Annotated in this window: 223 protein-coding genes, 5 tRNA genes and 1 pseudogene (2 of these 229 only partly in view); 151 read left to right on the top strand and 78 right to left on the bottom strand. The window is 64.4% G+C overall.

The window, feature by feature from the left end; genetic code table 11:
* Positions 1-1282 carry the beginning of a type I DNA topoisomerase gene (gene topA / locus AB7535_RS18475; RefSeq protein ID WP_439036723.1) on the bottom strand. 1466 nt of this gene lie to the left of the window's left edge, so the window shows 1282 of its 2748 coding nt (coding positions 1-1282); its start codon is at positions 1280-1282; its stop codon lies beyond the left edge, outside the window.
* A gap of 227 nt (positions 1283-1509) precedes the next feature.
* On the opposite strand from topA, the gene AB7535_RS18470 reads away from it, so the two are divergent.
* Complete coding sequence (locus AB7535_RS18470) at positions 1510-1749, top strand: hypothetical protein (RefSeq protein WP_071913093.1); 240 nt, start codon at positions 1510-1512, stop codon at positions 1747-1749.
* Positions 1750-2012: 263 nt separating this feature from the next.
* On the opposite strand, the gene AB7535_RS18465 is transcribed toward AB7535_RS18470, so the two are convergent.
* Positions 2013-2480, bottom strand: a complete 468-nt coding sequence (locus tag AB7535_RS18465; RefSeq protein ID WP_085398829.1) for a winged helix-turn-helix transcriptional regulator — start codon at positions 2478-2480, stop codon at positions 2013-2015.
* A gap of 121 nt (positions 2481-2601) precedes the next feature.
* On the opposite strand from AB7535_RS18465, the gene AB7535_RS18460 reads away from it, so the two are divergent.
* Both AB7535_RS18460 and AB7535_RS18455 read left to right on the top strand, forming a co-directional pair.
* Positions 2602-3375: a glucose 1-dehydrogenase gene (locus AB7535_RS18460; RefSeq protein WP_208070130.1), complete on the top strand. Its 774-nt coding sequence runs from the start codon at positions 2602-2604 to the stop codon at positions 3373-3375.
* 175 nt (positions 3376-3550) lie between these two features.
* Complete coding sequence (locus AB7535_RS18455) at positions 3551-3733, top strand: hypothetical protein (protein ID WP_208087273.1); 183 nt, start codon at positions 3551-3553, stop codon at positions 3731-3733.
* Between the two features lie 58 nt (positions 3734-3791).
* On the opposite strand, the gene AB7535_RS18450 is transcribed toward AB7535_RS18455, so the two are convergent.
* Positions 3792-4400 carry an FMN-dependent NADH-azoreductase gene (locus AB7535_RS18450; RefSeq protein WP_014494708.1) on the bottom strand — a complete coding sequence of 203 codons (609 nt, stop codon included), beginning with the start codon at positions 4398-4400 and terminating at the stop codon, positions 3792-3794.
* A gap of 84 nt (positions 4401-4484) precedes the next feature.
* Between AB7535_RS18450 and AB7535_RS18445 the strand changes: the two genes are divergently transcribed.
* Entirely contained in the window at positions 4485-4895 is a 411-nt protein-coding gene (locus tag AB7535_RS18445; RefSeq protein WP_028152772.1) for a winged helix-turn-helix transcriptional regulator, read from the top strand.
* Here AB7535_RS18445 and dprA read toward each other — a convergent pair.
* The 4 genes and pseudogenes from dprA to AB7535_RS18425 form a co-directional block, all read right to left on the bottom strand.
* Positions 4892-6034: a DNA-processing protein DprA gene (gene dprA / locus AB7535_RS18440; RefSeq protein ID WP_439036722.1), complete on the bottom strand. Its 1143-nt coding sequence runs from the start codon at positions 6032-6034 to the stop codon at positions 4892-4894. The genes AB7535_RS18445 and dprA overlap by 4 nt on opposite strands.
* 108 nt (positions 6035-6142) lie before the next feature.
* Positions 6143-7165 (bottom strand): ABC transporter substrate-binding protein, encoded by a 1023-nt coding sequence (locus AB7535_RS18435; RefSeq protein WP_244623277.1) that lies wholly within the window; start codon positions 7163-7165, stop codon positions 6143-6145.
* A gap of 159 nt (positions 7166-7324) precedes the next feature.
* Positions 7325-7438 (bottom strand): annotated as a pseudogene (locus AB7535_RS18430) (DNA-processing protein DprA); the annotation flags it as partial.
* Positions 7439-7544: 106 nt separating this feature from the next.
* A complete protein-coding gene (locus AB7535_RS18425; protein WP_063982811.1) occupies positions 7545-7970 on the bottom strand; it encodes a DoxX family protein in 426 nt (141 codons plus the stop codon).
* Positions 7971-8282: 312 nt separating this feature from the next.
* On the opposite strand from AB7535_RS18425, the gene AB7535_RS18420 reads away from it, so the two are divergent.
* Positions 8283-9527: an amidase gene (locus AB7535_RS18420; RefSeq protein WP_354117960.1), complete on the top strand. Its 1245-nt coding sequence runs from the start codon at positions 8283-8285 to the stop codon at positions 9525-9527.
* Here the strand turns inward: AB7535_RS18420 and AB7535_RS18415 are convergent.
* The 4 genes from AB7535_RS18415 to AB7535_RS18400 form a co-directional block, all read right to left on the bottom strand.
* Positions 9519-10721, bottom strand: a complete 1203-nt coding sequence (locus AB7535_RS18415) for a patatin-like phospholipase family protein (protein ID WP_439036721.1) — start codon at positions 10719-10721, stop codon at positions 9519-9521. The two genes, AB7535_RS18420 and AB7535_RS18415, sit on opposite strands and share 9 nt — an antisense overlap.
* Before the next feature lie 211 nt (positions 10722-10932).
* Positions 10933-11529: a glycerol-3-phosphate 1-O-acyltransferase PlsY gene (plsY, locus tag AB7535_RS18410; protein ID WP_063986317.1), complete on the bottom strand. Its 597-nt coding sequence runs from the start codon at positions 11527-11529 to the stop codon at positions 10933-10935.
* A 47-nt stretch (positions 11530-11576) separates the two neighbouring features.
* Positions 11577-12878, bottom strand: a complete 1302-nt coding sequence (locus AB7535_RS18405) for a dihydroorotase (RefSeq protein ID WP_166353187.1) — start codon at positions 12876-12878, stop codon at positions 11577-11579.
* A 5-nt stretch (positions 12879-12883) separates the two neighbouring features.
* The gene (locus AB7535_RS18400; protein WP_014494716.1) at positions 12884-13831 is read right to left on the bottom strand and encodes an aspartate carbamoyltransferase catalytic subunit; all 948 of its coding nucleotides are present in this window, start codon (positions 13829-13831) and stop codon (positions 12884-12886) included.
* A 213-nt stretch (positions 13832-14044) separates the two neighbouring features.
* On the opposite strand from AB7535_RS18400, the gene AB7535_RS18395 reads away from it, so the two are divergent.
* Positions 14045-14803 carry a M15 family metallopeptidase gene (locus AB7535_RS18395; protein ID WP_439037350.1) on the top strand — a complete coding sequence of 253 codons (759 nt, stop codon included), beginning with the start codon at positions 14045-14047 and terminating at the stop codon, positions 14801-14803.
* A 54-nt stretch (positions 14804-14857) separates the two neighbouring features.
* Positions 14858-15622 carry a lysostaphin resistance A-like protein gene (locus tag AB7535_RS18390; protein ID WP_439036720.1) on the top strand — a complete coding sequence of 255 codons (765 nt, stop codon included), beginning with the start codon at positions 14858-14860 and terminating at the stop codon, positions 15620-15622.
* A 15-nt stretch (positions 15623-15637) separates the two neighbouring features.
* Here AB7535_RS18390 and AB7535_RS18385 read toward each other — a convergent pair whose 3' ends face one another.
* Positions 15638-16561, bottom strand: coding sequence for an AEC family transporter (locus AB7535_RS18385; protein WP_208087265.1), 924 nt, complete (start codon positions 16559-16561; stop codon positions 15638-15640).
* A gap of 3 nt (positions 16562-16564) precedes the next feature.
* Positions 16565-17050, bottom strand: coding sequence for a Holliday junction resolvase RuvX (ruvX, locus tag AB7535_RS18380; protein WP_028150651.1), 486 nt, complete (start codon positions 17048-17050; stop codon positions 16565-16567).
* Positions 17051-17096: 46 nt separating this feature from the next.
* Here ruvX and AB7535_RS18375 point away from each other — a divergent pair, with 46 nt between their 5' ends.
* The gene (locus AB7535_RS18375) at positions 17097-17312 is read left to right on the top strand and encodes a hypothetical protein (RefSeq protein WP_247310040.1); all 216 of its coding nucleotides are present in this window, start codon (positions 17097-17099) and stop codon (positions 17310-17312) included.
* A 67-nt stretch (positions 17313-17379) separates the two neighbouring features.
* On the opposite strand, the gene AB7535_RS18370 is transcribed toward AB7535_RS18375, so the two are convergent.
* Together AB7535_RS18370 and AB7535_RS18365 are read right to left on the bottom strand one after the other, a co-directional pair.
* Complete coding sequence (locus AB7535_RS18370; protein ID WP_354124255.1) at positions 17380-18315, bottom strand: cyclase family protein; 936 nt, start codon at positions 18313-18315, stop codon at positions 17380-17382.
* A gap of 187 nt (positions 18316-18502) precedes the next feature.
* Positions 18503-19393: a LysR substrate-binding domain-containing protein gene (locus AB7535_RS18365; protein ID WP_439036719.1), complete on the bottom strand. Its 891-nt coding sequence runs from the start codon at positions 19391-19393 to the stop codon at positions 18503-18505.
* A gap of 100 nt (positions 19394-19493) precedes the next feature.
* On the opposite strand from AB7535_RS18365, the gene AB7535_RS18360 reads away from it, so the two are divergent.
* The 10 genes from AB7535_RS18360 to AB7535_RS18315 all read left to right on the top strand — a co-directional run bounded on the left by AB7535_RS18360 (position 19494) and on the right by AB7535_RS18315 (position 30071).
* Positions 19494-20519, top strand: coding sequence for an NAD(P)H-dependent flavin oxidoreductase (locus AB7535_RS18360; protein WP_439036718.1), 1026 nt, complete (start codon positions 19494-19496; stop codon positions 20517-20519).
* A 105-nt stretch (positions 20520-20624) separates the two neighbouring features.
* Positions 20625-21701: an NAD(P)H-dependent flavin oxidoreductase gene (locus tag AB7535_RS18355; RefSeq protein ID WP_439036717.1), complete on the top strand. Its 1077-nt coding sequence runs from the start codon at positions 20625-20627 to the stop codon at positions 21699-21701.
* A 77-nt stretch (positions 21702-21778) separates the two neighbouring features.
* Entirely contained in the window at positions 21779-22066 is a 288-nt protein-coding gene (gene gatC / locus AB7535_RS18350) for an Asp-tRNA(Asn)/Glu-tRNA(Gln) amidotransferase subunit GatC (protein ID WP_063982824.1), read from the top strand.
* Positions 22067-22145: 79 nt separating this feature from the next.
* On the top strand, positions 22146-22361 hold the full coding sequence (locus AB7535_RS18345) for a hypothetical protein (protein ID WP_014494728.1): 216 nt from the start codon (positions 22146-22148) through the stop codon (positions 22359-22361).
* Entirely contained in the window at positions 22358-23833 is a 1476-nt protein-coding gene (gene gatA, locus AB7535_RS18340) for an Asp-tRNA(Asn)/Glu-tRNA(Gln) amidotransferase subunit GatA (protein WP_063982825.1), read from the top strand. The genes AB7535_RS18345 and gatA overlap by 4 nt, the downstream gene beginning before the upstream one ends.
* A complete protein-coding gene (locus AB7535_RS18335; protein ID WP_094183808.1) occupies positions 23824-24126 on the top strand; it encodes a hypothetical protein in 303 nt (100 codons plus the stop codon). Before gatA ends, AB7535_RS18335 begins: the two co-directional genes overlap by 10 nt.
* On the top strand, positions 24123-25601 hold the full coding sequence (gatB, locus tag AB7535_RS18330; protein WP_439036716.1) for an Asp-tRNA(Asn)/Glu-tRNA(Gln) amidotransferase subunit GatB: 1479 nt from the start codon (positions 24123-24125) through the stop codon (positions 25599-25601). Before AB7535_RS18335 ends, gatB begins: the two co-directional genes overlap by 4 nt.
* Before the next feature lie 1513 nt (positions 25602-27114).
* Positions 27115-27381, top strand: coding sequence for a hypothetical protein (locus AB7535_RS18325; protein WP_014494734.1), 267 nt, complete (start codon positions 27115-27117; stop codon positions 27379-27381).
* Between the two features lie 445 nt (positions 27382-27826).
* Positions 27827-27920 (top strand) — tRNA-Ser (locus AB7535_RS18320).
* Positions 27921-28496: 576 nt separating this feature from the next.
* Positions 28497-30071 (top strand): porin, encoded by a 1575-nt coding sequence (locus tag AB7535_RS18315; protein ID WP_354096594.1) that lies wholly within the window; start codon positions 28497-28499, stop codon positions 30069-30071.
* Between the two features lie 475 nt (positions 30072-30546).
* On the opposite strand, the gene AB7535_RS18310 is transcribed toward AB7535_RS18315, so the two are convergent.
* A complete protein-coding gene (locus AB7535_RS18310) occupies positions 30547-32955 on the bottom strand; it encodes a lytic transglycosylase domain-containing protein (RefSeq protein WP_439036715.1) in 2409 nt (802 codons plus the stop codon).
* A 280-nt stretch (positions 32956-33235) separates the two neighbouring features.
* Between AB7535_RS18310 and dapA the strand changes: the two genes are divergently transcribed.
* From dapA to AB7535_RS18290, 4 genes are read left to right on the top strand one after another with little or no spacing between them, the layout of a single operon-like run.
* On the top strand, positions 33236-34126 hold the full coding sequence (gene dapA, locus AB7535_RS18305; protein WP_038975901.1) for a 4-hydroxy-tetrahydrodipicolinate synthase: 891 nt from the start codon (positions 33236-33238) through the stop codon (positions 34124-34126).
* A gap of 50 nt (positions 34127-34176) precedes the next feature.
* Positions 34177-34593: a large conductance mechanosensitive channel protein MscL gene (mscL, locus tag AB7535_RS18300; RefSeq protein WP_135215741.1), complete on the top strand. Its 417-nt coding sequence runs from the start codon at positions 34177-34179 to the stop codon at positions 34591-34593.
* Between the two features lie 59 nt (positions 34594-34652).
* A complete protein-coding gene (smpB, locus tag AB7535_RS18295) occupies positions 34653-35126 on the top strand; it encodes an SsrA-binding protein SmpB (protein WP_008133025.1) in 474 nt (157 codons plus the stop codon).
* A gap of 17 nt (positions 35127-35143) precedes the next feature.
* Positions 35144-35725: a peroxiredoxin gene (locus AB7535_RS18290; protein ID WP_439036714.1), complete on the top strand. Its 582-nt coding sequence runs from the start codon at positions 35144-35146 to the stop codon at positions 35723-35725.
* Here the strand turns inward: AB7535_RS18290 and AB7535_RS18285 are convergent.
* Together AB7535_RS18285 and AB7535_RS18280 are read right to left on the bottom strand one after the other, a co-directional pair.
* Complete coding sequence (locus AB7535_RS18285) at positions 35722-36396, bottom strand: uracil-DNA glycosylase (protein ID WP_063982832.1); 675 nt, start codon at positions 36394-36396, stop codon at positions 35722-35724. The two genes, AB7535_RS18290 and AB7535_RS18285, sit on opposite strands and share 4 nt — an antisense overlap.
* Complete coding sequence (locus AB7535_RS18280) at positions 36377-37024, bottom strand: LabA-like NYN domain-containing protein (protein ID WP_439036713.1); 648 nt, start codon at positions 37022-37024, stop codon at positions 36377-36379. The genes AB7535_RS18285 and AB7535_RS18280 overlap by 20 nt, the downstream gene beginning before the upstream one ends.
* A 329-nt stretch (positions 37025-37353) precedes the next feature.
* Here AB7535_RS18280 and rpoZ point away from each other — a divergent pair, with 329 nt between their 5' ends.
* From rpoZ to AB7535_RS18215, 13 genes are all read left to right on the top strand, one after another.
* Positions 37354-37746 (top strand): DNA-directed RNA polymerase subunit omega, encoded by a 393-nt coding sequence (gene rpoZ, locus AB7535_RS18275; protein ID WP_014494742.1) that lies wholly within the window; start codon positions 37354-37356, stop codon positions 37744-37746.
* Positions 37747-37953: 207 nt separating this feature from the next.
* Entirely contained in the window at positions 37954-40239 is a 2286-nt protein-coding gene (locus AB7535_RS18270; RefSeq protein ID WP_071913178.1) for a RelA/SpoT family protein, read from the top strand.
* Positions 40240-40284: 45 nt separating this feature from the next.
* Positions 40285-41037, top strand: a complete 753-nt coding sequence (locus tag AB7535_RS18265; RefSeq protein ID WP_166097081.1) for a pyridoxine 5'-phosphate synthase — start codon at positions 40285-40287, stop codon at positions 41035-41037.
* Positions 41034-41453 (top strand): holo-ACP synthase, encoded by a 420-nt coding sequence (acpS, locus tag AB7535_RS18260; protein WP_014494745.1) that lies wholly within the window; start codon positions 41034-41036, stop codon positions 41451-41453. The genes AB7535_RS18265 and acpS overlap by 4 nt, the downstream gene beginning before the upstream one ends.
* Positions 41454-41703: 250 nt before the next feature.
* The gene (lepB, locus tag AB7535_RS18255; protein ID WP_014494746.1) at positions 41704-42468 is read left to right on the top strand and encodes a signal peptidase I; all 765 of its coding nucleotides are present in this window, start codon (positions 41704-41706) and stop codon (positions 42466-42468) included.
* Positions 42465-43301 (top strand): ribonuclease III, encoded by an 837-nt coding sequence (rnc, locus tag AB7535_RS18250; protein ID WP_439036712.1) that lies wholly within the window; start codon positions 42465-42467, stop codon positions 43299-43301. The genes lepB and rnc overlap by 4 nt, the downstream gene beginning before the upstream one ends.
* Positions 43291-44217 carry a GTPase Era gene (era, locus tag AB7535_RS18245; protein ID WP_085399877.1) on the top strand — a complete coding sequence of 309 codons (927 nt, stop codon included), beginning with the start codon at positions 43291-43293 and terminating at the stop codon, positions 44215-44217. Before rnc ends, era begins: the two co-directional genes overlap by 11 nt.
* 21 nt (positions 44218-44238) lie before the next feature.
* The gene (locus tag AB7535_RS18240; RefSeq protein WP_085399876.1) at positions 44239-44619 is read left to right on the top strand and encodes a hypothetical protein; all 381 of its coding nucleotides are present in this window, start codon (positions 44239-44241) and stop codon (positions 44617-44619) included.
* Between the two features lie 140 nt (positions 44620-44759).
* The gene (gene recO / locus AB7535_RS18235; RefSeq protein ID WP_247302098.1) at positions 44760-45512 is read left to right on the top strand and encodes a DNA repair protein RecO; all 753 of its coding nucleotides are present in this window, start codon (positions 44760-44762) and stop codon (positions 45510-45512) included.
* A 105-nt stretch (positions 45513-45617) separates the two neighbouring features.
* Positions 45618-45896: a hypothetical protein gene (locus AB7535_RS18230; RefSeq protein WP_071913189.1), complete on the top strand. Its 279-nt coding sequence runs from the start codon at positions 45618-45620 to the stop codon at positions 45894-45896.
* A gap of 60 nt (positions 45897-45956) precedes the next feature.
* The gene (gene parC, locus AB7535_RS18225) at positions 45957-48215 is read left to right on the top strand and encodes a DNA topoisomerase IV subunit A (RefSeq protein ID WP_354117972.1); all 2259 of its coding nucleotides are present in this window, start codon (positions 45957-45959) and stop codon (positions 48213-48215) included.
* Positions 48216-48528: 313 nt separating this feature from the next.
* Positions 48529-50079, top strand: coding sequence for an ABC transporter substrate-binding protein (locus AB7535_RS18220; protein WP_354177627.1), 1551 nt, complete (start codon positions 48529-48531; stop codon positions 50077-50079).
* Positions 50080-50083: 4 nt separating this feature from the next.
* Complete coding sequence (locus AB7535_RS18215; protein ID WP_439036711.1) at positions 50084-51628, top strand: GMC family oxidoreductase; 1545 nt, start codon at positions 50084-50086, stop codon at positions 51626-51628.
* Positions 51629-51630: 2 nt separating this feature from the next.
* On the opposite strand, the gene AB7535_RS18210 is transcribed toward AB7535_RS18215, so the two are convergent.
* The 3 genes from AB7535_RS18210 to AB7535_RS18200 all read right to left on the bottom strand — a co-directional run bounded on the left by AB7535_RS18210 (position 51631) and on the right by AB7535_RS18200 (position 54733).
* On the bottom strand, positions 51631-52332 hold the full coding sequence (locus AB7535_RS18210) for an outer membrane protein (protein ID WP_439037349.1): 702 nt from the start codon (positions 52330-52332) through the stop codon (positions 51631-51633).
* Positions 52333-52529: 197 nt separating this feature from the next.
* Positions 52530-53915: a chromate efflux transporter gene (gene chrA / locus AB7535_RS18205; protein WP_439037348.1), complete on the bottom strand. Its 1386-nt coding sequence runs from the start codon at positions 53913-53915 to the stop codon at positions 52530-52532.
* Positions 53915-54733, bottom strand: a complete 819-nt coding sequence (locus AB7535_RS18200) for a chromate resistance protein ChrB domain-containing protein (RefSeq protein ID WP_135215705.1) — start codon at positions 54731-54733, stop codon at positions 53915-53917. The genes chrA and AB7535_RS18200 overlap by 1 nt, the downstream gene beginning before the upstream one ends.
* 194 nt (positions 54734-54927) lie before the next feature.
* Here AB7535_RS18200 and dmeF point away from each other — a divergent pair, with 194 nt between their 5' ends.
* From dmeF to AB7535_RS18185, 3 genes are all read left to right on the top strand, one after another.
* A complete protein-coding gene (gene dmeF / locus AB7535_RS18195) occupies positions 54928-55890 on the top strand; it encodes a CDF family Co(II)/Ni(II) efflux transporter DmeF (protein WP_135215704.1) in 963 nt (320 codons plus the stop codon).
* Positions 55891-55976: 86 nt separating this feature from the next.
* Positions 55977-56810 carry an N-acyl homoserine lactonase family protein gene (locus AB7535_RS18190; protein ID WP_439036710.1) on the top strand — a complete coding sequence of 278 codons (834 nt, stop codon included), beginning with the start codon at positions 55977-55979 and terminating at the stop codon, positions 56808-56810.
* Positions 56811-56891: 81 nt separating this feature from the next.
* Positions 56892-57770 carry a DMT family transporter gene (locus AB7535_RS18185; protein WP_439036709.1) on the top strand — a complete coding sequence of 293 codons (879 nt, stop codon included), beginning with the start codon at positions 56892-56894 and terminating at the stop codon, positions 57768-57770.
* Here the strand turns inward: AB7535_RS18185 and AB7535_RS18180 are convergent.
* Positions 57767-57958: a hypothetical protein gene (locus AB7535_RS18180; RefSeq protein ID WP_014494760.1), complete on the bottom strand. Its 192-nt coding sequence runs from the start codon at positions 57956-57958 to the stop codon at positions 57767-57769. The genes AB7535_RS18185 and AB7535_RS18180 overlap by 4 nt on opposite strands.
* Before the next feature lie 31 nt (positions 57959-57989).
* Positions 57990-59147 (bottom strand): MFS transporter, encoded by a 1158-nt coding sequence (locus AB7535_RS18175; RefSeq protein WP_166097072.1) that lies wholly within the window; start codon positions 59145-59147, stop codon positions 57990-57992.
* Positions 59148-59322: 175 nt separating this feature from the next.
* Here AB7535_RS18175 and AB7535_RS18170 point away from each other — a divergent pair, with 175 nt between their 5' ends.
* Positions 59323-60582, top strand: coding sequence for an adenylate/guanylate cyclase domain-containing protein (locus tag AB7535_RS18170; RefSeq protein WP_071913209.1), 1260 nt, complete (start codon positions 59323-59325; stop codon positions 60580-60582).
* On the opposite strand, the gene AB7535_RS18165 is transcribed toward AB7535_RS18170, so the two are convergent.
* A complete protein-coding gene (locus AB7535_RS18165) occupies positions 60579-61142 on the bottom strand; it encodes a pyridoxamine 5'-phosphate oxidase family protein (RefSeq protein ID WP_063982847.1) in 564 nt (187 codons plus the stop codon). The genes AB7535_RS18170 and AB7535_RS18165 overlap by 4 nt on opposite strands.
* A 160-nt stretch (positions 61143-61302) precedes the next feature.
* Here AB7535_RS18165 and pdxR point away from each other — a divergent pair, with 160 nt between their 5' ends.
* Entirely contained in the window at positions 61303-62787 is a 1485-nt protein-coding gene (gene pdxR / locus AB7535_RS18160; RefSeq protein ID WP_166097070.1) for a MocR-like pyridoxine biosynthesis transcription factor PdxR, read from the top strand.
* Here the strand turns inward: pdxR and AB7535_RS18155 are convergent.
* Entirely contained in the window at positions 62784-64028 is a 1245-nt protein-coding gene (locus AB7535_RS18155) for an MFS transporter (protein ID WP_135215699.1), read from the bottom strand. The two genes, pdxR and AB7535_RS18155, sit on opposite strands and share 4 nt — an antisense overlap.
* Before the next feature lie 167 nt (positions 64029-64195).
* On the opposite strand from AB7535_RS18155, the gene AB7535_RS18150 reads away from it, so the two are divergent.
* A complete protein-coding gene (locus tag AB7535_RS18150) occupies positions 64196-65548 on the top strand; it encodes an Nramp family divalent metal transporter (protein ID WP_063982850.1) in 1353 nt (450 codons plus the stop codon).
* Here the strand turns inward: AB7535_RS18150 and AB7535_RS18145 are convergent.
* From AB7535_RS18145 to hemB, 4 genes are all read right to left on the bottom strand, one after another.
* Entirely contained in the window at positions 65499-66047 is a 549-nt protein-coding gene (locus tag AB7535_RS18145; RefSeq protein ID WP_135215697.1) for a hypothetical protein, read from the bottom strand. The two genes, AB7535_RS18150 and AB7535_RS18145, sit on opposite strands and share 50 nt — an antisense overlap.
* A gap of 43 nt (positions 66048-66090) precedes the next feature.
* Positions 66091-66867 carry an arginyltransferase gene (locus AB7535_RS18140; protein WP_014494765.1) on the bottom strand — a complete coding sequence of 259 codons (777 nt, stop codon included), beginning with the start codon at positions 66865-66867 and terminating at the stop codon, positions 66091-66093.
* 130 nt (positions 66868-66997) lie between these two features.
* Complete coding sequence (locus AB7535_RS18135; protein WP_135215696.1) at positions 66998-67537, bottom strand: RDD family protein; 540 nt, start codon at positions 67535-67537, stop codon at positions 66998-67000.
* Between the two features lie 275 nt (positions 67538-67812).
* Complete coding sequence (gene hemB / locus AB7535_RS18130; RefSeq protein WP_063986325.1) at positions 67813-68874, bottom strand: porphobilinogen synthase; 1062 nt, start codon at positions 68872-68874, stop codon at positions 67813-67815.
* A gap of 138 nt (positions 68875-69012) precedes the next feature.
* Between hemB and AB7535_RS18125 the strand changes: the two genes are divergently transcribed.
* From AB7535_RS18125 to AB7535_RS18065, 13 genes are all read left to right on the top strand, one after another.
* A complete protein-coding gene (locus AB7535_RS18125; RefSeq protein WP_028155097.1) occupies positions 69013-69516 on the top strand; it encodes a DUF6163 family protein in 504 nt (167 codons plus the stop codon).
* Positions 69517-70043: 527 nt separating this feature from the next.
* The gene (gene ldtR, locus AB7535_RS18120) at positions 70044-70562 is read left to right on the top strand and encodes a transcriptional regulator LdtR (protein WP_011087797.1); all 519 of its coding nucleotides are present in this window, start codon (positions 70044-70046) and stop codon (positions 70560-70562) included.
* 199 nt (positions 70563-70761) lie between these two features.
* On the top strand, positions 70762-70998 hold the full coding sequence (locus tag AB7535_RS18115; RefSeq protein WP_028152498.1) for a hypothetical protein: 237 nt from the start codon (positions 70762-70764) through the stop codon (positions 70996-70998).
* A gap of 37 nt (positions 70999-71035) precedes the next feature.
* The gene (locus tag AB7535_RS18110; protein ID WP_008131709.1) at positions 71036-71257 is read left to right on the top strand and encodes a hypothetical protein; all 222 of its coding nucleotides are present in this window, start codon (positions 71036-71038) and stop codon (positions 71255-71257) included.
* A 259-nt stretch (positions 71258-71516) separates the two neighbouring features.
* Positions 71517-72815, top strand: a complete 1299-nt coding sequence (glyA, locus tag AB7535_RS18105) for a serine hydroxymethyltransferase (RefSeq protein WP_028152497.1) — start codon at positions 71517-71519, stop codon at positions 72813-72815.
* A gap of 16 nt (positions 72816-72831) precedes the next feature.
* Entirely contained in the window at positions 72832-73314 is a 483-nt protein-coding gene (gene nrdR, locus AB7535_RS18100; RefSeq protein WP_007603426.1) for a transcriptional regulator NrdR, read from the top strand.
* Complete coding sequence (ribD, locus tag AB7535_RS18095; protein ID WP_135215695.1) at positions 73311-74459, top strand: bifunctional diaminohydroxyphosphoribosylaminopyrimidine deaminase/5-amino-6-(5-phosphoribosylamino)uracil reductase RibD; 1149 nt, start codon at positions 73311-73313, stop codon at positions 74457-74459. Before nrdR ends, ribD begins: the two co-directional genes overlap by 4 nt.
* Complete coding sequence (locus tag AB7535_RS18090) at positions 74459-75067, top strand: riboflavin synthase (protein ID WP_028152495.1); 609 nt, start codon at positions 74459-74461, stop codon at positions 75065-75067. The genes ribD and AB7535_RS18090 overlap by 1 nt, the downstream gene beginning before the upstream one ends.
* Positions 75068-75253: 186 nt before the next feature.
* Positions 75254-75745 (top strand): 6,7-dimethyl-8-ribityllumazine synthase, encoded by a 492-nt coding sequence (gene ribH / locus AB7535_RS18085; RefSeq protein ID WP_063982854.1) that lies wholly within the window; start codon positions 75254-75256, stop codon positions 75743-75745.
* A 2-nt stretch (positions 75746-75747) separates the two neighbouring features.
* Positions 75748-76245 carry a transcription antitermination factor NusB gene (gene nusB, locus AB7535_RS18080; protein WP_063982855.1) on the top strand — a complete coding sequence of 166 codons (498 nt, stop codon included), beginning with the start codon at positions 75748-75750 and terminating at the stop codon, positions 76243-76245.
* A gap of 202 nt (positions 76246-76447) precedes the next feature.
* Positions 76448-77446 carry a thiamine-phosphate kinase gene (thiL, locus tag AB7535_RS18075; RefSeq protein WP_354114335.1) on the top strand — a complete coding sequence of 333 codons (999 nt, stop codon included), beginning with the start codon at positions 76448-76450 and terminating at the stop codon, positions 77444-77446.
* A 121-nt stretch (positions 77447-77567) separates the two neighbouring features.
* Complete coding sequence (locus tag AB7535_RS18070) at positions 77568-78176, top strand: hypothetical protein (RefSeq protein WP_135215692.1); 609 nt, start codon at positions 77568-77570, stop codon at positions 78174-78176.
* Positions 78177-78459: 283 nt separating this feature from the next.
* Positions 78460-80580, top strand: coding sequence for a sodium-translocating pyrophosphatase (locus AB7535_RS18065; protein WP_071913231.1), 2121 nt, complete (start codon positions 78460-78462; stop codon positions 80578-80580).
* Between the two features lie 168 nt (positions 80581-80748).
* Here AB7535_RS18065 and AB7535_RS18060 read toward each other — a convergent pair whose 3' ends face one another.
* Entirely contained in the window at positions 80749-81750 is a 1002-nt protein-coding gene (locus AB7535_RS18060) for a Bug family tripartite tricarboxylate transporter substrate binding protein (protein WP_039147814.1), read from the bottom strand.
* 117 nt (positions 81751-81867) lie between these two features.
* Complete coding sequence (locus tag AB7535_RS18055; protein ID WP_028152489.1) at positions 81868-82353, bottom strand: outer membrane protein assembly factor BamE; 486 nt, start codon at positions 82351-82353, stop codon at positions 81868-81870.
* 98 nt (positions 82354-82451) lie between these two features.
* Between AB7535_RS18055 and AB7535_RS18050 the strand changes: the two genes are divergently transcribed.
* From AB7535_RS18050 to AB7535_RS18020, 7 genes are all read left to right on the top strand, one after another.
* Complete coding sequence (locus tag AB7535_RS18050; RefSeq protein WP_354124271.1) at positions 82452-83033, top strand: ubiquinol-cytochrome C chaperone family protein; 582 nt, start codon at positions 82452-82454, stop codon at positions 83031-83033.
* Positions 83030-83599 (top strand): YceD family protein, encoded by a 570-nt coding sequence (locus tag AB7535_RS18045; protein ID WP_135215689.1) that lies wholly within the window; start codon positions 83030-83032, stop codon positions 83597-83599. Before AB7535_RS18050 ends, AB7535_RS18045 begins: the two co-directional genes overlap by 4 nt.
* A gap of 298 nt (positions 83600-83897) precedes the next feature.
* Positions 83898-84959 (top strand): phosphate acyltransferase PlsX, encoded by a 1062-nt coding sequence (gene plsX, locus AB7535_RS18040; protein WP_063982863.1) that lies wholly within the window; start codon positions 83898-83900, stop codon positions 84957-84959.
* Positions 84956-85936, top strand: a complete 981-nt coding sequence (locus tag AB7535_RS18035) for a beta-ketoacyl-ACP synthase III (protein WP_038957963.1) — start codon at positions 84956-84958, stop codon at positions 85934-85936. Before plsX ends, AB7535_RS18035 begins: the two co-directional genes overlap by 4 nt.
* A 134-nt stretch (positions 85937-86070) precedes the next feature.
* Positions 86071-86412, top strand: a complete 342-nt coding sequence (locus tag AB7535_RS18030) for an integration host factor subunit alpha (protein WP_028152484.1) — start codon at positions 86071-86073, stop codon at positions 86410-86412.
* Positions 86413-86437: 25 nt separating this feature from the next.
* Positions 86438-87022 carry a MerR family transcriptional regulator gene (locus AB7535_RS18025; RefSeq protein ID WP_071913245.1) on the top strand — a complete coding sequence of 195 codons (585 nt, stop codon included), beginning with the start codon at positions 86438-86440 and terminating at the stop codon, positions 87020-87022.
* A gap of 110 nt (positions 87023-87132) precedes the next feature.
* Positions 87133-87210: transfer RNA gene (locus tag AB7535_RS18020), tRNA-Pro, on the top strand.
* A gap of 1374 nt (positions 87211-88584) precedes the next feature.
* Here AB7535_RS18020 and AB7535_RS18015 read toward each other — a convergent pair.
* Together AB7535_RS18015 and AB7535_RS18010 are read right to left on the bottom strand one after the other, a co-directional pair.
* Entirely contained in the window at positions 88585-88860 is a 276-nt protein-coding gene (locus tag AB7535_RS18015) for a hypothetical protein (protein WP_244623311.1), read from the bottom strand.
* A gap of 94 nt (positions 88861-88954) precedes the next feature.
* Positions 88955-89578 carry a TetR/AcrR family transcriptional regulator gene (locus tag AB7535_RS18010; protein WP_167768206.1) on the bottom strand — a complete coding sequence of 208 codons (624 nt, stop codon included), beginning with the start codon at positions 89576-89578 and terminating at the stop codon, positions 88955-88957.
* A gap of 125 nt (positions 89579-89703) precedes the next feature.
* Between AB7535_RS18010 and AB7535_RS18005 the strand changes: the two genes are divergently transcribed.
* Entirely contained in the window at positions 89704-90678 is a 975-nt protein-coding gene (locus tag AB7535_RS18005) for an alpha/beta fold hydrolase (RefSeq protein WP_167768207.1), read from the top strand.
* A gap of 122 nt (positions 90679-90800) precedes the next feature.
* Here the strand turns inward: AB7535_RS18005 and AB7535_RS18000 are convergent, their stop codons facing one another.
* Entirely contained in the window at positions 90801-91040 is a 240-nt protein-coding gene (locus AB7535_RS18000) for a hypothetical protein (protein ID WP_028152628.1), read from the bottom strand.
* A gap of 342 nt (positions 91041-91382) precedes the next feature.
* On the opposite strand from AB7535_RS18000, the gene AB7535_RS17995 reads away from it, so the two are divergent.
* The 3 genes from AB7535_RS17995 to AB7535_RS17985 all read left to right on the top strand — a co-directional run bounded on the left by AB7535_RS17995 (position 91383) and on the right by AB7535_RS17985 (position 94836).
* Positions 91383-92291, top strand: a complete 909-nt coding sequence (locus tag AB7535_RS17995) for a dihydrodipicolinate synthase family protein (RefSeq protein WP_028152627.1) — start codon at positions 91383-91385, stop codon at positions 92289-92291.
* A gap of 145 nt (positions 92292-92436) precedes the next feature.
* A complete protein-coding gene (locus AB7535_RS17990) occupies positions 92437-93408 on the top strand; it encodes an SDR family NAD(P)-dependent oxidoreductase (protein WP_135215968.1) in 972 nt (323 codons plus the stop codon).
* A 309-nt stretch (positions 93409-93717) separates the two neighbouring features.
* Positions 93718-94836 carry an alpha/beta hydrolase family protein gene (locus AB7535_RS17985; protein WP_028152625.1) on the top strand — a complete coding sequence of 373 codons (1119 nt, stop codon included), beginning with the start codon at positions 93718-93720 and terminating at the stop codon, positions 94834-94836.
* Positions 94837-94952: 116 nt separating this feature from the next.
* Here the strand turns inward: AB7535_RS17985 and AB7535_RS17980 are convergent, their stop codons facing one another.
* Positions 94953-95459: a MarR family winged helix-turn-helix transcriptional regulator gene (locus AB7535_RS17980; RefSeq protein ID WP_028152624.1), complete on the bottom strand. Its 507-nt coding sequence runs from the start codon at positions 95457-95459 to the stop codon at positions 94953-94955.
* A gap of 407 nt (positions 95460-95866) precedes the next feature.
* Here AB7535_RS17980 and AB7535_RS17975 point away from each other — a divergent pair, with 407 nt between their 5' ends.
* Positions 95867-97396, top strand: coding sequence for a porin (locus AB7535_RS17975; protein ID WP_063982925.1), 1530 nt, complete (start codon positions 95867-95869; stop codon positions 97394-97396).
* A 268-nt stretch (positions 97397-97664) separates the two neighbouring features.
* Here AB7535_RS17975 and AB7535_RS17970 read toward each other — a convergent pair whose 3' ends face one another.
* The 3 genes from AB7535_RS17970 to AB7535_RS17960 all read right to left on the bottom strand — a co-directional run bounded on the left by AB7535_RS17970 (position 97665) and on the right by AB7535_RS17960 (position 99580).
* Complete coding sequence (locus tag AB7535_RS17970) at positions 97665-98168, bottom strand: GcrA family cell cycle regulator (RefSeq protein ID WP_135215971.1); 504 nt, start codon at positions 98166-98168, stop codon at positions 97665-97667.
* Positions 98169-98240: 72 nt separating this feature from the next.
* The gene (locus AB7535_RS17965; protein WP_007603456.1) at positions 98241-98438 is read right to left on the bottom strand and encodes a hypothetical protein; all 198 of its coding nucleotides are present in this window, start codon (positions 98436-98438) and stop codon (positions 98241-98243) included.
* Between the two features lie 200 nt (positions 98439-98638).
* Positions 98639-99580 carry an acetamidase/formamidase family protein gene (locus AB7535_RS17960; protein WP_135215972.1) on the bottom strand — a complete coding sequence of 314 codons (942 nt, stop codon included), beginning with the start codon at positions 99578-99580 and terminating at the stop codon, positions 98639-98641.
* A 232-nt stretch (positions 99581-99812) separates the two neighbouring features.
* Here AB7535_RS17960 and AB7535_RS17955 point away from each other — a divergent pair, with 232 nt between their 5' ends.
* From AB7535_RS17955 to AB7535_RS17940, 4 genes are read left to right on the top strand one after another with little or no spacing between them, the layout of a single operon-like run.
* Complete coding sequence (locus AB7535_RS17955; protein WP_223154008.1) at positions 99813-100529, top strand: YdcF family protein; 717 nt, start codon at positions 99813-99815, stop codon at positions 100527-100529.
* A gap of 60 nt (positions 100530-100589) precedes the next feature.
* Positions 100590-101372 carry a DUF169 domain-containing protein gene (locus AB7535_RS17950; protein ID WP_028155890.1) on the top strand — a complete coding sequence of 261 codons (783 nt, stop codon included), beginning with the start codon at positions 100590-100592 and terminating at the stop codon, positions 101370-101372.
* Positions 101373-101381: 9 nt separating this feature from the next.
* Positions 101382-102560 (top strand): saccharopine dehydrogenase family protein, encoded by a 1179-nt coding sequence (locus AB7535_RS17945; protein ID WP_439036708.1) that lies wholly within the window; start codon positions 101382-101384, stop codon positions 102558-102560.
* A gap of 29 nt (positions 102561-102589) precedes the next feature.
* Positions 102590-103765: a saccharopine dehydrogenase family protein gene (locus AB7535_RS17940; RefSeq protein WP_135215974.1), complete on the top strand. Its 1176-nt coding sequence runs from the start codon at positions 102590-102592 to the stop codon at positions 103763-103765.
* Between the two features lie 140 nt (positions 103766-103905).
* Here the strand turns inward: AB7535_RS17940 and AB7535_RS17935 are convergent, their stop codons facing one another.
* Complete coding sequence (locus AB7535_RS17935) at positions 103906-105102, bottom strand: FAD-dependent monooxygenase (RefSeq protein ID WP_135215975.1); 1197 nt, start codon at positions 105100-105102, stop codon at positions 103906-103908.
* 147 nt (positions 105103-105249) lie between these two features.
* On the opposite strand from AB7535_RS17935, the gene AB7535_RS17930 reads away from it, so the two are divergent.
* Positions 105250-105726 carry a MarR family winged helix-turn-helix transcriptional regulator gene (locus tag AB7535_RS17930; protein WP_166105847.1) on the top strand — a complete coding sequence of 159 codons (477 nt, stop codon included), beginning with the start codon at positions 105250-105252 and terminating at the stop codon, positions 105724-105726.
* Here AB7535_RS17930 and AB7535_RS17925 read toward each other — a convergent pair.
* The 3 genes from AB7535_RS17925 to AB7535_RS17915 all read right to left on the bottom strand — a co-directional run bounded on the left by AB7535_RS17925 (position 105695) and on the right by AB7535_RS17915 (position 109906).
* Positions 105695-106951, bottom strand: a complete 1257-nt coding sequence (locus tag AB7535_RS17925) for an O-antigen ligase family protein (RefSeq protein ID WP_167768208.1) — start codon at positions 106949-106951, stop codon at positions 105695-105697. The two genes, AB7535_RS17930 and AB7535_RS17925, sit on opposite strands and share 32 nt — an antisense overlap.
* A 150-nt stretch (positions 106952-107101) precedes the next feature.
* Positions 107102-108652, bottom strand: a complete 1551-nt coding sequence (locus AB7535_RS17920) for an undecaprenyl-phosphate glucose phosphotransferase (protein ID WP_167768209.1) — start codon at positions 108650-108652, stop codon at positions 107102-107104.
* 120 nt (positions 108653-108772) lie between these two features.
* Positions 108773-109906, bottom strand: coding sequence for a glycosyltransferase family 4 protein (locus AB7535_RS17915; protein WP_135215979.1), 1134 nt, complete (start codon positions 109904-109906; stop codon positions 108773-108775).
* Between the two features lie 201 nt (positions 109907-110107).
* On the opposite strand from AB7535_RS17915, the gene AB7535_RS17910 reads away from it, so the two are divergent.
* Positions 110108-112390: a GumC family protein gene (locus tag AB7535_RS17910; protein ID WP_135215980.1), complete on the top strand. Its 2283-nt coding sequence runs from the start codon at positions 110108-110110 to the stop codon at positions 112388-112390.
* Positions 112391-112585: 195 nt separating this feature from the next.
* Here the strand turns inward: AB7535_RS17910 and AB7535_RS17905 are convergent, their stop codons facing one another.
* Positions 112586-113767 carry a GNAT family N-acetyltransferase gene (locus AB7535_RS17905; protein WP_135215981.1) on the bottom strand — a complete coding sequence of 394 codons (1182 nt, stop codon included), beginning with the start codon at positions 113765-113767 and terminating at the stop codon, positions 112586-112588.
* 112 nt (positions 113768-113879) lie between these two features.
* On the opposite strand from AB7535_RS17905, the gene AB7535_RS17900 reads away from it, so the two are divergent.
* Positions 113880-114923, top strand: a complete 1044-nt coding sequence (locus AB7535_RS17900) for a polysaccharide deacetylase family protein (protein WP_135215982.1) — start codon at positions 113880-113882, stop codon at positions 114921-114923.
* On the opposite strand, the gene AB7535_RS17895 is transcribed toward AB7535_RS17900, so the two are convergent.
* On the bottom strand, positions 114920-115135 hold the full coding sequence (locus AB7535_RS17895; RefSeq protein ID WP_014494810.1) for a DUF2842 domain-containing protein: 216 nt from the start codon (positions 115133-115135) through the stop codon (positions 114920-114922). The two genes, AB7535_RS17900 and AB7535_RS17895, sit on opposite strands and share 4 nt — an antisense overlap.
* A 110-nt stretch (positions 115136-115245) precedes the next feature.
* Here AB7535_RS17895 and AB7535_RS17890 point away from each other — a divergent pair, with 110 nt between their 5' ends.
* Positions 115246-116328, top strand: coding sequence for a COX15/CtaA family protein (locus tag AB7535_RS17890; RefSeq protein WP_354112936.1), 1083 nt, complete (start codon positions 115246-115248; stop codon positions 116326-116328).
* A 5-nt stretch (positions 116329-116333) separates the two neighbouring features.
* On the opposite strand, the gene AB7535_RS17885 is transcribed toward AB7535_RS17890, so the two are convergent.
* The 4 genes from AB7535_RS17885 to AB7535_RS17870 form a co-directional block, all read right to left on the bottom strand.
* Positions 116334-116678: a hypothetical protein gene (locus tag AB7535_RS17885; protein WP_063982941.1), complete on the bottom strand. Its 345-nt coding sequence runs from the start codon at positions 116676-116678 to the stop codon at positions 116334-116336.
* A gap of 118 nt (positions 116679-116796) precedes the next feature.
* A complete protein-coding gene (locus tag AB7535_RS17880) occupies positions 116797-118077 on the bottom strand; it encodes an O-acetylhomoserine aminocarboxypropyltransferase (protein WP_028149015.1) in 1281 nt (426 codons plus the stop codon).
* Between the two features lie 127 nt (positions 118078-118204).
* Entirely contained in the window at positions 118205-118789 is a 585-nt protein-coding gene (locus AB7535_RS17875) for a CoA-binding protein (protein WP_135215985.1), read from the bottom strand.
* A gap of 123 nt (positions 118790-118912) precedes the next feature.
* Entirely contained in the window at positions 118913-119737 is an 825-nt protein-coding gene (locus AB7535_RS17870) for an enoyl-CoA hydratase (protein ID WP_135215986.1), read from the bottom strand.
* Positions 119738-119823: 86 nt separating this feature from the next.
* Here AB7535_RS17870 and AB7535_RS17865 point away from each other — a divergent pair, with 86 nt between their 5' ends.
* The 6 genes from AB7535_RS17865 (at position 119824) to AB7535_RS17840 (ending at position 123510) form a co-directional block, all read left to right on the top strand.
* On the top strand, positions 119824-120252 hold the full coding sequence (locus tag AB7535_RS17865; RefSeq protein WP_135215987.1) for a PaaI family thioesterase: 429 nt from the start codon (positions 119824-119826) through the stop codon (positions 120250-120252).
* A 158-nt stretch (positions 120253-120410) separates the two neighbouring features.
* Positions 120411-120875, top strand: coding sequence for a 50S ribosomal protein L13 (gene rplM / locus AB7535_RS17860; protein ID WP_008137961.1), 465 nt, complete (start codon positions 120411-120413; stop codon positions 120873-120875).
* Between the two features lies 1 nt (position 120876).
* Positions 120877-121356, top strand: a complete 480-nt coding sequence (gene rpsI, locus AB7535_RS17855; protein ID WP_007611021.1) for a 30S ribosomal protein S9 — start codon at positions 120877-120879, stop codon at positions 121354-121356.
* 230 nt (positions 121357-121586) lie between these two features.
* On the top strand, positions 121587-122807 hold the full coding sequence (locus tag AB7535_RS17850; RefSeq protein ID WP_135215988.1) for a GGDEF domain-containing protein: 1221 nt from the start codon (positions 121587-121589) through the stop codon (positions 122805-122807).
* Between the two features lie 70 nt (positions 122808-122877).
* Complete coding sequence (locus AB7535_RS17845) at positions 122878-123114, top strand: hypothetical protein (RefSeq protein ID WP_028149020.1); 237 nt, start codon at positions 122878-122880, stop codon at positions 123112-123114.
* Positions 123115-123213: 99 nt separating this feature from the next.
* Positions 123214-123510 carry an antibiotic biosynthesis monooxygenase family protein gene (locus tag AB7535_RS17840; protein WP_028155908.1) on the top strand — a complete coding sequence of 99 codons (297 nt, stop codon included), beginning with the start codon at positions 123214-123216 and terminating at the stop codon, positions 123508-123510.
* 76 nt (positions 123511-123586) lie between these two features.
* Here the strand turns inward: AB7535_RS17840 and AB7535_RS17835 are convergent, their stop codons facing one another.
* Positions 123587-124720 (bottom strand): AI-2E family transporter, encoded by a 1134-nt coding sequence (locus tag AB7535_RS17835; protein ID WP_135215989.1) that lies wholly within the window; start codon positions 124718-124720, stop codon positions 123587-123589.
* A 137-nt stretch (positions 124721-124857) separates the two neighbouring features.
* Between AB7535_RS17835 and AB7535_RS17830 the strand changes: the two genes are divergently transcribed.
* Together AB7535_RS17830 and AB7535_RS17825 are read left to right on the top strand one after the other, a co-directional pair.
* Positions 124858-125574, top strand: a complete 717-nt coding sequence (locus AB7535_RS17830; protein ID WP_135215990.1) for a hypothetical protein — start codon at positions 124858-124860, stop codon at positions 125572-125574.
* Positions 125575-125664: 90 nt separating this feature from the next.
* On the top strand, positions 125665-126438 hold the full coding sequence (locus AB7535_RS17825; RefSeq protein WP_071913319.1) for a gamma-glutamyl-gamma-aminobutyrate hydrolase family protein: 774 nt from the start codon (positions 125665-125667) through the stop codon (positions 126436-126438).
* A gap of 50 nt (positions 126439-126488) precedes the next feature.
* Here AB7535_RS17825 and AB7535_RS17820 read toward each other — a convergent pair whose 3' ends face one another.
* Positions 126489-127466, bottom strand: coding sequence for a GlxA family transcriptional regulator (locus AB7535_RS17820; protein WP_071913321.1), 978 nt, complete (start codon positions 127464-127466; stop codon positions 126489-126491).
* A gap of 151 nt (positions 127467-127617) precedes the next feature.
* Here AB7535_RS17820 and AB7535_RS17815 point away from each other — a divergent pair, with 151 nt between their 5' ends.
* The 4 genes from AB7535_RS17815 (at position 127618) to AB7535_RS17800 (ending at position 131423) form a co-directional block, all read left to right on the top strand.
* Entirely contained in the window at positions 127618-127875 is a 258-nt protein-coding gene (locus tag AB7535_RS17815; protein ID WP_071913326.1) for a tautomerase family protein, read from the top strand.
* A gap of 171 nt (positions 127876-128046) precedes the next feature.
* The gene (locus AB7535_RS17810) at positions 128047-129450 is read left to right on the top strand and encodes an NfeD family protein (RefSeq protein WP_085400722.1); all 1404 of its coding nucleotides are present in this window, start codon (positions 128047-128049) and stop codon (positions 129448-129450) included.
* Complete coding sequence (locus AB7535_RS17805) at positions 129447-130208, top strand: slipin family protein (protein WP_063982951.1); 762 nt, start codon at positions 129447-129449, stop codon at positions 130206-130208. Before AB7535_RS17810 ends, AB7535_RS17805 begins: the two co-directional genes overlap by 4 nt.
* 81 nt (positions 130209-130289) lie before the next feature.
* Positions 130290-131423, top strand: coding sequence for an asparaginase (locus tag AB7535_RS17800; protein ID WP_135215991.1), 1134 nt, complete (start codon positions 130290-130292; stop codon positions 131421-131423).
* A 114-nt stretch (positions 131424-131537) separates the two neighbouring features.
* On the opposite strand, the gene glnA is transcribed toward AB7535_RS17800, so the two are convergent.
* Together glnA and AB7535_RS17790 are read right to left on the bottom strand one after the other, a co-directional pair.
* Positions 131538-132947 (bottom strand): type I glutamate--ammonia ligase, encoded by a 1410-nt coding sequence (gene glnA / locus AB7535_RS17795; protein ID WP_063982953.1) that lies wholly within the window; start codon positions 132945-132947, stop codon positions 131538-131540.
* 152 nt (positions 132948-133099) lie between these two features.
* Positions 133100-133438, bottom strand: a complete 339-nt coding sequence (locus AB7535_RS17790) for a P-II family nitrogen regulator (RefSeq protein WP_007603495.1) — start codon at positions 133436-133438, stop codon at positions 133100-133102.
* Positions 133439-133821: 383 nt separating this feature from the next.
* Between AB7535_RS17790 and AB7535_RS17785 the strand changes: the two genes are divergently transcribed.
* Both AB7535_RS17785 and AB7535_RS17780 read left to right on the top strand, forming a co-directional pair.
* On the top strand, positions 133822-135321 hold the full coding sequence (locus AB7535_RS17785) for an NAD(P)H-hydrate dehydratase (RefSeq protein WP_439036707.1): 1500 nt from the start codon (positions 133822-133824) through the stop codon (positions 135319-135321).
* Positions 135321-135758: a GNAT family N-acetyltransferase gene (locus AB7535_RS17780; RefSeq protein WP_439036706.1), complete on the top strand. Its 438-nt coding sequence runs from the start codon at positions 135321-135323 to the stop codon at positions 135756-135758. The genes AB7535_RS17785 and AB7535_RS17780 overlap by 1 nt, the downstream gene beginning before the upstream one ends.
* A gap of 5 nt (positions 135759-135763) precedes the next feature.
* Here the strand turns inward: AB7535_RS17780 and AB7535_RS17775 are convergent, their stop codons facing one another.
* Positions 135764-137104, bottom strand: coding sequence for a multicopper oxidase family protein (locus tag AB7535_RS17775; protein ID WP_135215994.1), 1341 nt, complete (start codon positions 137102-137104; stop codon positions 135764-135766).
* A gap of 154 nt (positions 137105-137258) precedes the next feature.
* Here AB7535_RS17775 and AB7535_RS17770 point away from each other — a divergent pair.
* From AB7535_RS17770 to AB7535_RS17745, 6 genes are all read left to right on the top strand, one after another.
* Positions 137259-137343 (top strand) — tRNA-Leu (locus AB7535_RS17770).
* A 174-nt stretch (positions 137344-137517) separates the two neighbouring features.
* Positions 137518-138879 carry a trigger factor gene (gene tig, locus AB7535_RS17765; RefSeq protein ID WP_063982957.1) on the top strand — a complete coding sequence of 454 codons (1362 nt, stop codon included), beginning with the start codon at positions 137518-137520 and terminating at the stop codon, positions 138877-138879.
* Between the two features lie 401 nt (positions 138880-139280).
* Positions 139281-139913: an ATP-dependent Clp protease proteolytic subunit gene (locus tag AB7535_RS17760; protein WP_063982958.1), complete on the top strand. Its 633-nt coding sequence runs from the start codon at positions 139281-139283 to the stop codon at positions 139911-139913.
* A gap of 461 nt (positions 139914-140374) precedes the next feature.
* Positions 140375-141646: an ATP-dependent Clp protease ATP-binding subunit ClpX gene (clpX, locus tag AB7535_RS17755; protein WP_014494834.1), complete on the top strand. Its 1272-nt coding sequence runs from the start codon at positions 140375-140377 to the stop codon at positions 141644-141646.
* A gap of 324 nt (positions 141647-141970) precedes the next feature.
* Positions 141971-144394: an endopeptidase La gene (gene lon, locus AB7535_RS17750; RefSeq protein ID WP_028149034.1), complete on the top strand. Its 2424-nt coding sequence runs from the start codon at positions 141971-141973 to the stop codon at positions 144392-144394.
* A gap of 69 nt (positions 144395-144463) precedes the next feature.
* Positions 144464-144868, top strand: coding sequence for a GFA family protein (locus tag AB7535_RS17745; protein ID WP_135215996.1), 405 nt, complete (start codon positions 144464-144466; stop codon positions 144866-144868).
* A 92-nt stretch (positions 144869-144960) separates the two neighbouring features.
* On the opposite strand, the gene AB7535_RS17740 is transcribed toward AB7535_RS17745, so the two are convergent.
* A tRNA-Val gene (locus tag AB7535_RS17740) sits at positions 144961-145037 on the bottom strand.
* Positions 145038-145470: 433 nt separating this feature from the next.
* Between AB7535_RS17740 and AB7535_RS17735 the strand changes: the two genes are divergently transcribed.
* Complete coding sequence (locus tag AB7535_RS17735; RefSeq protein ID WP_014494837.1) at positions 145471-145662, top strand: hypothetical protein; 192 nt, start codon at positions 145471-145473, stop codon at positions 145660-145662.
* A 180-nt stretch (positions 145663-145842) separates the two neighbouring features.
* On the top strand, positions 145843-146703 hold the full coding sequence (locus AB7535_RS17730; RefSeq protein WP_135215997.1) for a class I SAM-dependent methyltransferase: 861 nt from the start codon (positions 145843-145845) through the stop codon (positions 146701-146703).
* A 65-nt stretch (positions 146704-146768) separates the two neighbouring features.
* On the opposite strand, the gene AB7535_RS17725 is transcribed toward AB7535_RS17730, so the two are convergent.
* From AB7535_RS17725 to AB7535_RS17705, 5 genes are read right to left on the bottom strand one after another with little or no spacing between them, the layout of a single operon-like run.
* Positions 146769-147743 (bottom strand): cation diffusion facilitator family transporter, encoded by a 975-nt coding sequence (locus AB7535_RS17725; RefSeq protein ID WP_439036705.1) that lies wholly within the window; start codon positions 147741-147743, stop codon positions 146769-146771.
* A gap of 2 nt (positions 147744-147745) precedes the next feature.
* Complete coding sequence (locus AB7535_RS17720) at positions 147746-150964, bottom strand: efflux RND transporter permease subunit (protein ID WP_135215998.1); 3219 nt, start codon at positions 150962-150964, stop codon at positions 147746-147748.
* Positions 150957-151934, bottom strand: coding sequence for a divalent metal ion exporter adaptor subunit IhpB (gene ihpB, locus AB7535_RS17715; RefSeq protein WP_135215999.1), 978 nt, complete (start codon positions 151932-151934; stop codon positions 150957-150959). The genes AB7535_RS17720 and ihpB overlap by 8 nt, the downstream gene beginning before the upstream one ends.
* Positions 151931-153205: a divalent metal ion exporter subunit IhpA gene (gene ihpA, locus AB7535_RS17710; RefSeq protein ID WP_135216000.1), complete on the bottom strand. Its 1275-nt coding sequence runs from the start codon at positions 153203-153205 to the stop codon at positions 151931-151933. Before ihpA ends, ihpB begins: the two co-directional genes overlap by 4 nt.
* A 55-nt stretch (positions 153206-153260) precedes the next feature.
* On the bottom strand, positions 153261-153626 hold the full coding sequence (locus AB7535_RS17705; RefSeq protein ID WP_135216001.1) for a hypothetical protein: 366 nt from the start codon (positions 153624-153626) through the stop codon (positions 153261-153263).
* Positions 153627-153813: 187 nt separating this feature from the next.
* Between AB7535_RS17705 and AB7535_RS17700 the strand changes: the two genes are divergently transcribed.
* Positions 153814-154530 carry a cation transporter gene (locus tag AB7535_RS17700; protein ID WP_071913348.1) on the top strand — a complete coding sequence of 239 codons (717 nt, stop codon included), beginning with the start codon at positions 153814-153816 and terminating at the stop codon, positions 154528-154530.
* A 175-nt stretch (positions 154531-154705) separates the two neighbouring features.
* Here AB7535_RS17700 and pepT read toward each other — a convergent pair whose 3' ends face one another.
* The 6 genes from pepT to AB7535_RS17670 form a co-directional block, all read right to left on the bottom strand.
* Positions 154706-155956: a peptidase T gene (gene pepT / locus AB7535_RS17695; RefSeq protein ID WP_135216002.1), complete on the bottom strand. Its 1251-nt coding sequence runs from the start codon at positions 155954-155956 to the stop codon at positions 154706-154708.
* Between the two features lie 119 nt (positions 155957-156075).
* The gene (locus AB7535_RS17690) at positions 156076-156405 is read right to left on the bottom strand and encodes an HU family DNA-binding protein (RefSeq protein WP_028155929.1); all 330 of its coding nucleotides are present in this window, start codon (positions 156403-156405) and stop codon (positions 156076-156078) included.
* A 185-nt stretch (positions 156406-156590) separates the two neighbouring features.
* A tRNA-Asp gene (locus AB7535_RS17685) sits at positions 156591-156667 on the bottom strand.
* Between the two features lie 159 nt (positions 156668-156826).
* On the bottom strand, positions 156827-157030 hold the full coding sequence (locus tag AB7535_RS17680) for a hypothetical protein (RefSeq protein WP_135216777.1): 204 nt from the start codon (positions 157028-157030) through the stop codon (positions 156827-156829).
* Between the two features lie 142 nt (positions 157031-157172).
* The gene (locus AB7535_RS17675) at positions 157173-158468 is read right to left on the bottom strand and encodes a spinster family MFS transporter (protein ID WP_439036704.1); all 1296 of its coding nucleotides are present in this window, start codon (positions 158466-158468) and stop codon (positions 157173-157175) included.
* Between the two features lie 116 nt (positions 158469-158584).
* Positions 158585-159775 (bottom strand): aromatic ring-hydroxylating dioxygenase subunit alpha, encoded by a 1191-nt coding sequence (locus AB7535_RS17670; protein WP_135216779.1) that lies wholly within the window; start codon positions 159773-159775, stop codon positions 158585-158587.
* Positions 159776-159961: 186 nt separating this feature from the next.
* Here AB7535_RS17670 and AB7535_RS17665 point away from each other — a divergent pair, with 186 nt between their 5' ends.
* From AB7535_RS17665 to mtnK, 26 genes are all read left to right on the top strand, one after another.
* Positions 159962-160477, top strand: a complete 516-nt coding sequence (locus AB7535_RS17665; protein WP_038943030.1) for a MarR family winged helix-turn-helix transcriptional regulator — start codon at positions 159962-159964, stop codon at positions 160475-160477.
* Positions 160478-160652: 175 nt separating this feature from the next.
* Positions 160653-162905 (top strand): TonB-dependent siderophore receptor, encoded by a 2253-nt coding sequence (locus AB7535_RS17660; RefSeq protein WP_439037347.1) that lies wholly within the window; start codon positions 160653-160655, stop codon positions 162903-162905.
* A gap of 22 nt (positions 162906-162927) precedes the next feature.
* Entirely contained in the window at positions 162928-164064 is a 1137-nt protein-coding gene (locus AB7535_RS17655; protein ID WP_135216781.1) for a PepSY-associated TM helix domain-containing protein, read from the top strand.
* A complete protein-coding gene (locus tag AB7535_RS17650; protein ID WP_063982974.1) occupies positions 164064-164294 on the top strand; it encodes a hypothetical protein in 231 nt (76 codons plus the stop codon). Before AB7535_RS17655 ends, AB7535_RS17650 begins: the two co-directional genes overlap by 1 nt.
* Before the next feature lie 248 nt (positions 164295-164542).
* On the top strand, positions 164543-164908 hold the full coding sequence (locus AB7535_RS17645; RefSeq protein ID WP_007603535.1) for an NADH-quinone oxidoreductase subunit A: 366 nt from the start codon (positions 164543-164545) through the stop codon (positions 164906-164908).
* On the top strand, positions 164899-165486 hold the full coding sequence (locus AB7535_RS17640) for a NuoB/complex I 20 kDa subunit family protein (RefSeq protein ID WP_014494855.1): 588 nt from the start codon (positions 164899-164901) through the stop codon (positions 165484-165486). Before AB7535_RS17645 ends, AB7535_RS17640 begins: the two co-directional genes overlap by 10 nt.
* 11 nt (positions 165487-165497) lie before the next feature.
* Positions 165498-166109, top strand: coding sequence for an NADH-quinone oxidoreductase subunit C (locus AB7535_RS17635; RefSeq protein WP_135216782.1), 612 nt, complete (start codon positions 165498-165500; stop codon positions 166107-166109).
* Positions 166110-166111: 2 nt separating this feature from the next.
* Positions 166112-167308, top strand: a complete 1197-nt coding sequence (locus tag AB7535_RS17630) for an NADH-quinone oxidoreductase subunit D (protein WP_135216783.1) — start codon at positions 166112-166114, stop codon at positions 167306-167308.
* On the top strand, positions 167308-168270 hold the full coding sequence (locus AB7535_RS17625) for an FkbM family methyltransferase (RefSeq protein WP_028149051.1): 963 nt from the start codon (positions 167308-167310) through the stop codon (positions 168268-168270). The genes AB7535_RS17630 and AB7535_RS17625 overlap by 1 nt, the downstream gene beginning before the upstream one ends.
* Positions 168271-168280: 10 nt before the next feature.
* The gene (gene nuoE, locus AB7535_RS17620) at positions 168281-168892 is read left to right on the top strand and encodes an NADH-quinone oxidoreductase subunit NuoE (protein WP_028149052.1); all 612 of its coding nucleotides are present in this window, start codon (positions 168281-168283) and stop codon (positions 168890-168892) included.
* Entirely contained in the window at positions 168892-169092 is a 201-nt protein-coding gene (locus AB7535_RS17615; RefSeq protein WP_028149053.1) for a hypothetical protein, read from the top strand. The genes nuoE and AB7535_RS17615 overlap by 1 nt, the downstream gene beginning before the upstream one ends.
* A gap of 15 nt (positions 169093-169107) precedes the next feature.
* The gene (gene nuoF, locus AB7535_RS17610; RefSeq protein ID WP_014494861.1) at positions 169108-170433 is read left to right on the top strand and encodes an NADH-quinone oxidoreductase subunit NuoF; all 1326 of its coding nucleotides are present in this window, start codon (positions 169108-169110) and stop codon (positions 170431-170433) included.
* A 5-nt stretch (positions 170434-170438) separates the two neighbouring features.
* The gene (nuoG, locus tag AB7535_RS17605) at positions 170439-172514 is read left to right on the top strand and encodes an NADH-quinone oxidoreductase subunit NuoG (RefSeq protein WP_439036703.1); all 2076 of its coding nucleotides are present in this window, start codon (positions 170439-170441) and stop codon (positions 172512-172514) included.
* A 4-nt stretch (positions 172515-172518) separates the two neighbouring features.
* Positions 172519-173586 carry an NADH-quinone oxidoreductase subunit NuoH gene (gene nuoH, locus AB7535_RS17600; RefSeq protein ID WP_063982981.1) on the top strand — a complete coding sequence of 356 codons (1068 nt, stop codon included), beginning with the start codon at positions 172519-172521 and terminating at the stop codon, positions 173584-173586.
* A 14-nt stretch (positions 173587-173600) separates the two neighbouring features.
* Complete coding sequence (gene nuoI, locus AB7535_RS17595; RefSeq protein WP_027529879.1) at positions 173601-174089, top strand: NADH-quinone oxidoreductase subunit NuoI; 489 nt, start codon at positions 173601-173603, stop codon at positions 174087-174089.
* Positions 174090-174098: 9 nt separating this feature from the next.
* Positions 174099-174737: an NADH-quinone oxidoreductase subunit J gene (locus AB7535_RS17590; RefSeq protein ID WP_028149057.1), complete on the top strand. Its 639-nt coding sequence runs from the start codon at positions 174099-174101 to the stop codon at positions 174735-174737.
* A complete protein-coding gene (gene nuoK / locus AB7535_RS17585) occupies positions 174734-175042 on the top strand; it encodes an NADH-quinone oxidoreductase subunit NuoK (RefSeq protein WP_008547737.1) in 309 nt (102 codons plus the stop codon). Before AB7535_RS17590 ends, nuoK begins: the two co-directional genes overlap by 4 nt.
* Positions 175043-175050: 8 nt before the next feature.
* Entirely contained in the window at positions 175051-177129 is a 2079-nt protein-coding gene (gene nuoL, locus AB7535_RS17580) for an NADH-quinone oxidoreductase subunit L (protein ID WP_439036702.1), read from the top strand.
* Positions 177130-178638: an NADH-quinone oxidoreductase subunit M gene (locus AB7535_RS17575; protein WP_135216787.1), complete on the top strand. Its 1509-nt coding sequence runs from the start codon at positions 177130-177132 to the stop codon at positions 178636-178638.
* A 22-nt stretch (positions 178639-178660) separates the two neighbouring features.
* The gene (gene nuoN / locus AB7535_RS17570) at positions 178661-180097 is read left to right on the top strand and encodes an NADH-quinone oxidoreductase subunit NuoN (RefSeq protein WP_063982984.1); all 1437 of its coding nucleotides are present in this window, start codon (positions 178661-178663) and stop codon (positions 180095-180097) included.
* Between the two features lies 1 nt (position 180098).
* Positions 180099-180905, top strand: a complete 807-nt coding sequence (locus AB7535_RS17565; protein ID WP_135216788.1) for a biotin--[acetyl-CoA-carboxylase] ligase — start codon at positions 180099-180101, stop codon at positions 180903-180905.
* Positions 180905-182575 carry a ribonuclease J gene (locus AB7535_RS17560; protein ID WP_135216789.1) on the top strand — a complete coding sequence of 557 codons (1671 nt, stop codon included), beginning with the start codon at positions 180905-180907 and terminating at the stop codon, positions 182573-182575. Before AB7535_RS17565 ends, AB7535_RS17560 begins: the two co-directional genes overlap by 1 nt.
* Before the next feature lie 41 nt (positions 182576-182616).
* Positions 182617-183021, top strand: coding sequence for a methylmalonyl-CoA epimerase (gene mce / locus AB7535_RS17555; protein WP_028149063.1), 405 nt, complete (start codon positions 182617-182619; stop codon positions 183019-183021).
* Positions 183022-183032: 11 nt separating this feature from the next.
* Positions 183033-183308, top strand: coding sequence for a DUF1467 family protein (locus AB7535_RS17550; protein WP_038943027.1), 276 nt, complete (start codon positions 183033-183035; stop codon positions 183306-183308).
* Between the two features lie 36 nt (positions 183309-183344).
* A complete protein-coding gene (locus AB7535_RS17545) occupies positions 183345-183692 on the top strand; it encodes a hypothetical protein (protein WP_135216790.1) in 348 nt (115 codons plus the stop codon).
* 89 nt (positions 183693-183781) lie between these two features.
* Entirely contained in the window at positions 183782-185068 is a 1287-nt protein-coding gene (gene mtnK, locus AB7535_RS17540; protein WP_135216791.1) for an S-methyl-5-thioribose kinase, read from the top strand.
* Positions 185069-185081: 13 nt separating this feature from the next.
* Here mtnK and AB7535_RS17535 read toward each other — a convergent pair whose 3' ends face one another.
* Positions 185082-185573: a hypothetical protein gene (locus AB7535_RS17535; RefSeq protein WP_244623427.1), complete on the bottom strand. Its 492-nt coding sequence runs from the start codon at positions 185571-185573 to the stop codon at positions 185082-185084.
* 216 nt (positions 185574-185789) lie between these two features.
* Complete coding sequence (locus tag AB7535_RS17530) at positions 185790-185957, bottom strand: hypothetical protein (protein WP_244623428.1); 168 nt, start codon at positions 185955-185957, stop codon at positions 185790-185792.
* A 252-nt stretch (positions 185958-186209) separates the two neighbouring features.
* Here AB7535_RS17530 and AB7535_RS17525 point away from each other — a divergent pair, with 252 nt between their 5' ends.
* The 6 genes from AB7535_RS17525 (at position 186210) to AB7535_RS17500 (ending at position 192049) form a co-directional block, all read left to right on the top strand.
* A complete protein-coding gene (locus AB7535_RS17525; RefSeq protein ID WP_135216792.1) occupies positions 186210-187799 on the top strand; it encodes an ABC transporter substrate-binding protein in 1590 nt (529 codons plus the stop codon).
* A gap of 60 nt (positions 187800-187859) precedes the next feature.
* Positions 187860-188783, top strand: coding sequence for an ABC transporter permease (locus AB7535_RS17520; protein ID WP_063982990.1), 924 nt, complete (start codon positions 187860-187862; stop codon positions 188781-188783).
* On the top strand, positions 188780-189601 hold the full coding sequence (locus tag AB7535_RS17515; RefSeq protein WP_135216793.1) for an ABC transporter permease: 822 nt from the start codon (positions 188780-188782) through the stop codon (positions 189599-189601). Before AB7535_RS17520 ends, AB7535_RS17515 begins: the two co-directional genes overlap by 4 nt.
* Entirely contained in the window at positions 189598-190578 is a 981-nt protein-coding gene (locus AB7535_RS17510; protein WP_135216794.1) for an ABC transporter ATP-binding protein, read from the top strand. The genes AB7535_RS17515 and AB7535_RS17510 overlap by 4 nt, the downstream gene beginning before the upstream one ends.
* The gene (locus AB7535_RS17505; RefSeq protein WP_135216795.1) at positions 190571-191623 is read left to right on the top strand and encodes an ABC transporter ATP-binding protein; all 1053 of its coding nucleotides are present in this window, start codon (positions 190571-190573) and stop codon (positions 191621-191623) included. The genes AB7535_RS17510 and AB7535_RS17505 overlap by 8 nt, the downstream gene beginning before the upstream one ends.
* Positions 191624-191830: 207 nt before the next feature.
* A complete protein-coding gene (locus AB7535_RS17500) occupies positions 191831-192049 on the top strand; it encodes a hypothetical protein (protein ID WP_028149073.1) in 219 nt (72 codons plus the stop codon).
* Positions 192050-193108: 1059 nt separating this feature from the next.
* Here AB7535_RS17500 and AB7535_RS17495 read toward each other — a convergent pair.
* A complete protein-coding gene (locus AB7535_RS17495) occupies positions 193109-193615 on the bottom strand; it encodes a methyltransferase family protein (RefSeq protein WP_135217340.1) in 507 nt (168 codons plus the stop codon).
* A 258-nt stretch (positions 193616-193873) separates the two neighbouring features.
* On the opposite strand from AB7535_RS17495, the gene AB7535_RS17490 reads away from it, so the two are divergent.
* Positions 193874-194149, top strand: coding sequence for a hypothetical protein (locus AB7535_RS17490; RefSeq protein WP_167767920.1), 276 nt, complete (start codon positions 193874-193876; stop codon positions 194147-194149).
* Positions 194150-194257: 108 nt separating this feature from the next.
* On the opposite strand, the gene AB7535_RS17485 is transcribed toward AB7535_RS17490, so the two are convergent.
* The gene (locus tag AB7535_RS17485) at positions 194258-194884 is read right to left on the bottom strand and encodes a LysR family transcriptional regulator (protein ID WP_135213845.1); all 627 of its coding nucleotides are present in this window, start codon (positions 194882-194884) and stop codon (positions 194258-194260) included.
* Positions 194885-194904: 20 nt separating this feature from the next.
* On the opposite strand from AB7535_RS17485, the gene AB7535_RS17480 reads away from it, so the two are divergent.
* The 4 genes from AB7535_RS17480 to AB7535_RS17465 all read left to right on the top strand — a co-directional run bounded on the left by AB7535_RS17480 (position 194905) and on the right by AB7535_RS17465 (position 198256).
* Positions 194905-195882 (top strand): VOC family protein, encoded by a 978-nt coding sequence (locus AB7535_RS17480; RefSeq protein WP_244623056.1) that lies wholly within the window; start codon positions 194905-194907, stop codon positions 195880-195882.
* Between the two features lies 1 nt (position 195883).
* Positions 195884-196270 carry a RidA family protein gene (locus tag AB7535_RS17475; protein WP_135213844.1) on the top strand — a complete coding sequence of 129 codons (387 nt, stop codon included), beginning with the start codon at positions 195884-195886 and terminating at the stop codon, positions 196268-196270.
* A 41-nt stretch (positions 196271-196311) separates the two neighbouring features.
* On the top strand, positions 196312-197016 hold the full coding sequence (locus AB7535_RS17470) for an L-2-amino-thiazoline-4-carboxylic acid hydrolase (protein ID WP_439036701.1): 705 nt from the start codon (positions 196312-196314) through the stop codon (positions 197014-197016).
* Between the two features lie 196 nt (positions 197017-197212).
* The gene (locus tag AB7535_RS17465; RefSeq protein WP_439036700.1) at positions 197213-198256 is read left to right on the top strand and encodes a medium chain dehydrogenase/reductase family protein; all 1044 of its coding nucleotides are present in this window, start codon (positions 197213-197215) and stop codon (positions 198254-198256) included.
* 249 nt (positions 198257-198505) lie between these two features.
* Here the strand turns inward: AB7535_RS17465 and AB7535_RS17460 are convergent, their stop codons facing one another.
* The 4 genes from AB7535_RS17460 to AB7535_RS17445 form a co-directional block, all read right to left on the bottom strand.
* Positions 198506-199534: an ABC transporter permease gene (locus AB7535_RS17460; protein WP_135213843.1), complete on the bottom strand. Its 1029-nt coding sequence runs from the start codon at positions 199532-199534 to the stop codon at positions 198506-198508.
* 12 nt (positions 199535-199546) lie between these two features.
* A complete protein-coding gene (locus AB7535_RS17455; RefSeq protein ID WP_135213842.1) occupies positions 199547-201049 on the bottom strand; it encodes a sugar ABC transporter ATP-binding protein in 1503 nt (500 codons plus the stop codon).
* A gap of 6 nt (positions 201050-201055) precedes the next feature.
* Positions 201056-202078, bottom strand: coding sequence for a sugar ABC transporter substrate-binding protein (locus AB7535_RS17450; protein ID WP_135213841.1), 1023 nt, complete (start codon positions 202076-202078; stop codon positions 201056-201058).
* 139 nt (positions 202079-202217) lie between these two features.
* The gene (locus AB7535_RS17445) at positions 202218-202622 is read right to left on the bottom strand and encodes a globin (RefSeq protein WP_166096975.1); all 405 of its coding nucleotides are present in this window, start codon (positions 202620-202622) and stop codon (positions 202218-202220) included.
* Between the two features lie 497 nt (positions 202623-203119).
* Between AB7535_RS17445 and AB7535_RS17440 the strand changes: the two genes are divergently transcribed.
* From AB7535_RS17440 to AB7535_RS17390, 11 genes are all read left to right on the top strand, one after another.
* A complete protein-coding gene (locus AB7535_RS17440; RefSeq protein ID WP_175618088.1) occupies positions 203120-203494 on the top strand; it encodes a DUF2946 domain-containing protein in 375 nt (124 codons plus the stop codon).
* A gap of 84 nt (positions 203495-203578) precedes the next feature.
* Positions 203579-205984 (top strand): TonB-dependent receptor domain-containing protein, encoded by a 2406-nt coding sequence (locus tag AB7535_RS17435; RefSeq protein ID WP_439036699.1) that lies wholly within the window; start codon positions 203579-203581, stop codon positions 205982-205984.
* Positions 205985-206010: 26 nt separating this feature from the next.
* Positions 206011-207222, top strand: a complete 1212-nt coding sequence (locus tag AB7535_RS17430; RefSeq protein ID WP_135213838.1) for a sialidase family protein — start codon at positions 206011-206013, stop codon at positions 207220-207222.
* Complete coding sequence (locus tag AB7535_RS17425; RefSeq protein WP_135213837.1) at positions 207219-207716, top strand: TlpA family protein disulfide reductase; 498 nt, start codon at positions 207219-207221, stop codon at positions 207714-207716. Before AB7535_RS17430 ends, AB7535_RS17425 begins: the two co-directional genes overlap by 4 nt.
* A gap of 28 nt (positions 207717-207744) precedes the next feature.
* Entirely contained in the window at positions 207745-208266 is a 522-nt protein-coding gene (locus AB7535_RS17420; protein ID WP_135213836.1) for a copper chaperone PCu(A)C, read from the top strand.
* Complete coding sequence (locus tag AB7535_RS17415) at positions 208266-208700, top strand: hypothetical protein (RefSeq protein WP_071913414.1); 435 nt, start codon at positions 208266-208268, stop codon at positions 208698-208700. Before AB7535_RS17420 ends, AB7535_RS17415 begins: the two co-directional genes overlap by 1 nt.
* Before the next feature lie 20 nt (positions 208701-208720).
* Complete coding sequence (locus tag AB7535_RS17410) at positions 208721-209239, top strand: YcnI family copper-binding membrane protein (RefSeq protein WP_135213835.1); 519 nt, start codon at positions 208721-208723, stop codon at positions 209237-209239.
* Positions 209239-210801 (top strand): copper resistance CopC/CopD family protein, encoded by a 1563-nt coding sequence (locus AB7535_RS17405; protein ID WP_135213834.1) that lies wholly within the window; start codon positions 209239-209241, stop codon positions 210799-210801. Before AB7535_RS17410 ends, AB7535_RS17405 begins: the two co-directional genes overlap by 1 nt.
* Positions 210802-210952: 151 nt before the next feature.
* The gene (proS, locus tag AB7535_RS17400) at positions 210953-212272 is read left to right on the top strand and encodes a proline--tRNA ligase (protein ID WP_135213833.1); all 1320 of its coding nucleotides are present in this window, start codon (positions 210953-210955) and stop codon (positions 212270-212272) included.
* 73 nt (positions 212273-212345) lie between these two features.
* Positions 212346-213626 (top strand): lipoprotein-releasing ABC transporter permease subunit, encoded by a 1281-nt coding sequence (locus AB7535_RS17395; protein ID WP_014494909.1) that lies wholly within the window; start codon positions 212346-212348, stop codon positions 213624-213626.
* Positions 213627-213633: 7 nt separating this feature from the next.
* The gene (locus AB7535_RS17390; RefSeq protein ID WP_028153958.1) at positions 213634-214338 is read left to right on the top strand and encodes an ABC transporter ATP-binding protein; all 705 of its coding nucleotides are present in this window, start codon (positions 213634-213636) and stop codon (positions 214336-214338) included.
* Between the two features lie 131 nt (positions 214339-214469).
* On the opposite strand, the gene AB7535_RS17385 is transcribed toward AB7535_RS17390, so the two are convergent.
* A complete protein-coding gene (locus AB7535_RS17385; protein ID WP_167767919.1) occupies positions 214470-215549 on the bottom strand; it encodes a zinc-binding dehydrogenase in 1080 nt (359 codons plus the stop codon).
* Positions 215550-215658: 109 nt separating this feature from the next.
* Here AB7535_RS17385 and AB7535_RS17380 point away from each other — a divergent pair, with 109 nt between their 5' ends.
* Positions 215659-216438, top strand: a complete 780-nt coding sequence (locus tag AB7535_RS17380) for a helix-turn-helix transcriptional regulator (RefSeq protein ID WP_085400303.1) — start codon at positions 215659-215661, stop codon at positions 216436-216438.
* Positions 216439-216521: 83 nt separating this feature from the next.
* Here the strand turns inward: AB7535_RS17380 and AB7535_RS17375 are convergent, their stop codons facing one another.
* Together AB7535_RS17375 and AB7535_RS17370 are read right to left on the bottom strand one after the other, a co-directional pair.
* On the bottom strand, positions 216522-216821 hold the full coding sequence (locus AB7535_RS17375) for a hypothetical protein (RefSeq protein WP_063983013.1): 300 nt from the start codon (positions 216819-216821) through the stop codon (positions 216522-216524).
* A 205-nt stretch (positions 216822-217026) separates the two neighbouring features.
* The gene (locus AB7535_RS17370; protein ID WP_135213831.1) at positions 217027-218460 is read right to left on the bottom strand and encodes a DUF1254 domain-containing protein; all 1434 of its coding nucleotides are present in this window, start codon (positions 218458-218460) and stop codon (positions 217027-217029) included.
* Between the two features lie 981 nt (positions 218461-219441).
* Here AB7535_RS17370 and AB7535_RS17365 point away from each other — a divergent pair.
* The 4 genes from AB7535_RS17365 to AB7535_RS17350 all read left to right on the top strand — a co-directional run bounded on the left by AB7535_RS17365 (position 219442) and on the right by AB7535_RS17350 (position 222267).
* Positions 219442-220107, top strand: coding sequence for a hypothetical protein (locus AB7535_RS17365; RefSeq protein ID WP_441279796.1), 666 nt, complete (start codon positions 219442-219444; stop codon positions 220105-220107).
* A 193-nt stretch (positions 220108-220300) separates the two neighbouring features.
* Positions 220301-220762, top strand: a complete 462-nt coding sequence (locus AB7535_RS17360; protein WP_063983016.1) for a YybH family protein — start codon at positions 220301-220303, stop codon at positions 220760-220762.
* A gap of 61 nt (positions 220763-220823) precedes the next feature.
* Positions 220824-221339 (top strand): hypothetical protein, encoded by a 516-nt coding sequence (locus AB7535_RS17355; RefSeq protein WP_439036698.1) that lies wholly within the window; start codon positions 220824-220826, stop codon positions 221337-221339.
* Between the two features lie 334 nt (positions 221340-221673).
* Positions 221674-222267, top strand: coding sequence for a DUF6647 family protein (locus AB7535_RS17350; RefSeq protein WP_439036697.1), 594 nt, complete (start codon positions 221674-221676; stop codon positions 222265-222267).
* Between the two features lie 328 nt (positions 222268-222595).
* Here AB7535_RS17350 and AB7535_RS17345 read toward each other — a convergent pair whose 3' ends face one another.
* Positions 222596-223597, bottom strand: coding sequence for a Bug family tripartite tricarboxylate transporter substrate binding protein (locus tag AB7535_RS17345; RefSeq protein WP_223153533.1), 1002 nt, complete (start codon positions 223595-223597; stop codon positions 222596-222598).
* Positions 223598-223884: 287 nt separating this feature from the next.
* On the opposite strand from AB7535_RS17345, the gene AB7535_RS17340 reads away from it, so the two are divergent.
* Positions 223885-225498 carry a winged helix-turn-helix domain-containing tetratricopeptide repeat protein gene (locus tag AB7535_RS17340; protein ID WP_167767918.1) on the top strand — a complete coding sequence of 538 codons (1614 nt, stop codon included), beginning with the start codon at positions 223885-223887 and terminating at the stop codon, positions 225496-225498.
* A gap of 51 nt (positions 225499-225549) precedes the next feature.
* On the opposite strand, the gene AB7535_RS17335 is transcribed toward AB7535_RS17340, so the two are convergent.
* Positions 225550-225927, bottom strand: the final stretch of a protein-coding gene (locus AB7535_RS17335) for a hypothetical protein (RefSeq protein WP_439036696.1). The gene runs 894 nt beyond the window's last position; the window shows 378 of its 1272 coding nt (coding positions 895-1272); its start codon lies off the right edge, out of view; it ends in the stop codon at positions 225550-225552.

Below are 225927 nucleotides of genomic sequence, written 5' to 3'. Positions count from 1 at the left end.
AGAGCGCGAGGAAGCCGTCGAACTTGACGACCTGACCCGTCGCTCGCAGCTCCAGCGTGCGGCCGCCGGCCTTCGCGGTGATGTCGACGGTGGTGCGCTCGAGCTCGGCCGATTCCATCTGGCTCGCGATGGTGCGCTTCCAGATCAGCTCGTAGAGTCGCGCCTGGTCGGCATCGAGCTTGCGGCTCATGCTGTCAGGGCGGCGCGACATGTCGGTCGGACGGATCGCTTCGTGCGCTTCCTGGGCGTTCTTGGCCTTGGCCTGATACTGGCGCGGGGCCTCCGGCACATAGGCGTTGCCGTAATCCTCGCCGATCACCTTGCGCGCCTGGGTGATCGCGGACGGATCGATCTGCACGCCGTCGGTACGCATATAAGTAATGAGTCCGGTGGTCTCGCCGCCGATGTCGATGCCTTCATAAAGGCGCTGGGCGATGCGCATCGTATGCGCCGGCGCAAAGCCGTATTTGCGGCTGGCTTCCTGCTGCAGCGTCGAGGTGGTGAAGGGCGCCTGCGGATTGCGCCGGGCCGGCTTGGCATCGACCGCGGTCACGGCATAGACGGCCGCTTCCAGCGCCCTCTTGAAGTCTTCGGCTTCCGCACCGGTGCCGATGTCGAGACGCTGGATCTTCTTGCCGTCGGCGCCGACGAGCCGCGCCTCGAATGCGTCGCCGCGCGGCGTCAGCAGGGTCGCGATCAACGACCAGTATTCGCGCGCGACGAACTTCTCGATCTCCAGTTCGCGGTCGCAGACCAGCCGCAGCGCCACCGACTGCACGCGGCCTGCCGAGCGGGCGCCCGGCAGCTTGCGCCACAGCACGGGGGAGAGGGTGAAGCCGACCAGATAGTCCAGCGCGCGGCGCGCCATGTAGGCGTCGACCAGCGCACCGTCGATCTGGCGCGGATTCTTCATCGCATCCGTGACCGCCTGCTTGGTGATGGCGTTGAACACCACGCGCTCGATCTTCTGATCCTTCAGCGCGCGCTTTTCCTTCAGCACCTCCAGAACGTGCCAGGAGATGGCCTCGCCCTCGCGATCAGGGTCGGTCGCCAGAATCAGGCGGTCGGCGTTCTTCAGGGACTTGGCGATATCGTTGAGCCGGCCGGCCGCCTTGGGGTCGACCTCCCAGATCATCTTGAAATTTGCGTCCGGATCGACGGAACCGTTCTTCGCCGGGAGGTCGCGGACATGGCCGAACGAGGCCAGAACCTCGTAGGACGAGCCCAGATACTTGTTGATCGTCTTGGCTTTCGCCGGCGACTCCACAATGACGATATTCATGTAGTTCCAGTAACTTACGGGGAAATTACGAGCCGCTTTCGATGAGATTCGGATCGGCCGTTTCGACCCGAACATGGGTGGTGAGGCCCTCGCTGTCAAATCGAGGGGTGTTGAAAGCACCCCGAATGGGAAAAGTTTCATATCGAGAAAGTTGCAAAATACCACCTTGGAGTTGCGGTCAATGTCGGCGTAGAGTCCTCCCGGGGCATGGATTCGGGTGGGGTCTGGTGACTAAGCCAGGAAAGAAACGGGCGCGCGCCGCGTCAGGCGTGGCGGGAGGCTCGCGCGGTGAGGAACCAGGGGAGGGCGGTGTCGATGAGGCCGTCGCCTTCATCGCCGAGCAGGTTGGGGCTTTGCGCAAGCTCGCCGAGCGCCACAAGCTCGATGTGCTGCATTATCTCCTGGGCATGACCAAGCTGGAGGCCGACGAGCACCTGCGGCTGCGGAGCAAGCGCAAGCTGTCGTAGCGGCGCTCACCATCCAATCCGTCATCCTGCGGTGCTCGCGTAGCGAGCCTCGAAGGATGAGCGGCCGAGATGCCGCAGCCGGGCCGTCGCCCTTCGAGGGCCGCTGAAGAAGCGGCCACCTCAGCGTGACGGCGATATATGGAGGCGCGCCGCATCAACGTCGTCATTGCGAGCGCAGCGAAGCAATCCAGAATCCCTCCGCGGTGAAACTCTGGATTGCCTCGCTGCGCTCGCAATGACGGTGTGGTGGCAGCGTGCCGCGATCAGGCTGACCGCCGTCGCGGCGCCGGCCGCGGCTTCACCATCGTGTCCGCGGGACTGAGCAGCCGCCCGTCCTCGGCGCGCATTTCGAGCTTCTTCACCGGTCGGCCTTTCTCGCGATCGAGCAGAATCGTTGCGATCTGCTCGGGGTGATCGTCGAACTCCTCGCTCCATTGCCGCAGCGCTACCAGGATCGGGAAGGTGCCGCGCCCTTTCGGCGTCAGCACATACTCTTGATAGGCGCTGCCGTCAGAGGCGGGGGCGGTTGCGAGAATGCCGTGGTCGACCAGCGCGCGCAGGCGCACCGCCAGAATGTTCTTGGCCATGCCGAGCTTGCTCTGAAACTCGCCGAAGCGGCGCAGGCCGAACAGCGCCTCGCGAATGATCAGCAGCGACCACCAGTCGCCGATCGCTTCCAGCGACCGCGCGATCGGGCAGGAATCGCCCTCGAAGCTCGTTCGTCTCACCATCGTCCTGGTCCTGTCGCGTTCGCCCGATTTCGGCGTCGATCACGCGCTTGTGTGGTTGCATCATAAAACCATATGCCCTAGATGGCAACATAGTTTTATAATGCAACCACTGGAGACGATCGTGAGACTGAAGAACAAGACGGCATTGATTACGGGCGGCAACAGCGGCATTGGCCTGGCGACGGCAAAGCTGTTCGTGGCCGAGGGTGCGAAGGTGATCATCACCGGGCGCAACAAGGAGACGCTGGAGGCCGCGGCGAAGGAGCTTGGCCCGAACGGGTTCGCGGTCGCAGCCGACGCCACCGACATTGCCGCGACCGATGCGGCGATCAAGCAAGGCGCCGAAAAATTCGGCAAGCTCGACATCGTGTTTGCCAATGCCGGCATTCCCGGCGGCACGCCGCTCGGTTCGGCGACACTGGAGGTTTTCGAGAAGGTCATCCGCACCAACCTCACCGGCGTGTTCTTCACGGTGCAGTCGGCGCTGCCTTATCTCAACGACAATGCCTCGATCATCCTCAACGGCTCGGTGATCTCCGTGCTCGGCATTCCCGGCTATTCGGCCTATGGCGCCGCCAAGGCCGGCGTGCGCGCGATGGCGCGGATCATGGCGTCGGAACTGTCGCCGCGCGGGATTCGCGTCAACGTCGTCGCGCCCGGCGCGATCCGCACGCCGATCTGGGGCGCCGCGATCGCAACGCCCGAAGCGGAGAAGGAGTTCGAGAAGCGCATCGCGCTGTCGACCCCGTTGGGGCGCATTGGTGAACCAGATCACATCTCGAAGACGGTGCTGTTCCTCGCCTCGGATGATTCAGCGCACATCCAGGGCCAGGAGATCTTCGTCGACGGCGGCGCGGTGGCGTCTCCGAGCGGCGCACCGATCTATCGCGGCTGATCAACGTTTGCGAAAATTGAATCGGTCGGCGCGATGACATTGGTTGCGCCGGCCGGTTCCTACACCTCGGTGGCTGTATTCCTCTGAACCTTGCGTGAGGTGTTGAACCTTCGCTTGCGCTGCCAAGACACTTTTGCGGGCAGGGGTCATAAGACTCACTTTCAGGGAGCCCGCGATGTCAAAAGCAGCTCGTATTTCTTCGTCGATTTCAGAACCGCGTATTTACACCGAACGTTCCGCCATTCCCGCCAAGCGCTCCGACACGTCCGAGTTCATCGGGGTGGCACTTTTCTCAGGCATCGGGCTTTTCATTTCGCTCGTCGCCGTCATTCTTGGCGTTCAGGGCGCCTGGTTTTAGCGCTGTCGAACTCTCAGCCGCCGCCGGAGTCCGGCAGCGGCTGGCGTTGGCGTAAGTGTTACGCCGCCTGCAGGCTGGTGGCAGCCTGAAGCGCTCCGGCCAGCGCTTTCTCACGATGCTCAGGGCCAACCTGGATGCCGTCGGCGACGATGAATTCGGGGCTCGTGATGCCCATGAACGCGAACACGCCGCGCAAATAGGTTTCGAGGTGCTCGAGCGAGGCGGCCGGCGTGCCCGGGCCGTAATAGCCGCCGCGCGAGATCGCCACGATCACGCGCTTGTTACCGGCAAGACCCTGCGGGCCGTTCGCATCGTATTTGAACGTTTTCCCCGCCACGAGCACGCGGTCGATCCAGGCCTTGAGCTGGCTCGGGATCGTAAAATTGTACATGGGCGCGCCGATCACGACGATATCGGCATCGAGGAACTCGTTGAGCACGGCCGCGCTCGCGGCAAGGTCGGGTCCGAGTTCCGCCGGCGCCGGCGCGCCTTGCGCGGCCGCGAGGTGCGAGCCGGAGAGGTGGGCGAGCGGGATCTGCGTCAAATCGCGATAGACGAGGTCGAGCGACGGTGTCGCCTGCCTGAGACGGTCGACGATGGCGGCGGAAACCTGCCGTGAGACGGAGTGGGGGCCGAGCACGCTGGAGTCGATATGGAGGAGTTTCACTGGGGTTCACCTATGGTATAGATTTGTAACCCGCACTACATGAGTGACTGTCGATTCCCCCGCAAGAACGCACTTTTTTGAGCCATGGGCACATCTTTGAGACCTGCACACACCGATTTTCCTGCGCCCCAGATGCCGGATCGCGACCACGCGGACTGCCGCGGGGTCGCCTCGATCCTGGCGCGCGTCGGCGACAAATGGAGCGTGTTCGTCATCATGATGCTGAGCGACGGGCCCAAGCGCTTCAACGAGCTGAAGCGGATGATCAACGGCATCTCGCAGCGGATGCTGACCTTGACCCTGCGCGGGCTGGAGCGCGACGGCCTCGTCACGCGTACGATCTTCCCGACCATTCCGCCGCGCGTGGACTATGAGCTGACCGATCTTGGCCGCGGGCTCCAGCAGCCCGTGATGGCGCTTGGGCTATGGGCGAAGGAGCACCAGGCGCAGATCGCGGCGGCACGCACGCGGTTCGATGAGCGCAACGACACCTAGAGAAGAGAAACGAGACCGCCGCCGTGGCGTTCGAGGCGGCCCGCAAGCTCGAGCTCCAGCAGCACGGTGCGGACGATCGCGGGCGAGGCGCCGGACATCCGCACGAGATCGTCGATCGAGATGGGGGCAGGGCCGAGCAGGCCGGTGATCTGGTCGCGGTCGTGTGATTGCGGGTCACTCTCGAACGGTTCGCTATCGGGCTCGCTCGCCGGATGCATCAGCGGCCGCTCCATGATCGGTGCGACAGCGTTGATGATGTCGGCGGCTTCGGTGACGAGCGTTGCGCCCTGCTTGATCAGATCGTTGGTGCCGGCAGCGCGCGGGTCGAGCGGCGAGCCGGGCACCGCGAATACCTCGCGGCCCTGTTCGGCCGCCATGCGCGCGGTGATCAGCGAGCCCGAGCGGTGCGCCGCCTCGACCACGACCACGCCGAGGGCTGCGCCCGAGATCAGCCGGTTGCGGCGGGGGAAGTCGCGGGCGCGCGGCTCGTGGCCGAGCGGCATCTCGGAAATCGCAGCGCCCGCGTGATCGAGGATCGAGGCGAGCAGGTCGCCATGCTCGGGCGGATAGATGCAATCATGTCCGCCGGCGAGCACCGCGATGGTGCCGCTCTCGACACTGGCGCGGTGCGCCGCCTGATCGACGCCGCGGGCGAGCCCCGATATGACGATGAAGCCGGCGTCGCCCAGCTCACGCGCGAGCTGGCCGGCAAACTTGAGGCCAGCGCCGGAGGCATTGCGCGAGCCAACGATCGCGATCATCGGCCGCATCAAGGTTGCGTTGTCACCGCGCACGGCGAGCAGCGGCGGCGCATCGTCGAGCGTCGCCAGCCGCGCCGGATAGCCGTCCTCGCCGGGCGCAAGCCAGGCGATGCCGTACTTGCGGCTTGCGGCGAGCTCGGCCTTCGCCTCATCGGCACTACAGATGCGCCCGGAACGGGCCGCGCCGCCGCGGCGCGCCAGATCGGGCAGCCGCTCCAGCGCGGCGCGCGCCGTGCCGAAATGATCGACCAGCGAACGGAAGGTGCGCGGCCCGACATTGTCGGAGCGGATCAGCCGCAGGCGGTCGATCCTGTCAGCCTCGGTCAGCTCCACACTGGGATTGATGGCGTCCACGGCGTCTCCTTGTGGGAGCAGCATGGAACAACCTGAGGGCGTGGGCAACAGTGGCGTGTGGTTGTTTCTATCGCCCCATCATGGGCGGAGGAGGAATGGAGCAACGCGCTGCCTTATTCCTCAAGGCTTTTGCTATTCGATGACCTCGTCCGCGCGCACCTGCAACGACTGCGGTATCTCGAGGCCGAGCGCCTTGGCGGTCTTCAAGTTGATGACCGTCTTAAACAGCGTCGGCTGCTCGATGGGGATGTCGGCCGGGTTCGCGCCCTTCAATATCTTGTCAACGAAAACAGTGGCGCGGCGAAACATGGAGGTGAAGTCTACCCCGTACCCTACCAGTGCGCCCCCCCGGGACGCGACGATGGGTGCGGCAATCGATGGCACGCGGCACTTGTCGACAATCGCCGCGACCAACGCCGAATTGGTGACAAACGCATTGGCGTCCGTGATGACGAGACCGTCCATGGCGGTGGAGCCGAAGATTGATAGCGCGTTGTCGAGGTCGCCGGGGACGTCAAGCTCGATCGGTCGCAGCTCAACCTTCATTGCCCGCGCGGCGTTCGTCATGGCACTCATGGTGCCGTTGTTCAGGGGGTTGCCTCGCTGCATGAGCACCCCTGCGCGGGTCATCGAGGGAGCTATGCTCGCAAGAACCTCTAACCGCTTCGCAGCTAGTTCTGTAAGGAAAAAGGTCTGTCCCGTAATGTTGCCACCGGGATGAGCCATGCTGGCTGCAAGGCCCAAGGTCACCAGATCGGGACCCACGATCATCACGGTTGGAATTGTGGTCGTCGCACGGTGCGCGGCAAGAACCCCGGGAAATGTGGCTGTCACGAGAACGTCGACGCCGAGGGCGACCAGTTCAGCAGCCAGCGCCGGAAGCCGGTTATCGTCGCCGTCGGCGTCGCGATATTCAACGTGGACGTTCTCGCCCTCAACCCAACCGAGACCGCGAAGCGCAACGAGGAACGCGTCGACCTCCGAATTTCGCGGTGGGGGGAGGAAAAGGCCGATCCGCGAGACGCGCTTCACTTGCTGAGCGCGTGCGGCCGTTGCCCACGCCAACGCCCCGCCAGCCAAAGTGATGAATCCGCGTCGTTTCATAGCACCGCTAAATCGCTTATCCTCTGGCAGAGAGTAAGCATTTTTCGACATTGGTCCAGCCGCGTCAATGAACAGGTTGGGTCAGAAGGCGCACAGCCTAAGCCGAGACGGCGTGAGCGTCCAACAGTCCGGCAATTCGAATCTCATCGCCTTGATTGTCGGGGCAATTTAGAACTAACGCAAAGGTTGCGGCGTTTCCGCGTTAGTGCCGCGCGGCCCGACATTGTCAGAGCGGATCAGCCGCAGGCGGTCGATCCGCTCAGCCTCGGTCAGCTCAACGCTCGGATTGATGGCGTCCACGGCGTCTCCTTGTGGAGGCAGCATGGAACAACCTGAGGGCGTGGGCAACAGTTGCGTGCGCTTGATCGGGCTTCAAAGGCGCTGCAGGAAGACCCGACGTGGTCGACGGGTCTTCCGCAAGGTCGTCGATTCAACGCGCGTGGGCCGCCTGAGCGACAGCGACGCCGCTCCGCGAGACGCGAGCGTCAAGGCTGAGCGCACCGGCACCGAAGGCAAAGATCTGGAGCAGGCCGCCTGCCATCATCACGTTCTTGAGGAAGTGGATCATCTGATTCTGGTCGGCAAAGTTGTTGTGGAACGAGACTGCCGCGGCCAGCGAAAATATGGCGAGCGCCAGCGCGACCGAGCGGGCTTGATAGCCCGCGATCAGCAGGAGACCGCCACCGAGCTCGACGAGAACTGCGATCGCATATGCCAACGGGGGCACCGGCAATCCCGCAGCGGCGATGTAAGCGGTCGTCGCACCATAAGCGGTGAGCTTGCTGAAGCCACTCATTGCAAATGGGAGGCCGATCAGCAGGCGGCCAACGAGGGAAGCATAACGGGTCGTATCCATGGTCATCGCTCCTGTGCTTGGTTGAGGTCCCACGGCGGTGACGCACCAGGCGTTTGTGGTCCGTAAGAGAGTGCGCGCCGCAGGGCCCTGCGTTGTGACCTCACACTGGCCCGATTGAATTGCGATAAAAATAGAAATAATTGAAAGATACTGTTTCCATTTTTGATCTCATTGGCGCGGCGCCCGCGGAGGCGAATGCTCTGGTCGAGCCGCTGGTCCCGGTCGACTGCACGCATGGATCGACCGCGTCCACGTGCGCTTGCGCGACCTCGTCCCGATGCTAAAAGCGATGGCAATAAGAAGGGTATTGCTATGATCTCACTCGCCGACCTCCAGCGCCGCATTGAAGCGGGCGAGCTTTCGCCCGATGACGCCATCGCCCAGTCGCACGCGGCGATCGAGGCCAGGGAGAAGGACGTCCACGCCTTCGTCCGTCACGACAAATCCGCGAAGGCGCAAGCCTCCGGCCCGCTGCGCGGCATCGCCGTCGGCATCAAGGACATCATCGACACCGCCAACATGCCGACCGAGATGGGCTCGGAGATCTATCGCGGCTGGCAGCCGCGCTCGGACGCGCCGGTCGTGATGATGCTGAAGCGGGCAGGCGCCACCATCATCGGCAAGACCACGACCACGGCGTTCGCCTCGCGCGATCCGACCCCGACGCTCAATCCGCACAATCTCGGCCATACGCCGGGCGGCTCGTCCTCGGGCTCGGCCGCGGCCGTCGGCGCCGGCATGATCCCGCTGGCGCTGGGCACCCAGACCGGCGGATCGGTGATCCGGCCCGCCGCCTATTGCGGGGCTGCCGCGATCAAGCCGTCGTTCAGGATGCTGCCGACCATCGGCGTGAAGTGCTACTCATGGGCGCTTGATACTGTCGGCCTGTTCGGATCGCGCGCGGAAGATCTCGCGCGCGGGCTGCTGGCGATCACCGGCCGCACTGAATTCGATGGCATCGCCGCGGCCAAGGCGCCGCGCATCGGCGTGGTGAGGCAGGAGTTTGCCGAGGCCGTCGAGCCGGCGGCGGAAGAGGGCTTGCAGGCTGCGATCAAGGCGGCCGAGAAGGCCGGCGCCAGTGTCAAGACCATCGATCTGCCGGAGTCGGTGCAGGAAGCCTGGCGCATCCACCCGATCATCCAGGATTTCGAGGCGCATCGCGCGCTGGCCTGGGAGTTTTCGGAGCATCACGACGAGATCGCGCCGATGCTGCGTGCCAGCCTCGATGACACCGTCGGCTTGACGCCGAAGCAATATGACGACGCGCGTCGGATCGCCCGCCGTGGCCGCCGCGAGCTCGGCGAGCTGTTCGAGGGTTTTGACGTGCTGCTGACCTATTCGGCGCCGGGCACCGCGCCGGCCAAGGAGCTCGCCTCGACCGGCTCGCCCCGCTACAATCGGCTCTGGACGCTGATGGGCAATCCTTGCGTCAACGTGCCGGTGCTGAAGGTCGGCGGCCTGCCGATCGGCGTGCAGGTGATCGCGCGCTTCGGCAACGATCCGGGCGCGCTTGCAGCGGCGTGGTTCCTGGAGGATGCGCTGGCGAAATCAGGCTAGCGCAGGCTCAGCGGCGGGCAGCACGCGTTCGGCCTCGGCGCCTGTCGCGCCTTGTCCGAGCCAACGCTCGGCGGCCTCGCGGCCACTCCGGTGCAGCGTACGAATGAAGCCGCGGCCGAGATCGGTGGATGAGCGCTGCGCCAGGCCCTCAATGGAGTCTTCGGCCGCGATCCTGGAGAGCCGCAGCGTAGGTGCGGCGGTGGCTCGCGCCCATTCGAGTGCCGCGATCTCGGCGTTGAGGGCGGCGTTGGCTGCGATCTGGTCGAGCCTGCGGTCGATCGCGGCAAGCGTGATCGGTACGTAGCTGTCGCGCGTGGGCGTGATCTGGACGAGCAGCAGATCGGAGGCTGTCGATTCCTGCGCCAGGCGCACCAGCGGCGGATTGCCGCCAATGCCGCCATCCCAATAGGCCTCGCCGTCGATCTCGACGGCGCAGTGAACCAAAGGCGGGCAGGTCGAGGCCAGCGCGACGTCGGCGGTAATGCAATCGTTGCGGAAGATCTGCTGCTGCCCATCGCGGATTCGCGTCGCGGCGATCAGCAGTTTTGGGCAGGCCGCGTTGCCCAAGGCGGCAAAATCGATGTCGCGAGACAGCGCCAGCCGCAGCGGGTCGAGGTCGAACGGATCGAACTGGCCGGAGCGCAGCGTCGGACCGAACGCGACCGAGCTTCCCGCCGGCGAGAATCCGCCGACCAGCATCAAGGAGCGGAACGAGGCCTCGTGCATCAGGCGGGCCCAGAACCGGTTCAACCGCGAATGGGCACCTTCGCGTCCGCCTTCGGCGAGGCCGGAGGCGAGCAGCAGCGCATTGATGGCGCCGGCACTGGCGCCGCTGATGGTGTCGATCTGGATGGTCGGGTGTTCCAGCAACCGCTCCAGCACGCCCCAGGTGAAGGCTGCAAAAGTGCCGCCGCCCTGAAGGGCCAGCGACAGTCTTTGCGGAGGCCATTGGTCGGAGTGCGGCTGCGCGGGCGCGACCGGCGCGGCAATGGTCACAATCTCGACTCGCGCGGCGGCTTGCGCGACGGGCGCAGGCCGGGTCACTGGCGGGGGTACGGGAGCAGGCTCGGGCGCGGGCAGCGGCGATGGCGCATCGGACCAGACATTGGTCATCGAGAGCAGCCGGCTTGCTGCGGTGCTGGAAGCACCGTGCGAACCGGACCCGTCATGCGCGCCGACCATCTTCTCGCTCATTCTGAGCTACCGCGTAACGCCATTTCCGCTGTCAGGATGACAGGCGTGGAACTCGTTCGCCACTCTGGCCGCGAGCAGCTTCCGAGTTGCGAACAGGAATTGGCACATAATGCGGAGGCGGTGCGGCGATATCCGTACTTTTTCCGGCCTTGGATTTTGTTTTGACGCGTTTTCTTGACGCGAACCGGTATCCACTTCGCTCGAAAACGCTCTAGGCCTTCTCGCCGATCCGGCTTTCCTTGCCGGATTGCAGTCGCTTGATGTTCTCGCGATGCGCGTAGAACAAGAGCAGCGTCAGCGCGGCGAACAGCGATGCAAGCGCGAGGTGCCCGAACCACCACAGGAAGATCGGGGTGATGAATGCCGCCACCAGCGCGGACAGCGAGGAGTAGCGGGTGGTGAAGGCGGTGGCGAGCCAAAGCAGGCAGAACACGATTGCGCCGGGCCAGAACAGGCCGAGCAGGATGCCGATATAGACGGCGACGCCCTTGCCGCCTTTGAACTTCAGCCAGACCGGGAAGAGATGGCCGAGGAAGGCGCCGAGCCCGGCCACCATGGCGGCATTGGGTCCCGCGATGTAGCCGGCGATCACCACCGCGACCGTGCCCTTGAGCGCGTCGAGCAGCAGGGTGCCCGCGGCAAGGCTCTTGCGGCCCGTGCGCAGCACGTTGGTGGCGCCGATGCTGCCGGAGCCGATCGAGCGAATATCCTGCGTGCCGGCGAGTTTGGTCAGGACCAGCCCGAACGGAATCGAGCCGAGCAGGTAGCCGATGACGAAGGCCACCGGCAGGAAGGCTTCAAGCCCCATGGCCGCATCTCCATGCTGAACTGCGACGCCACGCATGAATCTGCCCGTCAGACATGTTCGTAGACCGTCCGTCCGCCGACAATGGTGCGCACCACGCGGCCTGTAAAGCGGGCCTCGTCGAACGGGGTGTTCTTGCAGGGCGATTTGAGGTCGGCGGGATCGACCACCCAGGGGACGTCGGGGTCGATCACGATGACGTCGGCCGGGCTGCCGGCGCGTAGGGTTCCACCGGGCAGACCCAGGATCTCGGCCGGCCGCGTCGACATGGCCCGGATCAGCGTCTTCAGGTCGAGTTCCTCATTGTGCACGAGGCGAAGGCCCGCCGGCAGCATGGTCTCGAGCCCGATGGCACCGGGTGCTGCTTCCGCGAACGGCAGGCGCTTGACCTCGACGTCCTGCGGATTGTGGTCGGACATGATGACGTCGACGAGGCCGGAGGCGACCGCTGCGACCAGCGCGCGGCGGTCGTCCTCGGTCCGCAGCGGCGGCGACAGCTTCAGGAACGACCGGTAGGGCCCGATGTCGTTCTCGTTCAGCGCAAGATGATTGATCGAGACGGAGGCGGTCACGGCGAGGCCGGCGTCGCGGGCGCGCTTGAGGACGTCGAGCGAGTCGATACAGGTCAGCGATGCCGCGTGATAGCGCCCGCCGGTGAGCGCGACGAGACGCATGTCGCGCTCGAGCATCACGGCCTCCGCCGCGTTCGGGATGCCCATCAGGCCGAGCCGCGAGGCGAACTCGCCCTCGTTCATCACGCCTTCGCCGACGAGATCGGGATCCTCGGTGTAATGCACGATCAGCGCGTCGAAATCGCGCGCGTAGGTCAGCGCGCGGCGCATCACCTGCGCGTTAATCACGCTCTTGTCGCTGTCGCTGAAGGCGATCGCGCCGGCGGCCTTGAGGAGGCCGAACTCGGTCATCTCCTCGCCGTGCATGCCCTTGGTGAGCGCCGCCATCGGCTGGATGTTGACGATCGCGGTGTCGCGGGCGCGGCGCATCACGAAGTCGACGGTCGCCGAGTTATCGATCACCGGAGACGTGTCGGGCTGGCAGATGATGGTGGTGATGCCGCCGGTCGCAGCCGCCTGGCTCGCGGAGGCAAAGGTCTCGCGGTGGCTGAAGCCGGGCTCGCCGACGAAGGCGCGCATGTCGACCAGGCCGGGGGCCACGATCTTGCCGGCGCAGTTGACGACGTCGGTGCCCTCGGGGACGCCGGCCGCTCCGATGCCGCGACGGGTCTCGCGGATGATTCCGTCGGCGATCAGGACATCGCCGGGGCCGTCGAAATCCCTGGAGGGATCGACGACGCGGGCGTTGGCGAGCAGGATGGGACGGCGGTCAGTCAGCATGAGCATCACGCGTTCGGCAAGTTGCGGGCGAGCGCTTCGAGCACGGCCATCCGTACCGCCACGCCCATCTCGACCTGTTCGCGGATCAGCGATTGCGCGCCGTCGGCGACCGCGGTGTCGATCTCGACGCCGCGGTTCATCGGGCCGGGATGCATGACGAGAGCATCCGGCTTGGCGTAAGCGAGCTTTTTCTGGTCCAGCCCGAAATAGTTGAAATATTCGGAGGTCGACGGCACGAAGGAGCCGTTCATGCGCTCGCGCTGGAGCCGCAGCATCATGACGATATCGGCGCCGTTGAGCCCTTCGCGCATGTCGCGCGCGACCTCGACCCCCATGCGCTCGATGCCGGGCGGCAGCAGCGTCGAGGGGCCGACGACGCGGACGCGGGCGCCCATGGTGTTGAGCAGGATGATGTTGGAACGGGCCACACGCGAATGCAGCACGTCGCCGCAGATCGCGACCACGAGGCCCTCGATCCGGCCCTTGTTGCGGCGGATGGTCAGGGCGTCGAGTAGCGCCTGCGTCGGATGCTCGTGCGCGCCATCGCCGGCATTGATCACGGAACCGTCGACCTTGCGCGCCAGCAGTTCCACCGCGCCGGAGGCGTGATGGCGCACCACCAGGATGTCCGGGTGCATGGCGTTGAGCGTCATCGCGGTGTCGACCAGCGTCTCGCCCTTCTTGATGGACGAGGAGGAGACCGACATGTTCATGACGTCGGCGCCCAGCCGTTTGCCGGCGAGCTCGAACGAGGACTGGGTCCGGGTCGAGGCCTCGAAGAACAGATTTACCTGCGTCCGTCCACGCAGGACGGTCCGCTTCTTGTCAACCTGGCGGTTGAGCTCGACATATTCTTCGGACAGGTCGAGGAGGCCGGTGATGTCGGCCGCGGAAAGGCCCTCGATGCCCAGCAAATGCCGGTGGCCGAGGACGAAGGTCGATTTCGATGTCATTAAAACGAGAGCTATAGGCGGGGATGGCTGGGGGGGCAAGGGCCAATGCCGGGGCGGGGAGTTATCCCCTGATCTGTCAGGTTCGTCGCTCTGGCGTGACCTGTCGCCAGTATCTCCGTCGTGCCCGGGCTTGTCCCGGGCATCCACGATCTTCTATCGCATTTGAGGCAAAGGACGTGGATGGCCGGGACAAGCCCGGCCATGACGATGGGGATGGATCACGTGAAGTTAATCCGAATTGTGATTGCGCTGACGACGATAACGGCCGAGGCCCACGCCCAATCGCTCCCCGGCGGCTTCGTCTATTTGCGCGACATTGATCCCGGCATCATCCAGGACATCCGCTACGCCACCTCGAACAATTTCGTCGGCCGTCCGCTCGCCGGTTACGGCGCCGGCGAATGCGTGGTGAAGCGGGAGGTGGGGCTGCGGCTGAAGGCGGTTCAGCAGGAGCTGGCGGCGCAAAGCCTGTCGCTGAAGATGTTCGACTGCTACCGGCCGGCGCGGGCCTCGCTCGACATGGTGAGGTGGTCGCAGAACGGCTTCGAGACGGCGGCCGAGCGGCGCTACAATCCGAAGATCTCGAAGACCGAGCTGTTCCGCCTCGGCTACATCGCGAGCCGCTCGCAGCATTCCACGGGCGCGGCGCTCGATCTCACGCTGGTCGATCTCAAGGCTGACAATTCCGCCAGATACGACCCGTCGAAAACCTATGCCGATTGCACGGCGCCGGTCGAGGCGCGATTGCCGGAGGGCAGCGTCGACATGGGCACGGGCTACGACTGCACGGACGCGAAGGGGCACACTGCGGCACCGTCGATCAATCCGGACCAGCGCGCCTGGCGCAAGCGGCTGGTGGCCGCGATGGCGAAGCAAGGCTTTGTGAACTATGCGAAGGAGTGGTGGCATTTTTCCCTGCCGGGGGCGGGCGCGGCGGCCTATGATTTCCCGATTCCGCCGCGAACGAAGTAGATCGTCGTGCGAACGGCCCCGGAATGACGGTGCCGTCCCAACGAAAGCGCTTGAATGGACTCCCTCAATCCCGATCTCCCGCCGATGACCGTGACGCCAGCCGCACCGCGCGTCTGGAAATTCTGGGGCACGGCGGTGTGGGGCCTGCTCATCTTCGTCGCGATGTTTGTCGGCCAGATCGGTGCCATCCTCTATCTGGCCTGCGACCGTGGCGATCCCCTCGACCTGATGTCGATCCAGCGTGTCGGTCGCGAGCCCGCGGCGCTCGCGCTGTCGGTGACCATGGGCCTGCCGGCGACGCTGGCCGCGGTATGGCTCGCCATCCGCATCAAGAAGGCCTCGTTCGTCGATTACCTCGCGCTGCATTGGCCGTCCTGGAAGCAAATGCTGTTCGGCGCCATCGGGCTTGTCCTGATCGTGGTCGCCTGGGAGACGATGTCGCGGAGCCTCGGCCGCGAGGCGACGCCGGGCTTCATGACCGATCTGTTGAAATCGGGCCGCGACAAGGGCGCGGCTGTGATGCTGCTGTTCGCGTTCAGTGTCGCTGCGCCGATGTCGGAAGAGGTTTTGGCGCGCGGCTTCCTGTTTCGCGGCTGGTCGGCGAGCTTCCTGCGCGTGCCCGGCGCGATCATCCTGTCGTCACTGGTGTGGACGGTCGTGCACCTGCAGTACGACATGTACTTCCTCGCGGAGGTCTTCTCCATCGGCCTGTGGTTCGGCTACATGCGCTATCGCGCCAACTCGCTCTGGCTCACCATCGCGCTGCATGCGCTGAACAATCTGACTGCGGTGGTGCTGACGATGTGGCTGGGGAGCTGAGGCCTCGCATGAGGCCTAAGCCACCAGCGCGATCGCGATCGGCATCGTGACCGCCGCCAAGATCGTCTGCAGCGTGATGATCTGCGCCAGCAGCGGCGCATCGCCGCCCATCTGGCGTGCCAGCACATAGGCGCTGGGCGAGGTCGGCACCGCCGCGCAGATTGCGACGATCGCCAGGCTGTCGCCCGAGAGCCCGAACCAGGCGGCGAGCGCCAGCGCGAGCACGGGCATCAGCGCCAGCTTGAACGCCACGCCGATGGTCGCGCTCACGCTCGGGCGGAGCAGGCCCTTGAGCTGCAGACCGGCGCCGGTGACGAGCAGGCCGATGGCGAGCGAGGACCGGCCGAGCGCGTCCGCAACCTCGTGCCAGATCTTTGGCAGCGGCAGATGGATGACATTGATGACGAGGCCGATCACGCAGGCCCAGATCAGGGGATTGCGGACCACCGTCATGACGATGGCGCGGGCGGACTGCTTCTCGGGTGAAGCATAGTGCGCGAGCACGGCAACGCTGAACACGTTGACCAGCGGAATGATCGCGACCATCGCCACGGAGGCCAGCGCCAGTCCGACATCGCCGAACATGTTGGCCGACACCGAGAGCGCGACATAGGTCTGCCAGCGCGTCGCGCCCTGGAAGATCGAGGTGAAGGCGGGACCGTCGACGTCGAACCGCGCGAGCGCCGGGCGGAGCGCGAGGCAGAGCAGTGACATCGCGAGCACCGACAGCAACAGCGCGCCGCCGACGCCGGCGACCGGCACCCTGGAGAGGTCGGCCTTCACCAGCGTCTGGATCAGCAGCATCGGGAACAGCACGAAATAGGTCAGCCGCTCCAGCCCATGCCATTGCGTGTCGAGCCGCATCAGGGTGCGCCTCAGCACCACGCCGAGCACGATGAGGATGAAGACCGGCAGCAGCGCCGCGATCACGACGGCCATGGATCAGCCCGATGCCGCGCGAAGATTGGCGAGGCGGTCGAGCGCGCCTTGCAGGATGAAGATCGCAGCGTGCTCGTCGATCACTTCGGCGCGCTTGGCGCGGCTGACGTCCATGCCGATCAGCTCGCGCTCGACCGCTGCGGTCGACAGGCGCTCGTCCCAGAGGCCGATGGGGAGTGTGGTCAGCCCGGCAAGGTTGCGGGCGAAGGCGCGGGTCGATTGCGCGCGCGGGCCCTCGCTGCCGTCCATGTTGATGGGGAGGCCGAGCACGAAGCCGACCGCCTTGCGCTCGGCCGCGATCGCGAGCAACCGCGCCGCGTCCTGCTTGAACGCCTTGCGCTGGATGGTCTCGACGCCCGTCGCGAGGCGCCGGTCCGGATTGGACACGGCAACGCCAATGGTCTTGGTGCCGAGGTCAAGGCCGACCAACCCGCCGCGTTCGGGCCAGTGGGTTGCAGCATCGATCAGGGGCAGGATAAGAGCCGGCATGGGACTAGCGCTTATCACGCGTCGCGCTGCGGAGTGAACCCGGAACATGGATGCACTGACACTATTCGGCCTGTTTGCCGTGACGGCGATGCTGGTCTGCTATGCCCTGGAGGATCGCAGCCATTGGTTCGTGCTGCTGTTCGCGGCGTCCTGCGCGCTCGGCTCGGCTTACGGCTTCCTGCAAGGCGCCTGGCCGTTTGGCCTCGTCGAATCCATCTGGGCCTTCGTTGCATTGCGGCGATGGCATCTGAGGCCGCGATGACGGACAGGTCGGGCGAGGGCGCCTGCCGGGCGGCAGGCCGATCCTCGCCCGCTGAGTCCGTCGCCGATCAGCGGATTGCGATCGGGTTGATCATCGCCTGCACGCCGCCGGTCCAGCGCGGCTGTCCGAGCACGAACAGGAATTCGTAGCCCTTGTCGCGAGCGAGCGCGGCGGTGTCCATGTTCTCGAGGATGTAGGTCCCGTTCATGGCGAGCAGGATCTGGTGCACCTCGAACACGTTCTTGGACTCGAACGGCAGCACCTCGAGCGCCCAGGTGTCGGCACCGATGGCGACCACGCCCTTGCCGGTCAGGTACTTCGCGCCTTCGACGCCGAGACCGGGCTCGCCGGCCGAATAGCGTTTGTCGTCCTTACCGATCAGGCTGAGCCAGCCGGTGTGGAAGAGGACGACGTCACCCTGGCGGATCTCGACGTTCTGCTGCTTGGCGGCTTCCTCGATCTCCTTGACGTTGAAGGCGGTGCCTTCCTTCACGATGTCGGTCTTGAAATAGGCGGCCATGTCGAGCAGCACGCCGCGCGTGACCATCGGTGGGACCTTCTCGATACCGAGCTTCTTCAAGCCATTCGGATCGGCGAAATCGGCGAGCTTGTTGCCGTTGTAATAGACGTGCTCGACGCCGAGATGGCCGAGGCCGTCGAGCTGGCTGCCGATGCCGACCCACGTATCAAGGATGTCGTCGTTATAGGTCGCCTTGTTCGGACCGAGACCCGGGCTGCCGGCCTGTCCGGGCTGAACGATGGTGAGCTTGAACGTGCGTGGCGGATAGGCGGGTGTCTGTGGCGTGACGGGAATGCCGAGGGCGTAGGTCTTGCCGGTCTTCACCAGCGAGGCGGCCTTCACCACCAGCTCCGGCGTCATGTAGTTGGCGGCACCGATCTCGTCGTTCGGTCCCCATTTCGATTTGGTCCAGTCTTGTGCGCTTGCAGTTCCTGATATCGCCGACAACGCGGCGACACAGCACAACACGAGCGTATTGCGCATCGATAGTCCTCCCGATGTTTTGGCTTCGTTGTGTTTTCGCGCTGGCCAGTGACACATCCTAACGTAGAACGGATGCGTGCTTCAAAGCATTTCGAGGTGCTGCGCTGCGGCGGCTGAACGCAGCGCAGACCAATTCAAGCGCGATGGATTTGTGACGAATTTCGCCGCGTGGAACGCTGCGCCGGTGTCAGGCCGCGATGACGTCGTTGTCTTTCTTCAGGCAGGACATGAAACCGCTGAGCGCGCTGTATTGATGTCCGCCGCTGCGCTGGATGAAGAGCGTCTCGACGCGCGCATGCGACGGGCCCAGCGTGTGGATCGACACGCTGCCGGCCATCGCGCTACGTTCGACCACGGCGCGCGGCAGCAGCGTCACGCCCATGCCGGCGGCGACACAGCCGATCATGCCGTCGAGCGTGCCGAGCTCGAAGCGTGCGGCCGACGGCCAGCCGAACTCGACAAAGATCTGTTCGAGACGCTGGCGGTAGGTGCAGCCGGTGCGGAACACCAGCGCAGTCGGACCGGACTCCGGCGTGCCGGCGCGCAGCTCGGCAAGTGAGGCCCAGCGCCGCGCGCTGACCAGCACCAGCTCTTCACGAAACGCGCTCGTCGCAGTGAGGTCGGCATGTGCGATGGGACCCGCGACGAAGGCACCGTCGAGCGTGCCTTCGAGCACGCCCGCGACGAGGTCGGCGGTGGTCGCGGTGCGCAGGCTCAGCCGCACGGCAGGGAAGCTGCGGTGGAAATCGGCGAGGAGGGACGGCAAGCGCACGGCTGCCGTCGTCTCCATCGAGCCGATCGCGAGCGGTCCCTTCGGCTCGCCGTCGTCACGCGCAGCGAGCACGGCCTCCCGTGATAGCGCGGCCATCCGCTGTGCGTAGGGGAGGAGGCGTTTGCCGGCGCCGGTCAGCGTCATGCCACGGCTGTGGCGTTCGAACAGCGGTGTGCCGATCTCCGCTTCCAGCGCCTTCACGCGTTGGGTGACGTTGGATTGCACCGTGTTGAGCTCTTCGGCGGCGCGGGTGATGCCGCCGGTACGGGCGACGGCGGCAAAGGTCTGGATATCGCTGAGTTCCATGGTGGCGTCGTTTCGCTTTTGTGATGGCAGCGTTCGCAACAATTCATTTTTCGAGAATGCTAGTCGCGCCTAGTCTCCCTGTCCAGATCAGGGAGGGGCTATGCCCATTGAGACGTCGCTGACCAGGCTGCTGGAGATTGAGCATCCCATCCTGCTGGCGCCGATGGACATCGTTGCCGGCAGCCGGCTTGTGACGGCTGTGAGCCGTGCCGGCGGTTTCGGCATTCTGGGCGGCGGCTATGGCGAGAAGGTGTGGCTGGAGCAGGAGACTGCGAAGCTTGCGGGCTTGTCGGCGCCATTCGGGATCGGCTTCATCACCTGGAGCCTCGCCAAGCGGCCCGAGCTTCTCGATGTCGCTCTTGCCGCAAAACCGTCTGCGATCATGTTGTCGTTTGGCGATCCCGCGCCGTTCGCGCCGAAGATCAAGTCCGCAGGTGCACGCCTGATCTGCCAGGTGCAGGATGAAGCCATGGCGCGGCAGGCGCTCGATGCCGGCGCCGACATCCTGATCGCGCAGGGCACGGAGGCGGGTGGTCACGGCGCCTCTCGCACCACCGTCGATCTCGTGCCTGCAATCGTCGATCTTGCCGCGGGCCACGTGCCTGTCGTCGCGGCCGGCGGCATCGCCGACGGGCGCGGTCTCGCCGCCATGATGATGCTGGGCGCGAGCGGCGTGCTGCTCGGCACGCGCTTCTATGCGAGCCAGGAGGCTGATGGCGCGGAGGAGGCCAAGCGGCGTATCTGCGCAGCGAACAGCGGCACGACCGTGCGCGGCATCATCTTCGATCTCTCGCGCAACAATGTCTGGCCGGCGCCGTTCACGGGAAGGTGCCTCATCAACGACCACGCCAGGCGCTGGATCGGCCGCGAGGTCGAGCTGATGCAGAATGTTGCCGCAGTCGCGGCGGATTATGCGGCCGCGAAAGCAGTCGGCAATTTCGATGTCGCGGCCGTGATCGCGGGCGAGGCGGTCGGATTGATTCATGATATTGCACCGGCCGCCGAGATTGTGGAGCGGATTGCGATTGAAGCGGGGCAATTGCTCGCCGGCCGGCGCAACTCGGTTTCTTCTTTTCCTTCTCCCCTTGTGGGAGAAGGTGGCGCGGATGCAATCCGCGCCGGATGAGGGGTCTGTCTCCGCGGATGCAAACCCCTCGCCCGTCTCGCCGCTGCGCGGCGATCCACCCTCTCGCACAAGGGGAGAGGGAAGAGCGAACATGAGGCAAGAATTATGTGGCCTGACCGTCGACTGATCGATCTCTTCAAGACCGAATTCCCGATCGTGCTGGCGCCGATGGCCGGTGTGATGGATGCCGAACTGGTGATCGCCGTGGCAGAGGGCGGCGGGCTCGGCTCGCTGCCGAGCGCGATGCTGTCGCCGGAGAAGGCGCGCGAGCAGGTCAACATCATTCGCCAGCGCGTGAAGGCGCCGGTGAACATGAACTTCTTCTGCCACACGCCGGTTGACCTCACGGCCGAAGCCGAAGCGCGCTGGAAGCAGCGGCTCACGGGCTATTACACCGAGCACGGCCTCGATCCCGCCGCGCCCATCAACGCCGCGAACCGTGCGCCGTTCGACACCGCGTTCTGCGAGGTCGTCGAGGAGCTGAAGCCGGAGATCGTCAGCTTTCATTTCGGCCTGCCGGATCAGGCGCTGCTCAAGCGCGTCAAGGCTGCCGGCTGCCTCGTCATCTCGTCCGCTACGACGGTGAAGGAAGCAGTCTGGCTGGAAGAGCGCGGCGTCGATGCCGTCATTGCGCAAGGCGCCGAGGCCGGCGGCCATCGCGGCATGTTCCTGACCGACAAGATCTCCGAGCAGCCCGGCACCTTTGCGCTGGTGCCGCAGGTCGCCGACGCCGTGAAGGTGCCTGTCATCGCGGCCGGTGGTATCGCCGACGGGCGCGGCATCGCTGCAGCCTTCGCGCTCGGCGCCTCCGGCGTGCAGATCGGCAGCGCCTATCTGCGCTGCCCGGAATCCAAGGTCAGCGCGGGCGGGCGCAAGGCGCTGGCTGAAGCGCGGGACGATTCCACCGTCATCACCAATGTCATGACCGGGCGTCCGGCGCGCGGCGTCCAGAACCGCCTGATGCGCGAAGCCGGCCCGATCTCGCCCGAGGCGCCGCCTTTTCCCCATGCCGCGACCGCGCTGGGGCCGCTCAAGGCAGCTGCCGAAAAGCAGGGCAGGGTGGATTTTACCAATCTCTGGGCCGGCCAGGCCGTGGCCCTGGGCCGTGAGGTCGCCGCGGCCGAATTGACCCGGGATTTTGCCAAATCGGCCCTGGCCCGCATGAAGGGACTGTCTGGCTAAGGTCGCGCCGCCGGTTGCGGCGCAAAACCGGCCTCTGCTATACGGCAGTTAGATTTTGCCGTGAGAGGCCTTATATAATGTCCGTCGACGACGCTACCGTCCGCCGCATCGCGCATCTGGCGCGCATTGCGGTTTCCGAGGGCGAGGTTCCGCATCTGCAGGGCGAGCTCAACGCCATGCTCGCCTTTGTCGAGCAGCTCTCGGAGGTCAACGTCGAGGGCGTGGAGCCGATGACCTCGGTCACCCCGATGCAGATGAAGAAGCGGCAGGACGTGGTCAATGACGGCGAGATCGCCGACGATATCGTTGCCAACGCGCCCGCGACCGAAGGTCACTTCTTTCTTGTGCCCAAGGTGGTCGAGTGACGTAGCGTTTTCGAGCGAAGTGGAAGCCGGTTCGCGTAAAGAAAACGCGTCAAACTAAAGAGCCTTAGGACCAAGTCCGATGTGCATGCTTTGCGACGATGAGAAGGCCTATCAGGCCTACATGAACTATCTCGACAAGATGGAGCGGCAGGGCAAGGCTGCCGATCCCAACGTCGCCGTCAATGCCGTGCTCGACGAGATCGAGGCCGCCGCGAACGCCGCCGCCAAGAAAAAAGACGACCCGGCCAACGACAAAACCCTGTCTCCGTTCTTCTGCAGCCCGATCAATAAATGACCGATTTGACATCGCTGACGCTCGCCGAGGCCCGCAAGGGTCTCGCGGCCAAGACTTTCACGTCCCTCGAGCTGACCGACGCGCATCTGAACGCGATCGAAGCAGCACGCGTGCTCAATGCCTTCGTGATGGAGACGCCCGATCGCGCGCGCGACATGGCGAAGGCCGTGGACGAAAAGATCGCCAAGGGTGAGGGCGGCCCGCTCGCCGGCATTCCGCTCGGCATCAAGGACCTGTTCGCGACCAAGGGCGTGCGCACCACGGCGTGCTCGAAGATCCTCGGCAATTTCGTGCCGACCTATGAGTCCACCGTGACCTCGCAGCTGTGGCGCGACGGCGCCGTGATGCTCGGCAAGCTCAACAATGACGAGTTCGCGATGGGCTCGGCCAACGAGACCTCGTGCTTCGGCCCCGTCGGCAATCCCTGGCGGCGCGAGGGAAGCAACACGACGCTGGTGCCGGGCGGCTCGTCCGGCGGCTCAGCCTCGGCCGTGGCGGCGTTGCTGTGCATGGGCGCGACCGCGACCGACACCGGCGGCTCGATCCGCCAGCCGGCCGCGTTCACCGCGACCGTCGGCATCAAGCCGACCTATGGCCGCTGCTCGCGCTGGGGCATCGTCGCCTTCGCCTCTTCGCTCGACCAGGCCGGTCCGATCGCGCGCAGCGTGCGCGATAGCGCGATGCTGCTGCGCTCGATGGCCGGACACGATCCAAAGGACACGACGTCGGTCGACATTGCCGTGCCGGACTATGAGGCCGCGATCGGCAAGTCCGTGAAGGGCATCAGGATCGGCATCCCCAAGGAGTATCGCCTCGACGGCATGCCGGCCGAGATCGAGAAGCTCTGGAGCGAGGGCGCGGCTTGGCTGAAGGCGGCCGGCGCCGAGCTCGTCGAGGTGTCGCTGCCGCACACCAAATACGCGCTGCCGGCCTATTACATCGTGGCGCCGGCGGAGGCGTCCTCCAACCTCGCGCGCTATGACGGCGTCCGCTACGGACTGCGCGAGCAGGGCAAGAACATCATCGAGCTCTACGAGAACAGCCGCGCCGAGGGTTTTGGCGCGGAGGTGAAGCGCCGCGTCATGATCGGCACCTATGTGCTCTCGGCCGGCTATTACGACGCCTATTATCTGCGCGCGCAGAAGGTGCGGACGCTGATCAAGAAGGATTTTGAGGACTGCTTCGCCAAGGGCGTCGACGCGATCCTGACGCCGGCGACGCCGTCGGCGGCCTTCGGCATCGGCGAGAAGGGCGGGGCGGATCCCGTCGAGATGTATCTCAACGATATCTTCACGGTGACCGTGAACATGGCGGGCCTGCCAGGCATCGCCGTGCCTGCCGGCAAGGATGCGCAAGGCCTGCCGCTCGGCCTGCAGCTGATCGGCAGGCCGTTCGACGAGGAGACGCTGTTCTCGCTCGGCGAGGTGATCGAGCAGGCCGCCGGCCGCTTCACGCCCGCGAGGTGGTGGTGAATGTCGCCGCGTTCATCGCGAGCCTCGACGGCGCGGCGCCGGCGCCGGATCTGAACGCGCCGCTCGCCGGCCTCTGGTGGGCCGCGAAGGGCGACTGGGATCAGGCGCACAAGATCGTTCAGGACGAGAACAGCCGCGACGCCGCCTGGGTGCACGCCTATCTGCATCGGGTCGAAGGCGATCTCGGCAATGCCGGCTACTGGTATCGCCAGGCCGGCCAACCCGCGGCAAAGGATTCATTGGAGGCGGAGTGGGAGCGGATCGCTGCCACGCTGCTCGGGAGCAGGACATGAGCACGGCCACGCACAAGCTTCTCAAGGGCGCCACCGGTGACTGGGAGATGGTCATCGGCATGGAGATCCATGCCCAGGTGACCTCGAACTCAAAACTGTTCTCGGGCGCGTCGACCACGTTCGGCGGCGAGCCGAACAGCCACGTGTCGCTGGTCGATGCCGCGATGCCAGGCATGCTGCCCGTCATCAACGAGGAATGCGTCAGACAGGCTGTCCGGACCGGGCTCGGGCTGAACGCGCAGATCAATCTGCGTTCGGTGTTCGACCGCAAGAACTATTTCTATCCGGACTCGCCGCAGGGCTACCAGATCAGCCAGTACAAGTCGCCGATCGTCGGCGAAGGTGAGGTCGTGGTCGAACTGGATGGCGGCAAGACCGCGACCATCGGCATCGAGCGCCTTCATCTTGAGCAGGACGCCGGCAAGTTGCTGCACGATCAGTCGCCGGCCATGTCCCATGTCGATCTCAACCGTTGCGGCGTGGCGCTGATGGAGATCGTCTCCAAGCCCGACATCCGCGACGCCGAGCAGGCCAAGGCCTATGTGACCAAGCTGCGCTCGATCCTGCGCTATCTCGGCACCTGCGACGGCGACATGGAGAAGGGATCTTTGCGCGCCGACGTCAACGTCTCCGTGCGCAAGCCGGGTGCACCGCTCGGCACCCGCTGCGAGATCAAGAACATGAACTCGATCACCTTCATCGGCCAGGCGATCGAGTACGAGGCGCGGCGCCAGATCGAGATCCTCGAGGACGGCGGGGAGATCGACCAGGAAACGCGGCTCTACGACCCCAACAAGGGCGAGACGCGATCGATGCGGTCCAAGGAAGAGGCGCACGACTACCGCTACTTCCCCGATCCCGACCTGCTGCCGCTCGAATTCTCGCAAAGCTTCGTCGACGAGCTGAAGACAGAGCTGCCGGAGCTGCCGGACCAGAAGAAGGCGCGCTTCGTCGCTGATTTCGGCCTGTCGGCTTACGATGCGAGCGTGCTGGTCGCCGAGCGCGAGAGCGCGGTGTTCTACGAGACGGTGCTGGACACGCTCGGCAACCGTGCCCGCGACGGCAAGATGGCGGCGAACTGGGTGATCAACGAGCTGTTCGGCCGTCTCAACAAGGAAGGCCGGGATATTGCGGCCTCTCCCGTCAACGCCGAGCAGTTGGCTGCGATCATCGACCTGATCGGCGAGGGCACGATCTCCGGCAAGATCGCCAAGGATCTGTTCGAGATCGTCTGGCAGGAGGGCGGCGATCCGCGCGCGCTGGTCGAAAGCCGTGGCATGAAGCAGGTCACCGACCTCTCGGCGATCGAGAAGGTGGTCGACGACATCATCGCGGCCAATCCCGACAAGGCCGCGCAGGTCAAGGACAAGCCGCAGTCGCTCGGCTGGTTCGTCGGCCAGGTGATGAAGGCGTCCGGCGGCAAGGCCAACCCGCAGAGCGTCAACGACCTCTTGAAGTCGAAGCTCGGCATCTGACGTCACACGTTCGAACGAGGTGACGGATACGCTTCGTCACCTCGTTTCCGGTTCGCGCTGCGACGCTCGCGCGCACCCTCGGCGGCAAACTCCATCCCGACCGACGGCGATGCGGCGACCGAATCGCCGCCACGCGATTCGCGCAAAACGGCGGCTTCCACACGCGCTGACGAGCGCTTGCGCCGTTAAGCATGAAAATATTTTCGTTGCCAAAACTCGCGACTCAGAGTCCGCGAAGCGCCCTTGCGCAGCGATCGCGGGATCGACGATGCACATCATCGCATCGCGCATGCGCAATGCGCGCGTGCAGAAAAATACTTGCCGTGTAGTGTTTTTCTGCAATCGCATCTCGCGCAAACATCGACGATGCGGGCACTCCCCGCGATCGCGAGCACGCGTCATGCAGTGCGCCCGCATCGCGCTCGCCAAGCGCAGGCGCGTTGTGCCGTCAACACTTCTTTAAGCGAGAAGCTGTTTTTTTCGTCGTGTTGGTGTATTCGGGATGAGTGTGCATTCGATCCCCGACTGCATGCAGCGATTACAGCCATCTCACACATCGGAGGGCAACATGGCCAAGAAAGCGAAGAAGGCGAAGAAGGCGAAGAAGGCGAAGAGCGCAGTGAAGAAGACTGCGAAGAAGACCCGCAAGGTCGCGAAGAAGAAGTAACTTCGCTTCTGAAGTTGCCGGCTCCTAGAGAGCCGGCACGTCATCAGCGCCTTCTAACAGGTTCTGGTCGGCGATAGAGGGTGTCGGCGAGACATCAGGCCAACGGTCGGATCGTTCTCTTTCGCGGGTTCGCTCGCCAAAGTACGGTCCGGCAGAAGAAACAAGTTTTCTTCGTTCGGTGCGGTTCTCCTTCTCAAGGGCTCCGCAATTTCACAAGCGGCCTTCGGGCCAACGTGGAATCTGGTCCTGACGTGTTCGCCGACGCCCTCGTTCTTTTGAGGCCGGGGTATTGCCGGCATTCCCTTTTCCCACATTGCTGATCTGACCGTGACGTGGCCGCGCTGCCTTGGGGCAGGCGAGGGCTGCGGCGAACTGTCGTTTGCCGCGACGTTCGCCGCGCAGGCGCAATGCGAGGCCGTCGCTCCGATTCCTAAAGTCGCGCGCTTCGCGCTGCGCGGCCTGCCGGCCACGGGGTGGCGCCGCCGCGCGAGGCGCCTGTGTGGCCTTGCCAGCGCGCCCCTCCCACAACGCGCCCCTCCCATGAATTGTAACCGCAGGGCGCGCGTCACCGCGCGCGATGGTTATCGTTCTCCCAAAATCCCAGGGTAAACCGAATCTGACGAATCGCAGAAGTGCCTGCAAAGCGGGGACTTTTTGCATTCGTCGCGCGCGCGCCGTGCGGGTGCGTTTACGTCTGCTTCATCGCGATACTTAAACTGCCATTCAAATTTGCCCGCCATCATCGCCTTCAACAAGCCGGCAAACGGCATGGGGATGAGTTGAACAGTTCTTTGGACGGGAGCCGCGCTCGGGGGAACGAGGCGGCAGAAAAAAAGGGGATGCGTTATGTTTCAGGGTACTTTCGATCTGGAGACGGCGACGCCGATCGACGCGAGCGCGCTGTCGGACGTGTTGTTCGAGCGCGGGATCTATTGGGCGAGCGGCCGCTCCGGCCTCGTCGACCTCGTCGCCGCACATAAATGGTTCAACCTCGCCGCGCTGAAGGGCCGCAAGGACGCCGTGGCGCTCCGCCAGGAAGTCGCCGGGCAGATGTCGGACGCCGAGATCTCGGCCGCGCAGCGCGAGGCGAGGGCGTGGGTCTCGGCTCACTGAGCCGAGAATCGCATCCGCACCCTTGTCTTCACGGGTAGCCCGATTGCGCTCAATCAGGTTCCTTCGTCGTGTCGCCACCCGGACCCGCGCGGCATGACCGAGCCGCCGCCCGACGATTCCGCTCTGGAACCCGGACGGCCGCACAAGACGGGCCTCTTGCCGGGGATGTAGAGGTCTTGGGCCTTCCGTCCCGGCGCAGCTCCGGCGTCTGGTTCAATATCTGAGCCGGCGAGGTGGTGCTGAATGCGCCCTGGCAGCGGCGGATCCGGCAATCCCGTGGATGGATGCGCACATATATAGAGAGCGCGAATCGGTTGCGCGTGCCGCGCTGATCCATGCGCCAGGCTTTCGCGGTCGTCCGGCGGTCGCTTTCAGGTGAAAGAACGCACAGACCTTGATTCTGCCGCTTGCGGCTCGCCGCCGTGTCGGGCATACCCGGCATATTGGAGACGTGGCCGAGTGGCTGAAGGCGGCGGTTTGCTAAACCGTTATAGGCTTGTAAAGGCCTATCGAGGGTTCGAATCCCTCCGTCTCCGCCAGCCGAGCTGTCCGCTCCGGTCTCAATCATCCCCACCATCGACAAAGAGCCTTCGCAGCGCGCCTTGGGCGTTGCCGCGACCATGTCTGCGCCTGGTGGAGAGTCGCGGGAAGACCTGTGTGCCTTCTCCTTGAGTCTCCTTCTGATTCCACGATTCGTGCGCGTCAAAGCCTGTTCAGGCCGGAGTTCCGTCCACAACGCCTCAGGTGGGGAATTTTGACGGCAAACGGAACCGTCCTAGAAACATAAGCAAAAACAATATGTTGCGAGCGCGCTTCGATCACATCTGCGTGTTATTTGTGCAACACCCTTCGGAAAACAAACGTCATGGGCTCGCTACGGAGCGTTCTCTTGTTGTGTGTGCAAAGACGTTCGGTAATTGTGACTGAGCGACGGAGGGGGGCATCCCGAGGTCGTCCCGTTTTAGGTGGTTCGCTTAAGTCCCTCGCGTTCAGCGGGTGTGTCCGAAGGCGCGAAGCGACTAAGCGGTGAGTTAAGGGACAAGGGAACCAACCTTAGGGTGTCGTCACCCAGCGGATCCGGAACCTTCCCTATAGAGCAAACTTGGAGGTTTAACATGAAGTTGGTTAAGAGCCTTTTGCTCGGTTCAGCGGCAGGTCTGATTGCCGTTGGCGGAGCACAGGCAGCCGATCTCCCCGTGAAGGCCAAAGCGGTCGAATACGTGAAGATCTGCTCCCTGTACGGTGCCGGATTCTACTACATCCCGGGCACTGACACCTGCATCAAGCTGGGTGGTTACCTGCGTGCTGAAGTCGCGGTCAACGCAACCGATTTCAACGGTAATTTCAGCGGTGTTAACGGTTCTGCGAACCGTCTGACGAACTACTACGTCACTCGTGCCCGTGAAGACTTCAACGTCGATACGCGCACCGCGACCGAATACGGCGTGGTTCGTACCTTCGCCGACGTTGTGTTCTCGTGGACGACGGACACCTACTCGGGCAACGGCGCCTCCGCTAACGGCTCCACCATCTACTCGCAGCTCGGCGCTTCGGGCATTAGCGCCCCTAACAATGCCAACGCAGGCGCAATCGCCGGCGGTACGCTCGGCGTGTACTACGCCTTCATCCAGTTCGCTGGCTTCACGATGGGTAAGGCGGTTGCCCAGTTCGACGCCCCCTGGACCAATTATCCGGGTAACAACTTCGACGGTCTGACTGGTGGCGGCGGCACGGTCACTGGTGTGAACCAGTTCACCTACACCGCTGACTTTGGTCAGGGCATCACTGCCGCGATTTCGGCCGTTGACCCGACCGCTTACTACCAGAGCAACCTGTACAACACCAGCTCCGGCATTTCGGTCGCGGGTTTTGGTACCGGCGGCTACGGCATCAATGCCTTCGGCGGCACGCGGGCTCCTGACATCCAGGGTATGGTCCGTATTGACCAGGCTTGGGGTCTGTTCCAGTTGTCCGCAGCGGCGCATAACAACCATGTCGCATACTACGCGACCCCTGGTCTTGTCGGAACCGAAGCGGCCGGTCATCCGGGCGACAAGTGGGGCTGGGCTGTCCAAGCGGCGTTGTCCATCAAGAACATTCCGACTGGCGCGGGCGACGTGATCAACGTCCAGGCGGTCTACACCGATGGTGCGACCCGCTACAACTTCCAGAGCTTGGCTTCGCAGAACTATGCAATGTTCGGCGGTACTAACGTGGCTGGCGCCTATCAGAGCATTGGCCTTGCCGGTGCGGCTGATGGTGTGTTCGCCAACGGGACCGGTATCAACACGGTTACGAGCTGGGGTATGCGCGGCGCCTACACCCACAACTGGGATCCGTACTGGAACACCGCGATCTACGGTTCGTACGCTCAGCTGACGTACAGCAACGGTGGTGCGGCTCTCATTTGCGGCCAACTCGCTACGTTGGGTGCCGCCACTGCGGGTATCACCACTTGTAATCCGAACTTCAACATCGGCACGATCGGTCTGATCACCCGCTGGACCCCGGTGAAGAACCTGACCTTCTCGGCGGACGTGGCTTACACCATGCTCGACCAGAAGTACGCTGGTACGATCAGCACGGTGGCCGCCGGCCCTGCGCTAGTTGTGGCCAAGCCGGGTGCCGTGTACCAGCTGAAGGATCAGAGCACGGTCAGCATGCTGCTCCGCGCTCAGCGCAACTGGTAAGTTCGGTCTAACGACCTGACAGAGAGCCCCGGCGGGAAACCGCCGGGGCTTTTCTTTTGGCGGCATGGCTGTTCTAACGCCGCGGAATGCTGGCGGAGGGCTGGCGTTGCTCCCGTGCTCCATCGTCCGTGACGATCTCGACGAGGCTGTTACGGAGGAGGGCCTCTGCGCTGCGGGCATCTCCGCGCAATGTATGCAACGGGCCGCCTGCCGTTGACCGGCATGGCCTTGCAAGCGCCCCACCGTCCTGACGCTGCAGCAGGCGGCGATCGACGCCTTCATGTTCGAGGACGTGGAACGGCGAGCTTGCCGATCGGACTACGACCAGGGAGCGCTCAGGGCTCAGCGTCGAGCAAGGCTCGCCTGAAGATCACGCGCGAGCTTCAGCTCTTCTTCAGCAGCTCACGTCCGGAGGCGCTGCGGCGCTCGCCGCCGACGCTCTCGGCGGTCAATCGGGAGCGCACAGGAGGATGGTCTATTCCACGCTGCCGGTGCCGCGGCGCAGGTCAGCTTCGATCTGCAACCGTGTGCCGCCGCCGAAGCGGGCGCGGTAGACCTGAAGATTCTCCATGATCCGCTGCACGTAGTTGCGCGTCTCGGAGAACGGAATCAGCTCGACCCAGTCGACCGCGTCGACCTTGGGATCGCGCGGGTCGCCGTAGCGGTCGACCCATTTCTTCACGCTGCCGCGGCCGGCATTGTAGGCGGCAAAGGTCATGATGTAGGAGCCGCGGTAGTCCTCGAGCAGTCCGCCGAGCTCGGCCGAGCCGAGCGTGGCGTTGTAGACCGAATCGTTCTTCAGCCGCCCCAGATCGTAGGTCGCGCCGTGCCGCTTGCAGACATAGCGCGCGGCGTCCGGCGTCACCTGCATCAGGCCGTAAGCCTGCGCCGGCGAGACCACGGAGGGGTTGAACGCGCTTTCCTGCCGCGCGATCGCATAGACGATGCTGCGCTCGACCTCGGGGCCGATCGGCGTGAACTGCGGAATGCCGTTGACGGGATAGGCGTAGAAGTCGAAGGGGAGGCCGCGGTTGAGCGCGGCCTTGCCCAGCAGCAGCATGCCGCGCGCGTCGTTGTAGCGCTGGGTGAGCTCGCCAAGGCCGGCAAGCGCCTCGGGATCGCCGTTCTCGCCCATGTCGGCGAGAACAGGTATCGCCATCTCGCGTTCGTCGAGCTCGTAGAGCAGGTGCGCGGCGCGCACGATCTCCAGCCGTTCGGCGCCGCGGCCGCGCGGCTGGCTGTTGAGCTCGATCTGCGGCAGGCCGAGTTTTGCGCGCGCGAGCTGGCCGTAATAGCTGGTGGATTGCTCTGCCGCCCGGGCGTAGGCGTTGCGCGCCTCCTGCTGGCGGCCCGCCGCTTCCGCCGCGCGGCCCTGCCAATAGCCGGCGCGCGCCCGCGTGGTCGGATTGACGCTGCCGACGCCGATGCGGGCGAAATGCTGGGTGGCGGCGGCGGGGTCGTTGAGGAAGCGCAGCGCGATCCAGCCGGCGGTGAACTCCTGCTCGGTCTTGTAGATGTCGCGCGAGGGCAGGGCCGCATCGCGCGCGATCAGATAGGCGCTGCGGAATTCCTCGGTGTCGATCATCTTGCGTGCCAGCAGGCGCCGCTCGATCCACCATTCGTCGAGATTGTAGAGACGGTTCGGATCCTTCGGCGCCGACAGCATCAGCTGGGCGGCTTCGGCGAACTTCTCCTCGCGGCGCAGGAGCTGGATCTTGCTGAAGATGAAGCCGGGATCGTTGTGCAGCTCGCGCGGCACGGCGTCGAGCAGCGCGCGCGCGTTCGGCGCCTTCTTGACGGAGGCGATGCGGGCCTTGGCGAGCGCGAGATAGCCGGCGCCGAGGCGCTTTGCGGCGCGGAGCGCGGCTTCGTTCTCGCTGCCGTAGAGCAAGGTGTCCATCCGCGCCTTCTGGTCGCCCGGCGTCAGCAGGGCGCCGAACTGGTCGAGCGCGTTGTTCTCGGTCTCCTCCGACATCGGATCGCTACGCCAGGCCTCGCGCACCAGCCGCTCGGCGTTGGCGCGGTCGCCGCGCGCCAGCATCGCCTTGGCGAGCGTGAAGCGGCCCTTGGCGGACACAGGCGATTCATTCTCGAACCACGACCACGCGACCGAATCGTCGCGCCTGTCGTCCCACATCGCGGCCTCGAGGCGCCGGCGCAGGAAGGTCTGCGACGGCCAGCTCGGATTGGCGGAGAGGAAGGCGCGATAGCGTTCCACGGTCGCGCCATTGTCCTCGCTGCGCAGGATGATCCATTCGGCGAGCTTTCGCGCGACGGGATCCGAGATCGAGGCAGCGTAATTGGTGGCGTCGGCCGCCTTGCGCTTGCGCACGAGCTCGATGACGTTCTCGAGCGTGTCCTTGTCGGCCTGCGACGTCGAGGAGGTCGCAGCGACCGCGGCCGGCGTGACCGGCTTGCGCGGCGTGGCGTGCTGGCGGGTCGCCGGCGCAAGCAGAGGAGCTGCGGCGGGTTTGGCGACGGGCGCCGGGGCGGCAGGCCTGACGGTAGCCGTCACGGCCGGCGCGGGTGCGGTCTTGGGGGGCGAGCCATTGGCGGCCGGCTGTGGTTTTGGCGCGGCGGCTGCGGGCTTGGGCTTGTCCTTGGCGGGCTCGTTGCCGGCGCTCTTGCCTGCATCCTTGGCGGCGTCCTTGCCAGCATCCTTGCCAGGTTTCTTCGCGGCATCCTTGGCCGGGGCGGCAGCTGCTCCCTTGCTCGCGCCCTTCGGTGTTTCCTTGCCGGTTCCCTTCGTTGTTTGCTTCGGTGTTTCCTTGGCGGATCCCTTCGCGGCGTCCTTGGCCGCCGGCTTCGCGGTGTCCTTGGCCCCGTCCGCGGTCGTCTCATTGGACTTAGCCAGGGCGGCGCAGCCGACCGACAGCCCGGCCATGAGGCACACGGCCAGACCGGTGGATCGCCATGCGGAACGAGGAAAGGAGGTCACGGCGTTTGGTCGCCCCGAATCAGTCAGTTGGCTCAAGACCTAGCTGTATTCGCTTGAATATGCGGACAAAATACCAACAGCTGCTTACCTTTGCCCGGTTTGCACCACCACCGCGGCAAAATCGCGGCCTAAACGGTGCGTCACACGGAAGCGGGTCTTTTACCGGCGGGATAGACCCGATATGAATGCAGCTTGCTCAAGAGATAGCCGCGTACGGAGGAAGTCCATGGCAGCCAAGACGAAATTCCGGGGGTCGTTCACCGCCTTGGTCACGCCGTTCAAGAACGGCTCGCTGGACGAGGCGGCGTTCCGCTCGCTGGTCAACTGGCAGATCTCGGAAGGCACCAACGGCCTGGTCCCGGTCGGCACCACCGGCGAGAGCCCGACGCTCAGCCATGACGAGCACAAGAAGGTCGTCGAATGGTGCATCGCTGAAGCCAAGGGGCGCGTACCCGTGGTCGCGGGTGCCGGCTCCAATTCGACGAAGGAGGCGATCGAGCTCGCGCAGCACGCCGAGAAGGCCGGCGCGGATGCCGTGCTGGTCGTGACGCCCTATTACAACAAGCCGACCCAGGAAGGGATGTACCAGCACTTCAAGGCGATCAACGATGCGATCGGCATCCCGATCATCATCTACAACATTCCGCCGCGCTCGGTAATCGACATGTCGGTCGACACCATGAAGCGGCTGTGGGAGCTGAAGAACATCGCCGGCGTCAAGGACGCCACCGCCAGCATGGTCCGCGTCTCGCAGCAGCGCGCGGCGATGGGCGAGGATTTCAACCAGCTCTCCGGCGAGGACGCGACCATCCTCGGCTACATGGCGCATGGCGGCCATGGCTGCATCTCGGTGACCTCGAACGTCGCGCCGCGCCTGTGCTCGGAATTCCAGGCCGCCTGGGCGAAGGGCGACACCAAGGCGGCGCTCGCAATCCACGACAAGCTGATGCCGCTGCACAACAACCTCTTCATCGAGAGCAATCCGGCGCCGATCAAGTACGCGATGTCGCTGCTCGGCAAGCTGGACGAGACGCTGCGCCTGCCGATGGTTCCGGTCACCGAGCCGACGCGCGTTGCCGTGCGCAGCGCGATGGTTCATGCTGGGCTGATCAACTGATTTAGCCAACCGGGGAGCCGTTCATGAGCGTCGACGAGAAGGGCAGGAAGATGCTCACGGAGTTCCGCGAGTTCGCCATGAAAGGCAACGTCGTCGACCTCGCCGTCGGCGTCATCATCGGTGCGGCCTTCGGCGCCATCGTCACGTCGCTGGTCGGTGACGTCATCATGCCGATCATCGGCGCCGCGACCGGCGGCCTCGACTTCTCGAACTACTTCGCCCCCTTGTCGAAGGCGGTGACCGCCACCAACTTAGCGGATGCGAAAAAGCAAGGTGCAGTGCTTGCTTACGGCAGCTTCCTGACGCTGACGATCAACTTCATCATCGTCGCCTTCGTGTTGTTCCTGGTGATCCGCGCCATGAACACGCTGAAGCGCAAGGAGGAGGCGGCGCCTGCGGCTCCGGCAAAACCGTCGGCCGAGGTCGAGCTGCTGACCGAGATCCGCGATCTCCTCAAGAAGTCTTGACGCGCGCGCTTCATCCAAACTGTTAGCGTCCTCGCGCATCTCGATCAGGTTTGTCTTCCATGGCCGACAAGAACGAACGTCCAATCAAGGTCATGGCGGAAAATCGCAAGGCCCGCTTCAACTATGCGATCGAAGACACGATCGAGGCTGGCATTGCGCTCACCGGCACCGAGGTCAAATCGATCCGCAACGGCAAGAGCACGATCGCGGAGTCCTACGCCGATTCCAAGGACGGCGAGATCTGGCTGATCAACGCCACCATTCCCGAATATCTCCAGGGCAACCGCTTCAATCACGAGCCCAAGCGGCCGCGAAAGCTGCTTCTGCATCGCAAGCAGATCAACAAGCTGATGGGCGCGGTCGACCGCGAAGGCATGACGCTGATCCCGCTCAAGCTCTATTTCAACGAGCGCGGGCGGGCCAAGCTGCAGCTGGCGGTTGCAAAGGGCAAGAAGCTGCACGACAAACGCGAGTCCGAGAAGAAGCGCGACTGGAGCCGGGAGAAGGGCCGGCTGTTGCGGGCGAGGGGATAGCGGCAAGAGGTTGGCGGATGACTCAGAAGAACCTGCTCGAGGTCGATTGGAGCCAGATTCCCGCACCCGCCGACGACGGCGGCGCCGCGCATCTAAAGGGCATGACGCTGCCGGCGATCAGCCTGCTCGCCACCGACGATACGTCGGTGAATCTGTCAGCACTCTCCGGCCGGACCGTGGTGTTCGCCTATCCGCGCACCGGCGAGCCCGGCAAGATCGGACTGGTCGACGATTGGGACATGATCCCGGGCGCGCGCGGTTGCACGCCGCAGACTTGCGCGTTTCGTGATCTGTTTGCCGAGCTGAAAGCTGCCGGCGCCGCCCAGGTGTACGGCCTCTCGACCCAGAGCAACGCGTACCAGACCGAGATGGCATCGCGGCTGCACCTGCCGTTCCCCGTGCTGTCGGACGAGAAGCTGGCGCTGACGCGCGCCCTCGATCTGCCGACCATGGAGGTCGCTGGCCTGACCTTGATCAAGCGGCTTGCGCTGATCATCGACGACGCCAAAGTCACGCATGTGTTCTATCCGGTGTTTCCGCCCGACCGGAACGCCGGCGATGTCCTGGACTGGCTGAAGGCCGATCCAGCCGAGCGCTAGTCCAGGTCGGCCTTCACCTTCGCGAACACGCTGCGGAACATGTCCGTCGTCAGCACGCCGGTGTTCGTGTTGTAGCGCGAGCAATGATAGCTGTCGTAGAGCCTGAATGCGCCGGCCTGATGCACGGCGCCGTGGCCGAAGGGAGCTTGCGAGGCCTTCAGGTTCAGCGGCTTGAGCACCGTGTCGTGCGCAATCCGTCCGAGCGCGACGATCGCGCGCAGCTTCGGCATCGACGCCAGGGTAGCCCCGAGAAACTGGCGGCAGGTGTTGATCTCGACCGGCAGCGGCTTGTTTTGTGGCGGAACGCAATGCACGGCATTGGCGATCCGGCAGTCGACCAGCTTCAGGCCGTCGTCGGGCCGCGCCTGATAGGTGCCCTTGGCGAAGCCGTATTCGAGCAGCGTGGCGTAGAGCAGGTCGCCGGCATAGTCGCCGGTGAAGGGGCGGCCGGTGCGGTTGGCGCCCTGCATGCCTGGTGCAAGGCCGACGATCAGCAGGCGCGCCTTGATGTCGCCGAAGGGGGGGACCGGCGCGTTGTGCCACAACGGCTCGCGCGCGCGGTTCGCCTCGCGAAAGGCGACCAGGCGCGGACAAAGCGGACAGTCACGGTCGGGAACGAGGGTGAGAGGCTGGCGGCTTGACCGGGCCGCCTCACTCCTCGAAGTCGTCATCGCCCCTCGGCGCCATCGTGGTCGCGCGCTGGAGGAACTGCGGGGCGTGATGGCGTCCCTCGCCACGCTCGCCGCGGTCACGCGGGGCGGGTCGTTCGGACGGGTCGCGGCCGAGCTTGGATTGCAGCTCGACGAGGTCGGTGAAGACGTCGGCCTGGCGGCGCAGCTCGTCGGCGATCATCGGCGGCTGGCTCGCGATGGTGGAGATCACGGTGACCCGGACACCGCGGCGCTGGACGGCTTCGACCAGGGAGCGGAAGTCGCCGTCACCCGAGAACAGCACCATCTGGTCGATGTGCTCGGCGAGCTCCATGGCGTTCACGGCGAGCTCGATGTCCATATTGCCCTTGACCTTGCGGCGGCCGGAGGCGTCGATGAACTCCTTGGTCGCCTTGGTGACGACCGTGTAGCCGTTGTAGTCCAGCCAGTCGATCAACGGGCGGATCGAGGAGTATTCCTGATCCTCGATAATCGCGGTGTAGTAAAACGCCCGCAACAGCGTCCCGCGACTCTGAAACTCCTTCAGCAGGCGCTTGTAGTCGATGTCGAAGCCCAGAGTTTTCGCTGTCGCGTAGAGATTGGCCCCGTCGATGAAGAGCGCGATCTTGTTAGTGGCAGAAGGTGACATTCAGTTTGCTCGCGTAGCGTTCGTGATTGATCGTTTATTGTTGGCGCGGCGACAGCAAGCCGCGCAGGTCTATGGTGCCGCCGAAGCCCGTCGAAACCGCAAATCCGGAGAAGTCGTGGCAATCAAGGTATAGTTATGGCGGACCTGCATACGCCCGGTGCCACCCTCAATAGCAGCCCGGCAAACCACCCATCCCAGCCCCAATGTGGGGGTAGCAGAGCCGTTTGGCGAGGCCAAATCACAAATTGGCCTTGCGAAATCGCCCTGTCCCCTATAACTAGCCCCAATCATCCACATATTTCGTCCCACCCACAACGGAGCGACAGTCCATGGCTCGCGTCACCGTAGAAGATTGTATCGACAAGGTCGACAACCGGTTTGACCTGGTCCTGCTGGCCGCCCACCGGGCCCGCATGATTTCGTCCGGTTCACAACTAACGGTTGACCGCGATAACGACAAGAACCCCGTTGTGTCTTTACGCGAAATTGCGGACGAAACCATCTCGCCGGAGGACCTCCGCGAGGAGCTGGTCCACTCGCTCCAGAAATTCGTCGAGGTCGACGAGCCCGAGCCCGATACGGTCCCGCTGATCGGTTCCGCCGGTGCCAGCGTCGATGCCGACGATACCGAAGTTGCCGTTGAGCGCATGACCGAAGAGGAGCTCCTGAAGGGCCTCGAGGGCCTCGCGCCGCCGGAAGAACAGCCCGAGGAGGACGAGTAATCGTCCCGTCGCAGTCGTCGATTTCTTGTGATCTTATCAGAGGCCCGAACCCGTGTTCGGGCCTTTGCTTTTGTTGGCGTTTTCGTGGTTACCATAGCGTTGCCGCATCGCGTTGCTTGCCTGTCACCGAATTGATCGGACGCACGCGCGATCGGGGCTAAGATGTATGCAACGGGCAGCTCATGGTCCGTTTGAAGGCAGGATGGCATGGTGTATCGGCGCCGGAGACAAACGCAGATGCTGGCCGCAACCGAATCGGTTGCCGTGGCCCCGACTGCGCCGGTGGGGCGCCCGGCCAAGCCTCGCGCGCGCATGATGCGTCAATATGACCTCGTCGAGCGCGTCAGGTCCTACAATCCCAATACCAACGAAGACCTGCTGAACCGCGCCTATGTCTACGCCATGAAGGCACACGGCTCGCAGACCCGTGCCTCGGGCGATCCGTATTTCTCGCACCCGCTCGAAGTGGCGGCGATTCTCACCGATCTGAAGCTCGACGACGCCACCATCGTGGCTGCCCTGCTGCACGACACGATCGAGGACACCGAGGCGACGCGCGCCGAGATCGACCAGATCTTCGGGCCCGAGATCGGCGCGCTGGTCGAGGGCCTGACCAAGCTGAAGCGGCTGGAGCTGGTGTCGCGCGAGGCCAAGCAGGCCGAGAACCTGCGCAAACTGTTGCTGGCCATTGCCGACGATGTCCGCGTTCTGCTGGTCAAGCTCGCCGACCGCCTGCACAACATGCGTACGCTGGACTTCGTGCCGCCGGAGTCGCGACGGCGCATCGCCGAGGAGACGCTCGACATCTATGCGCCGCTGGCCGGCCGCATGGGCATGCAGGAAATGCGCGAGGAGCTGGAGGATTTGTCCTTCCGCACCCTCGATCCCGAAGCCTATTCGGTGGTGATGCAGCGGCTCGACGCGCTCGCCGAGCGCAACCGCAACCTGATCGGCGAGATCGAGGACCAGCTCTCCAACAATCTGCGCCACCGGGGGCTGGGCGCGCGGGTCTATGGCCGCCGCAAGAAGCCGTTCTCGATCTGGACCAAGATGGAACGCAAGTCGGTCGGCTTCGAGCAATTGTCCGACATCTTCGGCTTCCGCCTCGTCGTCAACGACATCGAGGCCTGCTATCGCGCGCTCGGCATCGTCCACACCAACTGGCCGGTCGTGCCCGGGCGGTTCAAGGACTACATCTCGACGCCGAAGCAGAACGACTACCGCTCGATCCACACCACGGTGATCGGCCCCGGCAACCAGCGCGTCGAGCTCCAGATCCGTACCGAGGCGATGGATCAGATCGCCGAGCGCGGCATCGCCGCACACGTGTTCTACAAGGAAGACGTGGGCTCGCCGACCGAGTTTCTCAAGCGCGAGTCCAATGCGTTCGCCTGGTTGCGCCACACCATCGGCATCCTCTCGGAGAGCGCCAACCCCGAGGAATTCCTCGAGCACACCAAGCTCGAGCTGTTCCACGACCAGGTGTTCTGCTTCACCCCGAAGGGCAAGCTGATCGCGCTGCCGCGCCATGCCAATGTGATCGACTTCGCCTATGCCGTGCACACCGACGTCGGCAACAGCGCCGTCGGCTGCAAGATCAACGGCCAGTTCGCGCCGCTGTCCTCGGAGCTCCAGAACGGCGACGAGGTCGAGGTGCTGACCTCGGAGGCGCAAGCGGCGCCGCCCTCGGCCTGGGAAACGCTCGCGGTCACCGGCAAGGCGCGCGCCGCGATCCGCCGCGCCACCAGGACCGCGGTGCGCGACCAGTATGTCGGTCTCGGCCGGCGCATCGTGGAACGCCTGTTCGAGCGCGCCAAGATCGAATATGCCGACGACAAGCTCAAGGGCGCGCTGCCGCGGCTGGCGCGCACCTCGATCGAGGACGTCATGGCGGCGGTCGGCCGCGGCGAGATCAAGGCCTCCCACGTCGCGCGTGCGATGTATCCCGACTACAAGGAGGAGCGCATCGCGCGCTATGGCGTCAAGAAGGGGCTCGCCGCCAAGCTCAGGGAGAAGTCGTCGGAGCCGCCGCGCAGCCCGGTCGCGATCCCGATCCGCGGCATCAATTCCGACCTGCCGGTGAAGTTCGCGCCGAACGGCGGCGCCGTGCCCGGGGACCGCATCGTCGGCATCGTCACGCCGGGCGAGGGGATCACGATCTACCCGATCCAGGCGCCGGCCCTGAAGGATTTCGAGGAGGAGCCGGAGCGCTGGCTCGACGTGCGCTGGGACATCGAGGATTCCGCCCCGCAGCGCTTCCCGGCCCGCATCAAGGTCGAGAACGTCAACGAGCCCGGCGCGCTGGCACAGATCGCGACCGTGATCGCCGAGCACGACGGCAACATCGACAACATCAGCATGCAGCGCCGCTCGCCCGATTTCACGGAGACGACGATCGACCTCGAGGTCTACGATCTCAAGCATCTGAGCGCGATCCTCGCCCAGCTGCGCGCCAAGGCGGTCGTGGCCCGTGTCGAACGTGTTAATGGATAGACGCCTTTCGTAGGCGTCCATCTCCCTGATTTCGTGAGTCCTGAAATGTCCGCTTCTCCGCTCCGCCTCGGCGTCAATATCGACCACGTCGCAACCGTGCGTAACGCGCGTGGCGGCCGCCATCCCGATCCGGTGCGCGCCGCGCTGCTGGCGATCGAGGCCGGCGCCGACGGCATCACCGCGCATCTGCGCGAGGATCGCCGCCACATCCGCGACGAGGACATGGCGCGGCTGAAGGCCGAGATCTCCAGGCCGCTCAATTTCGAGATGGCGGCGACCGACGACATGATGCGGATCTCGCTCGCCACGAAGCCGCACGCGGTGTGCCTCGTGCCGGAGCGCCGCCAGGAGGTGACGACCGAAGGCGGCCTCGACGTGGTCGGCCAGCACAATGCGCTCGCGCCCTACATCGCGCGGCTGAACGATGCCGGCATCCGGGTCTCGCTGTTCATCGCCGCCGATCCCGCGCAGATCGAGATGGCGGCGCGGCTGAAGGCGCCCGTGATCGAGATCCACACCGGGGCCTGGTGCGACGCCGTCGTCGACGGTCACACCGACAAGGCCGAGGCGGAGTGGAAGCGGATCGTGGCGGGGGTGAAGCTGGCGAAGCAAGCCGGGCTCGAAATCCATGCCGGCCACGGGCTCGACTACGCGACGGCGGAGACGATCGCGGCGCTGCCGGAGATCATGGAGCTCAACATCGGCTACTACATGATCGGCGAGGCGCTGTTCGTCGGGCTCGCCGAGACGGTGCGCAGCATGCGCGCGGCGATGGACCGCGGCCGGAGCCGGGCATGATCATCGGCATCGGCTCCGACCTGATCGACATCACCCGCGTCGGCAAGGTGATCGAGCGCCATGGCGAGCGTTTCCTCGACCGCATCTTCACCGCGGCCGAGCGGGCCAAGGCGGAGCGGCGCGCCAAGAGCGAGAAGATGGTGGTTGCAACCTACGCCAAGCGCTTCGCGGCCAAGGAGGCCTGCTCGAAGGCGCTAGGTACCGGCATCCGGAACGGTGTCTGGTGGCGCGACATGGGGGTGGTCAACTTGCCGGGAGGGCGGCCGACCATGCAATTGACGGGCGGGGCGCTGGCCCGGCTCCAGGCCCTGACGCCCGAGGGGTTCGAGGCGAAAATCGACCTGTCGATCACCGACGACTGGCCGCTGGCGCAGGCCTTCGTCATCATTTCCGCCGTGCCGCTGGCCAAGCCCTGACCGTCGGCGGGCTGTTTTTATAATTCACATTAAAAATCAATGTCTTATGCAGTTTTGATGCGATCCTTGATTGCGTGGCCCCCGACAACCGTCTAAAAGTCCGCGAACGCAAATCAGGCTGGGCGAATTCGGCTTTACGCCGGAATTGGCCCTCATTATCAGAATCAGGACAATCTCCTTGGGCCGCGAAGCGATGGGCTGTTCGCGGAAGGAGGGCGCTCTGTGACCGCCGGCCGGAATTGAGAGAGCAATGAGCGTGACTTCGGGAACGAAAACTGAAAGCGGCGTCGGCGAAACGATCCGCGTCGTGATCCACGCTCTCCTGATCGCGCTCGTGATCCGCACGTTCCTGTTCCAGCCGTTCAACATTCCGTCCGGTTCGATGAAGGCGACGCTGCTGGTCGGCGACTATCTGTTCGTCTCGAAATATTCCTACGGTTATAGCCACTACTCGATCCCGTTCTCGCCGCCGCTGTTCTCGGGGCGGATCTGGGGCTCGGACCCGAACCGCGGCGACATCGTCGTGTTCCGCCTGCCGAAGGACGACTCCACCGACTACATCAAGCGCGTCATCGGCCTTCCCGGCGACCGCATCCAGATGAAGGATGGGCTGCTCTACATCAACGACACTCCGGTCGAGCGGCAGCGCATGAGCGAATTTGTAGGCGAGGATCCCTGCGGCTCCGAGGGCGGGGGCATCTCGCGGGTGAAGCGCTGGAAGGAAACGCTGCCGAACGGCGTGTCCTATGAAACGCTGGACTGCGCCGATAACGGCTACATGGACAACACCAACGTCTACAACGTGCCGCCGGGCCATTTCTTCATGATGGGCGACAACCGCGACAACTCCACCGACAGCCGTTTCCTCGGCCAGGTCGGCTACGTGCCGCAGGAGAATTTGATCGGCCGCGCCCAGATGATCTTCTTCTCCATCGCCGAAGGCGAGCATGCCTGGATGTTCTGGCGCTGGCCTTGGGCGGTGCGCTGGAACCGTTTCTTCAAAATCGTCCGATGAAAGACGAAGCCAAGGACATCCCGATCCAATCGACCGAGCCCGCGGCGGGCGCCGACGGCGAAGCTGCGACCAAGACGCTTGCGACCAAGACGCCTGCAAAGAAGAAGCGGGTGCGGAGCAGCAAGGCCAAGGCCTCGGATGCGAACGCGGCGCTCGAGGCGCGCATCGGCCACAGCTTTGCCGATCCGAATCTGCTGATGCAGGCGATCACGCATGTCTCGGCGCTGAAGTCCGGGCGCAAGCGCGGCGACAGCTATCAGCGGCTGGAATTCCTGGGTGACCATGTGCTGGGGCTCGTCGTCTCCGACATGCTCTATCACGCCTTCCCGAATGCTGATGAGGGCGAGCTGTCCAAGCGACTTGCCGAACTGGTGCGCAAGGAGAGCTGCGCCGACGTTGCCAAGTCGCTCGGTCTGCTCGACGACGTCAAGCTCGGTTCGGTCGGGCCGAGCGCCGATGCCCGCCTGCGCAAGAGCGTGCTCGGCGACATCTGCGAGGCCGTGATCGGCGCCGTCTTCCTCGACGGTGGCTACGCGGCGGCGGCGGAATTCGTCAGGCGCAACTGGACCGAACGCATGCACAAGCCGCGGCGTCCCTTGCGCGATCCCAAGACCGTGCTGCAGGAATGGGCGCAGGGGAAGGGGCTGCCGACGCCTGTCTACCGCGAGGTCGAGCGCACCGGCCCGCATCACGATCCGCAGTTCCGCGTCGCGGTGGATCTGCCGGGATTGGCGTCGGCCGAAGGCATCGGTGGCAGCAAGCGTGCAGCGGAGAAGGTGGCGGCCTCAGTGATGATCGAACGTGAAGGTGTTGGCGGCGGCAATGACGGCTGAAGCAAGCGGCGAAGCGCCCTCCGCAACGCGCTGCGGTTTCGTTGCGCTGATCGGCGCGCCGAATGTCGGAAAATCCACACTGGTCAATGCGCTGGTCGGGGCCAAGGTCACGATCGTCTCGCGCAAGGTGCAGACCACGCGCGCGCTGATCCGCGGCATCGTCATCGAGGACAACGCGCAGATCATCCTGGTCGACACGCCCGGCATCTTCCTGCCCAAGCGCAGGCTCGACCGCGCCATGGTCTCGACGGCCTGGAGCGGGGCGCACGACGCCGACCTCGTCTGCGTGCTGCTCGACGCCAAGGCCGGGATTGATGAAGAGGCCGAGGCGATCCTCACCAAGGTCGCCAGCGTCAAGCACGAGAAGATCCTGGTCATCAACAAGGTCGATCTGGTCCAGCGCGAGAAGCTGCTGGCGCTGGCGCAGGCCGCCAACGAGCGCATGGCCTTTGCAAAGACCTTCATGATCGCGGCGATCTCGGGCGACGGCGTCGACGACCTCAGGCATACGCTGGCCGAAATCGTGCCGCCGGGCCCGTTCCTCTACCCCGAAGACCAGATGTCGGACGCGCCGATGCGGCAGCTTGCGGCCGAGATCACGCGCGAGAAGATCTATCGCAAGCTGCACCAGGAATTGCCCTACCAATCCACGGTCGAGACCGACAAGTGGGAGGAGCGCAAGGACAAGTCGGTGCGCATCGAGCAGACGATCTTCGTCGAGCGCGAGAGCCAGCGCAAGATCGTGCTGGGCGCAGGCGGCGCCACCATCAAGTCGATCGGCGCGGACTCGCGCAAGGAGATCGGCGAGATCCTGGGCGTGCCGGTGCACCTGTTCCTGTTCGTCAAGGTGCGCGAAAACTGGGGCGACGATCCCGATCGCTATCGCGAGATGGGCCTGGAATTTCCCAAAGAATAACCAAGAAAAGATCGGTCACCGATGAGCGTACCCAGCAACGTCCGGCGCTTCGAAGCGCTGCTCTATGCGTCATTGATGCTGGATGCCCTGTCGGTCGCGGTGCAGGACCGCACGCCCAGTGCCGAGATGACCGAGCCGATGATCATGATGGCGACCATGCTCGCCGGCGGCATGATCCTGCTGCTGGTCTATTTCGTCTGGTTGGCTGCGCGTTGGCGCAAGAACTGGCCGCGCTGGGTGCTGGCGGCGGCCCTCGTGCTGTCCGTGATCTCGCTCGGCCAGATCATTGGCGAGAAGGGCCTGGAGCTCGACAGCGTCATCGAGATCGTCTCCTGCGTGCTGACCGCGATGGGGCTGTATTTCTCGTTCAGCGGCGACGCCCAGGGCTGGTTCAACGCCTAACGTCTTGCGCGATGCCGTAGGGTGGGCAAAGGCGCGCCCTTGCGCGCCGTGCCCAACCTAATCGTGCTGCGGATCAAATTGGTGGGCACGCTTCGCTTTGCCCGTCCTACACTCACCTGAAATGCGATAAGCTCCGTTCCATGGAATGGACCGACGAAGGCATCGTGCTGGGCGTGCGGCGGCATGGCGAGAGCAGCGCCATCGTCGAGCTGCTGACGCGTGCGCACGGCCGGCATCTCGGCCTCGTGCGCGGTGGCGCCGGTTCGCGGATGCGGCCGCTCTTGCAGCCCGGCAACAGCGTCAGCGTCGTGTGGCGGGCGCGGCTCGACGAGCATCTCGGCACCTATGCGGTTGAGGGCCTCAAGCTGCGCGCGGCGACGCTGCTGGGATCCGCCCACGGGGTCTATGGCGTCACCCATCTCGCCTCGATTGCGCGGCTGCTGCCGGAGCGCGATCCGCACGAAGACATCTTTGCGATGCTTGAACATTCACTCGATGATTTCGACGATATCGGCAGTGCCGCGGTGCACCTCATCCATTTCGAGCTGGCGATGCTCGCCGAGCTCGGCTTTGGGCTGGCGCTGGAAAACTGCGCGGTGACCGGTGAGACCACGGATCTGATCTATGTTTCGCCGAAATCCGGCGGCGCGGTGTCGCGCGGGGCCGGCGAGCCATGGCGCGACCGGCTGTTGCGCCTGCCGCCGTTCCTGCGTCGTGGCGAGGCCGCGAGCGACCTCACCGACCAGGATCTCCAGGACGGCTTCCGGCTCACCGGCCTGTTCCTGCTGCGCCATGTGCTGGAGCCGCGCGGCCAGGGCCATTCCGACGCGCGCGCCGGCTTCATCAATGCGCTGACGCGGCAGCAGGCGAATTTGGCCATTCCGGCGCCATGACCTGAGAGCGCTTCTGCCCTGTCGCCAGACATGGAAGTTCCCCGGGAACGAAATCCGCCTGGTCGAATTGGCCCTCGCAGGGTTCCACAACGGGGACAGCCAAAAATGTTGATCAAGGGATTCGCCGTGTCGGCGGCGTTGCTTGCGTTCGCGCCTGACGCCGTGGCTGGCGAGCCGCAACCGGGTGTCTTTCGCCGGGCATCCTGCACCGTGATCCGGTATTACGTGGCGAAATATTCCGCTGCGGCCGCAGAGAGTTGGGCGCGGTCCAAGGGGGCAACGGAGGCCGAAATCGAGGTCGCCCGGCGTTGCCTGACGAATGCGCCGGTCACCGCGCAAGCCAAGACCCAGCAGCCAGTGACCGCCGGCTGGGCAGGGCAATAGCCGCCCACAGGGAACCAATCGATCCTTGCCCGATTCGCTTCCACGGTTTAACCGGGCGGCATGGGAAAACGATTGATTCCGCCGGAGGAACCGGCCGAAATTCACGAGGTGCCGCTGCGTGAGGCGCTGGAAGAGCGCTATCTCGCCTATGCGCTCTCCACCATCATGCACCGTGCGCTGCCGGATGCGCGCGACGGTCTGAAGCCGGTGCACCGGCGCATCCTCTACGGCATGCGCCTGCTCCGGCTCGACCCCGGCACGGCGTTCAAGAAATCCGCCAAGATCGTCGGCGACGTGATGGGCTCGTTCCATCCGCATGGCGACCAGGCGATCTACGACGCCATGGTACGCCTCGCGCAGGATTTCTCCTCGCGCTACCCGCTGGTCGACGGCCAAGGCAATTTTGGCAATATCGACGGCGATAACCCGGCTGCCTACCGCTACACCGAAGCGCGCATGACCGACGTCGCGCGGCTTCTGCTCGAGGGCATCGACGAGGACGGCGTCGAGTTCCGGCCCAACTACGACGGCCAGTCGAAAGAGCCGGTCGTGCTGCCCGGCGGCTTTCCGAACCTGCTTGCCAACGGCGCGCAAGGCATCGCGGTCGGCATGGCGACCTCGATCCCGCCGCACAACGCGGCCGAGCTCTGCGAGGCCGCGCTGCACCTGATCGAGAAGCCCGACGCGAAATCCAAGGCGCTGTTGAAGTGGGTGAAGGGCCCGGATTTCCCGACCGGCGGCATTTGCGTTGATTCCAAGCAGGCGATCGCTGAAGCCTATGCGACCGGTCGCGGCTCGTTCCGTGTTCGCGCTCGATGGGAGCAGGAAGAGGGTACGCGCGGTACCTGGGTCGTCGTCGTCACCGAGATTCCCTTCCTGGTGCAGAAGTCGCGCCTGATCGAGAAGGTCGCCGAGCTGCTGGACCAGAAGAAGCTGCCGCTGGTCGGCGACATCAGGGACGAGTCGGCCGAAGACGTCCGCATCGTGATCGAGCCGAAGTCGAAGAACGTCGATCCCGCCCTGATGATGGAATCGTTGTTCCGGCTGACCGAGCTCGAAAACAAGATTCCGCTGAACCTCAACGTGCTGATCAAGGGCCGCATCCCCAAGGTCGTGGGGCTCGCGGAGTGCCTGCGCGAATGGCTCGACCATCTGCGCGACGTCCTGATCCGCCGGACCAACTTCCGCAAGACGCAGATCGAGCACCGGCTCGAAGTTCTGGGCGGTTTGTTGATCGCGTACTTGAACCTCGATGAGGTGATCAGGATCATCCGCACCGTGGACGAGCCGAAGCCGGCGCTGATCAAGGCGTTCAAGCTCACCGAGGTGCAGGCCGAAGCCATCCTCAACATGCGCCTGCGCTCCTTGCGCAAGCTCGAGGAAATGGAGATCCGCACCGAGGACAAGAACCTCCGCGCCGAGCTCAAGGGCATCAACGCGGTGCTCGCCTCGGAGCCGGAGCAGTGGAAGAAGGTCGGCGAGCAGGTCGGCAAGGTCCGCGACATGTTTGGACCGAAGACGCCGCTCGGCAAGCGTCGCACCACCTTTGCGGATGCGCCCGAGCACGACCTCGCCGCAATGGAAGAAGCCCTCGTCGAGCGCGAGCCGGTGACGGTCGTGGTCTCCGACAAGGGCTGGATCCGCACCATGAAGGGCCATGTCGAGGATCTCTCGGGGCTGGCCTTCAAGCAGGACGACAAGCTCGGTTTTGCCTTCTTCGCGGAGACGACCTCGAAGCTCTTGCTGTTCGCCACCAACGGCAAATTCTACTCGCTCGATGTTGCGAAGCTTCCGGGCGGTCGCGGCCATGGCGAGCCGATCCGTCTGTTCATCGACCTCGAGCAGGAGGCCGCTCCCGTCGCGCTGTTCGTCAACAAGGGCGGGCGCAAATTCCTGGTCGCGAGCCACGAGGGCCAGGGCTTCGTCGTCAACGAGGACGATTGCGTCGGCACGACCAAGAAGGGCAAGCAGGTCCTCAACGTCGACATGCCGAACGAGGCGCGCACGGTCACCGAGGTGATCGGCGACACCGTCGCGGTCATCGGCGAGAACCGCAAGATGCTGATCTTCCCGCTCGACCAGGTGCCGGAGATGGCCCGCGGTCGCGGCGTGCGGCTGCAGAAGTACAAGGACGGCGGCCTGTCCGACGTCGCCGTGTTCGAGGCCAAGGCGGGCCTGACCTGGAAGGACTCCGCCGGCCGCGAATTCTCCGCGACCATGAAGGAGCTCGCCGAGTGGCAAGGCACCCGTGCGGATGCCGGCCGCATGCCGCCGAAGGGTTTCCCGAAGTCGAACAAGTTCGGCAAGGTGATCGGGTAAGCAGGCTCGTGTCCCGGACGCGCTGCAGCGTGAAACGCTGCTGCGCAGAGCCGGGACCCACAACACAGGTGTCATGCCCCGGCTTGACCGGGGCATCCAGTACGCCGCGGCTTCTCGGTTTCATCACGCCCCTCTCCGGAATACTGGATCGCCCGCCTCTGTGCGCAATTGCGCACTAGGCGGGCGATGACAGCGAGTGTGGCGCAAACGCTTGGCAGATAGGCGTGAGCGCATAAGTGCCTGCGTCGATCGGGCACGAACATTGCTTTTTCTTTGCCTGCAAATGAACTCTCAAGAAGAAGCAAAAGGCACAATGTTCAAACTGAAGGCTTTCATCCCCGCGCTGTTCGGCCTCGCGCTGGTCGCGGCGCCCGCGCATGCGGCGGGCAATCTCGTCGCAGTGCTCGAGGCGGAGATCGTCACGCTCGATCCGCATTTTTCCACGGCCTACATTTCGCGCACGTTTGGCTACATGGTGTTCGACACGCTCTTTGCGAAAGACTCCAAGGGCGACATCAAGCCGCAGATGGTGCAGGACTGGAAAGTCTCATCCGACGGATTGACCTATACGTTTGCGCTGCGCGACGGCCTGAAATGGCATGACGGCCAGCCGGTCACGGCGGCCGATTGCGTGGCGTCGCTGCGCCGCTGGGGCACCCGCAGCGCGCTCGGCCGTCGCATCTTCGCGATCACGGCCTCGCTCGAGCCGACGGATGCGAAAACCTTCGTGCTGACGCTGAAGGAGCCGTCCGGCCTCGTGATCGACGCGCTCGGCAATCCCGTCAGCCCGGTCGCCTTCATGATGCCCGAGCGCATCGCGAAAACACCCGGCGACCAGCGCATCACGGAGATCATCGGCTCCGGCCCGTTCGTCTACAGCAAGGGCGATCACCGAACCGGCGATCGCATGATCCTGAAGAAATTCGCCGACTATGTGCCGCGCCCCGAGCCCGCCGATTTCCTCGCCGGCGGCAAGCGCGTCGGCATCGACACGCTCGAGATCCGCGTCATCCCGGATGGCGCGACCGCCGCGTCCGCGCTGCAGGCCGGCGAGGTCGACTTCATGCAATATGCGCCGTTCGATCTGTTGCCGCAGCTGGAAAAGAACTCCCGCGTCAAGCTGGTCAATTTCACCGGCGGCAACATGTTCGCCGGCGCCTATCGTCTCAACGCCGCATCGAAGCCGTTTGATGATCCGGAAATTCGCCGCGTGCTGTGGAAGCTGGTCGACCAGCGCGAAGTGCTGGATGCGCTCGGGCTCGATGCCAAATACGCCGCTCCCTGCGCGACGTTCTTCACCTGCGGCACCACCTATGAGAGCAAGGCGGGCACGGAAGCCGCCGCGAAGACGTCGATTGAAGCGGCGAAAGCTGCGCTGAAGGCGACCAAATATGCCGGCGAGCCCGTGGTCGTCATGGAAGCCAACGACCTCGAAGCCCCGCGCGTCTCGGCGCAGGTGCTGGCCGAGCGGCTGAAGCAGGCCGGGTTCAACGTCGATCTCCAGGTGATGGACTGGGCGAGCGTGCTGGCGCGCCGCGCCAAGAAGGAGGGCTGGAGCGTCTATGGCGTCCACGCCGGCGGTTTTGACCTTGGCTCGCCGCTGACCAACGTCATGGTCGCCTTCAACTGCGCCGACTTCACCGGCTGGCAGTGCGATGCGCGCATCACGCCGCTGATGGAAGCCTTCGCCAAGGCGCCTGCCGAGGAGGATCGCAAGAAGATCGCCGGCGAGATTCAGAGCGTCATGTACGATCAGGCGCCCGCGATCCCGTGGGGCCAGTTTGCGCAGCCGGCGGCCTATCGCGCCACCCTGCGTGGTCTGATACCGTCCGCCATCCCGGTGTTCTGGAACGTTGAGAAGTAACGCGATGTACGATGTCATTGTTGTCGGCGGCGGCTCTGCCGGCGCCGCTGTTGCGGCGCGGTTGTCCGAAGATCCCGCACGGCGCGTCCTGTTGCTCGAAGCGGGGCTGGACTGGCGCGCGGACGAGGCGCCCTGGGAGGTGATGACGCCAAATCCGATCCCGATCATCCACAAGCGTGAGTACCAGGAGAAATGGCAATGGCCCGATCTCCTGACGCGCCGGGTGGCCGGGCAGGAGCCGCGCTTCTACTGGCGCGGCAAGGGGCTTGGCGGCTCATCGATGATGAACGGCCAGATCGCCATCCGCGGCGTCGCCGACGCGTTCGACGAATGGGCAGCCAATGGCTGCACCGGCTGGTCGGCCAAGGACGTGATGCCGCTGTTCTCGGTGATCGAAGATGATTTGGAATTTGGTGACGCCCCGGGCCATGGAAGCGGCGGACCGCTGCCGGTCTATCGCGCTCCGCCCGAGAAGTGGGGCCCGATCGATCGCGGCCTGCGCGATGCGGCGCTGGCGAGCGGCTATCCCTGGTGCGCCGACCTCAACGGTCCTGATGGCGAGGGCGTCGCCTGCTATCCCATCAACAGCCGCGACAGCCGCCGCATCACGACCAATGAGGGCTATCTCGAGCCGGCGCGCGGCCGGGCCAATCTCGAGATTCGCGGGCATGCGCTGGTCAATCGCGTGCTGATCAGCGACGGCCGGGCGACCGGCCTTCGTGTTCACATCGAAGGGCAGGGCACCCACGAGATCAGCGCGCGCCAGATCGTGCTCTGCGCCGGCGCCATCCACAGTCCGGCGATCCTGCTGCGTTCGGGCATCGGACCGGCGGATGAGCTGAAGGCGATGGGGATCGCGGTCGAGCGCGATCTGCCGGTCGGCCGCCACTTCTTCGACCACCCGCTGTTTCGCGCCACGATTCAGCTCCACGAAAACCTGCGGCCGACCGATCCGGACACCCGCCACACCAATTGCTGCGTGACCTATTCCTCCGGCCTCGCCGATGGCGGCAAGCGCGACATGATCCTGATCGCGTTCAATCACCGCGGCATCGGCGTGCCCGGGGCGATCGGCGCCGGCCTGTTCAACGCCTATTCGCGCGGCACGCTCAAGCTGGCCTCGACCGATCCGGCGATCGATCCTGTTGTCGAGGAAAACATGCTGGCCGATCCCCGCGACATGCTGCGCATGATGGACGCGGTGAAACGACTGGCCGTGATCACCTCCCAGCCGGCGCTTTCAGGCATTGCCGACTGGATCAGGCTGACCGACACCGATCTGACGCTTCCGCAAGCTGCGGCCTTGCCGGATCACGAGCTCGATGCGCTGCTGCGGCGAGAGACCGGAGACATCCAGCATGCCGCCGGCAGTTGCCGCATGGGCGGCGTTAACGACCCTGACGGCGTGGTCAACCCTGATGGCACGGTGAAAGGCATAAGCGGCCTGCGCGTCGCCGACGCCTCGATCATGCCGTCGGATTGCCGCGCCAACACCCACTTCACGACGGTGGTGATCGGCGAGGCGATTGCACGGATGATGATGCGTTAGCGCTAGAAGTGATAGTTCACGCCTGCCGTCACGGCGTGAATGCGATCCTTCAGGCTGAAGATGTTTACGGTCGTGCCGGCCCCATTGCTCAGAAACGCGCTGTGGTCGCCGAAGTCGTAATAGTCGTATTCGAAAACCGCGGACCAATGCGGTGCGAACGCCCAGTCGACGCCGGTGCCGGCGGTCCAGCCGGTTCGGGTGCTGGCTCCGCTGGGATTGACGGGGACGCCACCAGCGGGCGTGAAGGCCTCGTCAAGCTTTTCACGCGTCCAGGCGCCGCCGCCCCTGACGAACACCAGCCAGCGATCAGCGAGCGCGTAGCCGAGCCGCGCGGTGGCCGAGGCCAGGAAGTCGTTGCTCATCGTGAATTGGCTGGGGACGACGACGCCGGTCACGAGGTTTCTGACGGTGCCGGCGTGCGAGTTGCGGAGGCTGCTCCAGGCCGCACGGCCTTCGGCACCCACGACCCATCTGGTCGCAAATTGATAGTCGCAGCCGACCTGTCCGCCCCCAACGAAGCCTGTTGAACTGAAGGAGACAGAGTTTCCAAGCGAGTTGGTGGTCCGGTCGTCGCTGACGACACCGCCGACGTGTGCGCCGACATAGCAACCGGTCCAGGTGAAGGGGATAGGCGCGAGGGGAGGTGCCTTCACCGCCAGATCAGCCGCCAAGGCCGCGCTGGAAAATCCCACTGTCAAAAGCATACCGGCGCAAAGATTGATGCAACGCGTCATTTCTGAGATGTCCCCACATGCCCAAAACGTGCATGCATCTTTGCCAGATATGGTGGGCGTGGCGGAAGGTCGCATCGATGCGATCCATACAAGTTTTGGTAGAGCGTGGCGCAAATGTCACGCAATGAGGTTGCGGCCTGAGGATGACAGCTCGATGAAGCTGCTGCTCAGATCACCCCCGCCAGCCGGAATGCCACGCCCGCGGCGCAGCTACCGGCGAGCACGGTGAGCATGCCGAGCTTGAAGCGGAAGATCGCGGTCGCGGCCGCGATTGACAGCAGCAGCGCCGGGATGTCGATGCTGGTCAGCACCGGCCTGTCGAATGCGAACGGGAACGCGTGCACCGGTACGGTCTCGCGGAACAGCGTGTGCAGCGCGAACCAGATCGAGAGGTTAAGGATCACGCCGACGACGGCGGCGGTGATCGCGCTGAGTGCACCGGCGAGGCCCGTGTTGCCGCGCAGGCGCTCGATGTAGGGGGCGCCGACGAAGATCCAGAGGAAGCAGGGCGTGAACATGACCCAGGTCGCAAGCAATCCACCAAGCGTCGCTGCAAGCATTGGCGACAGGCCGCTTGGATCGCGATAGGCGGCCATGAAGCCAACGAACTGAAGCACCATGATCAACGGCCCTGGGGTGGTCTCGGCCATGCCGAGACCGTCGAGCATCTCGTGCGGCTTCAGCCAGTGATAATGCTCGACCGCCTGCTGCGCCACATAGGCCAGCACCGCATAAGCACCGCCGAAAGTGACCAGCGCCATCTTCGAGAAGAACAGCGCGATCTGGCTGAACACGCTGGCTTGACCAAGAATCAAAAGCAGCGCGATCACCGGCACCAGCCAGAGCGCGAGCCATAGCGCACCGACGCGGATCGCGCGCGCGGTATTGGGGCGCACATGCTCGGGAACGGCTTCGCCGAGCATGCTGTCGATCACGGCGGTGCTGCCGCCGGGGCCGTGAGCCGCCGGGGCAAACTCGGGCCGGCCGGCCCGCGCGCCGACATATCCGATCACGCCGGCGGCGATGATGATGATCGGGAAGGGGACCGCGAAGAAGAAGATCGCGACGAAGGCGATTGCGGCCAGTGCAATCATGATGCGGTTCTTCAGCGCGCGCTTGCCGACGCGCACCACGGCTTCGAGGACGATGGTCAGCACGGCCGCCTTCAGCCCGAAGAACAGCGCCTCGACGAAGCTGACATTGCCGAAAGCCGCGTAGATGTAGCTGAGGCCCATGATGGCGATGATGCCGGGCAGGATGAAGAGCCCGCCCGCCATCAGGCCGCCGGCGGTGCGATGCATCAGCCAGCCGACATAGGTGGCCAGCTGCTGCGCCTCCGGTCCCGGCAAGAGCATGCAGTAGTTCAGCGCATGCAGGAATCGGCCTTCGGAGATCCAGTTCTTCTCCTCGACCAGGATGCGATGCATGACCGCGATCTGGCCCGCGGGCCCGCCAAAGCTCAGGCAGGCGACGCGAAGCCAGACTCGGAAAGCCTCAGCGAAGCTGATGCCGTGACCGGCATCAGCTCCCGTTTGATTGGCGCGGGTGTCCATCACGCCTTCACCTTGTTGGTCGGCCAGTTGTGGGTCTCGGCCGTCGCGTCGCGGCACCAGCGGTAGAAGGCGTCGTAGAGCGTCATGCCGGCTTCGAGCTGTTCAAGATCGTCGTCGTACATTCGCGACAGCCCGAGCGAGGCCGCGAGCAGGCCGGGGGCTTCCGGCGCGAGGTCGGGCCGCGCGGTGTCGGCGCCACGGACCAGCGTGGCGAGCCGCAGCAGGGGCGGTGTTGCGATCCCGAACTCCTCGATCATCACGTCGAAGGTGCAGAGCTCGCCGCGGTGACTCCAGAACACGTTCTCGATGTCGAACGGCGCCGCGTTGAAACGCTCGCCCACGGCGACCACTTCAGAGGGCGCGACGAACAGGAACACCGCGTTGGGATCGACGAAGCGGCGGATCAACCAGGGGCAGGCGATGCGGTCGACCTTCGGCCGGGCCCGCGTCACCCAGACGGTGCGGCCCTTGGCGTCGCGCGGCGGCAGTTTTGCAGCATCGACCAGCGGCAGCTTTGCGTTCTTCCAGCCCTCGAAACCGCCTTCCAGCGTCTCGGCCTGCACGCCGAGCTGGCGCAGCCAGGCGGCCGTGCCCTGTGCGAGCTTTTCGCCGCGCAGGCAGGCGACGATGGCGGAACGGCCGGAGAATTCGCCGCCCCAGTCCGGAACGTTGCTGTGGCTGAACTTGATCGAGCCGGGGATCAGTCGCGGGTCTGCGGCAAAATCCTCGTCCGTGCGCACGTCAATCAGGGCAGGGGCGTTCGCCGTGCCGATCAGCCGTGCCAATTTGTCAGATGATATCGTTGTGTAGGAAGACATGATGCGCCCTCGTAGAAACAAACGGGACGCGATACTTGGGCTTGTCGCCTCGTGGGGAGATCGCTCAGTCCCCATGAGCGTCATTACAACGAAACCGCCCCGGGCTGTCAATCGGCTCGTTGACTTGATTTTGCCCGGACATTCCGCAGGTCTATATTGCGGGTCAACGGACCGGACCTTTCGGAGACTTTTCGATGCATTCCCATTCGACCGAGCAATGGACCCATGACCACGTCTTTCTGGGCGAGAAGCACGATGAGAACGAGCGGCGCACCTGGCTCGTGGTCGTCCTGACCCTGGTCATGATGGTCGGCGAGATCGTTGCCGGCTCGCTGTTCGGCTCGATGGCGCTTTTGGCCGACGGCTGGCACATGGGCACGCATGCGGCCGCGCTTGGCATTGCTGCTTTCGCCTACCGTTTCGCGCGCCGGCACCTGGGGAATGCGCATTTCACCTTCGGCACGGGCAAGTTCGGCGACCTCGCGGCCTTCTCCAGCGCGATCATCCTGGGCCTGATCGCGGTCGAGATCGCCTATGAGAGCGTGCTGCGGCTGTTCACGCCGGTGCCGATCGTCTATGGCGAGGCCATCGCGGTCGCCGCCCTCGGCCTCTGCGTCAACCTCGCCAGCGCGTGGCTGCTGCGCGACAGCCATGATCACCATCATCACGGCCATGACCACGGCCATGGGCATGCGCATGATGATCACGACGATCACGGTCATCACCACCATCATCACGACAACAATCTTCGTGCGGCCTATGTCCACGTCATGGCCGATGCGGCGACCTCGGTGCTGGCGATCGCAGCGCTGGTGGTCGCGATGTATTCGGGATGGGTCTGGGCCGATCCGGCCGTCGGCCTGATCGGCAGCGCCGTGATCGCGAGCTGGGCGTTCGGCCTGGTCAAGTCATCCGGCGCGGTGCTGCTCGACGTGCGCGCCGACGAGAAGCTCGAACGCACCATCCGCGCGCGGATGGAAGTCGGCGAGGACCGCGTCACCGACTTGCATCTCTGGCAGGTCGGCCCCGGCCATTGCGCCGTGCTGGTCTCGTTGGTGTCGGACAAGCCGAAGCAGCCGGCCGTCTATAAGAAGCGGCTCGCTGGGCTGAAGGGCCTGAGCCACGTCACGGTCGAGGTCGAGACCTGCCCGCATTGATGTGATCTGCCGAAACGGAATTCGGCGGCGCGGCCGGGGTTGATCCTCGGTCGCAGCCATACACGGCTCTGCAAGAGGGACCAAGGATGATGCCCAGGATCAAGTTTGCTCTCGCCGTTGCCGCGCTGGCTCTGTCCGGCCACGCGGCCGTTGCGCAGTCCGAGAAATCGGGCGTCGAAAAGCTCTACGTCCTCAATTGCGGGGAGGGCACCGCCGGGGACATCTCGCGCTGGACGCCCGGCCTGAACGAGGGCAAGTCGATGGATTTCGTCGACAGCTGCTATCTCATCAAGCACAGCAGCAAGGGCTGGTTCCTGTGGGACACCGGCATCGCCGATGCCGTCGCCGCCATGCCGAATGGCCTTGTCCCCGCCGATCCCAAGGCCGTCACCTGGCGCCGGCCGAAGACGTTGGCCGCCCAGCTCGAACAGCTCGGCCTCAAGCCGGATGACGTCAAGGCGATGGCGGTGTCGCATACGCATCCCGACCACACCGGCAATGTCGAGCTGTTCCCGCAGGCCATGCTCTACGTGCAGAAGGCCGAATATGACTGGCCCGGCGCCAACAACGAACCGCGCTTCAAGCCCTCGCATCCGGTTGAGTTGCTCGCGGGTGACAAGGACGTGTTCGGCGACGGCAGCCTGACCATCCTGTCGACGCCCGGCCACACGCCGGGACACCAGTCGCTGCTGGTGAAACTGCCGAAAACCGGCGCGGTGGTGCTGTCGGGCGACGCCGTCCACTTCAAGGACAATTGGGACAACCGCCGCGTCCCCAGCATGAACGCCAACAAGGACCAGAGCGCGGCGTCAATGCAGAAGATCGCCGACACGCTCGGTAAGGAGAAGGCGCAGCTCTGGATCAACCACGACAAGGCCCAGCGCGACAGCCAGAAGATGGCGCCTGAGTTTTACGACTAACGTTTGCGCCGAGGCTGCTGCCATGACGCTGGCAGCAGCAGCGTGTTACGGCCCCAGAGAGCTCCGCGACAGGAGATGATCGTGGGAGAGTGGGCCGGGGTTGCGATCGCGCTGGCGTCGAGCAGCCTCGGCGGCACCGCCGCGGCGATCACCCGCTATCTCGTCGGCGGCGCGGATCCGGTTCTGCTGGCGATCCTGCGCTGGGGGATCGGCTTTCTCTGCCTCCTGCCGTGTGCGCTCCTGCTTCGCGTGCGCTGGCCGCAGCGGCCCGACTGGCCGGCGGTGGCGCTGCTCGGCATCTGCTTCTTCGGCCTGTTCTTCATCCTCTACAATATCGCGGTGTCCTACACGACCGCCGCGCGCGCCAGTCTCGCGCTGGCGACGCTGCCGCTCCACACCATGGTGGTCGGTGCGATCCTCGGCGTCGAGCGGCTGACGGCGCGCAAGATGATTGGCGTTGGCATCGCCGTGCTCGGCGTGGCGGCGGCGCTGGCAGCGGGACTCGCCCAGAGCCCGCCGGGCGCCTGGCGCGGCGAGTTGATCATGACCTGCGCCGTGTTCTGCATGGCGTTCTACAACGTGCTGTCGCGCCCGCTGATGCAGCGCTCCAGCGCATTGGGTTTTCTCACCGTCGGCATGGGCGCGGGCGCAGCCGTGCTGGTGCTGGCGGGGTTCGTGAAGGGCAGCTTTGCGGCGCTCGATCATTTCACGACGGCGCAGTGGATCGCCGGCATCTATCTCGGCATCGGCGGCGGCGCGCTCGCCTTCATCCTCTGGGTGATGGCGCTGGCGCGGGCGACGCCGACCCGCGTTGCCAATACCATGACGGTCAATCCGATTGCTGCGACCTTGCTTGCGGCGCTGCTCATGGGCGAGCCGATCACGGCAAACCTTCTGATCGGGCTGGTTGCTGTGTTCGCCGGCATCTGGATCGCGACCAGCCAGGCGAAGCCGGCCTAGCTGCGCGGTGCCGTGACCGGGGGCGGGCTGGCGTCTGGTGTCTTCTTCGGCTTGAGCGTGCCGGCGTAGAACGAGAGCAGCCAGACCAGGATGATGGCGAGGAGATAGACGCCCCAGGCTTGCGGCGGCGTGGTTGCCCAGCGCAGCAGGCCTTTGAAGGTGCGGGGCGGGCTGTTGTCTTCGCTCATGGCCCGCTTGTGCGCGAAAGCCTTGGCCCGGTCAATCCGGCCGCCGCTCGGCGCGGATCAGGAACAGCGCCGCCAGCGCCGAGAGGCTGAGTGCGGAGGAGACCATCAGCACCTTGGCGCCCATGACGTCGATGAGCAGGCCGAAGGCCAGCGGCGCCACGGCCTGCGCCATCCGTGCCGGCGCGCCGATGATGCCGAGGCGGTAGCCGAAATCTTTCGGGCCGAAGATTGACAGCGGCAGCGTGCCGCGCGCGATCGTGAGAATGCCGTTGCCCGAGCCGTGGAGCAGCGCAAACGCGGTTGCGGCGGGCGCGCCGAAGATGGCGACGACGGCGGCGCCGAGCGGGTGGGTGACGCAGGCAAGGCGCGTCGACCACAGCGGATGGAAGCGGCTCAGGAAGCCCGCTTCGAGAATGCGCGCGGCCACCTGTGCCGGGCCGATCAGCGCGCCGGCCGCGATGGCCTCGACATGCGTCGCACCTGTGGCCTCCAGCAGGCGCGGGAAATGGACGGCCATTGCGCCGGTGACGGTCCAGACCGCCGCGAACACGAAGGCGAGCAGCACCATGGTGCGGTCGAGCGGCAGATGCGGCTTCTCGGCCGTCGCCGCGGCCTGCCTGGCGCCCTTGATGGCCGGCAGCATGAAGAAGTTCAGGGGCAGGCCGATCAGGAGATTGGCGGCCGCCCAGGCAAAACAGGTCTCGCGCCAGCCGATATGGGACAGGCCCCAGGCGGTGAGGGGCCAGCCGACGGTGGAGGCGAAGCCTGCCATCAGCGTGATGCCGGTGATTGGCCTGCGCGCCTCGGTGCCGTAGATGCGGCTCAGCGCGGCGAAGGCGGCGTCATAGAGCCCCATCGCCATGCCGATGCCGAGCACGAGCCAGGCGAACGCCATCACCGCCAATGAGTGCGAGAGGCCGAGCAGGACGAGACCCGCGGCCATCGTCAGGTTCGAGACCGACAGCACCTGCCGGCCCCCGAACAGATCGATCTGCCGCCCGATGCGCGGGCCGAGCATCGCCGAGATCACCAGTGAGGCCGAGAACGCGCCAAAGATCCAGTTGGAGGAGACGCCGAGGTCGCGCGCCATGGGATCGGCGAGAAGCGCCGGCAGATAGTAGCTGGAAGCCCAGGCCAGGGTCTGCGTGGTGCCGAGCGCCAGGATGATCGGAAGCTGGCGCTGGCTCATCTCGGTGCGATTCTGGTCTCGGTTTGCGGCGGTGCCATCGGCTGCATTTGCGGCCCGTGGCGAGAGCGCGTCAACAGCGTCCGCGGCATATTCGATCTGCTGCGGACGGGAGCCTTGGTTGCGCACGGTTCGCGCGTGGCCTTTCGCTCGTCACGAATGCACGCCATAATGGCGCATGCAATTGACCTCGCGCCTCGCGCTGATGAACTGGCTGACGGGCCAAGGGCTGACGGGCCTGCCCGAAAACGAGCTGCTCCGCGGCTTCTGCGAGCGCTGCCGCGCCGAAGGGCTGGAACTCTCGCGCGGGCTCGTCGTGATCGACACGCTGCATCCGATCTATGAGGGCCGCGGCTTCCGGTGGAGCGACCGGCAGAGCAACGAGAGCGATGTGTTCGAATATGGTTCGACCGCCGAAGGCGATGCCGCCAAGAGCTGGCGCCGCTCGGTGTTCTTCCACATGCTCGAGCACGGCGAGGACGAGAGGGTGATCGACCTTGCCGACGCGCCGTCGATGGATTTCTCACAGATCGGCGAGCTCGCGGAAAAAGGCCACAAGCACTATCTCGCCTTCGTGCATCGCTTCGGCGAGAACGGCGCGCTCGGCCTGATGGATTGCCTCTATTCCTGCTGGACCACGCGCCGCGACAGCGGCTTCTCCGAACCCGAGCTCGAAGCTCTGCGCGATCTCGTGCCGGTGCTGGGGCTCGCGATCAAGTCGGCGCAGCAGGTCGACATCGCGCGAACCCTCGGCCGCGTCTATCTCGGCCGCGATGCCTCCGCGCAGGTGCTGGGCGGGCGCATCACACGCGGCGTCACCGAGCGCATCAATGCCGTGCTGTGGTATTCGGATTTGCGCGGCTCGACCGGGATCAGCGAGAGCATCGGCCCCGACGAGATCATCCCGTTCCTCAACGACTATGCCCAGGCCGTGATCGACGCGATCCACGATGCCGGCGGCGACGTCCTGAAGCTGATCGGCGATGGCGTGCTCGCGATGTTCTGGGGGGAAGACATGTCGGACGCGCGGCGCGCTGCGCTACGCGCCGAGCATCTGTTCCGCAAGAACGTCGCTGCGCTGAACAAGCGGCGGGAGGCCGATGGCCGTCCCACGACGTCGGCCTATATCGGCCTGCATGTCGGCGAGGTCTTTTACGGCAATATCGGCAGCGCGGACCGGCTCGACTTCACCGTCGTCGGCCCCACCGTCAACGAGGTTAGTCGCATCGCCTCGATGAGCCGCTCGGTCGACCGCGAGCTGCTGGCCTCGGCCGAGTTCTACAAGGGCCTGGACGCCACCGGCCGTCGCTACCTCGTCTCCACCGGGCGCTACGCGCTGCGCGGCATCGGCCGCGCGCAGGACCTCTACACGCTCGATCCTGAGGTCGATACGAGCGAGCCGGTGACCGGGAGCTACGAGCGATATCTGGCGAATTAGCGGCGGATCGCAGGGGCCGAGACATTGGGCGTTTTCGTTCGATCCTTGGCGGGCCATTGTTCGGAAAGCGGCGGCATCGAAGTCTCCTTGCCGGTCATGCGCTCAATGGCGACGGCGTAGACGGTGATGATGTCGAGCCGCGGGAAGAACCCCTTCGGTCGCGTCGTATCCGGCTTGCCGTATTTGGCCATCAACGTTTCGCAGAACCGCTGCTTGATGCCCGTGTCGCCCACGACCCTGATGCGGCCGAACAGGCATATGCTTCGATAGGCGAGACCGGAATCGCATTCGAACCGGCCATAGTCGAAGACACCTTCGTGCTCATCGATCTCGATGCAGACGCGGGGATCTCGCTCGATGTTTGCGCGCAGATGTCCCCGGGCGGCTGTCGTGTGCAGATACACCTCACCGTCGAGCCAGAGATAGAGGAGCGGGATACAGTAGGGAAAGCCGTCCTCGCTGACTGTCGCAAGATGGCCAGCATATCCGCGTGCCAGCATCTCCAGGATCCGCTCCTGCGACATGGCGCGGTCCTCGCGACGGATTTGCGGTGAACTCATGGTGCAAGACGCTCCGCGCCGCCATCCGAATGAGCGGACATTTCAGGTTTCCTTGTTATCCGAAACAGGATAGAAAAATAGTGGTCTTGAGCAAAGGTCCACTTGGCCCTATTGCAGCATACCACTTCCCGACGTGCGCTCACCTGTCGGACGAGGACCCGTGAAGAGCAGGCAGAGCTGGGCAGAACTCTATTCCTTCAGCGTCGACCGCACGGCGGAGGCGCCGGTATTCCGCCAAATCTACCTCGAGCTACGATCGGCAATTCTGTCCGGAGCGCTTCGTCCGGCGGCCAAGTTGCCCTCGACGCGCGACCTTGCGGCGCAGCTCGGCGTCTCGCGTACCGCAGTTGTTTCGGCTTTCGAGCAGCTGCTGGCCGAAGGTTATGCCTTCGGCAGGAAGGGGGCGGGGACTTACGTTGCGTCCGATCTGCCTGAACCGTTTGCCGCGCCTCATGGCCGCAAGACGCGGGCGGCACCGGCCGCGGCAGGCGCGGCCTCCTTTCACGGCCTCGGCGATTTCGTCGATGTGACGACGCAGAATGACGAGCGTCCCTTCAACCTGGGTCGCACGCTGTTGGATGCACGTAGCGCCGAATTGTGGCGCAAACTCACGGCGCGCACGCTGCGATCGTTTGAGCGACATCATCTCGGCTACGGCGATCCGCGTGGCTTGCTGGAGCTGCGCAAGTCGGTTTGCGACTATCTTCGGGCCGCACGCGGCGTGCGCTGCGAGGTCGATCAGATCGTGATCACCGCCGGCACGCAGCAAGCCGTGGACATCGCCGCACGTGTCATGCCCGGGCCGGACAAGGAGGTCTGGATCGAAGACCCCGGCTATACCCTGACCCGTCTTACGCTCGCTGCGTCAGGCGCGAAGGTTTGCGCCATCCCGGTTGACCAGCACGGCGTCAACGTCACGGAAGGGATCCGCCGCGCCCCGAAGGCGCGCGCAGTTTTCATAACGGCCTCGCACCAGTTTCCGACAGGCGTTCCCCTGTCGATGGCGCGCCGCCTCGAACTTCTCGCCTGGGCCCGCGAGTCCGGCGCCTGGATCATCGAGGACGATTACGCCAGCGAATTCCGCTACGGCGGCCGTCCCCTCGCTTCGCTTCAGGGCCTGGATGAGGCCGGCCGTGTCATTTACGTCGGAACTCTCAACAAGGCGCTCTTCCCCGGACTGCGGCTTGGCTACGCCGTGCTGCCACACCCGCTGGTGCGGAATTTCGTTGCCGCGCGCTATCTGATCGACCGTCAACCGTCGAGCCTCTGCCAGTCCGTTGCTGCGGCCTTCATGGAGGAGGGGCATTTCGCAGCCCACATCCGCAGAATGCGGGAAGTGTATCGCCGCCAGCGCGATACCCTCGTTGCGGCACTGAGGCGGCGCCTGGGCGACCATTTGTCGGTCGAGCCGCCGGACCAGGGCATGCACCTGGTTGCCTACACGCGACGGGGACTGTCCGACGTGAAGATCGAACGGGCCGCTCGCGACCACGGCGTCACCGTTCGCGCGATGAGCCGCCACTATATCGAGGCCCCGGCGCAGTCGGCGCTGATGCTGGGCTTCAGCGGCTACCCGCAGCAGACCATTGCGCCGGCGGTTGCCCGACTGGCGCGGGCCATCGCCACTGATTGCGTACCGGACTAGCACCGCGCCGGCACTTCGTCCCCCACCATGGCGGGCTGCCGATCCAGCGCCACGGCGGGAGAGAGCCAGATTACCAGCGCCTGCACGCCGAACACGGCGGCTGCGAGATACAGGCAGGCTTCCGCGCTCCAGAGGCCGCCGACGATCGCGCCCAGCGCCGAGCCGAGCGGGCGGGCGCCGTAGCTCATGATGTTGATGGCGGAGACGCGTCCGAGCAGGCGCGGCGGCGTCACGGACTGCCGCAGGGTCGTGGTCGAAATCACCCACAGGATCGGCCCGACCCCGAGCAGGAAGAAGCTCAAGGCTGCGAGCCAGGGGGAGGGGACCAGCACCGTCAGCGCCATCACCACCGCAGCGACGAAACCTGTGACCGGGCCAAGGCCGACCACCGTGCCGAAGGCGATGCGCTTCATCACGCGCGTGGCGAACAGCGCGCCGATCACCATGCCGACGCCGTACATCGTCAGCACGGTGCCGACGCCTGCGGCGGTCAGGCCGAGATGGCGTACCGCATAGGGCACGAACACGGCGATCTGGAGGAACCAGCCGGTGTTGAAGATGAACTGGGTGATGAACACCGGCCGCAGCAGCGGATGGTGGAACACGAAGGCCGCGCCCTCCCGGATGTCCTGGAACGGATGGCGCCGCGGCGAGGGCGTCCGGGTGGGCTCGTAGATGCCGGAGAGCAGCACGACGGCGATGGCCGAAAGCGCTGCGGCGAAGCCGAAGGCCGGGCTCGCGCCCCACCAGCCGACCAGTGCGCCGCCGAGCGCAGGCCCGCTTGCAAAGGCGATGGTGCGGGCGAGCTCGATGCGGGCATTTGCCGACGGCAACAGCTCCGCGCTCACCAGCGAGGGCACTAGGGCCGGCGCCGCCACGCTGTAGACGACCGTGCCGCATACGGCGGCAAAGCCGAGCAGAGCGAGCAGCGGCAAATTGAGCGCGCCAAGTGTGAGCAGCAGCACGATGGCCGCCAGCGCGACCGCGCGCAGCGCTTCGGCACCCGCCATCAGCGAGCGGCGGGAGATGCGGTCGGCGAGTAGGCCGGCCGGAATGGCGAACAGGACAAAGGGCAGGGTGAGGGCGGTCTGGAGCAGGCCGGTCTGGCCTTCCGCAACACCCAGCGTGAGCACGGCGACGATGGGGGCCGCGGCCAGCGCGATCTGCTCGGCCGATTGCGCCGCCAGGTTGGACCAGGCGAGGCGGTTGAAGGTGTCTGGGAGGCGAAGCGGGTTTGACATGGCGCATTTCCTGCAAAGTCGTGTTGCCGCCAGTATCCGCCCCCGAGGACGGCCAAACCCACCCGCTTCCCGACAGGGCGGCCAATAACCGCCGCGCCGGGAACTCATGCGGCTAGATGCAGTTGCAAATGAGTTGCAATAAGCTTCGACTTCGGTATTCTGCTGATATGGATGCCCGCTCCCCCGATTTGACCCAAGATGCCGCCGGCTGGCGCACTGATGCGCCTGCTACCAAGAGCCTCGCCGAGGTGAACGCCACGATTGCCATCCCCACGGCGGGGGTGTGGTGGCGGCGATTCCTCGCCTTTGTCGGCCCCGGCTATCTGGTCTCGGTCGGCTACATGGACCCCGGCAACTGGGCGACCGACCTCGCCGGAGGGTCGAAGTTCGGCTACACGCTGCTTTCGGTCATCCTGCTCTCGAATTTGATGGCGATCCTGCTCCAGTCGCTGGCGGCGCGGCTCGGCATCGTCACCGACCGCGACCTCGCGCAGGCCTGCCGCGCGACCTATTCGCCGGCGGTGAACTTCCTGCTCTGGCTCGCCTGCGAGGCGGCGATCATCGCCTGCGATCTCGCCGAGGTCATCGGCACAGCGATCGCGCTCAAACTGCTGTTCGGCATTCCCCTGATCGGCGGCGCGCTGCTTGCCGCGCTCGATGCGTTCCTGCTGCTGCTCCTGATGAACCGCGGCTTTCGCTTCCTCGAAGCGTTCGTCATCGCGATGCTTGTCGTGATCGCGGTCTGCTTCGTGGTCCAGATCGTGGCCGCGGCGCCGCCGATGGCGGAAGTCCTGCACGGCTTCATGCCGAAGACCGAGATCTTCACCAATCCGGAAATGCTCTACATCGCGATCGGCATCATCGGCGCGACCGTGATGCCGCATAATCTCTATCTGCACTCCTCGATCGTGCAGACGCGCGCCTATGAGCGCAACGACACCGGCCGGCGCGAGGCGATCAAATGGGCGACGACGGACTCGACCATCGCCCTGATGCTGGCACTGTTCATCAATGCAGCGATCCTTGTCGTGGCAGCCGCGACCTTCCACAAGAGCGGCCATTCCGACGTCGCCGAGATCGGCCAGGCCTTCGAGCTGTTGTCGCCGCTGCTCGGCCTCGGTATCGCCTCGACGCTGTTCGCCATTGCGCTGCTCGCCTCGGGCCTGAACTCGACGGTGACGGCGACGCTCGCCGGCCAGATCGTGATGGAGGGCTTTCTCGACCTGCGCCTGCCGAGCTGGGCGCGGCGATTGCTGACGCGCGGCATCGCTATCGTGCCGGTGATCGTCGTCACCGCGATCTATGGCGAGCGCGGCACGGCGGATCTCCTGGTGTTCAGCCAGGTCGTGCTGTCGATGCAGTTGCCCTTCGCCGTGATCCCGCTGGTCCGCTTCGTCTCGGATCGGCGCAAGATGGGCAAGTTCGCGATACCGCCATACGTCGCCGCGATCGCGTGGATCGTCGCGGGCATCATCGTGATTTTGAACGTGAAGTTGCTGGTGGATACGCTGTTCGGGTGAGTGCGCTTGCGGTTATGGCCGCTAGCAGAGTCCACTCATATGCTTGAACTTCCAGAGCGAGGGCAGTCCTTGCGGGCTGGTCTTCGGGACCGTAACCCCGCAGCGTCTTCGGTCCCTTCTGCTTGAACTCCTCGATCCCGCATGATGTCGGGCCTTCGTACACGCTCACTGTCACGACATAGAAGTCGGGAAGAACGTCCTCGATCCGGGCTTCGGATTCGACGTTGGCGTTCGGGCGCCGCCACGTGTGAATGATTTTGCGGCCAGGCTCGGGCTTGTCGAACAAGGGAAGGTCTGGCGCGAAGAGATCAGCGACCTCGCCAGCCTTGCCGATCGGCTGGCCGTAGTCCTTGAGGAACGCGCGAAGCTTCGGGGGCAGAGGTGTCACCGCGATACAGCGGCCAAAATAGTCCTTGTGGCCGGCGTCACAGGCATGGGCGTCGATGCTCGACGGGATGATCAACGACAGTGCGAACAGGACGGAAATTGCAGACCGCAAGCACGGGCCTATTCTCGCCGCGGGACGTCGAACCACCGCTCCCTTAATCCTGCGGCTCTGACGTCGCGTCACCTTGCGCATCGATGCGCAGCCAGCCTGACGGCGCGAGGCGCTGCTGCGGCAGGAAGCGGGCCTTGTAGTCCATCTTCTTGGAGCCTTCGATCCAGTAGCCGAGGTAGACGTAGGGCAGGCCCTGACGTCGCGCCCGTGCGATATGGTCGAGGATCATGAAGGTGCCCATCGACCGGCTGACCTGGCTCGGCTCGAAGAACGAATAGACCATCGACAGGCCGTCGCTGAGCACATCGGTCAGCGCCACCGCGATCAGCTCCTCACCGCGGCCGGTGATGCCGCTGTCGGGGCCGCGCTTGCGGTACTCGATGATGCGGGTCTCGACATGGCTGTCCTCGACCATCATGGCGTAGTCGAGCACGGTCATGTCGGCCATGCCGCCATGGCGGTGGCGGGAGTCGAGATAGGCGCGGAACACCGAATATTGCTCGGAGGTCGGCACCGCACTGCGCTGCTCGCCGATGATGTCGGCGTTGCGCGCGATCACCTTGCGGAAGTTCCGGGAGGGGCGGAATTCGTTGGCGACCACCCGGACGGAGACGCAGGCGCGGCACTGGTCACAGGCCGGCCGGTAGGCGATCGACTGGCTGCGGCGGAACCCGCCATGGGTCAGGAGGTCGTTGAGGTCACCTGCGCGCTCCCCCACGAGGTGCGTAAACACCTTGCGCTCATGCCGGCCCGGCAGATACGGGCAGGGAGAGGGCGCCGTGAGGTAAAATTGGGGGGTGTCGCGCGAGTGCTGGGTCAAGGGACGTCGTGGGCCTCCAAAGTGGGCATTAACATCGCGCTACGAAGGCCCCCGGTCAATCGGTCTACTCGGCAGGTCAGATCAGTCAGTTTAGTCGGTCCTGGTTGATAGGTTCTTGATCATCAGGCTCTCAGTAGGTCCTTGCCGCCTGCGGCACAGGCGCGCGGACGGAATTGTTGATCACGACCGTTCCCAGCACGACATCATGCAGCAGGCGCCGGCGGCCGTTGAACAGCCCAACCAGCACCACGAAAGGTGTCAGGAACGAGACCGTCACCCAGAACAGCACGGCATGGGTGGCGCCGAGCACGAAATAGCCGGGCGCGCCGTACCAGGTGCGCAACTCCAGATCCATCAGGCGCATGCCGATCGTCGCGGACGACGGACCGCCGATGCAGGCACCGTAATAGACGATCGCCCAAACAACGGAGGCCGGCCAGGCCAGCCAGAACAGCGCCCAGCCGATGCCGAGCGTGACGATGCCGAACAGCGCGATGAAGATGTAGCCGAGGATCACGGGAACGGAGATCACGACCATGTCGATCAGGAACGCGAACGCCCGCCGCGTTGCCACGCCACGGAACAATTCCGGGTGCAGATAGGGATCGAAGGCGTGCGGTTGCATGGCGCCGTCATTGCGCCAGGCATTGCGCGAGTCCGAATACGACATAGTCCGTTCTCCCAAGGGAAACTCCCGTGGCAGGACATGGGAGCAAGTCATCCCCGTGCCAAGGGCGTGCGGGCGTCAACAAGCCGAAATATTCCGGCAATTCGGGGGCGGGGCTGTTACCGCTGTCGTTCAGGGAAGGCGTCGTAGGGTGGGCAAAGGCGCGTTAGCGCCGTGCCCACCATCGTTCCGCGATCGCTAGCTGGCATGGTGGGCACGCTTCCGCCTTCGCTCTTCGAGCTACGGCGGACAAGCCGCTTGGCCCACCCCGCGATACCTTACGTTTGGCTCCGCAGCTTCTCCGCCACCTTCGGCGCAAAATAGCTGAGCACGCCGTCGGCGCCGGCACGCTTGAACGCCAACAGGCTCTCCATCATTGCGCGCTCGCCGTCGAGCCAGCCATTGTTGGCGGCGGCTGCGATCATCGCGTATTCGCCGGAGACCTGGTAGGCGAAGGTCGGCATCGCAAAGGTGTCCTTCACGCGCCGGACCACGTCGAGATAGGGCATGCCGGGCTTCACCATCACCATGTCGGCGCCCTCGGAGATGTCGAGATCGACCTCGCGCAGCGCCTCGTCGGTGTTGGCGCTGTCCATCTGGTAGGTGCGCTTGTCGCCGGTCAGCGTCTTGGCCGAACCGATGGCGTCGCGGAACGGGCCGTAGAAGGCGGAGGCGTATTTGGCCGCATAGGCCATGATCTGCACGTCGAGCAGGCCAGAGCGGTCCAGCCCCTCGCGGATCGCGGCGACGCGGCCGTCCATCATGTCGGAGGGCGCGATGATGTCGCAGCCGGCTTCGGCCTGGACCAGCGCCTGACGCACCAGCACCGCGACCGTCTCGTCGTTCAAAATCTTGCCGTCGGAGATCAGGCCGTCATGGCCGTGGCTGGTGAAGGGATCGAGCGCGACGTCGCAGAGGATGCCGATGTCAGGAAACTCCTTCTTGATCGCGCGCACCGCCTGGCAGACCAGGTTGTTCGGATTGGTCGCCTCGGAGCCTTCCTCGTCGCGCAGGGACGGGTCGGTGTAGGGAAACAGCGCGAGGCAGGGGATGGTGAGCTTCATGGCGCGCTCGGCCTCGCGCACGGCCTGGTCGACGCTGAGGCGGTCGACGCCCGGCATCGAGGCGATCTGCTCGCGCTTGTTGTTGCCGTCGATCAGGAACAGCGGCCAGATCAGATCGTCGGTGGTCAGCACGTTCTCGCGCACCATGCGCCGGGCCCATTCGGCCTTGCGGTTGCGGCGCGGGCGGACGGCCAGATCGAGGGCAGGGGAGGCACTGGCGCCATCCCGGCGCGAAACCTCGCGCAATTCGATCGGACGTCCGTATTTGATCGCCATCATTCTTCCTCCGGCTGGAATTATTCTTATACCAGCTCGCATGGTTCCCGTCACCGCGGCTTGACCTGCCGCAAGGCAAAATTGAGGTCAATCGGGCAGCCGATTGATTTTGCGGGGCGAAGCAGCCAGAAGGGGACCATGTCCGAAATCTCCACCCGCGATGCGGCCCGCGACGGCGCCAGTGCCAGGGACGCCGCCAGAGACAACGCCAGAGACAACGCGATGTCGGTGGCGGCGATCTCGTCGGAGCGCCCCGAGTCCGACGACAATGTCTGGACGCGCCGGCTCGTGCTGTTCCTGCGCGTGATGGCGCTGCTGTCGATTCTGAAGGGCCTCTATCACTGGGCCCAGGTCACCGGCTTCGTCGGCGGTGAGGACGAGGCGTTCGAGAACCAGTCGATGGCCTGGCAGGCCGCCACGGTCTATTTCGCCGTGATCGAGCTCGTTGCCGCGGTCGGCCTCTGGCTTGCGACGCCCTGGGGCGCGGTGGTGTGGCTGACGACCGTGGTGTCGATGGCGGTGATCGAACTGATGTTCCCGGGCATCTACGGCGGCAGCCTGATCGTCGTCGGTGTCGAAGCCTTCATGCTCGCCGCCTATCTCGCGCTCGCCTGGATGGCCGCGCGCGAGCGGCCGCCGTAGCGCGCTTGCGATTTCAACGCACACTCACACTCTCTCGTGCCCCGGACGCAGCGCAGCACGCAGTGATGCGCTGCTGAGCCGGGGCCCAGCTCTCCACGATCTCGTTTGCGGCTTCTGGGTCCCGGCTCTGCGCTCCGCTTCGCTGCGCTTGTCCGGGACACGAGAGCGGCATTTCCAAAGTCGTGGCTTGGTTGACCGTTGGTTGCCTAAAATTCGAGGTAACTTTTCATTGACTCCGTGCGTTCCGCCACAGCTCTTACGCGCCCGTTTCGAAACGGGGCGGCCCTGTACTGGAATGCGACAGAGGTGGCGGACGGAGGGTGAACAGGACCTTGCGAGGGTCAACAGACGGTTGCGAAAAGCCCTTGTGACACAGGCTTAATCCGCAATTCACTGTCTTAAATTCATGATCTCTTTATTCTCTTATTTAAGCCGATCTTCAAACGCCCCCCTTAAGTTGCACCTATCAGACGGAGCAAAAGTTTCGTCGAATGAGTGTCGATAAAAACGACAACAGGGGAAGTGTCATGATGAAAGCCGTCGCAACTGCGGCAGATACCGCAGAGCGCGTCTCCGGCCAGCAGGGTTCGGTGCAGTCGCTCTATCTGGAAGCTTTGACTCTGGTGGAGCGGCTGCATCGCCGGCTCCTCGACGTCATCAAGGATGAATTCGATCGCCGCGGCCGTGCGGACATCAACTCGGTCCAGGCGCTCCTGCTCTACAACATCGGCGACAAGGAGCTGACCGCGGGCGAGCTGCGCACGCGCGGTTACTATCTCGGCTCCAACGTCTCCTACAATCTGAAGAAGCTCGTCGAGCTCGGCTTCCTCGATCATCAGCGCTCGCGCGTCGATCGCCGCTCGGTGCGCATCCGCCTGACCCCGCAGGGCCAGGAAGTCCGCCGCATCGTCGACTCCCTCTACCAGAAGCACGTCAAGACGGTGGAGCAGGTCGGCGGCATCTCGGGCGAGGAGTTCTCGACCCTCAACAAGTCGCTGCACCGCCTCGAGCGGTTCTGGACCGACCAGATCCTGTATCGTCTCTGAGTTCTTTGCGACGGGACTTGGCCAAGCCGGCCCATAACAAGACCGGCAAGCCTCCCGAACGTGCCTGACCTCCCCAAGCGCGCCGGCCCGGCTCTGCCCCGGACCGGTGCGTTTTGTCGTTTCGCGACTGCGAAATAATTGCCGGCCAGGCGGAACCAGTTCCCCGCACCGCAGTTGTTACTGCGGATCGGAGGATGCGATGCTGGTCGAGCGCGGGCTTCAGGCAATGAACGTCGAACTCGTGAGCGACGCCTATGCCATCGCAGCCAACTACCTCCGCCGCTCCGGCGCGATTCCCGACACGCTGGTCACCAACGAAAGCCTGCTCGAGATCATCATCAAGCTGCTCCAGCACGGCGAATTGAACAAGATCAGGCTCGCCAACAAGGCCATTGGCCGGTTCGAGGCCCAGTCCGGAGCCCGCGCGGTTGCCTGATCAAAACTCCCAAAATTCGACAGAACCAGAGGGTGATATGGAAGCTGCCATCGACCGGATCATGCAGACTTATGACCTGCTCGCGAACCGCACGTCCGCGGCGAGCGCGGAGGCACGGGCCAAGGTCACGAACTACCTCAATACGTTGATGGAAGCCGGCGAGAAGGACACCCACAGGTTGACGGTGTGCGGACTGACCTATCTGCGCCAGCTCGACGGCAGCGTCGATCCCGTGAAGGCGGGGTATACCGGGCTGTAGGGGCAGGTCCGGCCCGCATCGGCACGGATTTTAAGGTCCAAATCGGACCCTTCAGGACTGACCGGGGCGGACGGTTCAAGCAGCCGTCCTCTCGCCCGGATCCTTCAATCCCCACCATATCTGGCATAATTCTCGCTCTCGACCCGCAAATACTTGGCCGGGGGCGGGTGATGTGGTAGATCGCGCTCGCCGCTTCCGATCGCCACACCAGACCGCCCGTAGCCCGCCAAAAGGCTGCGGCGGTGGAGATATTCGCAAGATGACCTCAGCCAGAACCGCCTCCGCGCCCGACTCGTTTTTCACCGCCTCGCTCGACCAGGCCGACCCGGAAATCGCCGCCGCCATCAAGGGCGAGCTCGGCCGGCAGCGCCATGAGGTCGAGCTGATCGCCTCCGAGAACATCGTCAGCCGTGCCGTGCTGGAAGCGCAGGGTTCGGTGATGACCAACAAGTACGCAGAGGGTTATCCGGGCGCGCGCTACTATGGCGGTTGTGAGTGGGTCGACGTCGCCGAGAACCTCGCGATTGATCGCGCCAAGAAGCTGTTCGGCGCCAACTTCGCCAATGTGCAGCCGAACTCCGGCAGCCAGATGAACCAGGCGGTGTTTCTGGCGCTGCTGCAGCCCGGCGATACCTTCATGGGCCTCGACCTCGCGGCCGGTGGCCATCTCACACACGGCTCGCCCGTCAACATGAGCGGCAAGTGGTTCAAAGCGGCGCACTACACCGTGCGCCGCGAGGACCAGATCATCGACATGGACGCGGTCGCCAAGCAGGCCGAAGAGGTCAAGCCCAAGCTGATCGTCGCCGGCGGCTCGGCCTATTCGCGCGCCTGGGACTTCAAGCGTTTTCGCGAGATCGCGGACAGCGTCGGCGCGTACCTCCTGGTCGACATGGCGCACTTCGCCGGTCTCGTCGCCGGCGGCGTGCATGCCTCGCCCGTGCCGTATGCCCACGTCACCACCACCACCACGCACAAGTCGCTGCGCGGTCCGCGCGGCGGCCTGATCCTCTCGAACGACGAGGCGCTCGCCAAGAAGCTCAACTCGGCGATCTTCCCGGGCCTGCAGGGTGGCCCCCTGATGCATGTGATCGCGGCGAAGGCGGTCGCCTTCGGCGAGGCGCTGCGTCCGGACTTCAAGATCTATGCGAAGAACGTCGTCGAGAACGCCAAGGCGCTGGCCGAGGCGATGAAGAGCCACGGGTTCGATATTGTCTCCGGCGGCACCGATAACCATCTGATGCTGGTCGACCTCAGGCCGAAGGGCCTGAAGGGCAACGTCTCGGAGAAGGCGCTGGTCCGCGCCGCCATCACCTGCAACAAGAACGGCATTCCGTTCGACCCCGAAAAGCCCTTCGTCACCTCGGGCCTGCGTCTCGGCACCCCGGCGGCGACGACCCGTGGTTTCGGCGTCGCCGAGTTCCAGCAGGTCGGCGGCATGATCGCCGAGGTCCTCAACGCGATCGCGCAGTCCGACGACGGCAAGGCGCCGCTGGTCGAAGCCGCGATCAAGGAACGGGTCAAGGCGCTCACCGATCGGTTCCCGATCTATCAGTAAGGTCTAGGGTAAACGGATGCGCTGCCCGAACTGCAACAGTCTCGATACGCAGGTAAAGGACTCGCGTCCGACCGAGGATTCTTCCGTGATCCGCAGGCGGCGCGTGTGTGTCGCCTGCAATTTCCGCTTCACCACCTTCGAGCGCGTGCAGTTGCGCGAGCTCACGGTGATCAAGCGCAACGGCCGCCGCGTGCCGTTCGACCGCGACAAGCTGATGCGCTCGGTGTCGATCTCCTTGCGCAAGCGGCAGGTCGAGCCGGAGCGGGTCGAGAAGATGGTCTCCACCATCGTCCGCGAGCTCGAGACCGGCGGCGAGGCCGAGATCTCCTCCGAGGTGATCGGTGAGACCGTGATGGAGCATCTGCGCACGCTCGACGACGTCGCCTATGTGCGCTTTGCCTCGGTCTATCGCAATTTCCGCGAGGCCAAGGATTTCGCCGACGTGCTCGGCGAGCTCTCCGGTGAGGAGGAAGCGCGGCTCGCCGCGATCCGCAAATGATCTTCCGGATCCTGGAGGATCAGTTCGCGCAGAAGGCCCGCGAGTCCAAGGACGCTGATCGCCGCTTCATGCAGCTGGCGCTGGCGCTCGGCAAGCGCGGGCAGGGGCGCACCTGGCCCAATCCTGCCGTGGGCGCTGTCATCGTGAAAGACGGGGTCATCATCGGCCGCGGCTGGACGCAGCCAGGCGGGCGACCGCATGGCGAGCCCGAAGCGCTGCGGCGGGCCGGCGAGGCCGCGCGAGGCGCCACCCTCTATGTCACGCTGGAGCCGTGCTCGCATTTCGGCAAGTCGCCGCCTTGCGCAGACGCGGTGATCGCCGCCGGCATCACGCGGGTGGTCGCGGCGATCGAGGATCCCAATCCGGAAGTCGCGGGCCAGGGTCATGCGCGCTTGCGCGCGGCCGGCATCGCGGTGGAGGTGGGTCTGTGCGCGGCAGAGGCCGCGTTCGACCACGCCGGGCATTTTCGCCGAATCCGTGACAAGCGCCCGCATGTGATCCTGAAGCTCGCGGTCTCGCCTGACGGCAAGATCGGTGCGGCTGGCGGCAAGCCGCTTGCGATCACGGGCGAGGCCGTGCGCAATCGCGTGCATCTGCTCCGCGCACAGAGCGACGCCATCCTGGTCGGCATCGGCACGGTGCTGGCGGATGATCCGCAGCTCAACTGTCGCCTGCCGGGCATGGAAGCGCGTTCTCCCATACGCGTCGTGCTCGACCAGAATCTGCGCATTTCGGCCGCGAGCCAGCTTGGTCGTTCCGCGCGGGAGACGCCGCTCTGGGTGATCGGCTCCGAGCTTGCGGAAGCCGCCGCCGCCACGCGGCTCGGAGCGGCCGGCGCTCAGATCATCCGCGTACCACCAGGAAACGCTTCCGGGCTTGATCTTTCGGCCGTGCTGCATGTGCTGGCGGAGAAAGGCATCACGCGGCTGATGGTCGAGGGCGGCAGCCGTGTCGCGGCGTCCTTCGTCGCGGCCGACCTCGCCGACGAGATCTGGCTGTTCCGCGGAGCGGAAGGGGTCGGCCCGGGCGGCGTCGATGCGCTCGATGCATTGCCCCTGTCGAAAATCACGCAGTCGCAGGCCTATAAGGTTCATGCTAGCGAGACATTCGGCAAGGATACTCTCACCATCTACGAGCGCGCGTAATGTTCACTGGCATTGTCACCGATATCGGCGAGATCGTCGGCTTTACGCCGACAGCGCAGGGCCAGTTGCACAGGCTGCGCATCGCTTGCCGCTACGATCAGACCACCATCGCCGACGGCGCCTCGATCGCCTGCAACGGCGTCTGCCTGACGGTGGTTGCTTCCGGCGTCGAAGGCGGCAGAACCTGGTTCGACGTCGATGCCGCCGCCGAGACGCTGGCGCTGACGACTGCAAGGCACTGGAAGGTCGGCACGAGGCTCAATCTCGAGCGCGCGCTCAAGATAGGCGACGAGCTCGGCGGCCATATCGTCGCCGGCCACGCCGACGGTGTCGCCACCCTCGTCAGTCGCGAGGACCTGCCTGATATGGCGCGGTTCGAGCTCTCGACCACGCGGGAGCTCGCGCGCTTCATCGCCACCAAGGGCTCGATCACGCTCGACGGCGTGTCCCTGACGGTCAATACGGTGAGAGACGTGACCTTTTCGGTGCTGATCATCCCGCATACGCTGACGGTCACGACGATCGGCGGCTGGAAAGCGGGCGCCGAGGTCAATATCGAGGTCGACCTGATGGCCCGCTATGCCGCGCGGCTGACGGAAATGAAGTGACGGCTGAGCCGTCATTCCGGGATGGTCCGAAGGACCAGACCACAGGTGCGCAATTGCGCGCCGGGGAATCTCGAGATTCCGGGCTTGATGCTTCGCATCGCCCCCGGAATGACAGTGTCTTTTGAACTTGGCTTACATGCGTCCGGCGACTACATAGCGCCGACCTCTGTAGAACGGATTTAGACGATGGCAGACGCGCGACGCGCACCCCTGAAGGACCAGACCGACATTTCCGGCGCACGCGCGCTGATTGTCGAGGCGCGGTTCTATGACGATCTCCAGGATGCGCTTCTGGACGGCGCGGTGACCGAGCTGAAGGCGGCCGGTCTGACGCATGACGTCATCACGGTTCCCGGCGCGCTGGAAATCCCGGCGGCGGTCGCCATCGCGATCGATGCCGCGGCGGCGAACGGCAAGCCCTATGACGCGGTGATCGCGCTCGGCTGCGTGATCCGTGGCGACACCATCCATTTCGAGATCGTCTCGCAGGAATCCTCGCGCGCGCTGATGGATCTTGCGGTTTTGCGAAAGCTGCCGCTGGGCAACGGCATCCTTACCGTTAACACCGAGGCGCAGGCCTGGGCGCGGGCGCGCGCCAGCGAGCTCAACAAGGGCGGCGATGCCGCGCGCGCCGCGCTTGCGATGCTGCGCATCAAGCGCCGGCTGGCGCGGGCTTGATCATGGCCGATCACAGCAAAAAGCCGCCGGCCGGCACCGAGAAGAAAGCGAACCGGCGCGGTGCGGCGCGGCTCGCGGCCGTCCAGGCCCTGTATCAGATGGACATCGCCGGCGCCGGCATCAACGACATCTTTGCGGAGTTCGAGAGCCACTGGCTCGGCAACGAGGTCGAGGGCGATACTTACCTGCCGGCCGAAGCGGCCTTCTTTCGCGACGTGGTCTCCGGCGTCGTGCGCGACCAGAAGATGCTCGATCCCCTGATCGACGAGGCGCTGTCGAAGGGCTGGCCGCTGAAGCGGATCGAGGCCATCCTGCGCGCGGTGCTGCGGGCAGGGGCCTATGAGCTCCAGCATCGCAAGGACGTGCCGGGCCGCGTCGTCGTGTCAGAATATGTCGACGTTGCGAATGCATTCGTCGACCGCGAGGAGACCGGCATGGTCAACGCCGTGCTCGACCAGATCGGCCGCCAGTTCCGCGGCGACGAGTTCGGGCGGGGGTAGTTATCCACGAGGGCGGTGAAGAGATGCGATGCGGCTGCCCCATACTCCGCTGCCATCACCCGCGAAGGCGGGTGATCCAGTACGCCGCGGCCTATCGATTTGACACGACCGTCTCTGGAATACTGGATCGCCCGGTGTCTTCTTTGAAGACACGCTTCGCGCTTTTGCCGGGCGATGACAGCATTGGGTGTGGCTAAGGCCGATGGCAGACTCTCAAAACCCCTCCGCCGAAGACTCCCTCATCGCGCGCTATTTCAAGCCGCTGGCGACTGACCCCGGCGCGTTCGGGCTGGTCGATGATGCCGCGGTGCTGTCCTCGTCCGGCGACGACATCGTCGTCACCACCGACGCCGTCGTCGAAGGCGTGCATTATCTCGCCACCGATCCGCCCGACACCATCGCGCGCAAGGCGCTGCGGGTGAACCTGTCGGATCTCGCCGCCAAGGGCGCGGCGCCCGCCGGCTTCGTGCTGACGCTGGCGCTGCGCAGCAAGGAGGATGCCTGGCTCAGGCCGTTCGCCGATGCGCTCGGCGAGGACAGCAGGGCTTTCGCGTGCCCGCTGCTTGGCGGCGACACGGTGTCGACGCCGGGGCCGCAGATGATCTCGATCACCGCCTTTGGCCGCGTGCCGAAGGGACGGATGGTCGGCCGTACCGGCGCGCGGCCGGGCGACCGCATCCTGGTAACGGGAACGATCGGCGACGCCGCGCTCGGCCTCGACGTGCTCACAGGCGGCGCCGCGGCCGGGGCGCTCGCGTCCGAACCGCAAGCGAAGGAGGTGCTGGTCTCACGCTATCGCGTGCCGCAGCCGCGCAATGTGCTGGCGCAGGCCGTGCGTGACCACGCGACGGCCGCGATGGATGTCTCCGACGGGCTCGCCGGCGATCTGGCGAAACTCTGTGCAGCGTCGGGCGTCTCGGCCACGGTTGACGTCGCGAACGTGCCGCTCTCGGCTGCTGCGGCCGGCCTGATCGCGCGCAACGCTATTTGCGTTGAGACGCTGCTTGCCGGCGGCGACGATTACGAGGTGCTGTGCACGGTACCACCAGCCGAGAGCGATGCGCTGATCTCCGCGGGGCGGGCGGCAGGCGTGGCCGTCACAGCAATCGGCACGATCGTCGCGGGCCGCGAGCAGCCGCGCTTCCTGGACGGGCAGGGTCAGGAACTGACCTTGAAGCGCCTGTCCTACAGCCACTTCTGAATTCGACTCGCCTCAAGCCCGATCTGTCCGGATTTGCCGGTCGCCGCTTGCCGCAACCCCGACGAAAGCAAGTAGATGTATCCGAACCGTTGGTGCGAATGCAGCCAATGGATTTGATTCGATGACGGCGGCCGTTGCGGGTTTGAACGAGGCGCAGATTGTTCCCGGGAGGGAGTGCGGAAGCTGCACGCTCTGTTGCAAGGTCTACAACGTGGTCGAGCTCGGCAAGGCCGCTGGCAAATGGTGCTCGCATTGCAAGCCCGGCCGGGGTTGCACGATCCACGACAATCTGCCGGACGAGTGCGCCGCGTTCAATTGTCTCTGGAAAACCATGCCGTCGATGTCCATGCAATGGAAGCCGGATCAGTCGAAGATGGTGCTCACCTTGCATCCCGGGACTAACAACATCCATGTCGTGGTCGATCCCGGCCTGCCATCGGCCTGGACCCGGGAGCCTTATCACGGCCAGTTGCGCGGGTTGTCGAAGGCCAACATGGCGAAAGGCCATCTTGTCGTGGTGTTGGTCAATGAGCAGGCGACGCTCATCCTGCCCGACCAGGATGTGCCGCTCGGCGTCCTCAAGCCCGAGCAGGCCGTTTCGGTGACGCTGGAGGCTGGCCCCAATGGCAGCGTCTACGACGTCAAGATCTTCAACCGACGCACGACAGCCGACGGGCAGACCTTGGAACTGGCGGCAGCGTCTCGCCATCCCGTGAGGTCGGCCGCATAGGCGTGGCCGCGGCCAAGCCTCGCCGGTTTCGGAGAGGCGCCTCGCGGAGTTGCGTCAAGCCGTCGGTCAAACGCACCAGAATTGGCCTAAATACTTGCCGAGATCGGCTTTTTCGACCTCATCCGGCGTTGCACCCTCAATTTGATTTTGGCAAGCTTGTGACCGACCAGGGCCACACCTTCGTGCAAGGGGCGGCCCTGTTCAACATAAGGGCGCCCACCGCATGACGGAAAAACAAAAGGCGCCGGGGGTACGTACATCAAGGATCTGAGGCAAAAATCACATGACAGCATTATGGTTGATAGTGCTCTGCGGAGTGCTTTCCATCGTCTACGCGATCTGGGCGACGTCTTCGGTGTTGAGTGCGGATGCGGGGTCACCGCGCATGCAGGAAATTGCAGGCGCAGTCGCTGAAGGCGCACAGGCGTATCTGCGGCGCCAGTATACGACGATCGGTATTGTCGGCGTCGTCATCTTCGTCCTGCTTGTCTATTTCCTTGGTCTCTACGTCGGCATCGGCTTCTTGATCGGCGCCGTCCTGTCGGGGGCGGCCGGCTTCATCGGCATGAACGTCTCGGTTCGCGCCAATGTGCGCACCGCCCAGGCAGCGACCACGTCGCTTGCCGGCGGCCTCGAGCTCGCCTTCAAGGCAGGCGCCATCACGGGCATGCTGGTGGCGGGTCTCGCGCTGCTCGGCGTGACCCTCTATTTCGGCTTCCTGGTGCACTCGCTGAAACTGGCGCCTGATAGCCGTCTCGTGGTCGACGCCCTGGTGGCGCTCGGCTTCGGTGCCTCGCTGATCTCGATCTTCGCCCGTCTCGGCGGCGGCATCTTCACCAAGGGTGCGGACGTCGGCGGCGACCTCGTCGGCAAGGTCGAGGCCGGCATCCCCGAGGACGATCCGCGCAACCCGGCCACCATCGCCGACAACGTCGGTGACAACGTCGGCGACTGCGCCGGCATGGCCGCCGACCTGTTCGAGACCTATGCGGTGACTGCGGTCGCCACCATGGTGCTCGCGGCGATTTTCTTCGCCAAGACGCCGATCCTCATGAACATGATGACGCTGCCGCTCGCCATCGGCGGCATCTGCATCATCACCTCGATCATCGGCACCTTCTTCGTGAAGCTCGGGCCGAGCCAGTCGATCATGGGCGCCCTCTACAAGGGCCTGATCGCAACCGGCATCCTGTCGCTGATCGGAATCGCTGGCGTGATCTACTATCTGATCGGCTTCGGCAAGCTCGACGGCGTCGACTACACCGGCATGTCGCTGTTCCAATGCGGCATCGTCGGCCTCGTCGTCACCGCGCTGATCATCTGGATCACCGAATACTACACCGGCACCGACTATCGGCCGGTGAAGTCGATCGCCCAGGCGTCGGTGACCGGTCACGGCACCAACGTGATCCAGGGTCTCGCCGTCTCGATGGAAGCGACCGCGCTGCCCGCGATCGTCATCATCGCCGGCATCCTGGTCACCTACAGCCTGGCGGGCCTGTTCGGCATCGCGATCGCGACGGCCACCATGCTGGCGCTGGCCGGCATGGTCGTCGCCCTCGACGCCTTCGGCCCGGTCACCGACAACGCCGGCGGCATCGCCGAGATGGCGGGCCTGCCGAAGGAGGTGCGCAAGTCGACCGACGCGCTCGATGCGGTCGGCAACACCACCAAGGCGGTGACGAAGGGCTACGCGATCGGTTCCGCCGGTCTCGGTGCCCTCGTGCTGTTCGCGGCCTACAACCAGGACCTCAAGTTCTTCGTTGCGGACTCCGCGCACCATCCGTACTTCGCCGGCGTCAATCCGGACTTCTCGCTCAACAACCCCTACGTGGTTGTCGGCCTGCTGTTCGGCGGCCTCTTGCCGTATCTGTTCGGCGCGATGGGCATGACTGCGGTCGGTCGCGCGGCAAGCGCGATCGTCGAGGAGGTGCGCCGGCAGTTCCGCGAAAAGCCGGGCATCATGCAGGGCACCGACAAGCCGGATTACGGCAAGGCGGTCGACCTGCTGACCAAAGCGGCGATCAAGGAGATGATCATCCCCTCGCTGCTGCCGGTGCTGTCGCCGATCTTCGTCTACTTCGTGATCTATGCGATCGCGGGTGGCGGCCCGGCCGGCAAGTCGGCTGCGTTCTCCGCGGTGGGCGCGATGTTGCTCGGCGTGATCGTGACGGGCCTGTTCGTCGCGATCTCCATGACCTCGGGCGGCGGCGCCTGGGACAACGCCAAGAAGTACATCGAGGACGGTCACTTCGGCGGCAAGGGCAGTGATGCCCACAAGTCGGCGGTGACCGGCGACACCGTCGGCGATCCCTACAAGGACACGGCGGGACCGGCCGTGAACCCGATGATCAAGATCACCAACATCGTGGCCTTGCTGCTGCTGGCGATCCTCGCGCACTGAACGGCGCAAGCGACACACGACAAAACCCCGCGGCGCGAGCCGCGGGGTTTTTGTTTGATGGGCTGGAGGCTCTCACCACGTCATTGCGAGCGTAGCGAAGCAATCCAGAATCTTCCCGCGGCGAAAGTCTGGATTGCTTCGCTGCGCTCGCAATGACGGATGTGGTGCCTACTGCACGTCCATCTGCAGGCCTTCCTTCTGGATGATGCCGGCGAACTTCTTCGTCTCGGCGTCCACGAAGTCGGCGAACTGCTGCGGCGTGCCGTAGTCGGCGCGGGCGCCCATGGCGGCGATGTTCTTCTTGATGTCGTCGCGCTCCAGCATCGCCTTGACTTGAAGATTGAGCGCTTCCAGCACGGCGGGCTGCACACCCTTCGGCAGGAACACCGAGAACCACGACGACACGTCGAAATTGGCCAGCTCCGGCGCGCTCTCGCGCATGGTCGGCAGGTTCGGCGCGAGGTCGCTACGGTCGGTCGTGGTGACGCAGAGGCCGGTGAGGGTGCCGTTCTGCACCTGCGGCAGGCTCGGATAGAGATTGTCGAACAGGATCTGGATGTCGCCGGCCAGCGCGGCCTGGAGCGCGGGGCCCGCGCCGCGGAACGGGATGTGCGTCATCTTCAGTCCGGTGAGCTGGAGAAACCAGGCGCCGGTGAGGTGAGGGCTCTGGCCGACGCCGGACGAGGCGTAGCTGAGCTTGTCCGGGTTGGTCTTCAGATATGCGATCAGCTCGGCGACCGACTTGATGCCGGTCTTCGGATGCGCTGAGACGATGTTCGGGATCCGGATCATGTTGGAGACCGGCTGGAGCTGGTCCGGCTTGTAGGTGAGGTTCTTGAAGATGCTGTAGGCGATCGCGTTCGGCCCGGGGTTGCCGATCAGGATGGTGTGGCCGTCAGGCTTGGCGCGGACGGCCTCGGCCGTGCCGATCGTACCGCCGCCGCCGGAGCGGTTCTCCACGACCGCCGACTGGCCCCAGGCGGTCTGCAGATGCGCGGCCAGCAGCCGGCCCATGACGTCGGTCGAGCCGCCGGCCGCGGCCGGCACGATGATGCGGACGTTTTCAGTGGGCTTCCAGTCCGCCAGGCTCGATCGCGGCAGGATCGCTGCGGCCGAGAGGCCGGCAGCACCGGCGAGCACGCGACGGCGGGACAACAAAGTCTTGGGCACGAATCCACTCCCTGCTTCTTGTTTTGCAGGGAGCGTATGGAACCGGGCGCGCAACGGCAAGCCGCACGCGACGGCAAGTGCCGCGCGGAGGGCGGCACGACGCCGCAGGCTGAAGACTCAGTTAAAGCTGAGCAGCTTGAACAGCGGCGTGAGGTAGTTCATCTCCTGACCCGACGTCGCCGTGGTCCGGCTGATGAAGTCGAAGATCTTGCCGTCCTGAAGGCCGTAATTCGCCAGCCGGCGCACGCGCCGATTCTTGTCGAAATAGACCGCGATGACGCGCTGGTCGACCACCTTCTGGTTCATGAAGGCGACCATCCGCTCCGAGCGCTGCGAGATGTAGTAAAACACCTCGCCGTCGAGGGTTGCGACCGTGGAGGGGGTGCCCATCACGATCAGCACCTGGTCCTGGCTCGCGCCGATCGGAATCTGCTCCAGCGCGCCGGGCGGCAGGATGTAACCCTTCTGGAACTGCTCGCCGGTGCAGCCGGCAAGGGCGGCGCCGACCAGGGCGACGGCCGCGAGCATGCGCAAACCGCGCCAGCGTGCATGAAGGCCGCGCGGCTTGTTGGCGCGCAGGCTGGTCTGGTTCGTTATCGTCATCGTGGAACTGATTCCGTCCCCTTGCGTCGCGCGAGGCGCTGAAGTACCGGGCGGAGACTGCAATTGCAACACGCGCACGCCCGCTTGCGGAACCCACAATGGTTTGGCCGTTCAATCACTTCAGGAAACCCCGGCAAGCCCCGCGCGGCACCATTGAAGCCATCTATGGCATGATCGTGACGCAGGCGCGAGAACCCATATTTTACCGCGACTTGGGCGTGCCCGATACGGTTAACGGGCGTTTCGATCTGTTGCTGCTGCATCTCTGGCTGCTGCTGCGACGCCTGCGCACGGTCCAGAGCGTCAACCAAGGCGCCAACCAGGGCCAAGGCGCCACGGAGCTGTCGCAGGCGCTGTTCGACCGTTTCTGCGAGGATATGGACGACAATCTGCGCGAGATGGGGATAGGCGACCAGACCGTGCCGAAGCGGATGCGGGCCTTCGGCGAGGCGTTTTACGGCCGCGTCCAGGCCTATGACCAGGCCATCGAAGGCGGCGGCGAGGCGCTGGCAGCCGCCATCTGCAAGAATATCCTGAATGGGACCGGCATGGACCAGGCGCGGCGGCTCGCGGCCTACGCCCGGGCCACCGAGGCCGATCTCGGCCGGACCGACGAGGCCACGCTGCTGTGCGCATCCTTCAAGTATCCCCCAGCGCTCACTGAGGACATCACCCGATGAGCCGACCGAACGCCGAATCCAGACCCGATCCCTGGCGGTCCCCCGTCATCGTCGCGCAGATCCCCGACACCGGCCTGCACCGCAAGCTCGAGGCTTCAGTCGCCGAACTGCAGGCCATCGCCGAGGTCGGCGGCTTGCGGGAGGTGCTCTCCGCCCAGGCTGCTTTCGAGGTCGTCCCCAAGAGCGGCGGCCGGATCCAGGTTACGGGGCACGTCCGCGCCCGGATCGGCCAGACCTGCGTCGTCACCCTCGATCCGATCGAGAGCGAGATCGAGGAAGACGTCGACCTGGTGTTTGCCCCGGAAGCCGAGGTTCGGAAGATGGCCGACCTGATCGAGGAGGGGCAGGACGACGCGGAGCCGCCGGAGGTGATCGATCCGCCGGAGGCAATCGTGAACGGCATCATCGATCTCGGCCGGATTGCCACCGATGCCCTGTTCCTGGCGGTCGATCCCTATCCGCGCAAGCCGGGCGTCAAGTTCGAGGCCGAGGTCACCGCGCTGGACCCCGAGGACCATCCGTTCGCGGCGCTGAAGGCGCTCCAGGACAAGAAGAAAGGCAAATAGCTGGGCATTCCCGGTGGGGATCGCTTTGCGGGGGGCGTGAGATGCCTGTCCGGATGCTTTGAAAGGAGCTTATATCTGTTTGATTTCAATGCGCTTATTGTGAATTTTCGCCGCCGCCCGCGGGTCGCCCCGAATGCAAAAGGCTGGGGGCAAGAGGTTGTTTCGGGATAACAAAACGCTATTGTCGCGCCCCGGTCCGGGCGCCGCGTGGCGCCTGACCGGTCGCCATGTCCATGGCGGACCCATTTTGCGGCACCGCTCGTTCAAGACCGCACCAGACCAGGTTTCCAGGACTTTTATGCCAAGCAAGGTTCGCATCGCGCTTGACGCCATGGGGGGCGACGTCGGCGCCGCCGTGGTCATTCCAGGCGCCGCCATCTCGCTTCACAGGCATCGCGAGATCGAATTCCTGCTGGTCGGGGACCGCGCCAAGATCGAGCCCGAGCTCGAGAAGCATCCCGCCCTCAAGGCCGCTTCGAAGATCATCCATACCGACGTCGCCGTCGCCATGCATGATAAGCCGAGCCAGGCACTGCGGCGCGGCCGCAAGACATCCTCGATGTGGCTCGCCATCGACGCGGTGAAGAAGGGCGAAGCGGATGTCGTGATCTCCGCCGGGAATACCGGCGCGCTGATGGCGATGTCGCGCTTCCACCTGCGCACGCTGCCGGGCATCGACCGCCCGGCGATTGCCGGGGTATGGCCGACCAAGCGCGGCGAATCGGTCGTGCTCGACCTCGGTGCCGCCATCGGTGGCGACGCACACCATCTGGTGTCGCTCGCCGTCATGGGCGCCGCGATGGCGAGCGTCCTGTTCGACAAGCCCCGGCCCACGGTCGGCCTGCTCAATATCGGGACCGAGGAGATCAAGGGGCACGAGGAGATCCGCGAGGCCGGGGACAGGCTGCGTGCGGTGAACCTGCCGGAGCTCGATTATCTCGGCTTCGTCGAGGGGGATGGTATCGGCAAAGGGCTGGCCGACGTCATCGTCACCGAAGGCTTCAGCGGCAATATCGCGCTCAAGGCCGCCGAGGGAACCGCACGGCAGATGGCGGAATTACTCCGCAACGAGATGCAGCGGAGCTGGCTGTCCAAGCTCGGCTACCTCTTGGCGCGCAGCGCCTTCAAGGCCCTGCGGGACAAGATGGACCCGAACAAGTCCAACGGCGGCGTGTTCCTTGGATTGAACGGGATCGTGGTCAAGAGCCATGGTGGAATCAGCTCCGAAGGCTTTGCCTATGCGATCGATGTTGGCTATGAGATGGCTCACTACGATCTCCTGAACAAGATCAATCAGATGCTCAACCGCGAGGGTGGTGCACTTAGTTCCGTGCAGACCGCGCAGGAGGCTGTTTCGTGACTCAAATTCGTTCGGTCGTGCTGGGCTGCGGCTCTTATTTGCCGGAGCAGGTGGTGACCAACGCCCAGCTGGCGGCGCGCATCGACACGTCCGACGAATGGATCGTGCAGCGCACCGGCATTCGCGAGCGGCATATCGCGGCCGAGGGCGAGTTCACCTCGCATCTGGCGATCAAGGCGGCGCAGGCTGCGCTCAGCGACGCCGGCGTGGACGCGCAGTCGATCGAGCTGATCGTGCTTGCGACCTCGACGCCTGACAACACCTTCCCCGCAACCGCGGTCGCGGTGCAACACGCGCTCGGCATCAACCATGGCGCGGCGTTCGATCTCCAGGCGGTGTGCTCGGGCTTCGTGTTCGCGCTCGCCACCGCCGACAATTTCCTGCGCACCGGCGCCTTCAAGCGCGCGCTGGTGATCGGCGCCGAGACCTTCTCGCGCATCCTCGACTGGAATGATCGCGGCACCTGCGTGCTGTTCGGCGACGGTGCCGGCGCGGTGGTGCTGGAGGCACAGGAGCAGCCGGGCAATGCCGCGACCGACCGCGGCGTCGTGACCACTCACCTGCGCTCCGACGGCCGCCACAAGGCAAAGCTGTTCGTCGACGGCGGTCCGTCCTCGACCCAGACCGTCGGCCATCTGCGCATGGAGGGCCGCGAGGTCTTCAAGCACGCGGTCGGCATGATCACCGACGTGATCGTCGACGCCTTCCAGACCACCGGGCTCAATGCCGACAGCATCGACTGGTTTGTGCCGCACCAGGCCAACAAGCGAATCATCGACGCCTCCGCCCACAAGCTCCACATCGCGCCGGAGAAGGTGGTGCTGACGGTGGACCGCCACGGCAACACCTCGGCGGCCTCGATCCCGCTGGCGCTGTCGGTGGCGCGCAAGGACGGCCGCATCAAGCGCGGCGACATGGTTCTGCTGGAGGCGATGGGCGGCGGCTTCACCTGGGGCTCCGCGCTGGTGCGCTGGTAGCGCCACATTCGATAAAATTTTGCCGGAATTAGCCGCGATTATCGATGCGCCTGCATTGATGAGCGCTGTTGACCGGCGTATCGTAACCTCATAATTTCAGACAACAATTGTTCGCCGTGATGTGGGGCAGGGCGATGACCGACCAAAGCAAAACCGTAACGCGTGTTGATCTCTGCGAGGCCGTCTACCAGAAGGTGGGCCTGTCGCGCACGGAATCGTCTGCGTTCGTGGAACTCGTCCTGAAGGAGATCACCGACTGCCTGGAGAAGGGCGAGACGGTGAAATTGTCCTCTTTCGGCTCCTTCATGGTCCGCAAGAAGGGTCAGCGTATCGGCCGCAATCCGAAGACCGGCACCGAGGTGCCGATCTCGCCGCGCCGCGTCATGGTGTTCAAGCCGTCGGCTATCCTGAAGCAGCGGATCAACACCCAGCATCGCGGCAATGGCGACGCCAGCAAGGCTCAACCCGAGGCTTAACCGCCTGCGCGAAGGATTTTGGCATTTGGACAAGGCGCCGGATGCGTTCCGAACCATCAGCGAAGTAGCGCAGGAACTCGACATTCCGCAGCACGTGCTGCGGTTCTGGGAGACCCGATTCTCCCAGATCAAGCCGATGAAGCGCAGCGGCGGCCGCCGCTACTACCGCCCCGACGACGTCGATCTGCTCAAGGGCATCCGCCGCCTGCTCTACGGGGAGGGCTACACCATCCGCGGGGTGCAGCGGATCCTCAAGGAGCACGGCGTCAAGTCGGTGCAGGGCCTCGCCGACGGCGCGGCCGCGGTCTCGTTCGGGGCCATCGAGGACGCCATCGGCGCCAGCCTGATGGAGCCCGACGATGACGACGAGGCGCCCATCAAGGGCGTCACGGATGCCGACGAAGACGACTACCAGGGCGACGAGGAGGAAGGCATCGACTTCCGCTTCACGGAGGTCGACGACGAGGACATCCTCACCACCTTCCGCAAGGGCGGCACTCCCGCCGCACCTGCCGGGCCCAGCGCCATCGACCGGGAGCGGCTCGGACGGGTGCTCGCTGACCTCGTCGCGTGCCGGGAGATGCTGGATCAGGCGCTGAAGGACGGCTAGGGGACTTTTTGCGAGCTTTGCCGGCAGTTCCGGGGGCTGTGGGCGCGGACGCCAAAATGCTGCGACCTCGCCTTGCGCAAAGCGGCGATCCTAGCTAATGGAACGACGTTCGGAGCGTGGCGCAGCCCGGTTAGCGCACTAGTCTGGGAGACTAGGGGTCGGAGGTTCAAATCCTCTCGCTCCGACCATTTTTTCCAACTCATCCGTGGATTGACCGTCGGCGTGGAGTCTGCTCCCGCTGCGTGACGCATGCGCGACGACCGGTAGCGGGCGGCTGCTTCTGGGGGCGGAAAATTAAAATGTCGAAAACAACCCCATGCACAGTAGCGAACCCATTGGCGAATTATGTTTTTCCGAAGTGGTTTGACGCGTCGGGCAAAACAGGGGCATGATGTCACCATGCCAGCCTGTTGGACGGGGGAATATTCACGGCAGCTGCTTCAATGCATTGCGTCGCAGGGACTTGGGAGGCGCGACGTCCGGAGCGGAGTTGTCTTCTCCCCGCGCTATGATGTGTAACCTGTCATGGCGGCAAGCAAGTAGCGTGCGCGCCGCGCGAGTTTCACGGTAGTCAACCTCCCGGTTGCGAAGGCGCTCGGCCTGGTGCTTCCAACTTCCGTTCTGAGCCGCGCAGACGAGGTGATTGAATGACATCTTGCTGATGAAGTTCACCAGGCCTCATGTCTTGCGTCGGGGGTTGCTAGGATGGGTAGGTAGCCCGCTGCCCTTGGCGAGGTCGCGGTCCAGTTTAAACGGTTTGGTAAGAATGGAGTCTTGATATTGGGACGGGCTTGGGGACTCACGGGGTCCCTTAGATGGAGCGTTCAGCGCGATCCAAACGAAAAGTAAGTCGAAAGCGCTGGGTTGTTTGTTACGGTAATTTTTCTATTGAATGTCGAGACGAAGATGGCGCGAAGAATTTGGCAGCCAAGCTCCGTAAGCGCCGATACCGTGTCACAGCCCGGACAGCCGATGGCGTCTCGCCTTCGTGGCGAGTAGAGCCAGACGAAATCGACGAGTGGATATCTTCACCCACGCGCCCTAGTCGCTCGCCGCGGGTTCGGCCTACGAAGAATCGATGATTTGCGAAACACTCGAGTTGGATCGCGGCTTCAGCACGTTGGTTTCGCCCGCGTCTAGTTCAACTTCGGACACACTCTAGCCCCGATTTGGCTGCTGGAATGCTGGCTCTCGCGACTCATCTGGAGTTGCAGCCAACTTGGGTCGAGATTGGTTCCGCAGGAGGAACGAGCGCTCCTGCAGCTATCCAGCGATCGGTCTTGCGTGTGATCCATCGCAAGGCCTGTGAAGGCCCCGGTCTTCCCCATTGGCTGGGGCCTTCCTTTTGCGCCAGATCACAAAAATATTGGCATCGCGGCGTCTGAGGAACGACTCTCCAAGGGAGAGATTGAAAAATCGGTCTGTGGCGAATCTGGACCTCCTCAAGGTCTCGCCATCCACCCGGAACGGCCCCACCGTCCGACGCGCGTTTGGCGATGGGCCGGTTTTCGTAGGTATTCACTCAACTCCCGCCGGCTCACAAAGTCGGCGGGGTTTTTGAGCTAGCCGTCTTGGCATCGGACTCCGAAGTTGTCGCAGGTGCGAGCGAAGGCATCTGCAGCATTTGCGTCTTCAAAGCAAAAAAGTGTGCCGACGTCGGCACGATCGATCCACCAGTCGACCTTGTTCGCCCTCGCAATGCGGGAAGCCTCTCCGCGCAGTAGGTCGAGCTGTCTTCCGGCGGCATGGACTATCAGGCAATTTTTCTTGGGCATATGTTTTGTCCTCAATAGGAAAGCTGAATTGATCGCCATCAAAAATGGAAAACTCATGGCCATGGGCTCGGCTCAATGCCGCCCGCAGATAAATCAACTGCTTAGCGGGATGCCCGCTCTCCCGCGTAGAGCGTGCATGAGGCGACGTTTTCGCAAACTACCTCAAATACCCCACCACCATCCGTGTCGTCTCATCCACCAGCGTCCTCACCATCTTCTCCGAGAGCATCTCGGCCTGGTTCAGCACCGTGTTGTGCGCGACCGCCTCGATCGCACTGACGCAGATGAAGGTCGCCAGTCCCGGGTCGATCTTGCGCATCTCGTTGCGACGGCTTTCGAGATAGGCGCGCACGAGGGTGTGGACCTCGCGGTTGAAGGCTTCGACGTCCTTGAGCTGGCCGGTGCGCGGGATCTGCTCGGCAAGCACCCGATGTAGTTTGGGATCGATGCGGTGGGCTTCGATCGCGACGGTGACGAGGCGGCGCACGGCTTTGTCGATCGGCAGGTCGGCGACCTCGGTGAGGGCGGCACGGACGATGCCCATAATCTCCTCGTTGTGGCGGTCGATGACGGCGGCGACGAGTGCCTCCTTGCTGGGAAAATACTGGTAGAGCGAGCCGACGCTGACGCCGGCGATTTCGGCGATCCGGTTGGTGCTGGCTTTCTCAAAGCCCTCGCGGACCAGAATGCGAGCGGTTGCCTCGACCAGCGCGTCGACGGTGGCGCGCGATCGCGCCTGCAAGGCATTTTTCCGGGGTTTTGTCGGCGGTTTGCGCGCCATGGGCCTGCGATCCGAATGCGAGTAGGAAAAGCGAGCGAATGCTCGCATTATATCCGCATGTGGCGGCGGTCGACACAAGCCTTTTCGTCGCCCATACAGAGAGCCCGGTCTGGAGGAGACCTGACATGAGCGTTGCAAAGATCGCATCGGCCTTCCAGTTCTGTCCGGGCGGCCGGCTGTTGGGGATGCGGCCATCCGGCGATCCCGCGCCGAGCCTGCAGAGTCGTTGCTTCAACGCGCTGTTGCGGCAGCTTCCGTTCAAGAAGCACCTTGCCTCGGCCGAGGCCGTGCAGGCGCATGTGCAGAAACTCGCATTGCAGCCGGCCTCCTACGAGCCGACGGGTTTGGGGCGCGGCGTCGAGGTGACGTTGACCAAGATGGGCGGATGGCCGGTCTATTACACGGCGCCATCTTCGGGCCATGAGGGCTGCAACCACGTCATGTTCCTGCACGGCGGTGGCTTCATCAACGAGATCGTGCCGGCGCATTGGCGCTTCGTCGGCCAGATGACGCGCAAGGCGCGCGTCGTCTGCGTGGTGCCGATCTATCCGCTTGCGCCGCGTGCCACCGCCAAGGATCTCGTACCGACGACGGCCGAGCTGTTGCGGATGCTGCTGGAGGATGTCGGGCCCGCAAAGGTCACGGTGGTCGGCAATTCCGCCGGCGCGGGCCTGGCGCTCGCCGCATGCCAGTGGCTGCGCGATCGCGGGCATCGGCAGCCGGGCCGGCTGATGCTGATCTCGCCCGCGGCCGATGCCTCGGTCAGCCGCCCGGAGCAGGTCGAGATCGCAGGCCGCGATCCGATCCAGGACATTCCGGGGATACTTGAGGCAGGGCGGCTCTATGCCGGCGAGCTCGATGTCGGCCATCCCTTCGTCAGTCCGCTCAACGGTGCCTTCCGTTCGCTCGCGCCGATGACGATCTTCTCGGGTACGCGCGATCTGCTCTATCCCGACAGCGTCGATCTCGCGGAGCGCGCGAGGGCGGCGGGCGTGCCGGTCGAGCTGCATCTGCTCCGTGACCAGCCGCACAATTTCGCGCTGATGCCGACGCCGGAAGGGCGACAGGCGCGTGCGATCATTCTGCGTGCAGTGGCTTAAAGGGAAGGCGTGATCGTCGTCACAGGGGCGCGCCGCCGCAATGGGGTCTGGCGCTAGCGGTGCCCGCGCGGAGAGACCAGGCTACCTCCGGGGCGTTTCCTCATCCGTACTCTTGCGGGGCCTTAGGCGTGGCCCTTGATCTCGTAGTGACCCGGCACGCATTTGTAGCGCTCGAGGCGCCAATTGGCGTGATAGATCGGATGCTCGCCCATCCATTTGGCAAGCGGGGCCTGTGCGCCGATCGCGCACTGCATCATCGACATCTCGGGCGTCATGTTGCTGTCGGTCACGATTTCCTCGATGCAACTGCCTGAGCTGGCTGCGCTCAGCCGGCAGAGCACGGCAACCACGGTCACGAACATTCCTGTCACCTCATCGGTAGTTTCAGACCACGAAGAGGATGCAAGCGGAGTGCCAGAGCCTGTGACACAAACAACACGCTGACCTGGCCGACTCGACCCAGCGTCCAACCTCATTTGATGATTCGGATTGTAAAAAAATTGCCCCTAAACCGAAGCCGGGCAAATACGGGGAATCCCCAAGGAAAAGGGCGAGGAAGGATCGCAGGAATGAGCGATTGTGGGGGCAGCGCCGCGCGAAGCGCCCCTTCACAAGGCCTGCGCAGCCGATAGGCTCGAAAGCGGACGGATACTCGTCAGGAGAGCGGGACCGCCACAGGACCAAAGGAAACGCGAGGGCAGACCATGAAGGCACGACCGACCGGCGTGATCCCGCCGATGACGACGCCGTTCCGGAAGGACGGCGAGATCGACCTTGGGCTCGTGGCGCCCCAGGTCGACTGGATGATCGGCGCCGGCGCGCATGGCGTCGCGGCCGGCGGCTCGACCGGCGAGGGCCACACGCTCGATCACGAGGAATATCGCGACCTGATGGCCGCGACGGTCGAGGCGGTGAAGGGACGCATTCCCGTGATCGCCGGGATCATCGTGGACTCCACGCGCGATGCGATCCGTCGCGGCAAGCTCGTGCGCGACATGAATGTCGCAGCGCTCCAGGTCACGCCGGTGCATTATCTGTTCAAGCCCGATGACGAGGCGATGGTCGCGCACTTCCGCGCCATGGCGGACGAGACCGGCATGCCCATCATCATCTACAACGTGGTGCCGTGGTCCTATCTGTCACCGGCGCTGCTGGTGCGGATCATGACCGAGGTGCCGCTGGTGGTCGGCGTCAAGCAGAGCGCGGGCGATCTCAAGCTGTTCGCGGATCTCATGATGATGGCGCCGGACAAGCTGATCTACAGCGCGGTCGATGCCCTCATGTATCCGTCCTACACGCTCGGCGCCCATGGCTCGATCGCCGCGATCCTGACCGCGGCGCCGCATGCCTCCGTCGCGCTGTGGGATGCGGTGAAGGCGGGCGACCATCCGCGCGCGCTCGACCTACACAAGAAGCTGTTGACGCTGTGGAACGCCGTGATTGCCGACAATCTGCCGGCCTGCACGCGTTACGCCCAGACGCTCCAGGGCTTGCCCAGGACCTATCCGCGCGCACCGATGCCGGAGGCCTCGCCGGCGCAGCAGGCCGCCACCCGCAAGGCGCTGGAGGCACTCGGCGCGTTGAACGGGGTGCGCGTCGAAGCGGCCGAATAGTCCGCGGGCCGAAATAACTGATGTGAAGATGGCAGCGCCGATCCGCTTTTACCTGCGGATGCGGCGCTGCTACATTTTGCGCGCGCCGCGATGCGCGGCGCCAGCTGTGAAGAAACATACCGACAAGGGGAGGGACCGAAGTCCGATGAAGGATTTTGCAGGAAAGATCGCCGTCATCACCGGCGGCGGCACGGGGATGGGACGCGAGCTCGCACGGCAGCTCGTCGCCGAGGGCTGCAATGTCGCGATGTGCGACGTCTCGGAGGCCGCGATGGCCGAGACCAAGCGGCTCTGCGAGGTCGAGAAGCTGCCGCAGGGCCTGCGGGTCACGACCCATGTCGCCGACGTCTCGATCGAGGATCATCTCAAGCGGTTTCGCGATGAGCTCGCCGAGCTGCAGAAGACCGATCGGATCCATCTCCTGTTCAACAATGCCGGCATCGGTGGCGGCGGCAGCCTGTTCACCAACACGCGCGAGCAGTGGGAGCGTACGTTCAACATCTGCTGGGGCGGCGTCTATCTCGGCGTGCGCACCTTCCTGCCGATGCTGGTGGCGGCGGACGAGGCCCACATCGTCAACACCGCGAGCGTCAACGGCTTCTGGGCCTCGATCGGCATGGGGCAGGCGCACACCGCCTACAGTTCGGCCAAGTTCGCGGTGAAAGGATTTACCGAAGCGCTGATCAACGACCTTCGCCTGCACGCGCCGCATGTCAAATGCTCGGTGGTGATGCCCGGCCATATCGGCACCTCGATCGTCTCCAATTCGCGCAAGGTGCAGAGCGCCGACGGGTCGGAGCGGCTCAATGCCGACGAGGTCGCGCTGACCCGCAAGCGCATGGTCGCGGCTGGCGTGCCGGATGCTGACAAGATGTCGGACGAGGACATCCAGGCTGCGTTCGCCGAACGCGCCCGCAGCTTCCTCGAGGACGCGCCGACGACTGCTGCGCAGGCCGCGAAGATCATCCTCAACGGGGTCAAGGCGGACCGGTGGCGCATTCTTGTGGGCGAAGACGCAAAGCGCCTTGACGAACGCGTGCGCGCAACGCCGGAGCAGGCCTACGACCGCGCCTTCTATGAAAGCTTTACGCAGGAAGTTGGCTGGCGGCTCGGTTGATTCGGTTTGGCTGAGACTGTCAACGAACGTCCGCGTATGTAGGTATGACGACCATCATGGCAAGAGGTGCGGACGTATTATTACACAGGTAATTTACATGTTACGCAGGTAACTTTACGTGCCACCTCTTGCCACTTTCCGACGCCTTATGACGATTTGGAATGTCACGCATGCGACATGCTCCGTCGTTCAAGCAATGTTCAAGCGATGGTGATGTGAAACGGGTCTCATTCGGCGCACGGCAGCTTGGTTGGTGAACCAAAATAGTTTAGTCGATCAGGGGTAACGCCATCATAAAGCGTAGCTCCGATGATACCCGCATGCCTCTCCGACGACTGGATCCTCTGCCCGGAGAGAGAGGATATTTCCGCTGAATTCACGCGGCTCCTCACCGCGGCGCAGGAGGGTGGCGCCACCATCGCAGAATGCCTGATGATCGCGCGGCAGCTCAAGCAGGGCGGTGAGCAGTCCTGGCACCGCGAATGGAAGCGGCTGGCGCAAGCCAACCGGCAGCGTGCCGAGGCGGCGTTCGCGGAAGGCCACATGGCGACCGCGCAGCGCAACTGGCTGCGGGCGATGAACTACTACGGCGCGGCCGCGATGCCGCTGGACCAGGCCGACGAGCGCCGCTGGGTCGCGGTGCTCGCCATGCAGGAATGCGCGCGCCGCTTCCTCACCGCGCGCGGTCCGGCTGGCGAGGTCGTCACGATTCCCTGGGCCGATGACGGACACGTTTTGCAAGGCTATTTCCTGCCTGCGTCCCCGGCCGGCAAGCGGGCTCCGACCGTGATCTGCATCGGCGAGCCCGGACACCGCAAGGAAGAATTCCTGTTCAAGCTCGCGCCGCATGCGCGCGAACGCGGACTGTCGATGCTCGCGCTGGACCTGCTCGGCGACCAGCGTGACGACTATACCGACACGCTCCTGCAGCGCCGCGACCTCGAGAGCTCGATTGCCAGCGTCATGGATTATCTGGAGACACGCGGCGACGTCGATTTCGATCGCGTCGCCATCGTGGCCGACGGGTGGGGCTCTTCCTTCGTCGCGCGCGCGGTGTTGCAGGAGCCGAGGCTCGCCGCGGCCGTCTGCGACGGCGGTCTGTGGGACCTGCACGAACGATCCTTCTTCGCCAGCCGCTTTGCGATGAGCGACCTCAGCATCGTCCCGGTGCCGTCGGCGCCGTTGATGGCCTCGAGCGTCGACTGTCCGGTGCTGATCACGCTCGGCGAGGACGGCTGGCTCAAGGCCGACCGGGCGCGCCAGATCGTGCAGAAGTCGCGACTCGGCAGCTCCGACATCGTGCTGAAGGTGTTCACCGCGCAGGAGACCGGCGCGGCGCAGGCCCATGCGGACAATCCCAGCCTTGCCAACGAATACATCTTCGACTGGCTGGAATCGCAACTGGGCGCCACGGGGCGGCGGATCTGAACGCCGCCTGCTGTCTTAAAGCGCGATGAGATTGGGATGAATCGTCATCGCGATTTAGGTTGTTGCTTGGGCATGATCTTTTCGGAAAACCGCTTCGCACTTTTCCGGATCATGTTTTAGTAGTCGAGGGATATCCTGACGCAGGCCTTTTCGAGCCGGGTCTTCAGCGTCGCCAGCTTGCCGGTGAATTCGGTCAGTTCGTTCTCGTCGAATTCCTGGAAGACGAATTCGCGGATCGTTTTGTACTGCTCGTTGAGGCTTGCGATGTGCTTCTGCGTCTTCTCGACCAGCGACAGCCGCACCACGCGGGCGTCGGTCGGCGAGGGCCGCCGCCGCAGCAGGCCCTTCTTCTCCAGCAGCTTGGACTGGGTGGTGACGAAGGACGGATCGACGTGGAGCAGCTTGGAGACCACGTTGACGGGCACGCCGTCGTCCTTGTCGAGGTCGGAGATCGCCATCAGGATCAGCCATTGCGGACCGCTGATGCCCAGCGTTCTCGCCCAGAACTGACGCAACTCCTCCAGATACATGTTGATCGACGAAATTTCCCAGGTGAAACGCCTGATGATATCGAGATTGCCGATGGAGCGGAGGCGCGCCCCTTCCTTCCTGGTCGCTGACACAGCGTCACTCCCGTGATCTGATTCTTTTCCGGCCGGTGTCTTGCACGGCCATAGTCCACGCAAGTCTGCCCAGACGCAAGTGCAGAGCAGGGTAATTTTGTCACTAAAACTACAAAGATGATCAGCTCAGCATATTCCCTCACTCGCGGTGTTGCGCGCGGGGCACAGGTTTAGTGAAACAACAAAGCTGACTAAATAAACTATTTTGATTAGCGGAACGGCGCAGGCATATTGGCCCGTGACGGTGGGGGGTACTCAATCGTCCCGTTGCAGGTGGTTCGCTCACGTCCCTCGCGTCGATGCGGGTGTGTCCAAAAGCGCGAAGCGGCCGAGCGGATTTGAAAAGACGGGGATCTGGGGGGCCTCACGGTCCGGTCTCCGTAAAATGAGCAACTTGGAGGTTTTATATGAAAGTGGTGAAGAGCCTTTTGCTCGGCACTGCGGCGGGTCTGATCGCCGTCGGCGGAGCACAAGCGGCCGATCTTCCGGTCAAGGCCAAGGCGGTCGAGTACGTCAAGATCTGCTCGCTCTACGGCGCGGGCTTCTACTACATCCCGGGCACCGACACCTGCATCAAGCTCGGCGGCTATCTGCGTGCTGAAGTCGCGCTCAATGCCGGCGGCAACTACAGCGCCGCCTACAACGGTGTTTCCGGCGCGAACAACCGCCTGTCGAACTACTATTTGGCGCGCGCTCGCGAGGACCTCAACATCGATACCCGTACCGCGACTGAGTACGGGGTGGTTCGCACTTACTTTGACGCGGTGTTCACCTGGACGACCGATAACTATACGGGAAGCGGCTCGGCAACAGGCGCGACCGTTTACTCGCAACTCGGAAGCACGGGCGTGTCTGCGCCGAACAACGCAAGCTCGGGCACGATCTCGGGTGGTACGCTCGGCGTCTACTATGCGTTCATCCAGTTCGCCGGCTTCACCATGGGTAAGTCCGTGTCGCAGTTCGACGCGCCCTGGACCAACTATCCCGGCAACAACTTCGACCAGCTCGTCGGTGGCAGCGGCTCCGTGAACGGCGTCGCCCAGTTCACCTACACGGCCGATTTCGGCCAGGGCGTGACCGCGACCGTTTCGGCGCAGGACCAGACCCAGTTCTTCACGACCAACATCTGGAACACCGCCGGCATGTCCACCAGCGGCGTCCTCGGCGGTGCTTACGGCTCGAACGATATCGGCGGCACTAGGTCGCCCGACATCGTCGGCATGGTTCGTGTCGACCAGGCCTGGGGCCTGTTCCAGGCGTCGGTGGCTGCGCACGACAACCACGTCGCCTACTACGGCGCGTCCGAAGTCACCGGTCATCCGGAAGACAAGTGGGGCTGGGCCGTTCAGCTAGCTCTGCAGATCAAGAACATCCCGACCGGTGCTGGCGACGTGATCAACATCTCGGGCGTCTATACCGACGGCGCGAGCCGCTACAACTTCCAGTCGCTGGCGGCGACCAGCTACTCGATGTTCGGCGGTTCGGGCAGCGCGTATCAGAGCATCGGCTTTGCCGGCGTGTCTGACGCGGTGTTCGGTCCCAACGGCCAGCTCGAGCTGACCAAGACCTACGGTTTCCGTGGTGCCTACACCCACAACTGGAACCCGTACTGGAATACGGCGCTCTACGGCGCGTGGGCTGCGGTCAACTACAGCGGCACGGCGAAGGGCCTGATCTGCGGCAGCGCTGCGTTCGCCTCGCTGACCGGCACCTGCAACCCGGACTTCAACATCGGCCAGATCGGCGTCATCACCCGCTGGACGCCGGTCAAGAACCTGACCTTCTCGGCTGACTTCGTCTACAGCCACCTCGACCAGAAGTACTCGGGCGTGATCACCACCCCGGCGCTGGCGTCGGTTGCCAAGCCTGCGGCAACCTACGAGCTGAAGGACCAGGACACCTACAGCCTGCTGCTGCGCGCCCAGCGCAACTGGTAAGCTGAAGACCGTTCCGATCTGATAGAGCCCCGGCGGGAAACCGCCGGGGCTTTTTCATGAAAGCGGCCTTCGGAAAATCCGGCAACACGTTGCAAACGACGAAGACGAGCTATGCGAATCGATCGCCCTCAAACTTATTTACTTACCTGAGTTGATCAGCTATCTTGTTTTCAGCCGATTACGAAAGTCACGGCTCTTAGCTTCATGCTAAGCCTCCAGAAACCTCCGGTGATGCCCCGCCGGAGGTTTTTCGTTTTGGGATTTTCCTTCAGCCGCGCATCACACGGGCGCGCGAGTTCGGCCGGTAGGCGAGGCGGCTGTGGCCGACGCAGTAGGACTGGCCGTCGGGCGCGGTATTGCCGCAGAAGCAGAAGTCGTCTGCGCCCGGCGTCGAGATCGGCCAGCGGCAGCGATTCTCGGCGAGCTCCAGCAGCGAGCAGCGGTTGGCATCGTCGATCGGACCCGCGACCGCAGATGTGTCGGTGTCGCCGTAGATCGTGGCGAGCATCTCATATTGCAGCCGAGGTACGGCTCTCGTCCCGCGCCGCGGCGCGAGGCTCCGCTCGAGCTTGCGCTCGTCGGTCGTCCTGCCGCGCGTGAGATTGAGCCGGGACAGCTTGCCGATCACCGCGTTGCGGCTGACGCCGATGTCGGCAGCGATCTCGCTGCAGGTGAGGCCGGCCTCGAAGTGCTGCTTCAGAAGCTCAATTCGTTCGTTGGTCCAAGTCGGTGAAGAAGCAGTCGGTGAAGAAGTTGGTGAGAGAACAGGCATTGTAACGGTCCCAGGTTGCAGATGTCGGCCATCCGCCTCTCGAGATCCGTCCGCCTCACGTCCGGCGCGCCCTCACGTTCTGCCGTTGTCGCGAATCGACAAAAGGCCGTCCTTGATGGCGAGACGGATGCCTTCCTCGATCAGAGTGCGTGCGACGCCGGGAACGCTGGTGCCGTGGGTGCCCTGTCTCACCAGTTTTTCCAGATAGGTGATGGTCGAGAGCGCCAAGGTTACGGGAATGCGGTCAGTCTCGGCTTTTTCGGTGGCCATGGCCCGAACGCTAGCCTCTTACTCGGGTACATAAAAGTAACGATTAAGACTCTATTTAGGTTCAGGGGTGGGAGTCAAATCCGGGCGAGACCGGTGTTTCAGCTCATTGGAATCACTAGGAAAATCAGGCGCAGCGCCGCGCGCCGCGCGGGATGCCGAGCGGCGGCGGCGTGGAGACGGGTCCGGGCAGGCGGGTGGAGCTAGCCGTGCACGATCGCCTTTTCGATCATGCAATGGATGCCTTTGCAGCCGTTGACGGTCTGCGTCACCCGCAGGTCGGCGGCCAGGCTGCACAGCGTGTAGGCGTCCTCGCGCGACAGGTTTCGCGTCTCGCCGAGCAGCACGATCATGTCGCGCAGCGCGCGCACCGCGCACTGGTCGAGGTCGGGATCCATGGCCATGGTCATGTAATGCGTCGCCGTCTCGGCGCGCGGATAGTCGAACCTGAGGTCCCTGCGCAGCGTCAGGCGGAAGCGGCCCTGGAGCGCGGTCTCGATCGCGGTGACGCAGACCTCGCCGTCGCCCTGCACGCCATGGCCGTCGCCGCAGGAGAACATCGCGCCTGGGACGAACACCGGCAAATAGAGCGTCGCACCGGCCCCGAGCTCCTTGTTGTCGAGATTGCCGCCCATTGCGCGCGGCACGAGCGAGGAGATGCGGCCCCAGGCCGGCGGCGGCGAGACGCCCATCACGCCGAAGAATGGCTTGAGCGGCAGATCGAGGCCCCAGGGCATGCGGCCGACCATCCGCGACCGGTCGAGCGGGATGTTCAGGATGCGCGTTTCGTGGAAATCGTCGGGCAGGGTGCCGGACAGCGGCTTGATCATGTTCCAGCCCCAATCCTGCCGGAGCTGGACGTCGAGGATCTCGACCGCCAGCACGTCGCCGGGCTCGGCGCCCTCGACCGCGATCGGGCCGGTGAGGATGTGGCCGGGCAGCATGCGCTCGTTCTTGGCGTGAACCTCGAACATCTCCGGCGGAATGTGAAACTTGGTGCGGTCGGGCAGCATGTCGGGCCCGCCGCTGATGGTGTCGACCGTCACCTCATCGCCGCTTTTGACGGTGAGGACGGGTTTGAGCGCGGCTTCGAAGAAGCCCCAATGGCAGGTCTCGGGGCTTGAATGCAGGTGGTGATGGGTCATTAGCCGCGTCCAATCGGTTTCATCAGAACTCGTCATGAGAACCTGTTATGCCCGGGCTTGACCGGGCGATCGATCCTCTTTCAAGAAGATTTCTGAAGATGGACGGGCCGGTCAAGCCCGGCACGATCATTCCAGCGAGGCTCCCCTGTATTTCGTTCTTTCCAAGACCCTCGGCACCGCTCTGCTGCCGATCAATCTCCTGATCGAGCTCGGAATCCTGTCGCTGCTGCTGATGGCGACGCGGTTTGCCGCGGTCGGCCGCAAGCTTGCCGTGACCACGCTGGTGCTGCTGGCGCTGGTCGCGTTCTCGCCGATCGGCAATCTTCTGCTGTATCCGCTGGAGTCGCGATTCCCGGCGTGGGACCCGTCGCGGGGCGCCCCCGACGGCATCATCGTGCTCGGCGGCTCGATTGACACCGATCTGTCGGCGGCGCATCGCACGCCCGTGGTTGCGCACGCGGCCGATCGCATGCTGGCGCCGGCCGACCTCGCGCGGCGCTATCCGAACGCGCGTATCGTCTTCACCGGCGGCTCGGCGAACCTGGTCGCGACGGAGGCGAGGGAGGCCGACTACACCGCGCCGATCCTGGAAAGCCTGGGCATACCGAAGGAGCGCCTGATCCTCGAGCGCGACTCCCGCAACACCTGGGAGAACGCGATCTTCACAAAGCAGCTGGTGACGCCGAAGCCGGGCGAACGCTGGCTTCTGGTCACGTCGGCCTTCCACATGCCGCGCGCGATGGGGATTTTCCGCAAGGCCGGGTTCGATGTCGAAGCCTATCCGGTGGATTGGCGGATGGGTGGGCGCGACGGGCTCTTCGCCTTCACCCGCAATGGGGCAGATGGTCTCGGCAAGACCGACGTCGCCGTGCGCGAATGGATCGGCCTTTTGGCGTATCGCATCATGGGGCGGACCGGCGAGTTGCTTCCGGGACCGGGTAAGGACTAAAACGAGAGCCGCAGAACAAGAACAGAGTACCGGCGCGCGATCGTCGGTCGGGAGGACGCCATGCAGCAGCAGAGCGCAGACAGGATCGATCTTGCCGGCCTCGTCGCCGACCTCAACAGCCTGCTGCGGCTGAAGACGACGGTGATCGGCATGAAGCTGTTCGCGCGCACCGCCGACATGGAGGCGATCCCGAAAATCCGGCGGCCGAACGCGGTCCACACCACCGACCAGATCGTCAGCATGGCTGCACGTCTGGGTTGGACGGTCGGTATCACTGCCGACGATCTTGTCGGTGCGCAGTGTCGCGCCGTGATCGGGCTTGCGCCGCAGGACGAAAAATGGCTCGCCGGCGAAAACTATGTCGGGGTCTGGCACGGCACCGCCGAGGACGCGCGCAAGCGCCAGGAGGCGCTGGACGTGGTTCCGTTTGGGCAGTATCAGGCGCTTGCGGTCAGTCCGCTCGCGAGCGGGCGGCTCGATCCGCCCGACATCTGCCTGGTCTATGCGACGCCGGGGCAGATGATCATCCTGATCAACGGGCTGCAATATACCGGCTACAAGAAGTTCGAATGGGGGGTGGTCGGTGAGACCGCCTGCGCGGATTCCTGGGGGCGGGCGCTGAAAACCGGTGAGCCCAGCCTGTCCTTGCCATGCTATGCCGAACGGCGCTATGGCGGCGTGCCGGACGAGGAGATGCTGATGGCCTTGAAGCCCTCGCATCTCGCCAAGGCGATCGAGGGTATGAAGGCGCTGGCCAAGAACGGCCTGCGCTATCCGATTCCGCCTTATGGGATTCAAAGCGACGTCCGCGCCGGCATGGGCGTGAGTTACGCGAAGAAGTAAAGGTCGACCATGAGCTCAGCGAAATTCGACATCGTCGTCTGCGGTGCGACCGGTTTCACCGGCCAGCTCGTCGCCGAATATCTGACTCAGCATTACAAGGGCGACCACGCGCTCAAATGGGCGATGGCAGGCCGTAGCCTCGGCAAGCTCAAGTCGGTACGCGACGCGATCGGCGCGCCCGGGAATACGCCGCTGATTGTCGCGGATGCGTCGGACGCGGCCTCGCTGAAGGCGATGGCGGAGCAGACGATGTCGGTGATTACCACCGTCGGCCCGTATCAGCTCTATGGCGAGGAACTGCTCGCGGCCTGCGTCGCCACCGGCACCGATTATTTCGATCTCTGCGGCGAACCGATCTGGATGCGACAGATGATCGACAAGTACGAGGCGGCCGCCAAAGAGAGCGGCGCGCGTATCGTGTTCTCATGCGGTTTCGATTCCGTGCCGTTCGAGCTCGGTGCGCTTGTCGTGCAGGAAGAGGCCAAACGCGTGTTCGGCGCTCCGGCCTCGCGTGTGAAAGGCCGCGTGCGCGACATGCGCGGCACGCTGTCGGGCGGCACCGCGGCGAGCGCGAAGGCGACCTTCGATGCGGTCGCCAAGGACATCAGCCTGATCGCGATCCTGAACGATCCGTTCGCGTTGACGCCGGGCTTCACCGGCCCGAAGCAGCCGAAGGGCAACAGGTCGCTGCTCGAGGAGGATCTGCAATCCTGGGCCGCGCCGTTCATGATGGCACTGATCAACACGCGCAACGTCCATCGCTCCAACATGCTGATGGGCTTTCCCTACGGCCAGGACTTCGTCTACGACGAGATGGTTCTGACGGGTCCCGGCGAGAAGGGCGAAGCCAACGCGCAGCGCGTGGTGGCAGCCAACGCCGAGAAGACCGGTCCGAACGCGCCGAAGCCGGGCGAGGGGCCGTCGAAGGAAGAGCGGGAGAACGGCCGCTTCGACCTGCTCTATGTCGCGATCGCGCCCGACGGCCGCATGGTTCGCGCCGGCGTCACCGGCGACCGCGATCCCGGCTACGGCTCGACCTCGAAGATGATCTCCGAATGCGCGATGTGCCTGTTGCGCGATGTGACAGACGTCCCGGCCGGATTCTGGACGCCGGGCGCGGCGATGCAGCACAAGCTGATCAAGCGCCTGCGGGACAATGCTGGGCTGACGTTCGGAGTGGAAGCGTAAGGTCCACGGCTCCCAAGGAAGCGTGATCCGTGTCCGCGAAGTTCGACATCGTCGTCTACGGCGCAACGGGATACACCGGCCAGCTCGTCGCCGAATATCTCGCTGCAAGCTACGCCGGTGACGGCGCGCCGACATGGGCGATGGCCGGGCGCAGCAGGGACAAGCTCGCCTCCGTTCGCGATGCGATCAGCGCACCCGCTGACACGCCGCTGATCGTGGCGGACGCAGCCGATCCTGCGTCGTTGCGCGCGATGGTCGATCAGGCGAAGCTGGTGGTCACAACGGTCGGTCCCTACCAGCTTTATGGTTCCGATCTGCTCGCCGCCTGCGTCGCGTCGGGCACCGACTACATGGATCTCTGCGGCGAGCCGATCTGGCTGAAGCAGATGATCGACAGGCATGACGCGGCGGCGAAGGCGAGCGGCGCGCGCATCATGTTCTCCTGCGGCTTCGATTCCATCCCGTTCGAGCTCGGTGCGTTCTTCGTGCAGGAGGAAGCCCGTCGCGTGTTCGGAGCGCCGGCGCCGCGCGTCAAGGGGCGCGTCCGCGACCTCAGTTGGAAGTTCTCCGGCGGCACCTCGGCGAGCGCGAGGGTCACCTTCGAAGCAGTCGCGCAGGATCTCAGCCTGGTGTCGATCCTCAAGGACCCCTTCGCGTTCACGCCCGGCTTCGAGGGGCCGAAACAGCCGCGCGGCAACAAGCCCGTTTTCGAGGAAGACCTGCAATCCTGGTCCGCCCCGTTTGCTATGGCGACGCTGAACACGCGCAACGTCCATCGCTCCAACATGCTGATGGGATTCCCGTATGGCCGGGATTTCGTCTACGACGAGATGGTGCTGACGGGGACGGGGGACGAAGGGCAGGCCAACGCGAAGCTCGTCATGGCCGCCAATAGCGAAAAGACCGGCCCCAAAGCGCTCAAGCCCGGCGAGGGGCCGTCGAAGGAAGAGCGCGACAGCGGTCATTACGACGTGCTCTATGTCGCGATCGCGCCCGACGGCCGTCAGGTTCGCGCGGCGGTGAAGGGCGATCTCGATCCCGGCTATGCCTCAACGGCGAAGATGGTTTCCGAATGCGCGGTTTGCCTGCTGCGCGACACGCCTGATGTCCCGGCCGGTCTGTGGACCCCGGGGGCAGCGATGCAGCACAAGCTGATCAAGCGGCTGCGGGAGAATGCAGGGCTGAGGTTCGAGGTGGAGGGGTAGGCGCTTTTGCGTGCCTAAATGACGGTGTCGTCGCCCGGCTTCACCGGGCGACCCAGTATTCCAGAGACAGTGTTGTTGAATCGAGAGGCCGCTGCGTATTGGATCGCCCGCCTTCGCGGGCGATGACAGTGAGATTGCCGCTACGCCGCCCGCGCATCATACGCGTACATGAATTCCATGCTCTTCGAGCCCAGCGGCAACAGCCATTTCATCATCTGATTGCGGACCCATGCGCCGGTGGCGCTGAACTCGCGCTTGCTGTTGCCGTTGCGGCGGGCCATCGCGACGATCTTTTCCGTGCGCGGCCGCCGTTCGGCCTCGAAGGCCTGGAAGGTGGCGCCGAGCTCCTGGCCCTCCTGCATCAGCCGCGCGAGCCGCATCGCATCCTCGAGCGCGAGCGAAGCGCCCTGGCCCGCGTGGGGGCTGGTCGCATGCGCGGCATCGCCGATCAGCAGCGAGCGCTTGCGCGACCATGTCGGCAAGGTCGCGACGTCGAGCGTGTCGGTGACCACGATGTTCTCGGCCGCGTCGATGATGTCGGGGATCGGATCGTGCCAGCCGTGATGGAAGCCGCGCAGATGCTGTTTCAGCGTCGCGTGGTCGAGCGCGCGGAACATCGCCGCGTCCATGCCGTGCGCGGGCTGCGTGCTCCACCACATCACGCCGTCGTTCGGATCCGGGCTGCAATAGCCATAGCCGAAGAACCCGCTCTTGCCGAAGGTGGTCTCGACGTGCCGGCCGATCGGCCTGCCATCGAGGACGGCGTGCGGCACGAAGCCGCCGAACCCGATCAGTCCGGTGTCGAACGGTTGCGGACCGTCCGGCACGACCTGGCGACGCACGATCGAGTGCACGCCGTCGGCGCCGATCAGGAAGTCGCCTTCGGCCGTGGTGCCATCGGAGAAGTAGGCGATGATCGGCTGGTCGCCGCGGTCCTCGATCTTGATCAGGCGCTTCTCGAAATAGAGCGAGACGCAGGCGCACCAGGCCTTGTCGATCAGGATTTCGTTCAGCGTGGCGCGGCAGACATTGACGGCCGGCTGGCCGAAGCGCCGCGCCATGTCGCGGTTGATCGAACCGAGCCGTTCGCCGCTCTGCGAATAGAAATCGAAGGATTCCGCGATCGAGCCGCGGCTGATCAACTCGTTCGCGAGCCCGATCTCGTCCAGCACATGCATGCCGTTCGGTGCGATCTGGAGGCCGCCGCCGATGCCCTTCGAATAGGGCCAGGCTTCGTAGATTGCGGATTCGATGCCAGCGCGGCGCAGCAGGATCGCGGTGACGGGCCCGGCGATACCGGCGCCGATGATCAGGGCCTTGCGGGGACGGTTGGACATGGCTTGCTCCCGACGTTTCCGTGGTGCTAGGAGAAATTACGGCTGCTAAATCTCTTAGTAGCTAAGATATATATCGACTAAGATATGAGGTCAGCCTTGTCAAGGACGAAGGCGCGCGCGGCGCTGTTGCAGGAGCTCGAGGAAGCGATGCGGCGGTCGTCCGCGCAGGGTGTGCTCTATGGCCAAACGGTTGCGAACGTTGCCGGAATTGCCAATTCCGACCTCGAATGCATGGACATCCTCTATCTCGAGGGCCGCGTTACCGCGGGCCGGCTTGCCGAGGTCACGGGGCTGACGACGGGCGCCATCACCGGCGTGGTCGACCGGCTCGAGAAGGCCGGACTGGTGCGCCGCGAACGGGACGAGCAAGACCGCCGCAAGGTCTTCATTTCCGTCGTGCCTGAGACGGCGATGAAGATCGGCCAGCTCTACGTGCCGATGCAGCAGGCGATGGAGAAGGTGTTCGGCGCCTATTCCGACGAAGAGCTGCGCCTGCTGCTGCGCTTCGCGACCGAGGGCTACAAGGGCGTGCTCGCGGCAACCGAGGCGCTGAAGGGACTGCTCGATACGCCGCCGGAAAAGCGGCCCGATCTCAAACTGAAGAAGCTTCGTCGCGAGACTTGATCTTGTAAGCCTGCGCAGCCGCGATCATGCCCCACATCGCGCCCAGCATCATCCAGAAGTGCCGCCAGTGGTCGGTGTCGATCACGAAGCTCTCGCCGACGGTGCCGACGAAGGCGGAGAAGATCGCGAGATAAGCGCGCTGCCAGGGCACACGGACGAAGATGTGCCTGATACCCATGATCACGGTGGTGAAGACTAGCGCGGGATAGCACACGCCGGAGAGCCAGCCGCCGGACATGAAGGCGTTGAGGTAGGAGTTGTGGGTGTCCTCGGGGAAGTAGCGGTGGAATTGCAGGGGGCCGATGCCGAACGGCAGGTCGAGCGCCATCTCCGCGCCGAGGATGTGCCGGCCGAACCGGCCGAAGCGGCCTTCGTCATAGCTCTGGTCGAAGCTTGCGCGCTGCTTGAACATCTCGGCGGTGGAATCGAATGACAGCAGCACCGCGATCAGCGCGAGGCCCAGCACCGCGGCAACGATCGCCATGACGACGATGCGCGAGCGCTGCGCGTTGGTGCGGCTGGTCAGCACCATCAGCGCCAGCATGAAGGCGGAGGTCAGCACCAGTCCGCCCCAGGCGGCCCGGGAGAACGCGAGCAGGATCGCCAGCGACATGATGCCGAAAGCGATGACGTTGCGGAACGCCTTGGCAAACTTATCGGAGACCACGCTCTGGAGCGCGAACAGCGCCGGCAGGATCAGGAAGGCGCCGAGCACGTTCGGGTCCTTGAACGTGCCGCGTGCGCGCCCGTAGAGGGTGAGGAGATCGTCTCCGCCGGGAACCAGATGGAAGTAGCCGGCGACCGCCGACAGCGAGGCGACCATCGCGCCGACCACGAGGCCGCGGCGGAGCATGTCGAGCCGGGCCGCGGTGTCCTCCGAAGTGACCATCGCGAAGAACACGACGGTGACCGCCATGTACCAGGACGTCGCGATCCAGCTCGCCACCTCGGATTGCTCGAACAGCGGGACCGCGCTGATCGTGTAGCCGATATTGAGCAGGACCAGCATCAGGATCAGCGGCATCAGCACGAGCCGCAGGCGCAGGCCGGTCGCGAAGAAGGTGACGGCGGCCAGCAGCGTCACGATCTCATAGGGGCTCGGCTCGATGAAGACGATGGCGCCGGAGGCGCCGGCCAGCCACACCAGCGCGCGCTGGATGGCCAGCACGCCGGGCGCAGCGCGAACCGCTGCATTCATCTCCCCGGCTGTTGCCGCATACGCCATCACACGCTCACGCTATACGCCACAAACAAGCTGTCATCGCCCGGCTTGACCGGGCGATCCAGTATTCCGCGGCGCGCGTTGCAGAAGACGGCAGGCGCTGCGGAGTACTGGATGCCCCGGTCAAGCCGGGGCATGACTGAGAAACTCAACTCAATACGCGTTCTCGTTCTTGGTCAGCAGCGAGACCGGCGTCTTCAGGAGAATGACGAGGTCGAACAGCACCGACCAGTTCTCGATGTAGTAGAGGTCGAATTCGACGCGCTTCTGGATCTTCTCTTCATTGTCGATCTCGCCGCGCCAGCCGTTGATCTGGGCCCAGCCGGTGATGCCGGGTTTGACGCGGTGACGAGCGAAATAGCCGTCGACGGCTTCGTCGAAAAGGCGGCTCTGGAGCTTGCCCTGCACCGCATGCGGACGCGGGCCGACCAGGGACAAATTGCCTGAGAACACCACGTTGAAGAGCTGCGGCAGCTCGTCGAGGCTGGTCTTGCGGATGAAGCGGCCGACGCGGGTGACGCGCGGATCGTTCTTGGTCACGACCTTGGAGGCGGTCGGGTCGGCCTGATGGTGGTACATCGAGCGGAATTTGTAGACGTCGATACGCTCGTTGTTGAAGCCGAAGCGCTTCTGACGGAACAGCGCCGGGCCGGGGCTGTCGAGCTTCACCGCCAGCGCCACCAGTCCCATCACCGGCAGGGCTGCGAGCAGCGCGAGGCCGCCGACGATGCGGTCGAACAGCCACTTCATCACCAGGTCCCAGTCGGTGATCGGCGCCTCGAACACGTCGAGCGTCGGCACCTCGCCGAGGTAGGAATAGGAGCGGGGACGGAAACGCAGCTTGTTGGTGTGCGCGGAGAGCCGGATGTCGACAGGCAGCACCCAGAGCTTCTTCAACATCTCCAGGATGCGCGTCTCCGCCGAGATCGGCAGCGCGAACAGCACGAGATCGACCCGGGTGCGGCGGGCGAATTCGACGATGTCGTCGACCTTGCCGAGCTTGCGCGCGCCGGCGCAGGTGTCGAGCGCGCGACTGTCGTTGCGGTCGTCGAACACGCCGAGCACGTGGATGTCGGAATCCTCCTGGGCATTCAGCGCCTCGACCAGTTGCTCGCCGTTGCTGTCGGAGCCAACGACGATGGTGCGGCGGTCGAGCCGGCCCTGGCGTGCCCAGGCGCGCACCAGCGAGCGCAGCACCAGACGTTGGGAGATGAGCGCGGCGAGCCCGAGGAAGTAGAAGGCGGCAAGCCACAGCCGCGACATTTCGCTGCCGAACTTGGCGAAGAAGGATACGCCGATGAACAGCAGGAAGACGAACGACCAGGACGAGATCATCCGCGTCATCTGCCGGAGCTGACCGCGGAACAGCTGCACCTGATAGATGTCGGCGGCCTGGAAGCAGACCACGGCGGCGACCGCGACGGCGATGATCTGCGCGGGATAAACCCAGCTGAAGGAACCGGCGAGCGGCATGACATAGCCGACATAGAGCGCGATGCCGACAAGGCTCAGCAGGGCGAAATCGGCCAGGCGGACGAAGCCGGTGATCACGATCGGCGAATAGGCGCGGGCGACCTTCTGGTTGACGACGTCGAGCGCGGCGGGCGAGAGCCGGCGACGGCGCTCCACAAACGGTTGGTCAGCCGGCTTCGTCGCCGCGCTTGTCGCGGCGTCGAGCATCGAGCGTGCGTTGAGCGGTTCCACGGGCGTCCACGTCCATTCCAAAAAACCCGCGGGTCGCAGCGTTGCGCCCCGGGCGAGCATCCCCTGGCACGTCGATTATCGGACAAATCGGAAGATTCTCTAAAGCGGTCTTAAGGATGGTTAATGATTGGCAAATGCGTCGCGATAACCCGCGAGCACGCCGTCAACCATCGCCTGCTGGGAGAAATGCGCGGAGATGCGCTCGCGCAGGGCGGATGCGCGCTGCGCGGTCGCCTGCGGATCGTCGAGCGCGGCCGCGATCGCTTCGGCCATGGCCTCGGCGTTGCTCGCCGCGAACAGCGCCGGGCTCTCGGGCCCAAAAATCTCGGGGATGCCGCCGACGCGGGCCGCGATCATGGGAATGCCGGCAGCTCCAGCCTCGATCACGACGTACGGCATTGAATCGCCGCGCGAGGGCACGACCAGCAGGCGCCCCTTGGAGAAGCCGTAGCGCGCCTTGACGTGACCGATGAAGCGGATGGCGTTGGAGAGGCCGAGCTTCTCGACCTGCGCCTTCAGCGCCGCTGTCTCCTCGCCGTCGCCGCCGAGCGTGAGCGTGACCTTCTTGCCACCCTCGTGCAGACGCGCCACCGCATCGACGAGCAAATCCGCACCCTTGATGTGCCTGAACTCGCCGACATAAGCGAGATCGGTGGCATCGTCGGCGATGCTAACAGGTTCGAACTCCTCCGGCGTTACGCCATTGAAGACGCAATGCACCACGCCCTTGGGTGTGCCGACGATGCGCTGATAGGTATCGCGCGCAAACGCGCTCTCGAACAGGAACAGGTCCGTCGCGTCCATCAGCGTGCGTTCGAGCCGCGCGTAAAACTCGCCCTTGAAGGTGTTGAGGGGATAGTGCAGCGAGCCGCCATGCGGGGTGTAGATGCGGATGGCGTCGTTGGATCGCCGCCGCATGCGGACGAAGGCGCCGGCCTTGGCTCCGTGGCCGTGCGTGACGTCGGGTTTGAGCGCGGCGATCAGGCGCCGCATCCGCAGCCACACCAGAAAATCGTCTGGCGACGGTTCGCGGCGGATCGCCAGCCGGTGCACGCCGAGCTTCAGCCGCGGCGCGAGTTCGGCCAGCGCCTTGTCCGCGCGCTCGCCGCCGGTGAGGCTGTCGGCGAGAATCCCGACGTGATGACCGCGATCGACCTGACCGTTGGCGAGATCGAGGATGTGGCGGAAGATGCCGCCCACGGGAGCGCGCACGGCGTGCAGGATGCGGAGCGGCCGGTCGGGAGAGGGGGGCATGATCAGAACCAGCGCTCGACGGCGAATGCTCGAACAATTCTCGAAATATCGAGATGGATTAAGAGCCCTCGTGGTTAACAAACGGTGTCGGCGCCGTGCGCGCCGGTCGCGGCAGGGCGCGATTAACCCAGCAGCAACCTTAATGGAGTGTAATCGCCCCGGTTGAGGTAGAGTCGCAGCGTTGCCCTGCGGGAGTGTTCGATGCGTTTAGCGTTCTGGCGTGCCGGCAAGGACAAGGCGGTGGTCGAGCGGGCTATTTCGAAGCCCAAGGCCGAAGCCAAATCGACCGAAGCCGCGCGAAAGATTGAAGCAGAGCCTGCGCCCGTTGCTGCGAAGCAGGCACAAGCCGAATCCGGCGATATCGATCTTCATGCGCTCGGCGCGGTGCTCGCCCGCAAGCGCGGCTGGATCATCGTGCCGACGGTGCTCGCGCTCGTCGCGTCGATCGCCGCCGTCAATCTCGTCACTCCGCGTTACAAGTCGGAATCCCGCATCCTGATCGACGGCCGCGAGAACGTGTTCTTGCGGCCGAGCAGCGACCGCAGCACCGAAGAGCGGCAGTCGCTCGATCCCGAGGCGGTGACCAGCCAGGTGCAGCTCGTGCTGTCGCGCGATCTCGCGCGCGAGATCATCAAAAAGAACAAGCTCGCGGAGCGCCCCGAATTCGATCCGGTGCTACAAGGCATTTCGCCGCTGAAGTCGCTCGCAGCGATGATCGGCATCGGTCGCGATCCGTTTTCGATGACGCCGGAAGAGCGGGTGCTGGATGCCTATTACGAGCGGCTCCAGGCCTACGCCGTCGACAAGTCGCGCGTGATCGTGGTCGAATTCCAGTCCGCCGATCCTGACCTTGCCGCGCGCGTCGCCAATTCGATCGCCGACGGCTATCTCGTGCTCCAGCAGAATGCGCGCCAGGATCAGGCCCGCAGCGCCAGCCAGTGGCTTTCGGGCGAAATCGAAAATCTGCGCAAGAAAGTCTCCGACGCCGAAGCCAAGGTCGAGGACTTCCGTTCCAAATCGTCGCTGTTCGTCGGCACCAACAACACCACGCTCTCGAACCAGCAGATGGGCGAGGTCAATACCCAGCTCAACAACGCGCGCTCGATGAGGGCGGATGCTGAATCCAGGGCGCGGCTGATCAAAGAGATGCTCCAGAGCGGCAAGCCGATCGAAGCGTCCGAGGTGGTGAATTCCGAACTGATGCGGCGGCTGTCCGAGCAGCGGGTGACGTTGCGGGCGCAGCTTGCCGAACAATCGTCCACGCTGCTCGGCAATCACCCGCGGATCAAGGAGCTGAAGGCGCAGCTCGGCGACCTCGACAACCAAATTCGCGACGAAGCGGCCAAGATCTCGCGCTCGCTCGAAAGCGATGCGCGGATCGCCGGTGGCCGGGTCGACGGCCTGACGGCGAGCCTCGACCAGCTCAAGAAGCAGGCGACCTCGACCAACGGTCAGGACGTCCAGCTCCGCGCGCTCGAGCGCGAAGCCAAGGCGCAGCGCGACCTGCTCGAGACGTATCTTGGGAAGTATCGCGAGGCCAGCACCCGCGAAAGCATCGACACCGCGCCGGCGGAAGGCCGCATCATCTCGCGCGCCATCGTCTCGAATACGCCGGCCTATCCGAAGAAGCTGCCGATCGTGCTGATTGCGACGATCGCGACGCTGCTGCTCTCGTCCGGCGTCGTCGTCACCGGCGAGCTGCTGCGCCAGACCGCGCCACGCGCGGTGGCGGTGTTCACGCCGGCGCAGACGCAGGCGCCGGTGCGCCAAGAGCCGGTGGTCCAGCCGGTCGTCCCGTCGGTGGCCGAGCCGATGCTCGATCCGGTTGTGGAAGACCTTACGCCGCTTCAGCCCGAGATGACGGCCGATGCCGACGTCACTGAATTCGCCGAGATCGAGCATCTCGCCGACAACCTGCGCGCTGCGGGACCGGCGGCGAAGAAGGTCACGGTGCTCGGCACCGCGGCCGGCGAAGCCATCACGCTGTCGACGCTGACGCTGGCCCGGCACCTGGCGCGCGAGGCGCGCGTCGTTGTGGTCGATCTCGCCGCATCCTCGCCGACCATCGCCGCGGTGTCCGTCGATGCTTCGGCTCCCGGCCTCGCCGAGCTGATGCAGGGCGAGGCCTCGTTCGCGCAGATCATCACCCGGGACAAGCTCTCGCGGTTGCACCTGGTTATGGCCGGCCGTCCCGGCTTCGACCGCAGCCTGCTGCAATCGCCACGGGTGACGCTCGCGATCGATGCGCTGCTCCGCGCCTACGACCACGTGCTGGTGGACGCCGGCAGCGCCTCGGACCTCCCAGCGGAACTCTTGACGGCGCATGCCCGCGCCGTCGTGGTGCCCGACGCGTCGATGGCGCCGGACGCCCGCACGCTGATGTGCGAGCAGCTGAAGGCGGTCGGTTTCAGCGAGGTGACGATGCTGAGCAGGCCGGTGCAGCCGTCGGACGCTGTGGAAACGCCGCGTGTGGTGGCGGCGTAATTCTCACCCTCTGCCCCTGCGGGAGAGGGTGGCTTCGCGAAAGCGAAGCCGGGTGAGGGGGCTTTCTCCACGAACTCGGAATCGTAGGGTGGGCAAAGGCGCATTTGCGCCGTGCCCACCACCTTTCAACGACTGCGGGAGACGTGGTGGGCACGCTTCGCTTTGCCCACCCTACGAGACCAGAGGCTGTGACGCCTACCCGAACGTCTGCCGCAGCCGCCGCGCCAGATCGAACAACACCTGGTTCTGCTTCACCAGCCGTTTGCCGTGGCTCAGCGAGGACATCGCCATCGCCGCGAGTTTTCCGCGCGCGGTCAGGGGCACGAAGCTGTCGAAAATGTCGTCGTCGTCCTTGCAGAACATGCGCTTGTAATCGTCCGAGCCGATGCCGAGATCGAGCGAGCGGTAGCCGCGTTCGGCGTAGCGGTCGATGATGTAGCGCATCAGGATCAGCCCGGGGCTGTAGCGGGCGTGCTCGGACATCGTGTAGGTGTTGAACATCATCGAGAAGCGCTGGCCGTCGGCGACGCCGGCGAAGATCGCGATCACCTCGTCGTCGCACTCGAGCGCATGGATGTCGATGACGCGGCCTTCGCCGCGCGCAGACAGGCACGCGCTGCGGATGAACGCTTCGACGCCGGGCTCGGCAAAGACGTTGGGCAGTTTCTGTTCGGCCATCCGCGCCGGCTTGACCCTGAAGAACCAGTCGAGCAGGCGGGTGACGTCCGCATCCGTAGTGGCGAGGTGATAACGATAGCCGGCAAGCGCCTGGAGCTTCTTTTCCTTGCTCTTGAGGCGGCGGCGAAAGGAGTTGCTGATCCGCGATGCGGGCGGCCCGCCCGGCTCCATCGCCAGGAGAGGGCAGCCGTTGATCGCACTCTGCCGCGGCAGTTGCGCGAACGGGTTGTGCTGGTCGTGCCAGCGCAGCGGCTGCTGCGTCAGCGCGAGCACGTCGGCATGCTCGCGCAGCGGCGCAAGCAGCGCGTCGAGATCGGCGATGGTGACCTCGGCGGCGAACTCGGCGTTCCACAGGCCCATGTTGAAGGTGGTGTGCTTGCCGCCCATGAAGCAGGCCGTGCGCACGCCGTGGCCTTGCCGCAGCGAGAGCGGCAGCAGCAGGAGCGGCTGGCGCTCGGCGTCGCGGGCAATGACGATGAAGGGACTGGCGCCTTCGTGGCTGCCGACCAGCCGTTGCCATGGGCCGAGCAGGTCGAAGCGCTGGTAGGGCGTGAAGAGGTGGCCGCTCTCCTCGAGCGCGCGCCAGACCGTCTCTGCCTCGGCCAGATCGGTGACGATATCGACATGCGCGATACGGCTCGCTTTCGACCGCGCTGGCGATTCTGCCGTCCGGCTTTGCATCGCCGCAGCCATGGTCATTCACGAAACCTGTCGAGAAACGAAAAATTTGCGTATTTCGGCCTGTGGCCGACCTTTGCAAAGAAATGTCAACAAAGGGTAATGACAATCAGGCGAACGCGAAGGTGGGATATTGGCATCCGACGACAGATGGCTGGAGCGGTTGCGGCTTGAGCTGGCCTGGTTCACCGGTCAGGCTGTGCTGCGCAGCCGCGGCGCCGGCGCGATCCTGCGCTTTCAACACGTGCGGCCGCGGCGGCGCGGCGCGTTTCAGCCGCTGCGTGAAAGCGAAATCAGTCCGCAATTCCTCGATCGCGCCATTCATGCGCTGAAGCGGTGGGGGTATGACTTCCTCGGCATGGACGATGTCTGCCGCCGCGCGGTGACGCTGCCGCAGAATCGGCGCTTCGTGGCGCTGACCTTCGACGGCGCCAACAAGGACCTCATCAGCTTCGCCTATCCGGTGCTGGCGCGCCACGCCGTGCCGTTCACGATCTATGTGCCCACCGCGTTTCCCGATGGAGTCGGCGAGGGCTGGTGGCTCGGGCTCGAGCGGATGATCGCGCGCGAGAGCCGCATCAACCTGATGATGGGCGAGAAAGAGCAACGTTTCACCGTCACGGGCAACGCCGAGAAGCAGGCGCTGTTTTCGTTCGTCGAGAGCTGGCTGCGCTCGTTGCCGCCGGCGGATTTGTCGGCCGCGATCGCCGATCTCTGCACGCGCTACCGGATCGACCTCGCTGCGCTCACGCGCGAAGCCTCGATGGATTGGGAGGATCTGGTAAAGCTTGCGGCGGATCCGCTGGTCACGGTCGGCAGCGCGACGGTGAACTATCCCGTTCTCGCCAACATGAAGGACGCCGCCGCGTTGCGCGAGATGACGATGGGCAAGGCGGTCGCGGAAGCGGCCTTCGACCGCGATATCAGGCATCTGGCCTTTCCGTTCGGCGATCGCTCGTCTTTCCGGCGCAGCCACGTCGTCATGGCGGAAGAGGCCGGCTTTGCCAGCGCCGTCTCGACCATCTCTGGCATCGTGGACGCGGAGGGGCGCACCAATCTGCACGCACTGCCGCGGATTTCCTGGGACGGCCGGATACAATCACTGCGCATGCTGCGCGTGCTGGTGTCCGGTGTTGCCTTCGCGCCGGTGAAACCGACCGGCAGCGTTACGAATTAAGATTTGACGCGATCAGGCCGCTGCATCCAACTCACGATCGGCATCGCCGGCAGCACCCAGCCCATGCCGACCACCACGTAGTAGATCGCCTGCCGCCAGCCGGACTCGGCGATCCACGGCATCTGCGCCAGCGCCATGCCGAGCAGGGCCCAGACAGTGGCCAGCACCAGGAGCAGGATGGCGCCGAGGAACTTGCGGGTGCGGATCGTCATGGCGGAATGCTGCGGCCTTCGCGTAACTTGCGCTGCGGGAGCGGGGGACTATAAGGGGCACGCAGTCCGGTTCAAGTCTCTTTGCAACAAGGCTTGGTTTTGCCCCTGAAATGACGACGATTTTCGCTCCGACCAACCCGCATCGCGCCGTGCGCTGGTGGTTGATTTCCGTGGCCGCCCTCATCGCGCTGATGGTGCTGGTCGGCGGCGCGACGCGGCTGACGGAATCCGGCCTCTCGATCGTCGAATGGAAGCCGGTCACGGGCAGCGTGCCGCCGCTGTCGGAGGCGCAGTGGACCGAGGCCTTCGAGGCCTACAAGAAGATCCCGCAATACCGCGAGCTCAACGCCGGCATGAGCCTGTCCGAGTTCAAGGAGATCTATTGGTGGGAATGGAGCCACCGCTTTCTCGGCCGCTTCATCGGCGTTGCCTATCTCTTGCCGTTCCTGTTCTTCCTGTGGCGCGGCGGCCTGTCGGGCGAGTTGAAACGGCGGCTGTGGCTGCTGTTCGCGCTTGGCGGACTCCAGGGCGCCGTCGGCTGGTGGATGGTGGCCTCGGGTCTCACGGAACGGGTCGAGGTTTCGCAATATCGGCTCGCGACGCATCTGATGCTCGCGCTGCTGATCTTTGCCGGCATCGTCTGGACGGTGCGGCGGCTCGCCGAGCGTCCGCAGATCGTTGCGCCCGCGCGGCTGAGATTCACGAGCGTGCTGCTACTCATCGTGACCTTCGTCCAGATCTATTTCGGCGCGCTGGTCGCGGGTCTGCGCGCCGGGCGTGCCTACAACACCTGGCCGCAGATCGACGGCGCGTTCATTCCCGCAGGCGACCGGCTCTGGTTCGAGACGCCGTGGTGGCGCAACATGTTCGACAACGTGCTGACGGTGCAGTTCGAGCACCGCATGACGGCCTATGCGCTGTTCGTGCTGGCGGCGCTGCACGCATTCGATGCGGTGCGTTCACGCGCGGGCCGAGCTGCGAGCGGCGCGCTGTTGCTGCTGGGCGCGGTGGGCCTGCAGGCGGTGCTCGGCATCCTCACGCTGCTCAACCAGGTGCCGATCGATCTCGCGCTTTCGCACCAAGCGGTTGCGATCGTGGTGCTCACGCTTGCAGTGATGCAGGTGGAGCGGCTGGCCTCGCGACAATCTGCACAGGCGCAGCCGCGCGCGGTTCCGGTCGGTCAGGCCGGCTGATCAGGTCAGCAATAGCCGTAGACGCCGCATGCGTAGGGCAGGCGCCAGAAATAGCCGACCTGTGGTCCGCCGTAGTACGGGCCCTGATAATCGTAGCTCCAGGGCCGGCCATAATAGCCCGGCAAGGTGCTGGAGCCGGGCAGGAGCGGCGTGCCCGGCAGGTTGCGGATGTAGCTGCCGATGCCATAGGCCGGCGAGATCAGCGCATCCGGATCGGTCTCGACATAGACCTGTGGCGGGTCCTGCGGCGGCACGGCAGCGCGCCGTCTCGCTGTGGCCGGCAGATCGGCGGCAACGGCAGCTGAGACCGTCAGCATGGCGGCAAGGGCAGGCACCATCCAGCGCAGCATCGTCGGCTCCGAATCAAAGGGGCGATCCAAGGACGATGTATGCGGTAGATATGGTTAATGACTGTTAACGCGGGCTGTCATTCCGGGGCGAGGCAACGCCCCGGAATGACCAGGAAAGCTACGCCCCCAGCGCCTGCTCCAGATCGGCGATCAGATCTTCCTTGTCTTCGATGCCGATCGAGAGCCGCACCACGTCGGGGCCGGCGCCGGACTTCACCTTGGCGGCGTCGTCGAGCTGGCTGTGCGTCGTCGAGGCCGGGTGGATGACCAGCGAGCGGGTGTCGCCGACGTTGGCCAAGTGCGAGAACAGCTGCAGCTTCGACACCAGGCTGACGCCGGCGTCATAGCCGCCCTTCAGGCTGAAGGTGAACACGGCGCCTGCGCCCTTCGGCGCGTATTTGCGTGCAAGCTGGTTGTACTTGTCGCTTGCCAAGCCCGCATAGCTCACCGAGGCCACCGCCGGATGGCCGGCGAGGAATTCTGCAACGGCCTTGGCGTTGTCGCAGTGCTTCTGCATCCGCAGCGGCAGCGTCTCGATGCCGGTCAGGATCATGAAGGCGTTGAACGGCGACAGCGCGGGTCCGAGATCGCGCAGGCCCAGCACGCGGCAGGCGATCGCGAAAGCGAAATTGCCAAAGGTCTCCTGGAGGCGGATGCCGTGATATTCGGGCCGCGGCTCCGACAGCATCGGATATTTGCCGCCCGTGGACCAGTCGAACGTGCCGGCGTCGACGATGATGCCGCCGAGCGAATTGCCGTGGCCGCCCAGGAATTTCGTCAGCGAGTGCACGACGATGTCGGCGCCATGGTCGATCGGGCGGATCAGGTAGGGCGAGGCCAGCGTGTTGTCGACGATCAGCGGCACGCCCGCCTTGCGCGCCACCGTCGAGATCGCCTCGATGTCGGTGATGCTGCCGCCGGGATTGGCAATGGACTCGATGAAGATGGCCTTCGTGCGCGGCGTCACCGCGCGCTCGAAGCTTGCGATGTCATCGGAATCCGCCCACACCACGTTCCAGCCGAAGCTCTTGAACGCATGCGAGAACTGGTTGATCGAGCCGCCATAGAGCTTGCGCGCGGCGATGAATTCGTCGCCGGGCTGGAGCAATTGCTGCAGCACCACGACCTGTGCGGCGTGGCCCGAGGCGACCGCAAGCGCGGCGGTGCCGCCTTCGAGTGCGGCAACACGCTCTTCCAGCACCGCGTTGGTGGGATTGCCGATGCGGGTATAGATGTTGCCGAATGCCTGCAGGCCGAACAGCGAGGCGGCGTGGTCGGCGTCGTTGAAGACGAAAGAGGTGGTTTGATAAATCGGGGTCGCGCGCGCACCGGTGGTGGGATCGGGTTGTGCACCGGCATGCACGGCGAGGGTTGAAAATCCCGGAAGGCGATCGCTCATTGAGGGCGTCCTGTTCTTGTGATCTGAAATCGCGCGGCATGCTGATCGGCGACGCGCCCGCCGTCAAGGCGCCGCTTCACATCACGGCGCTACGATTGTCACGTTCGCGCAACGGAAGTTTATTGCGTCAGCTTTGCTCGGTCTTGTTCTTTGCAGCGCGATCGGAAGCTGCGGTGTCGCCGCCGCCGACACTCATCCGATTGAGGGATAGCTGCATGCCTTGCGTCGGCGCCGGCGGCCGTTTGGAGCTCAGCGTGCGTGAATTGACGCCCATCCAGGAAATCTCGGACGACAAGCGGCCATATTCGATCTTGGGGCAGCGGTTCATCACGACCTTGATCCCGGCGGCCTCGGCCTTCGCCGCGGCTGCGTCTTCGCGCGCGCCAAGCTGCATCCAGATCACCTTCGGCAGCGGATCGAGCGTGAGCGCTTCTTCGACCACCGGCATGATGTGGCTGGAGTTGCGAAAGATGTCGATCATGTCGACGGGGCGGCCGATGTCGGAGAGCGAGGCGACAAACGGCTTTCCGAGCAGATCCTTGCCGACATGGCCGGGATTGACCGGGATCATGTCATAGCCGCGCTGCGCCAGATATTTGAACGCAAAATAGCTCGGCCGCACATTGACGGGCGAGGCGCCGACCATCGCGATCGACTTCACGCTGTTGAGGATGCCGCGGATGTAATTGTCGGGATAGGCGTCGTGGTTCATCTTTTTCTTTCTCTGACCCTCATGGTGAGGAGCGCGGCCCGCGCGTCTCGAACCATGAGGCCACAGTCGGGCCTCCATCCTTCGAGACGCCGCGTTCCGCGGCTCCTCAGGATGAGGAGTTGACTATTCATCCCGCCATGTCGGCGTGCGCTTCTCGATGAACGCGCCGATGCCTTCCTCGGCGTCGCGCGCCATCATGTTCTCGGTCATCACCTCTGCCGCATAGCGATAGGCGTCCGCAAGGCTCATCTCGGCCTGGCGATAGAACGCCTCCTTGCCGAGCTTGACGGTGTAGGCCGACTTCAGCGCGACCTGTTCGGCGAGGGCAATTGCGGCCTCGCGCTCGGTGCCGGCCGCGACCACGCGGTTGATGAGCCCGATCTCGCGGGCGCGCGTGGCCGCGATCGGCTCGCCGGTCAGCAGCATTTCCATCGCCTGCTTGCGCGGCACGTTCCGCGACAGCGCCACCATCGGCGTGGAGCAGAACAGGCCGATATCGACGCCCGGCGTGGCGAAGCTCGCCGCTTCCGAGGCGATCGCGAGATCGCAGCTTGCCACGAGCTGGCAGCCGGCCGCGGTCGCAATGCCCTGGACGGCCGCGACCACGGGCTTCGGCAAATGCACGACCGCCTGCATCATCGCGCTGCAGGCGGTCATCATCTCGGCAAAGAAGGCGCGGCCGCGATCCGGGTCAGTGCGGCGCGCGGTCAGCTCCTTCATGTCGTGGCCGGCGGAGAAGGCGGGGCCGTTGGCGGCGATCACCACGCCGCGGACCGCCTTGTCGTCGCGGATCTCATTGAGCTCGGCATGCAGGCTTGCGATCATCGCCTGCGACAGGCTGTTGCGCGCGGCCGGACGGTTCAGCGTCAGGACCGCGATGGGGCCTATGGTCTCGCGCAGCAGGCTCGACGGTTGCGGGGAGGGGGCGCGGGCGGCCTGGGCGGACATCGAAGCGTTCCCGGTTGGATTCTTGCAATTGGATGACGCAGATAACTTAATGTAACAGGGGATGCGAAGCGAGGGTGAGGCGAAGCATGGCGTTAGCGAAAATGAGCGTGGCGGAGGTCGAGCAGTTTCTCCGTGACGAGTTTCCCCAGGCCTTCAGCGGCGATGACATCACGATCGAGAGCGCCGACGGCCAGACCTGCCTTTTGCGCCAGCGCTACAGCGAAAGGATGCTGCGGCCGGGTGGAACCGTGTCCGGCCCGACGCTGATGGCACTGGCGGATTTCGCGATGTACGTGGTGCTGCTGTCCGCGATCGGGCCGATCGGGCTCGCGGTCACCACCAATCTCAACATCAACTTCCTGCGTAAGGGGCTACCGGGACAGGACGTGCTCGCGGAAGCGCGGCTGCTCAAGCTCGGCAAGCGCCTGGCGGTCGGCGAGGTGAAGCTGCTGTCCGGCACGTCGCCCGATCCCATTGCCCATGTCACCTCGACCTATTCCATTCCAAATGTTTGAGCTTTTCGCAGGTAATATAGTACCATAATTTTAAGATATTGATTTTGCTATTGTAATTCCCGCTATGGGGCATTGACCGTTGCGCGTCTCTTCTCTAGAAAACCGCCCAGTCCGGCGCGGTGTTCGCGCCGATATCTCCCGTCCACGGAAACTCCGATATGAAAACCTTTTCGGCAAAGCCGGCTGAGGTGACGAAGAAGTGGGTACTGATCGACGCCAAGGGTCTGGTCGTCGGCCGTCTCGCAACCATCGTCGCCATGCGCCTGCGCGGCAAACACCTCCCGACCTACACCCCGCACGTTGATTGCGGCGACAACGTCATCATCATCAACGCGCAGCATGCGGTCCTCACCGGTCGCAAGCGCGAGCAGAAGACCTATTACAAGCACACCGGTTACGTCGGCCACGTCAAGGAGCGCACCGCGCGCCAGATCCTCGAGGGCAAGCATCCCGAGCGCGTGCTCGAGAAGGCCGTCGAGCGCATGATCCCGCGTGGTCCGCTCGGTCGCGTCCAGATGGGCAACCTCCGCGTCTATGGCGGCGCCGATCATCCTCACGAGGCCCAGACGCCCGAGAAGATCGACATCGCCAAGTTGAACCGCAAGAACACGAGGGCCGCATAACATGGCCGAATCCATCCAGTCGCTCGACCAGCTCTCGCAGCTCAAGACGGCGGCCGCGCCCGACGCGCCCAAGCACGAGAAGAAGGTCGACAAGTTCAACCGCGCCTACGCCACCGGCAAGCGCAAGGACGCGGTCGCCCGCGTCTGGATCAAGCCGGGCGCCGGCAAGGTCACGGTCAATTCGCGCGAGGTCGAGGTCTATTTCGCCCGTCCCGTGCTGCGCATGATGATCGAGCAGCCGTTCTCGGTGGCCGCGCGTTCCGGCCAGTACGACGTGATCTGCACGGTTGCCGGCGGTGGTCTGTCCGGCCAGGCCGGTGCCGTCCGTCACGGCATCTCCAAGGCGCTCACCTATTTCGAGCCGGAGCTGCGTACCGTGCTCAAGAAGGGCGGCTTCCTGACCCGCGACTCCCGCGTGGTCGAGCGCAAGAAGTACGGCAAGGCCAAGGCCCGCCGGTCCTTCCAGTTCTCGAAGCGTTAATCGCTTCGGTCACATTCGCCGCGAAAGCGGCTTCAATGAGATGCAAAAGGGCGCTGATTTCAGCGCCCTTTTTGTTGTTCGTTTGTATGCAAATTGATGACGTGTTTCCCGAAAACTTGGCCTCGCGTGAAAACCTGAATGGAACTCGCGGGACATAGCGTCGCATCTGGAAGGGCGCGCAAGTCGGCTGGGCCGATCGCGTAACTTGCTATGTCTAGAAGGGGGCCGACATGATGTCGCTCGATAGCATCACGCTCTATTTGGTCGCCACCATGGTTGCCGCACTGCTCGGCGCCATGATGGTGTTTTTCGGCAAGCAGGAGAACAGCCCCGCGCTGAAATGGTGGGGCACCGCGTATCTCCTCGGCGCAGCGTCCGTCGCGCTATGGACCGCGGCCGGCGACAAGCTCGGCCCGCATCTTTACCTTGCGCTGAACGCAGTCGGCTTCGTCGCCTGCGGCATGGTGTGGAATGCGGCGCGCGTCTTCCACGGCCGCAAGCCGAATTGGCCGGGTCTCCTTGTCGGCGCGCTGGCCTGGGCCGCCGCCGTGACGCTGCTTGATCCCGCCGCGTCCATGCTGCGCATGATCGTCGGCGCCGGCATCGTCTCGGTCTATGCGGCACTGACGGCGAGCGAGCTCTGGGTTGAGCGGCGCAAGAGCCTGCAACGGCGCTGGCCGGCCTTCGTGGTGCCGGTGATGCACGGCTGCGTGCTGATGCTGCCGATCGTGCTCGGCAGCTTCCTGCGTCCGAACGATGCCGGCTTCTCCAGCAGCATCTGGGTCACCGTGTTTGCGGTCGAGCTCATCCTTTATGCCGTCGGCACCGTGTTCGTGATCTTCATGCTGGTGTCGGAGCGCACGGTGACTGCGCACCGGACCGCCGCGTCCACCGATCCCCTGACCGGCATGCTCAACCGCCGCGGCTTCTCGGAAGCCTGCGGGCGCGTGATCGAGCGCGAAGCCAAGGCCGGCCGTCCCGTGACCGTGATGATCTTCGACATCGATCATTTCAAGTCGATCAACGACCGCTTCGGCCATCCTGCCGGCGACGAGATGCTGAAGCTGTTCTCGACCGTCGTCGTCAGCAACCTGCGCATGACCGACATGTCGGGCCGCATCGGCGGCGAGGAGTTCGCCGCCCTGCTGCCGTGTTCGCTGGAGGAGGGCGTGCTGGTTGCCGAGCGCGTGCGCGAGGCGTTCGAGACCTCCGGCGTCGTGGTCGATGAGGGCCCGGTCGACACCACCGTCAGCATCGGCGTTGCCGGCGGTCCGGCCGGCACCGAGCTCGAGGTGTTGCTGGCCTCGGCCGACACAGCGCTCTACCAGGCCAAGCGCGGCGGTCGTAACCGCGTCGAGGCGGCGGAGGAGCTGCCGCTGTCGCTGGAGAACTGGCGTCGCCAGAGCGCGGCGCGGGTTGGTGCGCCGCAGGCGCGTCCGGCCACCGCCTGAAGCCAAGAGGCGCCTCAAGAGGCGCCTTCGGTAATCCGCTGTTTACCATTCGATCCCTACCATTGCGGTCATGGAATCGATCCGTCGACAGAACCCGCAGGCTGCCCTGATGTCGCTCGAAGCCGCTGCGGCCTCGGCACGCGGCGGCTTCGCCTGCGTGTTCTCCACCGCGGATGAATACGAGCGCGCGCTGATCACCGAGCGCCGCGCGCAGGGGCGCTACACGCAAAGCCGTAGCTACTGGCCGCTCGCGCTGTTCATCGGTTGCGCGCTCATCGTGGCAGGCACCGCTCTGCTGTTGGCCTGAGAGCACGCATTTTTGACCGGTCAGGGCGCCGATTCGGTGCCTTTTTCTTCGTTGCGGTCTACGGTAGACACACCCATTAAACAAACAGGGTGGAAACCGATGATCACCGAGATCGCGCAAATCGACGTCAAGCCGGGCAGCGAGAAGGACTTTGAGGCGGCCGTCGCCAAGGCCAAGGCCGCCTTCGGCGGTTCGAAGGGCTTTCACGGCTTCGAGCTGCACAAGTCGATCGAGAAGCCGCAGCGCTACCGGCTGATGGTGAAGTGGGCGACGCTGGAGAACCACACCGTCGATTTCCGCGGCTCGGAGAATTTCACCGAATGGCGCGGCCTCGTCGGTCAGTACTTTGCTTCGCCCCCGGAGGTCGAGCACACCGAGACCGTGCTGACGACCTGAGCGACTTCACGACGCCTTACGCCGCCTCGTCGCTTGAGCATGATCTTTTCGGAAAACCGCTGCGCACTTTTCCGGATCATGCTGCCAGGGGCGGCGCCTCATACGTCTTGAAGTGGTCGATCATGACCTTGGCGATGGCGACCAGTGGCAGCGCCAGCGCCAGGCCCCAGATGCCGAACACGACGCCGAGCAGGATCTGGAACGCGAACAGCGTGGCCGGCGGGATGTCGAGCGCCTGCCGCTGCAGGATCGGCGTCAGCACATAGCTCTCCATCGCGTGCACGCCCATGAAGAGGAGGAAGGCCGACAGCGCCGGAATCCAGCCCGAGGCGAGGCTCGCGAGCACCACGACGACGCCGGCAATGATGGCGCCGACGGTCGGAATGAAGGCGAGCAGGCCCGCCTGAATCCCCAGGATGAACGAGCCGGGGATGCCGATGATGGCAAGCCCGATCCAGGTCACGATGCCAACAGCGATCATCACGACGATCTGCGCGATCAGCCAGCGTTCCAGCGTCTCGCTGATGCCGTCGATGATCAGGGTGACGCGGGTGCGATGCCTCGCCGGCGCCAGGAACAACAGGCCGTCGTGGTAGACGCCGGGCTGGGCGGCGAAGGACAGCCCCAGGAACAGCACGATGAAGATGTTTCCCACGCCGTGGATGGTGCCGAGCAGGAGCTTGAAGGTCTGGCTCACGATCGCGCCACCGCTGGAGGCCAGCGCGCCGGCGCCGGGCAAGGAACCGCGCGGGGGTGCTGCTGGCGAGGGTGTCGAGTCCGATGGTGGATTGGCCGAAGCGTCAGATGCAGCGCTGCCGAGATCGAAGAAGCTGGTGTCGATCCCGTGGTTGTCCAGGAAGGTCTTCACGTTGCCGATCTGCGACTTGATGGTCTTGCTCAGCAGCGAGGCCTGCTCGGCGATGGTGGCGCCGCCGAGATAGGCGACGCCTGCGAGCAGCACCGCAAGCACGACGCAGACGATCGCGAGCCGGACCGGATGCGGCAGGTGCACGCGGCGGCCGAGCGCGTTGGTCAGTGCGTTGAGGCCGACGCCGAGCAGCATGCCGGTGAAGATCAGCAGCAGCGTGGTCGCAAAATACCAGGTGAAGACCAGCATCGCCGTGAACAGCACGACGCCGATACCGCCGACCGAAATTGCCCAAGCCAGATCGGTGCGGGTCGTGGGGCGTTGGTCTGCGAGGATGGTCACATCATGTCCTTTTCGGCGGCTGCGGGCGGGGCACTCTTTCGACAAACGCGCTTTCGATCAAGACCGCGTCAACGCGCTGGTTTGACGCTGTCGCGCGAACGGTGCAGAGCGACGAGGAGAAAACAGGTGGGGGGCGCTTGAGTTTCATCAGCAAATGGGCCGGTCTGCTGGGGCTTCTGGCCGTGATCGTGATCGGTGACCAGATCCGGATCAACCGGCCCGGCCACAAATACCGCCTCACGGTTGAGGTGACGACGCCTGACGGGATCAAGACGGGGTCCGGTGTTCTCGCCGTGGTGCCTGACCGCAACTATAACCGCGGCGGCCGCACCACGATGCGCGGGGAGGCCGTGTTCGTCGATCTCGGCCAAGACGGCGGCAAAGGCAAGAACCTGGTGGCATTGCTGGCGCATCAGCAGGGCGGCAAGCTCGACCTCGACGACATCAACTATGTCGCGCTCCGTGCCTATGGCGCCGCGCGCGGCAACCGCGTCTCGTTCAACGACATCAGCCGGCAGGCCGGCATTGTCCCGGTGCAGGGGGAGCTGGTCCCCGTGCTCGTGAGCTTTGGCGATCCCAAAGACCCCAAGACCGCGCGCCTTGTCGCCGGCGACCATGCGGATACGGTTCTGGGCGACGGCTACGCCGTCCGCGGCCTCACCGCCGAGGTGGTACCCAACGGGTTTTGGCCGATCGATTTCGGCGGGGTGCTCGGGGAGCCCGTGACGCGCGGAATCGAGGCGAAATTGCCCTGGCTGGCCACGCCGGGCGACGTGGCGGCAACCGCGCTGAAGGCCGCCGGCCTGCCCGTCGTGGGGACAACCGAGGCCCGGGAGGCATTTGCGCGAAAATAGCATTGCCGTCCCGCGATCCCTTCTGTTGAATTTGTTCCATCCCGAGGGCATGTTTGGAGAATCTTCTTACGCGGGAGGTCGGAACGGGAGATGAGAAAGCCGGTCGTCGGCGTGATCGGGAACGCCCATCGCGTCGAAAATCGATTTCAGGTCCAGATGGTCGGCGAGCGCAATTTGCGCGCTGTGGCCGAGGTTTCCGGCGGCCTGCCGATGATGTTTGCGGGAGCGCCCGACATCACCGATATCGGCGCGCTGCTCGATGTGGTCGACGGGATCGTGCTCACCGGCGCCCGCGCCAACGTCCATCCGACCCGTTTCAATGTCGATCCGTGCGAGCGGCACGAGCCCTACGACATCCACCGCGACGAGGTGGCGCTGGCGCTGTCGGTCGCCTGCGTGTCCCGCGGCATTCCGCTGTTCGGCATCTGCCGGGGCCTGCAGGAGATGAACGTCGCCTTCGGCGGCTCGCTGCATCCGGAGATCCGCGAGATCCCCGGCCGCATGAACCACCGCATGCCCAGGCTCGAGAACGGCGAGATTCATCCCGATCCGACCGTGGTGTTCGCCGACCGTCACGACGTCGACCTCACGCCGGGCGGCGCGTTCGCAAAACTGCTCGGCTGCGAGAAGATCAGGGTCAATTCGCTGCATGGCCAGGGCATTCTCGATCCCGGCAAGCGCGTGCTGATCGAGGGCGTCGCCGAGGACGGCACCATCGAGGCGATCCGCATCGCGGAAGCCCCGACCTTCGCGCTCGGCGTACAATGGCACGCCGAATACGACCCGCAGCGCAATCCGATCAACCGCAAGCTGTTCGAGGCGTTCGGCGAGGCGATGGTTGTGCGCCAGCGCGCGGCGGCGTAGCAAGAAGCTCGCTCGCAGCCCTCGACTGAACGGCGCCTTGGTTTCGCGGCTTACGCCGTCTGCACCATCCGTCTTGCGCGATAGGCCTGCGGCGACATCAGGGTTAGCTTGCGAAACGCCTTGCGAAAGCTGCTCTCGTCCTCATAGCCGGCCGTGCGTGCGATGGTCTTGATCGGCTGCGCCGTCGTCTCCAGCAGCGTGCGCGCGTGCTCGACGCGGCGACGCATGATGAAGGCTTGCGGCGGCTCGCGCGTGAGCTCCTGGAACTTCCGGTTCAGCGTGCGCTCGCTGAGGCCGAGCGCATCGGCGAGGCGCTTGACCGTCATCGGGCTCTTGCCGGTGCGCCGAACCAGCAGGTCGGCCCTGGTCAGCAGCGGGTCCTGCGACAGCAAATAGCCGATGGGCATGAAGATCGATTGGGTGCGTTGCGCGGTGTCGATGACGACGTAGTCCGCGCAGAGCTTTGCAATCTCCTTGCCGTCGACCATCTCGATCAGCCTGAGCAGGAGGTCGACCCACGACATTGGTCCGGCCGCGCAGACGATGCGGTCCGCGACGGTGATGACGGCGTCGGCAGCGAGGTCGATGGTGGGATGGCGCTGCCGCAGCTCGCCTTGCAGCCACCAGGTGATGGTGGCGCGGCGGTGGTCGAGCAGGCCGCTGCCTGCAAGCAGGAACACGCCGCTGCAGAATGCGCCGATCAGCCGGCCGCTCGCATGCTGCTGCCGAAGCCAGGCGCCGGCGCGGGCATATTGCGGTTGCAGGCGTTCCGCCGTGACGTGATCGACGAGGTTGCCGGGGACGAGGATCGCGTCGAAGCGACCGCGTTTGCCGACCGCGCCATCGACGGCGACCATCTGGCCGCCGCCGGCGCGCACCGGCTTGCCGTCGAGCGAAAGCACCTCCCAGGCGAAGCGCGTTTTCGCACCGCTCTGCTGCATCACGTGATTGGCGAGCGACAGGATGTCGGCGACCCCGGCGATCGCCGAATGCATGCAGCCTTCCAGCGCCAGAATTGCGAGCTTCATGAGACCTCCAGGACAGGCGCGGCGATCCTAGCCGATCGGCGCGGGGCTGCGTGGCGGAAATTGCCCGATCTCTGTCTCATCCGCCACTGCCTTGCCGGCGCTGTCAGGTCCAGTCTCGTGCCGTCGTCACACGACATCATTGGAGAGAGACATGCCTTACGTCACCATTTCCACCGTCCGCGGCATCCTGGATGCCGGGCAAAAGAAGACCCTGCTCGAACGCGTCACCGATCTCCTGGTCGAGGTCGAAGGGCAGGGCAACCCGGATTTCCGCCGCAACGTCTGGGTCAGGATCGAGGAGCAGGAGCCGGCGCACTGGTCGCTGGGCGGCATGCAGCCGACGCCTGAGATCATCGCCGGCATGTTCGGCACGATCGGCGCGGATGGCGTGCGGGTCCGACGGCCGTAGCAGCGCAGCGTGCGCGGGCGGACCAGCCCAAGGCATGGTTCGCCACCGCCCTGTGCTCAATCGATCTGCGGGGCGATTTCCATTGCATCGCACAATCACGACCATGGCCTGCACGCGGCCGCATTGAGGTTCGCAAGACGCCCACCATATGTTCTGCAAGGGAGCCCTGCCGTGCAGACCATGAAGGCGGCCCTCGTTGCGGCGATTGGCGTCGTGGCTTTGATCTGCTGCCTCCTTCCCAGCTCAGCGGAGGAGAACGGCCGTCTTGCATTGATCGTTTCGATCGACGGAGCCATAGGCCCTGCGTCGGCCAGCTACGTGAAGGAGGCTTTGGCCAAGGCAAGCGAACGGCGTGCCGAGGTCGTGCTCCTGAGACTGAACACGCCCGGCGGCCTCAATTCCAGCATGCGCGAGATCATCGCGGATGTGCTGGCCTCGCCGATCCCTGTCGTCGGTTACGTCGCTCCCTCCGGCGCCCACGCGGCGAGCGCGGGGACCTATATCCTTTATGCGACCCACATCGCGGCGATGGCGCCGGGCACCAATATTGGCGCCGCGACGCCGGTGCAGATCGGCGGGCCGCTGCCGGGTCTTCCGAGCGGACCGGCGGACAAGGGCGGCAAGGACAAGAAGGACGGTGACCAGCAGAGCGAGTCCAAGGATCAGCCCAAGGATGCCATGACGGCAAAGGCGACCAATGATGCGGTTGCCTTCATCCGCAGCCTTGCGGAGCTGCGCAACCGCAATGTGGACTGGGCGGAGAAGGCGGTCCGTGAGGCTGCCACGCTCTCTGCGAACGCCGCGCTAGAGGCTCATGCCATCGATCTCGTCGCGCGCGATCAGGCTGAATTGCTGAGGCAGATCGATGGTCGCGTGGTCGAGGTCGCAGGCGGCAAGACGCAACGCCTGGTGACAAAGGATGCCGTCGTTGAAGCCATCGATCCCGGACCGATATCCCGCTTCCTGGCGGTGATCACCGATCCGAACGTGGCGTTCATTCTCCTGATGGTCGGCATCTACGGCTTGATCTTCGAGTTCATGTCTCCTGGAGCCGTCGCCCCCGGAGTCGTCGGCGCGATCTGCCTGCTGATCGGCCTCTATGCGCTCAATCTGCTGCCGATCAATTATGCCGGCCTCGCCCTGATGTTGGTTGGACTCGTGCTTCTCACCATCGAAGCCTTCAACCCGACCGTGGTAATCGGGCTCGGAGGGATCATCGCGTTCGTGCTGGGAGCGCTGATGCTTTTCAGGGGCGAGGCGCCGGGCTACCACCTGTCGTGGTGGGTGATCGGCATCACCGCAGCAGTGTTCGCCGGCTTTGCGCTCGTCGTGCTCGGTTCGCTTCGGCGCGTCGGCAGGGCTCCTGCACTGGTCGGCGCGCAGGCCATGCGAGGCTTGCCCGCCGAGGTTCTCGACTGGAATGGGAACGAAGGTCATGTCTTCGCCCATGGTGAGCGCTGGCAGGCGCGCGGCGCCGAAACGTTCAAGCCTGGAGAGACGGTCGAAGTCGCCAACATCGTCGACCTGACGCTGCTGATACGGCGCGCACCAACAGGCGAGGGAGGTACATCATGATGCTGGAATATCTGACCTATGCGGCGCTCGCGTTGCTTGTCATCATGTTCCTGTCCCAGGCTATTCGAATCCTGCGCGAGTACGAGCGTGGCGTCATCTTTACGCTCGGCCGCTTTACCGGCGTGAAGGGCCCGGGCCTCATCATCCTCATTCCGATCGTGCAGCAACTGGTGAAGGTGGATCTGCGGGTGATGGTGCAGGTCGTGCCGCCGCAGGACGTGATTTCGCGGGACAACGTCTCCGTCAAGGTCAACGCCGTTCTGTACTTCCGCATCGTCGACCCCGAACGGGCCATCATCAAGGTCGGCGACTACATGGCCGCGACCAGCCAGCTCGCCCAGACCACCTTGCGCTCGGTGCTCGGCAAGCACGAGCTCGACGAGATGCTCGCCGAGCGCGACAGGTTGAACGCGGACATCCAGGAGATCCTCGACAAGCAGACCGACGTCTGGGGCATCAAGGTCACCGGCATCGAGATCAAGGACGTCGATCTCAATGAAACCATGGTGCGCGCGATTGCTAAACAGGCCGAGGCGGAGCGGTTGCGGCGGGCCAAGGTGATCAATGCGATGGGCGAGCAGCAGGCTGCCGAAAAGCTCGTCGAGGCCGGCCGGATTCTCGCGCAGGAGCCTCAGGCGATGCAACTACGTTATTTCGCGGCCCTGCACGACATCGCGGGCGAACGGTCGTCGACCATCGTCTTTCCGCTGCCGACGGGCCTGCTCGACCATTTTGTGCCGCGGCGCGACAACCCGTAGCCATCAGCGGCAGGATGACCCATCTTCGGCCCAAATGGAGGTGTCGAATATTGCTCCCAACTTAAACGGGAGGAGAATTCGATGATGAAGCATGCCGCCAGACCAGCAAGCCGCCGCCGAAATCGGACATTGATGCTCACCGTCCCGCTGGTCGCCCTCGCACTTTGGTCGTGGGGGATCGATGCGGCGCAGGCCGCAGAGCCGGGCAAGGACGCGACGGCGGCTAGCCTGCCGCGCATTCTCGTGCTTGCGACGGGAGGTACCATCGCAGGCCAGGCCGACGCGCGCGCGACCGGCGCGTACAAATCCGGCCAGATCACCGGGGAGCAGTTGATGCAGTCGGTACCGGGCCTGGACAAGCTCGCGAAGCTGAACGCTGAGCAGATTTCGTCGATCGGATCCCAGGACATGAACGACAAGGTCTGGTTTGCCCTGGCCCGCCGCATCCAAGACGCCTTCGACAAGAATGAAGCCGATGGAATCCTCATCACCCACGGCACGGATACGCTCGAGGAGACCGCGTTCTTTCTCGACAATGTCGTGCGCGGCGACAAGCCGGTGGTGATCGTCGGTTCGATGCGTCCGGCCACGGCGGTGAGTGCGGACGGCCCCGGCAATCTGTACGAAGCGGTGCAGGTGGCGGCCGATCCGCGCTCTCGCGGCCGCGGCGTGATGGCCGTGCTGAACGACAAGATCCAAAGCGCCCGCTCGATCACCAAGACCAACACCACGAGCATCGAGACGTTCAGCTCCCCCAATGACGGCCCGATCGGCTATGTCGACACCGCCGGCGGCATCCGTTTCATGACCCAGGCCGCCGGCAAGCGCACGACCTATCCGCTCCCGGCGGGCGAGCAATTGCCGCGCGTCGAGATCGTCTACTCGCATGCCAACATGGACGCCGTTCCGATCGAGGACGCCATTTCGCACGGCGCCAAGGGCATCGTGCTGGCCGGCGTCGGCGACGGCAACACGTCGAAGCAGGCCCTCGATGCGCTCGAAGCGGCGGCGAAGAAGGGCGTCATCGTCGTCCGCTCGACGCGGGTCCGATCCGGCTTCGTCACCCGGAATGTCGAGGTTGACGACGACAAGAACGGGTTCGTCGTGTCCGAGGACCTCAATCCGCAGAAGGCCCGTGTTCTCACTCAATTGCTGATCGCGGGCGGGGTTACGGCTCCGGCCGAGCTCCAGCGCGCCTTCACTGCAACGTGGTGATTGGGCGCGTCGTGTCCTGCAGGGTGGGTTAGCGTAATCCACCCTGCGACTCCCCAAAACGAAAAGGCGCTCCTCGCGGAGCGCCTTTTGCTTGTCGCAGAGAGTTTGGGCCGCTTAGCCCGAATAGTACATGTCGAACTCGACCGGGTGCGGGGTCATTTCGAAGCGCTCGACCTCGGTCATCTTCAGCTCGATGTAGCTGTCGATGAAGTCGTCGTCGAACACGCCGCCGTTCTTGAGGAAGCCGCGGTCCTTGTCGAGGTTTTCGAGCGCCTCGCGGAGCGAGCCGCACACCGTCGGGATCTGCTTCAGCTCTTCCTTCGGCAGGTCGTAGAGGTCCTTGTCCATCGCCGGACCCGGATCGATCTTGTTCTTGATGCCGTCGAGGCCGGCCATCAGCATCGCGGCGAAGCCGAGATAGGGATTGGCGAGCGGATCGGGGAAGCGCACCTCGACACGCTTGGCCTTCGGCGAAGCGGTGTAGGGGATGCGGCAGGAGGCCGAGCGGTTGCGCGCGGAGTAGGCGAGCAGCACGGGAGCCTCATAGCCCGGGACCAGACGCTTGTAGGAGTTGGTCGACGGGTTGGTGAAGGCGTTGATCGCCTTGGCGTGCTTGATGATGCCGCCGATGTAGTGAAGGCAGGTCTCCGACAGGTCGGCGTACTTGTTGCCGGCGAACACCGGCTTGCCGTCCTTCCAGATCGACTGGTGCACGTGCATGCCCGAGCCGTTGTCGCCATAGACCGGCTTCGGCATGAAGGTGGCGGTCTTGCCGTAGATGTGCGCGACCTGGTGGATGCAGTACTTGTAGATCTGCATGTGGTCGGCCATCAGCGTCAGCGTGTCGAACTTCATGCCGAGCTCGTGCTGGGCGGACGCGACTTCGTGGTGATGCTTCTCGACCTTGACGCCCATCTTGGCCATGGCGCCGAGCATTTCGGAGCGCATGTCCTGCACGGAGTCCTGCGGCGGCACCGGGAAGTAGCCGCCCTTGGTGCGGACGCGGTGGCCGAGATTGCCGCCTTCATATTCGGTGTCGGAGTTGGTCGGCAGCTCCGAGGAGTCGAGACGGAAGCCGGTGTTGTAGGGGTTGGCGGAGAAGCGCACGTCGTCGAACACGAAGAACTCGGCTTCGGGGCCGACGAACACGCTGTCGCCCACGCCCATCGACTTCACCATGGCCTCGGCCTTCTTGGCGATGCCGCGGGGGTCGCGGTTGTAGGGCTCGCCGGTGGTCGGCTCGAGCACGTCGCAGGTGATGACCATGGTGGTCTCGGCGAAGAACGGGTCGATCGTCGCGGTCACCGGATCCGGCATCAGGCACATGTCGGACTCGTTGATCGCCTTCCAGCCGGCGATCGAGGAGCCGTCGAACATCGTCCCTTCGGCGAAAATGTCCTCATCGATCATGCTGATGTCGAACGTCACGTGCTGCCACTTGCCGCGCGGATCGGTGAAGCGCAGGTCGACGTATTTGACGTCGTTGTCCTTGATCGATTTCAGGACGTCTTTGGCGGTCTTCATGCATACCCCTTTTGGCTCTGCGGGTCGGTTTCCAGGTGAGCAAGATTGTTCTCGCTTTTGGCGAGTTCGCGCGCGAGCGCACAAACAAAATCAGGCCGCCGAAGCAGCCTTTTTCTTGTCGGAGTGTCGCAAAATGCGGGATAGCACCCGGCTCAGATAGCGTCCAGCCCGGATTCGCCGGTCCGGATGCGGATCGCCTCTTCGATATTGGAGACGAAAATCTTGCCGTCGCCGATGCGCCCGGTCTGCGCGGCGCGGCGGATCGCGTCGATGGCGCGCTCGACCAGATCGTCGCCGATCACGATCTCGATCTTCACCTTGGGGAGGAAATCGACGATGTATTCTGCGCCGCGGTAAAGCTCGGCGTGGCCCTTCTGCCGGCCAAAGCCCTTGGCCTCGGTCACGGTGATGCCTTGCAGGCCGACTTCCTGAAGCGCTTCCTTCACCTCGTCGAGCTTGAATGGCTTGATGATGGCTTCGATTTTCTTCACTGCGCGCCTCCCGGCCTTTCGATCAAATAGCAACGTCTTCGTCAGGATGCGCTTTTCTTAACGCACGATCTTGTCTTCGCTATGCCGGGATGCCTGACCAGCCCGGCAACAACGGCCGGCCACACCCTGATAGATTGCCAGTGAGCACGACGAACCGAAGCGGCTTCCTCGAAAGCAGGGTCTATGCCAAGTTGCAAATGCCCTGATTATTGGAGCGTTATCAGCCTTTTAACGCGCATCTCTGATAGGTGGAGCCGACTGGCTCAAAATACCGCAGACTACGAAATAGGCAATCGGTTCAATATCTGTGCAAATCGTTGTTCTGCCGGGTGGGCCTGTACGGAACGTGCCTGTTGAAAAGGCGTTTGGACCAGGGAAGTGGCATGGAAGTTCTGACCAACGCTGAAATGCAGCGTGCCGACCAGCTCAGTATTGCGGCAGGCACGCCCGGCTTCAAGCTGATGCTCAGCGCGGGGCAGGCGGTCGCGGAGGCCGCCAATGCGCTGGTGGAGGGGGGGCCGATCCTGATCGTGGCCGGTCCCGGCAACAATGGCGGCGACGGTTTTGTCGCAGCCGCGGAGCTCGCCGCGCAAGGGCGCGACGTCTCGGTGATCCTGATGTGCGAGCGCGACCAGCTCCAGGGTGACGCGGCCTCCGCGGCGCGCGGCTGGAAGCACCCGGTGCTGCCGTTCAATCCGCAGGCGATCGGCAAGCCCGCGCTGATCATCGATGCGCTGTTCGGCGCGGGCCTCAGTCGCCCGGTCGACGGCGAGGCGCATGCGATGATCGAAGCGATCAACGCCAACGGCGCCCCGGTGCTCGCGGTCGACCTGCCGAGCGGCATCAACGGCACCAGCGCAGCTTTGATGGGTGCGGCGGTGAACGCCACCGAGACCGTCACCTTCTTCCGCAAGAAGCCGGCGCATTTGCTGCTGCCCGGCCGGATGCATTGCGGCCACGTGCGCGTCGCCGACATCGGCATCGACGCACAGGTGCTGGACGAGATCGCGCCGCGGACCTTCGAGAACGATCCGGATTTCTGGGGCACCGCCTTTCCGGTGCCGCGCATCGACGGCCATAAATACGCACGGGGCCACGTGCTGGCGGTCTCGGGCGATGCCGCCGCGACTGGCGCAGCGCGGCTCGCCGCCCGTGGCGCTTTGCGGGCCGGAGCCGGCCTCGTGACGCTGGCGACCCCGCGCGATGCGCTCGCGATCAATGCCAGCGCGCTCACCGCGGTGATGGTTCGGGCCTGCGACACAGCGGTCGAATTCGGCGCGTTGCTCGGCGACAAGCGCTACAACACCTGTCTGATCGGACCCGGCGCGGGCGTCGGCGATCGCACCTGCGATCTGGTCCACACGGCGCTTCACGCGCAGCGGCATCTGGTGCTGGACGCGGATGCGCTGACGAGCTTTGCCGCAAACCCCGAGCGGCTGTTTGAATCGATCAAGTCCTCTGAGGACAGTGCGGTCGTGCTGACGCCGCACGAGGGTGAATTTCCGCGCCTGTTCTCCGACCTCAGCAACAAACATCCGGGCCGCTCGAAGCTGGAGCGCGTCCGCGCCGCCGCCGAGCGCTGTGGTGCGGTCGTGCTGCTGAAGGGGCCGGATACCACCATCGCCGCGCCCGACGGGCGCGCCACCATCGCCGCCAACGCGCCGCCCTGGCTCGCCACCGCCGGCGCCGGCGACGTGCTCGCCGGCATCATCGCAGGACTTCTGGCGCAGGGCGTGCCGGCCTTCGAAGCCGCCAGCATCGGCGTCTGGATGCATGGCGAGGCGGGAAGCGAGGCGGGGCCCGGCCTGATCGCGGAGGACCTGACCGAGACGCTGCCGGCCGTGCACCGGCGGATCTATAATGCGCTCGGGGTGGAGTACTAGTGCTCAGGCTGCTCGCACTCACCGATATGGGCGAGGCCGCGCAGGTCCATCGGATTGCGTTTGACCGGGCGATGCCGTGGCTCGTTGGGCTGCACACACCTGACGAGGACAGCTGGTTCTACCGCGAGCGCGTTTTCACGACGTGCCGTGTGTGGGGACGGTTCGATGATGGCGTCCTGAGCGGGATCATCGCCTTCCGCGAAGGTTGGGTCGAGCAGCTCTATGTGCTTCCCGCCGCCCAGGCGTGCGGCGTCGGCACAGAACTCCTCGATGTCGCCAAGCGGGCCAGCGACCAGCTGGAGCTCTGGACCTTCGAGCGCAACGCGCCGGCGCGGCGCTTCTATGAGGCGCGCGGGTTCGCACTGGTTGAGCAGACCGACGGGGCGCGGAACGAGGAGCGGGAGCCCGACGCTCGCTACCTCTGGACGCGCCGGTAAGTCGCTCACTCCACCCCGTACCAGCGCACCAGCCGCGGCGCGGCCCAGTCGGTCACGACGGATTCGATCAGCCAGGGTCCGGGTGAGGTCGCCGCGAATGCGATGCGCTGGGTTTGGCCGGGCTCGATTGCGAGCGTGTCGAGCCAGTAGGGCTTCCAGCCGTCGTCGAGCTTGTCGAGCAGGCGAAAATGATGGCCGTGCAGGTGAAACACGATCGTGGCCGGTCCGGGGTTCTTGAGGGCCAGCACGACGGTGCGGCCGGTCCTGGCGCGGAAGGCCGGATTGGAGGAGACGGAGAAGCTTGCAGGCCGTGCCCAGCCGGCGTCGGGCGCGCCGAGCGCGACATCGAACCGCAGGGCGCCTTTGAGGTCGAGCTTCTCGGGGAGGTCGTTCAGGGGGAGCGGCTGTGGTGGCAGCAGCGGCGCGCGCCGCTCGAGCTTGCCTGATATCGTGAGGCTCCCGACCTGGCGCGCCTCCTTGCCGTCATGCAACAGGAATGGGGCCGATGTGGCCGCGTCCACGAAGGCGTCGGCGCGTGCGCCGGGGGCGAGCACCAGGGCGCCGTTGCGCGCCGGGAATGGCTCGGCCGGCTGTCCGTCGAGGGCCATCACCTGGACCTCGTGGCCTTCCAATTTGATCGCCAGAACAGAACGTTGCGAGCCGTTGATAAAGCGCAGCCGCAGCCGCTCGCCGGCCGCCGCTGAGAGTTCGAATGAAGTCCGCCCATTGAGCGTGAAGAGCGGTGTCGTGTCCTCGGGAACGCGGCCGGGCGGAAGCGCGGTCCCATCCGGCCGCAGGCGCCATTCCTCGATCAACAGGACCTCGTCGCGGTCGACAGGGACGCGATTTGTCTCGCCGGCGATGATCGGAAGCGGGCGCGCGGGCAGCTTCAGACCGTCTTCGAAGAGACGGAAGTCGGCTGCCAGAGTTCCTGCGTTTGGTATTGAAACAATTGAGGTTTCAGTCACATTCGGCGCAGTCGGCGTACGCCCTCGCAACGGGTCGGCCCCGGCCGGGCCATTCAGGCCGTACCAGACTGGCGCAAGCGGGACAGGCAGGTCGTTCCGGAAGACCACCTCGCAGCGGTCGCCTCGCTTGAGACGGACGTTCCCGATATGGCTTACGGCGGCCAGCTCCCAGATCGGTGTCGCCGGCTGACCCGGCCTGAGCGCCAGGGTTGCCGGCCTTGCCTGCAGGGCGAGCTGGGCGGTGACAGCGGGGGTTGCGCCGCCGGCGATCAGCCCGGCCGCGGAGGCTCCAAGTCCGGCTCCAAGTCCGGCTCCAAGTCCAGCTCCAAGTCCGGCCAAAACCTCACGCCGGGTCGGGTCAGAGATCCGCGTTTTCATGGCTTGATGCGGACCATGAAGCGCTGGATAAGTCCAGCCGTCGCGCCTACTTAAAGCCTGACTCTATCGGGCCATTTTTTTGCTGCGAACAGTCAGGCACATGCTATAAGCCCGGCCGCCCGCGGCATCGCGGCCGGTCTTGATGCAAATTCACGCGGGCGTGGCGGAACTGGTAGACGCGCTGGATTTAGGTTCCAGTGACGAAAGTTGTGGGGGTTCGAGTCCCTCCGCCCGCACCAAGCGCTTTCAGCGTTTGCACGGATTACCGAAGGGCTGCTTCCTCACGGAGTGTTTCCGGCGGAAGTGGTCCGATGAACCACCGGCGTTGAGGCGTCTTGCCTCGCGCCGGTTCGATTAATGACAGCGTCCCGACGCATGCGTGCCGGGGCCGAGCGAGAAGAAGATTGGACGCCATGCAGGTCACAGAAACCCTCTCGGAAGGTTTGAAGCACGAGTTCAAGATCAGCGTTCCCGCGTCTGATCTCGACGCCAAGGCTGGTGCCAAACTCGTCGATCTCAAGGACAAGGTCCGCATCAACGGCTTCCGCCCCGGCAAGGTGCCGGTCGCTCACCTGAAGAAGGTCTATGGCCGCTCGGTGATGGCCGAGACCATCGACCAGACCATCCGCGACACCAACACGCAGCTGTTCTCCGACCGTGGCTTCAAGCTTGCGACCGAGCCGAAGATCACCATGCCGAGCGAGCAGGCCGAGGTCGAGGAACTGCTCAACGGCAAGACCGATCTGACCTACACGGTCGCGATCGAAGTGGTGCCCGCGATCGCGCTCGCCGACTTCAAGAGCTTCCAGGTCGAGAAGCCCGTCGCTGACGTGTCCGACACCGATGTCGACGAAGCCATCAAGCGCATCGCCGACAGCAACCGCGGCTATGCGGCCAAGGCCGAGGGCGCCAAGGCCGAGTCGGGCGACCGCGTCACCATCAACTTCAAGGGCACCATCAACGGCGAAGTCTTCGAGGGCGGCACCGGCGAGGGCATCCAGGTAGCGATCGGTTCCAATACCTTCATCCCCGGCTTCGAGGAGCAGCTCACCGGCATCGGCGCGGGCGAGACGCGCACGCTGAAAGTGTCGTTCCCCAAGAACTACATGAACGACAAGCTCGCCGGCCAGCCGGCCGAGTTCGAGACCACCGCGACCTCGATCGAGGCGCCGCAGGACGTCGCGATCGATGACGAGTTCGCCAAGACGCTGGGCCTCGAATCGCTGGACAAGCTGAAGGAAGCCGCGCGCGAGCGTCTGGCTGCCGAGTTCGCCGGCGCGACGCGCCAGCGCGTCAAGCGTGCGCTGCTCGACCGCCTCGACGAGGCGCATCGCTTCGAAGCGCCGCCGTCGCTCGTCGACGAGGAGTTCAATCTGATGTGGAACTCGGTCAAGGCCGAGATGGATTCGGCCGGCAAGACCTTCGCGGACGAGGATACCACCGAAGACAAGGCCAAGGACGAGTACCGCAAGATCGCCGACCGCCGCGTTCGGCTCGGCCTCGTGCTGTCCGAGATCGGCGAGAAGAACAAGATCACCGTGACCGACGACGAGGTCGGCCGCGCCGTGATCGAGCGCGCTCGCTCGATGCCGGGCCGCGAGAAGGAAGTCTGGGACTATTACCGCAGCAACGCCCAGGCGCTGGCCCAGCTTCGTGCACCGATTTACGAGGACAAGGTCGTCGACTTCATCCTCGAGCTCGCCAACGTGACCGAGAAGAAGGTCTCGCGCGAGGACCTCTACAAGGACGAGGACGCGGAAAAGACCGCAGCCTGAAGGCTCTAGAGCGTTTTCGAGCGAAGTGGATACCGGTTCGCGTAAAGAAAACGCGTCAAACTTAGAATCTAGAGCCCCGTTCCGATTCAATCGGAACGGGGCTCTAGGAAAGCCTTCCATTAAGGATGATCAGCAAAGGGGCCCGGCTAGCCAACTGGCTGGCTGGGCCTGTTTGCGAGAATCAGCTTCAAGTGCCCCGTGGATTAAGCCTTAATTCGCTCCGCACTTGTCTGGCGCGAATTGGGCTATATCTGTCGGTACGCCCTGTACCCAAGTCTTATACCAAGCGTTCTACCTCTACCCACTTCCTGCATCACTGGCGTCCATCGGCCTTCCGGCAAATCCAGCCAAACTGGCAGCCAAGACTGGCAATGTCCGCCTCCTAAAACCCTAGGTGACTCATGCGCGATCCGGTTGAAACCTACATGAACCTCGTGCCCATGGTGGTCGAGCAGACCAACCGTGGCGAGCGCGCCTACGACATCTTCTCGCGCCTGTTGAAGGAGCGCATCATTTTCCTGACCGGGCCGGTCGAGGACGGCATGTCGACGCTGGTGGTCGCGCAGCTCCTGTTCCTTGAAGCGGAAAATCCGAAGAAGGAAATCTCGATGTACATCAACTCGCCGGGCGGCGTGGTGACGTCGGGCCTTGCGATCTACGACACCATGCAGTTCATCCGCCCGCCGGTCTCGACGCTGTGCACGGGCCAGGCCGCCTCGATGGGCTCGCTGCTGCTCTGCGCCGGCGAGAAGGACATGCGCTTCTCGCTGCCGAACGCGCGCATCATGGTGCATCAGCCCTCCGGTGGCTTCCAGGGCCAGGCCACCGACATCATGCTGCACGCGCAGGAAATCCTGAACCTGAAGAAGCGGCTCAACGAGATCTACGTGAAGCACACCGGTCAGACCTACAAGACGATCGAGGACGCGCTGGAACGCGACAAGTTCCTCACCGCGAACGACGCCAAGGAGTTCGGCCTGGTCGACAGGGTCATCGACAAGCGCGCCGAAGAGCCGGCGGCGAAACCGCAGTAACGCGAACGGGGCTGCAACATCGATCCCTGGAATACCTATGGGGATTTCTCGGGATCGTCAGGGCGACGTTCACGTTAACGGCGCACTACGCGGCGGCGCAAAAAACAGTCTTGCGCCCCGCGACAGGCAGAAAGTTCCGCTTTCGTGCTTGTTTTTCGTGGCAATCCAGCAACTCCGGGGCGATTTCGATCACTTCGTCCGTGCCAAGACGTGAAATCACGGTATTGTCACGGGTAGCCAGCGCCCCCTCGATTAGCGAATTCTTGATAGTCGGGTGACAGCATGGTTGGCTACGATTGATCGGCTATGATCGCGGAGAATCGAGTGACCGTGATTCGCACGGGATCTAACGCGTAGGGTCTTTTTTGGTACGGAATTTGCTCGATTTGAACTTCATACGGCATGCGTGCCGGAATGGAGCGATCGAGCGGAGCGGGATCGAACCGCGGACGGAGACATGAATGAGTAAGGTCGGCACGAGCGACTCCAAGAACACACTGTATTGCTCGTTCTGCGGCAAGAGCCAGCACGAAGTCCGCAAACTGATCGCGGGTCCCACGGTCTTCATCTGCGACGAGTGCGTTGAGCTCTGCATGGACATCATCCGCGAGGAAAACAAATCCTCGCTCGTGAAGTCGCGCGACGGCATTCCGACGCCGAAGGAAATCTGCAAGGTCCTGGACGATTACGTCATCGGCCAGAGCCATGCGAAGAAGGTCCTGTCGGTCGCGGTGCACAATCACTACAAGCGCCTCAACCACCAGACCAAGCACAACGACGTTGAGCTCGCGAAGTCGAACATCCTGCTGATCGGTCCGACCGGTTCGGGCAAGACGCTGCTCGCGCAGACGCTCGCCCGCATCCTGGACGTGCCGTTCACGATGGCCGATGCCACGACGCTGACCGAAGCCGGCTATGTCGGCGAGGACGTCGAGAACATCATCCTGAAGCTGCTCCAGGCCGCCGACTACAATGTCGAGCGCGCCCAGCGCGGCATCGTCTACATCGACGAAATCGACAAGATCAGCCGCAAGTCCGACAATCCCTCGATCACGCGCGACGTGTCGGGTGAGGGCGTGCAGCAGGCGCTGCTGAAGATCATGGAAGGCACGGTGGCTTCGGTCCCGCCGCAGGGCGGCCGCAAGCATCCGCAGCAGGAGTTCCTGCAGGTGGATACCACCAACATCCTGTTCATCTGCGGCGGTGCGTTCGCCGGCCTCGAGAAGATCATCTCGGCGCGCGGGCGGTCGACCTCGATCGGCTTCGCCGCCCAGGTGCTCGCGCCGGAGGATCGCCGTACCGGCGAGATCTTCCGCCACGTCGAGCCTGAGGACCTCCTGAAGTACGGTCTCATCCCCGAATTCGTCGGCCGTCTGCCGGTCGTGGCGACGCTCGAGGATCTGGACGAGACTTCGCTGAAGAAGATCCTCACCGAGCCGAAGAACGCGCTGGTGAAACAGTACCAGCGGCTGTTCGAGATGGAGAACATCGAGCTGACCTTCGCCGACGAGGCGCTTGGCGCGGTCGCCCGCAAGGCGATCGAGCGCAAGACCGGCGCGCGTGGTCTGCGTTCGATCCTCGAGGCGATCCTGCTCGAGACCATGTTCGACCTGCCGGGCCTGGAAGGTGTGGAAGAAGTCGTGATTTCGCGCGAAGTCGTGGAAGGTACGGCCCGTCCGCTCTACATCTACGCCGATCGGTCCGATCGCGCCGTCGAGAACGCCAGCGCCTGATTTGCGGCGCTGGAACGCTCCAATCGTCTTTGATAGTAGCGGCTGCGGAATGGTTCTCCGCAGCCGATGTTGCGTCGCTTATACGCGTGCGTAAGCGCCTGATGGCGCGCGTCTTTCAATGACTTGACACCCCCCCGGTCGATAGCCACCTAATGTCGACGGCGAGCGAAAATTCTCTTCAAGATTCGCCTCAGTTCCGATCCGGCAAGCCCGGTCCAACCTTAGAATGGTAGGCCGGTTTTGTGGATCACCTCGGCACCTTGTGGCGGTTGCGCATGAGCATGGCGGGCTGCGTGCAAGGGGGTAAAGCAAAAGGAAAAGGCCATGACTAATCCAAAACCCCGGCCAACCATCGTCCATGGCGAAACGCACGCCTATCCCGTGCTGCCGCTGCGCGACATCGTCGTCTTCCCGCACATGATCGTTCCGCTCTTCGTCGGTCGCGAGAAGTCGATCCGCGCGCTCGAAGAGGTGATGAAGAACGACGCGCTGATCATGCTCGCGACGCAGAAGAACGCGTCCGACGATGATCCGGCGCCCGATGCCATTTACGAGACCGGTACGCTCGCCAGCGTGCTTCAGCTCTTGAAGCTTCCCGACGGCACCGTGAAGGTGCTGGTCGAAGGGCTCGAGCGTGCGCGCGTGCAGAAATACACCGATCGCAGCGAGTACTACGAAGCGACCGCGATTGCGCTCGCCGACACCGATGCGAAGTCGGTCGAGGCGGAGGCACTGTCGCGCTCGGTCGTGTCCGATTTCGAGAGCTATGTGAAGCTCAACAAGAAGATCTCGGCCGAGGTCGTCGGGGTCGTGCAGGCGATCACCGATTTCGCCAAGCTCGCCGACACCGTTGCCTCGCATCTCGCCGTCAAGATTGCGGATCGCCAGCAAATCCTGGAGACGCTGTCGGTCACCACGCGCCTCGAGAAGGTGCTGGGCCTGATGGAGAGCGAGATCTCGGTGCTGCAGGTCGAGAAGCGCATCCGCTCGCGCGTCAAGCGCCAGATGGAGAAGACCCAGCGCGAGTATTATCTCAACGAGCAGATGAAGGCGATCCAGAAGGAGCTCGGCGACGACGACGGTCGCGACGAACTCGCCGATCTCGAAGAGAAGATCTCCAAGACCAAGCTCTCCAAGGAAGCGCGCGAGAAGGCGCAGCATGAATTGAAGAAGCTGCGCCAGATGTCGCCGATGTCCGCGGAAGCGACCGTCGTGCGCAACTATCTGGATTGGCTGCTGTCGATCCCGTGGAACAAGAAGTCCAAGGTGAAGAAGGATCTGGAATCGGCGCAGGCGGTTCTGGATGCCGATCACTACGGGCTGGAGAAGGTCAAGGACCGTATCGTCGAGTATCTCGCGGTGCAGTCGCGCGCCAACAAGCTGACGGGCCCGATCCTCTGCCTCGTCGGACCGCCCGGCGTCGGCAAGACCTCGCTCGGCAAGTCGATCGCGAAGGCGACCGGACGTGAGTTCGTGCGCGTCTCGCTCGGCGGCGTGCGCGATGAGGCCGAGATCCGCGGTCACCGCCGCACCTATATCGGCTCGATGCCCGGCAAGATCATCCAGTCGATGCGGAAGGCGAAGTCGTCCAATCCGCTGTTCCTGCTGGACGAGATCGACAAGATGGGCGCCGATTTCCGCGGCGATCCGTCTTCGGCGCTGCTCGAGGTCCTGGACCCCGAGCAGAACGGGACCTTCAACGACCACTACCTCGAGGTCGACTACGATCTGTCCAACGTGATGTTCATCACGACCGCGAATACGCTCAATATTCCGGGGCCGCTGATGGACCGCATGGAGATCATCCGGATCGCGGGCTACACCGAGAACGAGAAGGTCGAGATCGCACGCAAGCATCTGATCCCGAACGCGGTGTCCAAGCACGGCCTGGACTCCAAGGAGTTCTCGATCGACGACGACGCGCTGCTGCTGTTGATCCGCCGCTACACCCGCGAAGCGGGCGTGCGTAATCTGGAGCGTGAGCTCTCCACACTCGCCCGCAAGGCGGTGAAGGAGCTGATGATCTCCAAGAAGAAGTCGGTCAAGGTCACCGAGAAGACTCTGGAAGAGTTGCTCGGCGTGCCGAAGTACCGCTTCGGCGAGATCGAGAGCGAGCCGCAGGTCGGTATCGTCACGGGCCTTGCCTGGACCGATGTCGGCGGCGAGCTGTTGACCATCGAAGGCGTCATGATGCCCGGCAAGGGCAAGATGACGGTCACGGGCAATCTGCGCGACGTGATGAAGGAATCGATCTCGGCGGCGGCGTCCTACGTGCGCTCGCGTGCGATCGTCTACGGCATCGAGCCGCCGCTGTTCGACCGGCGCGACATCCACGTGCACGTGCCGGAAGGCGCGACGCCGAAGGACGGTCCGTCGGCGGGCGTGGCGATGGCCACCGCGATCATCTCGGTCATGACCGGCATTCCGGTCCGCCACGATGTCGCGATGACCGGCGAGATCACGCTGCGCGGCCGTGTGTTGCCGATCGGCGGCCTGAAGGAGAAGCTGCTGGCCGCTGCCCGCGGCGGCATCAAGACGGTGCTGATCCCCGAGGATAACGCCAAGGATCTCACGGAGATTTCCGATGCGATCAAGGGCGGCATGGAGATCATCCCGGTGTCACGTCTGGACGACGTCGTCGCCAAGGCCTTGGTGAAGAAGCCGGTGCCGATCGTCTGGGAAGAGGACACCAAGGTGACGGTGAAGCCGGACGGGGACGAGGCCGCCGGCGGACTGACCGCTCACTAAGGTTCAGCGAAAGATGATAAAACGGCGCCTTCGGGCGCCGTTTTTGTTTTGGGGGCAGGGATCAGGGCGATGCAGATCGACGGGCAGTGCCATTGCGGGCAGATCACCTTCGAGGCCGAGATCGATCCCGAGACGGTGTCGGTCTGCCATTGCCGGGATTGTCAGACCCTGACGGGATCGCCGTTCCGGGTGACCGCGATCTGTAGCAACGCCGACGTCATGCTGACCAGCGGCACGCCAAAAGTCTACGGCAAGCGCGGCGACAACGGCCGGATGCGCTTCCAGCACTTCTGCGCCGACTGCGGTTCCCCGCTGTTCACCAGCGGCGAGGGCGACCAGGCTGACGATTGGGGTATCCGCTGGGGCTCAATCCGGCAGCGCGACAAATTGCGGCCCGTCAGGCAGATCTGGTGCCAGTCGGCGGCGGTGTGGATCGACGCGGTGCCGTTGCTGCCGGGGAGGCCGGGGGATTAGGCTGGCTTGCCAAGCCGAAGCTCGCCGCAAAAAGCCCGCCTTCGCCCGTTGGGATTCGGCGTGGCAGCCTGCGTCGCTGCGCGAGCGCGGGCTGGTGGGCGGTCACGGATTCGAACCGCGGACCCTCTCGGTGTAAACGAGATGCTCTAACCAGCTGAGCTAACCGCCCCAAGGCGCCTCTTTAGCCCTCCCGCGGGTGTTCGAGCAAGGCCCGAACGCATCGCAAACAGGGCTCGAGCAAGACCGCCTTTGTGATGATTGTCACAGGCGTCCGCCCGCGAGTCGGCCAATGTCCCCCGCAATTCACGATGGAGGGGTGGCCAATGTGTGCTCTGCTGGACCTCATCTACCGACATTGTTGCCGAGCGTGTTTGAGCGAAGCGCGACGCATGAGCCGCCGCGGCTCGATCATTCCAATTTGGTAGTTCCGGCTGACGGCGCGCCGATTTGGCCGCAGGCGGCTGTCCTGCCTCGTTGCGCCTGGCATCGGACGCCCACGAGCCGCCCTCCAAGGGTCCAAAATTGCCCTTTTTCGGTCATCTTTTTGATCGCCATCCGAACCAACGTGACGGCTCCCTGTGGCAGCGTGGAGTATCGCCGTGATGAGTGATCTTCGCATCAAGCTGGAAAGGTACGAGTCGAAAGCCGCCCACTGCATGAAAGCGGCTCAAGAAGCTCCTGATGAGGCCGGTCGGGCCTTCTACGAGGAGCTTGCCAACTATTACGACGAGCTGGCAGCCGACTTTCGCCGCGTCCTCGCCAAGCGAACCGGAGTTTCGCTCGCGGCCGAATGATCCGGCGTAGCGCAGGTCGGCAGTTGAAGACCTCGGCGGTCCGTCAACCTCTGACGCCGTGTCGTGCGGCGTGAACGCAAGAACGTCTCGCTGACAGGTGGACCGAACAGGCCGCCTCAGTTGACGGCGTCCTTGCTTTTCGGCATCGGGGTCTTTCGACCAAGCTGCCGGAGGGGATCCATGGAACAGCCAAGCGGACACGCAGAGAATGCCGACCAGATCGCCTATTGGAACGGTCCGAGCGGGCAGCGCTGGGCCGATCGGCACGCGGCCCAGGAAAGCTTGCTCGGCCCCATCGCCGCCGTGCTGATCGATCGCGCCAAGCCGAAGCCGGGCGAGCGCGTTCTCGATGTCGGCTGCGGCTCCGGCGCGACGACGTTCGCGTTCGCGAAGGCTGTCGCGCCCGATGGCTTCGCGCTCGGCCTCGACGTCTCCGACCCGATGCTGGCGCAGGCGCGCGCGTTTGCGCCAAAAGGCCTGCCGCTCGATTTCGTGCTGGCGGATGCGACGGTCCATCCGTTCGAGCCGGCGAGCTTTGACCTGTTGGCATCGCGCTTCGGCGTGATGTTCTTCGCCGATCCCATTGCGTCCTTCACCAACCTCCGCCGCGCGCTGAAGCCGACCGGACGGCTCGCCTTCGCCTGCTGGCGCGAGCCGAAGGAAAATCCGTGGATGATGGCGCCGCTGATGGCGGTCTACAAACATGTCCCGAAGATGCCGCCGGTCGGGCCGGAAGAGCCGGGCCCGTTCGCCTTCGCCTCGGAGGAGCGCGTGATGCGCATCCTGAAAGGCGCGGGCTTCGTGGACGTGGCGATGGAGCCGCACAATCTCGCGATGGATGTCGCCATCGGCGGCGGGCTCGATGCCGCCGTGGACGGCGCGCTCCAGATCGGCCCGGCCAGCCGCGCGCTCCAGGGCCATCCGCCGGAGACCTATGCCGCCGCAAAAGCCTCGATCCGCGAGATGCTCGCGCCGTTCCTCAAAGGACAGAGCGTGGCGCTCCAGGGCGCAATCTGGATCGTGACGGCGAAGGCGGCGTAGGCGCCGCTCTCTCTCGACGTCGTCATTGCGAGGAGCGAAGCGACGATGTGGAGGCGTTGTGCCCATTACACCACATCATCCGGCGCGAGCGCGCAGCCATTGTCGGGATGCGTCTCGATCTGGAGCGTGGTGTGGCCGATGCGGAAGGACGCCCTCAGCATCTGCGCCGTCTCCATCAGGAATGCATCGCCGGCTCCGGTGGGCATGACGAGATGGCAGGTCAGTGCCGTCTCGGTGGTCGAGATCGGCCAGACGTGGAGGTCGTGGATTCCCGAGACGCCGGGCCGCTCCAGCAGAAAGATCTTGATCGCGGCGATGTCGGTGCCCCTGGGCGCCGCAGCCATCGACATGTCGATGGAGCCGCGCAGCAGGCTGGTGGTGCTCCACAGGATGGTGGCGCAGATGACGAGGCTGGTGACGGGATCGAGCCAGAGCCAGCCGGTCCAGATGATCAGCGCCGCCGAGACCACGACGCCGAGCGAGACCGCGGCGTCGGCCGCCATGTGCAGATAGGCGCCTTCGATGTTGATGTCGTCCTTGCGTCCGCGCGCGAACAGCATGGCGGTAAAACCGTTGATGAGGATGCCGATGCCGGCGACCACCATCACGGTGACGCCCGCGACCGGCTCCGGCTCGCGCAGCCGCAAGATCGCTTCCCAGCCGATCGCGCCGGTCGCGACCAGCAGGAACACCGCGTTCGCGAGCGCCGCCAGGATGGTGGAGGCGCGAAAGCCGTAGGTGAAGCGGCCGCTCGGCGCGCGCCGTGCCGCGATCGATGCGCACCAGGCCACGACCAGGCCGAGCACGTCGCTGAGATTGTGGCCGGCGTCGGCGAGCAGGGCGGTGGAGTTGCCGATATAGCCGTAGATCGCCTCGGCCACGACCAGCGCGGTGTTGAGCGAAATGCCGATCGCGAATGCCGTGCCGAAATCGGCGGGCGCATGGACATGCGCGTGGCCAGGACCATGGTTATGTCCGTGGTCATGCGCGTGGCCGGCATGATCATGGTGGTGATGACCGTGATGGTCGTGGCTGCCCAAATCTAGCGCTCCCCGGACGCCGCCAAATCAGGCGCCATTGTAGGCGTTTCGGCAGCCGCGTCACGCCGGAACAGCGCATAGAGCGCCGGCAGCACCAGCAACGTCAGCACGGTCGAGGAGATGATGCCGCCGATCACCACGGTCGCCAGCGGACGCTGCACCTCGGCGCCGGCGCCGGTGGCGAGCGCCATCGGCACGAAGCCGAGGGAGGCGACCAGCGCGGTCATCAGCACTGGGCGCAGCCGCGTCAGCGCACCTTCGCGTACCGCGTCGGCCACGGGGCGCCCCTCGCTGCGCAGCCGCTCGATGAAGGCGATGATGACGAGGCCGTTGAGAACGGCCACGCCCGACAATGCGATGAAGCCGACACCGGCGCTGATCGACAGCGGGATGTCGCGCAGCAGAAGCGCCGCGACGCCGCCCGTCAACGCCAGCGGCACGCCGGAGAACACCAGAGCCGCATCCGCCGCCGATCCCATGCCCATAAACAGCAGCAGGAACACCAGCAGCAGCGCCACCGGTACCACGATCATCAGCCGCTTGGTCGCCGAGACCAGCTGCTCGAACTGGCCGCCCCAGCCGATCCAATAGCCCGGCGGCAGCTTGACCTTCTCGGCGACGGCGGCTTCCGCCTCGCTCACGAAGGAGCCGAGGTCGCGCGCGCGGACATTGGCGGTGACGACGATGCGCCGCTTGCCGTTCTCGCGGCTGATCTGGTTCGGACCGGGCGTCGCATCGACAGTTGCGACCGACGACAGCGGAACATAGCGCATCTGGGCAAGGGGAGAGGCGGTCAGCGCTGTTCGAACGGCGGTGCCGCTTGCTGCTTCCTCGCTCGGCGGCAGCGGGATCGGGATGGCCCGAATCGCGTCGAGATTGCCGCGCAGATGTTCCGGCAGGCGCACGACGATATCGAAACGGCGGTCGCCCTCGAACAGCTTGCCTGCCGATTTGCCACCGACCGCGATCTCGACGATGCCCTGCACCTCACCGATGCTGAGCCCGTATCGGGCGAGCGCCTGGCGGTCGAGCCGGACGGTGAGGATCGGCAGGCCCGAGACCTGCTCGATCTTGACGTCGCTGGCGCCGCGGATGCTGCGGATTGCGGCCTCGACCTGCTTTGCCGCGCCCTGGAGGATGTCGAGGTCGTCGCCGAAGACCTTGATGCCGACGTCGCTACGCACGCCGGAGATCAGCTCGTTGACACGGAACTGGATCGGCTGGGAGATTTCATAGGCGCTGCCGGGAATGTCGTCGGCAGCGTGGTCGATAGCCTCGATCACCTCCGATTTCGGCTTGTCCGGATCGGGCCATTCCGCGCGCGGCTTCAGCATGATGTAGCCGTCTGTCTGCGCCGGCGACATCGGGTCGGTCGCGATTTCGGCGGTGCCGATGCGGGTGAAGAATTCCTTCACCTCGGGAATCTCCTTGATGCGCTTTTCCAGCGCCTTTTGCAGATCCAGCGACTGCGTGAGGCTGGTGCCGGGAATCCGGATCGAGGCCAGCGCGACGTCGCCTTCGTCCAGGCTCGGGATGAACTCGCCGCCCATGCGTGCGGCGGCAATGCCGCTTGCGACCACGATGATGGCGGCCATGACGGTGACCGCGACCCGATTGTCGATCGCGAGGCGGAGCAGGGGGAGATAAATGCGCTTCGCCACCCGCATGAACAGGTTTTCGTGTTCGGACACCTTGCCGGTGACGAAGATGGCAACCGCCGCCGGCACGAAGGTGATGGAGAACAGCACCGCGGCGCCGAGTGCCATCAGCACGGTCAGCGCCATCGGCGTGAACATCTTGCCCTCGACGCCGGTCAGCGTCAGCACGGGCAGGTAGACAACGGCAATGATCAGCGTTCCGAACAAGCTCGGCTTGATGACCTCGCGCGACCCGCGCAGGATCGCGCGCAGCCGTTCGGGAGTGGAGAGCAGGCCGCCTTTCTGGCGTTGCGCCTCGGCCAGCATGCGCAGGCAGTTCTCGACGATGATCACGGCGCCGTCGACGATGATGCCGAAATCGATCGCACCCAGGCTCATCAGGTTCGCGCTGACTTTTGTTTCGACCATGCCGGTGATCGTCATGGCCATGGAGAGCGGAATGACGCAGGCCACCACGAGCGCGGCGCGGATGTTTCCGAGGATCAGAAACAGCACGGCCACGACCAGGGCCGCACCTTCCAGGAGGTTGTTTTCGACCGTGCGGATGGTGGCCTCGACCAGATGGGTGCGGTCGTAGACGGTCCGGGTCACGACGCCGTCGGGCAGCGATTTGGCGATCTCGTCGAGACGGGCTGCGACGCGGCGCGCCACGCTGCGGCTGTTCTCGCCGATCAGCAGCATGGCGGTGCCGAGCACGGTTTCCTCGCCGTCGCGCGTCGCCGCTCCCGTGCGGAGGTCTCGGCCTTCCTTGACGGTGGCGACATCCCTGATCCTGACGGGATTGCCGCCCCGCGAGCCGATCACGATGTCCTGGATCTCGCTGATGTTGCCGACCTGGCCCGGGGAGCGCACGAGATACTGCTCGCCGTTGCGTTCGATATAGCCGGCGCCGACATTGGCGTTGTTGGCGGCGAGCGCCGTCATGACGTCGCGAAAGCCGAGCCGGTAGGCCATCAGCTTGCCGGGGTCCGGCAGCACGTGGAACTGCCGCTCGAAGCCGCCGATGGTGTTGACCTCGATCACCCCCGGCACGTTGCGAAGCTGCGGCCGGATGATCCAGTCCTGCACGGTGCGCAGATCGGTCAGCGAATAGTCGTGACCGCCTTGCGTCTTCGCGCCCGCTTTTGCCTCGACGGTGTACATGAAGATTTCGCCCAAGCCGGTCGAGACCGGGCCCATCGCGACCTCGACGCCCGCCGGAAGCTGGTCCTTCACCTGCTGGATGCGCTCGCCCACGAGTTGGCGGGCAAAATAGATGTCGGTGCCGTCCTTGAACACGACCGTCACCTGGCTCAGGCCGTAGCGCGACAGCGAGCGGGTGTAATCGAGCTTCGGCAGGCCGCCCATCGCGGTCTCGACGGGGAAGGTGATGCGCTGCTCGGTTTCGAGTGGCGAGTAGCCGGGCGCGCGGGTGTTGATCTGGACCTGGACGTTGGTGATATCGGGGACGGCGTCGATCGGCAGGCGCTGGAAATTCCACGCTCCGAAAGCGACGGCGCCGAGCGCGAGCAGGAGGACCAGCCAGCGCTGCTGAAGCGAGACGGCGATGAGACGCTCAATCATGTTCCGCCTCGCCCTTGCCCATCTCCGCCTTCACGACAAAACTGTTCTCCGCGACGTAGTGCTCGCCGGCCGAAAGACCCGCCTTGATCTCGACATGGCGCGGATCGGAATCTCCGAGTTCCACGGGACGCGCCTCGATCTTGTCGCCGTCCTCGCGGACGAACACGATGGTTCTGTTCTCCAGCGTCTGGATCGCGCTTCGGCGTACGGCGACCGCGACGTTGCGCGCGGCGAGGATCAGCCGCGCCGTGACGAACAGGCCGGGACGCAGGCGCCCGTCTGGATTTGCGAGCACCACGCGGGCGAGCGCGGTCTGGGTCTCGCTGCTGCCGATCGGCGCCATGTAGGAGATCGTGCCCTTGATCTCGCCGCGGCCGTCGTCGGGATCGATCAGCACCTCGTCATTGAGACGAACGCGCCGGAGGTCCTGCCGGTAGATCGACAGGTCGACCCAGATCGTCGAGAGGTCGGCGACCACAAAGGCCGGCTTCTGCTCGGAGGCGTATTCGCCGAGCGAGATCTGCCGCTCGATGATGGTGCCGGCGATCGGCGCCTTCAGCTCGTAGACGGTGAGGCTCTGGTTGCTCTCGATCGCGGCGAGCAGATCGTCCTTGCCGACCCTGTCGCCGATGCGCTTCTGGATCGATTTGGCGATCCCCGGAAAGCGCGGCGTCACCTGCACGACGGCTTCCTGGTTGGCGCGCAAGATGCCGTTGAAGGACAGCGTATCGGTCAGCGTCGCACTCCCGGCCTCCGCCAGCGTGACACCGGCGGCCGCCAGCTTGACGTCGGAGATGCGGATGCGGTCGGCGCCGTGCTCGTCCTGCTCGACATGGTCGTTCGGCTTCTCCGGCTTCTTGTCCGCGGCATGCTCGGTGTGCGTGACCCCGGCAGGGGCGAGCAGGGAATAGCCGTAAGCGCCGAGTGCTGCGGCAAGGATGGCAATGACGATGGTGGAGGATGTTTTCATCGCGCGCTCTCCCGGGCCAGCGCAAAGGGATTGCCGACGAGGCCTTCGATGGTCGCAACGCCGGCATGGAAGTTCTGCAGCGCCTCCTGCTCGCGCAGCCGCGCCTGGGTGACGCTCGCCTGGGCGTCGAGCACTTCGAGCAGGGAGAAGCGGCCCTGGCCGTAGCCCTGCGCGATCGCCTCCGAGGCTTCTGTGGCTTTCGGAATCGCGGTCTCGCGCAGCACCGCGAGCTCGCGCAGCGAGCCCTGGAGCGAGTCGTAGGCGCGGCCGGCGACCACGATCAGCGTGTTGCGGTTGGCCTCGCGCTCGGCCCTGGTCTTGGCGAGGCTTTCCTGCGCCGAGAGGATGTTGCCCTGGTTCTGGTCGAACACGGGAATCGGCACCGAGACGGTGAGGCGCACCGCGTCGTCATTGGTCTCGTTGAAATGGCGCCATCCCGCCGCGATCCGCACGTCGGGATAGGGCCTTAAGCGCGCCATCAACAGCTCGGCGTTGCGCTGGGCATAGACCGCGGTCCAGCGCACCAGCTGCGGATTGGCGTCGATGGCGGCCACGACCGACTGGAACGTCGGCGTCTTTCCCGTGGTATCGAGCCGGCCGGAGACCTCGCCGAACTTTGCCGCGGGATCCCCCATCAGCACCGCAAGCTCGCGCCTGGCGCTCGCCAGCGTTGCCTTGAAGCGTTCGCGGTCGGCCTTCACCAGGGCGGACGCGACCTCGGCGCGGCCGGTCTCTGCCGGCGAGGAGGCGCCGGCCTCGACGCGGCGGCGCAGCAGCGGCGTCAGCCGGTCGATCGCGGCGATCTGCTCGTCGAGGATCTGGATGCGCCGCTGCGCGCCGAGCACGCTGAGGAAGGCGATCGCAGTCTCCGACAACACCTCCAGCCTGACCGCCTTGCGCTGGATCGCGGCCACCTCGATGCCGGCGGCGCCCGCGGCGATCCGCGCATCACGCTTGCCGAACAGCTCGAAGGCCTGGCTGATCTGGAGCGTGGTCTCGGCCGATCTCGTGCCGCGATAGATGCCCGATCCGAACGAATTGTCCTGTTCATAGGACAGTTCCGGATTGAGCAGCGCGCCGGCCTGGATGCGCTGCCCCGTGGCGATGCCGACGTCGCGCTCTGCCGCGGTGAGCCGCGGGCTCGCGGCCAGCGCGCGCGACAGCGCGCTCCGCATCGTCAGCGTCTGGGCGTGGGCGTGCTGCGTCAGCCAGGGGCTGACGAAAATCGCCATCGCGCACGCCAGGCGCGCGGCAGTCCGTCTGCAAGACATGAAGGTGACCTGTGAACAATCGTATCGTGGGCGCGCAGGCGCCCGGCTGATCAGTTCAGGTCAGGTGTTTGGGGGGCGGAGAGTCGGTGTCGGGCGCAATGCCGAGCAGCGCAGGCTCACGCTGCGGGATCGGTGCGGCAACGATGTCGGCGGCGGATCCAGGCTGCAGCGGCTGCGCGACGGCGACCGAGAAGCAGCCGTGGCAGTGATGGCCGCCGAAGGCCTTGTGATCGCCATGGCCCGCAGAACCGTCTTCGACAATCGAGGCGATCTCCGAGCCGCCGGAGGGGCTGGTGACATCGATGTCGTGCGCGCCATGGAGCGCGCCGGACAGCAGATAGGTGATTGCGAGACACGCAGCCAACAGCCCGCGCCAGTTGCGCAGGCGAAACAATCTGATCGGGCGGCGGATCGCAGTCACGAAGTCACTCTGGTTACGTCCGGGTTCGTAGCATGGCGACCGGAACAGTGTCGACCCGCAATAATGTTACGTGTGCGGAACTGAACGTCGCACCCGCATGTGTCCACGCGATTGCAAGCAGCGACGTCCGTTCATCGCCATCGTTGCGGTCCCATGGTAAGATAGAAACGACGAGAGGGAGCTCGGAATGCCCGAAGAGTCTTGCTGCTCGCACGATGCGTGCTGCGGGGAAGCCGCCAAAGCCCGTGTGGAGGAAGTCGCCGCGTCAGGCTGCGCCGACTGCTGCTCGGCGGGCGTTCCGGTCTTCGACGGGCTCGATCCGCGATACAAGCGCGTGCTGTGGACCGTCATCGCCATCAACGCGGCGATGTTCGTGAGTGAAATGGCGGCGGGCCATTTGGCCGGCTCCCAGGCTCTCAAGGCCGACGCTCTCGACTTCCTCGCCGACACGGTCACCTACGGCCTGAGCCTTTCGGTGATCGGCGCGAGCATCAAGACGCGTGCCACCGCCGCGTTGTTCAAGGGGTTGTCGCTCAGTGCCATGGCCGCCTGGGTGTTCGGGTCAACGCTCTATCAGACCCTGGTCCTGGGGCTCCCGCGTGCGGAGCTGATGGGAGCGATGAGCCTGGCCGCGCTGGCAGCGAACCTGACCTCGGTTCTCTTGCTTGCGCGCTACAAGGACGGCGACGCCAATGTGCGGTCGGTATGGCTCTGCTCGCGCAATGACGCGATCGGCAACGTCATCGTGATGGTCGCTGCCATCGGTGTATTTGGAACCGCGACGGCATGGCCCGATCTGGCTGTCGCCGCGGTAATGGCTGGAATCTTCCTGACCTCGTCGCTGCAAATCTTGCGGCAAGCATGGGCAGAGTATCGCGGTGGGCAAGCTGCCGTGACTGCCTGAGGGTGGCCTTTGCGCGCGATCCAAACGCGGAAAGGCCCCAGCCCGGGGCTGACCGGCTGAGGCCTTATGTGCTCACATTCTCATCCTTGGGACTTGAGACGCTAACGCGCCCCGTACTGGATCGTTCCGCAGGGCTCGGAATTATTTTGCCCTGCTGCCGGGGGTAGCAGCGTTCCTACGCCTTCTCCTCCCAGATCATCGCGAGATGCACGATCGTCTGCACCGCCTTTTCCATGTCCTGCCGGCTGACCCATTCGAGCCGCGAATGAAACGCGTGCTCGCCGGCGAAGATGTTGGGGCAGGGCAGGCCCATGAAGGACAGGCGCGAGCCGTCGGTGCCGCCGCGGATCGCGGTGCGCATCGGGCGCAGGCCGGCACGGCGGATCGCCTCGATCGCGTATTCGAGGATGTGCGGGTGACGGTCGATCACCTGCTTCATGTTGCGGTACTGCTCCCTGACCTCGAACTTGTAGGTCGAGCGCGGATAGTCCTTCATCACGTCCTTTACGATGTTCTCGAGCAGGACTTCCTTCTCCTTCAGCCCTTCCTCGGTGAAGTCGCGCACGATGAAGGAGAGCGTCGCCTGCTCCAGCGCACCGTCGATGCCGATCGGATGCAGGAAGCCCTGCTTGCCTGACGTCGTCTCGGGCGAGCAGCCTTCCTTTGGCAGCCGCTCGATGATGGCGGCTGCGATCTTGATCGCGTGCTCCATCTTGCCTTTGGCGTAGCCTGGATGGGCGCTGACGCCGTTGATGGTGATGGTGGCGCCGTCGGCCGAGAAGGTCTCGTCCTCGACGCTGCCGGCGCTCTCGCCGTCCATGGTGTAGCCGAAATCGGCGCCGAGCTTCTTCAGGTCGACATTGTCGACGCCGCGGCCGATCTCCTCGTCCGGCGTGAACAGGATCTTGACGGTGCCGTGCTTCACATCGGGGTTGTTGATGAAGAAATGCGCGGCATCCATGATCTCGGCGACGCCGGCCTTGTTGTCGGCGCCCAAGAGCGTGGTGCCGTCGGTGGTGATGATGTCGTTGCCGATCTGGTTCTTCAGCGCGGGATGTTCAGTGAAGCGGATCACCTGGCTGGTATCGCCCGGCAGGGTGATATCGCCGCCGCGATAGTCCTTCACCAGCTGCGGCTTGACGTCCTTGCCGGTCACGTCGGGCGAGGTGTCCATGTGCGAGCAGAAGCAGATCACCGGCACCTTCTTGTCGGTGTTGGCCGGGATCGTTCCGTAGACGTAGCCGAAGTCGTCGAGATGCGCGTCGGCGACGCCCATGGCCTTCAGCTCGGCGGCGAGCACGCGGCCGAGATCTTTCTGTTTCTCGGTCGAGGGCGAGGCCGGGGATTCCGGATCGGACTGGGTGTCGATGGTGACGTAGCGCAGGAAGCGTTCGGTCACGGTGTGCGAAAAGGAGAGGGAGGACATTTCTGGTCAAACCGCCGGATCTTGGGGAAGCAAGGCTTGGGGGAAGCAGGCGGTATATCAGAAAAGCGGGCCGTGATGCGGCCAGAACGAAGCGGATCAGGCTTAACGAAACGTAGCTGCTAGATCGCTTCCTTGAGCTCCTTGACCGGGCGGAAGGCCACCTTCTTGCTGGCCTTGATGTGGATCGCCTCGCCGGTGGTGGGGTTGCGGCCGGTGCGGGCGGCGCGCTTGCGGACCTGGAGGATGCCGAGCCCGACGATGCGGACGCGGTCGCCCTTCTTGAGGTGCTTGGCGATCAGATCGACCATATCGGTCAGGACGGCCTCGGCGTGCTTCTTCGAAAGGTCCTGGCTCTCCGCGATGTCAGCGGCGAGGTGCTTGAGCGTGATGGTGGCGGGAGCGGCTGCCTTCTTCGCCGAATCCTTCTTGGCCGAATCCTTCTTAGCCATGTCTGGCCTCCTCAATGACAGGGAAGCCCCGGAAAAGCCGGTCAAGCGTGGGGATCCCTCCAAGTCCTGGAAGGCCTAGACGATTCGGGCGCGGGCTGACTATGCCACGAGTTCCCGGCAGACGCCGGCAGTGCCGCGAAAGGCATCGAGAAGTTCGGGCTAAGACTATGAAGGGATTGCCAAAATGGCGCGAGAGACGGGGCTCGAACCCGCGACCTCCGGCGTGACAGGCCGGCGCTCTAACCAACTGAGCTACTCCCGCGTGGTTCGCTGAAAGCGCGCGGAACGAGGGGGGACTTAAAGGCGGGGCTTGGTGAAGTCAAGGACGTTGCGCTTTGTCAGGACGCATCGGCTAAGCATTGCTCTGGAAAACGAAAAAGGCCGCCAGGCGGCGGCCTCGGTCAGCCCGAAACAGGGCGTGTCAGCGAATCTCTGACGTGCCTGCGCTGGTCACGGCCACCGGCTTGCCGGCCTTGATCACGTGAGCCGATTGGGCGGTCTGGCTGTCATCGACGTTGGTGCGGGCTGCGATCCCGAAGCCGGCGACCAGAATACCGGCAACCAGCGCCACCACCACGATCTTCAGGTGGGTGCCACGATCAGCCGAGTGAATTGAGTGGTTCATATAAGCCTCCCGACGGGCTTAGCCGCCGTCTATGGGCTCATGTCTTAAGGACCATCTGTTTCCGGATGGTTTCGCGGGTTCCGCAAAATGGTTTCATTAATACGCCCGCTTGGTTTCGCCGGGCTGGCGGCCGGAACAGGTCTCAGGCGGCCGCCCGGCCGATATCGTCCCGGATCGAACGGGCTGCCCAGACGAACAGCAGGGCGCCCAGTGTGGTCGTGACCGCCGCCGAGAGCAGGGAATAGCGCACCGCGTCCGCGCCATAAGTGCCCTTCAGGGCGTCGTTGACCATGCCGACGGCAAGCGGGCCGACGCCCTGGCCGAAGCAGGTGGCTGTGAGCGCGATCAGGGCGGAGGCGAGCGCCCGCATGCTCGGCTTGGCCACCGTCTGTGCGATCGCGAAGATCGGTCCCAGATGGAAGCCGACCAGGAACGAGGTCAGCGCCAGCATGGCGACCATCATCGCGAAATCCTGCGTCAGCATGCACAGCGCGAACACCGGGCCGGCGAGCCCCGAGGTGATCGCCGGCGCCCACAGCTTCCAGCGGTCGTCGCGGCGGCTGATTTGCGCCACCACGAAGCCGCCGAGCAGGGTGCCGGCCATGCCGGCGAGCCCCTTGAAGGTCCCGGCATAGGTGCCGATCTCGGCGCTCGACAGATGGTGCACGCGTGCCAGGAACGGCGGGATCCAGGCCGCCGTTGCGTAGTTCGTATAGGTGGTGAGGCAGAAGCCGACCAGCACGATGATGAAGCTCTGCTGCGAGGCCAGGAAGCGCAGTGTCGGCCCGAGCGGCTCGGGCACAAAACTCTCCTGCATCGCGCCGCGCTTCGGCTCGGAGATCGTCAGCCACAGAATCAATGCGAGCAGGATGCCGGGCAGGCCGGCGACGTAGAACGCCATCCGCCAGCCATAGTGCTGGTTGACGTAGCCGCCGATGAAATAGCCGAGGAAGACGCCGAGATAGGTGCCGATGGCGTAGATGCCGAGCGCGCGCGGGCGCTCGTTCTTGGTGAAGAGATCGGCGACGATCGATTGCGAGGCGGGCGAGCCCGCGGATTCGCCGATGCCCACGCCGATGCGCGCCAGCGCCAGCGAGGTCACGCTCGAGGCCGACCCGCACAGCGCCGTCATCGCACTCCAGAACGCAAGGGCCACCGCGACGATGTTGCGCCGGTTGAGCCGGTCGGCGACGCGCGCGATGGGAATGCCGAGCAGGGAATAGAACAGTGCGAAGCCGAAGCCCGCGAGCAGACCCATCATGGTGTCGCTGAGCTGAAACTCCTTCTTGATCGGCTCGATCAGGACGTTGAAGATCGTGCGGTCGAGGAAGTTCAGCGCATAGATGATGGTGAGCAGGCCCAGCACGTAATAGCGCCGCGCCAGGGGCTTTGCCGCCGCAGTCGTCTGCACCGACATCTGTGACGTCACATCGACCATCGCATCCCCCCAATTTGTCTTTGTTATCGTTGCCGGTCCAGCCCTTCGTGAGGCTGGTCGAGAGCGTTTTCGAGCGAAGTGGATACCGGTTTGCGTGAAGAAAACGCGCCAAAAACTCAGCCTTCGCGGATGTAATTCCCCGCTTCGAATTCGACTGGCGCAGCACTTGCGTCGAACGATACGCCGATCGGATCGCGGTCTGCCTCCATCGCCTCCAGTTGCTCGCTCAGCATGCGCCGGATCATCAGGATGCCGCGGTCGCTCTGGCCGAAATGCTCCTCGGAGTGGATGGTCTGCGGGCCCTGGCCGACCTGGGCCTCGTAATCGCCCGGGAATTGCTGGTGCTCGGCTTCCGTCATGTCCCACCAGAATTTGCCGTTGAACTTCGAGCGCATGCGGCCGATGTCGCCGGAAGTCTTGACGCGGCCGGCGACGTAGATGCGGAACGAGGTGTCGTCGATCGGCAGCGTCCAGCCGATCGACTCGACGCGGGCGAATTGCGCCACGCGCGGGTTCGGCACGACACGGAGCGTGGGGAGGGCCGCTTCGGTGACGCGATAAAACACCTTGCCGTCGTCCTGCTTGCGGATCGAGCGCACGGCGATGCCGCGCGGCGTCTTGTCGAACCTCACCTCCGGCATCGAGGCCATCATGTCAGTGAATTGCGGCCCCGAGAACGAGCCGTGCAGCACCGGCACGTGATAGGGATCGACCACGTTCTCGAAATGCTGTAGCCAGTTGCAGGGGATGATCGCGGGGCCGCCGCCGCCGATCGAGGAATCGTCGGCTTCGACGAACTCGCCTTCGTCCATGTTTTCCAGGCATTCGTAAGCCGGCAGCACCGGGCGTTTCTCGGCCGGGCCCATATAGGCGAAGATCAGCCCATAGCGCTCCTCGACTGGGTACCAGGGCTGGCGCACCTTGTCCTTGAACTGGCCGCCGTCGGGCTCGCAGGGCTGCTCGAGACAATGGCCTTCGGCGTCGAACTTCCAGCCGTGATAGCAGCAGCGGATGCCGTCTTCCTCGACCTTGCCGTAATAGAGCGTGGTGCCGCGATGGCAGCAGCGTGCATGGAGCAGGCCGACACGGCCGTGCTTGTCGCGGAACAGCACCAGATCCTCGCCGAGCGCGCGGACCTTCTTCGGCCTGTCGGTGGCATCGCTGACCAGCGCGACCGGATGCCAGTAGCGGCGCAGCAGCTCGCCCATCGGCGTGCCGCGAACGACCGAGGTGAGTTCGGTGCGCGTGTGCGCCGGCTTCATCGCATAGGCGGTGCCGAGATCGCGATCCCGCTGGGTCATCGTCATGCTGTTCCTCCCGCCGCTGGCGGCCTTAGGTGGCCGGGTCGTTTTGATGCGGTGACCCAGTGAAAAATAATTCGATGACAATGTCAACGATATTCCAGAATGCCTCTTAATCGCATTTGGAATCAGGTTGGGGAGGTTGCGCTACCAGCGCTTGGCACGCCCCGGCTTTCTTGGCAGAGGTGGATCATGAGCCAGACATCGAGCAGGGACGGGCACGCATCGCCCGATGCGGACGAAAGCCACTCGCCGGCGCCGATCACCGTGATGCTGTCGTCACGGCTGATGGTGCTCGCCAATTTGCTCAAGCGCGGCGCCATCCTGCGCTACAAACGCCTCGCCGGATTGTCCTCGGTCGAGTTCGGTCTCGTCGCCTCGCTCGGTCGCCGTCCGCCGATGAGCGTGGCGCGGCTCGCCGAAGCCGTCGGCCAGGACAAGGGCCAGATCAGCCGCGCGCTCGCGGAGCTCGTCTCGCGCAAGCTGATCGCGAAGTCGGCGAACCCGAAGGACAGCCGCGAGGTGCTGGTCGCGCTGACAGCGGCAGGGCTCGCTGCGCATGATGCGATCGTCGAAGGCGCGCAGGAGCGCAATCGGCAATTGCTCGAACAGTTGAGCAAGGACGAGTTCGAGACGCTGCTGGCGCAGATCGACCGTCTCACGGCGACAGCCGAGAAGATGCTCGAAGCCGAGAAAGTTTCACGCTGATCTCTCGGAAATCTCCGGGAATGTTGGATCATTTCTAAGAACCCTTCTAAGAGGTTTTCAATTAGGGAATTCGCGCGCGCTCACCTAAGCGTCACTGCAAGCGCCTGCCGTTGGGGGAACGACGGCATGACGCAAGCAAACAGACATGTTGGGGTGCGCGTTGAACAGTCTTCGTATGCTGCGGTCGGTCGTCTTGGCGACCGCGTCTGCTTTCGCAGTGGTACCGCAGGCATCGCTTGCGCAGTCCTCGGCGCAAGGCGGTGCGCAAAACCTGCCGTCGGTCACCGTCAACGCGCCGGAAGCACGACGCCGCGCACCTGCTGCGGCCGCCCGCCGCGTGGCGCGGCCGTCGGTAGAGACCGCCGCCAGCCGCAGACCGCTTCAGCAGCGCAATGTCGGCTTCGTCGAGACGCCGCGCGGTCAGGTGAACGGCTACGTCGCCAACCGCAGCTCGTCGGGCACTAAGACCAACACGCCGATCATGGAGACGCCGCAATCGGTGTCGGTGATCGGCGCGGACCAGATCCGCGACCAGAAGGCGACCAAGCTCGACGAGGTTCTGCGCTACACCGCCGGCGTGCGGGCTGGCACCTTCGGTGCGGACACGCGCAACGATTGGTGGCTGATCCGCGGCTTCAAGTCCGACGACATCGGACTGTTTCTCGACGGCACGCAGCTGTTCTACACGGCCTATGCGAGCTGGCGGCTTCCGCCGTCCAATATGGAGCGAGTCGAGGTGTTACGCGGCCCGTCGGCGGTGCTCTATGGTGGATCGAGCCCGAGCGGCATCGTCAATGTCATCAGCAAGATGCCGCCGACCGAGCCGATCCGCTACATCGAGACCGGCGTCAACAATTTCGGCAACGCCTATGTCGGCTTCGATGTCGGCGGGCCCGTTGCAACGCAGCCCCAGGACGGCAAGCTGTTCTACCGCGTCGTCGGCGAGATCAGGAACGGCGACACGCAGGTCAACTTCACGCCGGACAACAACTACTTCATTGCGCCGTCCTTCACCTGGAAGCCGGATGCCGATACGACTTTCACGGTTCTGGCGTCGGCATCGAAGACCGACACCCGCGGCATCAACTTCCTGCCTTACCAGGGCACGGTGACCAACGCGCCGTTCGGCAAGATCCCGACCAGCTTCTTCGCCGGCGATCCCAGCGTCGACAAGTTCACGCGCGAGCAGGAGATGCTCGGCTATCAGTTCGAGCGCAATGTCACCGACGATCTAACGTTCCGGCAGAATGCGCGATTTGCGCATATCGACCTGACCTATCGCGGTTACATCGGCAACGGCTGGGACAATATCAATGCGGCCTCTCTCGGTCGCTACAATTGGTATGCGAAGGATACCGCCAACCAGGCCGATCTCGACAACCAGCTGGAATATCGCTTCAACACCGGTCCTGTCAGGCACACGATGCTGTTCGGTGTCGATCTGAAGGGCTATCAGATCGACGACTATCAGGCCTTCAACTTCGGCACCGTTCCTCCGATCAATGTGCTCAATCCGGTCTACGGCATTAACATCCCGCTCACAGGCCCGCCGTTCCGTAACTTCCTGATCACGCAGAAGCAGGCCGGCACCTACCTCCAGGACCAGATGAAGCTCGGTAACTTCACGCTGGTGCTGAGCGGCCGCAACGACTGGGTCGAGACGACGCAGGCCGCCCGTGACACTGGGGCGACGCTCGCCAGCAACAATGACAGCCAGTTCAGCGGTCGCGCAGGCTTGATCTACAATTTCGACAACGGCATCGCGCCCTACATCTCCTACGCGACGAGTTTCAACCCGATTATCGGGCTCAACGCGCAAAATCAGCTGTTCCAGCCGGAGACCGGCCAGCAGGCCGAAATCGGCGTCAAGGTCGCCCCCAAGGGATTTGATGGCTACTTCACTGCCTCGGTGTTCAACCTGAAGCGCCAGAATGTACCCACTACCGATCCGATCATCACCACGCTGCAGAACCAAACCGGCGAGGTGACCTCGCGCGGCATCGAGCTCGAAGCGGTCGCAAATGCGACGAAGGAGTTAAAGTTCATCGGCGCCTTCACGGCCTATCATCTCTTCACCAGCAGGGACCTGAACCCGGCGCTGGTCGGCAAGACGCCGACCAACACGCCTGAGCTCCTGGTCTCGGGCTGGGCCGACTACACATTCAAGGACGGACCGCTTGCGGGATTCGGCTTCGGCGGCGGCGTGCGCTATGTCGGCGCCTCCTGGGCGGACGCCGCCAACACCCTCGAGGTTCCCGCGGTCGTGCTCGGCGACCTCGCGGTCCACTACGAGTGGCAGAACTGGCGCACGGCAATCAACGTGATCAACCTGACCGACAAGATCTATGTCGCAAGCTGCGCGGCGGCCTCGTCATGCTTCTACGGCGACCGCCGGCGCGTCACCGCCAGCGTCTCCTACAAGTGGTAGGCACCGGCGAGGGGAGGGCCTCGTGAAGGCGCGCACGGTCAGGCTCTGGTCCGTGGTCCACACCTGGACCAGCCTGATCTCGACCGTCTTCCTGCTGCTGCTCTGCCTGACCGGCCTGCCGCTGATCTTCCATCACGAGATCGATGAGCTCCTGGGCTATGCCCCCCAGCCCGAAGCTCATGCGGGCGCGGCGCGTGCGACGACGCAAGCCGTCGCCGACGCCGCGCTCGCCGCCGATCCCGGCCGGGTGCTGCAATATATCGCCTGGGACAAGGACGAGCCCGGGATCGTGACCGCGTTCACCAACAGCGCCGTCAACGGGCTGCCCGACAACACGACCGTGCGCGCGTTCGATGCGATGTCGACCAAGCTGCTCGGACCGGTCGGCATCGGGCCGATGCTGATCATGCTCAAGCTGCATACCGACATGTTTGCCGGCCAGCCCGGAAAACTGTTCCTCGGCGGGATGGGCCTGCTGTTCGCCATCGCCATCATCTCCGGCGTGGTGCTGTACTGGCCGTTCACCCGCCGGCTGCGCTTTGCCACCATTCGCGGCCACGCCTCGCGCCGCGTGCGCTGGCTCGACTGGCACAATCTGATCGGCGTCGTGACGGTGGCCTGGGCACTGGTGGTAGGCCTCACCGGCGTCGTCAACACCTGGGCCGAGCTGATGCTCAACCAGTGGAAGGCCACCGAGCTTGCCAGCATGGTCGCGCCCTATGCCGGCAAGCCGCCGCCGTCGCATCTGGCTTCGCTCGACGATGTTGTGGCGCGCGCGAGGCAGACGGCGCCCGGGATGGAGGTTGCCTTCATCGCGTTTCCGGGAACGCCGTTCACCTCCTCGCACCACTTCGCCGCCTTCATGCGCGGCGACACGGCGCTGACGGCGCGGCTGCTCAAGCCGGTCCTGCTCGACGGCGAAACAGGGGAGGTCGCCGACAGCCGGGCGCTGCCGGTCTATCTCCAGGCGCTCCTGATCTCGCAGCCGCTGCATTTCGGCGATTATGGCGGGATGCCGCTCAAGGTGATCTGGGCCGTGCTCGACATTCTCACGATCGTTGTGATCGGCAGTGGCCTCTATCTCTGGCTGGCACGGCGGCGCAAGCGCGCGCCCGCCCGGAGCGACGCATTCGCCAGACGAACCCCGGTCCCGTCGTGATGCATGGCTCCTCTGACCGCTCGGGCCTGTGGATACGTGTCTTTGCTGCACCCATCCTGCTCGCGGCTGCGACCATCACCGGCCTGCTGGCTGCGCTACTCTGGGGAACGGTCGGCCAGTATGTCGCCTGGGTGACGGTGGGAGCCCCGGTGCTGGTCATTGCCTGGGTTTGGGTGCGCTGCCGCACCCAAAAAACCGGGCAATTATCGCGGACGACACGCGGCAAATAGCTGCCTCGGCCCGTGTGCCGCAATCCTCGAACGGCTGCCCTGCAAAACTGTGGCCGCCCTTGCTGGGATTGGCGATCTGCTCCATACCAGCCGCGGGGCGATTCCGGGATTTCTATCGTTCTGGGGGCGGTAAAGGGCCTAAAAAGAGCGTGTCTTGCGCCCATTGGTGCACTGCGCTAAGGCTCAGAACAATTCCAAACTGGACGAATCCGTGGCTGTCCCGAGGCTGCGGGAAAAAGGGCTCGTCAATGAGCGGCATTCTGCAGAACTATCTTCCACTCGTCGTCTTTATAGGGGTAGCGGGCCTCATCGGCCTCGTGCTGCTGATCGCGCCCTTCATCGTGGCGTTCCAGCAGCCGGACCCGGAAAAGCTGTCGGCGTATGAGTGCGGTTTCAACGCCTTCGACGACGCTCGCATGAAGTTCGACGTCCGCTTCTATCTGGTCGCCATCCTCTTCATCATCTTCGACCTCGAGGTGGCGTTCCTGTTTCCCTGGGCGGTGGCGTTCGGCAAGCTTGGCGCGACCGGCTTCTGGTCCATGGTGGTGTTCCTCGGCGTGCTGACGGTCGGGTTCGCCTATGAATGGAAGAAGGGAGCACTGGAATGGGATTGAACCCTGCAACGTCCTCTGGCCCGGTCGTCGCGCCGGCCCCCAAGGGCATCCTTGATCCGTCGACCGGCAGGCCGGTTGGCGCCAACGATCCGTTTTTCCTCGAGGTCAACTCCGAGCTGTCCGACAAGGGCTTCTTCGTGGCCGCGACCGACGACCTCATCACCTGGGCCCGTACCGGCTCGCTGATGTGGATGACCTTCGGTCTCGCCTGCTGCGCGGTCGAGATGATGCAGGTCTCGATGCCGCGCTACGACGTCGAGCGCTTCGGCTTCGCGCCGCGTGCCTCGCCGCGCCAGTCCGACGTGATGATCGTCGCCGGCACGCTGACCAACAAGATGGCGCCTGCGCTGCGCAAGGTCTACGACCAGATGCCGGAGCCGCGCTACGTCATCTCGATGGGCTCCTGCGCCAATGGCGGCGGCTACTACCACTACTCCTACTCGGTCGTGCGCGGCTGCGACCGCATCGTGCCGATCGACATCTACGTGCCGGGCTGCCCGCCCACGGCGGAAGCGCTGCTCTACGGCGTGCTGCTGCTGCAGAAGAAGATCCGCCGCACCGGCACCATCGAACGCTAAGGTTTTACGTCATGGACGACGCCAAGCTCGACGCCCTGGGGCAGACGATCGTTAGCGCGCTTCCGGGCGCCGCCATCGGTCATTCGGTTGCCTTCAACCAGCTCGCGGTGGATGTCGAGGTCAGCAAGATCGTCGAGGTGGTCAAGTACCTCCGCGACGATCCGAAATGCCGGTTCATCAACTTCACCGACATCACGGCCGCGGACTATCCGTCGCGCGAAAAACGCTTCGACGTGATCTATCACTTCCTGTCTCCGACCTTGAACGCGCGGATCCGGCTCAAGGCCCAGGCCGACGAGACCACGCAGGTGCCGTCGCTGATCGACGTGTTCCCCGGCGCGGACTGGTTCGAGCGCGAGGCCTACGACCTCTATGGCGTGTTCTTCGTCGGGCACCCCGACATGCGCCGCCTGCTGACCGATTACGGTTTCGAGGGCCATCCGCTGCGCAAGGATTTCCCGACCACCGGTTTCGTCGAGGTTCGCTACGACGACCAGGAGAAGCGGGTGGTGTACGAGCCCGTCCGGCTCAACCAGGAATTCCGCAAGTTCGATTTCCTCTCGCCGTGGGAAGGGGCGGACTATCCGCTTCCCGGTGACGAGAAGGCGGGACCGAAGGTCTGATCATGAACGAGCAACCCGAACAGCTTCGCAATTTCACCATCAACTTCGGGCCCCAGCATCCGGCTGCGCACGGCGTGCTGCGTCTGGTCCTGGAGCTTGACGGCGAAATCGTCGCCCGTGTCGATCCCCATATCGGCCTGCTTCACCGCGGCACCGAGAAGCTGATCGAGCAGAAGACCTATCTGCAGGCGATCCCGTATTTCGACCGGCTCGACTACGTCGCGCCGATGAACCAGGAGCACGCCTTCTGCATGGCGGCTGAGAAGCTGCTCGGCATCGAGGTGCCGCGCCGCGGCCAGCTGATCCGCGTGCTTTATTGCGAGATCGGCCGCATCCTGTCGCATCTGCTCAACGTCACCACGCAGGCGATGGACGTCGGCGCGCTGACCCCGCCGCTGTGGGGCTTTGAAGAGCGCGAAAAGCTGATGGTGTTCTACGAGCGCGCCTCGGGCAGCCGTATGCATGCAGCCTTCTTCCGCGTCGGCGGCGTGCATCAGGACCTGCCGCAGAAGCTGGTCGACGACATCGAGGCCTGGTGCGATCCGTTCCTGAAGGTCGTTGACGACCTCGATCGTCTCCTCACCGCCAACCGCATCTTCAAGCAGCGCAACGTCGACATCGGCGTGGTGCCGCTCAAGGAAGCCTGGGAGTGGGGCTTCTCGGGCGTCATGGTGCGCGGCTCGGGCGCGGCCTGGGACCTGCGCAAGTCGCAGCCCTATGAGTGCTACGCCGAGATGGATTTCGACATCCCGATCGGCAAGAACGGCGACTGCTACGATCGCTACCTGATCCGCATGGAAGAGATGCGCCAGTCCGTGCGCATCATGAAGCAGTGCATCCAGAAGCTGAACGCAGCCGACGGGAAGGGGCCTGTCGTCGTCGAAGACAACAAGGTCGCGCCGCCGCGCCGCGGCGAGATGAAGCGCTCGATGGAAGCGCTGATCCATCACTTCAAGCTCTACACCGAAGGCGTCCACGTGCCGGCGGGCGAAGTCTACACCGCGGTCGAGGCGCCGAAGGGCGAGTTCGGCGTCTATCTGATCTCCGATGGCACCAACAAGCCCTACAAGTGCAAGATCCGCGCGCCGGGCTTTGCGCATCTTCAGGCGATGGACCACATCTGCCGCGGCCATCTGCTCGCCGACGTCTCGGCGATCCTCGGCTCGCTCGACATCGTGTTCGGAGAGGTCGATCGGTGATGGCGCAGGCGCCAATCCAGTTTGACCGTGCCTCGGGGGCCCTTGAAGGGGCCAACCTGTGGGAGCGGACGGCTGCCTTGGCGCTGGTGACGGGATCGAAGATCTCCTCGCACTTCTCGCACATGGGCTACATCGCCTGCGCGAACCTGCTGCGGAAGACGCTGCCCGAGCGCAACATCGCGATCAGGCTCAATCCCGACGCCGTGTTCGAATTCCCCTACGGCGACGGTTATTGGAGCAAGCTGCTCAACCGCTCCTACAATTACGAGGACGAGCTGGAGGTCCTGTTCGCCGACTCCATCGACGTCGACTACACGCTGCTCGATTGCGGCGCCAATTACGGCTACTGGTCGGTGCTGGTGTCGAGCAAGCCGTTCGGATCGCACAAGGCGATCGCGATCGAGCCGTCGGGGCAGAACTATCCGAAGCTTGCCAACAACGCTCGCGTCAACGGCAACCGCTTCGAGACGCTGAAATGCGCGATCGGCGCGGCGCGCGGTACCGCGCGGCTGTCAGGCACCAAGCATGAGGCCTTCAGCATCGCTGGCGCACCGTCGGCGGGCGGTGAGGACGTGCCGGTTCTCGCGCTCGACAATCTCATCGACGACGGCAAGGTGGCGGCCCACGGCAAGTACCTGATCAAGCTCGACGTCGAGGGCGTCGAGATCGAGGCGATCAAGGGCGGCGCACGGCTGCTTGAGACCGACAGCGTCATCATGTGCGAGGAGCACGGCAGCGATCGCAGCCACGCGGTGTCGCGCTTTATCCTCGAACAGACGCCGCTGAAGCTGATCGTGTTCGATCCGCGCAGCAACCGGATGGAGACCGTGACCGAGCTGTCGATCCTCGACCGCATCAAGGTCTCGACCCACGTCGGCTACAACGTTTTCGGCACCGCAAGCGCATTCTGGCAGGACAGGATCGATGCCCTGAATGCGAAAACCGCGCGCCGTATGCAGTGAGAGATAAGAGATGTCCGTTCGCCGATTAGCACCGAAGGAAGTCCAGCCCGCGAGCTTTGCGTTCACGGAGGAGAACCTCGCGTTCGCCAAGCAGCAGATCGCGAAATATCCGGCCGGCCGGCAAGCCTCCGCTGTCATCGCCATCCTCTGGCGCGTCCAGGAACAGCACGACGGCTGGGTGTCGGAAGCCGCGATCCGCGCCGTCGCCGATCTGCTCGACATGCCCTATATCCGCGTGCTCGAAGTCGCGACCTTCTACACGATGTTCCAGCTCGCCCCCGTCGGCAAGAAGGCCCACGTCCAGGTCTGCGGCACAACGCCGTGCCGCCTGCGCGGCGCCGAGGATCTCATCCACGTCTGCGAGCACCGCATCCACCACGAGCCGTTCCATCTCTCCAAGGACGGCAATTTCAGCTGGGAAGAGGTGGAATGTCTCGGTGCCTGCGTGAATGCGCCGATGGTGCTGATCGGCAAGGACACCTATGAGGATTTGACCAAGGAAACCTTTGGCAAGGTGCTCGACGGCTTCGCCTCGGGCAATCCGCCGAAGCCCGGTCCGCAGAACGGCCGCCAGTTCTCGGCGCCGACGGGTGGGCCGACCACGCTGAAGGAGATCACCTGATGCGTGATCTCCCCGCAATTGGAGGGAACGAGGCCGTGAACAAGTGGGGCTTCGTCGCCATGCACGCCGCGGTCGCGGCCGCCTTCATGTTCCTGCTGCAGCGCTTCGTGATGAACGCGACGCAGGAGAGCAGCCTACTCTGGGCGCTGACTTTCGCCGTCTGCGCCGCCGGACTTGCCTACAAGCAGTCCAATCGTTGATCGGAAAGCACTGAAATGCTCGAGGACAAGGACCGCATCTTCAAGAACCTCTACGGCCTCCACGACTGGGGGCTCGAGGGCGCGCGGCGCCGCGGCGCCTGGGATGGTACGAAGAATATCATCGACAAGGGCCGTGACTGGATCATCAACGAGATGAAGGCGTCGGGCCTGCGCGGGCGCGGTGGCGCCGGCTTCCCGACCGGCCTGAAATGGTCGTTCATGCCGAAGGAATCGACCGACGGACGGCCGAGCTATCTCGTCGTCAACGCCGACGAATCCGAGCCCGGTACCTGCAAGGATCGCGAGATCATGCGGCACGATCCGCATCTCCTGATCGAAGGCTGCCTGATCGCGAGCTGCGCGATGAACGCGCATGCCTGCTACATCTATGTCCGCGGCGAGTTCATCCGCGAGCGCGAGCATCTCCAGGCCGCGATCGACCAGGCCTATGAGGCGAAGCTCGTCGGCAAGGACAATGTCAACGGCTGGCCGTTCGACATCTACGTCGCGCATGGCGCCGGCGCCTATATCTGCGGCGAGGAGACCGCGCTGCTCGAAAGCCTCGAAGGCAAGAAGGGCCAGCCGCGCCTGAAGCCGCCGTTCCCGGCCAATGTCGGCCTGTTCGGCTGCCCGACCACCGTCAACAACGTCGAGTCGATCGCGGTTGCGCCCGACATCCTGCGCCGCGGCGCGGCCTGGTTCGCCGGCATCGGCCGTCCGAACAATGTCGGCACCAAGCTCTTCTGCATCTCCGGCCATGTCGAGCGGCCCTGCAACGTCGAAGAGGCCATGGGCATTCCGTTCCGTGAGCTGATCGAGAAGCATTGCGGCGGCATCCGCGGCGGCTGGGACAACCTCAAGGCCGTGATCCCCGGTGGCTCCTCGGTGCGCATGGTGCCGGCCGAACAGATCATCGATACGCCGATGGATTTCGACTCCCTGAGCAAGCTGCGCTCGGGCCTCGGCACCGCGGCCGTGATCGTGATGGACAAGTCGACCGACCTGATCCGCTCCATCGCCCGCATCTCCTATTTCTACAAGCACGAGAGTTGTGGTCAGTGCACGCCGTGCCGCGAGGGCACCGGCTGGATGTGGCGCGTCTTGACCCGCATGGCCGACGGTCGCGCCCACAAGCGCGAGATCGACATGCTGCTCGAAGTCACGAAGCAGGTCGAAGGCCACACCATCTGCGCGCTCGGCGACGCAGCCGCCTGGCCGATCCAGGGCCTGATCGCGCATTTCCGTCACGAGATCGAAGCGCGCATCGACCAGTATTCGCACAAGGCTGACATCGACGATATCGGCGTCCGCGATCCAGTGAACATGGTCGCGGCGGAGTAGAGAGAATGACCAAGCTCATCATCGACGGAAAAGAGATCGATGTCCCCGCCGAGTACACGCTGCTCCAGGCGTGCGAAGCTGCGGGCGCCGAGATTCCGCGCTTCTGCTATCACGAGCGGCTGTCGATCGCCGGCAATTGCCGGATGTGCCTCGTCGAAGTGAAGGGCGGCCCGAAGCCGGTCGCAAGCTGCGCCTGGGGCGTGCGCGATTGCCGTCCGGGCCCCAAGGGCGAGCCGCCGGAAATCTCCACGCGGTCGCCGATGGTGAAGAAGGCGCGCGAAGGCGTGATGGAATTCCTTCTCATCAACCATCCGTTGGACTGCCCGATCTGCGACCAGGGCGGCGAGTGCGACCTTCAGGACCAGGCGATGGGCTATGGTGTCGACACCAGCCGCTTCGCCGAGAACAAGCGCGCCGTCGAGGACAAGTACCTCGGCGCGCTGGTCAAGACCTCGATGAACCGCTGCATCCAGTGCACGCGATGCGTCCGCTTCTCGGCGGAAGTCGCCGGCGCGCCCGAGATGGGCGCCACCGGCCGCGGCGAGGACATGGAGATCACGACCTATCTCGAGCACGCGCTGACGTCGGAATTGCAGGGCAATCTCGTCGACATCTGCCCGGTCGGCGCGCTGACCTCGAAGCCCTATGCTTTTGCGGCGCGCCCGTGGGAGCTCGGCAAGACCCAGTCGATCGACGTGATGGACGGCCTCGGCTCGGCGATCCGCGTCGACACCCGCGGTCGTGAGGTGATGCGCGTGCTGCCGCGCATCAACGAGGCCGTGAACGAGGAGTGGATCTCCGACAAGACCCGTCACGTCGTCGACGGCCTGCGCACCCAGCGTCTCGACCGGCCCTATATCCGCGAAGCCGGCAAGCTGCGTGCGGCGAGCTGGCCGGAAGCCTTTGCCGCGATCGCCGCGAAAGCGGCGCGCACCGACGGCAAGCGCATCGGCGCGATCGCCGGCGACCTCGCCGGCGTCGAAGAGATGTTCGCGCTGAAGGACCTGCTCGCCAAGTACGGCTCGGGCAATCTGGCGGTGCAGGGCGGCGACGCCTTCGATCCCGCGCTCGGCCGCGGCTCCTACATCTTCAATCCGACGCTGGTCGGCGTCGAGCAGGCCGATGCGCTGCTCATCATCGGCGCCAATCCGCGCAAGGAAGCGGCCGTGTTCAACGCCCGCATCCGCAAGCGCTGGCGCGCCGGCGGCTTCAAGGTCGGCGTGATCGGCGCCAAGGTCGACCTGACCTACGACTATGATCATCTGGGTGCAGGCACCGACACGCTCGGCGAGCTCGCGGCCGGCAAGCACTCCTTCATGGACGTGCTGAAGAACGCCAAGAACCCGATCATCCTGGTCGGCGCAGGCGCGGCCTCGCGTCACGACGGCGCTGCCATTCTCGCCGCCGCCGCCAAGCTCGCGCTCGATGTCGGTGCGGTGAAGGACGGCTGGAACGGCTTCGGCGTGCTGCACGAGACCGCCTCGCGCGTTGGTGCGCTCGATATCGGCTTCTCCGCCACGGCAGGTGGGCTGAACGCGGCGCAGATGACGACCTTCGGCACGCTGGACCTGCTGTTCCTGCTCGGCGCCGACGAGATCAAGCCGTCGGACGGCACCTTCGTCGTCTATATCGGCACCCATGGTGACCGCGGCGCGCATCGCGCCGACGTGATCCTGCCGTCGGCTGCCTACACCGAGAAGTCCGCGATCTACGTCAACACCGAAGGCCGCGTGCAGATGACCGGCCGTGCCGCGTTCCCGCCGGGCGAAGCCCGCGAGGACTGGGCGATCGTGCGCGCGCTGTCGGAGGCGCTCGGCAAGAAGCTCGGCTATGACTCGCTGTCGGCGCTCCGCCAGGCGATCTTCAAGGCCGTGCCGCACCTGATCCGTCTCGACCAGATCGAAGCCGGCGCCGCCGACCAGATCAAGAAGCTGGCGGGGAAGGGCGGCTCGCCGGAGAAGGCGCCGTTCAAGCCGGCGATCGAGGACTTCTATTTGACCAACCCAATCGCGCGTGCATCCGCCGTGATGGCGGAATGCTCGCGGCTTGCCTCCGGGCAGATGCTGACCGCAGCGGAGTGAGCCGATGGAATTCTTCGAAAGCGCATTCTGGACCGGTTTCCTCTGGCCGCTGATCATCATGGTCGCGGAGAGCGTCCTGGTGCTCGTCGTCCTGCTGGTCGCGATCGCCTACATCCTGCTTGCCGACCGCAAGATCTGGGCGGCAGTGCAGATCCGCCGCGGCCCGAACGTGGTCGGCCCCTGGGGCCTGCTGCAGTCCTTCGCGGACCTGCTGAAGTTCGTGCTCAAGGAGCCGATCATCCCGTCCGGCGCCAACAAGGGCGTATTCCTGCTGGCGCCGCTGGTGTCCTGCGTGCTCGCTCTCGCCGCTTGGGCGGTGATCCCGACCAATCTCGGCTGGGTGATCTCCGACATCAATGTCGGCGTGCTCTTCATCTTCGCGATCTCGTCGCTGTCGATCTACGGCATCATCATGGCCGGCTGGTCGTCGAACTCGAAATACCCGTTCCTGGCCGCGCTGCGCTCGGCGGCGCAGATGGTGTCCTACGAGGTCTCGATCGGCTTCGTCATCATCACCGTGCTGCTCTGCGCCGGCACGCTGAACCTGTCGGCCGTGGTCGAGGCCCAGCATGCCCGTGGCCTCGCCAGCCTGATCGGGTTGCCGCAGCTCACCATCCTGAACTGGTATGTGTGGCCGCTGTTCCCGATGTTCGTGATCTTCTACGTCTCGGCGCTGGCGGAAACCAACCGTCCGCCGTTCGACCTCGTGGAAGCTGAATCAGAGCTCGTCGCCGGCTTCATGGTCGAATACGGCTCGACGCCGTATCTGCTGTTCATGCTCGGCGAGTATGTCGCGATCGTCACGATGTGCGCGCTGGCGACGATCCTGTTCCTCGGAGGCTGGCTGCCGCCGGTGGATCTGCCGCCCTTCAACTGGGTGCCGGGGATCATCTGGTTCTCGCTCAAAGTGTTCTTCATGTTCTTCCTGTTCGCGATGGCAAAGGCGATCGTGCCGCGCTACCGCTACGACCAATTGATGCGCCTCGGCTGGAAGGTGTTCCTGCCGCTGTCGCTGGCGATGGTGGTCGTGGTGGCCGGTGTGCTGCATTTCGCCGGCATCGCGCCGAAGTGAGGGCCGTCATGGGTATCAACATCAACGCCACTGCACGCTCGCTCCTGCTGTCGGAATTCGTCTCGGCGTTCTTCCTCGCCATGCGCTATTTCTTCCAGCCGAAGCCGACGCTGAACTATCCCTTCGAGAAGGGCCCGATCTCGCCGCGCTTCCGCGGCGAGCATGCGCTGCGCCGCTATCCGAACGGCGAAGAGCGCTGCATCGCCTGCAAGCTGTGCGAAGCCATTTGCCCGGCGCAGGCCATCACCATCGAGGCCGGCCCGCGCCGCAACGACGGCACCCGCCGCACCGTGCGCTACGACATCGACATGGTGAAGTGCATTTATTGCGGCCTCTGCCAGGAGGCCTGTCCGGTCGACGCCATCGTCGAAGGTCCGAACTTCGAATTCGCGACCGAGACCCGCGAGGAACTGTTCTATGACAAGGCCAAGCTGCTCGCCAATGGCGACCGCTGGGAACGCGAGATCGCGAAAGCGATCGAGCTCGACGCGCCGTACCGGTGAGATGAGAGCATGATCCTTCCCGCGCTGTTCTTCTATCTCTTCGCCGGCGTTTGTGTCGCCTCGGCGGTGATGGTGATTGTCTCGCGCAATCCCGTGCACTCCGTGCTGTACCTGATCCTGGCCTTCGTCAACGCCTCCGGCCTGTTCGTGCTGATGGGCGCCGAATTCCTCGCGATGATCCTGATCGTCGTCTATGTCGGCGCCGTCGCGGTGCTGTTCCTGTTCGTGATCATGATGCTCGACGTCGACTTCCTCGAGCTGCGCGAGGGCTTCATCGAGTACCTGCCGGTGGGCCTCGTGATCGGCGGCATCTTCCTGTTCGAACTGCTGCTCACCGTCGGCTTCTGGGTCATCAACCCCGGCGTCTCCAAGACGATCACGGCGGCGATCCCGACCAATGTCAGCAACACCGAGGCGCTCGGGCTCGTGCTCTATACGAAGTACATCCACTACTTCCAGCTCGCGGGCATGGTGCTGCTGGTCGCCATGATCGGCGCCATCGTGCTGACGCTGCGCCACAAGGCGAACGTGAAGCGGCAGGACATCAACGTTCAGAATGCACGCACGCCCGAGATGGCGATGGCGATGCGCAAGGTGGCGTCGGGGCAGGGGCTCCAGGACAGCGACGCGGCGGAGTGGGTGAAATGACGATCGGGCTCGGACATTATCTGGCGGTCGGCGCGATCCTGTTCACGCTCGGGATCCTCGGCATCTTCCTGAACCGCAAGAACATCATCGTCATCCTGATGTCGATCGAGCTGATCCTGCTCTCGGTCAACATCAACCTCGTCGCATTCTCGACCTTCCTCGGCGACATCGTCGGCCAGGTCTTCGCATTGCTGGTGCTGACGGTTGCGGCTGCGGAAGCCGCGATCGGTCTCGCCATCCTGGTGGTCTATTTCCGCAACCGCGGCTCGATCGCGGTTGAGGACGTCAATCTGATGAAGGGCTGAGCTCAGTCATGGTTCAGGCGATTGTCTTTCTGCCTCTGCTGGGCGCCATCCTTGCTGGCCTGATCGCGCTGTTCGGCGCGCATGCCCGCCACCCCTCGGGCGACGCGGTCGAGCATCACGGCGATCATGGCCACGGCGACGCGCATGCGTCGGCGGCCCATGACGACCATGGTCACGACGATCACGCTCCCGATGACCATGGCCATGGCCCGGTCGAGCCGCCGGCCGCGGGCTCGCGGGGCGCCGAGCTGATCACGACCGCGCTGCTGTTCGTCTCGGCGGCGCTGTCCTGGATGACGCTGGTCGATGTCGGCTTCATGCACCACGACATGCGCATTCCGCTGTTGCCCTGGATCATGTCTGGCGACCTCCAGGTCTACTGGACGCTGCGGGTCGACACGCTCACCGCCGTGATGCTGGTGGTGGTGACGACCGTGTCCTCGCTCGTGCACCTCTATTCCATCGGCTACATGGACGAGGATCCGTATCGGCCGCGCTTCTTCGGCTATCTCTCGCTGTTCACCTTCGCCATGCTGATGCTGGTGACGGCCGACAACCTCGTGCAGCTGTTCTTCGGCTGGGAAGGCGTGGGTCTCGCGAGCTATCTCCTGATCGGCTTCTGGTACCAGAAGCCGTCGGCGAACGCGGCGGCGATCAAGGCCTTCGTGGTCAACCGCGTCGGCGATTTCGGCTTCGCGCTCGGCATTTTCGCGATCTTCATGCTGACGAGCTCGACCGATTTCGAGACCATCTTCCATGCAGCTCCGAGCCTGACCGGCAAGACCATCGACTTCCTCGGCTGGCACGCCGACGCGCTGACCCTGACCTGCCTCCTGCTGTTCATGGGCGCGATGGGCAAGTCGGCGCAGTTCCTGCTGCACACCTGGTTGCCGGACGCGATGGAAGGCCCGACCCCGGTCTCCGCGCTGATCCACGCGGCGACCATGGTCACCGCCGGCGTGTTCATGGTGGCGCGCCTGTCGCCGCTGTTCGAACTCGCCCCGAACGCGCAGGCCGTCGTGATGTTCTTCGGCGCCACCACGGCGTTCTTCGCCGCGACCATCGGCCTCGTCCAGAACGACATCAAGCGCATCGTCGCGTACTCGACCTGTTCGCAGCTCGGCTACATGTTCGTGGCGATGGGAGCAGGGGCCTATTCGGTCGGCATGTTCCACCTGTTCACGCACGCCTTCTTCAAGGCGCTGCTGTTCTTGGGTTCCGGCTCGGTGATCTACGCGATGCACCACGAGCAGGACATCCGCAACATGGGCGGCCTCTGGCGCAAGATCCCCTACACCTATGCGGTGATGGTGATCGGCACGCTGGCGCTCACGGGCTTCCCGCTCACGGCGGGCTATTTCTCCAAGGACGCCATCATCGAGTCCGCCTACGCCTCGCATAATCCGTTCGCGATGTACGGCTTCCTGATGACGGTCGTCGCCGCCGGCCTGACCTCGTTCTACTCCTGGCGCCTGATCTTCAAGACCTTCCACGGCGAGCCCCATGACGAGCATCACTACGAGGCCGCGCATGAGGCTCCGCTCTGGATACTGATCCCGATCGGCGTTCTCGCGGTCGGCTCGATCGTCGCGGGCTTCCCGTTCAAGGAGCTGTTCGCCGGTCACGGCGTCGAGGAGTTCTTCCGCGAGTCCGTGAAGATGAACCCGCACATCATCGAGGAGATGCACCACATCCCCGAGACCATCGCCATCCTGCCGACGGTGATGATGGTGCTGGGCTTCCTGGTGTCGTATCTGTTCTACATCCGCCGGCCGTATCTGCCGGTCGAGCTCGCGAACACGCAGCCGATGCTGTACCAGTTCCTGCTCAACAAATGGTACTTCGACGAGCTCTACGAGGTCATCTTCGTCCGTCCGGCGAAGTGGATCGGCTATCAGCTCTGGAAGAAGGGCGATGGCTTCATCATCGACGGTCTCGGTCCCGACGGTATCTCGGCCCGCGTGCTGGACGTCACCCGCAACGTGGTGAAGATCCAGACCGGCTATCTCTATCACTACGCGTTCGCCATGCTGATCGGCGCCGCCGGCCTGATCACCTGGTTCATGTTCGGCTTTGGAGGCCAGTAAATGACAACCTGGCCAATCCTTTCGGTCACGACGTTCCTGCCGCTGGTTGGCGCGCTGATCGTCTATCTCAGCCGAGGCGATGACGAGGCGGCTCGGCGCAATGCGCGCTGGATCGCGCTGTGGACCACGCTGATCACCTTCGCGGTGTCGGTGATCCTGGTGATGCGCTTCGATCCGTCGAGCGCCGACTTCCAGTTCGTCGAGAAGGCGAACTGGCTCGCCACCGGCATCACCTACCACATGGGCGTCGACGGCATCTCGCTGCCGCTGGTGATCCTGACCACCGCCATCATGCCGTTCTGCATCATCGCGAGCTGGAAGGCGATCACCAACCGCGTCCGCGAATACATGATGGCGTTCCTGATCCTGGAAACGCTGATGATCGGCACCTTCTCGGCGCTCGATCTCGTGCTGTTCTACCTGTTCTTCGAGGGCGGCCTGATCCCGATGTTCCTGATCATCGGCGTCTGGGGCGGTCCGCGCCGGGTCTACGCGTCGTTCAAGTTCTTCCTTTACACGCTGCTCGGCTCGGTGCTGATGCTGCTCGCCATCATGGCGCTGTACTGGAACGGCGGCACCACCGACATCCCGACCCTGATGCACACCGCCGTGCCGCGATCCCTGCAGACCTGGGCGTGGCTCGCCTTCTTCGCGTCGTTCGCGGTGAAGATGCCGATGTGGCCGGTGCACACCTGGCTCCCCGACGCCCACGTCGAGGCGCCGACCGCGGGCTCGGTGGTTCTGGCCGCGATCCTGCTGAAGATGGGCGGCTATGGCTTCCTGCGCTTCTCGCTGCCGATGTTCCCCCTGGCCTCGCACGACTTCGCGCCGCTGATCTTCACGCTCTCCGCGATTGCGATCATCTACACCTCGCTGGTGGCGCTGATGCAGGAGGACATGAAGAAGCTGATCGCGTACTCGTCAGTGGCGCATATGGGCTTCGTCACCATGGGCATCTTCGCCGGCACCATGCAGGGCGTCGCCGGCGGCGTGTTCCAGATGATCTCGCACGGCATCGTCTCCGGCGCGCTGTTCCTCTGCGTCGGCATCGTCTACGACCGCATGCACACCCGCGAGATCGCGGCCTATGGCGGCCTCGTCAACCGGATGCCGCTCTACGCGCTGACCTTCATGATCTTCACCATGGCCAATGTCGGTCTGCCCGGCACCTCCGGCTTCGTCGGCGAGTTCATGACGCTGCTCGGCACCTTCAAGGTCTCGATCCCGACCGCGTTCTTCGCGACCTTCGGCGTGATCCTGTCGGCCTGCTACGCGCTGTGGCTGTACCGCAAGGTCGTGTTCGGGGCGCTGGTCAAGCCGTCGCTGGCGAGCATGAAGGATCTCACTTTCCGCGAGTGCGTGACGCTGTTCCCGCTGATCGCGCTGACGATCCTGTTCGGCGTCTATCCGAAGCCGGTGCTCGACATGTCGGCAGTCTCGGTCCAGCAACTCGTCAATAATTACAACACCGCTGTGACGGCCGTGAAGGCCGCCGCACTGCTCCAGTGATCGGGCAGGTCAGGATATCGCCATGAGCTTTGAGACTGCAGGTTATCAACTGGCGCCGGTGCTGCCCGAGATTGTGCTCGCGGTCGGCGCCATGGCACTCTTGATGCTGGGGGCCTATCGCGGGCAGGAGACCACCAAGACCGTCACGACGCTTTCGGTCCTGCTGCTGGTCGTGGTCGGCGTGCTCGTCTACGCACAGCCTGCGGGCAAGCACGTCACCTTCGGCGGCAGCTTCATCGTCGACGATTTTGCCCGCTTCATGAAGATCCTGGCCCTGATCGGCTCGGCGGTGACGCTGGTGCTGTCGACCGAGTTCCTGTCGGACCCGTCGCGCCGGATCTTCGAATACGCGATCCTGGTGCTGCTCTCGACGCTCGGCATGATGGTGCTGATCTCGGCCGGCGACTTGATCTCGCTCTATCTCGGCCTCGAGCTGATGTCGCTCGCGCTCTATGTCGTGGCGGCCTCGAACCGCGACAACGCCAAGTCGACCGAAGCCGGCCTGAAGTACTTCGTGCTCGGCGCGCTGTCCTCGGGCATGCTGCTCTACGGTTCCTCGCTGGTCTACGGCTTCACCGGCACGGTCAGCTTCACCGGCATCGCGGCGGCCGCGACGGTCTCGAATATCGGCCTGGTGTTCGGCCTGGTCTTCCTGCTCGCCGGCCTCTGCTTCAAGGTCTCGGCCGTGCCGTTCCACATGTGGACGCCTGACGTCTACGAGGGCGCGCCGACGCCGGTCACCGCCTTCTTCGCCTCGGCGCCGAAGGTGGCCGCGCTCGCCGTTTTCACGCGCGTCACGCTGACCGCGTTCCCCGGCATCGTCTCGCAGTGGCAGCAGATCCTGGTGTTCGTGGCGATCGCCTCGATGGCGCTCGGCTCTTTCGCCGCGATCGGCCAGTCCAACATCAAGCGCCTGATGGCTTATTCCTCGATCGGCCACATGGGCTTTGCCCTGGTCGGCCTCGCCTCCGGCACCGTCGAGGGCGCGCAGGGCGTCTTGATGTACATCGTGATCTATGTGGCGATGACGCTCGGCTCGTTCTCGGTCATTCTGGCGATGAAGCGCAACGGCCAGGCCGTCGAGAAGATCAGCGATTTCGCCGGTCTGTCGCGGACCAATCCGCTGCTCGCCTTCATGTTCGCGATGCTGCTGTTTTCGCTCGCCGGAATCCCGCCGCTCGCGGGCTTCTTCGCCAAATGGTACGTCTTCGTCGCCGCCATCAAGGCGAACCTGTTCACGCTCGCCGTCATCGGCGTGTTGACCAGCGTCGTGGGCGCCTACTACTACCTGACCATCGTCAAGACGATGTACTTCGACGAGCCGGCCGGTCAGGTCGATCCGGTGCGCGTCGAGGTGAAGACTGTGCTGGCTGTCTTTGGCCTGTTCAACATCCTCTTCGCGCTGTTCGCGGGCCCGGTGGTGAGCGTCGCCTCCGCCGCGGCAAAGTCGCTGTTTTAGGATGGGGTTCGCGCTCGGTCCTCGCGCACTCTCGGCGGGCTACAAGCTCGCAGCTTTCGAACGGACCGGCTCGACCAACACCGACGCCATCGAGCACGCGCGGGCCGGCGAACGCGGCCCGATGTGGTTCGTCACCTCCGACCAGACCGCCGGTCGTGGCCGGCGCCAGCGCGCCTGGATCGCGCCAAAGGGCAATCTCGCCGCCAGCGTCCTCGAGGTGCTGGATATTGCGCCTGCGGTTGCCGCCACCATCGGGTTTGCGGCGGGGCTTGCGGAAGAGGCGGCGCTGGAGAAGGTCAGCCTCGAGGCCGCGCTCCGGCTTGGTCCTGACAGGCCCAGATACGCCCTGAAATGGCCGAATGACGTCCTCGCGGGCGGCAAGAAGCTGGTCGGCATTGGGCTCGAAGCCGAGGCCATCGGCGATCGTCTCGCCGTCGTGGTCGGCATCGGCACCAACGTCGTGGCGGCGCCGGAGGGTACGCCGACGCCAGCCGTGTCACTGGCCGCGCTCGGCGTCCAGATCAGCGCGGAAGAGCTGTTCTCGGCGCTGTCGGACGCTTGGGTCGAGTTCCTCGGCATCTGGGACAATGGCCGCGGCTTTGCGGAGATCCGCAAACTCTGGCTGGAGCGCGCCTGCGGCCTCGGCGAACGGGTCGCGATCAACACGGGAACGATGACGCTGGAAGGCATTTTCGACACCATCGACGACACCGGCTGCCTGATCGTCCGCACCGTTGACGGCCGACGCCTGCCGGTGGCGGCCGGCGAGGTGTTCTTCGGCTCGGCCGCCTCCGTGGGAGCTGCGTGATGGCGAAGCCTGACGAACTGGTATTTGCGCCGCTCGGCGGCGTCGGCGAGATCGGCATGAATTTGTCGATCTACGGCCTCGGCAACCGCCAGCAGCGCGCCTGGCTGGCGGTCGATCTCGGCGTCTCCTTCGGCGACGAGGAGCATCTGCCGGGCATCGACCTGATCATGCCCGACATCAGCTTCCTGGAGAAGGAACGCAAGAACCTGATGGGTCTCGTGCTGACCCACGCCCATGAGGACCATTTCGGCGCCATCATCGACCTCTGGCCGAAGCTGAAATGCCCGATCTATGCCACGCAGTTCAGCGCGGCGCTGTTCGAGGCCAAATGCGCCGCCGAGCGCAACGCGCCGAAAATCCCGGTGACGGTGGTGCCGTCGGGCGGCCGCGTCGATATCGGGCCGTTCAACGTCGAGTTCATTCCCGTCGCGCATTCGATCCCGGAAGCGCACGCGCTGGCGATCCACACTGACGTCGGCACGGTGCTGCACACCGGCGACTGGAAGATCGACCCGACCCCGACGCTCGGCAGCCCGACCGACGAGAAGCGGCTACGGGAACTGGGCGAGGAGGGCGTGCTCGCCCTGATCGGCGATTCCACCAACGCCGTGCGTGACGGCCGCTCGCCCTCGGAAGCCGAGGTCGCGCGAACCATCATCGATCTGGTCAAGGCCGCCAAGGGCCGCGTCGCGGTGACGACCTTCGCCTCCAACGTCGCGCGCATCAAGGCCGTCGCTGCCGCGGCCAGGGCTGCCGATCGCGAGGTCGTCGTGGTCGGCCGCGCCATGGAGCGCGTGGTGCAGGTCGCGCGCGAGACCGGTTATCTCGACGGCGTGCAGAACTTCCGCTCGCCCGAGGTCTACGGCCATCTTCCGCAGGACAAGGTGCTGGCGCTGTGCACCGGCAGCCAGGGCGAGCCGCGCGCGGCACTGGCGCGCATCGCCAATGACGACCATCCCGAGATCACGCTCAACCGCGGCGACAGCGTGATCTTCTCCTCGCGCACCATCCCGGGCAACGAGAAGGCCGTCGGCTCGATCATCAACAATCTGGTGCTGCAGGGCGTCGAGGTCCTTACCGACCGCGACCATCTGGTCCACGTCTCCGGCCATCCCCGCCGCGACGAATTGCGCGACATGATCGCCTGGACCAAGCCGCAGCTCCTGATCCCCGTCCATGGCGAGGCGCTGCACCTGAACGAGCATGCCAAGCTCGCGCGCGCCGCCGGCGTGCCGCGCGTCCTGGTCGTTCGCAACGGCGACCTGATCAAGCTCGGCCCGGGTGATCCCGGCATCATCGGCGAGGTGCCCTCCGGCCGGATCTACAAGGACGGCACGATCTTGGAGGACTCCAAGTCCCGCGCCGTGGTCGAGCGCCGCCGCATGGCTTTCTCCGGCTGCGCCTTCGTCGCGGTCGCGATGACGGAGCAGGGCGAGCTTGCCGACGATCCCGAGGTCGATCTCGTCGGCATTCCCGAGAAGAACCGGGACGGCGAGCCCTTCGACGACCTCGTCTTCGATGCCGTGGTCTCCACCATCGAGGGCCTGCCGAAGGCCCGCCGCCGCGATGCGGATGCGCTGGCTGAGTCGGTGCGACGCGCTGTCCGGGCCGTCATCAACGAACATTGGGGCAAAAAGCCCCCCTGTCTGGTACACGTCCTGACGGTGTAGTTGAGCATGGTCTTCGGATCATGCGCTGAGGGAGAAGAAACATGCTGGGTCGCCTCAACCACGTCGCGATCGCGACCAAGGACGCCGTCAAGTCCGCGAAGATCTATGGCGCGGCGTTCGGGGCGCAGATCTCGGAGGCGGTCGCGCTGCCCGAGCATGGCGTCACCACCGTGTTCGCGACGCTGCCCAATACCAAGATCGAGTTCATCGAGCCGCTCGGCGAGGCCTCGCCGATCGCGAAGTTCCTCGAGCGCAATGCCGACGGCGGCATCCACCATATCTGCTACGAGGTCGTCGACATCATCGCCTCGCGTGACACGCTGGTGAAGGAGGGCGCGCGGGTGCTCGGCGACGGCGTGCCGAAGATCGGCGCCCACGGCAAGCCGGTGCTGTTCCTGCACCCGAAGGATTTTTCCGGGGCGCTGGTCGAAATCGAGCAGGCGTAGGGCGCCGGATCATGGCCATCCAGATATCGACCGCGCTTGCGATCTACTTCGTCATCTGGTGGATCGCGCTGTTTCTGACGCTGCCGTTCGGCGTGCGCAGCCAGCACGAGGACGGCGTCGGCGCGCCCGGCACCGACCCCGGCGCACCGGTCCTGACGCGGATGAGAGGCAAGCTGATCTGGACCACGATCATCTCGGCGATCATCTACGGGATCGGCATCGCGGCCTATCATGCCGGCTATCTTTCGATCGAGCGCTTGTCCAAATTGATGGGAATGCCGTTCTAGACGTTTTTGCCGGCAATATTGTTTTGGGGGAAACGAATGACTTTTCAGCGGATCGTCATCGCGCTTCTGGTGTTGATCGTCGCCGGCCTTGGCGCCATCGGCTATTTCGAGTGGAAGATGGCCGTGCAGGTCCGAACGCTGAAGGCGTTCGTCGAGGGCTCTGTCTTCAACGAAGCCGTGATGGCCTGCGAGCAGGCCAAGAGCTCGACGCCGTTTCGATGGAACGGGGGCAAGAGCACCTCGGTGATCGGCCTGAACTCGGTCAAGCTGGACAAATACACCGTCAGCGCCAGCTACACGCTGGTGGCGGACAGCGTCTATTGTGATTACGATCCCATCAAAAGAAAGGCCGAGATCGGCTCGAGCTTCCTTGAGCGGGAGTAACGATCCGGCCATGCCAAGAGCATGATCCGGAAACGTGCGAAGCGGTTTTCCGATAAGATCATGCTCAAATACCATGGGGTGGGATCGTCATGGCCGAAGTGGGGGACTACCGGATTCTGCATGAGGCGGCCTTGCGGGACCATCTCGCGGGCATATCCGACCTGAAGGCACTCATCGGCGGCGAGCCAGCCGCCTGGGTCATCACCGAGGTCGGCGACGGCAATCTCAATCTCGTCTTCATCGTCAAGGGCGCGCGCGGCGGCGTCGCGGTGAAGCAGGCGCTGCCCTACGTCCGCCTCGTCGGCGAGAGCTGGCCGCTGCCGCTGTCGCGGGCCCATTACGAATATCTCGCCTTGTCGAAGCAGGCCCAGCTCGCGCCCGGTCTCGTGCCGGCGCTGCTGCACCACAACGAGACGCTGGCGCTGACGGTAATGGAGCTGCTTGAGCCCCACACCATCATGCGCAAGGGGATGGTCGCCGCAACGCAATATCCCGGTTTCGTGGACGACATCACCACCTTCATGGCGCGCACCCTGTTCTTCACCTCCGACCTCGCGCTGTCGGCGGCCGAGAAGAAGCAGGGCATCGCCGCCTTTGCCGGCAACCACGCGCTCTGCAAGATCACCGAGGACCTGATCTTCACCGATCCCTACCGCATTGCCGAGCAGAACCGGTGGACTGCGCCTTATCTCGACCGCCTGGCCGCAGGGCTGCGCGATGACATGGAGCTGCATGTCGCGATCTCCCGGCTGAAGCTGAAGTTCATGGCAAGTCCCGAGGCGCTGCTCCACGGCGATCTCCACACCGGCTCGATCATGGTGACGGAGAGCCAAACGCGGGTGATCGACCCCGAATTCGCGTTCTACGGCCCGATGGGATTCGACGTCGGCGCCGTGCTTGCGAACCTCCTGATGGCCTATTTCGCCTCCGCCGGCCACGAGCGCACGCCGGGTGAGCGGCAGGCGTTCGAAAGCTGGGTACTGGAGACGGTCGAGCAGGTCTGGAACGAGTTCGCCCGCAAGTTCCTCGATCTCTGGCGCGCTGGCGCCACCGGCGATGCCTATCCGGCATCGCTCTTTGCCGGCGAGAAGGGCGCTGCATGCCTGGAAGCCGAGCGGCAGGCTTACATGCAGCGGCTATTCACTGACACCGTCGGCTTCGCTGCCGCCAAAACCCTCCGCCGTATCTTCGGCCTGGCCCACAACATCGACTTCGAGCTGATCGAGGACCCGCGGAGGCGGGCGATCAGCGAGGCGCGCGCGGTGCGGCTGGCGAGGGCGATGATGGTGGAGGCGGGGGCATTTCCGAACATCTCGGACGTCACCGGCGCAGCGCGAAAACTGCGCGATTGGCAGCCGGAGTTTGCGAACGGCTAGAGGCCGATGCGCTTCAATAAAGCCGCATCGGCAGCAGGACGCCGTCCGTGCCGGCCAGCAGGCCCCAGGTCTCGTTGGCCGCGACCTCGAACTCCCGGATCTGGACCGTGCCGCCCTCGACCTTGAGGGTGACCTTGTACTTGCCGGGCGGCAGATCGATCTTTTGGCTGTCCGGTATTTCGGCTGCGGCGGAGTCGGAGTGCGCCAGTTTCTCGCCGGCGTGCGCCGCCAGCTTGACGGTTTGGTCGGCGACGGTGATGACCGCCGCCTCGTCCGACTTGTTGCCGAGCATCAGCTTTGCCTGCCTCGGCCTCGGCAGGAGGCCGGCATCCGCGATACCCGGCTTGCGCAGCGAAAGTTCGGCGATTGTCCTGTCGTCCTGACGGGAAAGCCGGAGCAGGACCGGACCACGGGCCGTCGTGAAGGTGATCACGGCCCGGTCCGGTTCGACCACCGTCTCGATCCAGCCACGCTTGCCGAGCTCGGCGCGATAGAAGCCGAGCACAGCCGCGAGATCGCGCGGGGTCTCGGCGTAGACCGACGTGATGAACGGCGAATTCTTCGCCGTAGCGATGCTCCAGCTCTCGGGCAGTGGCAGGCCGGTGCCCTGGGAAACCCTGGCTTCGAAGCCCGCACCTGCGCCCCGTGCGACCGCTCTGACGGGGATGCTCAGCAGTCGTTCGACGAAATTATCCGGAGTGTCATGGCCCCGGACCGCCCATCACGTTTCGTCAAGATAGTCGTTCACGCCGGTGGTGCGACTCCAGCTGAACCGGATGCTGTCCGCCTCGCTGTACCTGCCGAGGCTGGCCGCGACCGGGCTTGCCAGCACGGCCGTGGCGGCGAGCAGTCCGCCCGCGAGCAAGATACCTAGCGTTCGGCGATTCATTTTTTCCGCGATCCCTGGGGCTCAGATAACGATCCTGAGCTTGGTCGCGTTGATCACGAAAAATGTTCACTGCTCTTGGTCGCTCATGATGCACCGCAATCGGCGGCTTGCACCGCTTGGGACGCAACCTGGCCTCCGAGGGTCTCGCGAGCGCCGCGTTCCGGAACCCGTCGCCATCAAAACGAAGCTTGCGTTCGACGGGCTACGAATGATCAAATCCCTAATCGGAATACCTGCGTTGTTGGGGGACACATGATGTTCAGGATGATCGCGATCGTCGCTGGTTTGGGGCTGGCGCTCGCCACCTCGGCGGAGGCCCAGGCGCCGCGCAAGGGCGGAACCATCCGCATGACGGCGCCCTACGGTTCGAGTTTCACGAGCCTCGATATTCACACCACGCAGCGCGCCCAGGACGAGATCTACGCCAAGGCGCTGCACCGGTCGCTCTACATCTGGAATTCCGCGGAGGGCAAGCCGGTTCTGGAGCTCGCCAAGGAGGACGTGGTCTCGGGCGGCGGTCTCGTTCACACCTTCAAGCTGCGCGACGACGCCTATTTCCACAACGGCCGCAAGATGACCGCCGACGACGTCATCTGGTCCTACAACCGCATCATGGACGGCACCAAGGCCTATCCCGGCGCGCGTTTTGTTCGTGTGATCGAGGGCGCGGCCGCGGTCGAGAAGGGCCAGGCCAAGGAGATCTCCGGCCTGAAGAAGATCGACGACTTCACCCTCGAGATGAAGCTGACCGAGAAAGTCGATCCGGGCTTCTATTTCTTCACCGCGCTGACCTCGATCTATCCCGCCGACGAGGCCGCCAAGGAGAGCTTTATCCAGAAGCCGATCGGTCTCGGGCCCTTCAAATTCGTCGAGCACGTGCCGGGATCGCGCATCGTTCTGGAGCGGTGGGACCGGTTCTACAAGCCCGGCAAGCCCTACGCCGACAAGGTCATCGTGTCGATCATGGGTGAGGCCGCGGCGCGCGATGTCGCCTTCCGCAACAAGGAGATCGACACCTCGGTGCTCGGGCCCGCCCAGTATGTCGCCTATCAGTCGGACGCCGACCTCAAGGGCACCATCGTCGAAGTCGCCGAGGTCTTCACGCGCTATATGGGCATGAATCCCTCGTTCAAGCCGTTCACCGACAAGCGCGTCCGGCAGGCGATCAACTACGCGATCGATACCGACCTGATCATCAGCAAGCTGGTCAAGGGCAAAGCCTATCGCGCCACCAGCTGGCTGCCGTTGACATCTCCAGCCTACGACAAGGCGATGAAGCCTTACCCCTACGATCCCGCCAAGGCCAAGCAGCTGCTCGCGGAGGCCGGCTATCCGCAGGGCTTCGAGTTCGAATGGACCACCAGCCAGAATGAAAGCTGGGGCCTGCCGATCGTCTCGGCCGTGATCCCGATGCTGGACAAGGTCGGCATCAAGGCGAAGGTCAAGCAGGTCGAAACCGCGGTGCTGGCCGAGGTGGTGCGCAGCGGCGACTACCAGGCCTTCATCTATTCCCAGGCGACCGGCCCGGATCCCCTGGCCGCGCTCAAATGCTTCCACTCCTCGACGCCGCAGCCGGCCTGCAACTACATGAACTACAAGAATGCCGACTTCGACAAGCTGATCGATGCGGCAGGGCAGGCCGACGATCCCGCAAAGCGCACCGAGCTGCTGCAAAAGGCCAATGCGCTGCTCTATGAGGAAGCGCCGGTCTGGTTCTTCAACTACAACAAGGCGGTCATGGCGGTGCAGCCGTGGCTCAAGGGCGTTCAGCTCAATGCGACGGAGCTGACCCATCAGAACGTCGAAGACCTCTGGGTCGGCGAGACCTCGCCCGCGAAGTGACACGCGCTCTCGCGCTCCCTCCATCGCGACGAGCGGTGGGGGGAGAGAGGAAAAGCCTGGATGCTCTCGTTCCTGCTCCGCCGTCTTCTGCAAACCATTCCGACCGTGCTCGCTGTCGTGCTGCTGGTCTTCGTGCTGTTCAGCGTCGTTCCCGGCAGCATTGTCTCGAGCATGAGCGACGACAGCGATCCCCAGGTCGAGCTGCGCATGAAGAAGCAGCTCGGCCTCGACGATCCCCTCTATTGGCGTTTCGGCGCCTACATCGCCAAGCTCGCGACCGGTGACTTCGGCACCTCGTTCCGGACCCGCGAGCCTGTCACGACCATGATCGCCAAACGGGCCTGGCCGACGCTGCAGCTCATCTTCACGGCCATGACGTTTGCGATTTTGATCGGTGTTCCCCTTGGTTTCATCGCAGCGCTAAAACCCGGGGGCATCGTCGATACGCTTGCCATGGTGCTGGCGGTGTCGGGCCTTTCCATTGCCAAATTCTGGCTCGGATTGGTGCTGATGTATCTGTTTGCGTTGAAGCTCGGCTGGCTGCCGAGCTTCGGCTATGGCGATGGAGGGCTGAAATATCTGCTTCTGCCGGCCGTGACGCTTGGCGTCTCGCCGATGGCGCTATTTGCCCGCACGACGCGCGCTGCGGTCCTCGAGATCATGACCGCTGATTTCGTCCGCACCGCGCGCTCGAAGGGCATGAGCGAGACGCGTGTCGTGAAGTGGCATGTGATGCGCAATGCGCTCGTCATCATTCTCACCACCGTCGGCCTTCAGTTCGGCGGGTTGATGGGGCAGGCGGTCGTGGTCGAGAAACTGTTCTCCTGGCCGGGCATCGGTTCGCTGCTGGTCGACAGCGTGCTCCAGCGTGACATTCCCGCCGTCCAAGGCTCCATTCTCGTGGTGGTGCTGGCCTTTCTCGCGATCAATCTGCTGATCGACGTGCTCTACGGCGTGATCGATCCCAGGATCAGATACGCATGAAGCTCCGCGCCAATCTCATCATCGGCGGCGCGCTGTTCGCGCTTGCGATCCTGGTCGGCCTGCTCGCGCCCTGGCTGGCGCACACCGATCCCGTCCTCGACGCTAACCTCATGAACGCGGAGGAGCCTCCGAGCTGGACCTGGTGGTTCGGCACCGACGACCAGGGCCGCGACATCTATTCCCGCGTCGTCTACGGCGCCCGCGTCTCGCTGACCGTTGGCATCGTCTCGCAGCTCATCAACAGCGTCATCGGCGTCGCGCTCGGCTTGAGCGCGGGCTATTGGGGCGGCTGGTGGGACGATTTCGTCAACGGCCTGACCAATCTGATGCTCGCGATCCCCTCGCTGATCTTCGCGCTCGCCATCATGGCGGTGCTTGGCCCCGGCCTCACGAGCCTGCTGATCGCGCTCGGCCTGACCAACTGGTCCTTCACGTGCCGGATCGCCCGCGCGTCGGCGCTGTCGCTCCGGAGCCAGGGCTATGTCCAGGCGGCAACCGTGCTCGGCTACGGCGATCTGCGGATCATGATCACGCAGCTGCTGCCGAACATGCTCGGCCCCATCGTCGTCATCGGCACGCTGGGCATGGGCAGCGCGGTCCTGTCGGAAGCCGCATTGTCGTTCCTCGGCCTCGGCGTCCGCCCGCCCTTTCCGAGCTGGGGCAGCATGTTGTCGGACGCCCGCGACCAGATCACGACGGCGCCGTGGCTCTCGGTGTTTCCGGGCCTTGCCATCTTCCTGACGGTGCTCGGCCTGAACCTGCTCGGCGACGGCCTGCGTGACATTCTCGATCCCCAGTCGCGGAGCCGGCGGACATGACCGGCGCGCCGCTGATTGAAGTCGAGGATTTGCGCATCGATCTCGACGACGGAGCAAGGCGCGTTGCGGCGGCCGAGGGCATTTCATTCCGGATCGATCGCGGCGAGACATTCGGGCTGGTCGGCGAATCCGGCTGCGGCAAGAGCATCACGGCGCTCGCCTTGATCGGCCTGTTGCGGCAGCCGTTGTCCATCGGCGGCGGCGTCATCCGGTTTGAGGGACGGGAGATCCAGCACCTTTCCGCGGCCAGGCAGCGGGAGCTGCGCGGCAATCGCATCGCCATGATCTTCCAGGAGCCGATGACGGCGCTGAACCCGGTCTCGCCGGTGGGGCGGCAGATCGCCGAGATGTTCGTGCTGCACAAGGGCAAGAGCTGGCGGGAAGCCAACCAGCTCGCGGTCGAGGCGCTGGCGAGCGTCCGCGTCCCCGCACCGGAGCGGCGCGTCAACGATTACCCGCACCAGCTGTCCGGCGGCATGCGTCAGCGCGTCATGATCGCCATCGCCCTCGCATGCGGTCCGGACCTCCTGATCGCCGACGAACCGACCACCGCGCTCGACGTGACCGTGCAGGCCGAAATCATCGAGCTGATGCGCAATCTGTGCGCCGAGAGGGGGACGGCGATCCTGATGATCAGCCACGATCTCGGCCTCGTGGCCAATGTCTGCCGCCGTGTCGCCGTCATGTATGCCGGCCGCATCGTCGAGGAGCGCGGCTCCGCCGATATTTTCCGGGCGCCTTCGCATCCCTATACGCAGGGCCTGGTCGCCTCGCTGCCGCGGCTGGGCAGTCGGGCCGCGCTTGGCCGCACCAGGCTCAAGGAGATCGCGGGCGTGGTTCCAGCCATCACGAATTTCCCGGATGGCTGCCGGTTCAATCCGCGCTGTACGCAGGCCACCGAGATCTGCCGCACGGTTGCGCCGCAGACGGATTTGCTGGAGGCCGGCGGTTTCGTCCGGTGTTACCACCATGCATGAGCCGCAAGCCATGCAGGGGGAAGCGAGGCCGGACGACGACCTCATTCTCAGCATCGAGGATCTCGCGGTTCATTTTCCGATGGGGGGCGGCTGGCTCGGCCGCGGCCGGCGGGTGCTCCGTGCCGTCGACGGAGTCGATCTCAGGCTGAGACGAGGCGAATGCCTCGGCCTTGTCGGCGAGTCCGGCTCGGGCAAGTCGACGGTCGCATTGTCGATCCTGGGTCTGTTGACGCCGACGCGCGGTCGCATCGTGCTGGACGGGCAGGTGGTGACGAACAGGCAATCCGGCGACCGAAAGTCGCTTGCCCGCACCGTGCAGATCGTCTTTCAGGATCCCTACGCCTCGCTCAACCCACGCCAGACCGTCCGCCGCACGCTGGAAGATCCCCTGCGTGTGCATGGTGTGACCGCAAAAAGCGAGATCGAGGACCGCGTTGCGACGATGCTGCGGCATGTCGGCCTGCGGCCGGAACAGGCCGACCGCTATCCGCATGAATTCTCCGGCGGCCAGCGCCAGCGCATCGGGATTGCGCGCGCCCTGATCCTCAATCCCAGGATCGTCATCTGCGACGAGCCGGTATCGGCGCTCGACGTCTCGATCCGCGCCCAGATCATTAACCTGCTGCTGGAATTGAAGGACACGCTCGGTCTTTCCTACATCATGATCAGCCACGACCTCGGCGTCGTCGAGCACATGAGCGACCGCGTCGCCGTCATGTATCTCGGCCGGATCGTCGAGAATGGCCACTGGCGCGAAATCTTCGAACGGCCGGCGCACCCCTACACGCAGGCCCTGATCGCCGCCATCCCCGATCCGCTGCGTCATGCGCCGCTAGCAACGACGGGGGGCGACCTTCCCAATCCGCTCAATCCGCCGAACGGATGCGCCTTCAGCCCGCGTTGCCGGTACGCGGAGGCCGTGTGTCGCCACGAGCCCGGTCCGGTGCTGGAAACGCGCGCCGATGGACATGAGGTGAGGTGCTGGCGGGCTGACGAGATTGCGGGGCAGACGCAATTGGCTTCGACCGAGGGCGGGCATCCCTAGGGATGGAAGGCGCGTCCGTCGCGGTCAAAAGCGTCGCTCCAGCGGCCCGCTAGCCACGTCCGGTTTGTCCTGACAGGCGGACGATTTTTGGGATCCGCCCATGGGCAATCGCCTGGGGTTGATCCTTGGCGCGGTCCAATCGCGTACCGCCCTATTTTCATGTGTGCTACATGGTTGGGTAGCAAAATGTAGCAGGAAAGGCAGATCATGACTGACGATCAGGTCAATCTCGTCGTTCGGCACCTTTGCGAGCAATTGCACTTGGCGCTCCGGTTGAAGGGCAGCGAAGCACATCCACCAAACGCCAAGGATATTGGATTCGATCCGGCCTCTGTGAGAACCGTATTGCTGACCGGCTTGCGTTCGGCGGGTGTCACGACCCACCACGAGGCGGTCGGGAAGAGCGAAGAGCCGCCGTGGTCCTAAACACAAAACGCGGGACAGAGGCCCCGCGCCGATGTCTCAGCTGGGTCAGCAGCAGACAAATCCACGACAGCGTCCATAGGTCCGTTAAGGGCCAACAACCGACGTTCGATATATCGTCCGTTCGCATCTCGGAACCGCGTTGCGGACGCCGTAGTTAACTGCTCGATTGTATTCGCTTGACAAACGGCGGTCTCCACTGACCATCGAGGATATTGCTCTCGCCCAGTGGACGCGGATGTAAAGCGAGAACTGGCCACTCGCAGGCGGCCAGTTGCTCTCTTTGTCTACTTGTCTACGCTCTGTGATTTTGGCACCAGCGCGCAGCGTCAACCAACCGTCCCGACATCGAACGTTCGCTTCGCAGGGAACGTTGGCGGCATCTTGCCGCTCGCCTCAGCGCCAGGTTGCCGGTTCGCAGGGAGGCTTATTAAACGGACCTCCGGCATAACTGCCAACGTCTGGAGCCCGGACACAGTGAACGACGTTAGAGGTGGGGACGACTGCACCGGTTTTGTCGCGCCACGCCGACCTACGCCAGCTTGCCGGTTCGCAGGGAGGCTTATTGAACGGCCCTCCGGCAAAACTGCCAACGTCTGGCGCCCGGATGCAGTGAACAACGCGGGACGGATGGACGGCTGCGCCGTTTTGGTCGTACCACGCGGCCATGGCCGGACTAGCGAACATGGCCGCGGCGATCAATCCTACCGAAGCAAGCTTCCTCATTTGCGCGTCTCCTTATGTGTCAATGATTGAACGACTGACTATCCTTTGCGGCTCATTCCTACCGAAGAGACTGCAAGCAACATTTTGCGGTATCGACTATGCACATCATCAAGGTTGATCTATATCAACTTCGCCCGAATACGGCGGCTGATGACCGCTCTGGGTCAAACTACGAAAAACTCAACCTGAGCAAATTCAGTCCGCTATGCCCTATTTGATCGGACCTCAATGAGGCGTGCCGCCACTTCGCTGATGGGCCCAATTGCAGACAAACTTTGTTGAGGAGCCTTCGAGAAGCTCATCAAAAATCAGCGCCGAGGTCATGCGCTACGGCAGCTACCGACCGCCTCGCCACGCAGTTAGGCGCGGGATCCAACGCGGCACATTGATGCAGAACGCTTCGTATTCCGCGCCGAATGACCTTTTTAGCGTCGGCTCTTCGTAGCCCACGACAAAAAGGTGGAAGGCGAGCCAGACGACTGCGCCGTAGGCGAACAGCCCCCAATCGCCGAACAGGAGCGCCTGGCCGAAAATGACGGCGGCGACCGCCACGTAGATTGGATTGCGCACATAGCGATAGAGGCCGGTAACGACGAGATGTTGGGTCGGGGCGATCGGCGCCGGCGTGCCGAGCCCCTGCAGTGCGAAACGCGCGAATGAATCCACGAGCCCGGCTAAGCCGGCAAGAATTAGCGCGGCGCCGACGAAGCGCGTGAGCTCGACGCCGAGAAACGGCAACCTGAACTCCCAGCGTGAAATCCACCACGGGACCACCCCAGCCACCACGCAGGGCGCGAACACGAAGAAGATGGCGGTGCCGATGACAGCAGCAGTTCTTGGCATAGACACGATCCGTTCCCTGCTATTTTAACACACCGCACCGGGAGCGCGTCAGGTCCGCCTTGGGTCATGAACGACAAAGCTTGAACTGAGCACAATAGGTCTGCTTTCGGGCAAATTGCTACCAATCCGCGCTCGTTGTCCTGACAATGAGTGCAGCTAGCGCGCTACGGCGCGGAAGGCCCGGCGCGGACAACACCGGTGTTTCTGCTATAGTGCGATGTTCGAACTTGCGGGGCGGCTGCTTCAAGGGTTGAAATCATGCACAGAGCATCTGGATCATTACTACTTGCCTTCGTTTTTATTCTATTTGCTCCGCAAGTGCGGGCGCAGCAGATTCCGGCCGAAACCGTTCAGGGAATGCTTGCGGCCCAGATACGCACGCAAGGCTTCACTTGCGAAAAGCCACTCGGCGCAAAGAAGAACACGAAGGCGTCTCGACCTGATCGCGACGTTTGGGTTCTTAGATGCAGCAACGCCATGTATAAGATCACGCGGGTTCCCGATATGGCGGCGAAGGTCGAACCGCTGCCGTGAGCTCGGTGGTCTCTACGGGACCAGCGCCATGATGGACTTGTGCCGGTGTTTTGCCCGACGTCTCAAACGTCCTAGCGGCGAGGGCTCAAGCCATGCCTCACGGTCGCCTTAGCTTCCGCTGATGCCGACCAGACGCGGGCGGCGGTTTGCGAGCGGGTTCTCGGCTGGCAGGGCGCGCAGCCAGTCGCGGAAGCTGACGATCTCGGGGCAATCCGCGGTGCCTTCAGGCGCGATCAGCCAATCACCGAGGCCTGATCCCTCATTGACCCGGTCGCAGCGATAGCCCGGATAGCGGCCGAGACCGCGGGCGATCAGCAGCTCGACCTTGCCCTCGACCAACTCGTGCAGGCCGGCCGGCTGCAGCACCCGCAAACCGATCTCCGCATGCGCGCTGCGAAACTCCGCCAATTCGAGCCGGCGCAGGTCGAAGCTGCCATGGACCCCCAACTGCAGCAGCACCGCGCCCGCCGGCTTCAATTGCGAGGTCGCCTCCGCAATGTGGCGAAAACCTTCGGAGACCCCGGGCAGATAGGCCTGACCGGCCGCGGTGAGAATGAGCTGCTTATGCAGCCGCTCGAACAGCTGCACGCCGAGGCGTGCCTCCAGCGCCTTCACCTGCTGTCCCACGGCGGCAGGTGTCACGTGCAGCTCGTGCGCGGCCAGCTTGAAGCTGAGATGCCGGGCGGCGGCCTCAAAAGCGCGGAGCGCGTTGAGCGGGGGAAGGGCGTAGGTCATCGCACCGCAGTTTGACACCGATGGGCCTTGGCCTTGCAATAGATTTTCTTGCGCTGAACCGCAGCAACAATGCTTTGATCGGCGCCGTCATCGCCGGATACGGTCGGCCCGCAATCCGGAGACCCCCCATGCCCCGTCGTTTAGATCATCTCGTCATTTGCGTCCGCGATCTGGAACAGGCCGCGCTGGATTGGCAGCGGCTCGGCTTCAACCTCACGCCGACCGGTGTGCATCCGTTCGGAACCAGCAACCGCCTGGCGCAGTTCGCCGACAATTTTCTGGAGTTGCTGGCCGTCACCGACAATGCGTTGGTGCCGCCAGCCACGCCGGGCCATTTCAGCTTCGCGGCCCACAACCGCGATTTTCTTGCGACCGCCGAGGGAATGTCGATGCTGGTCTTGCACAGCACCGACGCCCATGCCGATGCAGTGCGTTTTAGGGCCGACCGCATCGGCGACTATGCGCCGTTCGATTTCGGCCGCGACGCGGTGCTCCCGGGCGGAGGCACGGCGCGCGTCGCGTTTTCGCTGGCCTTTGCCACCGATCCCGCCATGCCCGGGATCGCGTTCTTCACCTGCCAGCAGCGTCACCCGCCGGAACTGTTCTGGAAGGCGCAGTATCAGCGTCATCCCAACGGCGCGCTCCGCGTGGTCGAGGTGGTGATGTCGGCGGCGGAGCCGGCGGCGCATCGCGATTTCCTCGAGCGCCTCACGGAAGGCACGGCCGAGCTTGCGCCGGGGCGGCTGACGATTGGTGAGCGCGGCAATCATATCACCTTGCTTGGCCCGTCCGAGCTGGCGCGCCGGTTACCGGGCCTCGCGAACAGCGCTTCGCCGCGCTTTTGCGCGGCGCGTCTGGCGGTCGCTGATCTGGATGCGACAGGGCGAACACTGAAACACAACGGCGTCGGCTTCGCGATGACCGGTGCCGTGCTGTTGGTGCCACCCGCCACCGCGCATGGTCTGGCGCTCGAATTCGTCGAACAGGAGGCAAACTGACATGGCTCACATCGTCAACCACAATCCCGCAACGGTCCATCCTCCCGCCGGCGGTTACAGCATGGGACTTGAATTGACGCAGCATCGCCGCCTGTTGTTCGTCAGCGGCCAGGTGCCCGAGAAAACCGACGGCACCGTGCCCGAAGGTTTCGAGGCGCAATGCGCGCAGGCCTGGCGCAACGTGATCGAGGTGCTCGCCGCCGCGGGGCTTGGCGTCGAGCATCTGGTCAAGGTCACCACGTTCCTGACTGACCGGACTCAAGTCGTGACCAACCGCACCATTCGCAGCAAGGCGCTCGGCGAGCATCGACCGGCGCTGACGGTCGTGGTCGTCGAGACCGTTGACAGCAAATGGCTGCTGGAGATCGAGGCGATCGCCGCGGAATGAAGCCGGCTTCGCCAACCTTGCAATGAGCCGTCAGGTGTCCAATGGCTGAGATGATCCATCCCTTCTACCAGACGCATCGGAACGCAATGGAGGCCGCCATGCGCGAGCGGCTCGACCTTGCCGAAGCGATGCTGCGCGAGCGCACTGATCTCACCGACATCGACGGGATCAGGCGGGAGGTGATGGACGAATTCGAGATTGTCCTCACCCAGATGCCCTATGTCGGCGGCGCGGCAAGCCGCATGAGCGATTTCTTCATGCGCCTCATGGGTTTTATGGCCATCAGCCGGGTGCTGCGCCGACATGGCGTGCCGGTACCTGTGATTGGCGAGATCGAGCGAGACACCTACAAGGCGCAATTGCTGACTGCGCCCGAGGCGGAGCGTCTCGCCTCGGGGCGGCAATTCATGTCGCCGGAGAACCAGGCCTTGCTGCGCGAGCAGGCGGCAAGGAGCGTCGCAAAAGCTCATCAGGAAGAGTTTCCGGAAGACTTCGTCTACGATTTCGTAGAGCCGGGTCCGCAAGACAGATTCGAATTCGGCATCAACTACAAGGCCTGCGGCTTCTGCAAGCTCGCAGCGCGCCACGGGGACAAGGACATCCTGCCGAATATCTGCGGCCTCGATTTCGTCGCCTACGCAGCGCGCGGCATCCGCCTGGAGCGCACACAAACATTGGCGGGCGGCGCGAGCCACTGCAATTTCCGCTTCTCGCGGCTCCCGCCGGATGAGGCCGTGAACCCATAAATCGGCCGCGCTCACGGCTCGCGAAAGTCCGCTATGCCTCGGTGGCGATCAAATTGCGCATCGCGTGCCTTGAGCCAAATCAAGGTAGAACTTCAGGCCGGCCATATCCTCAGTGCTTGCCGACGTGGCGATGCAAAGTCGTTGCGGTAGTGTGCCCGTCCTTGCGCTGGATCACGACATTGCAGGGAGATCGCCGATGATGGAGCCGCGCAATCGAGTTGTTCAAGTCAGCCTCTTCGGTGATCCCGAGAGGCTGGAGGTGGTCGACGCTCCCTTGCCGACCGCCAGCCGGGGCGAGCTGCGGGTCCGTGTACTTGCGTCGAGCCTCAACTACACCGAGGTGTTGATCAGGCGCCATCTATACCCGCAAACGATGAGCCTCCGGCCGCCGTTCGTAATGGGCTACGACGTGGTCGGGACAATCGACCAGCTCGGTGAAGGCGTGCACGACTTTCGGATTGGCGACCGCGTGGCCGACATGACGGTGGTCGGGTCAAACGCCGACTATCGAACGCTTCGGGCGAACGACGTGGCCCGCGTGCCGGAGGGCGTAGACGCGGCGGAGGCGGCCACGTTGATCTTGAGCTGGACGACCGCGTACCAGCTTCTGCACCGCGCGGCCCGGGTCCAGCGAGGCCAGCGCGTGCTCGTGCACGGCGCCGCCGGCGCCGTCGGCCAGGCGCTGCTCATGCTCGGGAGACTGGCCGGCATCGAGCTGTGGGGCACCGCGCGCGGCGAGCACATGGCGCTCGTCCGAGAGCTAGGGGCAACGCCGATCGACTACCAGCATGAGGACTTCACGCGGGTCCTGCCGGGCGGGTTCGACGTTATCGTCGACGGCGTTGGCGAAGACGGCTATCGCCGCTCATACGCGGCGCTCAAGCCAGGCGGCCTGCTCTGTGCCATCGGTTTCTCGGCGAGCGTGCAAGCGCAGCGTCGCATGCTCCCTATCGTGATGGAGATCGCGCGCCTTTACCTGTGGAGATTGTTGCCCGGCGGCAAGCGGGCCCGGTTCTACTCGGTAAATGCCATGCGGGCGCGACATCCCACCTGGTTCAAGGAGGACTTGGAGCGGCTGTTCGGGCTTTTGGCCACGGGTGCCATCCGGCCGCGCATCGCCGAGCGGATCTCCTTCGACGAGGTCGCCGATGCTCACCGTCGCCTCGAGACTGGTGGCCTCGAGGGCAAGCTCGTGCTGTGCCCGGACCTCTCGTCGCGACACAACCAGCGCGCCGCCTGAGACGGCGCTCCAGACATGTATCCGCGGGTAGATTCCTGGATTGCTTCGCTGCGCTCGCAATGACGGAGTTTGGGTCGCGGTCCTGAGCCCATCGGCCTTAAAGGCACGGCGCCATGACGACGTTGTGCTCCTGTTTTGCCCGACGTGTCAAACCTCTCTGCGACAAAGACTCAAGCCAATCGAAACCGGATTCTTCAATGATTTGTACTGTGCATGGGGTTGTTTTCGCGTTTTTGTTTTGAGGGCTGCCTACTCCGCCGCTTTTTCCCTGAGCCGCTGCGCGTAGACGTTGATGACCAGCGCCGCCAGCAGGATCAGGCCGCGGATCAGGATCTTCAGGAAGCTGTCGATGTTGACGTGGTCGAGGCCGTTATTGAGGACGCCGAGAACGAAGAGCCCGACGATGGTGTTGCCGATGCCGCCGCGGCCGCCGAACAGGCTGGTACCGCCGACGACGACGGCGGCGATGGAGTCGAGTAGATAAGTGTCGAACTCGTTCTGCTGCGCGCTGCCGAAATGGGCGACGCCGAGCATGCCGCCGATGCCCGAGCACACCGCCGAGATCACCATGACGGCGCCGAGGATGAGCTTGACGTTGAGGCCGGAATATTCGGCCGCTTCGCGGTTGCCGCCGACCATGTAGACGTAGCGGCCGAAGCGCGTGTAGGTCAGCACCAGATGGCCGCCAAGCAGCATGATGGCCGCGACGATGACGATCCAGGGGATGCCGCCGATCGAGCCCGAGCCGAGCGTGGTGATCAGGCCGGGCACCTTGTAGGCGATCTGGCCGCGCACCAGCAGCGCCGAGACGCCGGCCGCGATCTGCATCATCGCCAGCGTCATGATGAAGGAGGGGATACCGATCACGGTCAGGCCGAGCGCGTTGACGAGGCCGAGCAGCGCGCAGAGCAGGATCGACAGGATGATCGCGACCGCGCCGGGCAGGGGGATGTTGGCGATGTTGACGTAGGATTCCTGCAGCGTGAAGTAGGCGACCGCGATGCCGGTGACGTTGGCGATGCTGGCGACCGAGAGGTCGATCTCGGCGCAGAGGATCACGAAGGTGAGGCCGACCGCGATGATGCCGGTCACCGACACCTGCGTCAGGATGTTGCCGAGATTGTCCAACGTCGCGAAGGAGGGGCTGGCAAAGGCGAAGAAGGCGGAGAGGAAGATCAGGGTGAGGAACGGCGCGATGTTGCGCATCTGCGAGCGCAGGAAGGGCGCAACGCCGCGCGGCCGCTGACCTGCCGCCAAAGCCGTCTCACTGCTCGCCATGGTGCTTCTCCGTCACGCCGCTTCCAGCAGGCGGTCCTTGCTGACCGGCTCGTTCTTGAATTCCCGCACCAATGCGCCGCGCTTGAGCACGAGGATGCGGTCGGCCAGCGACAGCACCGTTTCGGGCTCGGTCGACAGCACGATGACCGCAAGCCCCTTGGCGCGGAGATCGCGGACGATGTTGATGACGTCGTTCTTGGCGCCGACATCCATGCCGCGGGTCGGCTCGCACAGCACCAGCAGCTTCGGCGGATAGGTCAGCCATTTTGCCAGCGCGACCTTCTGCTGATTGCCGCCGGAGAGCATACCGAGATCGAGGCCGACCACAGGCGGCCTGATCTGCAGCTGCTCGACCTGGCGCTTGGCGATGTCGCGCTCCTGGGCCGGCTTGAGCAGCAGCGACGAGATGCGGTCGAGAATGCTGATCGAGATGTTCTTGTAGACCGGCTCCTGGTGAAACAGCATGGCGCGCCGGCTCTCCGGCACCAAAGCTACGCCGGCGCGCCGGGCCGCCGCCGTGCTGGCGAAGGTTTTTGGCTTGCCCTCGACGGCGAGCGTGCCGCCGTCCGGCTTCAGCTTGCCGAACAGGATGCGCGACAGCTCCTGCTGGCCGCAGCCCATGAACCCGTAGATGCCGAGCACCTCGCCGGCGCGCGCCTCGAAGGAGATGTCCTTCAGACTGCGGGCCAGAGACAATTGGTCGACCTTCAGGACCACGGAGCTGTCGCTCGGCCGTGGCAGCATGAGGTCATCGGTGTAGCTGTGCTCGAGCGCTTCGCCGCCGCGGCCGATCATGGCCTCGATCAGCGCGCCCTTGCTGGTCGCAGCCGCCGCGGTCTCGGCGACCTTCCGGCCGTTGCGGAACACGGTCACCGTGTCGGACACAAGCAGGATGTCCTCGATGAAATGCGAGATGAAGACGATTGCAGTGCCTTCCTCGCGCAGCCGCCGCAGCGTCGCGAACAGCCGCTCGACTTCGGGCGGGGAGAGGGCGGAGGTCGGCTCGTCCAGGATGATGATGCGGGCGCCGGAGAACAGCACCCGGGCGATCTCGATCAGCTGCTGGAGCCCGATCGGGAGGTCGCCGAGCCTGGACATCGGATCGACGTCGATGCCGAAGCGGGCGAGCTGCTCGCCGGCCTCGCGCGCCATGCGCCGCCATTGCACGAGGCCGAACCGGTTGGTCGGCTGATTGCCCAGGAACACGTTCTCGGCGACCGTGAGATCGGGTGCGACGCTCAGCTCCTGATGTACCATGGCGATCCCGGCCGCGTGCGCATCGCGGGCGGAGCGGAAATGCGTCTCCTTCCCGTCGATCAGGAAGCGGCCGGAGAATTCGCTGTGCACGCCGGCGATGATCTTCATCAGCGTGCTTTTGCCGGCGCCGTTCTCGCCGACGAGACCGTGGATCTCGCCGGGTGAGAGCGCGAAGTCGACACCACGAAGCGCCTCGACGCCGCCGAAGCTCTTCGTGATGCCTTGCAGTTCCAGGATGGGCGAACGAACCTCAGGCATGGAGGCTCAGATCAGGAAGTGATCCTGCATCCACTGCATCCCGGCGGCGTTGGCCTTGGTCACGACCGGGCCGTCGGTGACGACGTTCTTGGGAATGCCCTGTCCGCTCTTCTCGCCGCCGACCACGGCGGAAACGCCCGCGATGATCGCGCCGCCATGGATGCGGCAGGACGGATTGCGCACGGTCGCGTACATGCGGCCTTCGCTCACCGCCTGGATCGCCGGTGGCATCGCATCGACGCCGCCGATCAGGATGTTGGTGCGGTTGCGCGCCTTCATGATGTTGGCGGCGGCGAGCGCCATGTCGTCATTGTGGAAGAACGCCGCGTCGATCTGCGGATATTTGGTCAGATAGGTTTCCCACAGCCGCGCGGTTTTCGACACGTCCCAGTCGGCGGGTTGGGTGTCGAGCACCTCGATGTTCGGGAACTGCTTGACGACGGTGTTGAAGCCCTTCGCCCGGCCTTGCGCGCCGGTATGGCCGAGCGCGCCTTGCGTCATGATGATCTTGCCTTTGCCGCCCATGGCGTTGCACAGCGCCTGCGTCACCGAGGCGCCCATGAACTCGTTGTCGGGGGCGAGGAAAGAGTGGACGTTGATCTGATCGAGCGGCGCGATCAGCGTGTCCATGTCGATCACCGGCGTGCCGGCATCGATCATCTTCTGCACGGGCTGGGTGAGGGTGCCGATACCGAAGGCCTGGATCGCGACGAAGTCCCACTTTTGCGAGGCCATGTTGTCGATCGCCGCGCGCTGCTTCACCGCATCGAGCTGGCCATCGAACCAGGTCACCTCGACATTGAACAGCTTGCCCCAGAATTCCGCCGCCTGCTTGCCCTGGGCGCACCAGGTGGCCTGGAGGCCCGCATTGGAGAAGGCCGCCTTCAGCGGCTTCTCGGATCGTCCGACCTCGGCTGCAAGGGCGGGGTTTATGCCCATGCTGCCGAGAAGGGCAGTCGCGGCGCCGGCGGTCGCCGCCGCCTGAAGAAGATCGCGCCTCGTCGTCGAGAAATCTTTCGTCCCGGACATCGCTCGCTCCCATAAAATTTTCGTCGGCGCGTCATTGATTGCGCGACCGATGTCCGAAAGTCTCTCACAAGAGTTCCTGCCACTCAATCTGCAATCGATCGCGAGATCGCCGCAGCTCGTGTTGGTGCAGCGCAAAGCGTCAGGCCGGAATAGTGGCGAAGGCGTCGATCTCGACGAGCAGCTGGTCCCAGGCCTGCGCGATTTCCGGCGACCACTCGTCGCCGAGCAGGTCGCGCAGCGCATCCCTGATGACGGCGAAGAACGCGATGAACAGGTCGCGCGGGGTGCCGTAGCCATCGTGCGAGGCGACCTCGCAAGCGATCAGCCTGAAATGGCCCCGACGCTCACCGGCGAAGTCGAGGATTGCCTCGATCGTCAGCGCAAGCATCGATCCCATCACCAGCTCGCTGCCCTGCGAGCGGAACATGGTCTGCGTTTCGGGATGCTGTTCGAACAGCCGCTGGTAGACGAGTGGCGTGAGATCCGCGCAACGCGAGGCCGCGAGTTCGAAGCTGTTTTCGATTGGATTAGAGGGAGCGCTCATCGGCATCGAAGCCATGCGGGCAAAAGAGCCTTGCGGGCAAAAAAAGAGCGGGGCCCTAGCCCCGCTCGAAAATTGTGTCGACCCTATTATCCCCGATTCTAAGATTTGCTCTTGATTGACGGGGCGACGCTGCGTTTTGCGCGCCAGGGGCTCCTCCCGAGACTTGGACCACCAGACTTCGACCTCGCGGCCAGCCTGAGCAAGAGGGATGCTAGATCAACTTTTCTCACTTGTCATCATTTTCGGCAACGATTGTTCAAAATTAGAGCAGCTGACGAAATGATCGGGCTGTTCACCCCGTAACTGTATGACAAATATAAGAAATCTGTGGACGGGGCGGGTTGCCGGACTGCCTCAAATGCCGGACGTCCCATCCCGTGGGGCGGCAGGAGCACAGTTTTCGAGAAATTTGCGCTGCGCCAAGAAGCCGGCGGAACTGACCTCGACTCAGGTCTCGGCGAGGTGTTTAGTTCGTAGGCGAACGAATGGCTCGGCGGATGCGCGCACGGCTGCAAAAATTCCTACCCCTGGTCCTGCTCGCTTTGGCGATGCAGGTGCTGGCGCCGATTGCCGCCTGTCTGGCGGCCGGCCAGGCCGTGGCCGATCCGTTGTCTGCCGGCGTCATCTGCCACAGCGCCAGCGAGCAGGGCGGTCTGGACGACCAGACCGGCGCGCCGACCGCACATGGCGCCGCGTGCGCGCTGTGCTGCCTGGCGCAGGCAGGCGCATCGCTCGATTCGCCGCCGCACGTTGCGCTCGCCATTCCCTTCCGCCACGCCGCGCGCGTGGTGTGGCATGCGGCGGATGTATCCGCCGTCGCGATCCATAAGGGCACAAGCGCCCAGGCGCGCGCACCACCTCAATTTTCCTGACGACCCCCGTGATTGCCGCGGTCCGTCCGCTGGCGATCGATGCTGTCGAAGGGCCGGAGAGAAAGCCGGCGTCAGGAATGCCCCATGTTACGTTGTCATGCCCGCCGTGGCGTGAGCGTCGTCGCGGTCCAGGCCGCGCTGCTTGCGTCGTCGAGCGGAGTCTTTGCCCAAAGCACCAACTCGGAGCTGCCGGCGGTTACCGTTGAGGCGCCGCAGACTGGCCGTGCCAAACCAGTCACCCGGCCTTCGCGGCCGCGATCCGCTTCGGCCGGCCGCGCAGCGAGGCCCGTTACGCCGAGTGCGAGCGTCGGCGCGTCGGCCCCAAACCGGGCCGTGACGGCCAGCGCTGCGCGAGCCGGTCTCAATCAGGCGCCAACCGGCCAGACCGAGACGACCATCTATCGCAGCCAGTTCGACAACCGGCCGGCGGTTACCGTGGCCGACGTGCTGCGCGAGAGCCCCGGCATATCGGTGAAGCAGGGCAACGGACCCCGCGATATCGGCATCTCGATCCGCGGCTCCAACGCCCGCAATGGCTTCGGCATCCGCAATCTCGTGATCTTCGACGACGGTTTTCCGGTGACGCAGCCGGACGGCCTGTCGCGCAGTGACCTGATCGATCCGCGGGCCTACAGTGCGATCGATGTGATCCGCGGCCCGTCGTCGGCGCTCTACGGCAACTATGCCACCGGCGGCGCGCTCAATTTCCGCACCCGCCCGGGCGGCTCGATCGATGGCGCCGAATATGGCGTCGATGGCGGCAGCTACGGCTATCTCAACAATTATCTCGCGGCCGGCAAAAAGGTCGGGAACTTCGAGGGCTCGCTGTTCGCAAGCGACACGCGAGGCGACGGCTATATCGGCAATAGCTGGTTCAATACGCAGACCGTCAACTTCCTCGGCACACTCAAGGCGACGCCGGACGATCGTTTCACGGTCAAGATCATCAACAACGACCTCAGCGCGCGGCTGCCGATCCGGCAGTCGCTGAACCAGTACTATCAAAATCCCTTCCAGCAGGGCTGCGCGACCGGCGTCGCGGCCGCGCCCGGATGCGGCACGGTCACACTGTTCAACAACGGCTTCAATGCAACCGCTGGAACCGACAAGGAGACGGCCGTGCAGGCCGGGCTTGGCCGCAACGACCGCCGCACCATCGTCGGCGGCCGCTGGGAGCACGATTTCGACAACACCACGACCTGGCGCAACCAGTTCGTGTTCGACGACAGGAACATCAATCAGCCGACCGGCACGACCAGCGCGATCGGAGATTTTCCCTCGTACAATTTCATGAGCGACGTCACCAAGCGGGGCGAGATTCTCGGCCTGGAATCGACCACGTTCTTCGGTGCCTTCTACAACACCCTGACGGCCTCGAGCGACACGCGGAACGTCATGCCGGGGGGCAATGCCACACTCGGCAGTCTGTCGAGCAATCTTTATAGCCAGACGACCAATTACGGCGTTCGCGCGCGGGAAGAGCTCAAGCTGACGACATCCTTGACGGCTGTCGCAGGCATCGGCTGGGAAACTACCGTTCTCAAGGGGATCAACACTGCGTATGCGTACGCTGGCCCCACTGGCATTACCACGACGACGCTGACGACCGCGGACAGGCAATTCCAGAACACTGCGCCTGAACTAGCGTTGCTCTATACGGTGAACAACGAGTGGGTGCTCAGGGGGCGGGTTGCTACGGGGTACGGCACTCCGCAGGTTTCGAACCTGTTTGTCCTGCCGAGTGGGCTGTCGGGCAACAATACCCAGCTCCAGGCTCAGAAAAATCTGGGCTACGACCTCGGTTTCGACTGGACACCGAACAACACGCTCAAAGTCAGCGCGACGGGCTTCTACGAGTTCTTCCGCGACGAACTTGTATCGCAGGCAACACCTGTCAATTCACCTAACCCGAGCTACACGTTCAACGCGCCGCGCTCGGAGCATCGCGGCATCGAGCTTGCGGCCGATTGGAAGTTCTATCCGGGCTGGAGGTTCATGGCGGCGTACACCTACCTCGACGAGGTCTATACCGAGTATGTCGAGAACATCACCAATGGCGCAGTGTTCAGCTTCAACCGGGCCGGCAACAAGATCCCCGGCATTTCGCCCAACGAGCTGACAGCCCGCGTTGGCTACGACGAGTTTGCGGGGCCACTGGCAGGTCTCGGTGGCTTTGTTGAGGTCCAGTGGAAGGACTCCTTCTACATGGACAATGCAAATCTGTTGAAGGCGCCGGGTTATGAGCTGGTCAATCTGAACGTCCACTACAAGACCGATCTGGTGTCCGACACTTTCAGATCCCTGAACCTGTTCCTCGAAGTCAGGAATGTTTTCGACCGCACCTACGTCGCGTCGGCAAACAACATCGCCAATACGGTGACGGCGGCCGGCCTTCAAAATCCTGCGAGCGTGCTCGCAAACACGACGGGATCGATCTACGCGGGCTCGCCGCGCCTGTTCGTTGCGGGTGTGAAGGTGGCATTCAGATGATCCGGGCTCTCGAAGGGAATAGGGCCATGGTCCGAAGTGGCTTGCTTGGGATAGTCGCTCTTGCATTCCTGCAAGGGGCGGCGCTCGCGCAGATGCACGGCCAACATGCCTCCGAAGCGGCGTGCGAGGAGCCGACGCTGCGCTGCGCAACCAAGGTGACGCCCGCATTCGGACCGGACGGAACGCTGTGGCTGGCCTGGATGGCGGGCGGGCAGGTGTCGGTTGCGAGTTCGCCGGATGCGGGGCGCAGTTTCTCGGCGCCCACCCAGGTCACGACGAAGCGGCTGAACCTTGATTGGGGACCGGATGCGCGGCCTAAGATCGTGGTCGACCGCAAGGGCGGCATCGCGCTCGCATTTTCGATCTTCAGGGATGAGGCCTTCAACGGACAGGTGCTCTACACGCGATCCAGCGACGGCGGGAAGAGCTTTGCGGAGCTGAGGCCCATCACCGCCAACAATGAGAGCCAGCGCTTTGAGGCGCTGGCGCTCGATCAGGACGGAACGGTCTTTGCGGCATGGCTGGACAAGCGCAATCGCGTTCCCGCGAAGGAGGCGGGACGGAGGTACGAGGGAGCGGGGCTGTTCTTCGCCTCGTCGCGCGATGGCGGCGCCACCTACGCGGAGGCGAAGCTTGCGCGTGACAACACTTGCGAATGCTGCCGGTTGGGGCTGACATTCGCGGCGCGCGGGCGGCCGGCCGTGATCTTCAGAAATATCTTCGAGGGCGGCGTGCGCGATCACGCGGTCATGACCTTCGCCGACGTCTCGACTCCGGGGGAAATCCATCGGGTCAGCAATGACGACTGGCAGATCAACGCCTGCCCGCATCACGGACCGAGCCTCACCGTTGCGCCGAACGGGACCTATCACGTCGCCTGGTACACGAACGGCAAGGCGCGCAAGGGACTGTTCTACGCCCACTCGCGCGACGAAGGCCGCACCTTCTCTGCACCCATGGCGCTGGGGCAGCCGGGCCGCAATCCGACGCGTCCTTACGTGCTCGCAAGTGCTGTGGGAACGGTGATGGTCTGGAAGGAGTTCGACGGCGAGAAGACCTCGGTCCAGATGATGATTTCCCGCGACGATGGCGAAAGCTGGTCGCCGCCGAAGACGATATCGAGCACGACCGACACATCCGATCATCCCTTGCTCGTTTCCAATGGCCAACAGGTCTATTTGTCATGGATGACGAAGGCGGACGGCTATCGGCTCACAGCAATCGAGGACCAGCCATGAGACGTCGATTTGCAGGCATTCTGGGTCTGGGTCTCCTGATCGCGTCAACGGCTACGCTGGGAGCAGCGCCGGCCCTGAAACCGTTCGAGCGCGGCACCTGGCAAGGCGTCGTTAGGGGGCATGCGGGCCGCCCGACGCTCGTGCATTTCTGGGGCGTGACCTGCGGGCCCTGCAAGGTCGAGCTGCCGCTGCTCGGGCAGTTTGCGAAGGACCATCCCGGGATCGACGTGGTCACGATCAGCGCCGATCTCGTGCCGAACTTGCCGGCGGCAACGCAGTCGATGCTTGACAAGGCGGGGTTGTCGTCGACCGAGAACTTCATCTTCAACGACGGTTTTGTCGAGCGTTTGAGGTTCGAGATCGACCCCACCTGGCAGGGCGACATTCCCCGGACCATGCTCATCTCCCGGGACGGGACAATCACGACGATCGAAGGCTCGGCCGAGATGGCCGATCTCGAAAAATGGTCGGGCCAACAGCTCGCCACACACTGAAATTCAATCTGCAAACGGGAATACCGATATGAAGACCATGTTCAAAGATCTGCTGCTCGCGGCGTTCGCTCTCGCGCTCTGCGCAGCACCAGCGGCGGCCGAGGACGTCAAGGCCGGCGATCTCGTCATCTCGCAGGCCTGGAGCCGGGCGACGCCGGGCGGCGCCAAGGTCGCCGGCGGCTATCTCACCATCGAGAACAAGGGGACAACGGCGGACAGGCTGGTCAGCGTTTCCGCCGACATCGCGGGGAAGACCGAGGTTCATGAGATGGCGATGGACAACGGTGTGATGAAGATGCGTCCGCTCGACAAGGGGCTCGTGATCGATGCCGGCAAGACGGTGAAGCTCGCGCCCGGCGGCAATCATCTGATGCTCCAGGAGCTGAAGGGTCCGTTCAAGCAGGGTGACAAGGTACCGGTGACGCTGGAGTTCGAGAAGGCCGGCAAGGTCGCCGTCTCCCTCGACGTCCAGGGCGTCGGTGCGCAGGCGCCCGGCGACGGCGGGCACATGATGAAGAAAATGCCGGATCATTCGGGAATGAAGATGTGATGAAACAGATCAAGTCTCCGATGACCTCGCCTCGAAATTTCGCGGGCCTTGCGCTCGCGATGGCTGCCTTGCTGTCGGTTGCCGCGACACCGCTTGCGGCGGCGACGGACGACGACAGCTTCTTCACGCACCTGCACACCGAGAAGGCGATGGCCAACGTCACGGTCTCGCCGGGGCGCGCCGGCCCGGTCGAGATCGCCATCCAGCTCGAAACCACGGACGAGACGCCGCTCGCGGCGAGAGCCGTGTCGGTGACGCTCGTGGACACGCAGTCCGGGCGGAAGCTCGCGCCGGTCGAGGCTTCGCGCGACGGCGAGGACAGCTGGCACGTGAAGGTCGCGCAATTGACGCCCGGACGCTGGATGCTGGGTCTCGGAATTTCGATCTCCGAGGCCGATCATGTCAGTGTGGAATCGCCGATCCTGATCAAGTGACGATGTCGAAGGGACCAAACATGTCGAAGAGATCCTGCCTGTTCCTGATCGCCGCGCTGGCCGCGTCGCCTGCTGCGGCGCATATCACGCTCGAGACCAAGCAGGCCACGGTTGCTTCCTACTACAAGGCCGTCTTCGCCGTGCCGCACGGCTGCGCGGGTTCGCCCACGGTGAAGATCAGGGTGCAGATTCCGGAAGGCGTGATCGCGGTGAAGCCGATGCCAAAGGCGGGCTGGAGCGTTGACGTCGTCGAAGGCAAGTACGCCAATGAATACGACTATCACGGCAACAAGCTTGCCTCCGGCGTCAAGGAGGTGGCCTGGTCCGGCGGCAAGCTGCCGGATCACAATTACGACGAGTTCGTCATTAGCAGCTTCCTGACCAACAGCCTGAAGCCGAACACGACGCTGTATTTCCCTGTCGTCCAGGAGTGCGAGACCGGCGTCAGCCGCTGGATCGAGATCCCGGCGGACGGGGAAGGGCATTCGCATGAGGGCAAATCGCCGGCACCCGGCGTGAAGCTCCTGCCAAAGCCCTGATGCGCCTGCTCGCCGCGCTCGCAACACTCTTCTGCGTTGTCGGATTCACGACCGGCGCGTCTGCACATGCGGCGCTGGTCGCAGTCGAGCCCGCAAGCGGCAGCATGCTTGCGAGCGCGCCGAAGGCGGTGGAGCTGCGCTTCAACGAGGCGGTAACGCCGGGCGCAATCCAATTGATCGACGGCGCCGGCAGGGCGAGGGACGATGCGCGCGTCAGTGCGTCTGGCGAAACGATCTCGGTCGCGATGCCGCCAGACCTGCCGCAGGGCACTGCGGTCGTCAGCTATCGCGTGATCTCGCAGGACGGCCATCCCGTCGCGGGATCGGTGATCTTCTCGATCGGCATGCCGACGGGGACGCAACCTCCCGCCAATGCCGATCGCGGGTTGAACGTGCTGATCTGGCTTGCGCGGGTCGGTCTTTATCTCGGGCTGTTCGTCGGTGTCGGAGGCTTGTTCTTTGCGCGCTGGGTTGCGTGGTCGACGACGGGCATGACCGTTCCACGCGTAGCGCTCGCCATCGGCATTCCGAGCGCCGCTGTCTCTCTCGGGGTGTTAGGCCTGGATCTTCTCGGGCTGCCGCCAGCGGCTCTCGCGACGGCCGCCCCCTGGAAAGTCGCGTTCGCGACCAGCGCCGGCCCCGCGCTGCTGGTTGCGATTGCCGCGATGCTGCTCGCGTTGATTGCGCTGCGCAGCGCATGGTATGCGCGCGCTCTTGCGATCATCGCGCTGGTCGGCGTCGGTCTGTCGCTTGCCATGACCGGGCACGCCGCAACGGCCCCGCCGGAGGCGTTGACCCGGCCGGCGATCTTTCTCCACGGCCTCGGCGTCACCATCTGGATCGGTGCTCTCGCGCCGCTGGTCGCGCTGGTGTCGAGTCCGACGACTGCGACGCTTCCCGTCGTGAACCGCTTTTCCCGCATCGCTGCGCTGGCGGTCGGCGTGCTGGCCTTGACCGGCCTCGCACTCGCGATCGTTCAGCTCGAAAAGCCGGTCGCGCTGGTCGAGACCCGCTACGGACTCATCCTCTCGATCAAGCTTGCATTGGTCACGGGATTGCTGGCGCTCGCCGCGCTCAATCGGTTCAGGCTGACACCGGCCCTGGCCCGGGACGGGAATGGGACGCCCGCGCTCAAGCGCTCGATCCTGCTGGAAGGCGCGATCGCACTCGCCATCCTTGCCGTCGTCGCCGGCTGGCGCTTCACCCCGCCGCCGCGGACGATCATTCCCGAGACGCCTTTGGCGATCCACGTCCACAGCGACAAGGCGATGTTCCAGGTTCTGGTGTCTCCTGGGAAACCCGGCGTCGACGATTTTGTGCTCCAGCTCATGACCGGCGAGGCCACGCCGCTGATCGCGAAGGAGGTGACGCTGACCCTGAGCCTGCCGGAGCGCGGCATCGAGCCGATGGAGCGGGGCGCCTCGCTCGAGCCGGACGGCTACTGGCATGTGCGCAAGGTCGAGCTTCCCTTCGCCGGTCGCTGGCATGTGCGGATCGACGCCCTGGTGACCGATTTCGAGAAGGTCACGCTGGAGGACGAACTCGATGTGGGGCTACCTTAAAGCGTGCCGGTGCAGTTCATGCTGAACCTGAAGGCAACGGAAAAATGACAGGAATTCCGCCGCCTTAGCGGCTTTTCCTCATTCCCGGTCTTGTGTTTTCGCTCCCAATCCGCTTTCACTGCAGGCGATCACTGATTCCCAGAGTATTGCCATGCGGTTGTCGCGATTCTTTCTGCCCATCCTGAAGGAAAATCCGAAAGAGGCGGAGATCGTCTCGCATCGGCTGATGCTGCGCGCCGGCATGATCCGGCAGGAGGCGGCCGGCATCTATGCCTGGCTGCCGCTCGGCTTCCGCGTGCTCAAGAAGATCGAGCAGATCGTGCGCGAGGAGCAGGACCGCTCCGGCGCGCTGGAACTGTTGATGCCGACGCTCCAGCTCGCGGACCTCTGGCGCGAGAGCGGCCGGTATGACGCCTATGGTCCGGAGATGCTGCGCATCGCCGACCGCCACAAGCGCGAGCTGCTGTATGGGCCGACCAACGAGGAAATGATCACCGAGATCTTCCGCGCCTACGTCAAGTCCTACAAGAACGTGCCGCTCAACCTCTATCATATCCAATGGAAATTCCGCGACGAGCAGCGTCCGCGTTTCGGCGTGATGCGTGGCCGCGAGTTCCTGATGAAGGACGCCTATTCCTTCGACCTCAACGAGGCCGCAGCGCGCGTCTCCTACAACAAGATGTTCGTCGCCTATTTGCGCACCTTCGCGCGGATGGGGCTGAAGGCGATCCCGATGCGCGCCGAGACCGGCCCGATCGGCGGCGATCTCAGCCACGAGTTCATCGTGCTTGCGGAGACTGGTGAATCCGGCGTTTTCATCAATCGCGACGTGCTGGACCTGCCGGTGCCGGGCGAGGACGTCGACTATGACAGCGACCTGACGCCGATCATCAAGCAATGGACCTCGGTCTATGCGGCGACGGAAGACGTGCACGACGCCGCGCGCTTCGAGCAGGAGGTGCCTGCTGACAAGCGGGTGAACACCCGCGGCATCGAGGTCGGGCAGATCTTCTATTTCGGCACGAAATATTCCGACGCGATGAAGGCGCTGGTTGCGGGCCCCGACGGTGTCGATGTGCCGATCCATGGCGGCTCCTACGGCGTCGGCGTCTCGCGCCTGTTAGGTGCCATCATCGAGGCCTGCCATGACGATGCCGGCATCAAATGGCCGGAGGCGGTGGCCCCGTTCCGCGTGTCGATTCTCAACCTCAAGCAGGGCGATGCCGCGGTCGATGCGGCCTGCGAGAAGCTCTACGCCGAGCTCACCGCCAAGGGCGTCGACGTGCTCTACGACGACACCGACCAGCGCGCGGGCGCCAAATTCGCCGCCGCCGACCTGATCGGCATCCCCTGGCAGATCATGATCGGGCCGAAGGGCCTCGCCGAGGGCAAGGTCGAGATCAAGAAGCGCAGTGACGGCTCCCGCGAGACGATGTCGCCTGCGGACGCGGTCGCCCGGCTGGTCGGCTGAATATTGTTCATCGCGCGATATCGCGGCCGCCAATCCGGCCACAATTGACCCCGAATCATGGGATTATCGAGCGATGGATGAGACCATGACCGAGACCAAGCAAACCGCGCCATTTGCGCCATTCGAGTGGATGCTGTCGGCGCGCTATCTGCGGGCGCGCCGCAAGGAGGGATTCATCTCGGTCATCGCCGGGTTCTCCTTCCTCGGCATCATGCTCGGCGTGGCGACGCTGATCATCGTCATGGCTGTCATGAACGGCTTCCGCAAAGAGCTGCTCGACAAGATTTTGGGCCTCAACGGCCACATCCTGGTGCAGCCGCTGGAATCGCCGCTGACCGACTGGAAGGACGTCGCCGACCGCCTCAGCCAGGTCCAGGGCATCCGGCTCGCAGCGCCCGTGGTCGACGGCCAGGCGCTGGCGTCCTCGCCGTGGAACGCCTCGGGCGTCCTGGTGCGCGGCATCCGCTCCGATGACCTCAACAACCTCACCTCGATCGCCAAGAACATCAAGCAAGGCTCGCTCGAGGGCTTTGACGACGGGCAGGGGGTGGCGATCGGCCGCCGCCTCGCCGACCAGCTGTCGTTGCATGCCGGTGACAGCGTGACGTTGGTGGCGCCGAAGGGCGCAGTCACCCCGATGGGCACGACGCCGCGCATCAAGCCCTACAAGATCGTCGCGGTGTTCGAGATCGGCATGTCCGAATACGATCTCGGCTTCGTGTTCATGCCGCTGGCCGAAGCTCAGGCCTATTTCAACCGCAGCAACGACGTCACCTCGATCGAGGTGTTCACCACGAACCCCGACAAGATCGACGCCTTCCGCAAGGCGGTGACGGAGGCCGCGGGCCGGCCGGTGTTCCTGGTCGACTGGCGGCAGCGCAACTCGACCTTCTTCAACGCGCTCCAGGTCGAGCGCAACGTGATGTTCCTGATCCTGACCATGATCGTGCTGGTCGCCGCGCTCAACATCGTCTCCGGCCTGATCATGCTGGTGAAGGACAAGGGCAGCGACATCGCGATCCTGCGCACGATGGGCGCCTCGCAAGGCTCGATCATGCGCGTCTTCCTGATCACGGGTGCCTCGATCGGCGTGGTCGGGACGCTGGTCGGCTTCTTCGTCGGCCTCGTGATCTGCCTCAACATCGAGTCCATCAGGCAATTCCTGTCCTGGCTGACCAGCACCGAGCTGTTCTCGCCGGAGCTCTACTTCCTGTCGAAGCTGCCCGCCGAGATCGACGTCGGCGAGACCACGGCGGTCGTCATCATGGCGCTGACGCTGTCGTTCCTTGCGACGCTGTACCCGTCGTGGCGCGCCGCGCGCCTCGATCCCGTCGAAGCGCTGCGGTACGAGTGAGGGGCTGATGGAGAGCCAGCAGGGGGCGGAAGATGTACCGGTCATTTATCTCCACGAGATAAAGCGGCAGTACTTGCAGGGCGAGGTGCCGCTGACGATCCTCGACAACGCCAAGCTCGCGCTGTGGGCCGGGCAATCGGTGGCGCTGGTCGCGCCGTCGGGCTCGGGCAAATCGACGTTGCTGCACATCGCAGGGCTGCTTGAAGCACCCGATTCCGGCGAGGTCTACGTCAACGGCGCGCCGACCTCGCAGCTGCCCGACATCGAGCGTACCCAGCTCCGCCGCACCGATATCGGCTTCGTCTATCAGTCGCACCGGCTGCTGCCGGAGTTCTCGGCGCTCGAGAACGTGATGATGCCGCAGATGATCCGCGGCCTGAAGAAGTCGGAGAGCGTCAAGCGCGCCAAGGAGATCCTCGGCTATCTCGGCCTCGGCGACCGCATCACCCATCGGCCCGCGGAACTGTCGGGCGGCGAGCAGCAGCGCGTCGCGATTGCGCGCGCGGTCGCCAACGCGCCGCGCGTGCTGTTCGCGGACGAGCCGACCGGCAACCTCGATCCGCACACGGCCGATCACGTCTTCCAGGCCCTGATGCAACTGGTCAAGGCGACCAAGGTCTCCATGCTGATCGCGACCCACAACATGGAGCTCGCCGGCCGCATGGACCGGCGCGTGTCGCTGTCGAACGGCCAGGTCGTCGAGCTCGAATAATAAAAACTGCGAAAACAACCCCATGCACAGTAGCCGGCCTTGGCCGGCTACGATCGGGGGTGACGCCTTCCAGCCATTTGACATGTCGAGCCTATCGGCTGCGACGGCGCATCGCCGCAGCGGCGGGGCCGTTATGGCCTGATCACCGTCAATCTGAACGGCCCGCCATTCGCTGCGGCGTGTTCCACCGCCTCGTTGACGTGGTCGAGGTCGAACGCCGTCGCCTCGTATTCGTCGAGCCGCAACAATCCCGCGCGCACCAGCGCGATCAGGCGGCTCGCCGCATCCGGCGGATACATCCAGACGCCGTGGATGCTGATGCAGTTGCGCATGATCCAGGGGTAGGGCAGATCGAGGCCCGCGCCGCCCGCCATGCCGACGCCGCCCATCAGCACGACGCGACCGTAAGCGCGCACCGTCATGATCGCCGCGCGTACGACGGTCGTGCTGACCGAGGGCGGCATGATGTCGAATACGCAGTCGATCGGCCCCGGCGCGGCGCGCTTCATGCTTTCGCAGTCGTCGCTCTCGTTGCCGGTGAGCTTCACCGGCTTCACCCGATCGCCGAAGCGGCGGACGAGGTCGGCCAGAATCCTGTCGTTGCGACCGGGCGCGACCACGCAGGCCGCGCCCATCGCGAGCGCGACGGAGACGGCCGCGCTGCCGAAATTGCCGGTGGCGCCGCTCACCAGCACGGTCTCGCCGGGCTGAAGGTTGGCGGCGAGGAAGCCGCCATAGGGCACCAGCGCCGTCCCCAGCGCGCACCATTGCGAGGCTTCCGCGGACGTGATCGCGCCAAGCCGCTTCACATTCTCGGTCGGCACGCGCATCCGCTCGGCATAGGAGCCGTGGCGAAAATGCCGTTGCAGGCGCATACCGCCGGGGCCGGCGGCCGTGAGCCCTTGCAGGGCGATATCGGGCGCCACGATGTCATCGCGCGAACGCACCGTCGGGTCGCAGAACACCCAGTCGTCAACGGCGAGCTTGGTCGCGTCCGGGCCGATCGCGCACACCCGGCCGATGCCGCCGGGACCCGGGATGATCGGCAGGTCGAGCGCGTAGTTTCGTTCGCCGCTGAAAACCTCGTTCATGTAGGACAGGACGCGCGTGGCGACGACGTCTACGATGACCTCGCCGGTGCCGAGCACCGGCTCCGGCACATTCTCGATCACCAGCGGCGATCCGAAGGATTTGAGTACGGCAGCTTTCATGATGTTCACCTCAAAGTCGGGTGAAAGGGCATATGCGCCGCCTTGGAAAGGTCAGGAAGGCCTGGTATTATCCTAGTATTACGAAGGCCCTCCATCGGAGCGCAACATCATGGCCGACCCGCGCCGTATCGAATTCGGCGACTTCCTGCGGTCCCGCCGCGAAAAGCTGACGCCGAAGACGGTCGGTCTTCCCGCGGGCAGCCGCCGGCGCACCGCGGGCCTGCGCCGCGAGGAGGTCGCCCAGCTCGCCGGCATCGGTGTCGACTGGTACATCCGTCTCGAGCAGGGGCGCACCGTCAGCCCGTCGGTCACCACCGTCGATGCGCTCGCCCGTGCGCTGCGGCTGAGCAAGACCGAGCATGCGCATCTCAAGGCGCTGGCGCGCGACGGCGACAAGCGGGCGTTCACGCGCGAGATCGTGCCGCCGCCGATCCTGCGGCTGATCGAGAGCCTGCCGCATCCGGCCTATATCACCGGGCGGCGCTGGGACGTGCTGGCCTGGAACGAAGCCGCCGAGCAGGTTTTTGCGTTCGGCCGGTTACCGGAGGAGGATCGCAACACGATGCTCCTGATGATGACCAACAAGCAGACGCGCAAGGCTTACGGCGCGGGCTGGGCGGAGGTCGCCAAGCGCATGGTCGCGATGTTTCGCGCCACCCACGACGTCTGGGCCGGCGATCCCGCCTTTGCGGAGTTGCTGACGCGGCTGCGGCAGGGCAGCCCGGAATTCGTCAAATGGTGGGAAGCCCACGAGATCCGCAGCACCGCCTCGGGCCTCAAGACGATGTCTCATCCAACTCTGGGCGTGCTCCATTTCGAGCACACGAGTTTTCAGGCCAACGACGATCCCGCGCTGAAGCTCGTGATCTATACGCCGGTCGGAGCGTAGAACGCAGTCATCAGATCGGGAAGGCCACCGGCATATGTCCGGCGGCCTCCGCGCTTATTGTGGTTTGCGGGGCGGCGCCCCGACTAGAGATCGATGCTGACGGCGATGTTGCGGCCCTGCAGTTCGGCAATCTTCATTCCATCAGCCTGCAGCTGCGCGAACTCCGGGTCCTTTGCCACGGCCTCCTGCACCTTGCCGTAGACTTCCCAATTGGAGTAGCGCGTCGTAACCAGCAACTCTCCTGCCCAGTGACCGGTGTGGAAACGGGAGAGCCGAAGAAACTCGGCACCGTGTTTTTCAAAGATTTTCTTCGCCTGCCGGATGATCTGGACCGTTTCCTCGACCTTGTCGGTTTTGAAGCGAGTAAATTGAACGATCGGCATGGGCTACCTCCATAGCTGTGTAAACTGTCCAAGAGGCATGTATCGAGCGACATTTGAGGAGCGAACCTCCCGTTCGATCTCGATGAAGGTTCGTCTTCGGCGGCGTGATCCTGGTTCAGGCTTCGCGGCGGAATCAACTCTGCCCTTTCTCGGGCGCTTTAAATGCGCCGCGCGTGCCTTGCCCAGCCGGGCTCCCTTGGCATTGTCATTGCTGCCGGCCAACGGTTTCACTATCGACCCGCTTGATGGCGGGTGGATTCCACACGCCGGTCAATGCCTCCGACTTTGGCGCATAAAGACGCATGGTGAGGTTGAACGGGCTTGTGGGCGCGGGCAGCCAGTTGGCTTCGCGATCGCCGCCCGGATTGTCATTCTGGACGTAGAGCGTGAGCGATCCGTCGGCGTCGCGCTTGAACGGCATCCAGCTGCTCACCGCAAAGCGATTGAGTGGATTGGCAACCTGGAAGCCTTCATCGTCATACAGGGTGATTGACCAGAATGCCTCGACCGGCGGCACCGCGTCCTTGGCAAAGCGGACGATGTATTTGTTTGCGCCGTCGAGCGGCTTGCCGTTTTCATCGCCAACACTGTTCGGGTAGATCGCGTCCTCCGGCAGATTAGCGCCGAGTCCGAGCTGCGCGACGATCGCGCGCTTCAAGTAGTAGTTACCGTAGACGCCCATCGTGTCCGTGTTCATGGACCAGTGATTTGTGACGCGCGCCAGCGTAGGGACTTTCCATGCCATCAGTTTTTGCGCCTGAGCCGGCGCATCCTCGATAGCTTTCCGTATCGTCGCATCGGCTTTGGTCATATCGAACGTCTTGCCCGGTTCGAGCCCTATCCGCGCCATGCGCGCGATGATCGGCTCATCTGTGATGTGTGGCGGGTGGACCTTGGATAGCTCCGCCGCATAGGCAAAAAACTTATCGCCTGCCATCGTGTCGACTTGCAGCTTCGGCGGCGTCTTGACGTCAACGTTGGGATCGATGGTCTGTGTCACGGCGACCGGGGGCTTACCCCACCCAGATAGCGGTGTGATCTTGTACCCCTTCTGCACCTCGTGAACCGGAGCATAGTCGGCAGGACCATCGGTCTTGGTGCGGCCGATGATCCAGACATAAGGCGTCGGCGCGTCGATACGTGCGAATCCCGCCGGCACGTTTCCGTTCCAGCCCGGCGGCACGACCAGGAAATTCGCTGCCTTGGTGCCTGTCGTACGCCATCCCGGCGACGCGAACACATCGGTCCACATGTCGAGCATCGGCAGCAGGTAGTAGCGGCCACCGGTATCGGGAACCGAAACGACCATGGGTTCGCGGGTCAGGTCGAGCCAGGCGCTCGAATACAGCGTGTCGAAATTGGGCCGCACCACCGCCTTCATGTCTGCGGTCGGGTAGGCCTGGATATTGTCGAACGTGTTCGGAGGACCGCCTATTGCCGCAGTTTTGGGATCGGAATTGATGAGCTGCTTGCGCGTCAGGTCCATCGTCACGAGCGGATAGAAGTAAACATAGGCCTCCGCAGCGATCGCTTGTGCCTCTTCCGCAGAAATCGATTGAGCGGCGCTCGGGGTCGATGTCGACACGATGAGACTCAAACCCGACAGGATCGCAGCAAGCGACAACAGATGCTTTTGCATAAGGGTTCTCCAGAAATTCGCTGCATTGGCCGAGTGGGGCGATGTAGTGCCGCCACTGCGGGTGTTTTCCTATTCCCTCCAACTCAGGCAAAGGAGGTTGAGCCAGCTAAGCGGCGAAGCGCCGCGTTCTGGTTGATCTAGATCAAGGGACGTCCGCCGACGGGTCACGAGCGGCGTTGCTCTGACGGATCGCTGCGCTCCGCTTGGCCCTCAAAAGCTGACGCCAGGCGATCGTGAGCCGACGCCCGAGACCGGCGTTTAGATGACGAGCTTCAGCGCCGGATCGTCATTGGATTGCAACCTCGTGTGCTCGAAATGGAGCAGCCCTTCATCCGATGATTCATCGTCTTGAGGTCGGACGCTGACGATGTGAGCCCATCTGCCGAGAATAGCTCGATGAATACTCCGGCGTTTGCGCGCGGCCGATTGTGATAGGCACAGGGATCGTCACGTTGCCCGGTGAAATACGGAGTGGCGATGCGGGCGAGGGCGCGGCCGACGGACGCGCGACGGCGCGATCGGGCGATTGTCGCCGATGAGCTTGCGGCGAACAGTCGCGGCTTGTGACCTATGACAAACGTCTGCGGCCTCAGAGTGGTGTTCGCGGCGAAGCGCGATCGAGTGATCGCAATGCACGCTGGTGGGCGGAGTTGCTGATTGTACCGAGGGACTCGTGGTGCTACGTTTGAGCACGTCATTCCGTTTCGGTTTGATGCGGCGGGCGATCGGGCTTACGGACCGCCGCCCGTTCATTTGAAGTTGGAATAGTTGAGCCAATCGTGTCCCGCCTCCGGCCCCCCTTTTGAGTGCGGTCGGACGATGTTTTTCATTGGCCTCCGTTCTTCCCATTGACTCGGAGGCGGGCTTTTTTCAGTTGAACTTTGCAGCAAGTCGATCTTCGACATGTGCATTCTGACAAGCCACGCGGATCGTGCCGCACCACATCACCATCTGAACGCGAGGTGGGGCAGCCATTGCTTGATGGTTGCATTGCTCTGTGCCGCTTCCTTGTTTCAGTTCGCGCCCAGGGCGTGGGGACAATGCTCGGCGCGCGACGTGTTACAGAATCAACTGAAACTCGGCAAAGTTCGTGCAGTTGATTTGCCGCAAAAACTCATCGGGTCCGCCCGCGACGTTCCGACTTGGAAGACGATTGCGGTCGGCACTTTTGGCAACTCCTTCGCGTTGCGCAATGCATTGGATGCCGTGGGTTGCAATATCGGCGGGTTGGCCGCGGAAGTTCTCGCTCGACCGGCATTTACCGTCAGTTCTAACAAGATGGACGTGGAGCTTTTGGTGGTATCCGCGGTCCAGCTCGGCTTCAAAACCGATAGCGTGCCTCTGGCCGTCATTTACGCGCGGGCCCGACAACTCGGCCTTGAACTTGCTGCCGCGGAGGTCGGTCCGCAATTGCGCCTTCAATATCTTGATCAGCCCATGGGCGAATTCCTCATCGTGGGAATGCAGCCGATCAAGACGTGGAGCGGAGAGCCCGTGGTTCTCAACGTGGCAAATGGCGGAGCCGGATTGATCCTGATCGGCCAGGACGGCCGAGATGACGCTGAAATACCGGCGACCTCCCGTTTTCTTTTCGTGCGGCCGCCTGACCTTAGCGGCGGAATCGCGGCCGCTCTGCTGCCACCATGAAGACGAACAACCAAGTTTCGAGCAGCGCTGACTGCGGAGAAAATTCCTTGCGTCAGATCAAGGGAGATTTCCTGTCCATGGAGAACAACGAGGCTGCCGGCTCAAATGCAGCGGCGTCGGGAGTTCACGGGGATGGAGGCAAGCCTCGTCTCAAGTCTCGTCTGGAGCGGCGTCAACAGTAGGGAGTGACATCATGCGCGGATTCGGAGCTGTATGCATCTCACTGTTACTATCGGCAATTCCTGCGACTGCGTCAGATCAAAATCTCAAGGAAGAACTTGGAAAGATAGGTTCAGCATACGAGCAGTACTTCAGCAACAAGGACGCTGCCGGGATTACTTCGCTTTACACCAAGAACTATATGCGTGTGACGGAAGACGGCGTCGTGGACAATGCCAGATACTATGAGAACGCTTTCAAGGCGGGAGTCAGTCGCCTCGAGGTCAAGACGATCGAGGTTCAGTCATTGTCAGAAAGCATGGCTTTGGTCACCGGCGAATCTCGCGTTACCGGCAACAGCGAGACAGGCGCTCCCATAGACTTCACCGTTGTTTGGACCGCTCTCGATGTTCGTGAGGACGGGCAATGGAAGATTCGCATGCTCACGTCGGTCCCCAAACCGCCGCCGCCCCAGCCGCAGCAGGCCGCAAAGTAACTCAAGGCAAAGCCTTCTCTGCCCGCAATCGTTCTCTGCGCCACCCCAAAGGGAGTCAACGATGGCCATTTTGCACGCAAACCTCGCATTGCTTTTAGTCGCATCAGTTCTGGCAACGACGAGTGCCCAGGCTCAGAGCATGCCGCCGGAGGGCCCCGTCTCGGTCATATTCACCGCGACGCCGATTCCTGCTCCCAAGCCGATGGCGATCGGCGGCGGCAGAGAATTTGCTGTCATGAACCAAGCCATGGCAGCCTCAAACGAGGCGGGAAATCCTGTACTCAACAACATGGGTGGACGTTGTCAGCTCAGCCGCCTGACGGATCCGTCTGCGAAGACCGCCGAAATTCACGGGTTCTGTACTTACGTCGACAAGGACGGCGACCAGTTGTTCGAGCAATGCGACTGGATGCCCGCATCCCCCAACAATTGCAACATAACGGGTGGGACCGGCAAATTCGAAGGTCTCCAGGCCGCGCTCGTCGTCACCATCGACCCTCTCAAGAGCAACTTCGATGGCATCAGTCAGGTCATTGGCCACAAGAAGGGGACGTACAAGTTCGTCAAGACGAACTAGGCTCGTCCGCCGAATTCCAGCGGGCGTACGGCCTTGATTGCTGCAGTTCGGGATGCCAAGGCAGCAACGTCTTCTGAACGGTTTGCCCTGGCGCTCATGTCCGATGTCACGCACTAGCGACGTGGTTCCGTCGTCTGCTGAACGGCCGGCCGGTGTCCCGGTGAAGTACGAGGTACGCCGCTCGCCAGCATGTTCGGTGACCGGCGGCGTTGTGAGTTCTTTGGGTGTGAATGGGTTCACAACGACGTCGCCAGGCAAGTGCTATGTTCCAGCCATTCTACTGCCGACTGATTTTCTGAAGAGTGTTTTTCGAACAGCCTCTGAGGAGAGGGTCATGTTCAAGCAATTCCTCTTGGTCGCGGCGATAGCCTCCCTAACGTTAGCCACATCCTCTAAAGCCGATTGCGAATATGCTTTGGAGCGCGGCGCGTCCGCCGAGTCGCGTTCGGTTTCGTTGCATTCTGATGCAGCTCAACTTGCGGAAGGCCTGTTGGATGACATTGTGACTTGGCTCTCATCGAATTTCGACCTGCCTGCCATCAAGCAGCGTCCCGTCGTTGAATTTGCGTCGAAGATGGAGCTTGCGAGGTTGCGTGCAAGGGACCGTACTTCTTTGCAAGGCTTCATGGAAAGCGATGGGCAACTAGCTCAGCGCGAGGTCGTTGCACTTTACGACAACGAGACGAGAACGATCCTGCTTCCTGATGATTGGGGCGGCACTTCGCCGACCGACCAATCGGTCCTGGTACACGAAATGGTCCATCACCTTCAGAATGTTGGAGGGCTCAAATTTGTCTGCCCACAGGCGCGAGAGAAGTTGGCCTACCTGGCTCAGGATAAATGGCTGGAGCGGTTCGGACTTAGCCTGGAGAACGAGTTCGACGTCGACATGTTCACGGTGCTGATAACTTCGGCATGCATGTATTGATTGTGACCGGTCGATCCCTGTCGCTGTCGAACGATTGCCTTTCCAAAAGGAGCGCAGTGCCAAGATCATCTCGTACGTACCAGCAAGATCTTCAGCGGATTTGATTGATGGCCAGACTCCTGGCGGTCCTCGCAGTTGCATTGGCAATCCTGGCGATGGCTCCGGGGCAGCAGAATCAGTTTGTACCGCTGCCAACAGGACCAATGCCAGCGGTGCTTGTTCCCTGAGTTCTCCTGAGGTGACGGGTTCATCCATCGAGCCGGTGGCGCACAGGTCCGCTCCTGGCCCGCGGCGATCTGCAAGGCGGACGGGCGCCGGCATCTGCACGCTATTCAGGCGTCAGCCCCAATGCCTTCACGGCAGCCACCAAGGGAGGCGTTTCGCTGTCGTACAGCTTTCTGAACGCGATATGTCCTTGAGCGGACTCATCGATGCCGTACGCGTCGAGCAGCTTCTGTATCTTGTCAGTCTTGCCGGCTTCTACCATCAGGCCGGAAACACGCTCCACGATGTCCTGCGGCATGCCGATGGGACCGGCAAGAAAGGCGTAACCGGTCATAGCAAAGAGCTCGGACTCGGCACCCTGCTCGAAAAATGTGGGAACGTCGGGAAGCTTTCTGCTCCGCGTCCTCGTCTGCACGGCGATTGCCCTCCCAACTCCGGATTCCAGCGCGTTGACGGCATTGGCGTAACTCCCCATCGCCGCCTGGAGCACGCCGGCCGCGAGGTCCTGCCACATCGGCGCTTCGCCGCGGTAGTGCACGGCTTTCATCTGCAGCCCGTACTGCTTGTTGAGCTCTGCAACGACGATATGAGGGTAGGAGCCTGCGCCGAAGGTCCCGACGTTGGTCACGTTCCTGCGGGCGTATTCGACGAACTCCTTTAAATTGGTGGCATTGGTCGCCTTATAGGCGACCAATGGCAGGTATCCTGCCGACATGCTGGAAATGAGCGCGAAGTCCCTGTCGGCGTCGTATGGCAAAGTCTTGAATAGCACGCGGCTTTGCACCAGAGTTGCGGTGATGGCGAGGAGTAACGTGTAACCGTCCGGTGGCGATTGCTTCACGGCTGCTGCAGCGATCGAACCGCTGGCACCCGCCTTATTCTCAACTATCACCGGCTGGCCGAGCTTCTGGGAGAGGTATTCGCCGTAGACGCGCGCGAGGGTGTCCGCAAGTCCGCCGGCGGGATAGGCGCAAACAATCTTGATCGGCCGGGAGGGCCAGGTCTGCGTCCACCCGCTATCATGATACGACAAAGCGATGGTGGCTGCGCCGGTTGCGATGAAGGCGCGGCGCGTGATCTTCAATGCCATCACGGTCTCCATCATGTTTGTATTCCGAGGACGCGCGTCGTGGCGTTGCTGCCGGTCCTTCAAGCGGACGGCCCTACGTTGAATCCTGAGCCGCTGCTCGGGGCACTGCTGCGCGGTACGGCAAGCCGTTGGTCGTGCTCATGGATTGCTTCCTGAGCAAATTGTGCCGTCCCGAGGATGGTAGCAGGCCATGGGCGGGCGCTCTTGACATTCTGCTTACATTCTCTTCACCGCCGGCTTATTCTTGCGCTGCAACCGGCGCGAGAGACCGACGGGGGAAAGCCACCCAGGGAATTGCCAGCTTGCGGTATCTCTTCGACGAGTACGCATTCGACACCGACCTTCGCGAGCTTTACCGCGGGGCGCACGTGGTCTCGGTTGCGCCGCAGGTGTTCGACCTGCTCGACTACCTGATCCGCAACAGGGAACGGGTCGTAAGCAAGGACGACCTCATCAAGACCATCTGGAACGGCCGTGTCGTGTCCGATGCGGCACTGACGACGCGGCTGAACGTCGCTCGGAGTGTGATTGGCGATTCCGGCGAAAAACAGCGTCTCATCAAAACCCTGCAGCGCAAGGGCTTCCGTTTCGTTGGAACGGTGCAGGAAGTGCAGCGGCCCGCAGACGCGGCGCCCACAGCCGATTCTGGTGAACAGTTTCAGGGTACCGCTGATCCAGATCGGTCCGATGCCGCGACAGTTGCGATGTCGATTCCTGCGCCACGCCTTTCCATCGTCGTACTGCCGTTCGCGAACTTCGGAGGCGATCCCGAGCAGGACTACTTCGTTGATGGCGTGACCGACAGCCTGACCACGGACCTTTCGCGCATCAGTGGTTCATTCGTGATCGCGCGTAACACCGCTTTCACCTTCAAAGGCAAAGCCGTCGATGTAAAGCAAGTCGGACGCGAGTTGAACGTCCGCTATGTGCTCGAAGGTTCCGTGCAACGAGGCGGCAATCGGCTTCGGGTGAATGTTCAGCTGATCGATGCCGAAACCGGCAATCACCTATGGGCCGAGAGGTTCGAGAAACCCGTCGCCGACCTGTTCGACATGCAGGACGAGATCGTATCGCGGCTCGCAAACACGCTAAATGCCCAGCTCATTCAGGTTGAAGCGCGGCGAGCGGAACGTTCAACCCATCCCGATGCAATGGACCTGTATTTCCAGGGCTGGGCTTACGAGAACAATGGGACGACCCCGCAATACATGACGCAAGCGCAGGCCTTTTTCGACCGCGCCCTGGCACTCGATCCCGACAATATCGAGGCGCTGGTCGGCTCGGCGCGGGTTGAAGCGGCGCTTGGGGCCAATCTTGTCACCGACGACTGGAAAGCGCACTTGGCGGCGGCCGAGGCAGCCTCAACCAGGGCTCTGTCCCTTGCGCCAAACCATGCTCGGGCCCGTAGCATCCTGGGTCTGGTCCAATCATTTAGCAACCCGGCCCGAGCCATCGCTGAATGCGAGCGGGCGTTGGCACTGGATCACAATTTGGCCGACGCTCATGCCTTCATCGGTCTCGCCAAGTTTTTTCTCGGTCGCAGTAGCGAGACCGAGGCCCATATCCGCGAGGCGCTTCGCCTCTCTCCTCGCGATTCCTACGCCTACCGGTGGTTCATGTTTGTCGGTCTCGCCAAATTGTTTCTCGGCGCCGACGTGGAAGCGGTTGCCTGGCTGCGCCGGAGCATCGAGGCCAACCGAAATCATCCCCTCCCGCATTACTATCTCGCCGCTGCGCTGTCGCTGCTCGGCTCACCGGACGAGGCGCGGGCCGCCGCACAGGCCGGCCTTGTGCTCAATCCGACCTTCACTCTCCGCCGCTACCGGGCCCGCGTGACGAGCGACCATCCGGCTTATCTCGCCGGGCGCGAGCGTGTGTATGAGGGCATGCGCATGGCCGGGGTGCCGGAGGGATGAACGGCAGGAGGTTGCCGGTGCGCGCCCAACAAGGATCGGGCGCTCCTGGGCTTACGGCGACGGCACGGTCGAAGGCGGCGCGGTGACGTTCGGCAGCGGAGTTGCTGGCCAAGGGCTTGCCGGCCAGGGACCTTTCGGCTTGGCCGCGACCGACGAGCACGCCGCCGCAAGCTGAGTCCGCATCGACGCCAGGCCCGTCAGGTCGATGTCGAATTTCGCGACGTCCACCTTTTCGTCCGGCATCGGCGTGGTCCGCCGGACATGGAGGGAGCGGGACGCCATGATCGCCTTGACCATGTCAGGGTCGATGCTGCCGCTCCACATCTCGTACTTCGCGGCCCGCACCGGAAAACCTCCGGCCTCCTGGTCCTTGTCGGCGTCCGCCGTCATCATGATCGTACTTTTGCCGACGCTCGCCTCGTCGATCTC

Source organism: Bradyrhizobium sp. 956_D2_N1_4 (genome assembly GCF_052076025.1).
Classification (GTDB): domain Bacteria; phylum Pseudomonadota; class Alphaproteobacteria; order Rhizobiales; family Xanthobacteraceae; genus Bradyrhizobium; species Bradyrhizobium barranii.
This window is presented reverse-complemented; position numbering and strand designations above follow the sequence as displayed.

Coding starts and splice junctions, on each gene's coding strand:
- nuoN (WP_063982984.1), top strand. CDS start 178,661: ATGAGCTTTGAGACTGCAGGTTATCAACTGGCGCCGGTGCTGCCCGAG.
- AB7535_RS17970 (WP_135215971.1), bottom strand. CDS start 98,168: ATGCCTGTTCTCTCACCAACTTCTTCACCGACTGCTTCTTCACCGACT.
- dmeF (WP_135215704.1), top strand. CDS start 54,928: ATGCATTCCCATTCGACCGAGCAATGGACCCATGACCACGTCTTTCTG.
- AB7535_RS18290 (WP_439036714.1), top strand. CDS start 35,144: ATGACTCAGAAGAACCTGCTCGAGGTCGATTGGAGCCAGATTCCCGCA.
- AB7535_RS17590 (WP_028149057.1), top strand. CDS start 174,099: ATGATCCTTCCCGCGCTGTTCTTCTATCTCTTCGCCGGCGTTTGTGTC.
- AB7535_RS18030 (WP_028152484.1), top strand. CDS start 86,071: ATGACCGACCAAAGCAAAACCGTAACGCGTGTTGATCTCTGCGAGGCC.
- AB7535_RS17545 (WP_135216790.1), top strand. CDS start 183,345: ATGACTTTTCAGCGGATCGTCATCGCGCTTCTGGTGTTGATCGTCGCC.
- AB7535_RS17965 (WP_007603456.1), bottom strand. CDS start 98,438: ATGGCCACCGAAAAAGCCGAGACTGACCGCATTCCCGTAACCTTGGCG.
- AB7535_RS17820 (WP_071913321.1), bottom strand. CDS start 127,466: ATGAAGCTCGCAATTCTGGCGCTGGAAGGCTGCATGCATTCGGCGATC.
- proS (WP_135213833.1), top strand. CDS start 210,953: ATGCGGTTGTCGCGATTCTTTCTGCCCATCCTGAAGGAAAATCCGAAA.
- AB7535_RS17575 (WP_135216787.1), top strand. CDS start 177,130: ATGACAACCTGGCCAATCCTTTCGGTCACGACGTTCCTGCCGCTGGTT.
- ribD (WP_135215695.1), top strand. CDS start 73,311: ATGATCTTCCGGATCCTGGAGGATCAGTTCGCGCAGAAGGCCCGCGAG.
- AB7535_RS17440 (WP_175618088.1), top strand. CDS start 203,120: ATGCGCGCACGGCTGCAAAAATTCCTACCCCTGGTCCTGCTCGCTTTG.
- AB7535_RS17990 (WP_135215968.1), top strand. CDS start 92,437: ATGAAGGATTTTGCAGGAAAGATCGCCGTCATCACCGGCGGCGGCACG.
- mscL (WP_135215741.1), top strand. CDS start 34,177: ATGCTCACGGAGTTCCGCGAGTTCGCCATGAAAGGCAACGTCGTCGAC.
- AB7535_RS18265 (WP_166097081.1), top strand. CDS start 40,285: ATGTCCGCTTCTCCGCTCCGCCTCGGCGTCAATATCGACCACGTCGCA.
- AB7535_RS17910 (WP_135215980.1), top strand. CDS start 110,108: ATGCGTTTAGCGTTCTGGCGTGCCGGCAAGGACAAGGCGGTGGTCGAG.
- AB7535_RS17510 (WP_135216794.1), top strand. CDS start 189,598: ATGACCGGCGCGCCGCTGATTGAAGTCGAGGATTTGCGCATCGATCTC.
- nuoE (WP_028149052.1), top strand. CDS start 168,281: ATGTCCGTTCGCCGATTAGCACCGAAGGAAGTCCAGCCCGCGAGCTTT.
- AB7535_RS17530 (WP_244623428.1), bottom strand. CDS start 185,957: ATGAATCGCCGAACGCTAGGTATCTTGCTCGCGGGCGGACTGCTCGCC.
- AB7535_RS17380 (WP_085400303.1), top strand. CDS start 215,659: ATGGCCGACCCGCGCCGTATCGAATTCGGCGACTTCCTGCGGTCCCGC.
- AB7535_RS17385 (WP_167767919.1), bottom strand. CDS start 215,549: ATGAAAGCTGCCGTACTCAAATCCTTCGGATCGCCGCTGGTGATCGAG.
- AB7535_RS17870 (WP_135215986.1), bottom strand. CDS start 119,737: ATGTCCGCCCAGGCCGCCCGCGCCCCCTCCCCGCAACCGTCGAGCCTG.
- AB7535_RS18325 (WP_014494734.1), top strand. CDS start 27,115: ATGTTTCAGGGTACTTTCGATCTGGAGACGGCGACGCCGATCGACGCG.
- AB7535_RS17390 (WP_028153958.1), top strand. CDS start 213,634: ATGGAGAGCCAGCAGGGGGCGGAAGATGTACCGGTCATTTATCTCCAC.
- AB7535_RS17645 (WP_007603535.1), top strand. CDS start 164,543: ATGAGCGGCATTCTGCAGAACTATCTTCCACTCGTCGTCTTTATAGGG.
- AB7535_RS17345 (WP_223153533.1), bottom strand. CDS start 223,597: ATGATGGAGACCGTGATGGCATTGAAGATCACGCGCCGCGCCTTCATC.
- AB7535_RS17550 (WP_038943027.1), top strand. CDS start 183,033: ATGGCCATCCAGATATCGACCGCGCTTGCGATCTACTTCGTCATCTGG.
- AB7535_RS18050 (WP_354124271.1), top strand. CDS start 82,452: ATGGTTTGGCCGTTCAATCACTTCAGGAAACCCCGGCAAGCCCCGCGC.
- gatB (WP_439036716.1), top strand. CDS start 24,123: ATGAGCACGGCCACGCACAAGCTTCTCAAGGGCGCCACCGGTGACTGG.
- AB7535_RS18190 (WP_439036710.1), top strand. CDS start 55,977: ATGATGCCCAGGATCAAGTTTGCTCTCGCCGTTGCCGCGCTGGCTCTG.
- AB7535_RS17895 (WP_014494810.1), bottom strand. CDS start 115,135: ATGACGATCCGCACCCGCAAGTTCCTCGGCGCCATCCTGCTCCTGGTG.
- AB7535_RS17395 (WP_014494909.1), top strand. CDS start 212,346: ATGGATGAGACCATGACCGAGACCAAGCAAACCGCGCCATTTGCGCCA.
- AB7535_RS17615 (WP_028149053.1), top strand. CDS start 168,892: ATGCGTGATCTCCCCGCAATTGGAGGGAACGAGGCCGTGAACAAGTGG.
- AB7535_RS17630 (WP_135216783.1), top strand. CDS start 166,112: ATGAACGAGCAACCCGAACAGCTTCGCAATTTCACCATCAACTTCGGG.
- AB7535_RS18375 (WP_247310040.1), top strand. CDS start 17,097: ATGGATGCACTGACACTATTCGGCCTGTTTGCCGTGACGGCGATGCTG.
- AB7535_RS18210 (WP_439037349.1), bottom strand. CDS start 52,332: ATGCTTTTGACAGTGGGATTTTCCAGCGCGGCCTTGGCGGCTGATCTG.
- AB7535_RS18395 (WP_439037350.1), top strand. CDS start 14,045: ATGGATCACGTGAAGTTAATCCGAATTGTGATTGCGCTGACGACGATA.
- AB7535_RS17355 (WP_439036698.1), top strand. CDS start 220,824: ATGGCCATTTTGCACGCAAACCTCGCATTGCTTTTAGTCGCATCAGTT.
- AB7535_RS18370 (WP_354124255.1), bottom strand. CDS start 18,315: ATGCGCAATACGCTCGTGTTGTGCTGTGTCGCCGCGTTGTCGGCGATA.
- ribH (WP_063982854.1), top strand. CDS start 75,254: ATGGCAGACGCGCGACGCGCACCCCTGAAGGACCAGACCGACATTTCC.
- AB7535_RS18420 (WP_354117960.1), top strand. CDS start 8,283: ATGATCTCACTCGCCGACCTCCAGCGCCGCATTGAAGCGGGCGAGCTT.
- tig (WP_063982957.1), top strand. CDS start 137,518: ATGCAGGTCACAGAAACCCTCTCGGAAGGTTTGAAGCACGAGTTCAAG.
- AB7535_RS17445 (WP_166096975.1), bottom strand. CDS start 202,622: ATGAGCGCTCCCTCTAATCCAATCGAAAACAGCTTCGAACTCGCGGCC.
- AB7535_RS18390 (WP_439036720.1), top strand. CDS start 14,858: ATGGACTCCCTCAATCCCGATCTCCCGCCGATGACCGTGACGCCAGCC.
- AB7535_RS17885 (WP_063982941.1), bottom strand. CDS start 116,678: ATGCTGCGCTGGATGGTGCCTGCCCTTGCCGCCATGCTGACGGTCTCA.
- AB7535_RS17565 (WP_135216788.1), top strand. CDS start 180,099: ATGGGGTTCGCGCTCGGTCCTCGCGCACTCTCGGCGGGCTACAAGCTC.
- AB7535_RS17785 (WP_439036707.1), top strand. CDS start 133,822: ATGGAAGTTCTGACCAACGCTGAAATGCAGCGTGCCGACCAGCTCAGT.
- AB7535_RS18170 (WP_071913209.1), top strand. CDS start 59,323: ATGCAATTGACCTCGCGCCTCGCGCTGATGAACTGGCTGACGGGCCAA.
- AB7535_RS17425 (WP_135213837.1), top strand. CDS start 207,219: ATGAGACGTCGATTTGCAGGCATTCTGGGTCTGGGTCTCCTGATCGCG.
- AB7535_RS17495 (WP_135217340.1), bottom strand. CDS start 193,615: ATGCCAAGAACTGCTGCTGTCATCGGCACCGCCATCTTCTTCGTGTTC.
- AB7535_RS17640 (WP_014494855.1), top strand. CDS start 164,899: ATGGGATTGAACCCTGCAACGTCCTCTGGCCCGGTCGTCGCGCCGGCC.
- lon (WP_028149034.1), top strand. CDS start 141,971: ATGACTAATCCAAAACCCCGGCCAACCATCGTCCATGGCGAAACGCAC.
- glyA (WP_028152497.1), top strand. CDS start 71,517: ATGACCTCAGCCAGAACCGCCTCCGCGCCCGACTCGTTTTTCACCGCC.
- AB7535_RS17825 (WP_071913319.1), top strand. CDS start 125,665: ATGAGAAAGCCGGTCGTCGGCGTGATCGGGAACGCCCATCGCGTCGAA.
- AB7535_RS17675 (WP_439036704.1), bottom strand. CDS start 158,468: ATGGTCGATGTGACGTCACAGATGTCGGTGCAGACGACTGCGGCGGCA.
- AB7535_RS17800 (WP_135215991.1), top strand. CDS start 130,290: ATGATGAAGCATGCCGCCAGACCAGCAAGCCGCCGCCGAAATCGGACA.
- AB7535_RS17815 (WP_071913326.1), top strand. CDS start 127,618: ATGCCTTACGTCACCATTTCCACCGTCCGCGGCATCCTGGATGCCGGG.
- AB7535_RS17690 (WP_028155929.1), bottom strand. CDS start 156,405: ATGGCTAAGAAGGATTCGGCCAAGAAGGATTCGGCGAAGAAGGCAGCC.
- AB7535_RS17880 (WP_028149015.1), bottom strand. CDS start 118,077: ATGAGCGATCGCCTTCCGGGATTTTCAACCCTCGCCGTGCATGCCGGT.
- AB7535_RS17375 (WP_063983013.1), bottom strand. CDS start 216,821: ATGCCGATCGTTCAATTTACTCGCTTCAAAACCGACAAGGTCGAGGAA.
- AB7535_RS18000 (WP_028152628.1), bottom strand. CDS start 91,040: ATGTTCGTGACCGTGGTTGCCGTGCTCTGCCGGCTGAGCGCAGCCAGC.
- AB7535_RS18385 (WP_208087265.1), bottom strand. CDS start 16,561: ATGGCCGTCGTGATCGCGGCGCTGCTGCCGGTCTTCATCCTCATCGTG.
- AB7535_RS17935 (WP_135215975.1), bottom strand. CDS start 105,102: ATGTCCAACCGTCCCCGCAAGGCCCTGATCATCGGCGCCGGTATCGCC.
- AB7535_RS17485 (WP_135213845.1), bottom strand. CDS start 194,884: ATGACCTACGCCCTTCCCCCGCTCAACGCGCTCCGCGCTTTTGAGGCC.
- AB7535_RS17850 (WP_135215988.1), top strand. CDS start 121,587: ATGATGTCGCTCGATAGCATCACGCTCTATTTGGTCGCCACCATGGTT.
- AB7535_RS17350 (WP_439036697.1), top strand. CDS start 221,674: ATGTTCAAGCAATTCCTCTTGGTCGCGGCGATAGCCTCCCTAACGTTA.
- mtnK (WP_135216791.1), top strand. CDS start 183,782: ATGGCCGAAGTGGGGGACTACCGGATTCTGCATGAGGCGGCCTTGCGG.
- AB7535_RS17950 (WP_028155890.1), top strand. CDS start 100,590: ATGCAGCAGCAGAGCGCAGACAGGATCGATCTTGCCGGCCTCGTCGCC.
- AB7535_RS18070 (WP_135215692.1), top strand. CDS start 77,568: ATGACGGCGGCCGTTGCGGGTTTGAACGAGGCGCAGATTGTTCCCGGG.
- AB7535_RS17735 (WP_014494837.1), top strand. CDS start 145,471: ATGAGTGATCTTCGCATCAAGCTGGAAAGGTACGAGTCGAAAGCCGCC.
- nuoK (WP_008547737.1), top strand. CDS start 174,734: ATGACGATCGGGCTCGGACATTATCTGGCGGTCGGCGCGATCCTGTTC.
- AB7535_RS18005 (WP_167768207.1), top strand. CDS start 89,704: ATGAGCGTTGCAAAGATCGCATCGGCCTTCCAGTTCTGTCCGGGCGGC.
- AB7535_RS17680 (WP_135216777.1), bottom strand. CDS start 157,030: ATGAACCACTCAATTCACTCGGCTGATCGTGGCACCCACCTGAAGATC.
- AB7535_RS17915 (WP_135215979.1), bottom strand. CDS start 109,906: ATGCCCCCCTCTCCCGACCGGCCGCTCCGCATCCTGCACGCCGTGCGC.
- AB7535_RS18315 (WP_354096594.1), top strand. CDS start 28,497: ATGAAGTTGGTTAAGAGCCTTTTGCTCGGTTCAGCGGCAGGTCTGATT.
- nrdR (WP_007603426.1), top strand. CDS start 72,832: ATGCGCTGCCCGAACTGCAACAGTCTCGATACGCAGGTAAAGGACTCG.
- AB7535_RS18090 (WP_028152495.1), top strand. CDS start 74,459: ATGTTCACTGGCATTGTCACCGATATCGGCGAGATCGTCGGCTTTACG.
- AB7535_RS17930 (WP_166105847.1), top strand. CDS start 105,250: ATGCGGCGGTCGTCCGCGCAGGGTGTGCTCTATGGCCAAACGGTTGCG.
- AB7535_RS18165 (WP_063982847.1), bottom strand. CDS start 61,142: ATGAGTTCACCGCAAATCCGTCGCGAGGACCGCGCCATGTCGCAGGAG.
- AB7535_RS17805 (WP_063982951.1), top strand. CDS start 129,447: ATGATGCTGGAATATCTGACCTATGCGGCGCTCGCGTTGCTTGTCATC.
- AB7535_RS18215 (WP_439036711.1), top strand. CDS start 50,084: ATGTACGATGTCATTGTTGTCGGCGGCGGCTCTGCCGGCGCCGCTGTT.
- recO (WP_247302098.1), top strand. CDS start 44,760: ATGGAATGGACCGACGAAGGCATCGTGCTGGGCGTGCGGCGGCATGGC.
- AB7535_RS18125 (WP_028155097.1), top strand. CDS start 69,013: ATGTCCGAAATCTCCACCCGCGATGCGGCCCGCGACGGCGCCAGTGCC.
- AB7535_RS17500 (WP_028149073.1), top strand. CDS start 191,831: ATGACTGACGATCAGGTCAATCTCGTCGTTCGGCACCTTTGCGAGCAA.
- AB7535_RS18465 (WP_085398829.1), bottom strand. CDS start 2,480: ATGGTGAGACGAACGAGCTTCGAGGGCGATTCCTGCCCGATCGCGCGG.
- AB7535_RS18270 (WP_071913178.1), top strand. CDS start 37,954: ATGGTGTATCGGCGCCGGAGACAAACGCAGATGCTGGCCGCAACCGAA.
- AB7535_RS18230 (WP_071913189.1), top strand. CDS start 45,618: ATGTTGATCAAGGGATTCGCCGTGTCGGCGGCGTTGCTTGCGTTCGCG.
- AB7535_RS18285 (WP_063982832.1), bottom strand. CDS start 36,396: ATGACGACTTCGAGGAGTGAGGCGGCCCGGTCAAGCCGCCAGCCTCTC.
- AB7535_RS18310 (WP_439036715.1), bottom strand. CDS start 32,955: ATGGCCGGGCTGTCGGTCGGCTGCGCCGCCCTGGCTAAGTCCAATGAG.
- AB7535_RS17405 (WP_135213834.1), top strand. CDS start 209,239: ATGCGCCTGCTCGCCGCGCTCGCAACACTCTTCTGCGTTGTCGGATTC.
- AB7535_RS17480 (WP_244623056.1), top strand. CDS start 194,905: ATGGGCCTTGGCCTTGCAATAGATTTTCTTGCGCTGAACCGCAGCAAC.
- ihpA (WP_135216000.1), bottom strand. CDS start 153,205: ATGTCTTGCAGACGGACTGCCGCGCGCCTGGCGTGCGCGATGGCGATT.
- rpoZ (WP_014494742.1), top strand. CDS start 37,354: ATGGCTCGCGTCACCGTAGAAGATTGTATCGACAAGGTCGACAACCGG.
- AB7535_RS17525 (WP_135216792.1), top strand. CDS start 186,210: ATGATGTTCAGGATGATCGCGATCGTCGCTGGTTTGGGGCTGGCGCTC.
- AB7535_RS17515 (WP_135216793.1), top strand. CDS start 188,780: ATGAAGCTCCGCGCCAATCTCATCATCGGCGGCGCGCTGTTCGCGCTT.
- AB7535_RS17905 (WP_135215981.1), bottom strand. CDS start 113,767: ATGACCATGGCTGCGGCGATGCAAAGCCGGACGGCAGAATCGCCAGCG.
- gatA (WP_063982825.1), top strand. CDS start 22,358: ATGACCGATTTGACATCGCTGACGCTCGCCGAGGCCCGCAAGGGTCTC.
- AB7535_RS18365 (WP_439036719.1), bottom strand. CDS start 19,393: ATGGAACTCAGCGATATCCAGACCTTTGCCGCCGTCGCCCGTACCGGC.
- plsX (WP_063982863.1), top strand. CDS start 83,898: ATGCCAAGCAAGGTTCGCATCGCGCTTGACGCCATGGGGGGCGACGTC.
- nuoG (WP_439036703.1), top strand. CDS start 170,439: ATGACCAAGCTCATCATCGACGGAAAAGAGATCGATGTCCCCGCCGAG.
- gatC (WP_063982824.1), top strand. CDS start 21,779: ATGTCCGTCGACGACGCTACCGTCCGCCGCATCGCGCATCTGGCGCGC.
- rnc (WP_439036712.1), top strand. CDS start 42,465: ATGAAAGACGAAGCCAAGGACATCCCGATCCAATCGACCGAGCCCGCG.
- AB7535_RS18360 (WP_439036718.1), top strand. CDS start 19,494: ATGCCCATTGAGACGTCGCTGACCAGGCTGCTGGAGATTGAGCATCCC.
- AB7535_RS17625 (WP_028149051.1), top strand. CDS start 167,308: ATGGCGCAGGCGCCAATCCAGTTTGACCGTGCCTCGGGGGCCCTTGAA.
- AB7535_RS17460 (WP_135213843.1), bottom strand. CDS start 199,534: ATGGCGAGCAGTGAGACGGCTTTGGCGGCAGGTCAGCGGCCGCGCGGC.
- AB7535_RS17955 (WP_223154008.1), top strand. CDS start 99,813: ATGGCGACGCGGTTTGCCGCGGTCGGCCGCAAGCTTGCCGTGACCACG.
- ldtR (WP_011087797.1), top strand. CDS start 70,044: ATGATGAAAGCCGTCGCAACTGCGGCAGATACCGCAGAGCGCGTCTCC.
- AB7535_RS17435 (WP_439036699.1), top strand. CDS start 203,579: ATGTTACGTTGTCATGCCCGCCGTGGCGTGAGCGTCGTCGCGGTCCAG.
- AB7535_RS18180 (WP_014494760.1), bottom strand. CDS start 57,958: ATGAGCGAAGACAACAGCCCGCCCCGCACCTTCAAAGGCCTGCTGCGC.
- AB7535_RS18010 (WP_167768206.1), bottom strand. CDS start 89,578: ATGGCGCGCAAACCGCCGACAAAACCCCGGAAAAATGCCTTGCAGGCG.
- AB7535_RS17865 (WP_135215987.1), top strand. CDS start 119,824: ATGGCGTTAGCGAAAATGAGCGTGGCGGAGGTCGAGCAGTTTCTCCGT.
- AB7535_RS17840 (WP_028155908.1), top strand. CDS start 123,214: ATGATCACCGAGATCGCGCAAATCGACGTCAAGCCGGGCAGCGAGAAG.
- AB7535_RS18155 (WP_135215699.1), bottom strand. CDS start 64,028: ATGTCAAACCCGCTTCGCCTCCCAGACACCTTCAACCGCCTCGCCTGG.
- AB7535_RS17995 (WP_028152627.1), top strand. CDS start 91,383: ATGAAGGCACGACCGACCGGCGTGATCCCGCCGATGACGACGCCGTTC.
- AB7535_RS17520 (WP_063982990.1), top strand. CDS start 187,860: ATGCTCTCGTTCCTGCTCCGCCGTCTTCTGCAAACCATTCCGACCGTG.
- thiL (WP_354114335.1), top strand. CDS start 76,448: ATGGCAGACTCTCAAAACCCCTCCGCCGAAGACTCCCTCATCGCGCGC.
- AB7535_RS18055 (WP_028152489.1), bottom strand. CDS start 82,353: ATGACGATAACGAACCAGACCAGCCTGCGCGCCAACAAGCCGCGCGGC.
- AB7535_RS18415 (WP_439036721.1), bottom strand. CDS start 10,721: ATGAGCGAGAAGATGGTCGGCGCGCATGACGGGTCCGGTTCGCACGGT.
- AB7535_RS18400 (WP_014494716.1), bottom strand. CDS start 13,831: ATGACATCGAAATCGACCTTCGTCCTCGGCCACCGGCATTTGCTGGGC.
- AB7535_RS17420 (WP_135213836.1), top strand. CDS start 207,745: ATGAAGACCATGTTCAAAGATCTGCTGCTCGCGGCGTTCGCTCTCGCG.
- AB7535_RS17875 (WP_135215985.1), bottom strand. CDS start 118,789: ATGAACCACGACGCCTATCCCGACAATTACATCCGCGGCATCCTCAAC.
- ruvX (WP_028150651.1), bottom strand. CDS start 17,050: ATGCCGGCTCTTATCCTGCCCCTGATCGATGCTGCAACCCACTGGCCC.
- AB7535_RS18220 (WP_354177627.1), top strand. CDS start 48,529: ATGTTCAAACTGAAGGCTTTCATCCCCGCGCTGTTCGGCCTCGCGCTG.
- AB7535_RS18115 (WP_028152498.1), top strand. CDS start 70,762: ATGCTGGTCGAGCGCGGGCTTCAGGCAATGAACGTCGAACTCGTGAGC.
- AB7535_RS18065 (WP_071913231.1), top strand. CDS start 78,460: ATGACAGCATTATGGTTGATAGTGCTCTGCGGAGTGCTTTCCATCGTC.
- AB7535_RS17465 (WP_439036700.1), top strand. CDS start 197,213: ATGATGGAGCCGCGCAATCGAGTTGTTCAAGTCAGCCTCTTCGGTGAT.
- AB7535_RS17430 (WP_135213838.1), top strand. CDS start 206,011: ATGGTCCGAAGTGGCTTGCTTGGGATAGTCGCTCTTGCATTCCTGCAA.
- AB7535_RS18455 (WP_208087273.1), top strand. CDS start 3,551: ATGTCAAAAGCAGCTCGTATTTCTTCGTCGATTTCAGAACCGCGTATT.
- AB7535_RS17450 (WP_135213841.1), bottom strand. CDS start 202,078: ATGTCCGGGACGAAAGATTTCTCGACGACGAGGCGCGATCTTCTTCAG.
- AB7535_RS18175 (WP_166097072.1), bottom strand. CDS start 59,147: ATGAGCCAGCGCCAGCTTCCGATCATCCTGGCGCTCGGCACCACGCAG.
- AB7535_RS17670 (WP_135216779.1), bottom strand. CDS start 159,775: ATGACGATGACCCAGCGGGATCGCGATCTCGGCACCGCCTATGCGATG.
- AB7535_RS17660 (WP_439037347.1), top strand. CDS start 160,653: ATGCTGCGGTCGGTCGTCTTGGCGACCGCGTCTGCTTTCGCAGTGGTA.
- AB7535_RS18355 (WP_439036717.1), top strand. CDS start 20,625: ATGTGGCCTGACCGTCGACTGATCGATCTCTTCAAGACCGAATTCCCG.
- chrA (WP_439037348.1), bottom strand. CDS start 53,915: ATGGACACCCGCGCCAATCAAACGGGAGCTGATGCCGGTCACGGCATC.
- AB7535_RS17560 (WP_135216789.1), top strand. CDS start 180,905: ATGGCGAAGCCTGACGAACTGGTATTTGCGCCGCTCGGCGGCGTCGGC.
- AB7535_RS17960 (WP_135215972.1), bottom strand. CDS start 99,580: ATGACCCATCACCACCTGCATTCAAGCCCCGAGACCTGCCATTGGGGC.
- AB7535_RS18045 (WP_135215689.1), top strand. CDS start 83,030: ATGAGCCGACCGAACGCCGAATCCAGACCCGATCCCTGGCGGTCCCCC.
- AB7535_RS17985 (WP_028152625.1), top strand. CDS start 93,718: ATGATACCCGCATGCCTCTCCGACGACTGGATCCTCTGCCCGGAGAGA.
- AB7535_RS18345 (WP_014494728.1), top strand. CDS start 22,146: ATGTGCATGCTTTGCGACGATGAGAAGGCCTATCAGGCCTACATGAAC.
- AB7535_RS17370 (WP_135213831.1), bottom strand. CDS start 218,460: ATGCAAAAGCATCTGTTGTCGCTTGCTGCGATCCTGTCGGGTTTGAGT.
- AB7535_RS18150 (WP_063982850.1), top strand. CDS start 64,196: ATGGATGCCCGCTCCCCCGATTTGACCCAAGATGCCGCCGGCTGGCGC.
- AB7535_RS17470 (WP_439036701.1), top strand. CDS start 196,312: ATGGCTGAGATGATCCATCCCTTCTACCAGACGCATCGGAACGCAATG.
- lepB (WP_014494746.1), top strand. CDS start 41,704: ATGAGCGTGACTTCGGGAACGAAAACTGAAAGCGGCGTCGGCGAAACG.
- AB7535_RS17925 (WP_167768208.1), bottom strand. CDS start 106,951: ATGGCGTATGCGGCAACAGCCGGGGAGATGAATGCAGCGGTTCGCGCT.
- AB7535_RS17700 (WP_071913348.1), top strand. CDS start 153,814: ATGCCCGAAGAGTCTTGCTGCTCGCACGATGCGTGCTGCGGGGAAGCC.
- parC (WP_354117972.1), top strand. CDS start 45,957: ATGGGAAAACGATTGATTCCGCCGGAGGAACCGGCCGAAATTCACGAG.
- AB7535_RS18405 (WP_166353187.1), bottom strand. CDS start 12,878: ATGCTGACTGACCGCCGTCCCATCCTGCTCGCCAACGCCCGCGTCGTC.
- AB7535_RS17415 (WP_071913414.1), top strand. CDS start 208,266: ATGAAACAGATCAAGTCTCCGATGACCTCGCCTCGAAATTTCGCGGGC.
- AB7535_RS17475 (WP_135213844.1), top strand. CDS start 195,884: ATGGCTCACATCGTCAACCACAATCCCGCAACGGTCCATCCTCCCGCC.
- AB7535_RS18435 (WP_244623277.1), bottom strand. CDS start 7,165: ATGTCGAAAAATGCTTACTCTCTGCCAGAGGATAAGCGATTTAGCGGT.
- AB7535_RS17775 (WP_135215994.1), bottom strand. CDS start 137,104: ATGAAAACGCGGATCTCTGACCCGACCCGGCGTGAGGTTTTGGCCGGA.
- smpB (WP_008133025.1), top strand. CDS start 34,653: ATGGCCGACAAGAACGAACGTCCAATCAAGGTCATGGCGGAAAATCGC.
- AB7535_RS17360 (WP_063983016.1), top strand. CDS start 220,301: ATGCGCGGATTCGGAGCTGTATGCATCTCACTGTTACTATCGGCAATT.
- AB7535_RS17760 (WP_063982958.1), top strand. CDS start 139,281: ATGCGCGATCCGGTTGAAACCTACATGAACCTCGTGCCCATGGTGGTC.
- AB7535_RS18110 (WP_008131709.1), top strand. CDS start 71,036: ATGGAAGCTGCCATCGACCGGATCATGCAGACTTATGACCTGCTCGCG.
- AB7535_RS17845 (WP_028149020.1), top strand. CDS start 122,878: ATGGAATCGATCCGTCGACAGAACCCGCAGGCTGCCCTGATGTCGCTC.
- pepT (WP_135216002.1), bottom strand. CDS start 155,956: ATGTCCTCCCTCTCCTTTTCGCACACCGTGACCGAACGCTTCCTGCGC.
- rpsI (WP_007611021.1), top strand. CDS start 120,877: ATGGCCGAATCCATCCAGTCGCTCGACCAGCTCTCGCAGCTCAAGACG.
- dapA (WP_038975901.1), top strand. CDS start 33,236: ATGGCAGCCAAGACGAAATTCCGGGGGTCGTTCACCGCCTTGGTCACG.
- AB7535_RS17490 (WP_167767920.1), top strand. CDS start 193,874: ATGCACAGAGCATCTGGATCATTACTACTTGCCTTCGTTTTTATTCTA.
- AB7535_RS18445 (WP_028152772.1), top strand. CDS start 4,485: ATGGGCACATCTTTGAGACCTGCACACACCGATTTTCCTGCGCCCCAG.
- AB7535_RS18240 (WP_085399876.1), top strand. CDS start 44,239: ATGAGCGTACCCAGCAACGTCCGGCGCTTCGAAGCGCTGCTCTATGCG.
- AB7535_RS17365 (WP_441279796.1), top strand. CDS start 219,442: ATGGTTGCATTGCTCTGTGCCGCTTCCTTGTTTCAGTTCGCGCCCAGG.
- AB7535_RS18200 (WP_135215705.1), bottom strand. CDS start 54,733: ATGTCTTCCTACACAACGATATCATCTGACAAATTGGCACGGCTGATC.
- plsY (WP_063986317.1), bottom strand. CDS start 11,529: ATGGGGCTTGAAGCCTTCCTGCCGGTGGCCTTCGTCATCGGCTACCTG.
- AB7535_RS17665 (WP_038943030.1), top strand. CDS start 159,962: ATGAGCCAGACATCGAGCAGGGACGGGCACGCATCGCCCGATGCGGAC.
- mce (WP_028149063.1), top strand. CDS start 182,617: ATGCTGGGTCGCCTCAACCACGTCGCGATCGCGACCAAGGACGCCGTC.
- AB7535_RS17635 (WP_135216782.1), top strand. CDS start 165,498: ATGGACGACGCCAAGCTCGACGCCCTGGGGCAGACGATCGTTAGCGCG.
- AB7535_RS17730 (WP_135215997.1), top strand. CDS start 145,843: ATGGAACAGCCAAGCGGACACGCAGAGAATGCCGACCAGATCGCCTAT.
- nuoL (WP_439036702.1), top strand. CDS start 175,051: ATGGTTCAGGCGATTGTCTTTCTGCCTCTGCTGGGCGCCATCCTTGCT.
- nuoF (WP_014494861.1), top strand. CDS start 169,108: ATGCTCGAGGACAAGGACCGCATCTTCAAGAACCTCTACGGCCTCCAC.
- acpS (WP_014494745.1), top strand. CDS start 41,034: ATGATCATCGGCATCGGCTCCGACCTGATCGACATCACCCGCGTCGGC.
- AB7535_RS17505 (WP_135216795.1), top strand. CDS start 190,571: ATGCATGAGCCGCAAGCCATGCAGGGGGAAGCGAGGCCGGACGACGAC.
- ihpB (WP_135215999.1), bottom strand. CDS start 151,934: ATGAAAACATCCTCCACCATCGTCATTGCCATCCTTGCCGCAGCACTC.
- glnA (WP_063982953.1), bottom strand. CDS start 132,947: ATGAAGACCGCCAAAGACGTCCTGAAATCGATCAAGGACAACGACGTC.
- AB7535_RS18280 (WP_439036713.1), bottom strand. CDS start 37,024: ATGTCACCTTCTGCCACTAACAAGATCGCGCTCTTCATCGACGGGGCC.
- AB7535_RS18135 (WP_135215696.1), bottom strand. CDS start 67,537: ATGTCGTATTCGGACTCGCGCAATGCCTGGCGCAATGACGGCGCCATG.
- dprA (WP_439036722.1), bottom strand. CDS start 6,034: ATGCTGCTCCCACAAGGAGACGCCGTGGACGCCATCAATCCCAGTGTG.
- AB7535_RS18015 (WP_244623311.1), bottom strand. CDS start 88,860: ATGGCCATGAGTTTTCCATTTTTGATGGCGATCAATTCAGCTTTCCTA.
- nusB (WP_063982855.1), top strand. CDS start 75,748: ATGGCCGATCACAGCAAAAAGCCGCCGGCCGGCACCGAGAAGAAAGCG.
- rplM (WP_008137961.1), top strand. CDS start 120,411: ATGAAAACCTTTTCGGCAAAGCCGGCTGAGGTGACGAAGAAGTGGGTA.
- AB7535_RS17410 (WP_135213835.1), top strand. CDS start 208,721: ATGTCGAAGAGATCCTGCCTGTTCCTGATCGCCGCGCTGGCCGCGTCG.
- AB7535_RS17720 (WP_135215998.1), bottom strand. CDS start 150,964: ATGATTGAGCGTCTCATCGCCGTCTCGCTTCAGCAGCGCTGGCTGGTC.
- era (WP_085399877.1), top strand. CDS start 43,291: ATGACGGCTGAAGCAAGCGGCGAAGCGCCCTCCGCAACGCGCTGCGGT.
- AB7535_RS17745 (WP_135215996.1), top strand. CDS start 144,464: ATGCAGATCGACGGGCAGTGCCATTGCGGGCAGATCACCTTCGAGGCC.
- nuoH (WP_063982981.1), top strand. CDS start 172,519: ATGGAATTCTTCGAAAGCGCATTCTGGACCGGTTTCCTCTGGCCGCTG.
- AB7535_RS17975 (WP_063982925.1), top strand. CDS start 95,867: ATGAAAGTGGTGAAGAGCCTTTTGCTCGGCACTGCGGCGGGTCTGATC.
- AB7535_RS17890 (WP_354112936.1), top strand. CDS start 115,246: ATGACGACGATTTTCGCTCCGACCAACCCGCATCGCGCCGTGCGCTGG.
- AB7535_RS18425 (WP_063982811.1), bottom strand. CDS start 7,970: ATGGATACGACCCGTTATGCTTCCCTCGTTGGCCGCCTGCTGATCGGC.
- clpX (WP_014494834.1), top strand. CDS start 140,375: ATGAGTAAGGTCGGCACGAGCGACTCCAAGAACACACTGTATTGCTCG.
- AB7535_RS17650 (WP_063982974.1), top strand. CDS start 164,064: ATGCATGGCTCCTCTGACCGCTCGGGCCTGTGGATACGTGTCTTTGCT.
- hemB (WP_063986325.1), bottom strand. CDS start 68,874: ATGGCGATCAAATACGGACGTCCGATCGAATTGCGCGAGGTTTCGCGC.
- AB7535_RS17945 (WP_439036708.1), top strand. CDS start 101,382: ATGAGCTCAGCGAAATTCGACATCGTCGTCTGCGGTGCGACCGGTTTC.
- AB7535_RS17455 (WP_135213842.1), bottom strand. CDS start 201,049: ATGCCTGAGGTTCGTTCGCCCATCCTGGAACTGCAAGGCATCACGAAG.